This is a genomic window from Vulcanithermus mediatlanticus (assembly GCF_055385885.1).
The window spans coordinates 1,154,268-1,377,205 of record NZ_AP042385.1 but is presented as its reverse complement, the minus strand read 5'-3'; the positions used below and the strand labels follow the sequence as shown (position 1 = coordinate 1,377,205).

Here is a 222,938-nt window from a genome sequence, read left to right as displayed (position 1 = left end):
GCCAACGTCCCCCCGATCCAGGGCCACCTGACCCAGGTTGTAGAGGAGATAAGGCTCGATCTGGCGGAGGTCGTGGGCCCGGGCCAGTTTCAGACCGGTCTCGAGCAGGCGCTGGGCTTCCTCGAGGTCCCCCCGAAGACGGTGCAGGTTGCCCAGGTTGTTGAGCGTGTTGGCCTCCCCGGCCACGTAACCTGCCTCTCGGTCATGCGTCAGCGCCTCACGAAAATAACGCTCGGCCCGCGCGTAATCGCCGAGGGGATAGGCCGCGAGCGCGAGATTGTGCAAAAGGCGGCCCATGGCCCGCCGGTCACCCCGGGCCCGGGCCACCTCGAGCGCCGCCTCCCAAGCACGCGCCGCGTCAGCGTAATCGCCCGCGCGGTAGGCCTGGAGTCCAAGGTTGTTCAAGGCTTTCTGCACCCCGGCCACATCCCCCAGCCGCCGAAGCGTGCGCCGGGCGGCTTCGGAGACCTCTCTCGCCTCCTTGAGGCGTCCGACCCGGGCCAAAAACCACCCCTGGACGGTTTGCACGTGGCCACGGGCCCGCAAATCGCTCATTTTCGAAAGCGCTTTTTCCATCCAGAAAAGCCCTTCTTCGAAACGACCCTCGGCATCGAAGAAGAACTTGAGGGTCTCCGAAGCCCCGGCGAGCGCCTCGTCCCAGCCCCGGGCCACCGCCCATCGCCATGCCGCCCGGAGGTTTGCGAGCGCCTCGCGCATCTCCCGAAGCATCTCTTTGCCGAGGGTTTTTTCCCGTACCCAGTTGAGGTAGTGCCTGGCATGGGCATCCCTGGCCTTTTGCGCCAAATCGCCGTATTCGGAAAGCTTGCGCAAGGCAAACCCTTGCAAGAGCGAGTGCATCCGGTAGCGCCCTGGTGCAATTTGTTCGAGGAGCGACTTCTGGACGAGTTGACTCAAAGCAGCGGCGCGCTGGCCTAGAACCGCGGCCGCGGCCTCGCCCGAGAAAGCCCCCACGAAGACCGAGAGCTTGAGGAAAGCCTGCTTTTGCTCGGGCTTCAGCAGGGCGAAGCTTTGCTCCAGCATGGCCCTCAAGGTCCGGTGCCGCTCGGGAACATTCTTCCACGGAGCCGACGCGTAACCCGCGCCCCGCTCAATCGCCTCGGCGATCCCTTCCAGCCGGTCGTGTTCGGTCCACCCGGCGGCGAGCTCAAGCCCCAGCGGCAAGCCCTCGACCAGCTCGCAGATCCGAGCCAGTACCGGACGGTCCCGTTCGTGGAGCGTGAAGCCATCGTTCAACTGGCGGGCCCGCTCCAGGAAGAGCATCTCGGCCTCTGAAAACGCCCCCGCCTTTTCGGGACGGGTATCGAGCCCGCCAAGGCGAATGATCCACTCCTCCTTAAGGCCGAGCCGCTCCCGGGTGGTCACCAGGATCTTCAGGCCCGGGCAACGGGCGAGGAGCCAGGAAAGCCGGGGCGCCGCCTCGAGCAGGGGCTCGAAGTTGTCCAGGACGAAAAGGATGTAGCGATCTGCCAGCACCCCGGCGAGCCGCTCCCAGGCACCGCCACTTACCCCCGATCGACCGGAGAGCGTCGAGAGGATCGCCTCGGGCAGGGTGTTAGGTTCGACGCCCTCGAGGTCCACCCAGTACACCCCACCGACAAAACAACCCCGCTGGCACAGGCGGTGGGCCACCTCGAGGGCGCTGCGGGACTTCCCCACCCCACCCATGCCCACCAGGCTGACCAGGCGAGTGGCCGGGTTCAGCAACCGCACCTCGATGGACTCGAGCAAACCTCGGCGTCCGATGAACCGCGTCGCCGGTTGGGGCAGCCGGCAGGGGACGCTCCGGGGAAGGCCGAGCGAGCGCGCGAGCGACCCGGCCAGAGGACTGCCGGAAGCCGTGAGCAGCGAGAGCAGCCTCGTTCCGAGGACGCTATCAATCAAGTCACCTGCCCCGAGCGCCGCCTCGGCAAAGCGCCGCGCCGCCTCGAAGTCCCCCTTTTCGAGGGCTGCCTGGCCGAGGGCCAACCGGGCCTCGCTCACCCAGCCCTCGATGCGCTCGCGCCAGGTGTAGACCCACTCCTCGAGCTCGGGCCCGAGGACGAGATCGAGGCCCTGCAGGAACGGACCCCGGTCGAGGGCATCCACCTTCGCCCAATCCCTCGACTCAACCGCAGCCTTGAGCGCCGCCACGTCGGTGTCAATCCGGACCCGGACGGCGGCCTCATCGGCAACGATCACCCCGGGGACGGCCTTTTTCAGCTGTGTCAGGGCCACCGACAGGCTCCCGAGGGGGTTTTTGGCCGTCGGCCAGAAGAGCTCGGCCAGGTAACGGCGAGGCTTTGGGCCCTCGAGGGCCAAATACCCGAGCAACAACAGGGGCTTGGGGCGCCTGAATGCCGCCCCTTTGAGTTTGAGCCCGCCGAGCATATCCAGGCGCATGCCCCGTCTCCATTCACTCCCGTTAAGACCCCGTTAAGGCCATTGTTGCTAAGCTTGCAAGCAAATGCAAGCGAGTGTCATTTACGAGCGGAAAGCGGCGCCGGCACCCCGCCCGCCGGGTACGGGGACATTCCCAGCGCCATTTGCCCCTAAGCTTTGGGGTATCGGAGGTGGTATTGCATGAGGTGGAAACTCTTTGGCGCACTGGCCGGCCTGCTCTTTTTGGGCGCACTCTCGGCCTGCAACAACATCCAGCTCCCGGTCGCAGCGAGCGGAAACCTCACTGTTTACGGGCCGAGCGCCTTTTCGGCCAACACGCTCACTGTGTCACTGCCGAACCTGCAAAGCGGCGAGCGGGTGGCGGTCATCCCCATCTACGCCAGCCAGGACATCTCCCCCACTGCCCTCACCTACTCGATCCAGACCACGAACGTCGTCGCGCCGTCTCCGGCTTTCTCGGTCGCCGAAGCGCTTTCGAGCACCAGCCCCCTCGTTCCCAGCGACGCCGGCATCCTCGAGGCCAGTGCCGAGCTGGTGCACCAGGCGAGAGCCCGGGGGATCAAGCCTCTCGGCCAAGGTGTCTCTCCCCAGGCCTTCCAAAATTGCCCCGGCCCTTACTCGGCGGGGAGTACCCAATGTACCTTTTACGTGATCAGTGATCGAACAACCAACCCCGTCACTCAAACGCAAATCACGGCCACGGTGCAATACGTCAGCAATAACGCGGTGTGGTTCGTTCAGGACGGGCTTTCCGGCGATGACCTCCTCACGAGCAGCGAGCTCCAGGATCTGGCCACGGCCTTTGAAAACACCATCTTCCCCAAGATCACAAATGTCTTCGGCCCCGCCACCGACGTGGACGGTAACAACAAGATCTTCATCGTGCTCTCGCCGCTGGTGGGCGACGCTGGACTCTTTGGCTATGTTTACTCAGTTGACCTTTTCCCTGACGGCACCTTCACCAGTATCAGAAGCAACGAGGGCGACATCTTCTACGCCACCACGCCGGGTCCGCCCATCAACACCTACCGCTGGTCTCGCACGGCGTTTCTTAGCTACGGCCTTCCCGGAACCATGGCCCACGAGCTCAAACACTTGGTGGCCACCGGCTACCGGGTCTTAAATGGCGACCCTTACGAAGAGGCTTGGGTCGAAGAGCCTTCAGCCGAAGTCGCCAAGGAACTCACCGGCTACGGCACCTCGCTGGGCCGGATCCAGGCGCGTGCCAACGTCGCGCTGCCCGCACCGCAAGACTATCGTATCGTCTACGATCAGCGTCCTGGCGGCATCGCCGAACAGGCGATGTACGGCTTCAACTTCCTCCTTCTCTGGCGAATCCACGAACAATACGGGGGCGATAGCTTCTGGAAGCCCTGGGTCCAAAGCGGCCTCACCGGCATTGCCAACTTAGAAAGCCAAACCGGCACCACTTTCGAGGACCTGATGGTCGACTGGGCACTTACGCTTCTCTTCGACAACACCGCCTTTTTCGCGAATTACCAGTACAACAGCCTTGACCTCCGAGATGGGACCTGGACGACGCTCGGGTACCAGAACCTGGTCCCGGTCGCGAACCAGCCCCTGCGCTCCATGGCCTACTACCTGGGCCAGGGCACCGGAACCGATGCCACGGTGACGATCAACGTCGACGACCCCACGAAAGTTCGTGTTGTGGTGGCGCGTTTCCCCGGGGCGCTTGGCTACTAAGTGGGAGGTGATGATGCGCCGCATGCTGCTCCTTTTTGGGTTCCTCATCCCCGCGCTGGCCGCAGGCTATCTCCCGGTCACCGTGGACGAGGTAGCCAGGGGTCAGGCCGAACCGGGCCTGGTACGGGTGTGGGGCCGCTATCTGCCCTTCGGGCCATACACCCAGCTGGTGCGCGGCGTTTTGGCCAGCGGCCGCTTCGCGCTCCGCCTCGAGGGCCAGGTCTTCGATTTCAACCCGCCCCCGGGGGCCTACATCGAGGTCTGGGGAGACCTCGTGCGGGAGGGCCCGTTCTGGACACTTCGATTCCACAACGCCCGCTTGCCCGGGGACGATCGCACTCCCCGGCCGGCAGCAGGGCTCAGCGTGGGCGGGCCGGTACGGGTGTGGCTCAAGGTCTATCAGGCCGGCGGAGAAATCCCCCAAACCGTCGGCCGGAGCGAGGACGGGCTCGGCTTCGTGCTGCCCGGTTACAGCGGACCTTTTGGCGTGCAGTGCCTCGAGGGCCGCCTCGTCGCCCCCAACGTACTGGAAAAAGCCCGGACCTGCTCAGGGAGGTGAAGCATGAAAGGTGGCATCCGGGCACACGCGGCTTGGCTCGGGCTGCTCGCACTCTTCCTCACTGGGTGCGGGCTCTTCGGAGGCGCCCCCTCGAATTCGATCGGACAGCTCGGGCCAACGGGAGGGTGGCTTGAGGGCCCCGACCAGCTGGCACTCAGCATTCCCGCCAACGCCCTGCCGAACAGCATCAACGTCCAGCTCGAAAAAACACAGCCGCCGAGTCTCGCCCTGCCCACGGAGTGGACCAAGCGGGGCGACTTCTATACCTTGAGCGCCGATACCTACGTTCCCGCCAGCGACCCCTTTGCGCTCATCGTCCCAGTTCCCCAGGGCGCGAACACCGCCCAGCTCGCGCTCGCGATCTACGTACCGACTGGCTCACCGCACGCGCCCCAGCAACCCATCTGGACGTTCCTCGAGGGCACCTACCTCCAGGCCCAAAACGCCTTCGTTGTCCTTCTTCCAGAAATCCCCGAGGAAGGTTTGACCTTTGTCCTGGTCGAAGGCTCCGATTTCACAAGCCCCAGCGCTTCAGCGCCGAGCCCAGGAACCCTCGCGCCCGCCGGGAGCAAGGGCCTTGGCTACCAATGGCTCAAAGGCAGCCAGGCCAAGGTCTACCCCAAAGGTTCAATTGCGAGCTCAACCGCCAGCACCTTCCAAAACGAGTTCGATAAGATAATTACCCTCTATAGCAAATCCAAGCTCCGGTCTCCGCTCCTGCCCGTCACCGGGGCCAAACCCATCATCTCGCTGTGGCGAAAAAAACCCCTTGGCTACGATTACACCAACGCCAAGTACAGATTCTTCCTGGTCCCTAGCGGCGACAAAAAAAACGGATGCGACTCCAGCACGCTCGGCTACTACGACCCAAGAACCCGCATCATGGTGGTCTGCGTCCCCAAAGACGGCAAATTCACCGACCTCATGAAGCGAACGCTGATTCACGAAATCTTCCACGCGGTGCAAGAACGTTACGGAAAGAGTACGTTCTGGTGGGCCGAGAGCACAGCTGCACTCTCCGAGGTCTCAATGCAGGACCCCGCCTACCAGCCCCAGCTCACGCCCGATTACAGCCACCGCGAAGAGTGGCGGGCGCTGACGGCGTTTGGCGGAAAGGCCAGCAACGTTCACTACCGTACCCAGGACTGGTGGTACCACGTCCTCCGAGAGCAGGGCCTTGCGTTTGACGCCGGCATGCACGAGTTCATGCTCTTCTCAATGAATGTCGCCGGGACCTACGCCGCGCTCAAAAACAAGCTGCCCGACGAGTATTGGCACTGGATCCAGGACCACACTTATCTGAAAGGGCCTCACACGGCCCGACCGGCGGCCGCCTGCAAGCCCGATCCACAGACGGCGCTCAGCGTCACCCAACTCGTGGGGAACACTCGGTCCGAAACCTGGGTCGATCACCAAAACGACCGCCTGGTTTTCAATGGCTCCGTCTTCACTTACAGACTCCCGAATACCGAACCTTTCCCAGTCACCTGGCGGCTCTGGTTCACGCTCCAGGGCAGCGCCCTCAAACCCAGCGACCGCACCGCCGTCGATACCAAACAGTGGGGCTGCCAGATGCAAACTCCACCTGTCGAGATCTCGGTGGCCCCGGGAGCGACCTTCGAAAGCGGCGCCATCGCCGCGAACGTCGAGCTCTCCCGGGCCAGGGACGATCAGCAGCCCAAAGCCGACGGCAACAAGAAGTTCCGCTTCCACGCCAAACCATTACGAGGAACGGTGGCCCTCGAGGGCCCGAGCGGTGGACTCGATGCCCTGATCACCGAGATCATCACCCGCATCAGCGTGAACTGGCAGCTCAGCGAGACCGGCTCCGGTAGCGGCACCTACCTCATCGACCTTCCGGTGGGCACCTACGATATCTCGGTGAGCGGATCCAACGGCTATACCGCCCGCTACACGGGCGTCCAGGTGCAGGAGGATACCACCGTCACCCCGCCCCCGAGCCAGGCCCCAATGCGCGAGATCGTGTTCCTGGGCCGCTACAACAACGGACCCCTCAACCTTTTCCTTTGGGATCTCGACGCAAACACCGTAGCCCCCCTCACGGGTTTCTCAAGCGATAGCTGGGCCGACCCATACACCTATGCCCTCACCTTCACCGCCGCCCGTCGCCAGGACGGCTCGCTGCTCGTAGCCTTCCTGCAAGACCCGGGCTACGACCCCCAGGCGGGAACCTATCCCAGCGAAACGCTCTGGTTGGTCGATCCCTCGACCCAACAGGCCACAACACTCACCCAACTGCCCCCGAGTTACCAGGTATCCGCCATCAACTTCGACTACGATTGGGCTGCTGACGACCCTCGCATTCTCCGCTTCTATCAGAGCCTCGACGGACAGGCCAACGAGCTGCAGGCCATGAGCCTCACCGACGGATCCATCATCTGGACGCACACGTTGAGTGGTGGCAACTGCCTCTGGCGCCCGGGGCGCAACTTCAGCAGTGGCTATCTCCTCGGCTGCAGCCTACCCTACACCCGAAACAACCAACCTTCCTCTGAAGCCTCGATCCTGGCCGTGCCCGACCCGGTCACCGGCCCTTCGGGGCAAATCGGCACCAACCCCGACTACCTCCAATACTCGGATCCCGATGCCCTGCAAAACGGCCTTATCTTCATCGGCTGGGCCCTGGATCCCCAATACAGCGGCACGCCCGGTTTCGTCGATCCCACCTCCGGCACCTTCACGCCTCTTCCCACAACGGGAGATTGCGTGCCCGCCCCCGATCGAAATCAGGTCGTCTGTAGCGATACGAATGGCGTCACCATCTATAGCGTAAGCCCGGGTACGAGCGGTACCGCCATCATTGGCCAGCCGGAGACCTTCCCCCTTCCGCAGGGGTACACGTTCTTCACCCAGCAATTCCCGTTCATCGACTTTGTGGAAACGCTCTACCCCCGCTGACGAACGCCGGAACCCCGGGGCACGGACACCCGGTGCCCCGGTCCCTTTTTGAATACGGCACACCCACCTCGCTGTTGGCTTATATTTATGCCTATGTCAAGGACCGTCGCGCGCCGCTTCCGCAGGCCGCCAGGCAAGCACTTAAACCTAAACGTCCGGGGGCTCGGGGACTCGGCCACCATCGCCATCAACGACCTCTCGAACCAGCTCAGGACCCACGGACACCGTGTGATCAAGCTGGGCCTCGGTCAGTCGCCCTTTCCCGTGCCCGAACCGGTGGTGGAATCGCTCCGGCAACACGCGCACGAGAAAGACTACCTGCCCACCGCCGGTCTTCCCGAGCTCAAAGAGGCCGTCGCCGACTACGTGCGGCGAAAGCACGGGGTGGAGCGATCGCCCGAGGACGTCCTCGTGGGACCGGGGAGTAAGGAACTCATGTTCCTGCTCCAGCTCGTCTTCTACGGCGACCTCGTCATCCCCTCGCCCTCCTGGGTCTCGTACGCGCCGCAGGCGCGGATCGTGGGCCGGCTCGTACAGTGGCTCCCCACCCGCCGGGAATCGGGCTGGAAGGTCCAGCCCGAGGACCTCGAGGCCCTCTTCGCCAGCGACGAAGAACGCCCCCGGATCCTCATCCTCAACTACCCCAACAACCCCACCGGCGTCACCTACCGCCTCGACGAACTCAAGGCGATCGCGGAGGTCGCGCGGCGCTACCGCGTCCTCCTACTCTCCGACGAAATCTACGGCGAGCTCCACCACACCGGGCACCACGTCTCGATCGCCCGCTTTTACCCCGAAGGCACCATCATCTCCACCGGGCTCTCCAAATGGGCCGGGGCCGGAGGGTGGCGGCTCGGGGTCTTCATCTTCCCGCCCACCCTCGACTGGCTGCGCAAGGCGATGACCGCGGTGGCCAGCGAGACCTACACCTCGACCAGCGCCCCGATCCAGTACGCCGCTGTCACCGCATTCCGCGGCAGCGATGAGATCGAGGCCTACCTCCACCACGCACGCCGGGTGCTCAGGGCCATCGGACGCTGGAGCGCCCGCCGGCTGCGCGAGGCCGGCGTCTATCTGGAGATGCCCGCCGGGGGCTTTTACCTCTTCCCCGACTTCTCACCCCTCCGCGACCGTCTCATGCGCAAGGGGGTCTACACCTCCGAGCTCCTGGCCAAGCACCTCCTCGAGGACACCGGCGTCGCCGCGCTCCCCGGCAGCGACTTCGGCCGCCCGGCGGAAGAACTCACCTTGCGCCTGGCCTATGTGGACTTCGACGGCGAAACCGCCCTCCGCGCCGCGGCCGCCCAGCCAAACAGCGCGCTCAACGGCACCTTCCTCAAGACCTACGCCGCCCCCATCGTGAACGCCATCGAGTCCATCGTGGACTGGGTCAAGCACGCCTGAAATCACCCCGCCGTGGCTTTTGCCACGGCGGGGTCAACGCGTACCGCTTTTGCTTACAGGCGAAGCCCGTTAAAGCGCGTCTGAGCCTCGGCCAGCCCGGCTTCCCGCCAGACACGGATCGCCTCGAGGGCGTGCTCGATCACCCGCTCGAAGCGGGCGGCGTCGTCGGGAGGGAACCTCGAGAGCACCCAGCTCACCGGATCGATCCCCGCAGGTGGCCGGCCCACGCCTATACGCAGGCGATCAAAGCCGGGGTCACCGAGCGCCTCGATGATCGATTGCACCCCGCGCTGCCCAGCAGCGCTCCCCCCTCGCTTGAAGCGAATCCGCCCGAGCGGCAGGTCCATGTCGTCGTGCACCACGAGCACCCTCTCCAGGGACAGCCCCTTGCTCCGAACGAACGGGGCCACCGCGGTCCCGGAGAGGTTCATGTAGGTCAGCGGCTTCATCAACCACCCCGGGCCCCAGGGGGCGATCAGGGCCTCGCCCCGCCGCCGGAAGACAACCCCTTCGGCCTTCGCCAGCCGATCGAGGGCCGAAAAACCCGCGTTATGGCGGGTCATGGCGTAACGGGGTCCCGGGTTGCCGAGCCCGACCACCAAGAAGGCTTCGTCCATCGCTCCCAGCCTAAACCCGGGGCCGCCCCAGAGAGGCGGCCCCGATCGAATGCAAAGGCTCTTCCAATCGAGTTTAAGCTTCTTCCTCTTCCACCTTGCCGCGCTGGATGACCTCGGGCTCGCCTTCCTCCGCCTCGCCGGCCTCGGCCTCGAGACGCTCCACGTCCTCCGGCGGCACCAGGGTGGCGACCGTCTCCTCGAGGTCCACGAGCGGCTTGACACCTTCGGGGAAGGCGATGTCGGAGACGTGAACCACGTCACCGATGTTGAGTCCGGACACGTCGACCTCGATCGCGTCAGGGATGTTTCGGGGAAGGGTGCGGACCAGGATGTCGGTCATGACCTCCTCGAGGACGCCACCAAGCTTGACGCCCACCGGCGTGCCCACGAACTTGAGGGGCACGTACATGTCGATGGGCTCATCGGCGAGGGCATAGAAATCGACGTGCTCGGGGCGCCGACGGCGCTTGTCGAGGTTAACCTGGCGCACCAGGGTATCGATGGTCTTGCCATCGTCGAGCTCGAGGGTCACCACGTGGTGGATCGACGCCTTGCGGAACACCTTGTCGAACTCGAGGAAGTTCACGTAGATCTTCTCGTTCATGTGGCGGTTGTAGACCACCGCCGGGATCTTGCCTTCACGGCGGAGCACGCTCGGGCGCTCGTTGGTGCGGCGGTACGCGCGAAGTCTGTATTCCATGCCTTCCTCCTCACAGGGGCCAGGGCGCCCAATGGGCGCAATGCAGCATTCTAAAGTTTAAGGGTTCGAGAATAGCGGGTCAACCGGGCCCTCGGCAACCATCAGCTCGCTGACCGAGCGGTGGGTGTGAACGCGACGGATCGCCTCCGCGAGCAGCGGCGCCGTCGAGAGCACCACGTAGTCGCCGGCGTCGTCGAGGGGAATGGTATCGGCGAACACCACCCGCTCGATGGCGGGATGGGCGAGGTTTTCCCGGGCGGGCCCGGAGAGGACGGCATGCGTGGCCATCACCACCGCCTCCGGCCGGGCGCCGGCCTCGACCAACGCATCGACCCCGCGACGGATCGTGCCGCCGGTGGACACGATGTCATCGATGATAATCGGACGCTGGCGCTTAACCCGGCCGATGACGTAGGTGACCTCGGTCTCGGTGGGGCCGGTGCGGCGCTTGGCCAGCATGGCCATGGGGAGCTCCAAAAGGTTGGCCAGCCGTCGAGCTTCCTCCGCCCGCCCGGCGTCGGGGCTCACCACCACCGCGTCCCGGGTCAACCCTTCCCGAACCAGGTACTCGGCAAAGAGGCGGACGGCGGAGAGATGATCCACCGGGATATTAAAAAACCCCTGAATCTGGGGCGCGTGGAGGTCCACCGCGATCACCCGGTCCACGCCCACCCGCTGCAGGAGGTCGGCCACCACCTTGGCGCTGATCGGCTCCCGGCCCTTGGTCTGCTTATCCTGGCGCGCGTAGCCGAAGTAAGGGATCACCGCGTTGACCTTGGAGGCCGAGCTGCGGCGGAGGGCGTCGGCCATGAGCAAAATCTCCATGAGGTGGTCGTTGACCGGCGGGCTCGTGGGCTGGATGACGTACACGTCGGCGCCCCGAACGCTCTCGACGAGGCGGAGCCGAACCTCGCCGTCGGGAAAGCGGCCAAGTTCCACCGGCGTAAGCCCCACCCCGATCTCCCTGGCCACCCGCTGGGCCAGGTCAGGGTTTGCGCTACCCGCGAGGATCTTTAAGTCCATTGGTACGTTCCCTTCTTCATTATAAATTTCCCAGCGTGGCCTCGACGACATCGGCCAGCCGCTTCGCGCCTTGGCGCAGGAAGGCCTCGAAATCTCCCGGCGCCCCGCCGTCGGCCCGGTCGCTCACGATGCGAAAGAGGGCCAGGGGAACGCCGAGGCGCCGCGCCGTCCACACCGCGGCCGCGCCTTCCATTTCCACCGCGTCAGCCTGGAACGTTTCCCGAATCCAGCGGGCGAGGGCCGGGTCGTCGACGAAGCGGTCGCCGCTGGCGATGCGGCCCAACACCGCCTCCGGCGCCGCGGCCATCACGGCGTCGGTGAGCGCACGATCGGTCGGAAGATACCGCTCACCGGTCCCGAGCTCGCCAGGCTCGCGCCCGAAGGCGGTCAGGTTCACATCCCACTGCACCGCGTCCCGGGCAACGACCAGATCGCCGCTCCGCAGTCCCGACGACAGGGCGCCGGCAACCCCACCGAAAAAGACCGCATCTGGGGCAAAGCGCATCACCGCCCAGCCCAGCGCCGCCGCCGCCGCCACCTTGCCCACCCCGGTTTCCACCAAGACGACTTCGTGCCCCGCAAGGGCACCGCTGTGGGCGGGAAAGGGCGAGGCCAGCGAGCGAGCCCTCACCAGGCGCTGGCGGACAGCCTCGGCCTCGAGCCCCTCAGCCGCGAGCACGAGCATCATGGCAAGGGCACCGTTTCCTGAACGATAAGGCCGGCGTCGAGGACGCGCTTTGCCCAGGCTTTGGCCCCGGCCAGGTCGTGATCACGGTAATTGCCGCAACTGAGGGGCCCCGCGCCGGGCACCGGGCCCGAATGCGCGAGCACATCCGAAAGCGCGGCCTCGAAGGCCGCCCGAACCACCGAAGGCTCGGGCTCACCCGCCACCACCGCGTAAAACCCGGTACGGCACCCCATCGGGGAGAGATCGATGACTCCCGGGAGGTGGTCCCGGAAGTAGCCGGCGAGCAGGTGCTCGAGGGTGTGCAGCGCCGCCGTGGGCACCACCTCGCGGTTCGGTTGTCCTAGCCGCAAATCCCACTTGCTGATCACGCCCCCGGCGAACTCCTTCCGCCCGGCCAGGCGCACGTAAGGCGCCCGCACCCGGGTGTGGTCCAGTTCGAAAGACTCCACCTCGGCCATGAGGCGATTCTACCCGCTCGTGCGCCGTTCCTTCCGCAGCACCGAACGCCACATCTCACGGAAGAAGAGAAGGAAGACCGGGATGAGCTCGATCCGCCCGGCCCACATCTCGAAGGTGAGGAACAGCTTGGTGAAGGGATGCATCCAGGCGAAGTTCGCCATCGGCCCGACCCCGCCGAGACCGGGACCGATGTTGCCCAGCGTGGCCGCGCTGGCGGTGAAGGCCACGATCAGGTTCCGCTCCAAAAGGGCCACCACCACTGCCCCGGCGGCGAACGTCAGCACGTAGAGCGCCACAAAGGCCGAGACCTGCCTGAGCACGTCCTCCCCCACCGCCCGGCCGCCAAGACGCAAGGGGATCACCGCCTGGGGATGGAGCGTGCGCTTGAGCTCGCGTGAAACGTGGTAGAGGACGATCCGCCAGCGCACCACCTTGACGCCGCCGGCACCGGAGCCGGCCGAGCCCCCGATGAACATCAGCGCCAGCAAAATCGCCTGGGCGGGAATGGTCCACTGAGCGAAGTCCACCGAGGCGTAGCCGGTGGTGGTCAGAATTGAGATTACCTGGAAAAAGGCGTGCCGCAGGCTCGCCCAAAGCCCGTAGTCATGATCCAGGAAAAGGTAGGCGGCCATGGCCAGCGAGGCCACGATGGAAACCCCGGCGTAGGCCCGGAACTCAGGGTCCCTAAAGAGCGGCCGCGGCTCCCGCTGAAAGATCAGGCGGAACTGCAACATGAAGTTGGCCCCGGCCAAAAACATGAAGATGACCGCCACCCACTGGGCCAAGGGGCTGAACGAAGCGAACGAGTCGGCCTTGGGGCTAAAGCCCCCGGCGGGAATGGTGGTCAGGGCATGGGCCAGGGCGTCGTAGATATCCATACCCCCGATCAAATACCCGACGAAGGCGCCCAGGGTCAGCACGGCATAAACGCGCAACACCGCTTCGGCGGTGTGCCGCAGCCGGGGCGTGAGCTTTTCCTTTTGCACCCCCGTGGATTCGGCAAAAAACATCTGGCGCCCGGCGACCGCGAGGTGGGGGAGCACGGCGATGAACAGGAGGATGATGCCCACACCGCCGAACCACTGGGTTAGCGACCGCCAGAGAAACAGACTCTTGCTCAGAAGGGAAAAGTCGGTGAGCACCGTGGCCCCGGTGGTGGTGAAGCCGGACATGGACTCAAAGAGGGCGTCGATGAAGCCAAAATAGCCTCCGAACCAGTAGGGCAGCGCCCCCAAAAACGGCACCAGGAGCCACAGGATCGCCACCGAAAAGAGGGCCTCGGCCCGCTTGGGCTCGGCCTTGGCGGTCCCGAAATTTTGCAGGAGCCAGCCGAGACCGAGACCCACCGCCGCCGCGGCAAAAAAACCGGTGGCGGGTTCCTGCCACAGCAGGGCCAGCACTGCGAAACCCGCCAACACCCAGCCCAAAACCCAATACGCGACGCCCACGACGTAAAGGACGAATGTACTCACGCCACCCTCCTCCCCGGCATCTGCCCCGGGGCTCAGCTCCCCCGCCGCAAGAGCCCGGCCACGGCTTCCACGAGCTCGCGGGGAGCGAGGACCAAGATGCGATCGCCCGACTGGAGCACCACCTCGGGCGTGGCCAGGAGAACGCTTCTCGGCCTGAGCACCGCGACCGCCACCGCCTTGGGAGGGAAGTCCAGATCAGCCACCCGCAGACCCACCCAGCCTTCGGCGACCGGGGCCTCGATGAGTTCGACCTTGTCTTCGATTAAAGCCAGGTGCTCGACGCCTTCGGACGAAAGGTAGTTGACCACCTCCCTGACCGCAGCCTGGCGCGGGGTCATGGGAATGTCGATGCCCACGCGCTCGAAAAGCGTTCGGTTCTCGCTGCGGCCAACCCGGGTGATGACCTTTTCCACCCCCACCTGCTTGGCGAGCAGCGAAACCAGGAGGTTCTTCTCGTCGTTGTCGGTGACCGCGACCAGAACATCGGTCTCGCTCAACCCCTCGGACTCGAGGAGATCGACGTCGGTCCCGTCGCCCTGGAGAACCAGGGTCTTGGAGAGGTTCTCCGAAAGCCAGGCCGCCCGCTCCGAGCAGTGTTCGATGAGCCGGATCGTGACCCCGGTGGCCTCGAGGTCCTTGGCCACCATGTAGCCCACGGCCCCACCCCCGACCACCATCACCTTGCGCACCTGCTCGGTCCCGGCGAAGTAGGCGTGGAGAATCGAGAACGAAGCCCGGGTGGCGACGAAAATCAAGTGGTCGCCTGGCTCGAGCACCAAATCGGCAAACTCCTCTTCCTCTCGCGCGGAGACGAACTCGCTGCCCCGGACAACCCCCAGGAGCAAGACCCCTTCCGGCCAGTCGAGATCGCCGAGGTACCGGCGGGCGTAGGGTCCGCCCTCCTCCACCAGGTACTCGATCAGGCGCAGACGCCCGCCGGCCAGGACCTCGGTGTCCAGGGCCTTGGGGATGAGGATGACCTCGAGGATCTCCTGAGCCAGCGAACGCTGGGGCCAGAGGACGCGGTCGATTCGGGTGCCGAGGATGTCCATGGTACGCGGATCGGTGAGCACCTCGGCGTAGTCAGCGCGACCCACGAAGCACAGGACCTCCTTGGCCCCGAGCCCCTTGGCCAGGAGCGAGCTGATGAGGTTGATCTCGTCGATGCTGGTGGCGGCGATGAAAGCCTCGGCCCGGTCGACGCCAGCTTCCCTCAAGATCTCCGGATCGGTGGCGTTGCCCACCACCACGCGGACATCGAGGTTCCCCAAGCGCTCGCTCGCCCCGGGCGAGCGGTCGATGACCACCACGTCGTGGGTGGTGTGCAGCGCCCGTGCCAGTTCGGTGCCAATCTCTCCGCCGCCGGCGATCACCACATACATAACAAGCTCCTATTTTGACGCCAGCGGCGTCCGCCATGGCAAGGGCCGAACGACCTCGGCGTAGAGGTCGTAGGTGTCGGCATCGCTCACGCGCACCAGATAGCGTTCGCCCACCCGAATGCCAGCACCCCGAAGGTAGACCACCCCGTCCACCCCCGGACTGTCGCCTTTGGTCCTGGCCAGGTAGACGCCCGGGGTCTCGGCGGGACCGTCGACGATGACCTCGAGTTCCTGACCGACTTTGGCCCGCATGCGCTCGGCGCTGATCTCGGCCTGCAGAGCCATGACCCGATCGTAACGCGCCTGCTTGACCTCCTCGGGCACCGCGCCCGGGTAGGCGTTGGCCGCGGCGCCCTCGACCGCCGAGTAGGGAAACACCCCCACCCGGTCGAGCCGAGCCTCGCGCAAGAAGTCCAGAAGGAGCTCAAAATCGGCCTCGGTCTCACCGGGAAAGCCCACGATAAAGGTGGAGCGAATCGTGAGCTCGGGCACGGTTTTTCGCCAGCGGGCGATCCGCTCGAGGTGATCCTCGGCCCCGCCCGGCCTGCGCATGGCCCGGAGCACCGAGGGACTCGCATGCTGGAAGGGCACGTCGAGATAGGGGAGCAACACGCCCTCGGCCATCAAATCGACCAGGTCGTCTACCTCAGGGTAGGGGTAGACGTAGTGCAGGCGCACCCACACACCGAGCTCGGCGAGTCCCCGCACGAGCTCGGTGATCCGGGCCGCCCACTGGCGGCCAGCCCATTCGCTCTTCGCATAGCGCAGGTCACGCCCGTAGGCCACGGTGTCCTGGGCGATGACCAAAAGCTCCCGCGTTCCGCTGGCCACGAGCCGCGCTGCCTCGGCGAGCACCTCGGCCGCGCTCCGGGAACGCTGGGGCCCGCGGAGCTGAGGGATGATGCAAAAGCTGCATCGGTTGTCGCAGCCCTCGGCGATCTTGAGGTAGGCGTAGTGCCTCGGCGTCAGGGGGACCCGCCCCGGCACCAGGGCAGTTTTCGGGTCCCGGTCCGGGGGAAGCGCACGCATGACCGCCTCGAGCACCTCTTCATAGGCCTCGGGCCCGGTGATCGAAAGGACGTCCGGGTGCGCTTTTTGAATCACCCCCGGCCTTGCCCCCAAACAGCCGGTGGCCACCACCTTGCCGACCCCCGCCATCGCCTCGCCGATGACCTCGAGGGACTCCTCGATCGCCGGCGTGATGAAGCCGCAGGTATTGACGATGGCCAGATCAGCGTCCTCGTAACGGCTGACGAACTCGTAGCCGAGGGCGCGCAGCCGCGCCATCAATTGCTCGGAATCGACCAGCGCCTTGGCACAGCCAAGACTTGCGAACGCGATCCTTCCACCCATCCCCCGGAGTATAGCGGCAAAGCCGGGTTCACGGCGCCTGGAAACGGCGCTCTAAGACCTCACCCGAGCGTCCGAGCACCCCCAGCGACTTCCCCGCCACCACCACTTCGATCCCGCCAGCGTTGCCGGTACGGAGCGTCACCGGCAGCGGAAAACGCAGTTCCTCGCCCACCGGCGGGATGCCCTCGAAGAGTTTGTTGCCCTTCCCGTCCAAAACCCGCAGCCAGCTCCGGGCCACGACCCGAATGACGATCTCGTTTGGCGCTTTTGGCGCCACGGCAGGCCTTGGCTTTGGTTTCGGGGTCAGGCTGACCTCGAGGTTTCGATCGGTCTCGAGGTCCAACGTTTTCTCAAAGGTCTCAAATCCCTCGGCCTCCACCCGCAAAAGGCGCCTGCCCGATTCGACCTCCAGACTCACCGGCGCTGCCCCCAGGAAGAAGTTATCGAGATAAACCTTGGCGCCGGGGGGTTTGGTGATCACCCGCAGGCGAATCTTGGCTGGCTCCGGCGCGGGCAGGGGGCGGACCTCGACCGAAACCGGTTTCGGCGTGGCCGAGCGGGGCTGCAAGAACAGGAAATACCCCCCGAGCAGGGCGAGTCCCGCGATCAAAAAGAACAAAACCGAGAGGAAAGGAAAACCGCGGCGGCGGGCTGGCTCGGCCGGGGTCGGGCTCGCCACCGGGGCATCCCCCAGCGGGAGCATCGCCAGGAGAGGCTCGGGATCGAGGCCCAGGGCCTCGGCGTAGCGTCTGAGGTAGGCCCGGGCCAGCACCGCCTCCGGAAGCTCGTCGAATTTGCAGGCCTCGAGGGCTTCGAGATACCGCCGTCCGATCTTCAGGCGGCGCGCCAGGTCCTTTAAATCCTCACCCCGCCCCTCGCGGGCCTCCCGCAACCGGATGCCGAGTTCGCACATGCCTGTTGCATTCTACCGGAGTAAAATTTAAATTTCATAACCCTCTTCCGCCATGGCCACGGCGATGGCCGCGGCGAGCCTCGCGTTCTCAACCAGCAAGCGGACGTTGACCTCGTCGGTCCGGCCATCGCTCAGCTCGCTCAGACGGCGCAGCAAAAAGGGGGTCAGGGCTTTGCCGGCGATGCCCCGCGAGACCGCCTCGCGGTTGGCCGCCTCCGTCCAAGCCTGGACCGTTTCATAGGGCAGGCCCTCGGAGACCGGGTTGAACACCAGCAGGGCCCCACCGAGGCCCAGACCTCGCTGAGCACGGAAGATCTCGGCCACCTCCTGCGCATCCTCGACCCGGGCCGGCAGGGGGTAAGGACTCTTCGGACTGTGGAAGGCCGGCAACCACCCGGTGCGATACCCCACCACCGTCACCCCCAGCGTCTCCAGCCGCTCGAGCGTAGCCTCGAGGCGCAACACGCTCTTCATCCCCGAGCTCACGATCACGATCGGCGTTCGCGCAAGGGCCACGAGGTCGGCCGACTCATCAAAGGGCTGGTGGTGCACGCCGCCGATGCCGCCGGTGGCGAACACCCCAATCCCCGCCCTAGCCGCCAGGTGGGCCGTGGCCGCGACCGTCGTCCCCGCCGTTTTTCCCCGGGCCACCAGGCTCGCCAGGTTCCAAAGGCTCGCCTTCTCGGCCGCCCGCTCGGCGAGCGAGGCCACTTCCGCGTCGGTAAGCCCCACGCGGACCTCGCCTTCCATGATCGCCAGCACCGCCGGGACCGCCCCCGCCGCCTCGACCGCTCGGGCCATGGCCCGAGCCACCTCAAGGTTTTTCGGCCTGGCAAAGCCGTGGGTGATCACCGCGGACTCCAGCGCCACCACCGGACGCCGGGCCACGAGCGCTTCACGAACGTTCGGATCTACCCGCATGCCCCAAGCCTAACCCTCCCGCACCGCCACCCGACCAAAGGCGCTGACCAGGGCCACGCCCAAAAGGGCCAGTGCCCCACCGAGGAGGGACAAAAACCCCGGCACCTCACCGAGCCAGACCCAGCCGATCACGATGGCCAGGACCGGAGAGAGGTAGAGAAAGCTCGAGACCCTCGAGGCCGGCGCCCGGGCCAGCGCCCGGCTCCAGGTGAGGTAGGCGAGCGCCCCGGGGAACACGCCCAGGTACACGGTGCTCCAAACCGCTGCCGCCGGGGCGGCGCGAACGTCGCTCGGCAGCCCGGGAAGGAACACCAGCATGGGTAGGGTGCCCAGGATCAGGGTGTAGACCGTGATCTGAAACGCTGAATAACGGGCGAAAAGCGGCTTTTGGAAAACGAAGTACAACGAGGTCGAAACCGCCGCCAGCACGATCAGCCAGGCACCCGGGTCGACGCCAAGCCCCCCGCCCTCGCCGAGAGCGATCAGGGCCACGCCGAAAAAGGCGATTCCCGTGCCCACCCACCCCCAAGCGGCAAGCCGCTCACCGAGGAAGAGAGAGGCGAGCAACGCGGTGAAAACCGGACCGGAGGCGATCAAAAGGCTCGCCGATCCCGCGAGCACCGTTCGCTCTCCATACACCAGGGCGGTATGGTAGACGGTGATCCCGGAAAACCCGAGCAGGGCGAGCCGCAAGAGGTCTTCACGCCGGGGCAGGGGCATCCTGGTCAAAAGCGCGGAAACCAGGAGAACCCCCGAGGCCACCAGAAACCGGAGCAGGATCAGATGCCCCGGCGAAAGCCCCATGAGCCCGGCGCGGATGGCGGCGAACGCCGAGGCCCAAAACAAAATCGTGACCCCGGCGAAGAACAGGGTTGGTCCGTCCACGCCGACCATCCTATAGGATGAACCCATGGCCAAGATCCTCATCCTGATCCTTTCCGGGCCCGAGGACGAAGTTCGCGTGGCCTCGGGGCTGGGTTTTGCCGCCGTCGCTCACGACCAGGGGGCCGAGGTCCGGGTGGTCTTCTTCGCCGACGGCGTCCGGGTGCCCCTGGCCATCGCCGAGCGCCCAAAGCTCGCCGAGCGCCTCCTGGCGCTGCGCGAGCGCGGCATCTTTCCGGTGGTCTGCAAGCGAAACCTGGAAAACATGGGCCAGCCGGTGTCAATCGAAGGCTTCGACGTGCACTACATCGGCCAGGACCTGGTCAAGGCCGCTGAAGAAGGCTTTGCCATCTTTTCTTTTTAGGATCCCACCATGCCAGAAAAGATCGTCACCGTATTCGGCTCGTCGAAGATCGGCCCCGACCACCCCACCTACCGGCTCGGTCACCGCTGGGGCCAGATCCTGGCCGAGATGGGCTTCGCCGTCGCCACCGGCGGCTATGACGGGGCCATGGAGGCGGTGAGCCTGGGGGCCAAGGAAAAGGGCGGTCTGGTGATTGGCGTCACCGCGCCCCCCGTCTTTCCCCACCGCAGCGGCCCCAACCACCACGTGGACATCGAGCTCCCTTCCGACCATCTCCTGGACCGCATCGACCGGCTCTTGGATCTGGGCCACGCCCACCTGGCGCTCCCCGGCGGCATCGGCACCCTCACCGAAATCCTCGCCGCCTGGAACGTGCTCTACATCCGCTGGCTCCAGGGAAGAAAGACCAAACCCCTCGGCCTCCACGCCAGCTGGCGGGAAATCGTTCGGCCCGGGCTCATGATCAAGCCCGAGCACGTGGATCTGATTCGCTTCATCGAGTCCGAAGCCGAATTAAGGGCGTTCCTCGAGGGCGTTTAGATCGCCTGCCCCGACTCAAAGCGGGAACTTTTCCTTGAGGTCTTCCCGCGGCGGGGCGAAGACGTCGAGCACCTCCGAGGCCAAAATCGCCTGCACGGTGTGGGGCACGCCGCCGGGGATGAACACCGCCTCCCCGGCGCCGGCCTCACACACCTCGTCGCCGACCTCGAAGACCACGCGCCCCGAGAGCACCACCGAGATCTGCTCCTCTTGGTGGGCGTGCTTCGGGACCACCGCGCCCTCCTCGAGGCGCACGTGCATGACCATGGCCTTCTCGCCGCTGGCGGCGAAGGCCTCGGCCCCCGGGAACAGGTTCAGATGCCGCGCTTTAAAGAGGCTGATCTTCTTCATTTCCACTCCTTGATCGGGACCAGTTCCCCACCCTGGACTTCCTTGCGTCGCGGCCGCATGCGCCGGTCGAACCACACCTCGAGGACCGCCCGGTCAAGGCTCTTTGGGGCGATGATCTCCTTGCGCACGAAGTAGCCGCCTTCTGCTGGCGAGACCTCGGCGGTGCGGCTGATGCGAATCGGCACCACCTCCCCCGAAGCCGTTTTCACCCGGCAAAGGAAAAATCGGCCCTCGGCCTTGAGGTGGGGATCTCTACGGAAAAACATCGTCTCCAGTCTACTTCTTCCACCCGGCGAGGGCAGCGAGCAACAGGCCAAAGAGCGCCCCGCGCCGTGGCAGCTCGGACTTCAGCACGTGTTCGCTCGGCTGGTGGGCATCGCCCCCAACCGGTCCCAGCCCGTCCAGGGTGGGGACGCCCAGGGCCTGCGTGAAGTTGCCGTCGGACCCCCCACCCACCTTGCCCGGGGCCACGCGAAAGCCGAGGCCGGCGGCCAGCTCCCGCGCCAGCTCAAAAAGCCGCAGCGACTCCGGGCTCGGGGCCATCGGCGGCCGGTTCATACCGCCCCGCACCTCGACTTCGGCGGCCAGGGTGGGCCGGTAGCCGCGAAGGGCAGCCTCGACGCGCTCGGCTTCGTCGGAGTGCCAGACCCTGAGGTCGATCTCGAGCTCGGCCTCGGGGGCCACGACGTTCGTGGCAAACCCGCCGCGGATCAGGTTGGGGCCCACGGTGGTGCCCCGTTCTCGATCCTCCTGCGCCACCGCATGCAAGACGAAACGCGCCGCTTCCACGATCGCGTTGACGCCCTTTTCCGGTTCCACCCCCTGGTGGGCTGCCCGGCCCTTGATCCGGACCCGAAAGAGGCCGACCCCCTTTCGCGCCACCTTCAAATCTCCCGCCGGGGTGGGGGCCTCGAGCACCAGGGCCAGGTCGGCCTGCCGGGCCTCGCGCTCGATGACGGCCCTCGAGGCCTCGCTGCCGATCTCCTCGTCCGGGGTGAGGAGCACGGTCAGCCGCGGCAGCGGCAAGCCGGCCTCATCCAGGTAACCGAGCGCCCAGGGGACAAAGAGCAGCCCACCCTTCATGTCGAAGACACCGGGGCCATAGATGCGCCCATCTTCCTCCCGCCAAAGCCGCGGCCAGCTCCCAATGGGGTGCACGGTGTCGTAGTGAGCGAGCACCAGAACTCTCGGTCCCCGGCCCTCGCGAACCACCTTCAAAAGGGGGCCGGTGGGAAGATCCTGGCGAGAAACGGTGCCGACGGCGTCGAAACGTGCGGCAAGCCAGCTCGCGGCCTCCGAGAGCCGATTTAGCGAGCGGCTCGGGGTTTCGATGCTGACCAGGGTCCTGAGGTCCTCGAGGTAGCCCGGCAGCGTGGCCTCGAAATAGGCCCGGGCCTTTTCAAACTGAAGGGAATCCAACATTTCGGAAAAACATTATACCGGTTGCAAAAACCGGGTTTAGAATGGGCGCAAGATGCTGGTAAAACTTTTGAAATGGACGCTGTTTGGGCTCATCGCCCTGGCGGTGATCGTCTTCGCCGCCGGCTACTACTACCTGAAAAGTACGACGCTGCCCCAGACCACGGGGCGTCTGGCCATGAAGGGTCTCTCCGACACCGTCGAGATCACCCGCGACGCACGGGGCATCCTCAAGATCGAAGCGCAAAACCTCGAGGACCTCTTCTTCGGCCAGGGCGTGGCCCACGCCCAGGACCGACTCTGGCAGATGGAGTTCCAGCGCCGGCTGGGTGCGGGCACGCTGGCCGAGGTCCTGGGACCGTCCGCGGTTGAGACCGACGAGTTCATGCGGACCCTCGGGGTCTACCGCGCCGCCGAAGCCGCCTACGATGCGCTCTCGCCCCAAACGCGGCGCCTGCTCGACGCCTACGTGCGCGGCATCAACGCCTACCTGGCGAGCAACCCGCCGCTTCCGCTCGAGTTCAAGCTCCTCGGCTTCAAGCCCCGCCCCTGGCGCGCGGCCGACGTCTTGGTCTGGGCCAAGCTGATGAGCTGGGATCTTTCCGGAAACTACGAAAAAGAGCTCCTCCGCTATAAGCTCCTGGCCCGGGGTTTGAGCAAGGCCCGCATCAACGAACTCCTGCCGCCCTATCCCGACGACGCGCCGACCGTGCTCCAAAGCGTCGCCGCCAGGCCCTCGAGGACCGACGGCGCCATGGCTGAGGCGCTGCTTCGGCTCGACCAAAAACTCAGCCCGGGGATCGAGGCCTCCAACAACTGGGTCGTCGCCGGCAACCGCACGGCGAGCGGCAAGCCGCTCCTGGCCAACGATCCCCACCTCAGGCTCTCCACGCCGTCAATCTGGATCTTGAATGAGCTCCAGGCTCCCGGCTTTCACGTGGTCGGGGCCTCCTTCCCCGGCCTCCCCGGCGTGGTCATCGGTCACAACGACCGCATTGCCTGGGGGGTCACCAACGTAGGCGCCGACGTCGAAGACCTCTACGTCCTCGAGGAAAAGGATGGCGGCTACCTCTATAAGGGCCAGGTCCGCCCCTACCGCATCCGGAAGGAAACGATCCGGGTCAAGGGTCAGGATCCGGTGACCATCCTGGTCCGCGAAACCGTCTACGGCCCCGTCATCTCCGACGTGGCCAAGGCGCCCGGGGACAAACCCCTGGCCCTGCGCTGGATCAGCCTCGATGATGGGGACACGACGCTCGAGGCCTTCCTGCGCATCGACCAGGCCCGCGACTGGAAGAGCTTCAACGAGGCCCTGGCCTATTACGTTGCCCCCAGCCAGAACTTCGTCTACGCTGACGTGGAGGGCAACATCGGTTACCTCGCCCCCGGCAAGATCCCCATCCGCAAACCCGGACACAGCGGCGCCTACCCGGTTCCGGGAACTGGCGAGTGGGATTGGCAGGGGTTCATCCCCTTCGACGAACTGCCGAGGGCCCTGAACCCGCCACAGGGCTTCGTGGTCACCGCCAACAACAAGGTCACCCCCAAGGATTACCCCTACACCATCACCGTCGACTGGGCCGACCCCTACCGTGCCCGCCGGATCACCGAGCTGATCACGGCCAAGCCAAAGCTGGACGTCGAAGACATGGCCCGCATCCAGGCCGACGAGGTGAGCCTCCTCTTCCGCGACTTCCGGCCGGTGCTCGCGCTCTTGCAGCCGAAGACCGAAGCCGGGAGAAAGTGGAAGGAAAGGCTCCTCGCCTGGGACGGGCGGGAGGATATCCGGAGCGAGGAGGCAACCGTCTTCGAAGCCTGGTACACCGAACTCACCCGGCTCCCAGCCAAGGAAGTCGGGCAGGCGCACTGGGATCAGCCCCGCTACCTCCTGAAAGCGATGCGCGAGGGCGATCCGGCCTGCGGCGGCAGCTGCCTGGGTTTTGCCAGCCAGGCGCTGGACCGGGTGGTCGAGCGACTGGGTGAGGTGAAGCCCTGGGGCCAGGTGCACCAGGCAGTCTTCGTCCACTTCGTGATGAGCAAGGACGACCGCGTGCGCCGCATCTTCGAACGGCGGATCGCCCACGGCGGGGACCGGTTCACCGTCAACGTCGGCCCCTACCGCGCCACGGACTTCACCATGGCCTGGGGGCCCTCTTACCGCGAGATCGTCGACCTGGCCAAGCTGGAAAACAGTCGCTTCATCCACCCCATGGGCCAGTCCGGCAACGTAATGAGCCCCAACTACGACGACCTGCTCCCGCTCTGGGCCCAAAACCGCTACCTGCCCATGCGCCGGGGCGAAACGAGCGCGCGGCTCGTCCTCGAGCCCGCACCTTAAACCGCCCCCGCCGTGGCCAGGGCCACGGCGGGTGGCTTTACCGGTAGAGCTCCCTTGTGATCACCAGCTTTTGCACCTCGCTCGTACCCTCGTAGATCTCGGTGACCTTGGCGTCCCGGTAATAGCGCTCGACACGGTAGTCGCGGTGGTAGCCGTTCGCGCCCAAAATCTGCACCGCCTCGCGGGTCACGTCGACCGCCAGCCGGCTGGCAAAGAGCTTGGCCATCGAGGCCTCGAGGGTAAACCGCTCGCCGGCATCCTTCTTCCGGGCCGCGGCAAAAACGAGGCCCCGGGCGGCCGCGATCCCGGTGGCCATATCGGCGAGCTTAAAGGCCACGCCTTCGAAATGGCGGATCTTCTTGCCGAACTGCTCGCGCTCATCCGCGTAGGCCTTCGCCAGATCAAAGGTGGCCCGGGCAATGCCGAGCGATTGCGCCGCGATACCGATCCGGCCCGAGTCGAGCCCGGCGAGGGCCTGCGCCAGCCCGCGCCCCACCTGGCCCAGCACCTGATCGTCGGGGACGAACACCTCATCCAGGCGCACCTCGGCGGTGTGGGCGGCGTGGAGGCCCATCTTGGCCTCGGGCGGGCCAAAGGAAAGGCCGGGCGCATCCTTTTCGATCAGGAAGGCGGTGATCTCTTTCGGCCCTTCGCCGCTCCGGGCCATGACCACGTAGAGGTGAGCCTGCCCGGCGGAGGTAATCCAGGACTTGGTCCCCGAAAGAACCCAACCACCATCGACCTTTTGGGCCCGGGTCCGCATCGCGGCCGGGTCAGACCCGGCCCCCGGCTCGGTCAGGGCGAAGGCGCCGATCCACGCCCCCCGCGCGAGCGGCCGCAAAAAGCGATCCTTTTGTGCCTCGGTGCCGAACTTGGCCAGCATGTACTGGGGCAGGCCGCTGGTCACCGAAACGATCACCGCCACCGAAGGATCGGCGTAGGCGATCTCCTCGAGGGCCAAAGCCCAGCTCACGCTGTCCATTCCCGCGCCGCCCCAGGCCTCGGGGGTGGTCATCCCCAAAAGGCCGAGCTCGGCGAGGGCCCGAAGCTGGGGCCAGGGATACTCGCCGCTTTCGTCGTAACGGGGAGCTTCGGGCCAGAGCACCTCCTGGGCGAAGGCCCGCACGGTCTGCTGCACGAGCTTTTGCTCTTCGGTCAACGGCAACATCAAATGTAGCGTATCATGACGCCGCCGGAGAAAAAGCGCAATGCCCGCTCAGCCCCCGCGAGCCAGGGCGGCGGTGAAGGCGGCCATCCAGACCGGCAGGTCCGCGGGGTTTCGCGCCGTGATCAGGTGGCCGTCGACGACCGGGGCCTCGTCGAGGTAAATCGCCCCGGCGTTTTCCAGGTCGTCGCGGATCGAGTGGTAGCCCGTGAGCCGTCGGCCCCGGACGACCCCGGCGCTGATCAGCACCCAACCGGCGTGGCAGATGGCCGCGAGAGGCTTTTGTGCTGCATCGACCTCCCTGACCAGCTCCAGCACCGCACCGTGGCGGCGCAGGCGATCGGGGGCGTACCCGCCGGGGATCACCAGACCGGCCAGGGCCTTTTCCCTCACCTCGGCGGCGGACAGATCCGCCCGCATGGCAAAACCCGCCTTGCTCCGGTAAACCCGGGCCTCGGGCCCGACCAACAAGACCTCGGCCCCTGCTTCCTGCAGCCGGTAATACGGGTAGATGAGCTCGCGCTCATCGAAGAGGTCTTCGATCAAAACGGCGACGACCATCACTGCCCTCCTTCCCTTGCCCCTCCAGGGTAACCCCGCCGGCCGGAGAGGCGCGTCAGGAGCTCGTGGGTAATGTTGCCGGTCACGCCCCAGATATCGTAGCCGCGCCAGGGATAGTGCCACACCCAGCGGCCGCGCCGCGACTCTCGGTACGCCGGGGCTGCGAAGAGGTCCTCGAGGGGCACCACCAGGATCTCATCGACTTCCTCGGGGTTGGGCTCGAGGTCGGGCAGCGCTCCGAGCGACCCCACCACGGGCAGGATGGAAAACCCGGCCGGGGAAAAAACCGGGGGCAGGGCCCCGAGCAAGCGCACCGCTTCGGGCCGCAAGGCGATCTCCTCCCAGGCCTCGCGGAGGGCTGCCTGGGCCGGGGTTTCACCGGCCTCGAGGCTCCCCCCGGGAAAGCTGATCTGGCCCTTGTGGTGGCGGAGGGAGCGGGAACGCACGGTGTAGACGAGGCGATCACCGGCCACCAGCGGCACCAGCACCGCCGCTGGAATAAGCCCCGGTGGCGGGGTCAGGGTTTCGGGGATGGGCTCGAACAAAGCTCTACGACCGCCTCGCGCAAAAGGGCTTCCGGGTTTTGGCCCTGGGCGCGGGCCCAGGCCACCACCTCGAGCAACACCCGCTTGAGGTCGCCGCTCGCGACCGCTTCGGCCACCCGCGCCTGGCTGCCCTCGGGGTAACCCAAGGCCTTCTCCACTTCATAGGCCCGCGCCAGCGCGCCGAGGGAGGCCGGCACCCCGTCGCATGGCCGATCGCGAACCTTGCCCTCAGCGGCCTTGAGCCGCTCCCAGTTGGCCAGCACCTCGTCGGCGCTTTCCACCTGCGCTTCCCCGAAGACGTGAGGATGGCGGTGGATCAGCTTGGTCACGATGGCCTCTTCCACGTCGTCGTAACGCCAACCGCCTTCTTCTTCGGCAATCACGGCGTGGAAGGCAACCTGGAGCAGCACATCACCCAACTCCTCCACCGTGGCCTCGCGATCGCCCGACAAAATCGCGTCGGCGGCTTCCGCCGCCTCCTCGAGGAGGTAGGGCACCAGGCTCTTATGGGTTTGCTTCCTGTCCCAGGGGCACCCGTCCGGGGCCCGGAGCCGGCGCATGACCGAGAGCAACCTCTCCACGGTTTTAACCTACCACCCGATGAAGGCCAGGTAAGCGTTCAGGATCGCCTGGCCGAAAAAGAAAGCCAAAACCCCGCCCAGGGCCAAGAAGGGGCCAAAGGGGATCCGCCGCTGACCCAGCACCGCCCCGGTGAGCGCCCCGGCGACCACGGCGAAAAAAAGCCCCACCAAAAACGGGCCAAACCCCACCCAGGCCCCCAGCATCCCCGCGAGCTTGACGTCGCCAAAGCCGAGCGCCACCGCTTCGTCCCCATCGTCGTCCTCGGTCGCCGGCACCAGCGCCCAGTAAAGCCCCCCCAAGAGCGCGACCCCGCCGGCGGCGAAGAGCGCTCCCTTGACCGAATCGAAAAACGGCGCCCCCGCGCCCATCCACGCCGCCGCCCAGACCAGCACGAGCCCAAGGAGCGAGAGCGGCTCGGGGAGCTCGAAACGCCGCCGCGTTACCCAGTTCAGCACCCAGTTGGCGACGCCGGCCAAAAGCCCCCACCCCGGGCCTAGGAGCGCCCCCACCAGGGCCGCCAGGTAGACCTGGTGAAACCCCACCGGCCACGACCCCCTTGCGTCGCGCCCCCGCCGCAGCCAGAGCGCGCCATACCCTCCGATCAGCACCAGAAGGCCGCTCGCGAGGGTCGCGCCGTCCAAAGCCCTGGCCAAAGACGCCAAACCGGAAAAACTCGCGAAGACGAGCCCGAGGCCAAGCCCCCCATAGGTCAGGGCGTCGGGCAGGATCTCGTGCTCTGCATCGATGAAGGCGAGCGCGACCAAAGCAGCGAAGAAGAACCAGGAAAACGCCGCCTGGGGCCAGGGCACCCACCAGGCGGCAAAGGCAAAGAGCAGCCCGGAAAGCGCCTCGACCAGGGGGTAGCGGGGCGAGATCCTGGCCCCGCACCGGCGGCAGCGCCCTTTCTGCCACAGGTAGGAAAGGACGGGCACCAGCTCGGCCGGGGTGAGCCGCTTGCCACAGGCGGGGCAGTGCGAGGGGGGAAAGACCACCGACTGCCCGCGGGGCAGGCGGTAGATCACCACGTTGAGGAAGGAACCAACGACCAGGCCCAACACGAACGCCCACACCACCAACATGGCCCCCATTATCACTTCTTTTCTCACCCGATCCAGATACAATAAAGCGATATGTTCAGGGGCGAGGACATCGGAATCGACCTCGGCACCGCATCGGTGCTGATCTACATTCGCGGCCGCGGCATCGTGCTCAGGGAACCGAGCGTCATCGCCATGGTCCGCGATTCCAAAGATGTAAAGGCCGTCGGACTCGAGGCGTATCAAATGCTCGGCCGCACTCCGGGCAACATCGTCGCGGTCCGCCCCATGAAAGACGGGGTGATCGCCGACTACACCCTGACCGAACGCATGCTGACCCTCTTTTTGAAAAAGGTGCTTTCCCCGATGTCCCGCTTCTTCAAGCCCCAGGTCATGGTCGGCGTGCCCTCGGGGGTCACCGAGGTCGAGCGCCGGGCCGTCGTCCAGGCCATCGTCGAGGCGGGGGCCAAGCGCGCTTTCCTCATCGAGGAGCCGCTCGCGGCGGCGATCGGGGCCGGCATCAACATCGCCGAACCGACGGGGAGCATGGTGGTTGACATCGGGGGTGGTTCCACCGACATCGCGGTCATCTCACTGGGCGGCATCGTGGTCTCGGAGTCGCTGCGCATCGCCGGCAACGGCTTCGACGAAGCCATCGTGCGCTACGTCCGCGAGCGGCACAGCCTGTTGATCGGCGACCGCACCGCCGAAGAGATCAAGATCCGCATCGGGGCGGCGATGATCGAGGGCGAGGACGACGAGCTGGTGGCCGAGGTCCGCGGGCGCGACCTGATCACCGGATTGCCCAAGACCCTCGAGATCACCACCCAGGAGGTGGTCGACGCCCTCCGGGAGCCGCTGGAAAAGATCATCCTCGGCGTGAAGAAGACCCTCGAGAGCACGCCCCCGGAGCTGGTCTCCGACATCATCGACCGTGGCATTTTGCTCACCGGCGGCGGCTCGCTGCTCAAGCACCTCGACACGCTCCTCCAGGAAGCCACCGGCGTTCCGGTGGTGGTGGCCGAAAACGCCCTCGACGCCGTGGCCATGGGCACGGGCCGGGCCCTGGAAATGCTCGACGTCCTGAAAGACACGCTGGTGAGTTCCGACAACGTCCTCAGGCACTAAGGAGGCACCATGGAGCTTTGGGAACTGCTGCCCCACCGCTACCCCTTTTTGCTCGTCGACCGCGTGATCGAGGCCGACGAACGCCGCTTTAGGGTGATCAAGAACGTCACCTACAACGAGCCGCATTTTCTCGGTCACTTTCCCGGCCACCCGGTGATGCCCGGCGTCCTCATCATCGAGGCCATGGCCCAGGCCTCGGTGGCGAGCCTCAAACACCACCCTGAGTTCACGCCCGGCAGCATCCCCTACCTCGCCGGGGTTGACGGGGCGCGCTTTTTGAAACCGGTCCGTCCTGGAGACACGCTGGTCCTCGAGGGCGAGCTCCTCTTCCTTCGGCGGCGGATGGCCAAGACCAAGGTTTCGGCCAGGGTCGAGGGAGAAGAGGTCGCTCGGGCCGAGATCACCTTCGTCGTACGAAAAGATGCGTAAACGCCTCGACGCCTACGTTCTCAACGAAGTTCTTCCCATCTTCGCCGCTTCCACCTTTTTCTACACCGCGGTCTTCCTCTTCGGCTTTTTCTACGTGGGCAGCCGCTGGCTCTCGGGCATTCCCCTGAGCCTCATCCTGAAGTGGATGGCCTATCACGTCCCCGGGGTTTTGGTCCAGGTGCTGCCCATGGCCATGGTGACCGCGATCGTGGTCCCCTTTGGACGCCTGGCCAGCGAGGGGACGATCCTCGCCGTCCAGGCCGGGGGGATTCCCCTCCGCCGCCTGGCCCTGCCCGCGCTGTTGCTGGGTCTCGTTGTCGCCGGCGCCTCGCTGTGGCTCAACGAGAGCGTCGCCCCCAAGACCAACGAAAAGGTCCGTGTGCTCTGGTGGGAAGAGATGCACACCAACGGTCGCGGTCTGGTCCGGCTCAAAGGGCAAAACATTCCCCTCGGCAACGGCCTCGAACTCTACTTCAAGGACTACGACTACGCCCGCGACGAGATGGTCAACGTGCGCTTGCAGAAGTGGGAGGGCCGAAAGGTCACGATCATCTTCGCCAAACGCGGCACCTACAAAAACAACGTGCTTAAACTCAAAGGGTACGCGCTCTATCGCGTCGACTACGACGAGATCCCCGCGCTGGAAAAAGCAGAGGGCGAGGCGCTGGCCAGTGCGGTTCGAAGGGTGTTCCTCGGGGCCATGCTCCCCCAGCGGACGGACGCCGTCCTCACCATCAAGAGCGGGCTCTCCCGGGGAGAAGCCATCGCCCGTTTCGCCGATCCCCTCGCCGCAGACACCTGGAGCCTCTCCCGGGCCTGGCGCGACATGAACAACCCCAAGCTCCCGGACCCCGAGCGCCGGCAGGCGGCGGTGATGTTCCACTCAAAGATCGCCCTGCCGCTGGCCAACCTGGTGCTGGTGCTCATCAGCCTGCCGCTCGCCGTGCGCTACGCCAGGACGCCCGGGCTTTCGCTGGGACTCAGTGTCATCATCGCGGTTGGCTTTTACCTGGTGTTCCTCTTCGGCCGGTCCATGGGCGAGATCGGGATCCTGCCGCCGGCGCTCGCGGCGTGGGGGGCGGACTTGATCTTCACCGCCATCGGACTGGCCTGGTTGCGAGGGTAAATGGAGAAGATGCGGGCGCTCTTCCTCTCGGCCTCGTTCGGTGGCGGGCATCAAAACGCCAGCCTAGCGCTTCAGGAAGCCCTCGCCATCGAAGGGCATGACCGCGACTACCTCGGCTACATCCCCTGGTGGGAAAAGCTCCCCGTGCTCGGGATCTACGCCTTCTCGCTCCGTTACTGGCCGGGCTTTTACCGCTGGTTCTACCACTGGACGAACCGCCCCAGCGAACCCCGCATCATCACCGACCGCTTCGCCACCAGCGGCGCCGAAGGGCTGATGCGCGACCTCAAGCGGCTGCGTCCCCAGGTGGTGATCAGCAGCTACCCGACGGCCGCAGCTCTGGTGGGCCACGTCCGGAGAAAGCTGGGCGACGACTTCGCCAACGTCCTGGTGCTGACCGACCTGCGCGCCCACCGGCACTGGGCCCGTCCGGAAGCCGACCTCATCTTGGCCTCGAGCGAGGAAGCCCGCCTCGATCTCCTGAGCCACGGCATCGACGAACACCGCGTGGTCGCGACCGGCATCCCCGTCCGTCGCATCTTCAGCGACCTCCCCAAAAAGGAAGACCTGCGAGCCAAGCTCGGCCTCGACGAGCGACCGCTGGTGATCATCGCCAGCGGCGCCACCGACGCCTACCGGGCCAAGAGCCAGGTTCTGCGCGCGCTCTTTGAGACCGATATCCCCTGCCAGGTGGTCGCGTTCCAAAACCGGGCCCGGCCAGAAACCCGGGAGTTGGAAAAGAGCACGCTCCACCTGCGGCCCACCGGCCCCGACTTTCCCCACTACCTCGGGGCCGCCGACTTGGTGCTGGGGAAGGCCGGGGGGCTCACCGTCGCCGAAGCGCTAACCGTGGGCCGCCCCTATTTGGTCTACGAGCCCATTCCAGGCCACGAGGAAGAAAACGCCCGCTGGCTGGTGGCCAAGGGGGCCGGGATCTGGGCCCGGGACAAAAGGTCGCTGGCCCGAGCGTTGCGCGCGCTGCTCACCGACCCGCCCTACCGCCAGAGCCTGGCCGAGCGGGCCCGGGCCCTGGGCAGACCGCGCGCCGCGGCCGACGCCGCCGACCGCATACGGGCGCTCCTGGGGGTCCGGGTATGAACACGCTGGGCTACGGTCTGGGAACCCTGGCCCTGCTCCACGCCGGACTCCCCTGGGTCATCCACCAGCGACTGGGGCTCTGGATCGCGCTCCGCGCCCGCGGCGGTCGGGGCCAGGTCGCCCTGACCTTCGACGATGGCCCGGACCCGCGCACCACCCCCGGGGTCCTCGAGGCCCTCGAACGCCACCAGGTGCGGGCCACCTTCTTCATGCTGGGCGAGCGCGCCGTGAAGTCACCCGCGCTGGTCAGGGAGATCGCCGCTGCCGGTCACGAGGTTGCCTTGCATGGCTACCGCCACCGGCACGCCTGGTTCCGCTTCCCCTGGGAGGCCGCCGCGGACGTCCAGCGGGGCTACGACGCGCTGACCGAAATTCTTGAGCGCCCGCCTCGCTTTTACCGCCCGCCCCACGGCGGGTGGACCTGGCCCTTGCTGCAAAAAGTGCGGCGGCTCGGCCTCACCCCCGTCCAGTGGGGCCTCGAGGCCGGGGACTGGGTGGCCGGAGCGACGCCGGAGGCCATCGCCGCCAAGGTCATCCGCCTCATCAGTCCGGGCACCATCGTGGTGATGCACGATGCGGGACCGGGCGGCGCGAAGAGTCCCGGCGCCCTCGAGCGCCTCCTGCCCGAGCTGCTAAAGCGCGGCTACCGCCCGAGGAAACTCGGCGACCTCGAGCTCGTCTTCGGCGGCCTGCCCGAAGCGCTCCCCAAGCTCGTGGCCCCGGTCGAGGCCCTCTTCGCCCGACTCTATAAGGTCGAGCCGGCCTTTTACGGTGCCCACTCGGTCTTCCGGCTGGCCCCGGCCCCGTTGCCCGTGGCCACGCCGGAGTTTCCCAGAGGCACCCCCGGGCTTGAGATCCACCTCGATTCCGAACGGATGCGGCGAACGGCGGAGGCCGGCACCTTCGTCGCCTACCGCCGGGTTCGGGCCTCAATGGCCGACCTGGCCCGCGCCCTGCGGGAACGCCCGCACCTCGCCAACGTCGAGGTGATCTTCGGCATCACCCTGTTTTGGGAACTCCTCGGCCCGCTGGGGTTTTCCATTCAGCCGCTTCCGGCGGGACTGGCCCGGCGGCTCGGCGCCTGGATGTACCTCCTCCACCGCCTCTACGGTGGTGGGCCGCTCAAACGCATCGAGCCCCGGCTCATTTACATGCCGAAGGCGACGCTGCTCTCTCGCTACGGCTAGCCTCGCCGCCCGAAAACAGACGGGCCTGGGCCATCGCCATCCCCACCGCAACCCAAAAGACCTCCCCCAGATGAAGGCTCGGCACCGCGGTCGGGTTGTCCACCAGCCCCATGGCCATGAAACCGGTAAAAATCGCCGCCATCAGGGGTTCCCTGGCCCGGAAGACTGCATACCCGGCGAAGAGATAGAGCACGAGCCAGCCCAGCGTCCCCACCACCCCGCTCTCGCCCAGGGCCTGGAGGACCACGTTGTGGGCGATCAACCAGGCGCCGTAGAAGGGCTCGAGCCAGCTCGGGCAGGAAAACCCCAGCCGCTCGGCGGCGTCCCAAAGCCGGCAGCCGCCCCGGTAGAGGAAGGAGAGGTAGGGGCCGAGCTGGTAGGGCCCGACCCCGCCGATGGGGTGGGCGCTAAAGGCCGCCACCGCCCCCTCCCAGACCTTGTCGCGCCCGGAAAGGTTGCCGAGGTTCAGCAAGCGGGTGATCGCCCCCACCCGCCGCTCGCTCTCGGCCAGGAAGAGGGCCACCCCCACCACCACCCCCGCCGAGCCAAGGATCCTCAGGTAGCGGGCGCCGCCAAAGAAGGCCGCCGCCATGCCGCCGGTGAAGAGGGCGAGCACCGCCCCCCGGCTGCCGGCAAAGAGCAAGACCAAAAAGGCCAGGGCGCCACCCACCAGCCGCAGCCACCGGGGCAGTTGGGGTACCCCGAAGGCAAGGAAGAGGCCCAGGGTGGCGGAAAGCCCGAGCGAAACCGTGGTGTAGTAGGGGTGGACCAAGCGGGCCCAGCGAAACAGGCGCTCGCCGAGCAAAAGCCAGCTCGAGCCCAGCGCCACCACATAGACGACGATGAGGCCATAGAGCAAATACCCAAGCCAGCGACTCTCGCGCAACCAGGCCCCGACGCCGATCAGCCCGAAGATGAAAAGCGCTCTTAAGAGGGCCAAACCCAGGGAAACGACCGGCCGGGGGGCAAAGAGGGCCGCGATCAGCTGGCTGGCCAGGAAAAACCCCAGCGCGTAGCGCGCCGGGGGCGAAAAGCGTTTCCAAAAGCGAAGACCGTAAAAGGCGAGGAGATAGAGGGGCGGGAAAACGGGAATCAGGGCGAGGTATTGGGAGAGCCAGCGCGGCACGCTGTTCATCGTACCCGAACCAGGCGGTATGCTCGGGGCGTGGGGAAGGAAATCATCTCCGTGGTGCCAAGCCTCCGGGTCGATGCCATCGGGGCCAAGGGGCTTGGCGTCTCACGCAGCTACTTCCAAAAAGGGGTGAAGCAGGGCAACGTCCTCCTCGACGGACGACCGGCCAAGGCCAAGGATGAGGTGCGGGAGGGAAGCGTCCTCGAGGCCAAGGGCCTCGGTCGCGTCGTGCTCAAGGAGATCCTCGGCAAAACCGCCCGGGGCAACTACAAGGTCAGGCTCGAGCGGACCTCATAGCGGGCGAACGCCGCCTCGTCAAACCCCTCCCGGGGCAGGTCCTGCGCCGAGATGACCCCCCGGCGAATTTCGGGAAAGGGGAAAAAGTGCCCCTCGGCCTTGATGTGAAACGCCAGCTCGCTCGGTTCGGTGACCTCTGCTTGCAACGCCAAGAGCAGCGCGTGGTAGGCGCCGAAGGAAGAAAACGCCTGGCTGCCGACCATGGTCCGTTTACCCTTCCGTCGGGCCTCTTTGAGCATGGCCAGACTCCGGGTGAACCCGGTCCGGGCCGGCTTGACGTTCAGCACGTCAAAGGTGTCGAGCGCGAGCTCCCGCGAGAGGTCCCGGGGGGTGAAGGCCGAGTCGTCGGCGATGATGGGGATCAAACCGAGTGTTTTGAGCGCCGCCCGTTCCCGGACCAGCTCGATGGGGAGCGGTTCCTCGACGTAGAGGAGCCCCAGGGCCTGCCAGGCCTCGAGGTAGTGCGGCGCCTCCTCCGGGGAAAGCGTTTCGTTGGCGTCGGCATAGAGCTTGACGTCGGGGAAACGGGCCCGGAGCCGCTCGATCCGCCGGGTGTCACCCTCGAGGTCCCGCCCCACCTTGACCTTGAATACCCGCACCCCCCGCGCGTAGGCGAAGGCGGCGTCCTCGAGGACCACCTCGTCGTCCCCCAGCCCCAGGATGTAGGCCACCTCGACCTGGTCTCGCCCCGGCGGTAAGAGGTCTTTGAGTTCGAGCCCGCCGGCCCTCGCCCGCGCCTCCCAGAGCGCGAGGTCGAGCCCGCCCCTCGCGGCGTGGTTGAAGGGAAGGCGGTCCAGCGCGGCCTGGAGCGCCGGGGCATCGGTGATCGACTGCCCCTGGAGCAATGGCTCAAGGTAACGGATGGCGCCGAGAACGCTTTCCTTGGTCTCGCCGTAGATCGTGGGCCGGATCGCCACCTCGCCCCGCCCTACGGCCCCGCTCTCGAGGTGCACCTCGACCAACGCGTGATCGAGGACGTCCATACGGTTTTGCCGACCCCAGGCCAGCTCGCCCCGCAGGGGAATGCGAAAAAAGCGCAGGCCGATGGCCACGATCCTATCCATCCTCGACCCCCAGCCAGGCGCGCGCCCGGGCGGCGAGCGTTTCGGGCGATTCCCGCTCGGCGTCGAGAAACAGGGCCCGCCCCTGCCCAAAGAGCACCCTGCGAACCGCCTCCGGGGCGTAGTTCCTCGCCTCTTCGGCAACGATTCGAAGCTTTCTCGCCACTTCCTCGAGCGGCGCCGCTTGCAAGACCATCTCGAGTTCCTCCTCGCTCAAGATACCGTGCGCGAGCCGCCTCAGGTCCTCACCCGCCTCGGCCCGATCGAACGCATCGCCCCGGGAGAGGAGGCGCAAAAGGCGGGTGAGGTGGCTGGCCTCGAGGACCAAGAACCGGGCCCGGGGCAGGTGACGGAGGGCGAACGCGAGTTCTCCCTCCCCCCGCAGGCCATCGAAGAGCAACCGGCGGGCCGGAGGCGCGTAACCGGAGGCCAGGATCTCCGCCATTCCCCCGGGGTGCGACGCCCGCCAGGCCGCCACCCGGCGGAAACGCTCGGCGCGGTCGGCGACCTTGGCTTTCAAGATGTAACGGTCGGTCAGGTCGCGGCGGTTGGGAAGGGTGGGCAGGCCCAGGGCGCGGGCGAGCGTCGTCTTCCCCGCCCCGGTGAGGCCCACCAAAATCACGAGCGTCTGGGATTTTACGGGCACGAATCCCGACTCGGATACCAGGGAAAAAGGCCAGGGTTCCACGCAGGCCTTAGCATAGACGCCACCGCCCACCATCCGCCACCCCACAAAAAGCAGCACCGCGCAGAGCCCGCCGCCCTTGACAGGCCGCCCGCTCTCGCATAAACTTGCGCCCAGGATGGCGGCTTTCGCGAAAAAACCGGGTGCCGGAGGGGCGACCTAGTCGCCAGCAGGCGCGTTTGCCCCTCCGGCCCGGTTCGCGGGCCGGTTTTTTTATGGGAGGTGGCGGTATGCGAGCGGAGAACGAGCCGAGCTGGACCAGACAGCGCTGGAACATCATCGATTCGACCCTGCGCGAGGGGGAGCAGTTCGAAAAGGCGAATTTCTCAACCGACGACAAAATCGAGATCGCCCGCGCGCTCGATGCCTTCGGGGTGGAGTACATCGAGGTCACCACACCCATGGCCTCGCCCAGATCCCGCAAAGACGCTGAGGCCATCGCCTCGCTCGGCCTCAAAGCCAGGGTCGTAACCCACATCCAGACCCGGATCGACGCCGCAAAGGTCGCGATCGAGACCGGGGTACAGGGCATTGACCTCCTCTTTGGCACCTCAAAGTACCTCCGGGCGGCCCACGGACGCGACATTCCACGCATCATCGAAGAGGCCCGCGAGGTCATCCAGTTCATCAGGGAAGAAGCGCCCGGGGTCGAAGTGCGCTTTTCAGCGGAGGACACCTTCCGCTCCGACGAGCACGATCTGCTCGAGGTCTACACCGCGATCGCCCCCTACGTCGATCGGGTAGGCCTCGCGGACACCGTCGGCATCGCCACCCCGCGCCAGGTGTACTCGCTGGTCCGGGAAGTCCGCCGCGCCGTCGGCGCCGGGGTGGACATCGAGTTCCACGGCCACAACGACACCGGCTGCGCCATCGCCAACGCCTTCGAGGCCATCGAGGCCGGCGCCACCCACGTCGATACCAGCGTCCTGGGGATCGGCGAACGCAATGGCATCACGCCGCTCGGTGGGCTCATCGCCCGCATGTTCACCCTCGATCCCACCTATGTCAGCAGCAAGTACCGCCTCGAGCTCATCCCCGAGCTCGACCGCATGATCGCCCGGATGACCGGGATCGAGATCCCCTTCAACAACTACATCAGCGGTGAAACCGCCTTTTCCCACAAGGCCGGAATGCACCTCAAGGCCATCTACATCAACCCCGAGGCCTACGAGGCCTACCCGCCAGAGGCCTTCGGGCTCGACCGCAAACTTATCGTCGGCTCCAGGCTCACCGGTCGCGCCGCCATCAAAAAGCGGGCCGAGGAGCTCGGGCTCCACTTCGGCGAGGAGGAGCTCCGGCGCATCACCCATCGCATCAAAACGCTCGCCGACGAGGGACAACTGACGCTCGAGGAGCTCGACCGCATCCTGCGCGAGTGGGTGATGGCGTGAGGAGGCGCGCGATGCCGCAAACCATGGCCGAAAAAATCCTCTCCCAAAAGGCGGGTCGGCGGGTTCGCCCCGGAGAACTGGTGGTGGTCGAGGTGGACCACGCGATGACCATCGATTCGATCGTGCCCACGGTCATCGACCGTCTCCAGGAGCTTGGCGCCGAACCCTTTGACCCAAGGCGCGTCTCGCTGGTTTTCGACCACGTCGCCCCCGCGGCCAACGTGAGCGTTGCCAACGCGCAAAAGCGGGGCCGCGAGTGGGCCCGGGCCACCGGGGTGAACTTTTTCGACGTCGGTCGCGGGATCTGTCATCAGGTTCTGGTCGAGGAGGGCATCGCCCAGCCGGGGATGTTGATCGTGGGCTCCGACTCGCACTCGACCACCTACGGGGCGGTGGGCGCCTTCGGTACCGGGATGGGCGCCACCGACATCGCCCTGGCCATCGCCTCCGGCAAAACATGGCTCAAGGTTCCCGAATCGGTCAAGGTGGTGATGCACGGCCGCCCTCCGGCCGGGGTGAGCGCCAAGGACGCCGCTCTGGAGATGGTGGGCCGGCTCGGCGCCGACGGCGCGACCTACATGGCCATCGAGATCCACCTCGAGGCCGGCGCCGAAGACGCCTTCGGGCTCGGCGAGCGCATGACCCTCGCCAATTTGAGCATGGAAGCCGGGGCTAAGGCCGGTCTGGTGGTGCCCTCAGGGGAAATCTTGAAGCGCTACGACGTCCCTCCCTGGGTCTTTCCCGACCCCGAAGCCAGCTACGCCAGGACCCTAGAGATCGACCTCGGCGCCCTCACCCCCCGCCTTTCCGCCCCCTTCCAGGTGGACAACGTCCACCCGGTGGCGGCGCACTCGGGCCAGGAAGTGGATTTCGTCTTCGTGGGCACCTGCACCAACGGGCGAATCGAGGATCTGCGGGCGGTGGCCGAGGTGCTCCGGGGCAGGCGGATCGCCCCCGGGGTCAGGCTCTTGGTGGTGCCGGCCTCGAGCCGGGTCCTTCAGCAAGCGATGGAAGAGGGGATTTTGCAAACCCTGGTCGAAGCCGGCGCCACGATCGGCACGCCCGGGTGCGGCCCCTGCATGGGCCGCCATCTGGGGGTCGCCGCCGACGGCGAGCGTGTGGTCTCGACCGCGAACCGCAACTTCCGCGGCCGCATGGGCTCGGCGAGCGCCGAAGTGTACCTGGCCAGCCCGAAAACCGCTGCCCTCGCGGCGCTGGCGGGGAAAATCATTCCCGAGGAGGAGGCATGAAGACGGTCAGGGTCTGGAAATTCGGCGACGCCATCAACACCGACGACATCCTGCCCGGCAAGTACGCCCCGTTCATGGTGGGTGAGGATCGGTTTCACACCTTCGCCTTTGCCCACCTCCGCCCCGAGTTCGCCCGGGAGGCAAAGCCCGGCGACATCGTGATCGCCGGCCGGAACATGGGGCTTGGGTCCTCGAGGGAATACGCCCCCGAAGCCCTGAAAAAACTCGGTATCCAGGCGATCATCGCCAAGTCATTCGCCCGGATTTTCTTTCGCAACCTGGTGAACCTGGGCATCGTGCCCTTTGTTTCCGAGGAGGTGGTGGATGCACTAAAAGACGGCGACAGGGTGCGGATCGATCTGGAAAAAGGGCTCGTCGACCGGGAGGACAAGGTTTTCCGTCTCACCCCCCCACCCCCCTTCCTGGTGGAAGCGCTCAAGGCGGGATCCATGCTCGAGTACTTCAAGCGCCACGGGCGCTTTCCCGGGTAGAGTGGAGGCAATGGAGATCCTCTGTCCCGTGTGCGAGCACGAGTTCCCTGAGCAAGACCTCGAGGAAGGCGCGGTCCTCGAGTGCGAGGCCTGCCGGTCGGTCTTCGAAGTGGTGAGCCTTGAGCCCCTCGAGCTCTTGCTGGTCGAAAGCGGCGAAGGCGTTCAGGTGGAGTGTCCCAGGTGCGGGCACGTGTTCCAGGTTCTCGACGAAGACGTGGCCAGCTGTCCCGAGTGCGGACGGCAGTTCGCGGTCCACGTCGATGAAATGGACGAAGAGGAGGAGGATTGGGAATGAAAAAAGCAGCGAGCTGCCCCGAATGCGGTGCGGAAATGGGTCTGGAGAACCCCGAGCTCGGCGAGCTGGTGATCTGCGAGGCCTGCGGCCTTGAACTCGAGGTGGTCGGTCTCGACCCGGTGGTCCTTGAGCCGGCTCCGGAAGAAGCCGAAGACTGGGGCGAATAGCCCGACGCCAAGATGCTGGCCATCCTTTACGACCGAATCCGCGGCGACGAGCGCATGCTCTTCGAAGCCGCCGACGCGCTCGGGCTGCCCTGGGAGAAGGTCTACCTGCCCCAGCTGAGGATGACCCTCGGGGAAAAGCCGCGGGAACTCGACGGCATCACGGTGGCGCTTGAGCGGGCGGTCAGCCATTCGCGCGGGCTGGCCGCCTCGCGTTACCTCGACGCACTCGGAGTCCCGGTGGTCAACGCCCCGGGGGTCATCGAGGCAGCAGGTGACAAATGGGCCACCAGCGCCCTTCTGGCCAAGGCCGGGGTGCCCCAGCCCAAAGTGGCCCTGGTGCTCGGGCCGGAGGAAGCCTTGCAGACCGCTGAAGATTGGGGTTACCCCCTGGTTCTCAAGCCGGTGGTGGGCTCGTGGGGCCGCATGGTCGCCAAGGTCAACGACCGCGACGCGCTGGAGGCCCTGCTCGAGCACAAAGCCTTCATGGGTTACCAGCACCAGCTCCTTTACCTTCAGGAGTACGTCGAAAAACCCGGGCGGGACATCCGGGTCTTCGTCGTGGGCGACGAAGCCATCGCCGCCATCTACCGCAAGAGCCCCCACTGGATCACCAACACCGCTCGCGGCGGCGAGGCGGAAAACTGCCCCATCACCGACGAACTGGCCGAAATCAGCGTGGCAGCGGCCAGCGCCCTGGGCGGCGGGGTGCTGGCGGTCGATGTCTTCGAATCCGAGCGCGGTCTGCTGGTGAACGAGATCAACCACACCATGGAGTTCAAGAACTCGGTGACCACCACCGGGGTGGATATCCCCCGGAAGATTCTGGAATACACCTGGCGGCATGCAGGCTAATCCCATTCTCACCGTGGGCCACGGGAACCTCCAGGGCGAAGCCCTGGCACGGCGCCTTTCGGCCCACGGTGTGCAGCTGGTGCTGGACGTGCGGGCGCTGCCCTTTTCACGCCACAACCCCGACGCCAACCAGCAGATCCTTGCCGCCCGGCTCAAAGCCCAGGGCATCGGCTACCTCTGGATGGGTGACCGCCTGGGCGGCAAGCCCCGGGGAAAGCGGGACGCATTCGACATCGGCGCGAAACGCGCCGACCCGCGTTTTTGGCAGGGGATCGAGGCGCTCCTCGAGCTCGCCGGCCAAGCGCGGATCGCCCTCCTTTGCGCCGAGGAAGACCCCCGGCGCTGCCACCGGCGTTTTTTGATCACTCAGGCCCTCCTCGAAAAGGGCTTTCCTGCGGAAAACGTCCTTCACCTCCGCCACGACGGGCGGGTGGAGAGTGAGGCCGAGATCCTAAAGGAGGAAGCGCCGCTCTTTCGGGGGGAACTTCCTCACTGAGCCAGTGGTAAGTTGGTGGCGTGGGTGTACAGCTCGTCTATCATAATCCAACGACGGATGACCCCTTCGGACAGGCCTTGTCCAAAGTTAAAAAAGGGGGACGGCTGAAGATTGCGGTTCCTTATCTCTCGCTCGCTCGGCTCAAAAGGCTTCTAGAGAACACCCCCGAATGGGCTTTGCTCACGGATTTGAGTGAATGGCTCAAAGCCGAGAGCAACCACCAGGGCATACTCAAATTCCTTGAAGCCTACCAAGGGCGCATCCTCCATCTCGAGGGGCTCCACGCCAAAGTTTTTATCGGGAAAAACCACGCCCTGGTTTCATCCTCGAACCTCACCACAGCAGGCCTTGAACAAAACGAGGAGATGGGCGTCCTGATCGATGAACGGGAGCTCCTGGAAGAATTAGAGCAGTGGTTCGACTCCATATGGCATCAAACAACGCCCATTGACCTCGACGAGGTCAGGGAGAAAATCAAGCGCCTGGCAATGGCGAGAGTCCAAAGCCCTCCGCCGGTCGACCTGTCGTTCTCCTTCGGTCGAAGGCGTGATCTTTCGCCTCAAACTCCTATAGAGTCAAGCGTCCTGAGCCTCACCCCAGCCGATGAGGAGGGATTTTTGCGCTTACAAGCCAAAGTCAGGCTACTTCAAACAAGAGGCTTTGATCCGCGTGAGCCCTTGGAAGTTTTCTTGGCGCTTGCAGAGCGGCTGATCAAGAAGCTCAAGCTCGAACGATCCGATCCCCGTCTCTCGTGGACCGTTCCCCAAAAGAACACCGTCATCATGGCCATCAATATCAACCAGCGCTACGCTCTCGCACTGGCTTATGACGATCGGGATGACACCGGCGTTGATATCCTTGCCATGGTGACCCGGGACTTTGCCACGCGGCTCGCGCTCGAGCCGGTGTACGAGTTCAAACATTTCCCCGGCGAAGCCATCTCTCTCGCCCTTATTTCGCTCAATAACCTCATGGACCGTGTCGGCGATCTTGAGGATGCGATCGAAATCGATTCGATATGGGATGGATTCTTCGAAGCGTTCTTCCAGAGTGCCGAATACGAGCTCGGGAGGCAGTCCGCCTCGAGTTTCCGGAAGTTTCATCAACCCTGGCTCTATGACATCGCTCTGAACGAGAACACAAGAACCTCTTTTCTCGAAAACCTCGTTCAGCAATAACGAACGAGCCACTCAAGCGAGAAGAAACCCCAGGATCCCCTTTCCATTCCACAGGCGCCTCCATGATTGAAGTTCGCTCACGGAGTGAGCGAACTTCAATCACACCATGAGCGAACTGCAATATACTGGACCCATGTGGCCGCGCTACATCGCCCCTCGCCTGGAAAGGGCGCTCGACCGGAGTCCGGTGGTCTACCTCACCGGCGCCCGTCAGGTGGGCAAAACCACCCTCGCCAGGGCCATCGCCGAGCGGCGGCGGATGGTGTTCTTCACACTCGACGATCCAACGATACTCGCCTTCGCCCGCCGCGACCCCAAAGGCTTCGTCGCTGAACTGAAAGATCCCGCGGTCATCGACGAAGTTCAGCGGGTTCCCGAACTCCTCCTCGCCATCAAGCTTGCGGTCGATGAAAACCGCTCGCCAGGCCGGTTCCTGCTCACCGGCTCGGTCGGGCTCAAAAGCCGCTCAAGTATTGCCGGAGCCTTGGTGGGGCGCGCAGAATACTTGTTCCTCCGCCCCCTGGCTGAGGCGGAGATCGCTCAGAGCAAAACCAATCTGGTCTCCGAGCTCTTCCGTCAAGAGCCGCGTTTCCCAAACCTGTTTCCGGAACCCGACCTCCTGCCCCGCCTCTGCCGGGGCGGTTATCCGGCGGCGGCGAAGCTCCCTCCCCCCGACCGCACCGCCTGGCTTTTGAGCTACGTCACTGCGTTGATCGAGCGTGACCTGGTGGGTCTCGTGCGCATCGAACACCCCGAGTCGGCCCTGGATCTTCTCATGATGCAGGCAAGGCTTGCCGCCACGCCGCAAAACATCAGCGCCATAGGCAGCGAGCTTGGACTCGCGGCCGCCACGGCCCGGCGATACGCCGAGCTTTTCGAACGCCTTTACCTCGTTGAGCGACTGCCCGCCTGGTCCAAGAATCCAAAGAAGCGGCTGGCCCGGCGCCCCAAACTCCTCCTGAACGACAGCGCGCTCATGCTCTATCTCAGTGGAATAGCCTGCGAGTCTCTGCAGGAAAATCGCGCTTTTCTTGGTCGCGTCCTGGAGAACTTTGTGCTGGCCGAGCTTCTCAAACACGCCTCCTGGCTCGAGGACGGGCCACGGGTCTTCCACCTCAGAACCGCGAGCGGTCACGAGGTGGATGCGGTGATCGAGGCGAGGGATGGGCGCATCGTCGGCGTCGAAGTCAAGCTCGCGAGGAGCGTCGCGCCCGCCGATCTCAGGGGGCTGCGAACGCTCAGGGAAAGCGCAGGCCAGCGCTTCCACCTGGGAATCGTGTTCTATGGTGGCGAACAGGTGATTCCGCTGGAAGAGCGGATCTGGGCCTTGCCCCTCGCGGCGCTGTGGCAAGAGCGGCTATGATTCCCCCATGGAGCGCTTGCGTACCGTCATCGTCGGCGGATCGGGCTACGCCGGAGGCGAATTTCTCAGGCTGGCCCTCTTCCACCCCAACCTCGAGGTCATTCAGGTGACCTCGAGGAAGAACAAGGGCCTCCCGGTCCACTTCGTGCACCCGAACCTCCGGGGCCTGACCGACCTCAAATTCTCAAGCCCCGAGGAAATCGAGGACGCGGACCTCATCGTTTTGGCCTTGCCCCACGGCCTTGCCGCCAAGGCGTTCGAGACGTACGCGGGAAAAGCCCGCTTCATCATCGATCTCTCGGCGGATTTCCGCTTGAAGCGCCAGGATCTCTATGAAAAGTACTACGGCGGCCCCCATCCACGCCCCGACCTGCTTTCAAAGTTCGCCTACGCCAACCCTGAGGTGAACAGAGAGGAAATCCTCAAAAAGGACTACCTCGCCGGCGCCGGCTGCAATGCCACCGCAGCCCTCATCGGGCTTTACCCGCTCTACAAAACCGGGATCGCGCGACCCGGCCCGGTCTTCGTCACCGTGCTGGTGGGCACCTCGGAAGGCGGCGCCGAAGCGAGCGCGGCGAGCCACCACCCCGAGCGCGCGGGCGCCTACCGGGTTTACAAAGCAGTGGGCCACCGCCACACCGCCGAGATCGTCGAATACCTTCCCGGCGAGGTCGAAGTCCACATGACCGCGATCGCCACCGACCGCATCCGGGGCGTCCTCATGACCGCCCAGCTCTTTTTGCAAGACGGCCTCTCGGAACGCGACGTGTGGAGCGCCTACCGGGAGGTCTACCAGGACGCGCCCTTCGTGCGCATCGTCAAGCAAAGGCGGGGCATCCACCGCATGCCCGATCCCAAGACCGTCGAGGGCACGAACTTTGCCGACGTGGGCTTTGAGCTCGAGCCCGACACCGGGCGGCTGGTGGTGATCAGCGCGATCGACAACCTGGTCAAGGGCACCGCCGGCCACGCAATCCAGGCCCTCAATTTGCGCATGGGCTGGGACGAGCAGACCGGCCTTGAATTCCCTGGGCTCCATCCCTGAGCCTTGGTCAAATTCCCCCGAACCTCCCGCCAACCCGTGCCACACTGAAAAGTGGGAGGTTTCAATGCTGAGGAAAGTCGCCAGGTTTGGTCTGGTCGGACTGCTTGGTGCTTTGGGCTTGTTCCTGGCAGTCCCGGCTGCTGTGTAAGCCCCGTCGAAACCCATGGCTCTTCAATCAAACCTCGCATCCTCACAATGCCCGCTGGCCCAGCGAGGTTCGGCGGTGCCCGTTGCATCAAGTGAGCGCATCGGAATCAACTACGTGGATCCGGGGCCCGTTGATTCCTGCGAAGCCTACGATGTGTATGAGTACGGCGACTGGCAACCCAATTACGTTCCCAATTGGCGGGGTATTGCGGAAGGAATATGCCGCGTGGGCGCTGCTGAAGGCGCTTATCAAATAAGAACAGCGGTGGGTAACACACCTGCCGGAGCAATAGCTAGTGCTGTGTCGCTCCTCTTGTCTTGGGCCGCTTGCGATTCTATTGATGTCACACACACAGGAGCTGAACTCTTCTACATACAAGCTGGTGAAAAGCGTAAAGTCTGGCACTACTGGGGCGAACGTCTACCCTCGGGCCAGTGCCGCATCAACCAGGAAAGCTGGTGGGAGTACCGGCACGAGTGAGTTGCCCTGGCCTATTGGGCTTGCCCAGTCCAGTAGGCCAGGATGCACTTTTAGGAAAACGAGATGAAAAGTCAACAGAATCATTCTCGACAAGCCGCAATCTGGTTTGTGACGTTCTATTCCATTGGCTCGGAGCTCTTAGCGAGTGGCGTCGGTCCTGAGGCTCTGATAAAAATCGCCACCCTCTTCACCGTGCTTTTGCTATTTGCCTTGCGAGAGCGCAAGGACTTCCTTTCGTTTGCTGGAGCAGTGCTCGCAGCCACTCCCATTGCCATCGGTCTGCGTCGCTTAGGAACGCAAATAGGATGGGGGTTTTGGCCGTTGCTGCTTGGCCACTTCCTAATCGGTTTCTTGCTCTTCAACTTCATCGAGCGCCACTTGGTCGAGCGAGCTAGATCTTCGCATACCACTTGACAGAAGCAAAGGTGCAAAGGCAGATGGAAAGGAAAAAGCTTGCTAACGCTAAACCAGAGCACAGCGCACACATCAATAGAGAGCGGTGGGCAGCCTGGATGATCGCATTTTCATCGATCGGCGTGGGGTTTTTAGTCAGAGATTATCCTGTTTACGATAGCCTCTGGATCGTGGCTGCCCTCCTCCTAGTCACATGGCGGTACCGCGTAACAACAATGGCAGCCGTTGTAACCGGAGCTTTCCTGGGAACTTTGCTAAGGATTTTGGCATTCAAATTTCACCTGAATGCTTGGCTCCTCACGCCTCTACTCCTCGCAGCCGGCTACTTCCTTCCCAAAGGACTTCCCCGGCATTTCACTTCCCTATGGCTCCGGAAGCAATGAACCTGCAGTTTCAGTTTGAATGCAAGCCAAGAGTGGTGGTATGGACGACTTTCCAGCGAATTATCCTTCGGTTTCCAATGGCAGGAAGTGGAACGCTGCAGCCGAACCCCAGAAGAATTCCTGGATTCGGCCACGCCATCCTGGGCTGAAATTGGGGGTGGCTGGGAAAAGGACAAAGCTCATCTTGCTAGGATTGCATACGCAGTAAAAAGTAAACGTACAAAAATCACAAGACTGCTCCCGGCTTGATGCTAAGTTGAAATTCGCAAGGAGGGCAAGGAATGAAAAAAGCCATACTCTCTACAGTTATCGGTATAGCTTTAAGTTTTAGTACAGCGTTTGCATCTTCTTCTTTCCGGATCATTTCCGGGGTCGGTTACGGCTTAGTGGGCGTCGAATATGAATATGGACAGCCAAATCAAAATCTTGCATACAGCGGCGGTGTTGGCTTCCTCTCCTCTGGTTCAGCCACAGGCGTTGCTGCTGTCGGGGGTGTTGCCTTTTACTTTGACAGTTCTTCGGATCGAAGCGGGCCCTTTGCAGCCATGCGCGTTTCCACCGGGGTGTTAGATGTCAGCGGATACAGTGTTACGACTTTCCTGGGCATCGTCACCGCCGGCTACCGATTCACCTCAGATCACTTCGATCTTGCCGCCGAATTAGGGGTCGGCATGGGCACAGCATCCCTTGGCTACTACTCGACATCAGGAGTGTCCCCGGCGTTTGGGATTTCAATCGGAATCCGGCCGTAAAGGGCGGTCCCGCCTCATCCCTTTCTCGCTCCGAGGCCAGCGCGGCACTCCTCGGGGTTTCTGAGTGCCGCGCTGAAACTTGGGAGGTCTTGACGCAAAGGAATGGCATCCGGTTTGGCGGAGGTGTCGAGCGTGGCAGAAGCTTGAGTACCCAAAGTGCGAGGGGGCATCATGAAGCGCGAACCAGATTCAAACCTGGCGTGGCTGGGGCTGATTGTCGTGGTGCTGGCGGGCGCGGGGTTTCTCAAGTACGGCCCGAGCGCGGATGCGCTGATCAATGCCGCGATCATCGCAGCCGTGCTGTTGCTGCCTGCCGTGCGACGACCTCGGGGCCTCTTCTGGCTGACTCTGGCCCTAGCCGTGGGTGCTGGCGCGGGTCTGGCGCTTCACCGGCTCAGCGTGTGGACGCATCTGGGTTTTTGGCCCTGGGCGGGGGTGCTGGTGCTCGTGTCCTATGGCTTTTTCACCTTTGCCTTACGGTGGACAGGGCGCGAAACAGGTTGAGCCAGCAGAAAACTATCGAGGGCGCGGATGCGCCAAGCTTGCCGACGGCGCATAATCTTGAAAAGATACGGGCGTGAGCGAAGGGCTGATCGTCGTAAAAGTGGGCGGCGCCGAGGGGATTGACTACGAGGCCGTTGTCGAGGACGCCGCCGCTCTTTGGGAAAAGGGGCAGAAGCTGATCCTGGTCCACGGCGCGAGCGCCGAAACCAACCGCGTCGCCGAAGCGCTGGGCCACCCGCCGAAGTTCCTGGTTCATCCCGGCGGCATGCAAAGCCGCCTCACGGACAGAAAAACGCTCGAAATCTTCAACATGGTCTACGCCGGCAAGATGAATAAGCACATCGTCGAGCTCTTCCAAAAGCGGGGCGTGAACGCGGTGGGGCTCTCTGGCCTCGACGGCCGCGTCTTCGAGGGTAAGCGAAAAAAAGCCATTAAGTACGTGGAAAACGGCAAGATTAAGATTCACCGCGGCGACTACTCGGGCTCGGTGGAACGGGTCAACAAGGGGCTGCTCGAGCTCCTTCTCAAAAACGGCTACCTGCCCGTTCTCACCCCCCCTGCGGCAAGCCACGAGGGGGAAGCCATCAACACCGACGGCGACGTGGCTGCAGCCAGGGTCGCCGAGGCCTTTGGCGCCGGGGCGCTCGTGTACCTTTCCAACGTCCCCGGCCTCCTCGCGAACTACCCCGACGAATCGAGCCTGATCCGCGAGATCCCGGCGGCCCAGGTGGAAGAATTCATGCGCTTTGCCGAAGGGCGGATGAAGAAGAAAGTGCTCGGCGCCGCCGAGGCGATCCGGGCGGGCGTGAAACGCGTGATTTTTGCCGACGCTCGGGTCGAGCGGCCGATTCAGCGAGCCCTCGAGGGCCTGGGCACCGTCATTCACTGAGGATTTGATCTTTCCAAGCGCCCGGAAATAAAGTGAGCTGACGAATTTTGGGGCGGAGGGTAGCGAGATGCAAAACACGCACGACTGGCTGACGATCGAAAAGACCTACGATTCGGGCGTATACAACAAGTCCGACTTCGTGATCGTGCGGGGCGAAGGTGCCTACGTCTGGGACGCCGAGGGGAACCGCTACCTCGACCTCATCAACGGCATCGGGGTGGGGTTTTTGGGTCACGGCCACCCGACGGTGGTCGAGGCCATCAAGGCACAGGCCGAACGGCTCATGATTTTGCCCCAGGTCTTCGCCAACGACAAACGTGCCGAGTTCTACCAGACCCTGGCGAGCGTGTTGCCGGATCCGCTGGGCCGCATCTTCCCCACCAACTCCGGGACCGAGGCGGTGGAAGCCGCGCTCAAGTTCTCGCGCGCGGCCACCGGGAAGAAGAAGTTCGTGGCCGCGATGCGCTCTTTCCACGGTCGGTCCTTCGGTTCGCTCTCGATCACCTGGGAAAAGAAGTATCGCGAACCCTTCGCGCCACTCGTCGAGCCGGTCACCTTCATTCCCTATAACGACGTCGACGCCCTCGAGGCGGCCATCGATGACGACACCGCGGCGGTCATCCTCGAGCCCGTCCAGGGCGAGGGCGGGGTCCGGCCCGGCACGCCTGAGTTCTTCGCCGCGGCGCGCGAACTCACCCGCAAAAAGGGCGCGCTGCTGGTCATCGACGAAATCCAGACCGGTTTCGGCCGAACCGGCAAGCTCTTCGCCTTCGAACACTTCGGCATCGTCCCCGACATCCTCACCCTAGCCAAGCCCATCGGAGGCGGTTTCCCGCTGGGGGCCATGGTGACCACCCCCGAGGTCGCCGACAAGATGCCGAGGGGTGGCCACGGCACCACCTTCGGCGGCAACCCCCTGGCGATGGCGGCGGGAACGGCGGCGATCAAGACCATCGTCGAAGGGCGCCTCTGGGAACGCGCGGAAGCGCTGGGCAAGGCCTTCCTCGAGGCCCTGGCCGGGATCCGATCGCCGAAGATCCGGGAGGTTCGCGGTATCGGGCTGATGGCGGGCATCGAACTCAAGGAGAAGGCCGCCCCCTACCTCAAGCGCCTGGCGGAAAAGCACCGCATCATCGGGCTCCAGGCCGGGCCTACGGTGATGCGCTTTTTGCCGCCGGTGGTGGTGGAGGAAGCCGAACTCTTGCAGACGGCTGAGGCCGTCGCCGACGTCCTGGCCCACGAGGCTTAGCCCGCCATGAGTCTGCCCCCGCTCGACTACGACCCCCGCCGCGACCCCATCCGCTTTTTCCGGGAGGCCCTCGAGGTCCCAAGCCCATCCGGTCAGGAACGGCTGGTCGCCCAGCACTTCGCCCGGGGCATGAAGGCCATGGGCATGAAGGCCTGGGTCGACGAGGCCGACAACGCCCGGGGCATCTGGGGCCACGGCCCGCTGGAGATCGCCCTTTTGGGCCACATCGACACCGTGCCCGGTGAGGTCCCGGTGCGCATCGAGGGCGACAAGCTCTTCGGCCGGGGGGCGGTGGACGCCAAAGGGCCGTTCACCGCCTTCGTGCTGGCCACCGGCGCCCTGCCCGAAGCCCTCAAAGAAAAGCTGACCATCCACCTCATCGGCGCCACTGAGGAAGAGGTGCCCTCGAGCAAGGGTGCCCGTTACGTGGCCCAAAAGCTCAGCCCCGAGCTGGTGGTGATCGGCGAGCCGTCGGGGTGGGACGGCATCACCCTCGGCTATAAAGGCCGGCTTTTGGTCCGGGTGCGGCGGGAGAAAAACCACTTTCACTCCGCCCACCACGAGCCCAACGCGGTCGAAGAACTCATCGCCTACTTCACGGCGATGAAGAACTGGACCGAGGCCTACAACATCGGCCAGCGTCCCTTCGACCAGGTCCAATACTCGCTGCGCGACATCCGGGTGCAGCAACCCGAGATGACCCAGGTGGCCGAGCTCTTCTTCGATTTGCGCCTGCCACCAAGGCTCTCGCCGGAAGAAGCGGTGGGAAAGCTTTTGGCCCTGGCCCCGCCCACCCTCGAGTTCCACTTTTGGGGCAAGGAGGTCGCCTACAAAGGACCCAAGGACTCGCCCCTCTCCCGGGCGTTCCGCTTTGGCATCCGTAAAGCGGGTGGCAAGCCGGTGTTCAAATACAAAACCGGCACCTCAGACATGAACGTTCTCGCCCCCCTCTGGCAGGCCCCGATGGTGGCCTACGGGCCCGGCGACTCCTCGCTCGATCACACCCCCTTCGAACACGTGCTCATCCCCGAGTTCGAAAAGGGGGTAGAGGTCTTGAAGGCAGCGCTCACTTTTCTTGCTACGCGGTGAGGCGGGAACAGCGGATGATCCGTCCTCACCGGGCCGGCCCCGCGATGATCTGGCGGTAAGCTTCATAGGCCACCACGCCGACCGCCACCGCCAGGTTCAACGAGCGTACGGGGCCTGGGGTGGGGATTTTGAGCGCCGGAAATCCCCCCAGGACCTCGGGCGGGAGCCCGCGGGTTTCCGGACCGAAAAGCAGCCAGTCGCCCTGCCGGAAACGGGCAGCGTAGAGACTCCGCTCGGCGTGAGCACTCATCGCCCACACCCGGGCATCGCCGGGGAGGGCCTCGAGGAAAGCCTCCCACGAATCATGGAGGTGGTAATCGAGGTGCTTCCAGTAGTCGAGCCCGGCCCGCCGCATCCTGGGGTCTCCCCAGCGAAATCCAAAAGGGCGAACCAGGTGCAGCTCAGCGCCGAGCGCCACCGCAGTTCGGGCCACGTTCCCAGTGTTTTGCGGGATCTCGGGCTGGTAGAGTACGATCCGTAACACGACCAAGGGTACACCGGCTTGCGTGCCCCATGGCCCTCCGGTAGACTTATGGTCGGCAGTTTCTGAGCGTTTTATGAACGCTTACGGAGGTGATGGTTAATAAGGGAACATAGAATCAACGAAGAGATCCGCGTTCGCCAGGTGCGCCTGATCGACGAAGACGGCAGCCAGCTCGGCGTCGTGGATACCCGCGAGGCCCTGAATATCGCGCGTGAAAAGGGCCTCGATCTCGTTCTGGTCAGCCCCACCGCCAAACCCCCCGTGGCCCGCATCCTCGACTACGGCAAGTGGCGCTACGAGCAGCAACAAGCGGAGAAGGAACGGCGGAAAAAGCAAAAGCGCCAGGAAATCAAGGCCATCAAGTTCCGGGTCAAGGTCAGCGAGCACGACTACCTGACCAAGCTCAAACACGTTCGGCGCTTCCTCGAGGACGGCCACAAGGTCAAGGTCACCATCATGTTCCGGGGTCGGGAGATGGCGCACCCGGAGCTCGGCAAGAAGATCCTCGACCGGGTCGCTGAAGATCTCAAGGAACTCGCCGCCGTTGAAATGCCTCCCCAGCTCGCGGGCCGGGATATGAACATGGTCCTCGCTCCCCTAGCCAAAAACAAGGCATGATGCTATAAAGGAAAGGCTGGTCGAAGCCCAAAAGTCCCTGCGGGGCGCTTCGCCAGCGGGAGGAGGTTTGGCATGCCAAAGATGAAGACCCATAAGGGCGCCAAAGGGCGGGTTAAGGTTACCGCCCGAGGCAAGGTTATGGCCATGCGGCCGGGCAAACGCCACCTGAACTACAAGAAGTCGGGGAAGAAGATTCGGCAAAAGGGCAAGAAGTTCGTCCTCTTCGAGGGAGAAGCGCGCAAATTTAGGATCCTTCTCCCCTACGCCGGGAGGTAGCGGATGCCACGGGTCAAAACCGGCGTCGTCCGTCGCCGCCGCCACAAGAAACTCCTGAAGCGGGCCAAGGGCTTTTGGGGGCTTCGCTCGATCTCTTACCGCCGTGCAAAAGAAACCCTCCTCAACGCCGCCGAACATTCTTACGCCGACCGGAAAAAGAAAAAGCGCGAGTACCGCAAGCTCTGGATCACCCGCATCAACGCCGCCGCGCGGCAAAACGGCATGCGCTACTCGGAGTTCATGCACGGCCTCAAGCTGGCCGGCGTGACCCTGAACCGCAAGGTCCTGGCCGATATCGCCGTGCGGAACCCGGAAGTCTTCGCCAAGCTGGTAGAGATTTCCCGCTCCGCGCGTTCCTAACCCAAAGCGTATCCGCCGGGCGCGCCCTTTGGGCGCGCCCATTTCGCTTTATACTCGTTCCTCGTGCAAGGGCTCTACGTCTTCCTCCTGGCCATGGCCCCGGTGGTCGAGCTCCGCGGCGCCATTCCTCTGGGCGTAGCCCTCGGACTCTCCGTCTGGGAAGCCTTCCTCTGGGCGCTCGCCGGCAATATCCTGGTGATCCCCGCGCTGCTCTTTGGTCTTCCCTGGGCGATCGAATTCGCGACCAGGATCCCGGCCCTGGCCCGGCTCTGGGCGAAGCTCGAGGCCCGTGTTCGCCTCAAGGGCGAGGACCAGGTGCAGCGATATGGCGCCATCGGGCTCTTTCTCTTTGTCGCCATTCCCCTGCCCGGCACCGGGGCCTGGACGGGCAGCATCCTGGCGGTCATCCTGGGCCTCAAGCGACGCTACGCTTTCCCTGCCATCGTCGCCGGGGTGGTGGCCGCCGGCGTGCTGGTGGCCCTAGCCAGCGCCGGCGTACTCAAGGGGCTTTCCTTCCTGGTAAGGTAGTCGGCGTGGAAGCGCTGGGCGTCCTCCTTCTGATGCTGGCGTACGTCATCGGGGCGCTGCCCCTGGGTTTTTGGATCACGCGGCGCCTGGCAGGCATCGACGTTCGCGCCGCTTCGGTGTACAACCTGGGCCTTGAGAGCGCCCTCAAGAAAGTCGGCGCCAAAACCCTGGTGCTCGCCTCGCTCGCCGACTTCATCAAAGGCTACGTCGCTGTATACCTCCTGCAAAATTTCGGCGCCCCCTGGGCGATGGGTGCTGCGGTCCTGGCCTACCTCGGCCATCTGTACCCGCTGCCCTTCATGCCCCAGGGCTGGCCGCTCCGGGCAAGGGGCGCCGCCATCCTCCTCGGTATCCTCGCTGGGCTCTCGGTCTCCGGCATCGCCTACCTCCATACCCTGGTCCCCCTGGCTGCGGCGCTCGTGGTCTATGCGGTGAGCGGTTACGCCAGTCTGGCCGCGCTCACGCTGCCGCTGGCCCTGGCGCTGGTGGCGAGTGGCTACGACCCCTACACCCGGGCCCTGGCCTGGGTGCTCTTCGCCCTGGCCCTTTGGCGATACAAGGAAAACCTGGGGCGAATCCTCGAGGGCACCGAGCCCAAGCTGGGCCAGCCGCTGCCCCTTCCCAGCGAACAGCAGGTGGTCTCGGCCTTTATGATCCACCCCCTTACCCTCGAGGACTTCTGGCAATCCCCCCGCTTTCGCTGGCTCCGCCCCCTGGTGAACGCCGGACTCATCAAAAAATCCTGGATCGAGCGCCTGGCGGAGCGTTTCCGCCCCATGAAGGTGGGCGAGATCCGGGGGGTCAAGACCTCCGACGGCCGCGAGATCCTCTGCCTCCTCATCTCGGCGCCGCTCCTCCCTCATCAGATCGTGGGCAAGCCCGAGCTCGCAGTGCAAAGGGCCATCCAGGGGGCGCGGCTCGCAAGCGAGCTCGGCGCCACCGTCTTCGGCCTCGGGGCCTTTTGGAGCGTGGTCGGCGAAAAGGGCAAGCAGGTCCAGGAGGCGGTCCCCGAAATCGAGATCACCAACGGCGGCGCCTTGACCGCGGGAACGGTGCGGGCGGCGATTCCGCGGATCCTCGAGCGTTTCCGGCGCGAGGGCAAGGATCCCGAACGCGCCACCGCCGCCATCGTGGGCGCCACCGGGGTGGTGGCCTTTGGCATCGCCCGCCAAATCGCCCCCCTTTTCGGCAAGGTGATTCTGGTGGCCCGCAACCGGGAGCGCCTTCAAAAGGTCGCGGAGAGCCTGAGGAAAAACCTCAAGCGCAAGGGCGCCAACACCGAGGTGGTGGCCACGACCGAGATGGCCGCCATCAAGGAAGCCGACCTGGTCTTTTCCGCCACCAGTGACCCCGAGCCGGTTATTTTCCCCGAACACGTCAAGGAAGGGGCCTGGATCTACGACGAGGGCGTGCCCCCCGACGTCCACCCAGACGTGAAGCGTCTTCCCGGCGTGCGGGTGATCCCCGGCGGCGTGGTCCGGCTCCCCGGAGAGGCTCACTCGACTCTGAACCTGCACTTCGGGGGCCCCGACCTGGTGCCCGCCTGCCTGGCCGAGACCATGATCCTTGCCGCCGAGGGCGCGTTTGAGCGCAAGAGCCTCGGTGGCGAGACCAAGAGCGAGAACATCGCCTACTTCGTCGAACGCGCCGAGGCGCTGGGGTTTGAGGTGCTGGACTGAAGTCTGTCTTACCCCCAATAGCGCTTAAGCTGAAGTATGCCCTCACGATTCACTCGCGTTTGGATCACCGGCGGCTCAAGCGGCATCGGGCTGGCCCTGGCCCGGGCTTACAGCGAAGCTGGCAGCGAGGTGATCATCAGCGCCCGCGACCCCGAGCGCCTGGGCGAGGCCGCACGGGCCACGGGGAGCACGCCCCTGCCCCTCGACGTCACCGACCGGGAGGCGGTCCGCGACGCGGTGGCGCAAATCTGGGAAACCCACGGTTCGGTCGACCTCGCCATTCTCAACGCCGGCGCCTCGTTTCCCCGAAAACCCGACGACACCTATGAAAACCTCGCCCGCCACCTCGAGGTCAACCTCCTCGGGGTGGCCGCGGCCGTGGACGCGCTCCGGCCCCGGATGCGCGAATCCGGTGGCGGCACGATCGCCGTCGTGGCCTCGCTGGCCGGATATCTCGGGCTCCCGGGGACCGTCGGCTACGGAACGAGCAAGGCCGCGCTCATCTACTACGCCGAGGCGCTGTGGCACGAGCTGCAAAAGGAGGGCATCGATCTTCACCTCATCAACCCGGGCTTCGTCAAAACCCCGCTCGTGGCCGGCAACCGGCTTCCCAAACCCTTCATGCTCTCCCCCAGGGAGGCCGCCCGCAGGATCGTGCAGGGGCTTGAGGCCGGCAGCTTCGAAATCGCCTTTCCCCGGCGCCTGGCCTGGCCGCTCCGCCTGCTTCGGGCCTTCCCCTCCCGAATCCGGCTCTGGCTCTTTTCCCGGGCCCTCGCCCTCTGGGTAAAATGACCCGGAAGCGAAAGGAGGCGAGGCGGTATGAGAAGACTGTTGGTGATCGTGACCCTTATTGCCGGCGCAGCTTTAGCGCAAAAGGCCCTGGTCATCGCCTACCAGGGCGGGGCCGTAACCCTCGACCCCCACATGCGCAACGAAACCACCACCCTCTCCTGGCAGCAGCACATTTTCGAGACCCCCTTCTTCTACAGCCCCGACGGCCAGGTGGTGCCGGTCCTGGCCAAAAGCATCGAGCAGATCGACGAGAATACCTGGAAGCTCTATTTAAAGAGCGGGGTCAAGTTCCACGACGGAAGCCTCATGACCGCCGAAGACGTGGCATTTTCCATCATGCGGGCGGCGACCCACGAGAAGTCGCAGATGAAGGGGTACGTGGGCAAGATCGTCGAGGCTAAGGCGCTTGACCCAACCACGGTGCTCATCAAGACCAAGGTCCCCGATCCCCTTTTGCCCGCGCACCTCGACCACGCTGCGGTGGTGCCCAAGGCCTACCTCGAACGCGTCGGTGAGACCGGGTTTCAAAAGCATCCCATCGGAACCGGACCCTACAAGTTCGTCTCCTGGCTCAACGGCGACCACCTGAACCTCGAGGCCTTCGAAGACTACTGGGGGCCTAAACCAGCCTTTCAAAAGGTCAAACTGGTCAACATCCCAAACGGCGCGACTCGGGTGGCGGCCCTGCTTTCGGGAGAGGCTGACGTGGTGGAAAAGGTCCTCCCCCAGGACTTCGCCCGCGTCGAGCGCTCGGGCTCGGCCACGGTCAAGCAAACGCCCGGCATCCGGATCATCTACATCGCCCTCGACTACTGGCGCGAGTACGGCTCCGAGGGACTTCCCGACGGCGCCAAGAACCCCTTCCTCGATCCCCGGGCACGAAAAGCGATCGCCATGGCCATTGACGAAGCGGCCATCGTCAAAAAGATCATGGGCGGCGCGGCGACGGTGGCCGAGCAGTTCCTGGCTCCGGTCCACGAGGGCTACGATCCCGGCATTCGCCGCTTCGCTTACGACCCCAAGGCGGCGCGGAAGATCCTCGAAGACCTCGGCTACGGCGACACCAACAACGACGGCTGGCTGGAGCTCCCCACCAGAGACGGCGGCCGGGTCACTTTCAAGCTCCGGATCGACGCCCCCAACGACCGCTACTTAAACGACGCTCAGATCGCCCAGGCCTTGGCCAGCATGCTGCGGAAAATCGGAATCAAGGCCGAGGTCAACGCGGTACCGAAGAAGGTCTTCTTCCCCAACATGACCAAGGGCCACTTCACCATGTACATGGCCGGGTGGGGGTCGATGGACTCCATCAACACCGCCCTCTCGCTCTTCCATTCCAAGGATGCCTCGGGCCTCTACGGACGCTTCAACCGCATGCGCTACAAGAACTCCGAGGTGGATCGCCTGATCGAGGAGGCGGCCAAGACCTTTGACAAAACGCAGCGGGATGCGCTGCTCAAGAAAGCGATGCGCATCGCCATGGTTGAGGACGTGGCCTACATTCCCCTGCACTACGAGAACGTCATCGCCGGAATGCGTAAAGGGCTCAACTACCAGCCCCGGCCTGACGAGTACCTGAGGGCTTTCGACATACGACCCGAATAACCACCGGCACGCGGGCGCCCAGCCAGGGCGCCCGAATCGCTTACATTGAAGCAGGGACATGCGCTATTTCGTCGTTCGCTTTCTGCAGATGGTCTTTGCGGTGTGGGGGGTGGCCACCCTCGTCTTTCTGGCCCTCCAGCTCTCCGGCGATCCCATGGAGCTTTTGGCCCCGGAAGACATGACCCAGGCCCAGGTGGAGGCGCTTCGCCGAGCCTACGGCCTCGACCAGCCGCTGGCCGTTCAGTACGCGATCTACATGAAAAACCTGGCCCGGGGGGACCTCGGAATCTCTTGGACCTCGGGCGAGCCAGCTCTGGCCCTGCTCGCCTCCCGATTTCCGGCCACGCTGGCACTGGTCACGGTGGCGCTCGCAATCGCCATCGTCTTCGGTCTGCCGGCCGGGATTTTGGCCGCGGTCAGGGCCGACTCGTGGATCGACCGGGGGCTGCGCTTCTTCTCGGTCCTTGGCATCTCGGCGCCCACTTTTTGGCTCGGGATCATGTTCATCCTGATCTTCTCGGTGACCCTGGGGTGGCTGCCATCGGCCGGGGCCGGGAGCTGGAAGAATTACATCCTCCCCGGCTTCACGCTCTCCTTCTACCGCATCGCCCTCTTTTTACGCATGATCCGCTCCACCATGCTCGACGTGCTCTCCCAGGACTACATCCGCACCGCAAGGGCCAAAGGGCTCGCCGAGCGAATCGTGGTATATAAGCACGCGCTCAGAAACGCGCTAATCCCCTTCGTCACCCTGGTCGGGCTGCAGTTTGGCCACCTCATGGCTGGCGCTGTGGTCACCGAGTGGATCTTCGCCTGGCCGGGGATGAACCGGCTGGCCCTGAACGCGCTTTTTACCGAAGACCGGCCGGTGATCCTGGCGTTCGTGATCCTCACCGCAGTGATCTTCGCCGTGGTCAACTTCGTCGTCGACGTCTTCTACGGCTTGATCGACCCGAGGGTGCGCTATGCGTAAGCTGCCGTGGTTTTCCCTCGCCGTTCTCGCGATCTTTGTTCTGGTCGCGATCCTCGCGCCCTGGATCGCGCCGCACGATCCCCTCGAGGGCGACCTCATGCGCCAGCACCTCCCCCCGGCCTGGCTCGAGGGGGGCGAAGCCGCCTTTCCCTTGGGCACCGACGAACAGGGCCGCGACATTCTTTCCAACATCCTCTACGGGCTCAGGGTGAGCCTTTCGGTGGGGTTCCTGGCGGTGCTGATCAGCGTCGCCATCGGGGTTCCGCTCGGGCTCTTCGCGGGCTACAGCCGGCGGTTCGGCGAGCTGGTGATGCGGCTGGTCGACATCCAGCTCTCGATCCCCACCTTCCTCATTGCCCTGGTGGTGCTGGCCCTTTGGGGATCGGGGCTTTTGAAGCTCATCCTGGTCATCGGCGTGGTGGGTTGGGCGGAGTACGCCCGGCTGGTGCGGGGGGCGGTGCTGTCCGAGCGCGCCAGAGAGTACGTGCTCGCCGCCGAAGCCCTGGGCATCAACACCCCCCGGTTGATGTTCCTGCACCTCCTGCCGAACGTGCTCTCGGTGGTTTTGGTGCAGGTCTCGGTCGACGTGCCGCGGGTAATCCTCCTCGAGGCCACCCTCTCCTTCCTCGGAGTCGGGGTGTCCATCGAAACCCCCTCGATCGGGTTGATGGTGAAGCGGGGCATGGACTACCTTTTCTCCGGTGTGTGGTGGACCACGGCCCTTCCCGGCCTGGCCCTCATGGCGCTCGTCCTCACCACCAACCTCATCGGCGACTGGCTCCGCGACGCCTTCGACCCAAGACGCAGGTCCTTTCGGAGGTAACGATTTATGGACGAAGTGGTGGCCTTCGCAAAGGCGCTCATTCAAACCCCGAGCCCCTCGAAAAACGAGGGCGCCTTAGCCAGGCGCGTGGTGGCCGAGATGCAAAAACTCGGCTACGACGAGGCCTACATCGACGAAGCCGGCAACGCCATCGGCGTGATCTACGGCGAGGAAGAAGGGCCAGGTTGGTTGCTGCTCACCCACCTCGACCACGTGGACCCAGGCGACCTTGACGCCTGGCCCCACGGGCCGTTTTCCGGCCACCTCGACGAAACGGGCCGGCTTTGGGGCCGGGGTGCGGTGGACATCAAGGGTCCGCTCGCGGCCACGGTGTACTGCGCAAAGTGGCTCAACGCCCGCCCCAGCCGGACCCTATACGTGGCCAGCGTGGTCGAGGAAGAACTCGGCGGCCGCGGGGCCCACCACCTCGTGCGGACGCTGGGGTCGCGCTTCGGCGCCGCGGTGGTGGCGGAACCTTCGAAGCTGAAGGTGATGCACGGCCACCGGGGGGTCGCCAGGGTCAAGGTGGAGTTCCTGGGGCGGGCTCACCACGCCGCGCTGGGGCGGCCCGAGGACAACCCCAACTTCGCGCTGGCCAGGTTCCTCACCCGTCTGGCGAGCGCCCGCGTGGCGACCCACCCCCTGCTCGGCGCGGCGCAGATCACACCCACGCTGCTCCATGCGGACACCGAGAGCCAAAACCGCACCCCGAGCAAGGTCACGCTGATCCTCGACTGGCGAACGGTCGGAGAACACCCCGATGAAATGCGGTCATGGCTTTCGGAGTTGCTCCGGGACCTCCCGGCCCGGTTCGTCGTCCCCGAGCCCTGGGCCGCGGGCGAGGTCGAGAACACCCCCGGCTTCGTCACCGAGCCCGACCACCCCCTGGTCCTCGCCCTCAGCCAGGCCCGCCGCCAGGTGCTCGGCGAAGCCGGCGCGCCCGGGCTGTGGTTTTTCGCAACCGACGGCCGCTACACCGCTGCCGCCGGCATCCCCACCGCCGGCCTCGGCCCCGGCGATCCCGAACTCGCGCACACCGAGGCCGAATGGGTGAAGGCTGAGGAGCTGATCCGAGCGGCCAGGATCTACGCCGCGCTGGTCAGCGCCCCCTGGCCGCTCGGCGACGATTAAGTCAACGCCCCACCTTGCCGCCACAAGACTGGCACTCGTCCACCTTTCCTGGAAGGCTCGCCGGGATACGAGCCACGGCGGGGTCCTTAGTAGCCTCCGAGCGCCCCCCGGCGCTTCACCAAACGCACCGCGACCGCGAACGCCCACACGCCGAGGGCGAAGTACACCGCCCCGTTCAAAAGGGCCACGGCCAGAAAACCGAAGTCGAGCGGCTGGTCCTGGGCCATCATGCGCCGCAAGAGACCGGTCCCTGGCGTCATGGGGAGGAAAAATCCGATCCGCTGGAAGAGCGGCGGCAGGTCCTCCACCGGGACCATGACCAAAAAAAGAAGGACGAACTGTAAAACGCTGAGCAGCTGTTGAACGCGCTTATACACAAGGGCGAGCGCACCGACGGCGAAGCCGATGCCGTAGGCGCCGAAGATCACCGCGATCGCCGGCAGCGCGACCTCTGGGGTGAGGTTGAGCCGGGTCCCGGTGAGGAGCAGCATCGCCCCCAAGGTCACGGCAATGAGCACCAGGTTGAGCAGCAAACCGGCCACGCTGCGCGCCAGGTAGACGATCACCGGCCCGTAGGCGGTCAGGAAAACCTGCTCCAGCGTGCCCGCCTGGGCCTCCTGCATGAGCGACCATCCCATCTGACCAACGACGAAGAGCAAGAGCGTCCAGATAATGTAGCCCACCACGATGCCCTCGAGGCGATCACCGTAGATCTGCCCCCCGGCCATGTAGCTGGCACCGAGAAAAAGGCCGTAGAAGATGAGCAACAACGAGAACACGCCCGAAAGCGACTCGCTGGGATAGCGTTTGAAGTTAATCCAGGCCAGCTTAAATTCATTGAGAAACAGCGCCCACATCGCTTCCCTCCGCGATCAGCTTCAAAAAGACCTCGGTTAGGTCGGCCTTGTCGCGCTCGACGCGAACCAGGGTCAGGCCCCGGAGCACCTCGAGGACCGCCCAGAGCCCCTGCGCCTCTCCCCGGTAGCGCACCACCCCGTCCTCGACCCAGGCCCCGAGTTCGGAAAGCCGACCCGCCCGCGCGGGATCAACCGCCTCGGCCAGCTCGATCTCGTAGAAGTCACCGGAGAAACGCTCGATGAGGGCCTCGGTCCGTTCCTCGGCCACGATGCGACCCTTTTGGATAATCGCCACCCGGTCCGAGAGCGCCTCGGCCACGTCGAGCTGGTGGGTGGTGAGCAAAATCGCCTGGCCCTCGGCGGCGATCTCCCGGATCAGGGCCTGGACCGAAGCCGCGGCCTCGACGTCGAGGCCGAGCGTGGGCTCGTCGAGCAAGAGCAATGCCGGCGTGTGGACGAGGGCCACTGCGATGGCGAGCTTTTGCTGCATGCCCCGGGAGAGTTGCTGGACCAATGCCCCCTTTTTCTCGAGCAAGCCGAAGCGCTCGAGCAAAGCGAGCCCGCGCCGGCGAGCCTCGGCCGGCGCAAGCCCTTTGAGCACCCCGAAATATTCGAGGTTCTCGATCGGCGTGAGGCGCCAGTAAAGATTGCGGTTGCCCTCGAGGACCGACCCCACCCGCGCCAAAACACGGGGGTTGGCGTGGGGGTTTTCACCCTCGATCCGCACCTCGCCGGCATCGGGAACGATGAGCCCGGAGATCATCTTGATGGTGGTGGTCTTGCCGGCGCCGTTCGGCCCCAAAAAGGCCAGCACCTCGCCCCGCGCCAGCGTGAGGCTCACCCCGCGCACTGCCTCCACCACCCGGCCCCGGCTCCGGTAACGCTTTTTGAGATTCCTAGCTTCGAGTATCACCGCACCTCCTTGAATATGATCCGACCTTTTACATTATTAAAGGTCGGATCTTACATATTGTCAAGGTGCGGCGAAAAGTGATTACCCCCGCCGCCGTTTCCAGCGGTCGCGATCGCGCTGCCGGACCTTGGCCATGGTCTTTTCGAAGGCCGCCTCGAGGTCCACCCCCTGGCTGTTGGCCAGCGAGGCCAGGACGAAGAGGAGGTCACCGATCTCCTCTTCCAGCGCCCCCATGGGCTCGCCGGGCTTCGGGGTCTTGCCTTCGCGGTGCGAGAGAACCCGCGCCAGCTCGCCGAGCTCCTCGGTGAGCCGGGCGAGCTGGAGCAGCGGGGGAAAGTAGCCGGTCTCGAACTGGGAAATCCAGGCGTCAACCTCCGCCTGCACGGCTTTGAGGGTGAGCACCCCCACCTCCCTACCGGCCTGCGATGGGCCGCGCCGACGACGCGTAGGCCACGATGAGCGAAACCACGGCCTCGACGTCGCCCAGGTCGATCATCTCCGAGGGCGAGTGCATGTAACGGTTGGGCACGCTGATCACCGCCGTGGGCACCCCCTCGCGGGAGAGCGCCACCGCGTCGGCGTCGGTGGCCGTGCGCGCGGCGTGCGCGCTCACGGTGTAGGGGATCCCCTGGGCCTCGGCCAGCGCCCGCAGCCGGGCAAAGAGCTCGGGATGAACATACGGCCCCACCGAGAGATCGGCCCCCTTGCCGAGCTCGGCCTGCCCAGCCTTCTTCTTCTCCACGCCCGGCTGACGGGTGCAGTGGGTCACGTCGACCACAATCGCCTGCTCGGGCCGGAGGTGAAAGGCCGAGGTCATGGCCCCGGCAAAGCTCATCTCCTCCTGCACCGTCGCCACCGCGGTCACCTCGGCCTCGACCCCCCGGGCTGCCAGGTGCCGCAGCGCCTCGAGCACCACAAAGGCCCCGATGCGGTCATCGATGGCCCTCGAGACCAACCGCCGCCCATCGAGGTAGCGCGGGGGTTGATCGATCACTCCCACCGAGCCCACCTCGAGGCGCTCGAGGGTCGCCTCACGACTGTCGGTACCGATGTCGACCCAGAGGTCCTCGAGGCGAACCGCTTTTTCCCGGTCTTCCTTTTTTTGCAAATGGATCGCCTTTTTCCCGACCACGCCGAGGACCTGCCCCGACCGGCCGAGAAAGCGCACCCGCTGGCCCACGAGCACCTCGGGATCCCAGCCGCCGAGCCCTGCCAGGTAGACGAGGCCGTTCTCATCGATGTGGGTCACGATCACCCCGATCTCATCGACATGCCCGGCGAGCATCAGCCGGGGGCCGCCACCCGGGTTGAGCTGGGCGTAGGTATTGCCAGCGGCATCACCCCACACCCGATCGGCGAAGCCCTCGGCTTCGGCGCGCCAAACCTTGGCCGCCGCCTGCTCAAAGCCACTTGGACCCACCGCCTGCAAAAGCGTTTCCAGAAAACGAGTATTGAGTTCGATCTCCATCGTCAACCTCCCCGCACTCCCCGCCCGCGCCGCGGCGGGCATTCCACACCCCGTCCAGTGTATCCGTGCCCGGGACCCGAAGGCCGGGGGTTCGCGGCTGATATAAGTTAGGGAGCGTGAAGGCCACGGTCATCGGCGTAGGGAGCGAGCTCATCGTCGGGGACACCCTCGACACCAACACCGCCGCGATCGCGGCGAGTCTTTCCGACCACGGGGTTTCGGTGGTCACCACCCACCGGGTGGCCGACGAAGCCGGAGCGCTGGTCCAGATCCTCAAGGAAAGCCTCGATCGGTACGACCTCGTGATCACCACCGGCGGCCTCGGCCCCACCCCAGACGATCTCACGCGCGAGGCCTGGGCCGAGGCGCTGGAGCGCCCGCTCATCCTCGACGAAACGATGCTCAAGCACATCGAAGCCTTCTTTATCAAAATGGGAAAGACCATGCTTCCTTTAAACAAAAAACAAGCGAAAAAGCCCCAGGGGGCTCGCTGGCTCCCCAATCCCCGGGGAACCGCGCCCGGCTTTTGGCTGCCGGGGCACCCCACCGCCGTCGCCCTTCCCGGGCCGCCCCACGAGTGGCGCCCCATGTGGCAACAACTCGTGCCCCGGCTCGGGCTTCCCCCGAAAGCAACCGTCAAACGCACCTTTAAAACCTTCGGCGTCGGTGAATCGGAGATCGCGGACCTCCTCGGCGATTTGCTCGGACCCCACGACGGCTTCGAAGTCGCCACCTACGCCAAGCTCGACGGCGTCCGAGTCGTGGTTTGGGGCCGGGAAAACGAGGTGCAACGGGCCTCGGAAACGGTGCTTAAACGCCTCAAAAAAACCATCTGGGGCCGGGACAAAGACACCCTGCCCGGCCTCGTCTACCGGCGACTCAAACACGAAGGCCACACCCTGGCCGTCATGGAGTCGGTCACCGGCGGTCTGGTCGCCAAGCTCATCACCGACGTTCCCGGAGCTTCGGCGGTGTTTTTGGGGGGCATGGTATCTTACAGCGTGGGGGCGAAGGCCCACTTTGGCGTGTCCGAGGCGGTGCTCCGCGAACACGGGACCGTCAGTGAGGCCGCCGCCCTGGCCATGGCCGAAGCGGCCCGGGTCCGTCTGGGCGCGACCTATGGCCTCTCGGTCACCGGGGTCGCTGGGCCCGAGCCCCTCGAGGGTCAGCCGGTGGGGAGGGTCTTCGTGGCCGTCGCAGGCCCAAGCGGGAAGCGCGCTCGCGCCTATCTTTTCCCCGATCAGGGCCGGGAGGTCATCCGGCAACGGGCGGCTTACGCGGCTTTCGCCTTTTTCTGGAGCATGCCATGAGGCTCTTTTACGCATCGTTCATCCCCAAGGAGATCGCCCGCGAACTCGCCAGGGCTCAGGAGGCCCTCAAAGGGCGGTGGAAACCGACACCGCCCCACCAAATGCACCTCACCCTGCTGTTTCTCGGCGAAGTCGAACCCGACCTCGTCGGCCACCTCAAGGCTGTGGGGCGCACGCTCGGTCAGGAGATCGAGCCCTTCGTCGCCAGGATCCGGGGGACCGGCCACTTTCCCAACGAGGGAAGCCCCCGGGTGTGGTTCGCCAAGGTCGAGGGCGAAGGGTATGAGCATCTGGCGAGACGCCTGCGCGAAATCCTCCCCGAGTTCAACGACGGCAAACCCTTCAAGGCGCACGTGACCCTGGCCCGAAAAAAAGGACCGGCCCCCCGGGTTCCACCCCACGTCTTCGACCTCACCTACCCAGTGGAATCGTTCTCGCTGGTTTCGTCCCGGCTCACGCCCAGAGGGCCGATCTATTCCGAACTCGAAACCTTCCCACTCAAAGGAGCGTGAATGCAAAGTGGAACAAAACACGGAAAAAACCAAGATCCTGCAAAATACCCTCAAGCAGATTGAAAAGCGCTTCGGCACCGGCGCCATCATGCGACTCGGGCAGGCGCCCCGGCAAAAGGTCGACGTCATCCCCACCGGGAGCCTGGCCCTCGACCTGGCGCTCGGCATCGGGGGGCTGCCTCGAGGCCGCATCATCGAGATCTACGGCCCCGAGTCGGGCGGCAAAACCACGCTGGCGCTGCAGGTGGTGGCCCAGGCCCAAAAGTCGGGGGGCGTGGCCGCCTTCATCGACGCCGAACACGCCCTCGACCCCACCTACGCCCGAGCCCTGGGTGTGAATGTCGATGACCTCTTGATCAGCCAGCCCGACACCGGCGAGCAGGCGCTGGAGATCGTCGAGCTTTTGGTTCGCTCCGGGGCCGTCGACGTGATCGTGGTGGACTCGGTGGCGGCGCTGGTGCCCCAAGCCGAGATCGAGGGCGAGATGGGCGATGCCCACGTGGGGCTTCAGGCCCGGCTCATGAGCCAGGCGCTGCGCAAGCTGACCGCGGTGCTCGCCAAATCCAATACCGCCGCCATCTTCATCAACCAGCTCCGGGAAAAGGTCGGGGTCATGTACGGCAACCCCGAGGTGACCCCCGGCGGCCGGGCGCTCAAATTCTACGCCTCCGTCCGGCTGGACGTGCGCAAAGTGGGCCAGCCGATTAAGAAAAAGGATGTGGCCATCGGCAACCGGGTCAAGATCAAGGTCACGAAGAACAAACTCGCGCCCCCCTTCAAGGAGGTCGAGCTCGAGCTCTACTACGGCCGCGGCATCGACCCGCTCACCGACCTGATCACCGTCGCCATCGACCAGGAGATCATCGAGAAGGCCGGCTCGTGGCTCTCTTACGGCGACATCCGGCTCGGCCAGGGCAAGGAAAAGGCCGCCGCCTACCTCGAGGAACACCCCGACCTCGCCGATGAAATCCGTCAGAAGGTTCTGACCCGGGCCGGAATGGTGCTCGAGGGCGCAAAAGAGCAGACCGGGGAAGCCTAAGAGGAGCGCGTATGTCGGTCATCGAAATCCTGCTCGTCTTTTCGATTTTGCTCCTCACCGGAACCCTGGTCTACCTGGCGCGCCGCCCGGCCGCGCCGGCGGGGCCGAGCCCGGAGGAGCTCGAGGCCATCAAGCGAGAGGCCGAGAATGAAGCGCGCGCCCTCGTCGAGGCTGCCCGTCGTGAAGCCAAGGAGATCCTCGAGGCCGCGCGGACCGAGGCCAAGGAGCTCCGCGAGCGTGCCGAAGGCGAGGTCAAAGAGCGTCTAGCCGAGATCGAAGCCCGGCTGCGCGAAGAGCGCTCGCGGCTCGAGGCCGAGCTCGAACGGGAGCGGGAGCGGCTTCGCGACGCGATCGAGCGCGAACGCGAACGGATCCTGGCCGAGCTCGAACGAGAGCGGAAAGACCTCGAACGCGAACGCGAAGAGCTCCGCCGGGACCGCGAGCGGCTGGAGTCGGCCTGGGAGGAGATTCGCCGGGAGCGGGAAGAGCTCAAAAAGCTCGACGAGCGCCTGTCGCGACGCGGCGAGCAGCTGGATGCCCGGGCGCTGCGCCTCGATGAACTCGAGGAAAAGCTCGCCGAACGGGAACAGTCCCTCAAAGCCCGGGAGGACGCCCTGGCAGAGCGGGAGCGGGAGATCGAGCTCAAGCTCGAGGGGGTGGCCGGTCTCACCCGCGAGGAGGCCGAGCGGCGCCTGTTCGTCCAGCTCGAGGCTGAACTCGAGGAAGAACGGGCGCTCAAGGTCAAGGCCGCGGTGGAAAAGGTCCGCCTCGAGGCCAAAAAGCGCGCCGCCGAGATCCTGGCCCAGGCCATCCAGCGCCAGGCCTCGGAAACCGCGAGCCAGCTCGCGGTCAGCGTGGTTCCCATCCCCTCGGACGCGATGAAGGGCCGCATCATCGGGCGCGAGGGCCGGAACATCCGGGCTTTTGAGGCCCTGACCGGGGTCGACCTGATCATCGACGACACCCCGGAAGCGGTCATCCTCTCCTCCTTCAACCCCCTGCGGCGCGAGATCGCCCGCATGGCGCTCGAAGAGCTCGTCGCCGACGGGCGGATCAACCCCACCCGCATCGAGGAGGTGGTGGAAAAGGCCAAGGAGGAGATGAAGCACTTCCTCTACGAGCGCGGGGAAGAGGCGGCCCTCGAGGCCGGGGTCATGGGGCTCAAGCCGGGCCTCATCCAACTCCTCGGTCGCATGCACTTCCGCACCTCCTACGGGCAGAACGTGCTCGCCCACTCGATCCAGGTCGCGCACGTGGCCGGCATCCTGGCCGCCGAGCTCGGTTTCGACCCGACGCTCGCCCGCCGGGCCGGCCTTTTGCACGACGTGGGCAAGAGCGTGGACCGGGAGATCGAGGGCTCGCACGTCGAGATCGGAATCGCCCTGGCCAAGCGCTTCGGCGAGGGCAGGGAGGTCCTCGACGCCATCGCCCACCACCACGACCCGGAAAACGCCGAGACCCCTTACGCCGTCCTGGTGGCCGCCGCCGATGCGGTGAGCGCCGCCCGCCCGGGGGCGCGGCGGGAGTCGCTCGAGGACTACATCAAGCGCCTCGAGGGGCTGGAGAAGATCGCCACCAGCTTCCCCGGCGTGCAGCAGGCCTTCGCCGTGCAGGCGGGCCGGGAGGTTCGGGTGATCGTCCAGCCGGAGAAGGTCACCGACGCCAAGGCCACCCTGCTGGCCCGCGAGATCGCCCGGCGCATCGAACGCGACATGGATTATCCCGGTGAAGTGCAGGTCACCGTGGTCCGGGAAACCCGGGCCGTCGACCACGCGAGGTGATGGCGGTGCGTATTCTGATCGTGGGCAGCGGGGGCGTCGGCGGCTATTTCGGGGCGCGGCTGGCCCAAAACGGGGCCGACGTGACCTTCGTGGCCCGGGGCGAGCACGCGAGCGCCATGCGCCAACACGGGCTTTTGGTCGAGAGCAAGGTCCACGGCGTCTTCCGCGTCGCCGCCAGAGTGCTCGAGGCCCCGAGCGGCGAGCGCTTTGATTTCATCCTGATCGCGGTGAAAAACCCGGCCACCCGGGCGGTGGCTTCATTGTGGCGCGAGAGCCTGGCCCAGGGCGGGGCGGTGCTCTCGCTGCAAAACGGGGTCACCGCCGAAGGGGTGCTCGCCGAATACTTCCCGAAATCCCAGGTCCTGGGGGGGCTTTGCTACGTCGGCGCCCGGGTCAAGTCCCCCGGCGTGATCGAGCACACCGCCGCCGGACGGATCGTCATGGGGCCGCTCGAGCCGGCACAGGCCCCCCTTGCCGATCGGGTGCAGAAAACGCTCAGCCGCCACGGCATCCCCACCGAACTCAGCCCCGACATCAAGACCGAGCTCTGGCGCAAGCTGCTCTGGAACGCTTCCCTGAACCCCATCACCGCCCTGGTTCGGCTCCCCATCGGTCTGCTGCTCAAAGACCCCGCGGGCCATGCCCTCACCGAAGCGGCGATGCGGGAAACCCTGCAGGTCGCCAGGGCCGAGGGCGCCCGCCTTTCAGAAGAAGACGTCGTCGAGGCCCTGACCCAAGCCCGGGACTGGGATGAGGTGACCACCAGCATGCACCAGGATCTCGAGGCGGGGCGGCCCCTCGAACTCGAGGCCCTGGTGGGCGACGTCGTCCGTCTGGCCGAGCGCCACCAAATCGCGGCCCCCACGCTCAAAACGCTCTACGCCACCCTCCAGGTGTGGCAGCACCGGCTCTCCAAGGAGGCAAAACCATGAGCGCATTCCGGACCATCGCCTGGAAAAACGACCGGCTCGTTCTCCTCGACCAGCGCCGGCTCCCAGATGAAACGATCTACCTGGAGCTTGCAAGCTCGGAAGACGTGGCCTGGGCCATCCGCGAGATGGTGGTGCGCGGCGCGCCGGCCATCGGGGCCGCCGCCGCCTTCGGCATCGCCCTGGCCGCACGCCGGGGGGAAGATCTCGCCGCCGCCGACGAGCGGCTTCGCAAGGCCCGACCCACCGCGGTCAACCTCTTTTGGGCCCTCGACCGCATGAAAAAGATCTGGGAAGGCTTTGCCGAAACGCCCGAGGCGCTCGCCGCGCGTCTCCTCGAGGAGGCGAGGCGCATCGCCGAAGAGGACGTGGCCGCGAATCAGGCCATCGGCCAAAACGCGCTCCCCCTCATTCCCGAAGGGGCCAGGATTCTCCATCACTGCAACACCGGCGCCCTGGCCACCGTCGACTACGGCACCGCGCTCGGCATCATCCGCATCGCCCACGAGGCCGGGAAAAAGGTGCACGCCTTTCTGGACGAAACCCGGCCGCGCTTGCAAGGGGCCCGCCTTTCCGCCTGGGAGCTCAGGGAGCTCGGCATTCCCCACACCGTGATCGTCGACGGGGCCGCTGCTCACGTGATGAAGAAGTTCGGCATCGATTTGGTGGTGGTCGGCGCCGACCGGATTGCAAAGAACGGTGACACCGCCAACAAGATCGGCACCTACGCGCTCGCCATCGCCGCCAAGCATCACGGCATCCCCTTCTACGTCGCCGCGCCCACCAGCACCGTCGATCTGGCCACGCCGAGCGGCGAGGCCATCCCCATCGAGGAGCGTGACGCCAGGGAGATCACCCACTGCGGCGACCAGCGGCTCGTTCCCGAAGGCAGCCCGGTCTATAACCCCGCCTTCGACGTCACCCCCGCCGAACTCATCACCGCCATCATTACCGAACGCGGCGTCATTTACCCGCCTTTCGAGGAAAACCTCCCCCGCGTGCTCGGCGATCAGGGGTAGAGGTCGAGTCCAAAGCCCACCGCCAGCCGCAGCGTCGGCGAGCCCCCGCCGGCGGTGGGGAAGATCGCTTCCCCTGAGGCCTCGACGGGAAAGGTGGTCCCGAGCAGGTAGCTGCCGAGGACCAGCCGCAGGCTCACGCCCTGCACCCCGCTGGGCGCGGTGGGGGTGGCAAAGCCCAGGCCGGCCCCGAAGTAGCTGCGGTTGTTGCGCTGGTAGGCCTCGAGGTGAAAGAGCAGGGTATTGCCGAGATCGAAGTCGAGCGAGGCGGTGAGCTGACCCCCGGTCACCACCCCGGCGAAGAACGAGGCCAGATACCCGAGCGGGTTGTCGGGGGCCTGGGTCACGTCCTTGGCGGTGAGCACGGTTCCAAAACCGGTGAAGCCGCTGGCCGACGAGAGGCGGATGCCGATGCGCAGCCACGACGGGAATGGGCCCCGGTCACCGGCGACGATCCCGGAAAAGCGAAGACCGAAGGCCGGGGGCGCGACCGTGAGCGTGGCCTCGCCGCGCACCTGGCCCGCGCCGGGGAAGCCTACGGCCTGGACCTGGATCTTGGTGTCGCCGGGCCCGACCCCAACCACGGTGCCGTCCTCGCTCACCCGGGCGACCGAGGGGTTTTCGACCTGGTAGACGAAGCGAACCCCGGGGATCACCCGTCCCTGGGCATCCAGCGCCAAGACCTTGAGCGTCCGTACCCCGCCCAGGGGAATGCGGAAGGTGCTGGGGACGACGAGCACGTGGGTGATCTGGGCGGGGAAGATCCCCTCGCCCGGGGCGTACACGCGCTCCAGCAGCTGATCGGCCGCGGTCAGGGCCTCGGAGACGCCGCGGACCGGCACCGCGGCCGCGCCCGCGAGCACGGCCTTGCCATCCCGGAGGCGGTAGCGACGCAGGGAAACCACCACGCTGCCCTCGAGCCGGGTCACCGAGCCCAAAAGCGCTTCGTCATACCCCGCTTTCAGGAGATCCGCCACCCCGGCTTCGTCCACGAAGACGTCGAGCAACTCGACCTCGCGCCCCGATTGAACCAGTCGGGTGGTGAGGGCCGCCGGCAAGAGGCGAGCGAGCCGAGCCAAATCCTGGCTCTCGGCCTTTGAAAGCGGCACCAGGCCCCGGTTTTCCAAGACCCCGAACTGGGGAATGGCCACCCGCCCCGCGAGGGCAGGCAAAAGGGCCAGCACGAAAACCCAGGCCAAAAACCGTCGCATCCCCTCACTCCCCGAAGGTGAGCGCGGGCTTGACCCCCAGCTCGGCCAGGGCGCTGCGGATTCCCGCTGCGTCGATCCCCGCCTTTTGGTGGAGGCGCTCGATCTTCCCCTGCCCGGTGAAGCGATCGGGCAAGCCGAGCCGTTTCACCGGCAGCGGGCGGCCCATGGCCTCGAGGGCCTCGAGCACCGCCGAACCGAACCCGCCGCAGAGCTGGTGGTCCTCTACGGTCAGAATCCGCATCCCCCGGGCGGCCAGGGCGCGGAGCATCGCCTCGTCGAGCGGCTTGATGAAGCGAGCGTTGACCACCGCCACCCGGGGGTCGTCCCCCGCCGCCTCGAGGGCATAGCCAAGCGTCTTACCAAAGGCCAGGATCGCCACCTCGTCCCCTTCCTTCACGATCTCCCAGCGCCCCCACTCGATCTCGGGCCAGAGCCCGGCCTCGACCGGTTCGGTCTGGCCCCTCGGATAGCGGATCGCAACCGGCCCTCCGACCTCGAGCGCCGCCTTGAGCATGGCGCGAAGCTCGGCGGCGTCCTTGGGGGCGAGAATTTTGAGGTTCGGGATCGCGCGGAGGATCGAGATATCGAAGACGCCGTGGTGGGTGGGACCGTCGGCGCCAACGAGCCCGGCCCGGTCAATCGCAAAGACCACGTTGAGGTTCTCGATCGCCACGTCGTGGATCACCTGGTCCACGGCACGCTGCAAGAAGGTCGAGTAGATCGCCACCACCGGCCGCATCCCCGAAAGCGCGAGACCAGCCCCGGTGGTGACCGCCACGTCCTCGGCGATCCCCACGTCGATGTAGCGCTCGGGGAAGCGCTCGGCGAACTCGGTGAGGCCGGAGCCCTCGCGCATGGCCGGGGTGATAGCGTAGATGCGCTCGTCGGTCTGGGCGAGCTCGACCAGGGCATCGCCAAAGGCCAGCGACCAGGAATAGCCCTTCTTCTTCGAGCCCTGGGGGGCTTGGGGGTCGAAGGGGCCGACGCCGTGCCACTTCACCGGGTCTTCCTCGGCCACCTTGTAGCCGTAACCCTTCTTGGTCACGATGTGGAGGATCGTCGGGCCCTCGAGGGCCTTGAGGTGCTCCAGCAAATAGATGAGCCCGCGAAGGTCGTGGCCATCGACCGGCCCCACGTAGCGCAGCCGCCAGGCGTAAAAAGGATTCTCCTGGTGCACCAGCAGCTTGGCCGCTTCCTTGGCCCGGTCGGCAAGCCCGTAGAGCTTGGGCGAGATACGCTCGAGCACCTTCCTGCCCGTGGCTTCGGCGCCCTGCACCCAGCGCTGGACCTGCAGGCTTCGGAAATAGCGGTTCAATGCCCCCACGTTGGGGCTGATCGACATCTCGTTGTCGTTGAGGATGATCAGGATGTCCTTGCCGAGCTCGCCGATCTTGTTGAGCGCCGCCAGGGCCATGCCGCCGGTGAGCGCGCCATCCCCGATCACGGCCACGATCTTGTAATCCTCTCCCTTTGCGTCCCGGGCCAAGGCCATGCCGAGGGCGTTGGCCAGCGAGGTCGAGGCGTGGCCCACGGTGATCGCGTCGTGGGGCGACTCGCTCACCTTGGTAAACCCCGAAATCCCCCCTTCCTGACGCAGGGTGTGGAACCGGTCCCGGCGGCCGGTGAGCAACTTGTGGGCGTAGGCCTGATGCCCGACGTCGAAGAGGATCTTGTCCCTCGGTGAATCGAACACCCGGTGAAGGGCCACGATCAGCTCCACCGCACCCAGCGAGGAAGCCAGGTGACCTCCGGTTTGGGCGGTGACCCGGATAATCTCGCTGCGGAGTTCCTCGACCAGCTCGGAAAGCTCGCGTTCGGTGAGCCGCTTCAAATCCTGGGGACCTTCGATGCCTTCGAGCACGTCAGACGCCTCCTAGAAGTTCTTTTTGAGCAAGACCAGGCCTTCCCGCGTTCTGACCTCGCCCACATGGGGCACGAACCAGATCTCGGACTCGATCGCGCCCTGATCGCTCTCGGCGTTGAAACGAATCAGATACGCCTCGAAGCGACCGGCCGGCACCTCGACCGTCCGCCGCCCGACCACCTCAAACGTGTATACGAGCGGCACCCTGGCCTGGGTCACGGTTCCCTGGGGGAGCACGAAGACGCTCTCCACCGTCGTCTTTCCCCCCCATCGATACCCCGCAGCGAGCAACCCGGCCGGCGGGTATTCCAAAAACGGCGGGTCGAAGCGGACGCGGCTCGAGGTCACGGTCTCCTCATAGCCGAGCAGCCGGACCCCGAGGCGGTCGGAGATCTGGCGGTAATAAATCCGTTCCTGACCGCGGCCGGAGAAACGAAAACGGAGCGCCGAGGCGCCGGCGAAGCTCGCCGGGCCCTCCGCGCGCAAGGTGTAACCCGGGGCGTCCAGCGACACGCCCGAGGGCAGGTAGGACCAAACAAGGCCGGTGGTGCTGGGATAAAACCCCACCGGCCCCTCGACTCGACCTTCCGCCGGCCCGGGCCCCGAAGGGACTGGCGCGCACGCCGCCAGGAGCAACAACAAGAAGATCCAAGCCGGGTGCCTTTGGCCCATCGCCGGTATCATACCGCTTGGGGGCCCACGGGAAAACTCACTGCGGCAGCCAGTTTCCGCCCGAAATGACCAGCCCGAGCCGCTCGGGGAGCGTCTCGGCGTGTTCGAGCACCGCCGCCAGCGGTAAAGCGCCGGTCGGCTCGGCCACCAGCTTGGCCCGCGAGAGGATCAGGCGCTGGGCCTCCAAGATGGCCGCTTCGCTCACCGAGAGCATGGCGTCGACCCGGGCCTTGATCACCGCGAAAGGCTTTTCCCCCAGGCACATGGTGCGCACCCCGTCGGCGACCGTCTCCGGCGCCCGGTCAAGGCGGACCAGCGTCCCCCGGGCAAAACTCATCACCGCATCCGCCGCTTCCCCCGGCTCAACACCGATCACCTTCACCCCGGGGGCGAGCGCCTTCACGGCGGTCGCGATCCCCGCGATCAAGCCCCCGCCACCAACCGGCACCAGCACCGCCTCCAAATCGGGCATCTGATGCAGAAGCTCAAGCCCCACCGTCCCCTGGCCGGCCATCACCGCCTCGTCGTCGAAGGGATGGATGAAGGCCCACCCCCGCTCGGCGGCAACCTGGCGAGCGATCGCCTCCCGGTTCTCGACCGTGACCCCCTGATCGATCAGCTCGGCGCCGTAGCCCCGGATGGCCGACTTCTTCACCGGCACCGTATCCTCGGGAACCACGATCGCCGCCGGCACCCCGAGGATACCGGCGGCGAACGCCACCCCCTGGGCGTGATTCCCGGATGAAGCCGCCACCAGCCCTCTTGGCGATTCGAGCAAAAGCGCCTTGTTGAGCGCACCCCGGGCTTTAAAGCTGCCCGTCTTTTGCAACGACTCCGCTTTGAGGAAAATACGCTTTTTCGTGACGGCATCGAGCTTTTCCGAGGTCAGCACCGGGGTTAGGTGCAAATGAGGCCGAATCCTCTTCCAGGCGGAGAAGATGTCGCTGATCTCAATCACGTTCCCTATGCTACGCCCCAACGCCCGGCCCTGCCATGCGTGTGCAAAACCACGCTCGCCCCCCTTCAAACGTGCCAGAATGGGCCCGATGCGCGTGGCCGTGAAAACGCTGGGCTGCAAGGTCAACCAGGCCGAGAGCGAAACCCTCCTCGGGGCGCTCGCCCCGCTGGGCCCGGAACTGGTGACCGAAGCGGCCGACCTCGTACTCATCAACACCTGCGCCGTGACCACCACCGCCGAGGCCAAAACCCGGGCCGAGATCCGCCGGGCACGGCGGGAAAACCCGAACGCCCTCCTCGTCGTCACCGGTTGCTTCGTCGATCGCGACGAGGCGCTGGCCAGGCGGATCGGCGCCGATCTGGTGGTGCAAAACGGTGCCAAGGGCGCGCTGCCGCGTTTGGTGATGGAGCGGCTCGGCCTCACCGCCGACCCCCTGACCACGCCGGTCAACGAGCTTTGGGGGAGCGGATCGCGCGTCTTACTGCAAAGTTCGGTGAGGGCGTTCCTCAAGGTGCAGGACGGGTGCAACGCCGGCTGCGCCTACTGCATCATCCCCAAGCTCCGGGGTCGTGAGCGATCCCGCCCGGCCGCGGACGCCATCAAAGAAGCCGAGGCGCTCCTGGCCCAAGGCGTGCGCGAGCTGGTGCTTACCGGCGTCAGGCTCGGTTCTTACAACGGCCATCCCCAGGGGCTTTCCGGCCTGGTCGAAGACCTCGTCCACCTCGGAGCCCACGTGCGGCTCTCCTCGATCGAACCCGAGGACACCGACGAGGCCCTCATTAACACCCTGACCCGCCTGGCACCCCGTGCCCGACCCCACCTCCACCTCTCGCTGCAAACCGGTTCCGAGCGGCTGCTCATGCTCATGAACCGCCGCTACAGCCTCAGCGAGTACCGGCGCATCGTCCAGCTGGCCTACGACCGGATTCCCGACTTCGCCCTGACCACCGACGTCATCGCCGGCCTGCCCACCGAGACCGAAGCCGACTTCGAGGCCACGGTGCAGGTGCTCAAGGCCATCCAGCCCGCCCGCACCCACGTCTTCACCTACACCCCAAGGCCCGGCACCCGCGCCGCCCGCATGCCCCAGGTCCCCATCCAGGTGCGAAAAGCCCGCACCCGGGCCCTGATCGAGCTGGCCCACCGCCTGGCCGAGACCCGGATCCGCCCCAAGCTGGGGGGCCTGGTCGAGGTCCTCGTCGAGCAAGTCGAGGGGGAAGAACTCAAAGGTCACACCCCCGACTACTACGAAGCCCGCATCCGGGGCCGTGCCGAGCCCGGTGAAGTGATCCGGGCCCGGGTCGAATCGGTACGGGGCTACGAGCTCATCGGCCAAATGGCCACGGAAAGGGAGCGGCTTGCGGTAAGGTAAGCCCCATGGAGTGCGTCTTCTGCAAGATCGTTGCCGGAGAACTCCCCGCCAAGAAGGTCTACGAGGACCAGGATTACATCGCCTTCCACGACATCCACCCCAAGGCCCCGACGCACGTTTTGGTCGTCCCCAAGACCCACGTCCCCAAGCTCAGCGACTTCCCCGACGATGAAACCGGTGAGCGCGCGCTCGGCGCTCTCTTCCGCACGGTCAACCGCGTGGCCAGGGAGACGCTGGGCCTTGCGGGCTACCGAGTGGTGGTGAACGTGGGGGAAAAAGGAGGGCAAGAGGTCTTCCACGTCCACGTGCACATCCTGGGTGGCTGGCAATAAAGGCGAACGCGCAGGCGTTCGCCTTTATTGCGGCCTAAAGGATGGGCAGGTTATACAGAGCGAACGCTTCCCCGTTGAACTCGCGCTGTCCCTGCTGAAAAACCGAGAGCCGGGCGATCACGTGCCCGCCGGCCCGGTAGGTCAGGCGGTCCAGGGCCTTGATGGTTCCCCCGGTGCTCACCACGTCGGTGACGATCGCGACCTTGCGGTTCATGATGCGCTCGGCCCAGCGGCGGTCAAGCCAGAGCGTATCGCTCGAACCCAGGGTCAGCGAGGGAACCTCCTGGATCAGGGGGTCATCCATGTAAGCCCGGCGCCGACGCCTGGCCACGACATAGGGGAGGTCCCGCAACTCGGCCAGGGTGTGCGTCAGGGTGACCGGGGAGCACTCGGTGGTGAGCAACACCTCGGTCTCCTCGGGCAGGTGGGGCTCGAGCAAGCGCGCCGCCTCACGCACCAGCTCCACGTCGCCGAGGAACTCGACCAGGGGAATGCGCATGCCCGGCAGGGTCTCCACCAGGGGAACGTGCCGGGTGACGTTGCCTACGGTGATGGGATAGGTTTCCATGATGGTCATCTTAATCCAGCCTACCCCTCGGGTTGGAAAAGGGGCAGGTGGCCGATCGCAATCACATCGTCGCGGGGGGCGCCCTCGGTGAAGACGGCAAGGACCCCGACGACCTTGCCACCCACGCTCTCGATGAGTTCCTTGAGGCCCTTTAAGGTGCTTCCGGTCGAGACCACATCGTCCACGATGACCACATGTTTTCCGCGGATGCGCTCGACGTCGGCGCCGTCGAGGACCAAAAGTTGCGGCTTTCCGGTGGTGATCGAAACCACCTCCCGGGTCACCGGACGGATCATGTAGGGCTTGACCGTCTTTCGCGCCACCACGTAGGGCAGGCCGGTGCGCACCGAGAGGGCGTGGGCCAGGGGCACGGCCTTGACCTCCGGGGTAACCAGCACCTCGGCCTGCTCGGGGATCCGTTCGGAAAGAGCCCGGGCCGCCGCTTCAGTGAGCTCGGAATCCCCGAGGAGGTTGAGAAGCGCGACGGCCACTTGATCGCCGACCTTGACGATGGGAAGTTCTCGCTGTACCCCCGCAATTTCGACAGGGTAAGTCCTCATGCCTTAAGTCTAAGCCACCAAACCTATAATGGAACCATGCTTAAGGCAAAAGTCGAAAACCTGGGGGTTGACCCGAACACCGGGGGCGTGGTGGTGCTGCTCCGGGCGGAAAACGGCAAGCTGCTGCCGATATGGATCGGGGCCCTCGAGGGCCAGCACATCGCCATCGCCCTGGCCAAAGAGGCGCCGCCGCGACCCCTGACGCCGGATCTCCTGCTCTCGGTGCTCGACATGCTGGGGGGAAAACTCCTCAGGGTGGAGATCACCGAACTCCGGGACAACACCTTCTTCGCCAGGCTCGTCATCGAGCACCGGGGGATCGAATACGAAATCGACGCCCGCCCCTCCGATGCCATCGCCCTGGCGCTGCGCGTCGACGCCCCCATCTACATCGACGAAAACCTCATGGAGGCCCACGCGGTCGAAGAAGGCAGCATCGAGCCCCAGGGCGGCGTAGCCGAGGCCTAGGCGGGCGCCCTCGAGCCTTTCACCAGATCGATCCAGAACCGGCTTAAGCCCCTGCCGTGACAAAAGACCGCGGCGGGGCACTCAGTCCCGGATCTGCCCCGAGCCAAGGCCCACCCATTTGGTGGTGGTGAGCTCACGCACCCCCATGGGCCCATAGGCATGGAGCTTGGTGGTGCTGATACCGATCTCGGCGCCAAGGCCGAGCTGGAAGCCATCGTTGAGGCGGGGGCTGGCGTTGACGAGCACCAAGCTTGCATCCACCTCCCGCAAAAACCGCATCGCGTTCGGATAGTGCTCGGTGACAATGACCTCGGTGTGGTGGGTGCCGTAGCGGGCAATGTGGGAAAGCGCCTCGTCCATGCTGGCCACGACCCGGACCGAGAGGATGAGGTCGAGGTATTCCGCCCCCCAGTCTTCCTCGCTGGCTTCCTTCATCGCCGGAACCAGGCGCCGCGCCTCAACGTCGCCCCGAAGCTCGACACCCTTTGCCGCGAGCGCATCGGCGAGGGGGGGTAAGAACGCTTCCGCCACCCGGCGATGGACCAGCAGGGTCTCCAGCGCGTTACACACCCCAGGCCTTTGCACCTTCCCATTGATCGTGAGCTTGCGGGCCATCTCGAGGTCGGCGTACTCGTCGACGTAGAGGTGGTTGACCCCCTTGGCGTGGTAGAGCACCGGCATTCGGGCGTTCTCGCTGACCAGTCGGATCAGGGCATCGCCGCCGCGGGGGATCACCACGTCGATGATGCCTTCCATGCCGAGCATGGCCAGCACCGCCTCGCGATCGGTGGTCGGGACCATGCTCACCGCCGCCTCCGGCAAGCCGGCCTCGGCCAGGGCCCTTCGCCAAAGCTGGACCAGCGCCTGGTTGGTCTGAAACGCTTCCCGTCCTCCTCGGAGCAGGATCGCGTTGCCCGACTTGATGGCCAGCCCCGCAGCCTCAACCGTGGCCCCAGGACGGGACTCGTAGATGAAACCGATCAAACCGAGCGGAACCCGCATCCGGCCGACCTGCAGTCCGTTGGCCAGTGTGCGAAGCTCGCCGATCTCCCCCACCACCTCGGGGGCATCGGCGAGCTGCCTGAGACCGGCCGTGAGGTCCTCGAGGGTCCTTGAGTCGAGCCGGAGCCGGTCGTACTTGGCGCCCCCCAAACCGGCCTGCCGGGCCAGGCGCAAATCCTCGGCGTTGGCCTCGAGCAGAGCCCCGGCCTCCTGCGTGAGGAGGCCTGCCATGGTCAAGAGCGCCCGCCGCTTGGCCTCGCCGCCGGCGTAGGCCAAGCGGCGGGCCGCCGCCTTGGCCGAGAGGGCGAGTTCGCGCAGCATCGCTTCCATGTTCCACCTTATACCCCGAGGCCTAACGCATCGCCAGCGCGAAGCGGTCGCGGTGAATGACCTCCACCGGCGCCCCTGGCCCGAGCATCTCCCGGACCGCTTCGCTTTGCATCCCCTTCACCCGGCTCAGGGTCTCCGATCCGAGCGCGACCAGCCCCATCCCCACCAATGCTCCCTCGGGATCAACGACCCGCACCGGGGCCCCGGCCGGGAAGTTGCCCCGAACCTCCAGGACGCCCACCGCCAAAAGGCTCGCCCCCGCCTCCCGCAGCGCCCGCGCCGCCCCGGCGTCGACCACGATCTCGCCCTCGACCACCGGCAGGTGGGCGAGCCAGCGCTTGCGGCCCCCGTAGCGCTTGCCGCGGGGAAGAAAGCGCGTCCCGACCGCCTCGCCCCGGAACACCCTCGTCCAGACCTGGCCGTCGTGCCCAGGGAGGAGCCAAAGCGGGATCCCCGCGTCCAGCGCCCGTTTGGCCGCGAGCAGCTTGGAACGCATCCCGCCCCGGCCGGCCCGGCCCGGAGCTCTCCCAGCCATGGCGAAAACCTCGGCCGTCACGTCACTCAGCTCGCGAACCGGCCGGGCCTGGGGATGGGTCCGGGGATCACGGTCATACAGCGCGTCGACGTCGGAAAAAAGGAGGACCGCATCGGCCTCGAGGGCACCGGCGAGCAAGACCGCCAGCTGGTCGTTGTCACCGAACTGGATCTCCTCGGTCATGACCGTGTCGTTCTCGTTGACGACCGGCACCACCCCCCACGCGAGCAACCGCTCGATCGTGTTCCGGGCGTTGAGGTAGCGTTTGCGATCGGCGAGGTCCGAGGCATCGAGGAGAATCTGGGCCACGGCCTTCGGCGCCAGCGCCGTCTCCCAGGCCCGGATGAGCTCGGCCTGGCCCACGGCCGCCGCGGCCTGGAGCTCGGGCAGCGTCCGCGCCGCCGGCAAGCCGAGCTTGGCCCGCCCGGCGGCAATCGCCCCGGAAGAGACCACGACCACCTCGACGCCCCGATCTGCCAGTGCCAGCAAACCTTCGGCCAGACGCCGAAACACGTCTGGCCGAAGACCGTCATCCCCCGCCAGAACCGCGGATCCGACCTTGATCAGAATCCGCCTGGCCCGGGCCAAGAGGTCGTCCATGGCTACGAGGCCGGGCTCTGCCCCTTTGCCGCGAGGGGACCCCGCGCGCCCGCCTCCCGCTCCGGATCGCGCAGCGCTTCGCGGATCAGCGCCACGAAGACCCCGGCCATCAGACCCAGTACGGCGGCGAGCGCGGCGTATAGGAGCGGCCTGGGCGACACCGGGTCCCTGGGGAGCCCGGGTCTGGCGAAGGCGATCACCTGGGCGGACTCGCCGGCCATGGCCCGGAGCCGGGACTCGTCCTTGCGGAGGCCCTCGAGGAACTCAAGACGGCTTTGCAAGCCGGCGAGCGTCGCGTCCTGCTCCGCCAGCTTGAGGCGGAGGTAGGCGTCGGCGATATCGCCCGAGCGGGCCACCGCCGCCGGCACGCCGCTCTGTTCGAGCAGGGCCCGCACCGAGTCATCGAGGGGCGACGGGCCCTGCACCACGCCAAGGGCTTTGAGCAAGATCGACCGGCGCGCCTCGGCGGTCTTGAGCGAGGACCGAGCCGCTTCTACCTGGGCGCCGAGGAGGTGATCCAGGCGCTCATACGCCCGGCCGCCGACGTAGTCGCGGAAGGCGGCGAGCAGACGTTCGGCCCGGTCCTTCGCCTCTTCGGCCGAACGCCCCTTGGCGCTTAAGGTCAGCAGCTTTTTCTTGGCGTCGTACCGCGCGCTCAGACCCCCACGTTCTTCGGGAGCGAACCGCGCGGCCACCTCGCCCGACCCGGCCTTGACCTCGTCGGCGAAACCCGAGGCCAGGCTGTCCACCGAAAGGCCCAGCTCGCCGAGGGTGCTCTTTTGCAGGCTGATCCCCACCAGGGCCCGGCTCTCGTAGGTCGGGGGCATCAAGAGACTCACGGCCACCGCCAGAGCCAGCGCGCCCAGCGTGAGCCCCCAGATCCACGCCGCCTGGCGGCGCAGGGCCAAGTACAGATCTCTCAGGGTAATTTCCTCATCCACGGCCCAAGTATAAACAGGGCACGTTAACCCCGCGTTAATGCGCCCTCGGGGCAAACGTCCGGGCCGGGCGCCAACAACCGCGAGCGGCTGGCCCTCAGTCCGCCGCCACCTGCAGCTTCTCGGCGATGGCGGGGATCCGGCGCAAAAAGGCGCCGGTGGGGCTGTTGGCGTTGGCCGCGACCCGCTCCGGGGTTCCCTCGGCCACCACCCGGCCGCCACGCTCGCCCCCTTCGGGGCCCAGGTCGATGATCCAGTCGGCGGTCTTGATGACGTCGAGGTTGTGCTCGATCACCACCACCGTATTGCCGGCGTCGACCAGGCGGTGCAGGACCTCGAGCAGCTTTTTGACGTCGTCGAAGTGGAGCCCGGTGGTGGGCTCATCGAGGATGTAGAGCGTCTTGCCGGTGGCTTTCTTACCCAGCTCGGTGGCCAGCTTGATGCGCTGGGCCTCGCCACCGGAAAGCGTCGGCGAAGGCTGACCGAGCTTCATGTAGCCGAGGCCCACATCGACCATGAGCTGCAGTTTGCGGGTGATCGCGGGAACGCTTTTGAAAAAGGCCAGCGCTTCCTCGACCGTCATGTCGAGCACGTCGGCGATGTTCTTGCCTCGGAGTTTGACCTCGAGGGTCTCTTTATTGTAGCGCTTGCCCTTGCAAACCTCGCAAGGGACGTAAACGTCGGGCAAAAACAGCATCTCGATCTTGACCGTGCCGTCACCACGACAGGCCTCGCACCGCCCTCCCTTGACGTTGAAGGAGAAGCGGCCCGGGTTGTACCCGCGTTTCCTGGCCTCGGCGGTCTTGGCGAACAGCGACCGGATCTCGTCGAAAACGCCGGTGTAGGTGGCGGGGTTCGAGCGCGGGGTGCGGCCGATCGGCGACTGATCGATCTCGATCACCTTATCCAGGTGGTGAATCCCTTCGATGGCGTCGTGCGCCCCGGGGATGGTCTTGGCCCGCATCAACTCCCGGGCCAGCCTGGCGTAGAGGATCTCGTGGATCAAGGTGCTCTTCCCGGAACCCGACGGCCCGGTGACGGCCACGAACATCCCCAGGGGGATGGCCACGTCGATGCCCTTGAGGTTGTGCTCCCTCGCCCCCCGGATGACCAAACGCTTCCCAGAGCCCCTGCGTCGGGCCTCGGGCACCTCGATGCGCTTTTCCCCCCGCAGGTAGGCCCCGGTAAGACTCTTGGGGTCGCCCGCCACCTCATCCGGCGTGCCCTCGGCGACCACCTGCCCCCCGTGCACGCCGGCGCCCGGCCCCATATCGACCACCCAGTCGGCTTCGCGGATCGTCTCTTCATCGTGCTCGACCACGATCAGGGTGTTGCCGAGGTCGCGCAGTTTTTTCAAGGTGGCGATGAGGCGCTGGTTGTCGCGGGGGTGCAGGCCAATCGAGGGCTCGTCGAGGACGTAGAGCACGCCGGTGAGTCCCGAGCCCACCTGGGTCGCCAGGCGGATTCGCTGGGCCTCGCCGCCAGAGAGGGTGTTGGCCGCGCGGTCGAGCGAGAGGTAATCAAGCCCGACGTCGGCCAGGAACCCGAGCCGGGAGCGAACCTCGCGCAGAATCGGCGCCGCAATTCGTTTTTGAAAGGGATCGAGATCGTCTTCAACGGTCTCGAAAAAGCGCAGCGCGTCGCGGACGCTCATGGCGCTGACCTCGGCGATATTCTTCCCGGCCACCGTCACCGCCAAAACCTCGGGCTTATAACGGGTACCCTTGCACACCTGGCACGCGTGCAGGGCCATGTAGCCCTCGAGGGCCTCACGCACCCCCTCGGAATCGGTCTCCTCGTAACGCTTTTGGAGCCAGGGGATCACCCCTTCAAAACGCACCTGCATACGGCCGGTAATCCGTCCGCCGCGGCGGAAGACCACCTCGAACGGCTCAGGCAAACCATAGAGCACGGCCCTTTGCTGGGCCTCGCTCAGCTCGCGAAACGGTGTGTAGAGATCAAAGCCAAGGTGTTCGGCGAGCGCCCTGAGCTTGTCCCAGAGAAAACCGCGCCCCGTCTCCCGACCCTTTGACCAGGGTACGATCGCGCCCTCGGCGAGCGATTTCTCGGGGTTCACGACCAGCGCCGGGTCGAACTCCATCTTAAAGCCCAGCCCCGAACAGGCCGAACAGGCGCCGTAGGGCGAGTTGAAGGAAAAGACGCGGGGCTCGAGCTCCTCCAGCACCGCCCCGTGCTCCGGGCAGGCGAACTTTTCCGAAAAGAGCACTTCCTCGCCGCTTTCCGGGAAAAGCACCCGCAAAAGCCCGTCACCGCGCAAGAGCGCGAGCTCGACCGACTCCGCCACCCGGCCCCGCTCGCTCGGGATGAGGATCACCCGATCCACGACCAGGTCGACGTCGTGTTTCTCGTAGCGCTCAAGCCGGAGCTCAAGCGCCTCCTCCAGGCGGTAGATCGTCCCGTCGACCCGAACCCGGGCGTAGCCTTCCTTGACCAGTTGCTTGAACAGGGTCTGGTACTCCCCCTTGCGCCCCCGGACCAGCGGCGCCATCAACACCGCCTTGGTGCCCTCGGGCCGTTGCATGAGCTGGTCGGTGATCTCGGTGGCCGAGGAGCGCTCGATGCGGCGGCCGCACTTCGGGCAGTGGGCCACGCCGGCGCGCGAGAAAAGCAGGCGCAGGTAGTCGTGGATCTCGGTGACCGTGCCCACGGTGGAACGGGGATTGTGGGAAGTGGTTTTCTGATCGATCGAGATCGCGGGGGAAAGCCCTTCGATGCTCTCGACGTCGGGCTTGTCCATGACCCCGAGGAACTGTCGTGCGTAGGCCGAGAGGCTCTCCACATAGCGGCGCTGCCCCTCGGCATAAATGGTGTCAAAGGCGAGGGTGCTCTTGCCTGAGCCGCTCACCCCGGTAATGACGATGAACTTCCCTCGAGGCAGGGTCAGGCTGACGTTTTTGAGGTTATGCTCACGCGCGCCCTTGATGACGATTCGGTCCATCCGAAAGAGTCTACCACGGACGGAGAAAAAAGGGCCAGCGCGAAAAGCCCCTGGCCCTTGGGCGAGTGGCCCGGCGAGCGCCCACGAACCGATGCGAGATTGACGGTGGGATGCGTTTTTTGGGGGCCCCCGCCGTGGCATTCGCCACGGCGGGGTGGTTTATCAGTGGGCCGAACCCTGGACGCCGGCGTTTTCCCCTTTGCCCCTCGAGGCCCGGCCGTATCCGTAGCCGTACCCGTAGCCATAGCCATAGCGGTCCTTCCCCAAGGCGAAAAGCAGCCCGTGCGCACCAGGGTCACCGAGAATCCGAGCACCTTCACCCCGATACGCTCTAAGAGCTCGAGCGCCATCTGCAGGCGCCGCTTCATCGTCTGGCCCACCCCGGCCACCAGCAACGTCCCCGAGGCGTGGGGGGCGAGGACCAGGGTGTCGGCGACGGGCAGGAGCGGGGCCGAGTCGATGACGATGACCGCGTAGCGGCGCGCCTCCAGCAGGCGGGCCAGGAACGCCTTCCAGTGCTCGGAGAGGAGTTCGCTGGGGTTTTCCGGAACCCGACCGGCGGGGATGAAGTCCAGGTTGGCCTCCACCGTCACCGGCTCGATGGGGGCGAAGGGATCCTCGAAGTAATCCACCAAGCCCTTGGCCTCCTTCACCGAAAGCTCGCGGTCGAGAACGGCCTTTCGGAGGTCGGCGTCGATGAGAAGCGCCGGTCGCTCGGCCCGGGCGTAGGCCTTGGCCAGGCTGAGCGCCACGCTCGACTTCCCCTCGCTCGCATCGGCACTGGTCACCAGGATCACCTTGGGGTCCTCGCCGACCAGGGCGTGGTCCACGTTCGCCCTCAAAAAGCTCGCCGCCTCTTTCGGCAGCTCGCGGCTCACCCCGGGGGGCATCTTGGGAAACTCGCCGAGCACCGGCAGGCGATACATCCTGGCCGCCTCCTCGCTCGAGCGCAGGCGGGGATCGAGCGCTTCACGCAAAAACACGATGGCGATCACCAGGAAGATGACCAGGAAGGCCACCAGCAAGGCGACCAGCTTTGGCCTCGGCGCGACCGGACGCTTTGGGATCTCGGCCCGTTCCAGGATCTGCAGATTCCCGGTGGCGCTGATGCGAAGCGCCCGCACCAGATCGAGGTCGCGGAGGATATCGGCCTTCAGGCGCTCGAGCGCCTGGATCCGGGTCTGATCGCCATCGCGGATGGCCTGGGCCAGCTCGTTGTCAACCACTTCGAGCCTCGAGGCCAGCGAGGCCTCGTCACGGGCGAAGTTCCCTTTGGCCCGATCGTCTTCCCAAGCCTTGAGCGCTGCCGCCCAGGCGTTGGCCCAGGCCGCCGCCGTCTTGGGGTCCTGGTGGCGAACGGCCAGGCGGAGCACCGAGGAACGCTGTCCCTTGACCACCCGTACCCGGAGCCGCTTTTTGAGCGCGTCGAAGTCACGGCTCTCCCCCATCGCCTGGCGCAGCACGGGCAGGCTCAGGGCGACCTCCCGGTAGGCGTCGGGGTCGAGCGGGGGTACGTTCACCGAGGTGGTGGCGATCGCCGGGGTGGTGTAGGGCTGCACCACGATCACGCGGGCCACCGCCTCGTAGGTCGGGGGCTCTCGCGAGACCACAAAATAAGCCAGCGCGGCGGCGATCACCGCCAGCCCGAAGGCAACGGGCAACGCCGGCCGCAGGCGCGCCCAGAGCTCCTCGAGCGAGATTTCAGTTTCATACGCCGGTTCCATAACCGGCATGATAGGCGCGCGGCCGGCCGACCCCTGGTGCAAATGACCAAACCCCCGGAGGCCTTGGCCCGTCCGGGGGTCACTGGTGCCGGGAGCGGGACTCGAACCCGCACGGGGGAACCTCCCCCAACGGATTTTAAGTCCGTTGCGTCTACCGGTTCCGCCATCCCGGCGCCCGCACCCATCTTAGCCCGGCTTGGGAGTAGAGTGAAGGCGTGCTCGAGGTCGAATTTTCACTGCTCAGCGCCAGCCGCGTGGGCCCCGAGAGCGGCCTCGAACTTAAGGCCGAGTTCGAGGCCCACCGGGAAACCTTACGGCGGGCGGTCGAGGCCATCCGCGAACGGGCCGGTGACCCCACGGCCATGCTGGGCTGGATCCGGCTCCCCGAGGACACCGAGGGGGCGAGGCGCATCCGCCGTTTCCAGGAAGCGCGGTCCTGGGTTCGCGACCTGGTCGTCCTCGGCATCGGGGGATCGGCGCTGGGTGCCAAGGCCCTGGCCCACGCGCTCACCCCGCAAAATCCCCCCGCACGGCTCTATTTCGTCGATAACGTCGAGCCCGCACCCATCGCCCGGTTGCTCGATCGCCTCGACCCGGCGACCACGCTGGTGGTGGCCATCAGCAAATCGGGCAAGACCGCCGAGACCATGGCCGCGTTCCTCATTTTCCGCGACTGGCTCGAGCGCCATCTGGGCCGGCGCGCCACCGACCACCTGGTCGCGGTCACCGACCCGCAAAACGGCCCCCTGCGCGCCTACGCAGCCAGCGAAGGCCTGGCCAGTTTCGACATTCCTCCCGACGTCGGCGGGCGTTTTTCGGTCTTCTCGGCCGTGGGCCTCCTCCCCCTCGCCTTCGCCGGTCTCCAGCTCGAGGACCTCCTCATGGGCGCGCGCCGGGCGAACACCAAAGGCCTCGAGGCGGCCGCCAAGAGCGCCCTGGCCCTTTTTCTCCTCTACCGTTACCGCCAAAAGCCCATCCACGTCCTCATGCCCTACTCCACGCGGATGGCGCTCGTTCCCGCCTGGTTCGTCCAGCTCCACGCCGAATCGCTCGGCAAGGCCTACGACAAAAACGGGAGCCGGGTCCACGTCGGCCCCACCCCGCTTCCCGCGCTCGGGGCCACCGACCAGCACAGCCTGCTCCAGCTCCTCCAGGAAGGCCCCTTCGACAAGGTGGTCTCCTTCGTCCGCCTGCGCCACCACGATCATGACCTCGAAATCCCCGGGGCATCCGGCCTTTCGTCGCTCAGCTTTCTCTTCGGCAAGCGCCTAGGCGCCCTGCTCGATGCCGAAGCCACCGCCACGCCCCTGGCGCTGGCCAAAGCCGGGCGCCCCAGCCTCACCGTCTGGATCGACCGCGTCGATGAAGCCTCGCTCGGCGAACTCCTGCAGTTTTTTATGTGGCAAACCGCGATCTTCGGAGAACTCCTGGGCATCAACGCCTTCGACCAGCCCGGGGTCGAACTCGCCAAGCGATACACCTACGCCCTCATGGGGCATGCGGGATACGAAAAGCTCAGGGAGGAGATCGATGAGGCTTAGGTTCCGGGAAAACGGTCCCCTGGTCATCGACGTCAAGGCCGGTACCCGTTACGTGATCAACGGCGAGGAAAGAACGCTGGAACGTGACAAAATGGCCCTGTGTCGGTGCGGTCGCTCCGAGAGCAAACCCTTTTGCGACGGCAGTCATAAACGCTTTGGATTCGAGGCCGAAAAAGGGGTGCTCGAGGTGAAACCGGACCGTCAGGACGGATGAGGGAGACCAGTATGCGAGACCTGACCATCTACGGTATAAAACCCCAAAAGCGCGTCGTGTGGGACGCTACCACTCCGGTGCTCGTCGAAGAAACGCTCAAAAAAGGGCTCGGACAGCTGGCCCACAAAGGCCCGCTGGTGGTCGACACCACCCCCTACACCGGGCGCAGCCCGAAAGATAAATACATCGTGCGAGACGCCTCGGTGGAAAGCGAGGTCTGGTGGGGTGAGGTCAACCATCCTTTCGAGGTCGAGGCCTTTGAGCGGCTGGCCAGCCGGGTGGCCGAGCACCTCTCCGCCCGGGAACTCTACGTGCAGGATCTCTACGCCGGGCACGATCCCAACCACAACCTCGGGGTTCGGGTGATCACCGAAAGCCCCTGGCACGCGCTCTTTGCCCGCAACCTCTTCATCCTGCCCCGGGTCTTTTTCCAGGCCGACGTCATCGTGCCTTTCGTCCCCGGCATCACCGTCCTTCACGCCCCCTCGTATAAGGCCGTCCCCGAACGCGACGGAACCCGTAGCCAGGTCTTCGTCATCCTGGATCTCAAAAAGCGGCTCATCCTGATCGGCGGAACCGCCTACGCGGGGGAGATTAAAAAGGCGGTGTTCAGCTTCCTCAACTACCTGATGCCCAAATCCGGCGTGCTCAGCATGCACTGCTCGGCGAATGTGGGGGCCAAAGGCGACACCGCCCTCTTTTTCGGCCTCTCGGGAACGGGCAAAACAACCCTTTCCGCCGACCCCGACCGACGGCTCATCGGCGACGACGAACACGGATGGGGTGATTTTGGCGTCTTCAACTTCGAAGGCGGGAGCTACGCCAAGGTCATCGACCTCGCCGAGGAAAAGGAGCCGCTGATCTGGGAAGCCACCAACCAGTTCGAGACCATCCTCGAGAACGTGGTCTTAAACCCCGAAAGCCGGCGGGTCGAGTGGAGCGACGCGTCCAAGACCGAGAACACCCGCAGCGCCTACCCCCTGGCCCACATCAAAAACCGCGAACCCTCGGGCCGGGGCGACCACCCCAAAAACATCTTCTTCCTCTCCGCCGACGCCTTCGGGGTGCTGCCGCCCATCGCCAAGCTGACCGCCGAACAGGCCATGTATTACTTCCTCTCCGGCTACACCGCCAAGGTCGCCGGGACCGAACGCGGTATCACCGAACCGGTGGCCACCTTCTCCGCAGCCTTCGGCGAGCCCTTCCTCCCCCTCGCCCCCTCGGTCTACGCCAAGCTGCTGGGCGAGAAGATCAAGGCCCACAAACCCCAGGTGTGGCTCATCAACACCGGGTGGACCGGAGGCCCCTACGGGGTGGGGCACCGCATCGAGCTCAAGTACACCCGACTCATGCTCAAAGCCGCGCTCGAGGGCGCGCTCGAGAACGTCCCCTACCGGAAGGACCCCGTGTTCGGCCTCGAGGTCCCGACCCAGGTCCCGGGCGTTCCCAGCGAGGTCTTGGACCCGCGGGCGACCTGGGAAGACCCGAACGCCTACGATGCGAGCGCGAAAAAGCTCGCCGCCATGTTCAGGGAAAACTTCCGCCGCTACGAAGGTGAGGTAGACCCCGAAGTCCGCGCCGCCGGCCCCCTAAGCTGAGTTCGGGTGCCAGGGACGCCTGGCCGACCTGGCGGTCCCTGGCCTTGTTATGTATTCTTAGGGCATAAGTCCTAACCGAAGGTGGGACGGCTGCAGGAGGTGTCGCGAGACCAATGAAGTCGAGAGCCCTCGCTCGATACGCCTGGGGAGTATTGTTTTACACCATCGCGGTAATCATCTGGGGCGCCTACGTGCGCGCCACCGGATCCGGCGACGGGTGCGGCCAACACTGGCCGACCTGCCAGGGAACGATCATTCCCCAGCCCGAACAGGTCAAAACCATTATCGAATTCACCCACCGCCTGATGAGCGGCCTGGATTTCCTCCTGGTCCTCGTCATGCTGATCTGGAGCTTCCGGCTCTACCCCAAAGGTCACCTCGTCCGCCTCGGGGCCTCGCTGGCCATGGCCTTCATGGTGGTCGAGACCCTCGCCGGGGCGGGGCTGGTGATCTTTCAACTCGTGGCCTACAACGCCTCGGTGGCCAGGGCAGTGGTCATGGCCGTCCACCTCCTCATCACCTTTTTGCTCCTCGCCGCCCTGGCGCTCAACGCCTACTGGGCCTCCGGGGGGCCGCCCCTGCGTCTACGGGGCCAGGGAGCGGTGGGGTATGCCCTTTATCTCGGGCTCTTCGCGGTGGGTCTTCTGGGAGCGAGCGGGGCGGTCACCGCCCTAGGCGACACCCTCTTCAAGGCCCCCAGCCTGATCGAGGGCATCCGCGCCGACTTTTCCCCGACCGCCCACTTCCTGATCCGCCTGCGCATCTTCCATCCCCTCATCGCCATCTCCACCGGCGTCTACCTGCTGCTCGTCGCCGGGCTGACCAGCTTCCTCCGCCCCCACCCCACGGTGCGCCGCTACGCCACGCTGTTGGTGTTCGTTTTTCTCTTGCAACTCGTGGCCGGGGTCACCAATTTGATCCTCCTGGCACCGGTGTGGATGCAGATGATCCACCTCGCCCTGGCCGATGCGGTCTGGCTCTCGCTGGTCATGCTGACCATCAGCGCCCTGTCCACCGGGGTGCCCCAGGTCGAAGAAGGCGCACCGGCAAGCGGTGCGGCCCCCGGGCAAAGCTCCGAGCGGGGGCGGGCCACGCTCATGGACTACGTGGCCCTGACCAAACCCAGGGTCATCAGCCTCCTCCTCTTTACTGCGCTCGCCGCGCTCTTCGCCGCCTCTGGTGGCTGGCCGGGCTGGAAGCTCTTCCTCGCCGTCCTTCTCGGCGGTTACTTCGCCGCGGGCAGCGCCAACGCCATCAACATGGTCATTGACCGCGACATCGACGCCCGCATGCCGCGCACCGCCAAACGTCCCACGGTCACGGAGCGCATCTCCTCGCGGGACGCCCTCACCTTCGCCTTCATCCTCGCCACCCTTTCCTTCCTCATCCTGCTCCTTTGGGCCAACCTCCTCGCCGCCATGCTGGCGCTCGCCGGTCTGGTCTTTTACGTGCTCGTCTATACTCTCTGGCTCAAGCGCCGCACCTGGCACAACATCGTCATCGGTGGCGCCGCCGGCGCCTTCCCGCCGCTGGTCGGCTGGGCCGCGGCCACCGGCGAGCTGTCGCTCGTGGCCTGGACCATGTTCCTGATCATCTTTTTCTGGACCCCGGTCCACTTCTGGTCGCTGGCGCTTTTGATCCGGGAAGAATACGAAAAGGTCGGCATCCCCATGCTTCCCGTCATCTACGGGCCGAGGGTCACGGCGCTGCAAATCACCCTCTACGCGCTCCTGACCGCGATCATCTCGTTCCTGCCCCTGACGCTGGGGCAGGTGGGCGTGGTCTACACCGTCGGCGCGGCGATTCTCAACAGCCTGCTTCTCATCCGGGCGCTCCAGCTGGCCCTGGGTCCGGAAGAGCGCCCCCGCGCCCGCTCGCTCTACCTCTACTCGCTCAGCTACCTCGCGGCCCTGTTCCTGCTCCTGGCCTTCGACCCCACCCGCGTCCTCTAAGATCAGAGGGGATGCGGCGCACGTTCCTTCTGTTCCCACTTTGGTTCCTGTTTTCCCTGGTCGTGGCCCACCAGGCCACGACCTTCGGCGTCGAGGAAGGCCAGGCCAATCTGGGCGGGGTCATCGTTTTTACCCTTGCCAGCGTGCTGGTGATCCTGGGCGGAACGATCGGGGTGGTGATCTACGTCCGCCGCCAAAAACGAGGCGGGGGGCTCCTTTGGCGGGCGGTTCCGGTGATCATCGCCGGAATCGCCACCGTACTGCTCATCACCTCGCTCAGCAACCTCCGGGCCCCGAAGGCCCCGGCGCTCGTGGTCGAGCTCACCGGCCAGCGCTTTTGGTGGGGAGCCAGGGAAGCCGGGCTCGTCACGGCGGGGGAAGTCTGGGTCCCCGTGGGGCAGTGGATCGAGCTACGGGTGACCAGCGCCGACGTCTTTCACACCCTCGACCTGCCCGCCCTGGGCGTCAAGATCGACGCCATCCCCGGTCAAACCACCAAAGCCCAGTTCCGGATCCAAACCCCCGGGGTCTACGAGGGGCGCAACGTCGAGTACAACGGCCCCGCCTATGACCGCATGCGGCTCAGAATCTTCGCCCTCCCCCAGGAAACCTTCGACGCCTTCGTCCGCGCCGCCCGCGCCTACACGCCGGCGCCCCCGGACGACCCGCTGGCCAAGAAGGGTTTCGTCCTCTTCCAGCGCCACTGCGCCTCGTGCCATTCCGTCAAGGGTCAGCCGTCGCCCGCCACCCCCGGTCCGGATCTGACACTCTTTCGGAATCGCACCACCATCGCCTCCGGGGTCTGGCCCAACCGCCCCTCGTTCCTCGAGGCCTGGATCCAAAACGCCCCCGAGATGAAGCCGGGGGTGCGCATGCCGGCCTTCGACCTGAGCCGGGAAGACCTCGAGGCTCTCCTCGCCTACCTCCAGGGGCTCGGAGTCCCCGGGTTTGACTTTCAAAAGCAAGCCGCGGCCTCGGCAAAAAGCCAGTGACCCATCGGTCAGTTAAACTACGAAGGGAGGGAAGCTATGGAATACCGCAAACTCGGTCAGTGGGGGATTCGGGTCTCCGCCATCTCGCTCGGCGCCTGGGTCACCTACGGCAACCAGGTGAAGGATGAGGAAACGATCCGGCAGATCGTGAAGATCGCCTACGAGGGCGGCATCAACTTCTTCGACAACGCCGACGTCTACGCCACCGGCGTCGCCGAGGAGATCATGGGCCGGATCCTCAAGGATTACCCCCGGCACACCCTGGTCATGAGCTCGAAGGTCTTCTGGCCCATGAGCGAGGACATCAACGACCGGGGGCTTTCCCGAAAGCACATCCGGGAGTCGATCGAAAAGAGCCTGAAGCGCCTGCAAACCGACTACCTCGACCTCTACTTCGCCCACCGCTACGACCCGGAGGTGCCCATGGAGGAGATCGTCAGCGCCTTTAGCCAGCTGGTGGATGAGGGCAAGATCCTCTACTGGGGCACCAGCGAGTGGCCCCCGGCCCGCATCGCCGAGGCCGTCACCTTCGCCAAGGCCAACGGCCTCCACCCGCCGGTGGTCGAGCAACCGCAGTACTCGCTCATCTACCGCGACCGGGTGGAAAAGGAGATCTTCCCCGAAACCAGCCGCTTCGGCATGGGCGTGGTGGTGTGGAGTCCCCTGGGTATGGGGATGCTCACCGGGAAGTACGATGAAGGCCTGCCCCAAGGCGCCCGCCTCACCGAAATCGAGCAGCTCCGCGAGCGGCTTTTGACCGAGGAAAACCGGGAAAAGGTCAAAAAGCTCAAAGCCATCGCCGACGACCTCGGTGTGAGCCGGGCCCAGCTGGCCCTGGCCTGGGTGCTCCGGCGCGGGGAGGTGAGCTCGGCCATCACCGGAGCCACCCGCCCCGGCCAGATCGAGGAGACGATCAAGGCGGCCGAGATCAAGCTGGACGAGGCGGTCCTCGAGGCCATCGACGCCATCTTCCCGCCGGCGCCAGACTGCTACGCCTGAATCGAAAAAAGGGCTGCGGGGCGCATTCGCGCCCCGCAGCCCTTTTGAGGGAGGCGTGGGCGTTCAGGACTCCAGCAAATCCTCACCCCGGAGCCAGTTCCTCACATCCCCGCCGTAGCGAATCTTCTCCGCCGGCAGGTCCTTTTCCAGCACCTCAGGGAGGCCTTCCTTCCGCTCGAGGCGATCGCGCGCGTCCTCGAGCTCTTCGCTGTAGGTGTAGGCCAGCTCGACCGAGACCACCCCGGGGATGGCCTCGAGGGCCCGGAAGCGCGCCACCTCCTCGGCGCTGTCCTTCGCTTCCACCACCACGATGATCTTGCTCTCACCGTCATGCGTATAGACCTCGCCGAGACGCCCGGCCACAATGGCCTCCAGCGCCGAATCCAGCGCCTCGGGACGCACGCGAACCACCAAGCCAGAGATGTTCATGACCGTCTCCTCCCTCCTCATTCGAATGCGGCTTCCACCCGGACGGCGCCGGTGGGGCAGGGTGCCACGCAAAGGCCGCAACCGGTGCAGCGATCGTTGATCCACGGCCTCGCCATACCCTCGAAGCGGACCGCGTCTTCCGGACAGGCGCTTTGGCAGGCCACGCAGAACGTCCCCTGATGCGCCAAGCAAGCTGCGGGGTCGATCCGTACCCGGGCGAGGGGCCTGCGGCTCGCGCTGCCGATGACCTCATAGGGGCAGGCCCGAAGGCAGTCTTCGCAAAGGGTACACCCGGCCTGGTCAAAGTCGAGATAGGGGTGTCCCCTCGGGTCGCGGCGCAACACCCCGGTCTGCGCGGCGCATGCGGTGACGCAGTCGCCGGTGCACGCCTCGCAGGCAGAAAAGTCGGTCGACCCGTCGGTGTACGGTGGCAAAACGCGCCCTCCCCGGACGGGGAAGAGCTTGCCGAGGAGGGCGCGCCGATCCACCGCTACTTCACCCCCTCGTTCCAGCGCTCAAAGAGGTCCGAACGCCACTGCGAATCGGGGGAACGGAAGTCGGGGACGAAGAAGTTCTCGATGGGCGGATCAACCTTAGCCTGACCCACGTGGCAGGCGGTGCAGTAGTAACGCGAGGGATCGATGCGAAGCGGCTTTTCCTCGGTCTTGGTGAAGAGGTCGATCTCGAGGTGGGTCGGCGGAAGCGGGGTGGCGCCGAGGCTCTTGGCCACCTCGGGGGCGTGGCACCCCACGCAGGCGTTGTTCCCGAGCGTGATCGGGACCAGCCCGTCGAGCGAGTGGGGCACCTGCGGGGGCGCGTTCTCGTACGAACGCGGCAGGGGTTCGGCGGCGCCGGGCGGGGGCGCCTCGTTTTTCACCTCCGGCAGTTCCTCGGCCCCCGAGGCCAGGGGATCGCTGGTGCGGATCCCGGCCCCGATCGCCTGGCGGGCCTCGTCGCTCATCGTGGTAACCGCCGTCGCCGAAGCGGCGGTTTGAGTTCCCCCCTTCTTGTCGCTGTCGGCGAACGCGAGCAAGAGGAGCAGGGAGAGGACCAGCACGTACAGGGATACCATCACACCTCTCATGCGAACCATCCTCCCAGTTCACCCACCCTCAGGCGGGGTAAATTCGGACCGCCGATTTCTTGTAGTCGGTCTGAAGGGAAATGGGGCAGCGGTAGTCGGCGGTGACCTTGTTGATCAAGACCCGTTCGTCGAACCAGGGCACGAACACCAGGCCCTTGGGCGGCCGGTTGCGGCCATTCGTCGCCACCCGAACCTTGACCTTGCCCCGGCGGCTTTCGATCCACACGTACTGGCCGTTTTGGACACCGATCTTCTTGGCGTCCTCGGGGTGCATGTAGGCGAGGGCCTCCGGCACCGCGCGGTAGAGCTCGGGCACCCGCATGGTCATGGTTCCCGAGTGCCAGTGCTCGAGGACCCGGCCGGTGACCAGCCAGAAGGGGTAACGATCGTCGGGCATCTCCGGCGGCTCCATGTAGGGCCGGAAGAAGATCTTGGCCCGGCCGCTGAGGTCGACCGAGGTTCCGGCCTCAGGCCCGGTCAGCGTCCCCCGAGGGATCTTCTTCGCCGCCTTACCGTAGAAGGCGAACTCACCGGTGGGATTGGCCTTCTTGGCGTAGGGGTCGTATTTGGTGTTGAAGCGCCAGAGGGTTTCCTTGCCGTTCACCACCGGCCAGCGCAGCCCGCGAACCCGGTGGTAGGTGTCGAAGTCGGCGAGGTCGTGCCCGGTCCCGAGGGTAAAGCGCCGGTACTCTTCCCATAGGGCCTTTTGGATGAAGAAGCCATAGCCCTTAAACGGCTTGCCCTCGGCGTCGAGGATGGGCCGGCCGTCGCCTTCGGCCTCGGTGTTGGGGTGGCCCTCGGCGATCGGGTCGGGCCAGGCGTAGGCCCGGAGCTCGGGGTGGTTGAAGAGCACGTCGAAGAGGGTCATCTCCGGGTCGTAGCCCATCTTCTTGGCCTCGGCCAGCACGTCGGGCAGCACCGTGCCGTCGGGCAGGCGGTGTTCCTTCCAGACCTCTTTGAGCTTGAAGAACTTGGAGAACTCGACGTAGTGCCAAAGGTCGGGCATCGCCTGGCCGAGCGGGGTCACCTGCTGGCGCCAGTGCTGGGTACGGCGCTCGGAATTGCCGTAGGCGCCCCACTTCTCGTAGATCATGGCCGAAGGCAGGATGAGGTCGGCGACCATGGTCGAGATCCCGGGGTAGGCCTCGGAGACGACGATGAAGTTGTCCATCTCGCGGGCGGCCTTGAACCAGTGATTGGCGTTGGCCGCGTTCTGCCAGGGGTTGTTGACGTGGACCCACACCCACTTGATCTTGCCGTCCTCGAGGTCCCGCATGATCTGCACGAAGTTGGCGCCGACCTTGGGGTTGAGGGTGCCGTGCGGGATCTTCCAGATCTTCTCGGCGATCTCGCGGTGTTTGGGGTTCTTCACCACCATGTCGGAGGGCAGGCGGTGGGCGAAAGTCCCCACTTCACGCGCGGTGCCACAGGCCGAAGGCTGGCCGGTCAGGCTGAAGGCCCCGTCCCCGGGCTTGGCGTGCTTGCCGAGCAGGAGGTGGATGGCGTAGACCTGCTCGTTGACCCAGGTGCCGCGGGTGTGCTGGTTGAAACCCATGGTCCAGAAGCTGACCACCTTGCGGCCCTTTTCCATGTAGAGCCGGGCCAAGGTGCGGAGTTTGTCCTTGAAGGCCTCGAGGGGCTCGTCGGGATCGCCCTTGGCCAGCTCGGCCACGAAGTCGAGGGTGTAGGGCTCGAGCGCCCGCTTGAACTCCTCGAAGTCGATCGTCCAGTGCGCGCTGGCCAGCTTCCGGTGCTTCATCTCCAGCGTGTCGCCGGGCTTCAGACCGAGGTAGGCGAGCGCCCGCGCCTCGGGCTCCGAGACCACCTTCCTGAGCTCCTTGATCATGGTCTCGCGCTCTTTGTCGGAGTATTTGGGGTGGTCCGGATTCGAGCGCATGCCGTAGCCGATATCGGCGTAGCCGGTGGCGAAGGCAGCGTACTTCTTGACGAAGTCCCAGTCGATGGCTTCGGGATTGTTGTAGACGATCTCACGCAGGATGTAGTTCTGAATGGCCAGGTCGGTCTGGGGCTTCATCACGATGGCCACATCCGCCATGTCGGCGTTCAGGTGGCGGTGCGTGGTCAGAACCACGATCTTCACCCGGTCGGGCTTGGAAAGCTTGCGGTCCATGACCCGCATCCAGAGCACCGGGTGGTTTTCGGCCATGTTCGAGCCCCAAAGCACGAAGGTGTCGGTGAGGTCGATGTCGTCGTAGCAGCCGGCCGGCTCGTCGATCCCGAACGTCTGGATGAAGGCCGCCACCGCGCTGGCCATGCAGTGCCGGGCGTTGGGGTCGATGTTGTTGGAACGGAAGCCCGCTTTGATCAGTTTGTTGGCGGCGTAGCCCTCCTGGATGGTGTACTGGCCGGAGGCGAAGAAGGCAATGCCGCTCGGGCCAAGCTCGTTGTAGGTCTTCTTGAACTGCTCGGCCATCACCTCGAAGGCCTTCTTCCAGGAGACGGGCTTGAACTTGCCCTTCTTGTCGAACTCACCCTTCTCGTTCACGCGCAAGAGGGGGCGGGTGAGCCGGTCCTTGCCGTACATGATCTTGGCCAGGAAGTAACCCTTGATGCAGCTGAGACCCTGGTTGACCGGGGCCTTGGGGTCGCCCTTGACCGCCACCACGCGGTCGTTCTTGGTGGCGACCAGGACGCCGCACCCCGTCCCGCAAAAGCGGCACACGGCCTTATCCCAGCGCCACCCGGCTTCCGCGGCCTTGGCTTTGGCCGCGGTTTCCTGCCCGACCGACACCCCGGCCGCAGCCGCCGCTGCGCTCGCCGCCGCGGCCTTCAAAAAGCTCCGCCGGTCGACCTCGATCGGCCTTTGTCCTTGATCTCCCTTCCCTTCCATACCCTTACCTCCTCCGATGACATCCGTACCAAGGGCATATTCAACGTGACATACGGCACAAGCGTCGAACAGGGACATGTGTCCAAGTAGTAGTGGGAATTGTACTCGATTCAGCCTATTGCTGACCAGTTTTTACGAATTTAAAGGCAGACGCGCCCGAAAAAGGGGCCGGGACATCCCTCCCGGCATCAGGCCGCCATCACCGCCCGGGCCACGGCAAAAAGCGCCGCATCGCGCCCTGGCGGCGCTGCCAGCATGACGCCGATCATCGGCGATGCGGGCAGGCTCACCGCCGGGCCCTGCAGGAAATTGAAGAGCATGGTGTTTCGGAGCACCCGGGCGTTCGCCCGGAAGTAAGCCTCGTCCCCCTCGAGGTCACCAGTGCGAGGCGGAGGCACTGGCACCGTGGGCATGATGAGGGCATCGAAGACACCGTACTTTTGCCAAAAGCGTCGGGGCCAGCGCTGGTAGGCCGCCTGCACCTGGCTGTAATCGGCGTCACTCCAGCGGGCTCCGCGCATGACGCGCGAGGCCACGCGGGGATCCATGGCCTCGCCACGTCGCTCGACCAGGTCACGGTAGAGCCGGTACGCCTCGTGCTCGGCCAGGGAGCCATGCTGGCGGTAGAGCTCGAGAATTTCCAAAAACTCGGGCACCGGCGCCCGCTCCACCCGATGACCGGCGGCCCTCAGCCGGGTCACGACCGCCTCCAGGGTCAACTCCACCTCGGGATCGAGATCCTCGGTGACCACCGTCGTTGGCAGCAAGAGGCGGTAGGGCCCCTCGGCTTTGGGGAAGGGACGAAGCGGCCACCCCGCCAGCACCGACAGCAGCAGCCAGGCGTCCTCGAGGTCCCGCGTGATCGGCCCCACGGTGTCGAGCGTCGGCGAGAGGGGGAGGACGCCCGAGGTGGGGATCAGGCCGTTGGTGGGCTTGAACCCCACCAGGCCCTGAAACGCGGCGGGAATACGCACCGATCCCCCGGTATCGGTGCCGATCGCGGCGACGGCGAGGTCGGCTCGTACCGAAGCCGCGGCGCCAGACGAGGAGCCGCCCGGGACCCGGGCGGGGTCGTTCGGGTTTTCCGGGGTGCCAAAATGGGGGTTGAGCCCGAGCCCCGAGTACGCGAGCTCGGTCATGTTCGTACGTCCCAGCAAGGCCGCGCCCGCGGCTTTCAGACGCGCGATCGCGGTCGCATCCTGCGCCGCCGGCGGCCCCTCCTTCAACACCACGCTCCCCCCGGCGGTCACATGCCCCTTTTGGTCGAAGTTGTCCTTGACCGAAATGGGGATCCCCGTCAGGGGCCCCTCCGGCGTGGGCCAGGCCAGACCCTCGGTCTTCTCCAGATAAACGGCCCCCACCAGAACACGATCGAGGTAGGACTTGACCACCCGTTCCGGGACCAGCTCGCCCCGCTCGTACGCCGCCCGCAGCTCCGTCACCGTCATCGCTCGCCTCCAACGCCCTCAGTCTGCCACAGCCGTGCCCTACAATCGGGCCATGGACACCAGAGGCTTCGTGCTCAAAGCCATCGAGGCGCTGCGCTGGGCCAGTGACAAGGACATCATGCGCTACCTCGACGAAGAGGGTGAGGCGCTCTCCCGACACGAACTGACGAGGGCCCTCGCTGCCCTTATCGACCAAGGCCTGATCGAACGCAGGGGCGATCTCTACCGGCTGAAGAAAAAGGCGGGCTCGAAGACCGCCTTCGACGCCCTCTTTGGCGATGGGTAAACACCTGCGGCGGGCGCAGATCGCCCGCCGCAGGCTACCTTCACGAAGCTAAGTCAGCGCCTATCAGCTTTTCAACACACCGATGCGAGATTGCACTCGTCCGCCTTTTCCCGGAGCGCCCGCCGTGGCGATCGCCACGGCGGGCGCTCACTTGCCCTCGGCCGCCTCTTCCTCGAGGCTTAGCTCCTTGAGGAGATCGCCGTAGAGGTCACCGAGCTTGACGCTGGCGCTTGAGGGGCTGGCCACCGAGGCGTCGTAGTTCTGGTAGGCCGCGGCCACGCCCACCTCCGCCGGCTGGGGACGGCGATCGCGAGGCGCACCGCGCTTTGGCTTGCCCTTGGTGCGCTTGCGCCTCGGGCGCTCCTCCTCGGTCGGCACCGGCGGCGGAAGAAGCCGCTTCCGGGAGAGCGAAACCCGCTGTTCGGCAGGGTCGATCTGCAGGATGACCGCTTCCACCTCATCATCCTTCTTAAAGAGCGTGGCCGGGTTCTCGATCCGCTGGTGGTCGAGCTCGCTGATGTGAATGAGCCCCTCGATCCCCGGCTCGATCTCGACGAAGACGCCAAAGGGGGTGATGCCGGTCACCTTGCCCTTGATCACAGCACCCGGCGGGTACTTGTCGGGCAGCTCCTTCCAGGGATCGGGCATGAGCTGCCGAAGGCCCAGGGAAAGCCGCTTTTCCTCGGGGTCGATCTTCAACACCACCGCCTCGACCTCGTCGCCCTCCTTCAAAACCTCGCTCGGATGGCGCGGCCGCTTGGTCCAGCTCATCTCGCTGACGTGGACCAGGCCTTCAAGGCCGGGCTCGATTTCGATAAAGGCGCCAAAGGGGGTCAGCCCCACGACCTTCCCCTTGACCTTCTGGCCCACCTCGTACTTCTCGGCGACGCTTTCCCAGGGGTTGGGGGTCGCGGCCTTGATCGAGAGGTTGACCCGCTCGCGCTCGGGGTCGACCGAGAGCACCTTGGCCCGAACGACGTCGCCTTCCTTGACCACTTCACGCGGATGGTTGAACCGGCCCCAACTCAGCTCGGTGCGGTGAACCAAACCGTCGACGGGTCCGATATTGACAAAGGCACCGAAGTCCGTGACCTCGACGATCTTGCCCTCGACGATCTGGCCCGGCTCCAACGCCGACAAGACCTCCTGGCGCTTTTTCTGCTCTTCCTCCTCGAGCAAAACGCGCCGGGAAAGGATGATCCGGCCCTTCTTCCTCGATAGCTCGATGATCTTGACCGGGACCGTCTGGCCCACCAAAGGCTCGAGATCCGCGTTCCGCTTAAGGTCGACCTGCGAAGCCGGGATGAAGGCCCGCAAGCCCTCCACGTAGGCCACCAGACCGCCCTTCACCCGCTCGCGGAAGGTCACCTCGATGGGCTCGCCCCGCTCGTAGAGCTCAGCGACCTTTTTCCAGGCCTTGTCCGACTCCGCACGCTTTTTGGAAAGCACGATGGTGCCTTCCTCGGGGTCAGCGCGCAGAACGTAGACCTCCACTTCGTCGCCCGGACGAAGCAACCCTTTGAGCTCTTCCTCGCTCAGGGGCTCGGCGCTGAGCTGACCGAAGGGGATGATGCCCTCAACCTTGGTCCCGATGTCGACGGCCACGCCCTCGTGGCCTACGAACACGACACGGCCTTTGACGATCTGACCTTTTCGGATCTCCTTGCCCAACCGGGACTGCGCCTCGGCGAGCGCCGCTTCCATGGTTGGCACCGCTTCAGCCGCTTTGTCGGTTGGGGTCTCGTTTCCGGCTTCTCCTGCCGGCAGCTGGGTCTTCTGGTCTTCCATCCGCCTATATCCTCCTTGGGCCGCGAAATTGGAGCGGGAGAAAGGCTCCCCCGCCTTCAACACGCCGAAAAACGGCCTGAGTTTTCGCGGCGAGCTGCCCAGTGGGCATACTCTCCCTTTATAGCATAGCCCGGGGGAGAATGCAAAGCCCGGGAGGCAGACCCTAGGCGCCCCGCCAGAGAATCCGGCCGCACGAAGGGCAGCGGATGACCCTTTTCCCCTGGTAGACCTTTTGCGCCACGTGGGTCGGCAGCTGGACGCTGCAAGCCTGGCAGCGGAACGCTTCCCCCGCCTTCGTCATGCGCGCGACGCCGAGCCCCTTTCGCGCCCGGCGGATCACCTCGTACTCCCGCAGAATCTGGGGGGGAATGGCCTTCGCCATTTTCTGACGTTCGGCCAACCTCGCCTCGTACTGCTCGCGGATGGCCTGGACTCGCTGGGTATTCTCGGCTTCCAGCCGCTCGAGCTCGGGCTTCAGCGCCGCCAGCTCCTGTTCGAGCGCGTCGATCTCGGCCTCGAGGCGTTCCATCTCCTCAACCAGGGGCATCGTGAGCTCGGTGAGCTCGTCGATCCGGGTCGAGAGCTGCTGGATGCGGTTTTCGTACTGGGTCGCTTCCCGGGAACTGCTGGCCTGGAGCTGCTCTTCCTGTGCCTGGCTCCGTTTTTGGGTCAGGTCCTTGAGCTCGAGGTCGTTGCGCTCGTACTCCTTTTGAACGCCCCGCAAACGCTCCTTGAGCTCGGTGAGCTCGTCGATGCGATGCTCCCATCGCGCCCGCAGCTCGGCGAGCTCGGGGGGTACCCGTTCCATCTCCTGTTGCAACCGGTCGAGCTCGAGGTCTTCTTCCTGCAACTGATACAGCTCGGCGAGGGCGGCAGAAACGTCCACGTCCCCTATCTTAACGCTTCACGCTTTATAGTGACGGGTATGGGTATCAGGCCGGACCGCTGGATTCGCGAAATGGCGAGGAAGGGGATGATTGACCCCTTCGAAGAACACCTGGTTCGGGAGGGGGTCATCAGCTACGGTCTCTCCTCCTTCGGCTACGACCTCAGGGCGGCGCCGGAGTGGAAGGTCTTCACCGACGTCTACGGCGCCGTGGTGGATCCCAAGCGATTCGACGAACGGGCCTTCGTGACCATCGAGGCTGAGGAAGTCCTGATTCCCCCGAACTCCTTCGCCCTGACCCGTTCGATCGAGTACATCCGGATGCCGGAAAACGTCCTCGGCATCGCCCTCGGGAAGTCGACCTACGCCCGCTGCGGGATCGTGGTCAACGTCACCCCGCTCGAGCCCGGCTGGGAGGGCCACGTCACCCTGGAAATCTCCAACACCACCCCCCTGCCGGCCAAAGTCTACGCCGGGGAAGGCATCGTCCAGATCATCTTCTTAGAGAGCGAGCGGCCGGAGACCACGTACGCCGACCGCCGCGGCAAGTATCAGGGGCAGCGCGGGGTGACCCTGCCCAAGGTCTGAGAAGGAGCCGCCGTGGAAGCCCTACCCTATCTCACCGATCAACCGATCCGGAGCTTTGAGCGGCCGGAGAGGGTGGTTGACCTCGAGGCCTTCGAATACTTCGCCGAGATCGAAACCAATAAAGGCGTCATCGATATCGAGCTCCTGGGCAAAAGCGCCCCCACCACCGTCAACGCCTTCGTCTTCCTCGCGCTCCACCGTTTTTTCGATGGCCTGACCTGGCACCGGGTGGTCCCCGGCTTCGTGGTCCAAAGCGGCGACCCCACCGGCACGGGCGCCGGTACCGCGGGCTACGCCTTCGGCCTCGAAATCGACCCCCGCCTGGCCTACGACGACGCGGGTTGGGTGGGCATGGCCCGAACCGAAGACCCGAACTCGAATTCCTCTCAGTTCTTCATCACCTTAGGGCCGGCGCCCCATCTGACCGGCCATTACACGATCTTCGGCCGGGTACGCACCGGCCGAGAAGCCCTTTTCGCCCTCGAGCAGGGCGACCGGATCATCAGCGTACGCATTTACCGGAGCGCCCGGCGAGCGAGCCCCTAAGGGAGCGGCGGCCGGCCGGCCCGGATCCAGGCGCTCAGGTAGAGGTCGGCCAGCCGCCTTGCCGCCCGGCCGATCTGGACCCGGGCGGTCTCGCCGAAAATCCCCTGCCAGAGCGTGCGGTAGTAGCGGCGGTCGAGCTCGGAGTACAGCCGCTTGGCCCGCCAAAGCGCCCGGTTGAGCACGGTGACCAGCGGGTAATCTTCGCGGATCACGGCAAAGGCCAGCGCCAGGGGACGCTCGTCGATCAAGCGGGCCCGGTAAGGGCCTGGCGCATCGCCTTCGTCCCAGAAGGCCTCGATCTGGGTGCTCTCGAAGAGGGCGTGGATCCCACCGTTCAACCACGCCTGGCCATCGAAGTCCAGCGTGGTGTGGAGGGGCTGGTGGGCATCGCCCAGATAATGGGCGAGATCGCCGGCAAAGCGCAGGATTCGGTCGGGATCGCGGTCGCGAAAGGCCTCGACCAAGCTCCAATAGCTCTCGGCGATCGCCCAGGGGAGGGTGCCCGCGCGCTCCAGGGTGTCGGCCCCGAAGCGCTTTTTGGCCGCTTCCTCGGACATCGGGAAACTGGAAAAGGGCCAGGGCTCGAACAGTTCGCTGCTCCAGTAGTGGCGCTCGGCCTCACCGGGAAGGCTTGACTTCCGGCGATCGGGGTCGTTGGCCGCGCGCAAGAGATCCTCTCGGTGTTCGGCGAAAAAGGATGCCACCGCCGTGTCCGGCGGAAGGTCCATGACCGCATACCCGGCGATCAGGCGGTGCCCCTTCGGCCCCCAGGCCAGGGCCACACCCAAGAGCAAAACCAGCGCCCATGTTCGTTTCATCGCCTTAGCTTACCGGCAGAACCTCGACCAGCGCCCCGTGGAAAGCGCTCCCCCCACCCATGTCGGTGGGTTCATCCGGGGTGAGTTCGTTGATCGACTTGCCGTCGGGGGCGTCGAGCCCCCGCCAGGTGCCCTCGAGGACCACCACCCCCGGCTGGGTCGCGTCCGTGATCCGCAGGCTGCGGATCACCTCGCCGTATACGCTCCTCACCCGAACCCGATCGCCCTCGGCCAGGCCTCGCTTCGCCGCGTCCGCCGGGTGCATCCAAAGCCACGGCTCCCCACCCTCGGCCTGTCGCAGGCTGGGAACGAGCCCGAAGCTGGTGTTCAGGAAGTGATGCGCCGGCGGCGAGATCATCACCAGGGGCCAGTCGGGCTCCGGCTCGGACCGCCGGACGTCAACAGCGCGCAAAGTCAGTTTCCTGCCGTCCATGCGTCCCTCGGCGTAGGGCAAGAAGGGCCTGTTGAGCCGGAGCTTCACCGAGCCTTCTCGAACGAGGCGCTCGAAGGTGATGTCGATCAGCATGGGGTCGGCGCTGTCGAGCAGTTCCCGGGCCAGGGTCCCGGCATCGGCGAAGAGTTCCGGGGCACGAAGCCCGAGCCGCCGGGCCAGCTGGGCAAAAACCCAGGTGTTGGGCCGGGCCTCGCCGGGAGGATCCACGGCCGCTTCCGACCACGAGAGGTGGTAGTGCCCGTAGGAGGCGTAGAGATCCGGGTGCTCGAAGGGATGCGTCGCTGGCAGGAGGTAGTCGGCGTAGCGGGCGGTGTCGCTCATGGCGTTTTCGAGCACCACCGTGACCAGGTCTTCCCGCAAGAGCCCCTGGCGCACCAGCGCCGAGCGGGGAGCGGTCGCCGCCGGGTTGGCGTTGAAGACGAAGAGCATCTTCACCGGTGGGTCATCGAGCGCGGTCAGGGCCCGACCGAGCTGGATCTGGTTGACGTGACGCACCCCGGGGTTGGGTCGGAAATACCCATCGGGCTGGGGATCCTGCCAAAAATGCAGCCCCTCGAGGCGGCGTTTGTTGAGGGCGAAGCCGCCGCTGGTGCTGAGCATGGCCCCGCCGCCCTCAAACCGCCAAGCGCCGAGGATCACCGGCAGGCTGAGCACCGCCACCAGCGCGCTGCCGCCCCCGGGGTGCCGGGTCATGCCATAGCCCACCCGGAAGAACTGGGGCGCTTTCATGGCGAGGGTCCGGGCCAGGTCGGCGATGGTCTCGGAGGGAACGCCGGTCAAAGCGGCGGCACGCTCGGGCGGCCACTCGCGGACCGAGGCCAAATAGGCATCCAGCCCCTCGGTGTGGGTGTCGAGATAGGCCCGGTCCACCCACCCCTCGGCGAAGAGGACGTGGGCAATGGCCAACGCCAGCGCCGCGTCGGTTCCGGGCCGGACGCGAATAAACCGGTCGGCGAATCGGGCGGTTCGGTTTTCGTAGACGTCGATGGCGATAATCTCGGCACCGTTTTTCCGAGCCTCGCGCAGGAAGGGCACCAGGTGGGTGTTGGTGGAAAGGACGTTCGCGCCCCAGATCGCCACCACCCGGGCCTTGGGCACGTCTTCGGGGTCGACGCCGAGTTTCCTCGGCCCGTAGATCTCGGCCCAGGCCGCTTCACCGGTGGCCGAGCATATGGTCTCGTCGAGCTCGGTCGCCCCGATGGCGCGGAAAAAGGCCACGGGGTGGCGCCCCTCGATGAGGCCCATGGTCCCCGCGTAGTTGTAGCGAAGGACCGCGGCCTCACCGTAGGTATCGAGGGTGGCCTTCAGTTTTTCCGCGATCTCATCGAGCGCCGCCTCCCAGCTGATCCTCTGGAAGCGGCCCTCGCCCTTCGGCCCCACCCGGCGCATGGGGTAAAGGGGGCGGTCAGGGGCATACAGCCGCTCGGGGAAGCGCGTGGTCTTGGCGCAGGCGAACCCTCGGGTGGTGGGATGGGCCGCATCCCCCCGCACCCGACGCACGCGCCCGTCCTCGACCTCGAGCACGAGGCGACAGGCATCGGGGCAGTCCAGGGGACAGGTCACGACCTTTTGCATACGAAGCGGATTATACCTTCGCGCCGAGGAAGGCGGAGGCGACCAGGAGCACGATCACCGTCCCGAGCGCCAGGGCAAAAGGCGCCCCCAGAAAGAGCGGGTACACCAGGCCCGCCAGCGCCCCGCCCAGGTAATACCCGCTCACATAGGCCCAGCTCTCTCCCCGGCGGCCGAAAACGCCGCCGAAGACCGCGTGCATCCCAAAGATCCCGGCCAGAAAAAGGGCAAACCCCACCCCGAGCCAGGGCCCGGCCATCAGGGACGCACCGAGAAAAACGAGCCCGAGCGCCGCTTTGAGGCCCCATTTGCCGCTGACGAAAGGTCCAACGAGCCCGCCCAAATAGGCGAGGTAAAACCCACCGATGGCGCCAAGGCCAAACCCCAGGGCCTCGAGGCGATAGGGGAAAAGGTTGGCGAGGAACAGATTGGAAAAGAGCAGCGCTCCGCCCACCAGCATGGCCCGGCCGGGCCGGGCGGCGCGGGGCTCGGGGAGTGGGGGGGCACGACCGGTGAGGAAAAACCCCGCGAGGATTAGCACCGGCAGGCTGATGATCAAAAGCGCCGTTCGCACCCCGAGCCCCTCCCCCAGCACCCCGGCCAGAAAGCGGCCCAGCGTTCCGCCAAGGGCGTTGAGGGCCACGAAGGCGGAGACCGCATAAGGCGAGGGGAAAAGGCGGGGCAACAGGGCAAAGCCCAACACCGCCACCGCCGAAAGGGCAAAGCCCACGAGGAACCGGGCCAAAGCCCACCAGACCAGCCCCGGCACCACCAGCGAAACCAGCGAAAAAACCCCGACCCCCAGGGTGCCCCAAAAAAGCTTCTGTTCGCCGGGGGCCGCCCAGCGGCGAAAACACCACGGTCCGAGCACCAGCCCGAGGAGCGGCAGGGCCATCCCGAGCCCAGCACTTCCCGGCGGGGCCCCGTAGAGCCGCTCGATCCCGGGGAGCAGGGGCTGGGGCGAGTAGAGGACGGCGAAGACCAGGGCCCCGGAGAAAAGGAGCGCGTAGCGCACGTTCCCATCGTAGCCTGGAGGTGATGTCACGGCACGCCAGCACCCCTGCCCTCGAGGTGGCCCTGCCGCTCCGCCTCCCCGCCCTCACCTACCTCCCCCCTCACGGCCAGCCGCCAAAGCTGGGCATGCGGGTCGTGGTCCCCTTCCGAAACACGGTCCGCGTAGGCCTGGTGGTCGCCACCTTCAACGCCGAGCGCCCCGAAGCCCTCCGCCACGCTATCGGTTACCTCGACCAGGAACCTTTCCTCGACCCCGAGCGACTGTCGATGCTCGCCCGGGCGGCGGAGGCGCTCTTTTGCCCCATCGGGCAGGTCGTTGCCGACTTTCTCCCTTTTTTGGCGGGACCGTTCGAACACCGGGTTCGCCTGGTGCCCGGGACTCGCCTGGAAAACCTCCCCCCAGAGGCGAGGCCCCTCGCCGAATGGCAAGCGGCCTCGCGCTTTTCTCATAAGCTCCTCGACGGGTTGCGGGAGGGTGGCGTGCTGGAAGAGCAGGTCGAGGAACCCACGCCGGAAAAGACCGTTCTCGTTCCGATCAAAAAACCCGACGACCGCCTGAGCCCGAACGCCAAAGCGGCGCTAATGACCCTGTGGTCGCTCGGCGAGGTCGCGAGTCAGGCCGAGCTCGCGCGCCGGGCCGGGGTCGGGCGCCACGCCATCAAGACCCTGCTGGCCAAGGGATACGCCCGGATCGAAACCCGCCCCCTCGAGTTCGCCCCCCCGGCCCCACCGCCCAAAACCCTGCCGGCCCACGACGTCGAGGCTCTCCCCGCGCGCGTCTACGGCGGGCGCTTTTGGCAACGCCTGGCCGTTCTTAAAGGGCTGGCAAAGCGCGGCCCCATCCTGGTGCTCTTTCCCGAAGGCGCGCTCATCGAACGCGCCAGGCCCTTTTTCCCGGAGGCGATCTTCTTAAGCGGCGATCTCCCACCCGAGGCACGCCGGCGGCTTTGGCAAGTCCGGGGAAAGAGCGTCTTCGGCACCTACCAGGCGCTCTTTTTCCCCCAGGACTTCAGCCGGATCGTGGTGGTGGAAGACGCCAGCGACAACCACAAGCTGCGCTCGGGAACCCACGCCTTCTTGCCGGTCCTCCTCGAGGCCCTCCAGATCCCGTTCACCTCCCTCTCGGCGACCCCCAGCGCTGAGGCGCTGGCGCGAAAAGGCCCCGCCCTCGCCCTTAAAACCCGGCCCCCAAGGGCGCTCGTCCTCAAAAAGGACCAGCGCCGGGGGCTCCTGAGCGGCCAGACCATCGCCATCATTCGCCAGGCCCTGGAGCGGGAGCACCAAGTCCTCGTCCTCGCTGCCCGGCGCGGCTACGCCGCCCGCCTCCACTGCCAGGCCTGCGACTATGAACCGGGTTGCCCGAACTGCGCGCTCCCTCTTCGCTACCACCGCCGCGGCAAGGGCGGGGAACTCGTATGCCACCAGTGCGGTTTCCAAAAAGACGCGCCAGAGCGCTGCCCGAGGTGCGGCAGCGAGCTGCTCCTCGCCAGGGGGCCGGGCCTCGACTGGCTGGCCCAGGCCTTACGGCGCCGTTTCCCCGCCTATCCCATCGGGCGCCTCTCGGCCGATGGCGAGGCGGACACCGAATCGCTGGAGGAAGGCCGGCCGGGCATTATTGTGGCCACCACCCGCGTCCTCCGGCGGCTGCCGCTGCCCAACCTCGCGGTGGTCGCCATCCCCTGGGTCGAGGGCTTTGCGCCCGAGTCCGATTTCCGGGCCGGCGAACGGCTCTTTTCGTTGCTCTGGCAGCTCACCGACCTCCACCCCAGGCGAAACCCCCTCTTGGTGCTCGAGGCCTACAACCCCGAACACCCCGCGATCAAGGCCTTCGTCGCCGGAGACCTGGAAAGCTTCCCGCGCAAGGCGCTCGAGATGCGTAACGCCCTCGGCTACCCCCCAGCCACGCGCATGGTCAAGCTCGAGTACGCCCACCGCCACGAGGCCAAGGCCCTCGAGGCCGCCACCGGGGCCCAGCAAACGCTGGCCCAGATCACCGAGCCCACCGAGGTCCTCGGTCCAGCGCCAGCACCGGTCCCCCGGGTCAAGGGGCGCCACATCTACCATCTGATCCTCCGCGCCGCCTCACACCAGCGGCTTAAGACGCTGATCGCCGCCCTCCCCGACCCCAGACCGGCCCGCCTCATCATCGACCCCGACCCCGTCAGCTTCGCCGGGGCCCTCGAGCCCTGAGCCGTCCCAAGACCGGCTCGGGATCTCGAGTGCAAGGCGGCGGGCCACCCGGTTACTCGTGGGGCGCCTTGAGCTGATCCCAGGGGAAGTCGTCCAGGGGGTAGAAGCGGTCCGCCTGCTGGGCCAGCCGGTAGGAGGAAAGGGCGTTGAAGGTGGTGTTTTCCACCTGCATCCCCAGATCCTGGATGACCCGGACCACCTCGGCGAAATCCCCGTCACCGGAGACCAAAATCGCCACGTCGTAAGCCCGGGCATAGGCCAGCCTGAGCATGTCGACCGCGATCTGGATGTCGACGCCTTTTTCCACGAACCCCTCGCCCCGGCGCTCGAGCCGCCCCAGCCGGACCGCGACGTAGGGCACCCGTTTGAGATAGTTGAGGAAGCTTTGGTGCGCCCTGGCGGCGGGATCGTCCGGGGGAAGCGGCGCGTTGTAATAATAGGCGCGCAAGAGCTTCCGGCCACCCACCAAGAGCTCGATGAAGCGCACGAAGTCAAGGCGGTAGTCGGAGGCGACCTCACCGACCAGACCCTTATACAGGTTGCTGCCATCAATAAAAATTGCCACCCGTTCCATAACTCCCCGCAAGCGCGGGCTCCCTTAATTTAAGGCTACCTTCTGGGAATTCCTTTAGCAAGCCACAGCAACCTCAAGGCCCCGCCTCGAGGACGTACGGCGCGAGCACGGTGCCTGGATAGTAATAACCTAGGATCTCACGATAATTCCACCCTCGCTCGGCGAGTCCCTTGGCCCCCCACTGGCTCATGCCCACCCCGTGGCCGGTCCCGCGTCCTTTAAAACGCAACCCCCCCTCGACCCAGGCCAGGGTCGAGGGCAGGCCGAGCCCCCGCAAAAAACCGGTGACCTGGGGTGCCCGAAGCCGCACCTCGCCCCGCGATCCTTTCACCACCAGCGTGCCGACGCGCCCGCTCGCCGTGCGCCCGATCACCCGCATCGACGCCACCCGCCCTACCCGAAGGCCAAGGCGGGCCAGCGCCCCGGCCACTCGCTCGGGGTCGAGCGTCTTCTGCCACCACCGACCCGGCGTGTAGGGATCGTCCCGGACCACCAGGTAGGGAAACGCCTGCCCCCAAACCTCCAGCGCCGAGGCCGTCTTGCCGCCGGAATCGGCGTGGTAGACCGCCCGCACCAGGCCGCCCCGGTAGGCGAGGACCATACCCGCCGTGGACTGAATCGCCGCCCGGTAGCTCGGCTGGACCTTGGCCAGCCCAAGGTAAACCTGACAGGCCGTGGTGGCGCAAAGATCGTAGATCGCCCCCCGTCCGAGCGCGCGCATGGCGTAGGTCCGGGCCAGCACCGCCTGAGCTTTGAGGGCCTCGAGGGGGAAGGACGCCGGCATCTCCCCGGGCAGCACGCCCGCCAGGTAATCGGCAAGCCCCACCACGTTGACGGCATAGAGCGTTTTTGCTTCCTGGAGAATCCGCAAAAATCCAGGGTAACGCCGGCCATTCAGGGTAAAAAACCCTCCCTTGGGCACGAAGGAAACGAGCGGTCCGAGCGCCCGCCCGTCGACCAACACCCCATCCCTGCCCAGGCGGACCCGGTAGGTGGCGCCGTCCTGATTTGAAAAGCGCTTGCCCTCGAGGGTCCAAACGTCGTGGGGGCCCAAAAGACCAACGGTAAAGCCCTCCCCCTTGGCGAGCAGGACGCGCAAGGTTGGCGCCTGGGCCGAGGCGTAGGAAAACACCGCCAACAACAGGAAGATCACGGCACGCAGCGCGACATGTCGATTCCAAAACACAAAGCGCACCCCCACCTCACTCAAGCAGCGACGCCAAGGCCTTTGGGTCACGGATCAAAACCCGGCGGTACCCGAGCTCGATCAGGTCCTCCATGGCGAGCTCGCCCAAAATCTTGGTGACCGTCTCCCGGGTGGAACCCGCGAGGTGGGCCAGGTCCTGGTGACTGAGCGCCACCTCGAGCCCCCGCTCGCCCTCCCGCATCATGGCGAGCAACGTGCGCACCAAGCGGGGCCGCACCTCCTTGTAGCGGATCTCCCGGAGCCTGGCCTCGGCGTTCCAGAGCCGCTCGGTCAAAAGGCGAACTAAAAATGCGTACACTTCGGGGTGGCGGTCCGCCAGCGCCACAACCTCAAGCCCCGGTGCCGCCAGCAGGCGAACCGACCCCATGGGCTCGGCGAAAACGCCGTAGCTCCGGCCTTCCGCCAACGCCGCCTCGCCGAAAAGTTCCCCCTTACCGACCACCACCAGCGTGACCTCTTCCTCCCTGGGCCCGAGCTCGAAAAGGCGAACCCACCCCTCTTCGATGAAAAAGACCTCTTCCGCGGGATCGTCGGGATAGAAGAGAACGCGACCGCGCCGTGCTTTTCGGGGCTTAAAAAGGACCGACAGCGCTTCCCGTACCTCCTCGGGGAGCACCGAGGGGAAAAGAGGGGCCATGGCTTTCAGTTTATTACCTGCCCGGGGAAAAAAGCGGGGCCTGTGAGGGCGGCGCGAGGCCGGCCGCTTCCATTCGGCGCACCAGGGTCTCGACGGCCTCGATGCCCTCGTCCCCGAGGTCGAGGCTGTAGTCGTTGACGTAGGTCTCGATGTGGGCCCGGATGACCGCGTCGTCGAGCTCGGCAGCATGCGCTTGGATGTAAGGCCAGGCCCGGTCCATATGGCGAAGCCCAAACGTCAGGCTCTCGCCAATGGCCCGCTCGAGCTCGCGGGCAAGCGCCGGCGCCAGGTCCCGCCGCACCGCGATCAGCCCCAAGGGCAGGGGGAGCCCGGTCTCCTCTTCCCACCACGCCCCGAGATCGAGCAGCTTCACCAGCCCGTGCTGGGGATAGACAAAGCGCGATTCGTGGATGATGAGCCCGAGATCGACCTCCCCCCGCTCGAGGGCGGGCATGATCTCGTCGTAAACCATGGCCACGGGCTCGAACGGCAGCTCGCCCATGAAGAGCCGGAACAGCGCGAAAGCGGTGGTCTCCTCACCCGGGTGCGCCACGCGGGCCCCGGCAAACGCCCGGTCGCCGCGGGCCACGACCAGGGGCCCCACCCCACGGCCAAGCGCCCCGCCGCTTTTGAGCCCCATGTAGGTATCCCTCAGGCGCGCGAAGGCGGCATAACTCAGCTTCGTCGCCGGGAGCCTACCCTCACGGGCCCAGGCGTTCAGGGTCTCGACGTCGGCGATCCTGGGAACGATGGGTTCGGGAAAGGGCACCTCGCCGTGAACGAGCGCGTAAAAGATGATGGTGTCGTTGGGACAGGGGGAAAAGCCGAGTTCCATGACTTCAGCCTACGCCCCCCGCACCACGCCGTACAAAAACACCTCCTCGACCCAACGCGGGTCGTAGTTGGCGGGGTTGTCGGGCTCCAGATAATCCTTGGCCACGGCGCGGAAAATGAAGCTCAAAAGCAGCTCGGCCAGCTCCGCGGCGGGGGCGGGCCGAACCTCGCCCTTTTGCATCCCCTCCTCGATCACCGAAGCCACCTGCTGGATGAGCCGCGACTTCAGGTCAATGAGGCGCGGATCCCGGACCAGCTCCGGAACCACGCTGGCGGTGATCAGGGCGTGGAACACGCCGCGGTTTTTCTGCTGGAAAAGCAGCGCGTCGCGGACGATTCGCCGCACCCTCTCGACGAACGCCTCGCCCCCGGCCGCGGCCCGCTCGATGTCGGCGATGAGTTCCTCGATCTTCCACTCCAAGAGCGCCCGTAGGATCTCCTGCTTATCGCTGAAGTACTTGTAGAGGCCCTGCCGGGTCAAAAGGGCCCGCTCCGCGATCTCCTCCATGGTGGCCTTGGGATAGCCGCGCTCGTTAAAGACCTCGAGGGCGGCCTGCAAAATGGCCCGCATCCTTCGTTCCCTGCGCTTTTCGCTGAGCGCCTCCGCCTTCGCCATACCACCCCCAGTATCGCATGTTGACATCGTGTCGTCTAGAGTTTACAGTTCGTAAACGGGGCGAGGCCCCGCGAGCTTTCGGGAGGGAGTCTGGTCTATGGAAACGCTGAGTCGATTCGCCACACGTCATCCCTGGACGGTCGTGGTGATCTTTTTGCTGGTGAGCCTGGGCCTGGGGTTGGGCCTGGGCAAATTGCAGTTCGATAACTCGCCGGAGTCCCTGGTGCCGCCGGATCTCCCGGCCAAGCAAATGCTGGATGAGGTCCGGGACACCTTCGGCAGCGGCGAGATGGCGATCGCCGCCCTCGAGGGCGACATCTGGACCCCCGAGGCCCTCACCGCCCTCCAGGCCGTTACCGAGGCGGTCTCCGAGGTCGATGGGGTCCAGCGGGTGACCAGCCTGGCCAACGCCAAGCGCATGGAGGAGGCGGATGGATTCCTCAACATCGAGGACCTCCTCCCGGCGGACGGGGAAATCACCGCCGAAGAGATCAAGTCCATCCGCGACTACGTGGACGGCCACCCCCTTTACGCCGGGCGCCTGGTCAGCAAGGACGGGCGGTACGCGGCGGTCATCGTCGAGGTGGACCCCGGGCTGGATATGAAGGCGCTCAACCAGGCGCTGCTCAAGGCGCTGAGGTCCAACTGGAAGGGGCGGGTCTACCTCGCGGGCACCCCGGCGCTCTCGGGATACATCCTCGAGACCATGCAACGGGACATGCCCATCCAGATGGGCGCCGCCGCCCTCATCATCGCGCTGGTGCTCTTTTTGAACTTCAGGAGCCAGCGTGGGGTGTTTTTGCCCCTCCTCACCGTGATCACCGCCCTCATCTGGTCGCTCGGCCTTGGCGGCTGGCTCGGCTTTAAGCTCGGGACCATCAGCTCGATCCTGCCGGTGGTGGTCCTCGCGGTGGGCAGTTCCTTCACCCTCCATATCCTGAACCGCTTCTACCACGAGCTCGCCCACGGGGAGGACCGGAGCACGGCCATCGGGCTCGCGGTGCGCGAAACCGGGCTTGGGGTCTTGGTTTCCGCCCTCGCCGCCGGCGCCGGGCTGGCCGCGCTCTACACCTCGAGCATCCCCCAGATCAAGGCCTTCGGCCTGCTCGCCGCCTTCGGCGTTCTGGTGGCCTTTTTGGGCTCGACCGTCCTCGCCCCGGCGGTGCTGGCGCTCCTGCGGAACCCCCGCCGCACCATCGACCCGGAAAAGCCCGACGCCATCAGCCGGGCCATGATCGGCATCGCCAGCTGGGTGCGGCAACGGCGCGGGGGCATCCTGGTGGCCGCGGTGGCCTTCCTCGCCCTCATGGCGTTTTTCGCCACCAGGATCCACGTGGAGACCAGTTTCCTCTCCTACTTCCCGAAAAACGCCTCGCCGCGGGTGGCGACCGAACTCGTGGACCGGGTCTTCGGCGGCTCCGACACGCTCACCATCGTGGTCGACGGCAATCTCAAGGACCCGGCGCTGCTTGCGGCCATCTACCGCTTCGAGCAGGAAGCCAAGCAAAACCCCGAGGTGGGCTCGGCGATCTCAATCGCCGATATGATCCGTGAAATCCACAAGTCACTGACCGGGGCCTACGGTTTCCCCGACAGCGAAGAGGGCGTGGCCCAGGAACTCCTCCTCTACCAGATGTCGGGGGATCCCGAGGACCTGGCCCAGTTCATCGACGAATCCTCGACCACCGCCCAGGTCACGGTCCAGCTGCGGTCGCTGCCCTCGGGTCAGATGCAGGCCCTGGTCAACCAGTTGCGCCAGCGCGCCCAGGCCATCATCGGCCCTCAGGCGGACCAGATCACCTTCACCGGCACCACGGTCCTGATGCTCGAGGTCATGCGCCTGATCCTCAAGGACCAGTACATCTCGCTGGCGCTGGCGCTGGTGCTGGTGGCCCTCTTCAACGCGCTGCTGCTCCGGTCGCTGGTGGTGGGGCTGGTGAGCGTGGTACCCCTCGGCCTCACGATCGCCGGTCAGTTCGGCCTCATGGGGCTCTTTGGCATTCCCCTCGACACCGCCACCGCGCTCATCGCCGCCATCGCCATCGGCGTGGGCGACTACTCGGTGCACATCATCGTGCGTTACCTGGAGGAGCTGCGCAAACGCCGGGCGCCCGAGGAAGCCGCCACCACCAGCCTGTACGTCTCCGGCCGGGCGGTCTTCTTCACCGCGCTGGCCATCGGGGGCGGCTTCATGGCCCTGCTGTTTTCGGGGTTCGCCCCCATCCAGACCTTCGCCAAACTCATGGGGTTTACGGTGGGCGCCACCGCGCTCTTCGCGCTCACCGCGTTGCCCGCGGCGCTGCTCGCCTTCGTGCGCCGCTATGGAAAAAGGGAGGTGATCAGAGATGCGTAGAGTATTGGCAAGCCTCGGTCTCATCGGTGTCCTCTCGCTGGCGCTGGCTGTGAGCGGCGAGGAAGTGATGAAGAAGGTCGACGCCCGGCCAAGCCCCAGCGCCATGCACGGGGTCATGGTCATGCAGCTGGTCAACAAGCAGGGGAAGACGCTCACCCGCAAGATCGAGCTCTGGACCAGGAAAGTCGGCGATGAAGAAAAGATGCTCATCAAGTTCCTGGCCCCCGCCGACGTCAAGGGCACCGCATTCCTGGCCCTCAAAAAGGGCGGCAAGGAAGAGATGAAGCTCTACCTGCCCGCCTTAAAGCGCATCCGCCGGATCGCGGGAAGCCAGAAAAAGGGTTCGTTCATGGGCTCCGACTTCACCTACGACGACATCTCGAACCTCGGGGGCATGAAGATCGAGGATTACAACCACAAACTGCTGAAAACCGAAGAGGGCGCAGGGGGCAAGGTCTTCGTGGTGGAATCGACCCCCAAGCCTGGGGTGGAATCCAGCTACTCCAAGCTCGTCGTCTGGGTGCCCGAAGCCACCTACGTACCCACCAGAATCGAGTTCTACAAAAAGGGCAAGCTCTACAAGGTCTTACAGAGCAGCAAGATCGAATCGTTCGCCGACGGCAAGTACCTCATCCCCACGTACCTGGTGATGGAAAACGTCAAGACCAAGCACAAGACCATCCTCGAGCAGCAGGACCTCGAGATCGACGTCGAGATCCCGGATTCGGTCTTCAGCGAACGCTTCATGAAGCGCTAGGGAGGTGGCGATGAAAAAGCTCTCGTGGATCCTCGTCCTCGCCGGCCTGGCACTGGCCCAGGTGAACCTCTCGGGCCAGCTCGACACCAACTTCGGCGTGCGTACCTCGGATGCGACCCTGAGCCTCGGGCAAACCACGCTCAAACTCGACCTCGGCTACGACCTCGACGATGCAACGCTCAAAGCCACCTTGAACCTTGGCTACGACGCGCTCACCGGCAAGACCAGCTTCTCCCTCGGCGAGGCCTACGCCACGGTCTACCTCGACCGCGTGGACCTCACCGTGGGCAACCAGGTGATCTCTTGGGGTCGGGTGGACTACCTGAGCCCCGAGGACGTCCTCAACCCCAAGGACCTGGCCCGGCCGCTGGCCGACCCCTCGGCCCAGAAGCTGCCCGTCCCCATGATCCACGCCACCGTGTACCCCGACGAAGCCGGCGTGTACCAGCTCGAGGCGGTCTGGATTCCCCGGTTCACGCCCTCCGTTCCCCCCCAGGGCGCCTGGGCCATCCCGGTTTCCCTGCCCCCTGGCGTCACCAAAATTGAGACCACGGCTCCGAGCCCCGATCTCACCAACGGCGTCTTCGGCGTCCGGGCCACGGCCAGCCTCGACGTCCTCGACGGGCTCGACCTCGGCGCGACCGCGATCCGCGACTACTTCCCCTTCCCCAGCGCCAAGAAGATCGTGCCCGTCGATCCCAATGACCCAACTGGACCGCAAAAACTGATCCTCGGCCATGACCGCCGCACCCTGCTCGGCGCTGACTTCGCCCTCGCCTTCTCGATCCCCGATGTCGCCGAGGGGCTCGTGCTCCGCGGCGAGGCCGCCTACGTTTTGACCGACGACCCCCAGGGCCAAGACCCCTTCACCCAAAACCCCTACGCCGAAGGGGTGCTCTCGCTGGAGTACACCTGGACCGATGGCCCCCAGACCATCGTGGTCTACGACCTCAAGTGGCAAAAAGCCGACGTCCCCGCCGCCGACACCTACACCCAGCGCCTGGGGCTGCTCGCGAGCTACGACTACAACGAGCGGACCCGGATTGAAGGCGCCTGGCTGCACAACCTGAGCGACGGCTCGGGCCTTTTGCGCCCGCAGCTCGTTTACACCTTTGCCGACGGGGTTCGCGGCAATATCGGCTTCGCCTACTTCTACGGGCCCGCAAACAGCGAATTCGGCGGGTACAACCAAAACAGCGAGGTCCAGCTCGGGCTGACCTACAGCTTCTAAGGTAGCCCGCCGTGGCTTTCGCCACGGCGGGGGCCCGGGTTGAAAAACTCGCGGACGCTTACTCAACCCAGCTCCACGGCTTCCCCTCCCGCCCCGGCCCCGGCCGGGGCAGATCCTTTTCCGGCCCCGCCCGCGCCCGGCTTTGACAGCCAGGGCGCGCCTGGCTAAACTTATGGGTGCTGCGGGGAGTAGCGCAGCCTGGTAGCGCACCTCGTTCGGGACGAGGGGGTCGGAGGTTCGAATCCTCTCTCCCCGACCAGCCAAAGGGCCCCACGGGGCCCTTCCTTTTGCCTTTGGTAGGCTAATTAGGGAGGTGAGGGTTGAGCCGGCTGAGAATTCTCGGCGGTCGGGCCAAGGGGGTGGTCCTCGAGGTCCCCGCTTCGGCGCGTCCGAGCCCGGTCCGGCTGCGGAAGGCGCTCTTTGACCACCTGCGCAGCCGCTTCCCGAGGCCCGGACGCTTCCTCGACCTCTACGCCGGGAGCGGCGCCGTGGGGCTCGAGGCGGCCAGCGAGGGGTGGCGCGTCACCCTGGTGGAGAAGGACCCCGAAGCCGTCCGGTTGCTCAAGAAAAACCTCAGCAAGGCCCGCCTCGAGGCCCGGGTCGTGCCCTATTCGGTCGAGCGCTTCCTGAGGGAGGCCGCGTCGGGCGACGACCGATACGACGTGGCCTTCATGGCCCCGCCCTATCCCATCGACCTCGTCGCCGCTTTTACACTGCTGCTCGATTCCGACGTGGTGCGCCCCGGCGGCGTTGCCATCCTGCAGCACCCACGTTCGCTCTTCATTCCCCTCGGCGAGCGGCGGACCTACGGCGCCAACGCCTTCACCCTGGTCCCGAAGGAGGCATGATGCACGTCGTTTATCCTGGGAGTTTCGACCCCTTCACCAATGGCCACCTCGACGTGGCCGAACGGGCGAGCAGGCTCTTCGACCGCGTCACCATCGCGGTGCTGGAAAACCCGGCCAAGGCCGGGCGCTACCTCTTCGATATCGGGGAGCGCCTGGAGATCATCCGGGCCTCGACGCTCCACCTGCCCAACGTTGAGGTCGAGGCCTTCCACGGCCTTTTGGCCGAGTACATGCGTCAAAAAGGGCTCAAGCTCATCGTCAAAGGGCTGCGCGCGGTTTCAGACTACGAGTACGAGCTGCAGATGGCGCACCTCAACCGCCAGCTGAACCCCGAGGTGGAAACGATCTTCATCCTCGCGGCGACCCGGTGGTCATTCGTCTCCTCCACCATGATCAAGGAGATCGCCCGGCACGGCGGCGACGTGGGCCGCTTCGTTCCCCCGCCGGCGGCCAGGGCGCTGCGCGAGAAGTTCAGGGAGGGCACGGCGTGGGGCGGGTAATCCGTGGCCTGGCCGGCGACGGAACGCTCCGCGTGGTCGCGGCCGAAACCACCGATGTCGTCGAGGTGGCCCGCAGCCGCCACGATCTGTCCCCCACCGCGACCGCGGCGCTGGGGCGCGGTCTCACCGGCGCCGCCCTCCTCGCCCACCTGCTGCTTAAGGGCCCGAGAGAGCGCCTCACCCTGCGCATCGACGGGGACGGCCCCCTGGGTGGGTTGATGGCCGAAGCCGACCTCAAAGGACGCCTGCGGGGCTACGTCCGCCAGCCCCGGGCCGAGGTCCCCATCTCGCCCCAGGGCAAGCTCGACGTCGGCCGGCTGGTCGGCCGGGGAACGTTGCAGGTCATGCGCACGCTTCCCTCAGGCGACCTCCACGACTCCACGGTGCCGCTCGTCTCCGGGGAGATCGCCGAGGACCTCGCCCACCACCTGCTCAAATCGGAGCAAATCCCCTCCGCCGTCCTTCTCGGGGTGCGAGTGGGCACCGATCACTCGGTTGAGGCCGCCGGCGGCGTCGTCATCCAGGTGCTGCCCGGCGCCCCCGAGGATGCGATCGCGGCGCTCGAGGCGAACCTGAAAGCGATCTCCGGCTTTTCGGGGCTCCTTTTCGAGCACGGGCTTCTGGGCGCGCTCGAGGCCGTCCTGGCGGGCCTGGATTTTTCACCCCTGGCGAGCGACTTCACCCTCGAGTTCGCCTGCCGCTGCAGCCGCGAGAAGGCGCTCAGGGCCATTCGTTTCTTCCCCGAAAGCGAGCGCGAGGCCATGGCCCGGGAAGGCGGGGCCGAGGTACGCTGCCACTGGTGCGGCGCGGTTTACCACCTGAGCCCGGAGGAGATCGTCGCCCCCGATCCGCTCGAAGGCTAGGGCCTGCCCGCCGTGGCATTTGCCACGGCGGGCAGGCCCATCAAAGGCAGACGACGGTTTGGCAATGCCGGCCTAGCCTTTGGCCAAGGCAGCGCGCAGGATCTCGCCCGCGGCCTCTTCGGGCGTCTTCCTGCCCTCGGCCACTTCGCTCAGCAACGGCGTCGCGTCCTGGCTCATCCGCCGCCCCCATTCCTGGATCACCGCCTGGATTTCAAAGCGAGCCCGCTCCAGCCGGTGCGCCTTGAGCTGTCCGGTGGCCTCGAGGTGCGCCCGGTGTTCGCGAATGGCATCCAAGAGTTCAGCCGCACCCTCGCCCCGGCTGGCCACCGCGGTGAGGATGGGAACCTTCCACCCCCCGGGATGGGGCGGGGCCAGCTCGAGCGTCGCCTTGAGCTCTTCGATGAGCCTCGGCCCCCCGGGGAGATCGAACTTGTTCACCACGATCACCTCGGCGATCTCCATCACCCCGGCCTTGAAAGCCTGGACCGCGTCGCCAGCAGCCGGCGTGAGCACCAAAACGGTGGTGTCCGCCACCCGGGCGATGTCGACCTCGCTTTGGCCAACCCCCACCGTCTCGATGAAGATCCAGTCGAAACCGAAGGCCTCGAGGAGCGCCAGCGCTCCCACCGTCGCCCCCGCCAAGCCGCCGAGCGCGCCCCGGCTGGCCATGGAGCGGATGAAGACCCCCTCGTCGGCGTAGTGGCGCATCATCCGGATGCGGTCCCCGAGCACGGCCCCGCCGGTGAATGGGCTCGAGGGGTCCACGGCCAGCACCGCCACGCGCTCCCCCGCCGTCCGGGCCACCTCGATGAGCCGGTCGGCGAGCGTACTCTTGCCCGCCCCCGGGCTGCCGGTGAGTCCGACCACCTTGGCCCGCCCCTGACCTCGGAGTTGCTGCAGCAGGGCGGCGCCAAACGGGTGCCCCGATTCCACCAGGGTGATGGCCCTGGCCAGTGCCCGGCGGTCACCACGGGAAAAACGTTCGATGAGTTCTTCGGGCCGCATGGTTCAGGGGTGGACGAAGACCGGCAGGGCGGCCCGCTCGAGCACTTCGCGGGTCACCGATCCCAGGAACCTCGCCTCGCGGGAACGGCCGATGAATACCGCGTCGGCACCGATCTCCTCGGCAAAGGCCAGCAGGGTCTTGGCCGCCTCCCCCTCGCGGATCGCCGGCTCTGCCCCGTGGGCACTCGCGATCCGGGCCACCTCTTTGGCCAGTTTCTCCATATAGTCGTGGCCAAGCACATCCCGGGGGTCGGGCATGTGCACCGGAATCGGGGGCTCGGAGATGGGTTCGACCACGTGGAGCAGGGTGATGCGGGCCCCCGAAGCGTCGGCCAGGCGCCGGGCCAGGCTCAAAGCCCGCAGCGAGGGCTCGGCCAAGCCGCTGGCCACCAAGAGCCGTTTGAACGGGCGCACGGTGCCCTCGGCGCGCATCACGGCGACGGGCTTGCCCGAAAGCTCGATCACCCGTTCGGTGACCGAGCCCAAAAGGCGCTCAAGCAGCCCCTCGGGCCCGTGGGTCCCCATGACCACCAGATCGGCGGCCTTGGCGTGGCGCAGGATGGTCGCGAGCGGCTTGCCGAACTCGACCCGGACCTCGGCCTCGGCATCGAGCGCCCGCAGCCGTTCGTTGAGGTATTCGATGAGCTGGTGGCGCCTGGCCTCGAAGGGCTCCGCCAAAAGCTCGTCCCAGAAATCGCCGTAGACTTTGCTGCGCAAAGGGTCTTCCACCACGTGCAGGAGCGTGAGGTCCACCTCGAGGAGCCCCTTGATCACCTCAACGAGCTCGAAAGCCCGCTCCGAGGCATCGGAAAAATCGGTGGGGTAAAGGATTCGCATCATGAACCTCCCAGCGCCGTCACCGCCACCTCGACCGAAACCCCTTTGGGCAGGCTGGCCACCCCGACCACCGCCCGCGCCGGGTACGGCGCGTCGAAGAACTCGGCGTAGACCTCGTTAAAAATCGGGAAGTTGGCCATGTCGGTGAGGTAGGCGGTGACCTGGACCACCCGGTCAAGACCCGATCCCGCGGCCTCGAGGACCGCCCGCACGTTGGTCAGCACCTGCCGGACCTGGGCGGCGAAATCGCCTTCAACCAACTCGCCATCCGGACGCAAAGGAATCTGGCCCGAGACGAACACGAAGCCGGCCGCCTTCACCGCCTGGCTGTAGGGGCCGATCGCCTGGGGCGCGCGCTCGGTACGTACGGTTTCCATGTTCCTAACTTACCTCAACGCTGCCCCCAAAGGACGTAGGCAAGCAACAAGAGCCACAGCACGAGCAACCCGGCCTCGACCAGGTAGCTCCGCCGGCGGGGATGGGGCAGGGCTAAAACCGCGTCGCCGCTCCGCGAGCGGATGTAGACCGGTTGGTCGCCGGCCAGGGCCAGCGCATAGGGCTTGTTGGCATCGCCCTTCACATCGCGGACACCGACGACCATCGCCGTGATGTTGTCGGGTCCCCCCCAGGCGTTGGCCAGCTCGATGAGCTTTTCCACCGCCACCGCCGGGGGCTCCTGGGCGAGCACCCGGGCCAGCGTCTCCTCCCCGACCACGCCGTGCAGCCCGTCGGTGGAGAGCAAAAAGACATCGCCCGGCCGCAGCCTGAGGCCGAGCAGGTCGACCTCGACTTCGGGAAAGGTGCCGAGAGCGTTGGTGATGACGTTGCGCCAGCGGTGGGTCCGGGCCTCCTCGGGACGCAAGAGGCCCTGGCGGACCCGGTCGGCGACCCAGGAGTGGTCCTGGGTGAGCTGAACCAAAAGACCATCGCGCAAGAGGTAGGCCCGCGAATCCCCCACGTGGGCGACCAGGCCGAAGGGGGCATCGATGGCCAGCAGGGTGGCGGTGGTGCCCATACTCTCCCCTTCCTGCAGGTGCGAGGCCTCGTAGATCCTGCGGTTTGCGGCCTCCAGGGCCTCAACCAGAAGCCCCGGGGAGATGGTCTTTCCCTCCAGTACGGAGAGCGCCGTCTCGACGGCCAGCTTGGCGGCGAGCTCACCCTGGCTGTGGCCGCCCATGCCGTCGGCGATCATGAAAACGCCCCCGCTGGACGTCAAGGCGTAGCCGAAGGCGTCTTCGTTTCTCTCGCGCTTCCGACCGGGATCCGTAGCGGCAGCCACCACCAAAGGCGGCTTGCCCTCGAGTTCGGGCATGCCCAAATTCTATATCGATCCCCCGACCGGCCGTCTTCAGGGCAAACGCCGCAGCGCTTCGTTGATCTTTTCCAGGCCCTGGGTGTTGCCTTCAGCCACCTCCGCCGCGCACACCGCCAGGTATTCCTTCAAAAACAGCGCCGCCGCCGACTCCATGGCCCGCTTGGCTGCGCTCATCTGGGTCAGAACCTGGTCACAAGGCCGCCCCTCGTCGATCATCTTTTGCAGGCCGCGAATCTGCCCTTCGATGCGCCGCAGGCGTTTTTGCAACGAGGTGAGGGTTTCGTCACCGAGATCGTGCGTCCGCATGTCCGAAGTATACCATTACCCCCTATGAGAATTAGCTAAGGGATTCTTCCCCCCGTTCTTTCAGGCGGGCCCCGAACAACTTGGTCAGGTGCTGCACCCGCGGGTCCTTAAGCCAATCGGCGGCGCGCGGTCCCGGCTCGCTCGGGGCCTCCCCTTTAGGAGGCGCCGGCTCCGGCTCGGGGGGTGGAGGCGGCGGGGCTGGTTCGGGCCGGGGATGCGGCTTGCCCGGTGGCGACGACTCGCCACCGTCGCCTTCGTCTTCCTCGAGGACCACCTCGACGTCCTCGAGGCCAAGGTGCTGCTTGGCGGCGCCGACGAGCGAGGTCCTGGCCGCTTTGGCCCGCTCATAGTGGAAGCGATAGGTTTGGGCAAAGGCGAGCACCAAGGTCTTTCCCTGCAGCCTCGGGCGCGCCTCGCGGACGAACGCCCTGTGCATGGGCTTTAAGGCCCCGAGGAAACGTTTGTAGCCGGCGGCATCCAGCCCCGAAGGACCTTTTTCTTCGGTCGCCTCCGCTGCTTTTGCCGGCGCGCTTGGGGCTGCGCTGGGCTTTACCTTTTCTTCCGCCGGCGCCGGTCTCGGGGGCGCCCCAGGGTGGAGGACGTGGTAAGCCCTGAGCACGGCGAGTTCGAGCGTCAGGCGGTCCTCGTCCTTGGCCAGACGCTCATCGGCCTCGTCGAGGGCCAGCATGGCTCGGATGTACGCCTCGGCCTCGGCACCGGGCGTGGCATACAGGCGCCTGCGAAATGCCGATTTGAGCTCTCGGACCACCGTCCGCGGCGCGTATCCGGAAACGTAGAGGCGCTCGGCTACGGCGAGCGCGGCTTCCACATCACCCCCCAGGAGGTTTGCGACCGCCTCGTCCAGGAGGTCCTGGGGCGGCATGCCCAGCATGGCCTCGACATCCGCTAGCAAAAGCCTCGTCTTCCCCAGGGCCAAGAGCCGCTCGAGCAGGCTCTCGGCGTCGCGCATCGCGCCTTCGGCCACCCGCGCGACCAAACGGAGCGCTTGCGGCTCCACCTCGAGGCCCTCGGCCCTGGCGAGCTCGGTGAGTTTGGCCACGATCTCGTCGTCGCGCAAACGCCGAAACCGGAAATGCTGGGTCCGGCTCTGAATCGTCGCCGGCAGCCGCTCGGGCTCGGTGGTGGCGAAGATGAAGAGTACGTGGGGCGGGGGCTCCTCCAGCGTCTTCAAAAGGGCGTTGAAGGCGCTCTTTGACATCATGTGGGCTTCATCAAGGATGACCACCTTCTTCGGCGCCAGCACCGGAGCAAGGAGCAAGCGCTCTTTGAGCTCCCTCACGTCGTCCACGGAGTTGTTGCTCGCGGCGTCGATTTCCAGCACGTCGGGGTGCCGCCCCTCACGCACCGCCCGGCAGTGCCCGCATTCCCCGCAGGGGCGCGTCTCAAGTTGACTCTCGCACCCCACGGCCATGGCCAAGAGGCGGGCGACGGTGGTCTTCCCCACGCCCCTCGGCCCGGAAAACAAATAGGCGTGCCCAAGGCGGTTCTGGCGGATGGCGTTCTCGAGCACTTCCTTCACGTGCTCCTGCCCGACCACCGCCTGGAAGGTTGCCGGCCGCGCCCGGCGGTAGAGCGCCCCCATCGCCCCCCATCATAGAGCCCGATCTCTCCCTTGTGCCCGTCAACCCCCAAAAGGGGGATGCCTTGATCGCTGGTTGGGCTTAGAATAAATCGTCAGCCATGGCACACATACGCAAACCGCACCTCGCGATCGTCGCCTTCGCTGCTCTGAGTTTGCTGCTTGCCGCTTGTGCCCCTAAAAGCGACTACCAAGTGGTGCGCCAGGGCGGGTGGAAGGGCGGCGTCCCCAAACCAAGCGGCGAAGTCCTGCTCACGGTGGTCACCCCAGACGGCGAGTACCCGCTGGACAAAGACGCCCTCGAACAGCTGCGGTGGGTCCGCATCAAGACCATCCACCACTCGGCAGAAAACGGCCCTCCCGCCGTCTTCGAAGGGGTGTGGCTTTCCGATCTCCTCGCCGGCGTGGGCACCCCCGACCCCAAGCGGCTCCGTTTCGAAGCCAGCGACGACTACGTCATCAGCGTCGAGTGGGAAAAGATCAAGCGTTTCCAGCCAATGATCGCCCTGACCCAGGACGGCAAGCCGCTTCCTCCCGTTTACGCCCCCTTGCGAATCGTCTTCCCATACGATCGGTTGAAGCCCGACCCAACTGAGTACAATGCCTACTGGGTGTGGAAGCTCACGCGGATCGTCGTCTACCCCTAAGGGCCGCGATCTGGGCCAGCTATGTGCTTTTGGTCCTGGTGTTTGCCTACGGGAGCTACTCGCTCTTCCTCCTCAAAAGCCTCGAGGCCGCCCTGGTCGAGGCGCAGACCGCCAACTCCGCCTACCAGTACGGGCGCATCCTCCGCGATCTCTATCAGGTGGCCTCGCGCTGTTACCGCGGTGATGCGCCCAAAAACGCCCCCGATGAAATCCAGCAGCGGGTAATGCTCGCCGAAGGCAGCGACAGCTGGCCGCTCCTGAGCCCGGAAGCCCGGGCAACGGTCGAGGCCCTGTCCAACGAGATTCAAAAAGCCGGGAACCGCTGCGATGTCTACGCCCGGTGGGCCGAGCGCATCTTCCCGGTCTACATCGAAGCCGTCAACATCTCCAACCAGCTCCGGGGGGAGCTTAAGGCGAAGCTCCGCCTCTATCAAAAGAGCTCGGTGTTCGGCTTCGCCCTGCTCTTCCTCACCACCGCCTTCATCCTTTACCTCCAGGACCGCCTGCGCCGCTGGCAGGCGGTGCGGATCAGCCAGCTCGAAAACGAGTCGAGCTTTAAGACCCGGCTTTTGGGCCTGGTGGCCCATGAGCTCAAAACCCCCCTGGCAGCGGTGGCCGGATTCGCCGAACTCGCCTCGAAGACCCAGGACCCTACCCAGCAGCGCCGGCACCTCGAGGCGCTGCACCTGGCGAGCCAGCGGCTCAGGAGCGTGCTCGGGACCTTCCTCGACCTGCATCGCCTCGAGGCCGGGAAACCACTTTTGCTCCGCAAACGCCCCGTCGACCTCCGCGAGGTCATCGAAGAGGCCTGGCGGCTGGCCGGGGGGGCGTTCACATCGGGGCAGATTCTGCTTCACATCGAACACAAGGAAGGGGCGATGCCGGTGGTGGCCGATCCCGACCGCCTGCTCCACGCCCTTTTAAACCTGCTTGAAAACGCGATGAAGTACGGTCAGGGCAGGGCCTCGATGCGGGTTTTCCCCGCGGGCGATCGGTGGCGGATCGAGGTTGAAACCCCGGGGCGACAGCTGGACGCGAGCACTGCCGAACGGCTCTTCTCGCCTTTCGCCAGACTCCCCGAGCACCGGGGCCTCGAGGGCTGGGGGTTGGGGCTGAGCCTGGTCCGGGAAATCGCCACCGAACACGGCGGGCGGGCCGGGGCTGAACCGCGCAGCGGGGCAACGGTGTTCTACCTGGAGATCCCGAAGGCCAAAGCTCAGTGAGGCGTCCCGCGGGCCTGGGCCAGCTCTAAGAGCTCAAGCGGGCTGAAAGGCTTCGCCAGATAGGCATCCGCTCCGGCCTCGAGCCCGCGCTTTCGACTCTCCTCGTCACTTAAGGCGGTGAGCAAAACCACGAACGTATCCCGGTAGGGCGAGGCCTTGATTCTCCGGCACACGGCAAAGCCATCGTGCTCGCTGCCAAAAAGGAGCACGTCCAGGACCACCACGTCGGGATCGTATTGTTCGAGCAACGCTTCGATCCGATCGCCCGAGGCGCTGAAGAAAACCTCATGCCCCAAGGGCTCGAACGTGGCCCGCAAAAGCCCTTCCATCAGGGGATCGTCTTCAATCAGCAGAATCCTCATTCTCCACCATCCAAAGCCAGTTCTCCCAGAGCTCTTCCAGCGGAAGCCGCAAGAAGGTGGCGACCAGATCGGGGTCAAGCCTTGTCCCTGAGAGCTTTGCCATCTCGCCCCGGACGCGCCCCAGCGAGGGCCTCGGCCCCGGTTGGAGCTCGAAAAGGTGGTCGAAGACCTCGGCCACCCCAAGGATCCGGGCCCCAAGGGGAATCGCCTCGCCGCTCAGCCCGTCCGGCCAGCCCTTGCCGTTCCAGGCCTCGTGGTGGTGGCGTACCCAGGGAACGATCACGGAAAACTCGGAGATCTTGGAAAGGGCCTCGGCCCCGAGCTCCGCGTGCTGCATCAAACGGCGGGCGTGCTCGGGGTCGGCGAGTCGAAGAGAAGGCGGGGCGGAAAAATACGCCGAAACCAGGGCATCGGGCACCGCGATCATCCCCAGGTCGTGCAAGATGCCGGCCCGGTAGACCATCCGCGGGTCGAGCGGTCGTCCCAGGGCCTCGTTCAGGCGCTGGGCCCAGTAGGCGACCCGCTCGGAATGGCCCCGTGCCCAGGGAAAGCGAAATTCCACCAGGGCGATCAGGGCTTTGAGGAGTTCCGACTGGGTCCGCTCCGCCTCGGCATAGACCTTGGCGAGGTCTCTGGCGTAGCGCACCATCTGGTCTGCGTAGAGCTCAGGCGGCATCCTGCCCTCAATCTACCAGCGAATCCAGCGTGGCCTTGTGGGCAAAAACCGACGGACCGCGAAAACGCCCCAAAGGAACCCCCCCAGGTGGGCCCAAAACGCCACACCAGAGACACCGGCGATCCCCTCGAAGAACTGAATCACGGCCCAGTACCCGAGGTAGAACCAGGCGGGCAGATAAAAGAAGATCGGATAAAAGATCAACCAGACCACCGTAAGCACGAGCGCTCGGGGAAAGAGCACGTAATAGGCGCCCAAAACGGCGCTGATCGCGCCTGAAGCCCCGATCATGGGCGTGAGCGAGCCGGGCTCGACCAGGCCCTGGACCAACGCCGCGGCCACGCCCCCGGCCAGATAAAAGATCAGGAACCGGGCCTTGCCCAGCCGGTCTTCGATGTTGTCGCCGAAAACCCAGAGGAACCACATGTTCCCGAGGATGTGGGCGAAGCCGCCGTGGATAAACATGCTGGTCAGGATCGTTCCCATTTGCCCGATAGGGTCGGCGAAAAATCGAGCGGGGACGAAGCCGTAGGCGTAAAAGAAAGCGTTCAGGGCCTCGCCCGGCAGCGTGAGCTCATAGAGGAAGACCGCCACGTTCACCGCCACCAAGAGCTTGACCAAAACCGGCGGCCTTCGCGCACGGTTTAAGTCGGCAACCGGGAACATGGGGGCATTTTAAAGCACCGAAGCCCCCCGGCCCGGTCGACGCACGCGCCACCCCCCTTCCAGGGCAGGTATCTTAAGAAGCATGCGCATCCTGGTCACCAACGACGACGGCATCTTCTCCCCCGGCATTAAGGCGCTGGCCCGGGCCATGGCTGACCTCGGCGAAGTCATCGTGGTCGCTCCCGATATCGAGCAGTCGGCGGTCGGCCACGGCATCACCATCCGCCGCCCCTTGCGCTTCAAGCACACCGCCAGCGCCGGGCTCGAACCCATCCCCGCCTACCGGGTCGACGGCACGCCGGCCGACTGCGTAGTCCTCGGCGCCCACCTGAAAGGGCCGTTCGATCTGGTTGTGTCCGGGATTAACCTCGGCGTCAACTTGGGGCTCGACATCACCAGCTCCGGCACCGTCGCCGGCGCCATGGAAGGTGTCTCACTGGGCATCCCCTCGGTGGCGGTCAGCCTCGACACCGTGCACATGGAAGAACTCGACTTTACCCACGCCGCCCAGGCGGCGCAGACCGTGGTCCGCTGGGTCATCGAGCACGGCTTGCCGGAGAAGGTGTTGCTCAACGTCAACGTGCCCGCCGAACGCCCTCGAGGATTCCGGGTCGTGGGCCTGGTCGACCGCTACTACCAGGACCAGGTGGTCGAGCGCGAAGACCCGGCCGGGGTGCCCTACTACTGGATCGCCGGCGAGCCCATCGAGGAGAGCAGGGCCGGGACCGACCTCTGGGCGGTGCGCAACGGTTATGTCGCCCTCACCCCCATCAACCTCGACTTCACCGATTCAGACCTGGTGCCGACGCTCAAAAAGGACCTCGAGGACGCCTAACCGCTATCCCCGCTTTGCCGGCGGTAGAGCACCACCTCCATGCCCTCAGAGAGCCCCAAAGCCTCGCGGGCGTTCCCCTCGCGAACGGCGATCTCCACCAGCCCGGCGGATCCCAGGTAGACCACCGGCTCCCCGGGGTAAACGTCGCCGTAGGTCCGGGCAAAGGGGAGGGTCCGTCCCGCGACCAGCGCGAACTCGACCGGCTCGGGCAGGGGCCCCACCAGGTTGGTAATGGCGTTGCCAAACCGGTCGAAGGTGAGGATCTCGCCATGGAGGCCCCGCTCGAAGGTGACCGGCAGCCGCACGAGGTCCTCGAGCGCGATCGGCTGGCCAAAGCGCGAAGGATCCACGCCGAGGGCCAACCGGGCGGCCGCGGGGCCAAAGACGTCACGGGCGTGAAAGGTCGCGCTCGGCATCTGGGTGAACGCCTGCTCGTCGATCAGGTAGGCGGCTTTTGGGGGATCGCGCACGAACGCCAGGCTCAAAAGGCCGTTGTCGGGCGCGACGTAAAAACGCTCCCCCACCACGACCACCGCCCGACGTGCCGACCCCACCCCCGGGTCCACCACCGCCAGCACCACCGACCCTTTGGGCAAAAAGGGCACGCTCTCGTACAGGCCGTAGGCAGCGCGGCGGACATCCTGGGGCGGAACTTCATGCGCAAGGTCGACGATGGAAATCCCGGGGGCGATCCCCTCCATGACGGCCTTCACGATCCCCACATAGGGGTCGGCGAGGCCAAAGTCGGAGAGAAAAAAGACTTTTCGCATACCCGTATTATGGAACCATGTACAGGCGTATTTTGGTCCCGACCGACGGCAGCCCGTGTGCCCAGCGGGCGGTCGAGGAAGCTCTGAGACTGGCCAAGACCACCGGCGGCAAGGTGACCTTCATCCACGTGATCGAAAACCCGAGCACGCTGGTGCCCACCCCGGCCCTCACCGAACCCCTCTCTTACGAACTCGCGAAGAGCCTGGAAAACCTTGCCGACGAAGCGCTCGATCAAGCTCTCGCAACCGCCAAACAGCAAGGCATCGAGGCTGAAGCCCAGCTGCGACGGGGTGATGCCGCTTATGAAATCGTGAGCGCGGCGGGCGAACACGACGTAGTGGTGATGAGCACCCACGGCCGCCGTCTGCGCAACCTCTTCGTGGGCTCAACCACCCAGGAAGTCCTCGCCCGCTGCCCCATCCCGGTGCTGGTCGTGCGCTGCGGCGTAGAATGAGGCCATGGCGCGTATCCGGATCGCAGGCGGGGACATCACCGAGTTCTCCGGCGACGCCATCGTGAACGCGGCCAACAATTACCTCAAGCTCGGCGCCGGTGTCGCCGGGGCCATTCGCAAAAAAGGCGGTCCAGAAATCCAAGAAGCGTGTGACCGGATCGGCCCGATCCGGGTGGGGGAAGCGGCCCTCACCGGCGCAGGGTCTCTCCCCGCCAGATACGTCATCCACGCCGCGGTCATGGGTGATGCGCCCGCCAGCTACGAAACCGTCCGCCAAGCCACGAAGAGCGCGCTGGACCTGGCGCTCTCCCATCATCTGACAAAAATCGCCTTTCCCCTCCTCGGCACCGGCGTCGGCGGTCTTGACAAGGCCAAAGTGGCGAAGATCATGCTCGAGGAGATCAAAGCCGCCCCCGACCGCCTCGAGGTCACCCTCTACGGCTACACCGACGACGACGTCGAGATCATCCGTCAAGCCCTCTAAAATCCATCGCGAGCCCGCCGCTCCCGAAGCAGCGTAGAGTGGGGCCGGGGTGTGGAGCCGCTGATGCGCTTTTTGAGATTTAGGCAAAGGCACTTCCGGAACCTCCAGAGCCCGGAGCTTCGCCTCCCTCCCGGGCTCACCGCGATCGTGGGGTCGAACGCCTCGGGAAAGACCAGCCTGCTCGAGGCCCTCTACCTGGCTTCCGGCGGCGAGCTTAGGGGGAGCGCCAGCGAGTGCATCGCCTTTGGTGCCAGGGAGGCGTGGCTCTGGATCGAAATCGAGGGCGAACTCGACCACCTCACCATCGAACAACGCCTTGGCGAAGGGCGAAGCCTGTGGATCAACGGGGCCGCGGCGAGCTTCAAAGAACTCGCCGCTTATCCCGGCGCGGTCTGGCTCCGCCCCGAGGACCTCTTCATCGTCAAGGGCGGCCCTTCCGAGCGCCGCCGCTTCCTGGACCAGCTCATCGCGCGTTTCTCGCCCCGCTACCGCGCACTGACGAGCGCCTACGAACGCGCACTCAGACAGCGGAACGCGGCGCTCAAGCTCGGCAACATGGACCTCGCACCCTGGAACGATCGCCTCGCTTCCTACGGAGCCGAGATCATCACCCTGCGCCGCCGGCTGCTCAAAAAACTCGCACCTCTCGCCCAGGCGGCCCACCGCCAATTCGCCCCCGGGACGCTCAACCTCTCCCTCGCCGAGACCGCATCGCCCGAAACCCTGGCCTCGGCGCTCACCTCCCGCCTCGACGAGGAACGCGCCCGCGGCGTCACGCTGAGCGGCCCCCACCGCGACGACCTGCGCATCACCCTTGACGATCGCGACGCAACCCACTTCGCGAGTCGCGGCGAAGCCCGGACGCTGGCCCTGGTGCTCAGGATCGCCGAGCACCGGCTGCTCGCCGAACACCACGGGGAAGCGCCGGTTTTGCTCCTCGACGACGTGGTGGCGGAGCTCGACCGCCACCGCCAGGACGCCCTCATTCGTTATGTCCGCTCGCTGCCCCAGGCCGTGATCACCGGGACCGAGGTCCCCGACGGCATCGGCCACACCATCGAGCTCGTGGCCGGCGTATGGGAGGTGACGGCCGGTGCGTAACGGCCGCCCCGCCGCCATCGGCGAGATCGTGAGCACCGTCCTCAAAAAACGGTCGCTGGCACGGGGGCTCAAAAAGGGCCGCATTCTCGCCCTCTGGCCCAAGATTGTGGGCCCCGAGCTCGCCCGCATGACCGAGCCTTACCGCTTCGAACGGGGCACCCTCTGGGTTCGGGTCACCGATCACGTGCTCGCCCATCAGCTCTCATACCAGCGCGCGGTCCTCCTCGAACGTTACGCCCACCAACTCGGCAGCAACGTGGTCACCGAACTCCGCTTTGTCACCGGCGCGGTGGCGCAACTCGAAAAACAAAAAGCCAAACCCGCGGCCGCAAAGCAAAAACCGTCCCTCTCGGCAACATCCAAACGACGCCTCGAACAACTCATCGCCCCCCTTCCGGACGAGCTCAAGCCCGCCGCGAGGCGCGCCGGCCTGGCCCTGGCCGCGCTATGGGAATCTTCCCCTCGCTGCCCGGTGTGCGAAGCGCCAACCGAAGAGGAAGGCAAAGTCTGCCCGAGCTGCACCCAGCGGCTCGAACTCCCGGTGGTGCGGATCGAGGCGAAAAGGCTCCAGCGAAATCAACCGCCACGCCTCGAGGGCGATCTGGCCGCATCAGCCCGTTACCTGGCCCGGCAAAGGCTCTGGGAGCAGATTGAGGCCCTGCTCCCCGAAGCCACCAGCACCCCGGCCTACATCCCCCACCTCTTCGAACTCACCCAGGCCTGGCTCCGGCTCGAGACCGGCAGGGAACCCCGCCCGGACGACCTGGAGCGGCTGCCCCAACCCCTGGCCAGCCTCCTGCGCCGTCACCTCGGTGGCAGGGGATGATGCCGCCAAGTGGATAAGGGCATAATAGGAACATGGCGAGCGGTGATAGCAAAATCCAAGCGGGCCTGATCTGGCTGAACGGCAAACTCGTCCCCCAAGAAGAAGCCCGCGTGAGCGTGCTCTCCCATTCGCTCCACTATGGGACCAGCGTCTTCGAGGGCATCCGCGCCTACGAGACTGAAAGGGGCGCGGCCATCTTCCGCCTCAAAGAGCACGTCAAGCGCCTGTTCGATTCGGCAAAAACGCTGTTCATCGAAATCCCTTACGCACCCGAGGAAATTGAATCGGCCATCGTCGAAACCGTCCGCGCCAACGCGCGCCGCTCCTGCTACATCCGGCCGCTCGTGTGGCTGGGCGACCGTACCCTGGGCGTCAACCCGCTCCCCAATAACCCGGGCGAGGTCATGATCGCCACCTGGGAGTGGGGCGCCTACCTGGGCGACGAGGCGATTCGCAAGGGCGCGAGGCTCATCACCAGCTCCTGGCGCCGCTTCCCCGGGGATGTCATGCCGGGCAAGGCCAAGGTGGGGGGCAACTACGTCAACTCCGCCCTGGCCAAGATGGAAGCCCTTAAATCGGGCGCCGACGAGGCCATTTTGCTCGATACCCAGGGCTACGTCGCCGAGGGGTCTGGCGAAAACCTCTTCTTCGTCAAGGACGGGGTCATCTACGCGGTCGAGAGCTCGGTAACCCTCCCCGGCATCACCCGCGACTCGGTGATCCGGATCGCCAGGGATCTCGGCTACACGGTTGAGGTGGCCCACCGGGTCACCCGCGATCTTCTCTACGCCGCCGACGAGGTCTTCATGACCGGAACCGCGGCCGAGGTCACCCCGGTTTCCCAAATCGATTGGCGGCCCATCGGCAAGGGTGAGGCCGGCGAGATCACCATGCGGCTGCGGGAAGTCTACCTCGAGGCCGTCACCGGCAAGCGTCCGGAATACGAACACTGGCTGACCTACGTCGGCTAAGCGTTGCTCTACCACGAGCGGGCGGGAACCCCCGCCCGCTTTCCCGTTCGTGCGACCAAAAGGCGTTCGACAAAGGTGCCTATCATTCTGCCCCTCAGAGACCGACCGGCACGGCGATCCCCCGCGCCGAGCACCCGAAGGCAAGGCAGGCGGCGGCACTGCCCCAGCAAGAGTCGCCCGCAAGGTAAGGGAAACGCTCTCCCTGGATTCCGGATCCGTTCCGTATGGGCGGCTGTAAAGAATGGGGCTTCGATGAGTGCGGTGAAAAGATCAGCGCGGTGGTCCCAGTAGCTCCTTTAGGCTTGAAGCTGTGAAGCGTCAGCTCGGGAAACCGGGAGCAGGGCGGGGCAATCAACCGATAGCCATCGCGTCGAGGTTCATTGAGGAAGGGAAGGATCGCGAAGCAGAGCAGCTTCTACTGAAGTGGAGGCCTAAGGATTCCAAGCTCGAGGCGGAGAGGCTGGCTCTTCTAGGTTTCGTACGCTGGCGGCTTGGAGACACGAAAGCTTACCGGTCACTTGCCGTTGAGGCCGCCAACAAGGCGAGAACGAGTCTGACGCTGTATCATCTTGGCCTCGCCCTTCCGCCCGAAGAAGGCCTGAGTGCTCTCCGCGGAGCCTTCGAGGCTTATTCGGGCGACCATGAGGGAGAAGGCCGGGTGGCTTATGCCCTGGCCCGCGTACTCAGGCGGCTCGGACGTTTTCCCGAAGCTTACCGTTGGGCCAGTCTAGCCGCCCTTCGCGGAACGTCACCTTACTATCAGCTGGAAGAGATCGCCCTGGACTTGTTCGTGGGTGAAACACCCCTCGAGGACCTGGCTCAGGAGGTTTTGCCGTACGTAAATCATAAGGCGCTTGGTCCAAGGCTTTACGCGTCGTGGTTGCAAGTGCAGCTGGCGAGCGCCGCCGGGAAACCCGTCGAAACGCACGTTGCATCGTGGGCAACACTCGTTCCTGGCGATAAGCTGGCTTTTGATTTGCCCGCGATCATTCTCGCGTTGAAAAAAGAGAACCCAGAGCTGGGCTGGCGCCTCCTGAGAGCCGCACAAGCAGCAGCCAAGCCTGATGTCCTCACTGCAGCGTTGCTGGATCTCGCAGAGGGGTTCCTCCGGTTTCCCCAGCCAGAGGGCATCGTTGCTTTAGAGAGAGCGCTCCCCATTCTACGCGAGAACATGATGGAGGAAGCGTTCAGAGCGCAGGCTCACTTGGCCTCCTTCTCAGGACAACCCCTGTTGGGGCCATTCAGGCTCATTGCAGACTCTTTGCGACGGGAAGCCCGAGTCCTCTTCGCCCCCGAGGGGGTGTTTTGGCAGAGACCTTACTTGCAGGCTTTGGGGAATGGCCGGCTCGTAGGATTTCCCCGCGTAAGGAAACGAAGCCTTGAAACTCTTGTGCTGCTCCTTTCACATCCAGAGGGTCTTTCTGGCCAAAAGCTTGCGAAAGCGTTGTACGGAAGACCCAACGTCGAGGCAGCCAAGGTCGAAGTATCCCGTCTACGGGGAATCGGGTTCGAGATCGCCAGCAGGCCGTACAGATTGCTCAACCCCCCTGATGCAGATTTTCTAGAGCTAAGGAGGCTGCTCGCCGAAGGGCGCCTGAGGGAAGCCATAGCCCTCTACAAGGGCCCGCTTCTGCCAAGAAGTTACGCACCTGGCGTCGAGACGCTTCGCCGTGTGCTGGAAAACGAATTACGAGAAGCGGTTCTAGCATCACGGGATCCAGACGCCATCTACGCTCTGGCGCAAAAGCTCGAAGACGACCTGGAAGCTTGGAAGGATGCTCTCAATATCTTAGCCCGCGATGATCCTCGGCGCCCTGTCGCTTTGGCTTGGGTATGTAGGCTCAGGGAGCAATACAAATAGGTTGCTGCTCTTAGGTTCGCTTAGCTGGCCCGGAGGTATGCACAGGGGGTTGTTGCATGAGGTCGTTCGGCTGGATTTCGGAGCTAACGGGAAAAGCACTAATGTAGATCCGACCAAGAGAACTGCGATTCCTCTTCTCATTCATTCATTCAATAGTCGCTCGAGTGAGGTTACCGTCCGCCGGTGAAGGTTACCGGTTCGGCGGTCGAACGTTACCTGCACGAATAGCGGTCGGTGACCGGCCTCAGTGAAAACTAGAGGCGTGGCCTTTCGAACGCGCCGTCGTCACGGTTGCCTCACGCTCAGCGCTTCACATGCGCGGGCAGGGACTCAACTCCGGTGTGCAAAAACCGGCACCCCACAGCGAGAAGGTGGGTAAGGTACAAGAAGGGGTTCAAGCGTGGAGCAGGGGGCACCGGGTCCATCGCGACGGAGGTGAATTGTGAGCAGCGGATTCACAACCTGCGCCAACACGGGAGCCGTGGCTGTTGTACCAATCGCCGTGGCAATTTCTGCTCATCAAGACCGGATCACAGTTTGACCGCTGGCGGCGAGAAGGAATTCCGCAAGGGGCGCGCCATGTCATCGCCCAACACCTTCGCAAACGCTTCGGTGACCTGGTGGCGTTGGATGGAGTCGGCCTCGAGCTCCGCCCCGGTGAAACGGTCGGACTGCTCGGCCCGAACGGCGCCGGCAAAACCACTTTCGTCAAAATTCTGATCGGGCTCCTCGAGGCTGATGGCGGGGAGGTCTTTGCGCTCGACGAAGCAGGCGAACCCCGACCAGTGCGCCCCACCGACTTCGGGGTGGTTTTGGAGGGAAACCGGAATTTCTACCAAAATCTCCCCGCGGTGGTCAACGCCGTTTACTTCGGGGCCATCCGCGGCCTTACGCCCCGCGCTGCCGGCGAGCGGTTTCGGCACTGGATGGAGCGGTTTAAGTTGGCGGATCGGTTGAACGACCCCCTCTCGGCGTTTTCCCGGGGCATGCAACAAAAAGCAGCGATCGCCACCGCCCTGCTCCACGACCCGCCCTTTTTGCTCTTGGATGAACCCACGCTGGGGCTAGATCCGGAAAGCAAGAACGAGCTCGAACGAATGATCGTCGAGCTCGCGCGCGCGGGCAGGGCCGTCTTGCTCGCCTCCCACGACATGGGCACGGTCCAGCGCGTCGCCGACCGCGTGATCTTCCTGAATAAGGGGCGGATTGTGCTCGAGGATCGAACGAACGCCGCGCTCAGGCGCTTTGCCACCCCCTGGTTCGTCATCCAGTTCGCCAGGCCCGAAGCCGAAAAAGCGCTGGCAAGCCTCGCGCACCCGAAGGTCCGGCTTCGCGACGCGTCCACCCTGATCTTCGAAGGCTCCTGGGAAGCGTTGAAGCACGAGGTCCTTGACCACCTCACCGGCGAAATCGTCCGCGTTAGCCGGGAGATGCCAAGCCTCGAGGACCTCTTTCTCCATCTCGTCGGAGGGAAGTGGGCCTCATGATGACCCTGATCAGAGCCGAGCTGCTTTTGAGCCTGGCGCAAATGCGCAGGTACTTTCTCAATACCATCTTGAGCCTTGGGGTCATGGTTCTTTTCTTCTACGGCCTTTTCTACGGCATCTCGCTCTTCGTCTCGGCCCCCCTGGAGGGCCAAAACCTTTCGAGCCTGGTGCTCGGGTTCGTCGTGTGGACGTTCGTTTTGGGTATCCTGCAGGGGATCGCCGAGGACATCCAGCGGGAGGCGGTGCGGGGCACGCTCGAGCAGCTCGCCATGAGCAAGTACGGGCTGACGACGATTCTGCTCGTTCGCAGCGTCTTGACGGTGTTCGTCTCGCTCTTGCCAGCCGGAATCATCGTTGCATTCCTCACGCTGATTACGGGCGCCGAGCTGGAATTCCGCACCGGGGGCCTTTTGGCCGTGGCGGCGCTCGGGATGGGGGCGATGGGCCTTTCGCTTCTCATGGGCGCGCTGGCCCTTTACTTCAAGGACGTTTCCATGCTCTTCACCATCGTTCAGTTCGGGTTTTTGCCCTACGTGCTGGCCGTGAGGCACTGGGAGGGATGGATGGCGCTCGTCCCGTTGGCCCCAAGCCTCTATCAGGTCAATACCGCTTTCGTGCTCGGGGGGCAGGTGAACGCCAAGCTCGGCGCGCTCGCGTTCTTGAATAGCGGCGTCTTGCTCGTCCTTGGAGGGGCCGCCTTTGCCTACAGCTTGAGGCTCGTGCGCAAAAGGGGCAATCTGGCGATGTACTGATCGGCCAAAGCCACGGCCGGGGCGCCAAGGCGGAAATCTCCCGGTGAATCCGGATGCCACAGACCGCACGACATCGCGCCGCGGCCAGCCTTGCCCCTCGAGTTCCCGGCCAGGACGCAAGAGGCGTCGGCCCCCAGGAAGTCTTAGATGTATTGACCGGTTACACTGGTGGTGGACGCCCCGCCGGGAGACGTGCCCATCGTGTTGAGCGCCCTGTTCCCGGCGGAACAGGGCGTGAAGGGATTCGAGGTGGTGCGGGGGATGATCGAGGGGCTCAAGGAGGATGGATCGTGAAAACCCTCGAGGAAATCCACACCCTCCTCACCAATCACCAGGAAGAGCTCCGGCGTCGCTTTGGGGTTCGCGTGGTGGGCATTTTTGGTTCGTATGCCCGCGGCGAGGCCGGCCCGGTGAGCGACGTGGATCTTCTCCTCGAACTCGAGCGGCCCATCGGCTGGGAGATCGTGGACGTAAAGGAGCACCTCGAAGCTCTGCTCGGCCTTCGGGTGGACATCATCACCCTTGGCGCACTGCGCAAGAAGCCCCTCTTGCGAAAGGCCATCGAGGAGGACCTCATCCGTGTCTAAACGCGACGTCCGCCTGTTCCTCTCAGACATACTCGAGGCCATCGAGAAGATCGAGCGCTACACCGAGGGCCTCACGCTTGAAGCGCTCTGGGAAAACGACCTCGTTGCCGACGCGGTGGTGCGGAACCTCGAGATCATCGGCGAAGCCGCCCGGCATGTGCCCGACGAGCTCCGCGCGCGTTTTTCAGGGGTTGATTGGCGCCGGGTCGTGGGCTTTCGCAACGTGGTGATTCATGAATACTTTGCCGTGGACTTCGAAATCGTTTGGACGATTATCACCAGACACCTGCCCGAACTTAAGCGGACCGTGGCCCAGATGTTGAGGGATCTCGAGCCGGGATAAACCGGAATTGCCCCGCGGCAGAACAGGGTGCACGGCGGGACCACCGAGAATCTGCCGACGGGTTTCCGAGCTGAGGGTGTTGCCAAAGCCCCCTTCTCTGTTCGGACAGCTCAGGTGAACACGGGGAGCAAATGACAAGGCTCCACCCGGGCACCACCCACGCGGATCCCCGAGATCCAGGCGGAGTTTGGATACCAGCGAAGGCCGATGGGGCCCTGGCCAGGACGCAAGAGGCGTCGGCCCCCAAACGTCTCAGACGTGTTGACCGGTTACAAACGGTTGACCGTGCTTTTCGCCCAGTGCTAGGCTAACCCTGGCAGGCTAGGGGTGCTCCAATCGAGGGGCTGAGACCTGGGTCGTCCCAGGAACCCTTAGAACCTGATCCGGGTAATACCGGCGGAGGGAAGCCTTGGGCGAAACCACAATCGTTCCCCATCAAAACGCGCATTCATCCCCGCCTTCCGCCGGCGCGGGAGGTGAAAAGTGTTACTGGGAAGGCTCTATCTGGTGGCCACCCCGAGACCGCACTGGGGAGAGGCCGAGTTCCTTGAGCGCATCGAAGCCGCGCTCGAGGGCGGCGTGGACATGCTGCAGCTCAGGGCCAAGGCCCTCGAGGCCCAGCCCTACCTGGCGCTGGCGGCCAAGGTGAGGGCCCTGGCCCGCAGATTCGGGGTCCCCTTCGTGCTCAACGACCGGCCCGACCTCGCGGCGCTCGCCGGAGCCGACGGGGTCCACCTCGGCCAGGGCGACCTGACCCCAGGCCAGGCCAGGGGCTTTTTCCAGGGCCTCGTCGGGCGCAGCACCCACCGCCCCGACCAGGCAAAGAGGGCGCTGGAAGAAGGCGCTGGCTACCTCTCGATCGGCCCGGTGTGGGCCACCCCCACCAAGCCGGGTCGGGCGGCCACCGGCCTCGAATACGTTCGCTGGGCGGCGGCATCGCTTCCGGACGCGGTGCCTTGGTATGCCATCGGCGGGATCGACCTCACCCGCTTGGAAGAGGTCCTTCAGGCCGGGGCCCGGCGGGTGGCGGTGGTGCGGGCCATCCAAGATGCCAAAGACCCCAAGGCGGCGGCAAAAGCATTTAAGGAAAGGATCCAGGCATGGTGCGAGTCAACGGAAAGGAAGTAAAGCTCGCGGGGAAAACCCCGAGGGAAATCCTCGATGAGCACGATCTCAAGCCGGGGCAGGTCGCGGTCTTCGTCAACGGCGAGCTGGCAAAGGAGGAAGCGCTTGATCGGCCACTTGAGGACGGCGACGAGGTCGAGATCGTGGCCATGGTGCAGGGCGGCGAAGCGGCGAGCGACGCGCTGGTGATCGCGGGGAAGACCTTCCAGAGCCGGTTGATGGTGGGGACAGGGAAGTTCAAGGACCTCGAGGTCATGAAGGAGGCCCTTCTGGCCAGCGGTGCGGAGATCGTCACCGTGGCCATTCGCCGGGTTGAGCTCGGGGCGCCCGGGCACCGGGGGCTGCTCGAAGCCCTCGATACCAGCCGGTACTGGCTGCTCCCGAACACCGCCGGGGCCAAGACCGCCGAGGAAGCGGTGCGCATCGCCGAGATGGCCCGGGCCGTCACCGGTCAGAACTGGATCAAGCTCGAGGTCATCCCGGACCCCACCTTTTTGCTCCCCGACCCCGTCGAAACCCTGAAAGCGGCGGAGGTGCTGCTCGATCGCGACTTCGTCGTGCTCCCCTACATCGGGCCCGACCCGGTGCTGGCGAGTCGCCTGGCCAGACTCGGGACCGCCACCGTGATGCCGCTCGCCGCCCCCATCGGCTCCGGCTGGGGGGTCAAGGTACGCTCGCTGCTCGAAATCATCGTGCGCGACCGCCCGGCCCCGGTGGTCATCGACGCCGGGCTCGGCCTGCCGAGCCACGCGGCCGAGGTGATGGAGTTCGGCGCCGACGCCATCCTGGTCAACACCGCCATCGCCGAGGCCAAAGACCCGGTGGGTATGGCCCGGGCTTTCCGGCTCGCGGTCGAGGCCGGACGAAGCGCCCACCTCGCCGGTCCCATGCCAAGGCGGGCCACCGCGAGCCCCTCCTCGCCCAGGGAGGGCATCCCGCTCGCGCCATGAAACGGTTCGACGTCGCGGTGATCGGCGGCGGGGTCGTGGGCAGCATGATCGCCTACACCCTGCAAAGACGGGGGCTGGCGACCGTCCTCTTCGACGCCGCGCTCCGCGGAAGCGCGAGTCGCGCCTCCGCGGGAATGCTGGCCCCCTACCCGGAAGGCCTCTCCGGTCAGGCCCTTCGCTGGGGGGAAGAGGGCCTCGAGCGCTACCCCGCGCTTTTGGCCGATCTCCGGCGCCTCGGTGGCGAGCCGGTACCGGCGGACTTCCAGGGCACCTGGATGGTCGCCACCTCCGACGCCGAGCGCGCCCGCCTGGAAAAGCACGACCCGCTCCCCGGGTGGCTCGAGCGCATCCGGGGCGCCCGGGCCGGGCGAAAGGACCCCGGGGGATACGTCCACCCGGAGCACCTCAGGAAGGCGCTGCAGCGCGCCTTGCTCACCCTCGGCGGCGCCCGCATCAAGGCCCGTATTCGCAGCTACGAGGCTGGTGCTGCCTCGGTCACGCTCAGCGACGGGCGGCAGCGCTGGCAGGCCGACCGGCTGGTCGTCGCCGCCGGGGCCTGGTCCGCCGCCTTCGGACTTCCCGTTCGCCCGGTGAAGGGCGAAGCGCTCCTGCTCCTGGCCACGCCCCCGCCGGCGCCGGTCTTCGTGGGTGAAGGCTACGCCGTGCCCCGGGGACGGGGCCTTTACGTGGGGGCCACGACCCGGGAACCGCGCACCCCGGGGGTTGACCTTTTTGGCCTGCGCTGGCTCGCCGATTTTGCCCACGAAACCTTTCCCCACCTGGAAGGCGCGCGGCTTGCCAAGGCGCTTTGGGGCTACCGCCCCATGGCCGAGGCGCCCATCGTCAGCCCGATCGAAACCCGTGTTTTTGCTGCAACCGGACACGGCCGCAATGGCGTGCTCCTGGCCCCGGCCACGGCGCGCAAAGTCGCCGAGTGGCTGGGGGTATCCGAAGGAGGTAAATGATGACCCAGCTCGAAGCGGCAAGGAAAGGCCGCATCACCGAGGCCATGGCCTACGTGGCCGAAAAAGAAGGCAAGCATCCCGAAGAAATTCGCGCCCTCGTCGCCGAAGGCAGGGCGGTCATCCCGGCCAATCCGAACCACCGCACCCTCACCCGATTCACCGCCATCGGCGAAGGGCTCACGGTGAAGGTCAACGCCAACGTCGGCACGTCCTACGACTACGTCCACCCTGAGGAAGAGGTCGAGAAGGTCAAGGTGGCGATCCGCTACGGCGCCGACACGGTGATGGATCTCTCCACCGGTGGCGACCTCACCGCCATCCGGCAGCGGATCCTCGAGGTGGCGAGCGTCCCCCTCGGCACCGTACCCATCTACGAAGCCGAGTTCCGGGCCGCGGCCCGGAAGAGCGTCTTCGACATGTCGGCGGACGAGCTGCTCGGCGTGATCGAGGCGCACGGACGTCAGGGGGTCGACTACATCACCGTCCACGCCGGCGTCACCCTCAAAACCCTCCAGCGCTACCGCAACACCCCTCGCACCACCGGCATCGTCTCGCGAGGGGGTGGCCTGCTCGCGGCCTGGATGCTGGAGCGCGGCGAGGAAAACCCCCTTTATGCCCGCTTCGACGACCTGCTCGACATCGCCCGAACCTACGACATGACCCTCTCCCTCGGCGATGGCCTCCGCCCCGGCTCGCTCGCCGACGCCACCGACCGGCCCCAGATCGAGGAACTGCTCACCCTCGGCGAGCTCGCCGACCGGGCCCGCGCCGCCGGGGTGCAGGTCATGATCGAGGGCCCGGGGCACATCCCCTTGAACGAAATCCAGACCAACGTCGAGATCCAGAAAAAGCTCACCGGCCACGCGCCCTTTTACATCCTGGGCATGCTGCCCACCGACATCGCCGCCGGCTTCGACCACATCGCCGGGGCGATCGGCGGCGCGCTGGCCGGCTGGCACGGCGCCGACATGCTCTGCTACGTAACCCCAGCCGAACACCTGGGGCTGCCCTCGGCGGAACACGTCAAAGAGGGGGTGGTGGCCTTTAAGATCGCCGCCCACATCGCCGACCTCGCCCGCGGCAACGCCGCAGCCTGGGCCCGGGACCAGCGAATGAGCCAGGCCCGCTACCGGCTCGACTGGCCGACGCAGTTCGAGCAGGCTCTGTTCCCTGAGGACGCAAAAAGGATCTACCGCGAGCGCGCCACCCAAACCAAAGCCTGCTCGATGTGCGGCCCCTTTTGCCCCATGAACCTGGTGGAAGCGGTGCTCCGCCGGGAGGAGCGCCCGCTTGAGGCCAAAGAGGCATGACCCTCCCCGTGGCCCTGACCATCGCCGGCTCCGACCCCAGTGGCGGGGCCGGCATCCAGGCCGACCTCAAAACGTTCCACCGCTTCGGGGTCTATGGCACGAGCGCGCTCACCATGGTCACCGTGCAAAACGGTCAAGGCCGCCTCCAGGTTCACCTCCTGGACCCCGACCTGGTCACCGAACAGATCGACGCGGTCGCCACGGCCTTTGGCATCTCGGCCGCCAAAACCGGGGCCCTGGGCTCGGGAGAAACCGTGGCCGCGGTGGCCGCGGCCGTCAAGCGCCATCGCCTCTGGCCTCTCGTCGTCGACCCCGTTCTCTTCGCCAGCCAAGGGGGCGCGCTGTCAGGGGCCCCAGGCGAGCTGGCATCGGCGCTCAAGACCGAGCTCATTCCCAGGGCCACGCTCGTGACCCCTAACCGCCTCGAGGCCGAAGTGCTCCTTCAGGCCAAGATCGAAAGCGAGCGGGATGCCCTCGAGGCCGCGCGGGCATTCCTGGCGCTCGGAGCCCGGGCGGTTCTGCTCAAAGGCGGCCATTTCCCGGGGGCGAGCGCCACCGACTACCTGGTCACGGCGGACTCGGTCCAGAGGCTGAGCGCGCCCCGCGTCGCCGGACCCGAGCCCCGGGGCACCGGGTGCACCCTCTCGGCCGCCATCACCGCCGAGCTGGCCCGGGCGCGCCCCCTCGAGGCGGCCGTCCGACGCGCCAAGGCCTTCATTACCCGGGCCATCGCCCGCGCCCTTCCCGTCGGGAAGGGCGCGCCCCCGCTCGACCACTGGATCGACCCCGAAGCCTCGGACTCCGTCAAACCAGCGAGGCAAAGCACAAACCCCGGACAAGGCTCGTGTTAGCGTGGAGGCAACGCTGGCACGGCTGGCGGGACACGATGGAAGAGCAGCAAGCGCGAAAATCCCCCCCGCGCCGCTTCGTGATCGAGGTGACGCGAAGCGCGGGCGCGGATCCCGAGGCCGAGCGGCTGCTGCGAGCGGCCCGGACCTCGGGACTCACCGGCCTAGAGAGACTGGAAGCGCGGCGTCTCTTTTTCCTCGAGGCCACGCTCGATCCACCGCGGGCAGCGGCGCTGCTCGCCGAACTGGTCGCCGAGCCGGTGGTGGAGCGGGCCCGCCTCTTGCCTGAAGGGCCAGCGCCCATCGACGCCGACGCCTACGTCGACGTCACGCTGCACCCCGGGGTGTTCGACCCCGTGGCCAGCACCCTCCTCGAGGTCGCCGGGCGCGTGGGCGTGCCCCTCACCAAGGTCGCCACCGGACGCCGCTACCTCCTCTGGGGCACGCTCTCTCCCGAAAGCCTTAAAGCCCTGGCCACGAAGATCCTTTCCAACCCGGTTATCGAGCACGCCTACGTCAACCGGGCCGCGCCACCCCCCTTCGTGCTCGCGGCGAACCAAGGGGCTGAAAACCGCACCGTCGCGCTGCGCAGCCTCGACGAAAACGCCCTTCTTGCCCTGAGCCAGCACCGGCGGTTGGCCCTCGACCTCGCCGAGATGGAGGCGATCCAGGCCTACTTTGAGGGCGAAGGGCGCGACCCCAGCGAGCTCGAACTGGAGACCATCGCCCAGACCTGGAGCGAGCACTGCGCCCACAAGACCTTTCGCGCCCGCATCGACTACGACGGCCCGCCTCCGGGCCCAAACCCCTGGGCCCCGCCCCAGCACCAGACCATCGACGGCCTTTTACGCACCTACATCAAGGCGGTCAACGCCCGTCTGGCCAAGCCCTGGGTGCGTTCGGCCATCGAGGACAACGCCGGCATCGTTGCCCTCGACGACGAGCTCGACCTGGCGTTCAAGGTCGAGACCCACAATCACCCCTCGGCCCTCGAACCCTTCGGCGGGGCGAACACCGGTGTGGGCGGGGTGATCCGCGACGTCCTCGGGGTGAGCGCCCGGCCGATCGCCAATACCGACATCCTCTTTTTCGGTCCCCTGGAAACCGAGCCCAGCGCGGTTCCCGCCGGCAGCCTTCACCCCCGGCGCATCTTCGAGGGGGTGGTGCACGGCATCGAAGACTACGGCAACAAGATGGGCATTCCCACCGTGGCCGGGGGAATCTTCTTCCACCCCGGCTACCTGGCCAACCCCCTGGTGTACGCGGGCTGCCTGGGCATCCTGCCCCACGGCAGCCACCCCACCCAGCCTAGCCCCGGGGACCTCATCGTCCTCGTCGGGGGAAAGACCGGACGCGACGGCCTCGGCGGGGCCACGTTCTCCAGCATGGAGATGGACGCCGAGACCGGCGAGGTCGCCGGAAGCGCGGTGCAGATCGGCCATCCCATCGAAGAAAAGCAGGTGATGGACTTCGTCATCGCCGCGCGCGACCGGCGGCTCTACCACGCGATCACCGACTGCGGCGCCGGGGGGCTTTCGAGCGCCGTGGGCGAGATGGCACGGGGGATCGGCGCGACGGTCGAACTCGAGCGGGTCCCGCTCAAATACCCCGGCCTTGCCCCCTGGGAAATCTGGCTCTCCGAGGCCCAGGAGCGGATGGTGCTGGCGGTCCCCCCCGAACTTTGGCCTGAGCTCGAGGCCCTGGCCGGGCGTTTTGGAGTCGAGGCCAGCGCCATCGGCCGCTTCGAGGCCACGGGCCGGCTCCGCATCCGCCACCGCGGCCAGATCGTCGGCGATCTCGACCTCGACTTCCTCTTTTCCGGGATGCCGAGAAAGGTCATGCGAGCCCGCTGGCGTCCACCCCCAAAAGGCGGTCGCCGCCAGCCCCCCGAGGTCGAACCCGAACGAGCGCTCCTCGGCCTGCTCGCGCACCCCAACATCCAAAGCCGCGAGGACGTCATCCGCCGCTACGACCACGAAGTGCAGGGGGGTACGGTGGGCAAGCCGCTGGTGGGCGCCGCCGATCACGGCCCCGCCGACGCCGCGGTGATCATTCCCCGGGAGCGCCAGCGCCAAGGCGGGCCTGGCGTGGCCTTGGCGGTGGGGCTGGCGCCCACCTACGGCGAGCTCGACCCCTACCGGATGGCCTGGGCCGCGGTGGATGAAGCGGTGCGCAACCTGGTCGCCGTCGGCGCCGACCCTGAGCGGGTGGCCCTGCTCGACAACTTCAGCTGGGGCAATCCCCTGCTCGAGGACCGCCTGGGGGCGCTGGTCCGCGCCACCCAAGGCGCCTATGCGGCGGCCCTGGCCTTCGAAGCCCCCTACATCTCGGGAAAGGACAGCCTCAACAACGAGTATCTCGGGGCCGACGGTAAACGCCACGCCATCCCGGGAACGCTGGTGATCTCGGCCATCTCGGTGCTCGAGGATCCCCAAAAGTGCCTGGGCCTCGACCTCAAGGCTCCGGGCAACGGGCTTTACCTGCTGGGCCTCACCCGGGCCGAGCTCGGGGGGAGCCACCTGGCCTGGTGGCTGGGCCAAGAGGGCCCCGAGTCCGGCGAGCCGCCGGCCCCCGAGCCCAAGGGGCCGCGGTGGATGCGCGCCCTTTACCGGGCGATTCGCGAGGGCCTCATCGCCTCGGCGCACGACCTCTCGGAAGGGGGGCTCGGGGTGGCCCTGGCCGAGATGGCCATCGCCGGCCGCCTCGGGGCCCGCGTGGATCTGGCCAAGGTGCCGCGAGAAGGCGACCTTTCCGACCTCGAACTACTCTTTTCCGAGTCGCTGTCGCGCTTTCTCCTCGAGGTCGCGCCGGAGCACCAGCACGCCGTGCAGACCCTCATGGAGGGTGTCCCCCTGGCCCGAATCGGCGAGGTGACCGCCGACGGTTTGCTCACCGTTTTGGGGCAAAGCGGCGACGCGATCGTACGCCTTTCGGTCTCGGCCCTCGAGGCCGCCTGGCGGGGCGAGGTCAAGCGGACGCCCCCGGCGACCAAAACCACCTACCCCGCACCGCCGGTCAAAACGCGAAAACCCCGGGCCCTCATCCTCCACGCCCGGGGCACCAACCGCGATCACGACGCCCTGCTCGCGGCGGAGCTCGCCGGTGCCGAGGCCGAGATCGTGAGCGTGCGCGACCTCGAGCGCGGCGAAAAGCGCCTTTTGGCCTACGACTTTCTGATCCTGCCCGGGGGCTTTACCTACGGCGACGACCTGGGGGCGGGGACGGTGTGGGCGCTCGATCTTGCCACCAGGCTGCGCCAAGACCTCGACCGCTTCGTCCGAGAAGGCCGGCCGGTGCTCGGAATCTGCAACGGCTTCCAGGCCCTGGTCAAAGCCGGCATCCTGCCCGGTTTTGCGGGCGAACGCTCGGTCACCCTCACCGCCAACGCCTCGGGCAAATTCGAAACGCGCTGGACGGTCCTCCTGCCCAATTCCAACTCGCCGAGCCTCTTCGTGCAGGGCCTTCCCGGACCCATCGCGGCGCCGGTGGCCCACGGCGAGGGCCGCTTCATGGCCAAGACCCGGGACGTTCGCGAACGCATCGAACGCGAGGGGCTGGTGGCGCTGCGCTATAGCGGCTCGGCGTATCCGGAAAACCCCAACGGTTCCGAGCTCGATCTCGCTGGGCTCACCAACCCCGCGGGCAACGTCCTCGGGCTGATGCCCCATCCGGAAAACCACGCCTTCCCCTGGCAGCACCCGAGATTCCGCCGTGGCGAGCACGGCGGCAGCGGACTTTGGTTGTTCATCGCCGGTGTGCGGCGGGCATAAAAGGGGGAAAAGATGACGAGGGAAGCGATTCTATCGGCCATACCACACGCGGTTTCGGGCGTCGAGGTGCCCGAACTCGGGCCTCCGGTGCGAGGCAAGGTGCGCGACGCCTACGAGGTCGGCGATCACCTGATCCTCATCACCACCGACCGCATCTCGGCCTTCGACCGGGTGCTGGGCCTGATTCCCTTTAAAGGGCAGGTCCTGAACCAGCTCTCGGCCTGGTGGTTCGAGCAAACCCGGGACATCATCCAAAACCACCTGGTCCGCGTTCCCGACGCCAACGTGCAGACGGTCAAGAAGGCCAAGGCGCTCCCGGTGGAGGTTATCGTCCGCGGTTACATCACCGGGAGCACCAAGACCTCGCTGTGGTACCTCTACCAGCAAGGCGAACGCCGCCCCTACGGCATTCCCCTCCCCGAGGGGTTGGAAAAGAACGACCCCTTGCCGAGCCCCATCATCACCCCCACCACCAAAGGCGGGCCGGGGGGCCACGACGAACGCCTCACCAGGGAGGAGATCATCGAGCGTGGCATCCTCCCCAAAGCCCTTTGGGAAGAGATCGAAACCCGGGCCCTGGCCCTCTTTTCCCGGGGCCAGCACCTGGCCCGGGAAGCCGGGCTCATCCTGGTTGACACCAAATACGAGTTCGGCCTCATCGACGGCGAGCTGGTCCTCATCGACGAGATCCACACCCCCGACTCCAGCCGCTTTTGGCTCGCCGAACCCTACGAGCACGACAAAACGCCAGTGCCGATGGACAAGGAGTTTTTGCGCACCTGGTACGCCGAGCGGGGCTACCGCGGCGACGGCGACCCCCCAGCCCTGCCGGAAACGCTGGCCGCCGAGGTCGCCGAGCGCTACATCGAAACCTACGAGCGACTCACCGGCAAAACGTTTGCGCCCGCACCCGAACCGGCCCACGAGCGAATCCAGGCGGCGGTGCTGAACGAGGTCAAGCGGCTTAAGGAGGAAGGCCGTGGCTAAAGCTCGGGTCATCATCCTCATGGGCTCGGCGAGCGACCTGCCACACGCCGAAAAGGTCCGGGCCAAGCTCACCGAATTCGGCCTGGAGGCCGAGATGCACATCTTGAGTGCTCACAAGACCCCGCGCGAGTTGCTGGCGGTTCTCGATGAGCTCGAGGCCGACCCCTCGCCCAAGGTCTACATCACCATCGCCGGAAGATCGAACGCCCTCTCCGGCATGGTCGACGCCCAGGTCCGGGCTCCGGTCATCGCCGTGCCCCCGCTCAGCCAGGCCTTCGGGGGCGCCGACATCTTCTCGTCGCTCCGCATGCCCTCGGGCGTCGCGCCCGCCGTGGTGCTCGAGCCCGAGGCCGCAGCGCTGCTCGCGGCCAAGATGCTCTCGCTCGCGAGCCACGCCCTCGGCGATCGGGTCAGCGCCGAGCAGCAAAAGGCCAGAGAAAAGGTCCTGAAGGCCAACCGCGCCCTGAGGGAGGGGCCCTGAGGTGAAGCCCACCGGGATGCACGAGGCCTGCGGCGTCATCGGCGTGGTGGCGCCGGGCAGGGAGGCGGCCCGCCTGGCCTTTTTCGGCCTCTACGCCCTCCAGCACCGGGGCCAGGAGAGCGCCGGCATCGCCACCAGCGACGGCCGGGCCGCCTATTTGGTCAAGGACATGGGTCTGGTGGCGCAGGTCTTCAACGAGGAAAACCTGGGTCAGCTCAAGGGCGAGATCGCCATCGGCCACAACCGCTACTCCACCACCGGCGACTCCCACGTGCGCAACGCCCAGCCCTACCTCATCGAAACCCTGCACGGGCCGCTGGCGGTGGCCCACAACGGCAACCTCACCAACGCCGCCACACTCAGGCGCGAGCTCCTGCGCCGGGGGGTGGGACTCTCCTCGACCAGCGACAGCGAGGTGATCGTGCAGTTCCTGGCCGCCTCGGCCGAGAGCTGGGGCGAGGCCGAAGAAGGGAGCGATCCCTGGGTCGACCGCATCCGGGCCCTGATGCGGCGGGCGGAAGGGGCCTATTCGCTGGTCCTCCTCACCCGAAGCGCCGTCTACGCCGTGCGCGACCCCAGGGGCTTTCGCCCGCTGGTGCTCGGGGCCCTCGAGGACGGCGGGTTCGTGGCCGCCTCCGAGTCCGCGGCGCTGGTCACCGTTGGGGCCCGCTACCTCAGGGAAGTTCAGCCCGGCGAAATCGTTCGCATCGACGCCCAGGGCCCTACCAGCTTCGTCGGTCACCCGCCCAAAAACCCTGCCCTTTGCATCTTCGAATACGTCTACTTCGCCCGGCCCGACAGCCGGCTCGAGGGCCGAACCGTCCACCTCATCCGCCAGCGTCTGGGCGCCGAGCTCGCGCGCGAAGCACCGGCCGACGCCGACATCGTGATCGGGGTGCCCGACTCGGCCATCCCCCAAGCCATCGGCTACGCCCACGCCCTGGGACTCCCCTACAGCGAGGGCCTGATCAAGAACCGTTACATCGGCCGCACCTTCATCCAGCCCGACGACGCACTGAGGAAAAACGCCGTGCGCCTCAAGTACAGCCCCCTGGCGGCCAACCTCGAGGGCAAGCGCGTGGTGCTGGTCGACGACTCGATCGTTCGCGGCAACACCGCCGGACCCCTGGTCCGCCTCCTCCGCGACGCCGGCGCGGCCGAAGTCCACGTGCGGGTGGCCTCGCCGCCGGTGCGGCACCCCTGCTTCATGGGGCTCGACATGGCCACCTACGACGAGTTGATCGCCCATAACCAGAGCCTCGAGGCCATCCGGGCGCGCATCGGGGCCGACTCGCTGGCCTATTTGAGCCTCGATGGCCTCCTTCGGGCGGTCGGCGAATCCGGCCACTGCACGGCCTGTTTCTCCGGTGACTACCCCTTGCCCATTCCACCTTGGCTCTTCGAAGTCGACCGCGAAAAACGGATCTTTGAAGGCGTATGGGGGGAAGGATGAAGAAAGTACTCGTCATCGGCAGCGGCGGGCGCGAGCACGCCCTGGCCTGGGCGCTCGCCCGCTCGCCCCAGGTCGAGCGCGTCGACGTGGCCCCGGGCAACGGGGGCACCGCCTGGCCGAACGCATCCGGCCGGGCCGAAGCCCGCCGGGTACCGATCGCCGCCGACGATATCGATCGCCTGGCCGAATACGCGCTGAAAGCGGGAATCGATCTGACGGTGGTGGGACCGGAGGCCCCGCTCGCCGCCGGCGTCGTCGACCGTTTCCGTGCCCTGGGCCTCAAGATCCTCGGCCCGGCAAAAAACGCTGCGGCGCTCGAGGCCTCGAAGGCCTTCGCCAAGGCACTGATGGCCGAGGCCGGGGTGCCCACCGCTGGATTTGCCACCTTCGACGCCTTCGAACCCGCCCGCGAGCACCTCAAGGCCCACCCCCTGCCGGTGGTGGTCAAGGCCAGCGGTCTCGCCGCCGGCAAAGGGGTGCTGGTGACCGACGACCGCGACGAAGCCCTCCGCTTTCTGGAGGCCCTGATGCTCGAGGAACGCTTCGGCCCCGCGGGGCAAACGGTGGTGATCGAGGAATTCCTCGAAGGGCCCGAACTCTCCGTCTTCGCGCTCACCGACGGGAAAAGGGCCTTTTTCTTCCCGCCGGCCCGGGATCACAAGCGCGTCTTCGACGGCGACCTGGGCCCGAACACCGGTGGCATGGGGGCCTTCGCCCCGGTGCCCGGCATCGACCCGGGGCTCATCGATCGGGTCAAAGACGAAATCTTCTTCCCCGTCTTCAAGGCCCTTGAAGATCGGGGCACGCCCTTTACCGGCATCCTCTACGCCGGACTCAAACTCACCCCCGAAGGGCCAAAGGTGCTCGAATTCAACGTCCGATTGGGCGACCCCGAAGCCCAGGCCGTGCTCCCCCTCCTCGAGGGCGACCTCTACGCCCTCTTCGAGAGCGCCGCCGAGGGGCAGCTGAACCCGGAAGCCGTTCGGGTGAAACCCGGTTACGCCCTCAGCGTGGTAGCCGCCTCCGAAGGCTACCCCGGCCCCTACCCCAAAGGGCGCCCCATCGAAGGCCTGGGAGCCGCCCAGGGCCGGGCCCTCGTCTTCCATGCCGGCACCGAACGCCAAAATGACGGGTGGGTCACGAGTGGCGGCCGCGTTCTGGCCGTAACCGCTCTGGGCGCGACCCTCAGCGAGGCCAGGGAAGCCGCCTACAGCGCGCTCTCGGCCATCCATTTTGAAGGCATGCACTACCGCCGCGATATCGGCGTCACAGGCGGAGGGAAGTCGTGGACTACGAACGCGCAGGGGTAAGCCTCGAGGCGGGCGAGGCCTTTGTTGAGACCATCAAGGCGGCCGTTTTGGCCACGCATACCGAAGAGGTCCTGGCCGGGGTCGGGGCCTTTGGCGGCCTGTTCGACGCCAAACGCCTCGCCCGCATGCATCACCCGGTCCTGGCCGCCACCACCGACGGCGTGGGCACCAAAACCCTGGTCGCCGAGCGCGTCGGCCGCTTCGACACCCTGGGCGAGGACCTGGTGCACCACGCGACCAACGACCTCCTCTCCGTCGGGGCCAAACCGCTTTTCTTCCTCGACTACCTGGCCACCGCCAGGCTCGAACCCGACCGACACGCCGAGGCGGTGCTCGGGGTCGCGCGGGCCTGCAAGCGGGTGGGGGCGGTTTTGCTCGGGGGCGAGACCGCCGAGATGCCCGGCGTCTACCGTGAAGGGGCGGTCGATCTGGTGGGGACGATGGTGGGCATCGCCGAGCGCGAGGCCATTCCCGACCCAGGGCGGGTACGCGTGGGTGACGTGGTGATCGCCCTCCCCGCCTCCGGCCTCCACACCAACGGCTATTCGCTGGCCCGCAAGGCCCTCGAGGGGCTCGACTGGGAGACCCCTCGCGACGATCTCTCAGGTCAGAGCATTGGAGAGGCGCTGCTGGCGGTGCACCGCGTCTACCTCGACGAGATCAACCGACTGGAGAGCTCGGGCCTCCGCCCCAAATCCCTCGCCCACATCACCGGCGGCGGGGTTTACGGCAACCTACCCCGGGCCCTTCCCCCCGGGCTCGGCGCCCGGATCCAAAGGGGTCGCTGGGAAGAACCGGCGATCTTCGCCCTCATCCAGCAACGTGGCGATGTCCCCGACCGGGAGATGTTCCACGTTTTCAACATGGGTCTGGGCATGCTCCTCATCTTCGCCCCGGAAGATGCTCCAAAAGCGCTTGCAGAACTCCCTGAAGCCCGCCCGGTGGGCACGATTGCCGAGGGCGAGGTCATCGTCGAGGGGGTCGACGACGCCCCATGAGCCGCCAAGGCTTGCCTCGTCTGGTGGTCATGGCCTCGGGCCAGGGCACCAACCTCCAGGCCGTCCTCGACGCCACCGCCTCGGGGCGGCTCGGGGCCGAGGTCGTGCTCGTGGTCTCGGACAAAGCGAGCGGGGCGCTCGGGCGCGCCCAAAAGGCCAGGGTCCCGGCCCTTTACTTCCCGAAACCAAAGGGGGTGCCGCGGGAACGCTACGACGCCGAGCTCGCCGAATACGTGGCCCTGGCCCGGCCCGACCTCGTGGTCCTCGCCGGCTGGATGCGCATCCTCACCCCCGCCTTCCTCGACCGCTTTCCGGGGCGGGTCATCAACCTCCACCCGGCCCTGCCCGGGGCGTTCCCCGGCACCAACGCCATCGCCCGGAGTTACGAAGCCTTTCGCCGCGGCGAGGTGGAAAGCGGCGGCGTGATGGTGCACTACGTGACCCCCGAACTCGACGCCGGACCGGTGATCATAAGCGAGGCGGTCCCCATCGAAGCCGGCGACGACCTCGAGGCCTTCGAGGCCCGGGTGCACGCGGTCGAACACCGGCTGCTGGTGAAAGCGATTGCCAAGGCGTTGGGCCTTGAGCCCTCCGTCTGAAGCGAAAAAGCAAAACGGGCCCCTGGTTCTTGCCAGGCGCGGCTATACTGAAAGCGTCAACCCTTAAGGAGGGATCTATGCAAGGCCAGATGATGGATTATCCACTCACGCTTCCGCACATCCTCGAAAGATCGGAAAAACTCTTTTCCAAGGTCGAAGTGGTGAGCCGCATGCCCGACAAGTCGCTGCATCGCTACACCTACGGCGACTTCGCCAAGCGGGCCAAAAAGCTGGCCAACGCCCTGGTCCGGCTCGGACTTCGCGAAGGCGAGCGCGTGGGCACGCTGATGTGGAACCACTACGCCCACCTCGAGGCCTACTTCGGCATCCCCATCACCGGCGGCGTGCTCCACACCCTGAACCTGAGGCTGCACCCCTCGGACCTCGCCTACATCATCAACCACGCCGGTGATCGCTTCATCATCATCGACGACGTCCTCCTACCGCTTTGGGAGAAGGTCGCGCCCCAGGTCGAGGTCGAAAAGGTCATCGTGGTCCCGCTCACCGGAAAGCCCGTGCCCGACGGCTTCATCGACTACGAGCAGCTCATCGCCCCCGAACCCGAAGATTTTACCCCGCCGGCGATCGCTGAAAACCAGGCCCTCGGCATGTGCTATACCTCGGGCACCACCGGCAAGCCCAAAGGCGTGGTCTACTCCCACCGCGCCATCATCCTGCACTCGCTGGTCTCGGCCATGCCCGACGCTCTGAACCTCTCGCAAAACGACATCATGGTGCCGGTGGTCCCCATGTTCCACGTCAACGCCTGGGGCCTGCCCTTCACCGCCACCATGACCGGCACCAAGCAGGTCTTCCCCGGCCCCCACCTCGACCCCGTAAGCCTCCTCGACCTCTACGAGCAGGAAAAGGTCACCGTATCCGCCGGGGTGCCCACCATCTGGCTTGGGATCCTCGAGGCCCTGGAAAAAAACCCCGGCCGCTGGAAACTCACCCCCGGCCTGCGCATGGTCGTCGGCGGCTCCGCCGCACCGGAAGCGCTGATCCGCGCCTTCGACCGCCACAACCTGCGCATCCTCCACGCCTGGGGCATGACCGAGACCACCCCCCTCGGCACCGCCAGCTACCTCAAGAGCTACATGCTCGAGTGGCCCGAGGACGAGCAGTACCGCTACCGGGCGAAACAGGGCCTGCCGGTCCCGCTCTTTGAAATTCGGGGCTGGAACGAAGCCGGGGAGATCCCCTGGGACGGCAAGACGATGGGCGAGCTCCAGGTCCGCGGCCCCTGGGTGGCGGCCAGCTACTACGACCTCCCCGAGGGCCAGGACAAGTGGACCGAGGACGGCTGGTTCAAGACTGGCGACGTAGTCACCATCGACCCCGAGGGGTACATGGAGATCGTCGACCGCACCAAGGACCTGGTGAAATCGGGGGGCGAGTGGATCAGCTCGGTCCAGCTGGAAAACGCCCTCATGGGCCACCCGGCGGTGAAAGAAGCGGCAGTCATCGCCGTGCCGCACCCCAAATGGGGCGAGCGGCCGCTCGCGGCCGTGGTCTTGCGAGAAGGCGCCAGCGTGACCCCGGAAGAGCTCAAAGAATACCTCGCGCCCAAATTCGCCAAGTGGTGGATCCCCGAGGCCATCGTCTTCGTGGAAGCGATCCCCCGAACCTCGGCGGGGAAGTTCCTCAAAGCCAAGCTCCGCGAACAGTTCAAAGACTGGAAGTGGGAGGCCTGAGCCACCCCTCGCGCCTGCGCCCCGGATGCGAATCCGGGGCGCTCACGTCTGTCTACGACCGCTCGTCGCCCGGTACCGGCCCGGCCTTGAGCCCGAGGGGGCCTCGAGGGCCTCAACCAACCCCCGCGCCAGCAAAGCCCTTAAAGCCTTTTGAACGCTGGCCGTGGTCACGCCCAGACGCTCCGCTAACGCGCGGATGGAGTAGGGTTCTCCGGCGTGATCGCGGAGAAAGTACCAGAGAAGCTTCGCGGTACAGGGCAAGCCCTCGAAGGGCTCCGGCCTGAACTTGGGGGGCCTTCCACCTCGCCTCGGCATTTGGGGGTATTTTACTTTCAACTCCGAATTACCGCCACCTGAAAAAGACCGAAGGGCGGCACCGAGCGGGCCGCCCTTGGTCAAGCGTGAAAACCTCGGGCTTACTGGACGGTCACGTACAAGTTGCAGCTATCGCTATTTCCAGCCGGGTCACTCACCTTGGCCACCAGGACCTGATCACCCCACTGGCTGACCGTGGGCGTCCAGCTCAACTCGAACGCGGATTGGTTCGCGTTGTAAACCGCCGAACCGATGAGGTCGCCCCCGAGGTACACGTCGACCGTCAAAGCACTGGCTGCGTCCGTGGAATCATACGCGTTAATTCTGATGGGGACCGAGGTTCCGATATTCACCGTGGAATTTTGCGTCGGATCCTGGAAAAAGCACCAGGGCGGTGAAAGATCCCCGCTCACCGAAACCGTTCCCGTCGTCTGGCCAACGTAGAGGTTCACGCTGGCGCTGTCGTTGCTCGCATTGGTATCGGCCGGCGAGACCGCGGTGGTGTCGAGGGTCGCGGTGAAGGTCAGGGTCTGACCGGAAGTGTTAGCGCCGACGGTGGCGGTCACGGTGAGGGTCACGCTGCTTCCCGGCGCGAGCGTCCCAACGCTCCACACACCGGTGGTTTGGTCATAGGTCCCCGCGGTGGTGGTCACCGTTTGCAATGTCAAGCCGGTGGGAAGCGTCGTGTTCACCGATACCGCACTCATATCGATCGGACCAAGGTTGGTCGCGGTCAGGGTGAGGGTCACCGTGTCACCGGGATTCGGCCCAAGGTTATCGACGCTGGCGCTAAGACCAATATCGGCCACCGAGGAAGGTTGAACCACGGTGAAGGTCGCGCTGTCGGTAAACTGCGCCGTGTTGTGGCTCGCGTCGAGACCGGTCACGGTCACGTCCACGGTCACACTCGTAACCGTAGGATCGGCGGTGACGCTCACGCCGGCACCGCTCGTGGTGCAGGTCCCGCCGGTCGCACTACAGGTGATCGTGTAGTCGCCGGGCCCGACATTACCGCCGATGCCTGGGGAATACGCGTACACGTAAAGGCTTTTCGTGCCCCCGGCGACGATATTCCCCGTGCTCGGAGTGATGGAAATTGAGCTGATGATGCCCTTCACGCTCAGGTTGACGGTGTCACCATCCTGGACCGTCGCCGACTGCTGCCCCCAGGCGATCTCGACTTTACTGTTCGAATAATCGGTACCGAAGACCGAGGTTTCGAAACTGAGCGTGGTCCCCACCGGCACCGTCGCGCTCGCACTGGGATTGTTCGGCGTGAGTTGCAGGGTGGTGATGAGGCTGCCCGAAGAATCGCGGATCGTCACCTGAGCCTCGGTCGCCCCCCAAGGTACCCCTGAAGCGGAAACACCTCCGACTTTTTGCGTCGGGAACGCGAGCTCGACCTGGATCGTTCCCTTGGACGGGCTTGGTGAAACTGCGGTCTGCTGGGTATTGCAAGCAGAGAGAATAGTACCTAATGCTAACACGAGGCCCGTAAGCCAAGCCTTTCTGTTCATCCCTTTTCACCTCCATGTTGGTGGGGAAATGGATACGCACCCCACCGGAATTATTCCAACTGATACCAACTTTCAGCCGTGTGATATTTGACCATTAGGAATTACAAAGTCGATTTCTTGGCTTATCTCCAGCTACGACAACTTAAGCTACATACAACAAGAATCGTTCTTATTGCTATATTTTATTATTCCGACCTGTATTGACGGGATTTGCGTCACCCATTTAGAATCGTCACCGATGCGGCGGCTTTCCGATCTCAACCCCGGTGACGGCGGGCTGGTGCGACGGGTGGTGGCACCAGCCAGTCTGTTGCGCCGCCTCTACGCCCTTGGCCTTCGCCCCGGCCTCGCCATCCGGCTGGTCCGGCGGGCACCGTTCGGGGGTCCCCTCGAGGTCCAGGCCGGGGAAAGCCTTCTTGCCCTGCGGTCCACCGAAGCCCAAAAGGTTTACCTCGAGGTCGAGTGATGGGCTGCCCGCGTTGCGATGCCGCGGTTCAAACGAGATCTAAAACCTACACCATCGCCCTGGTCGGCAACCCCAACACCGGCAAGAGCACCCTCATCAATGCCCTGGCCGGCAGCGATCTCAGTGTCGGCAACTGGGCGGGGACGACCGTCGAGCGCCTCGAGGCCGAGCTCATCCACGCTGGCCAGACACTCACCCTCGTCGACTTGCCCGGAACCTACAGCCTCTTTTCCACCACACCGGAAGAGCAGATTGCCCGCGACGCCTTGCTCCAAGACCCCCCCGACGCCATCATCGCAGTGCTCGACGCGGGCAACCTCGAACGCAACCTCCCCCTGCTGCTCGAACTTCTCGAGCTCGGCCACCCGGTGGTGGTGGCCCTCAACATGATCGACGAGGCCAAGGCAAAGGGGTACGACATCGACCCACGGGCCCTCGAGACCGAGCTCGGGGTTCCGGTTCGCCCCACGGTGGCCAGCCGCGGTCAGGGCCTCGAGGATCTGATCGACCTCGCCATGAGCGCCAAATCCCCCCGGCCCCTCACGCGCTATCCCCCGGCCATCGAAGCCGCGATCGAGGCGCTCACCGCCACCATCCAGCGGCCAGAAGGGCGGTGGATCGCGCTGGCGCTCTTGGCCGGCGAGGACCTGCCCACAGACCCCGAGCACGCGCACCAGGCCGAAGAACGTCGCGCCGCCCTGTTGGCCGAGGGCGTCGACCCCTTCATTGAGATCACCGGTGCCCGCTTTGGCCTGGCACGGGCCCTGTTCGAAAAAACGCTCAAGGGCCGGCGGCCCGTTCGGAGTGTCACCAATCGCATCGATCGCTTGGTCCTGCACCCCTGGTTGGGTCCGATCTTTTTCCTCCTGGGCATGCTCCTCGTTTTCCGTTTCACCTTTTCCCTGAGCGCCCCCTGGGTCGGCTTCATCGGAACCGCGCAAGCCGTTCTTGCCGGCTGGATCGAGGCGCTGCCGCTGCCCGTCCTCCTCGCCAGCTTTTTGGCCGAGGCGCTGGTGGGGGGCGTCGGCACCGTGCTGGCCTTCACCCCGGTCCTCTTTTTCCTCTACCTGGCCATGGGGTTCCTCGAGGCCAGCGGCTTCATGGCCCGGGCCGCCTTCATCGCTGACCGGCTCATGCACGCCGCCGGGCTGCCGGGCCGCGCCTTTATCCCCATGGTCCTCGGCTTTGGCTGCAATGTGCCCGCGGTGTATGCCACCCGCACCCTCGAGGCCTGGACCGACCGGGTGCGCACCGCGCTTGCGATTCCCTTCATGTCCTGCAGCGCCCGGCTCCCGGTTTTCGTCCTCTTCGCCGCCATATTCTTCCCCCAAAACGCCGCCCTGGTCGTCTTCGGGCTCTACCTCCTCGGGCTCGCGGTGGGCCTCGCCACCGCCTGGCTCCTCGGACGCCTCCTCAAGGCCGACCCCAGCACCGGCGTCATGGAGCTTCCGCCGTACCGATGGCCCCGGGCGGACGTTCTGTGGCGTCAGGCCAAATCGAGAACCATGCGCTTTGTCACCGGCGCCACCGGACCGATCCTGGTCGCGGTCATGCTGATCTGGGCGCTTTTGCACTTCCCGCCCGGCTCCCTCGACCGCAGCCTTTACGCGACGGTCTCCCGAGGCCTCGGTACGCTTTTCGCGCCGCTGGGGCTCAGCGACTGGCGGGTGGTCGGGGCCCTGATTCCCGGTTTCGTGGCGAAGGAGGTCGTCGTCGGCGCGCTGGGGCTGGGGTTCCTCGGCGCCCAAGCGCCGGACGCTGTGGGCTGGCTTACGGGACTGGCCACCCTCGCCGGCGCCCTGCTCGAGGCCATTCGCCAGACCCTCGCCGCCCTGCCCGCCCTGGTCGGCCTTTCCCTGCAGCTCCCCGGCCCCACCGTCGCTCCAAGCCCGCTCTCGGCTTCGCTCCAGTCGGTCCTGAGCCCGGCCGCGGCATCAGCCTTTCTCGTCTACGTCCTGCTCTACACCCCCTGCGTGGCCACCCTCTCCGCCCTCCGCCAGGAGTTCGGCCGACGCTGGATGCTCATCTCGGTGGCCTACCAGCTTACGCTGGCCTACCTGCTGGCCTTTCTCGCCTACCGGATCTTGGCATGACCAAGCAGCTCTTGCGCGCCCTATCCCGCCCCGCCCGGGTGAACACCCTGGCCGAGCGGCTGGGCGTCGAACCAGGCACCCTGGTGGCGATGCTCGAGGTCCTCGAGGCCAAGGGCTACGTCGTCCGGGCCTATGAGGGCTCCCCCCACTGTCCACCCAGTTGCGCTTCGTGCGCCATCCGAAGTCTGTGCCCGGCCGCCTTCGCGCCGGCAGCCGCGCCCACCACCTGGCGGCTGACCGAAAAGGAGCGGCGCGCCGTAAACTAAAGGCCGTGACCCGGCGAAGCTACTGGGAAAACCCCTACCAGAGCGAGTTCGAAGCCACGGTCCTCGAGGCCTGGCACGCGGAGGGCAAGCACTTCGCCATCCTGGACCACACCCTCTTCTACCCCACTTCCGGAGGCCAGCTCCACGACACGGGGACCCTCGGCGAGGCGAGGGTTCTCGATGTCTTCGAGCCGACGAAACACGGTGAGGCCATCGTCCACGTTGTCGACCGCCCCCTGGCGGCAGGGACCCGCGTTCGGGGAAAAATCGACTGGCCCCGTCGCTACCGGCACATGCAGCGCCACACCGCCCAGCACATCCTCTCCCAGGCGTTTCTCCGGGCCGGGCGGTGGAACACCGTGGCCGTCAGCCTCAAAAACCCCGTCTTCACCATCGACTTCGACCTGCCACCCGACGAAGCGGTGATCAAACGGGCCGAGGCGCTCGCCAACTGGGCGGTCTACGCCAATCTCGAAATCCGGGCCCGCTTGGTCGAGGAAAGCCAAGTCCCCCTTCTGCCCTTGCGGCGCCTGCCCAAAGTGCGGGGGACGGTGCGGGTGGTGGAGATCGAAGACTGGGACCTTGCCCCTTGCGGTGGAACCCACCTGCGGCGCACCGCCGAAGCCGGACCCATCAAGATCCTCGGTTTCGAACGGGGCAAAAAGAACACCACCCGCGTCTACGCCGTTGCCGGATGGGAAGCGCTCGAGGACTACGCAGCAAAACACGAGGCGCTGAAATCGCTGGCCCTCAAGTTTTCATCGCAGCCCCTCGAGGTCCCCGCCCGGGTGGAAAAGCTCGAGCGCGAACGCTTCGAAGCCCGGGGGGAGGCCTTAAAGCTCAGGGAAACACTCGCCGAGTTGATTGAAGCCAAGCTGGCAGCTCACGGCCAAACCATCGCCGCCGAAGTTCCGCTCGAAGTTCTGAACGAACTGGGCAAGCGCCTCGCAACCCGGCCAGGGACGCTCGCGCTGCTCGCCTCACCCCAACCACCCAAGGCCCGCCTGCTGCTGGTCAAGCACCCTGACCGCCCCGAGAATCTCAAAACCATCTGGGAACGCCTCCGTGCCCTCGGCGCCCGGGGCGGGGGCAAGGAACGCTATCAAGGCGTGATCGACCTCGAGAAACTGAAGGACGCCTTACAAACGCTGGCTCCAGATCAAGGAAGCTAGAAGATATGGCGTCCGAACTCCTCGAAGAAGCCCAGAACTTAAAACCCGGTGACCGGCTGCGCGACCCTCAGGCCCGGCGCTATTTTCTCGTTTTTGGCGTACGCATCTACGACGACTACGATAACGGCATGCTCGACACCTACTACGACCTGGTGGGAGAAGATGGCAAACGGATCGTGCTCCAGGCCATGGCTGTGAGCCACTGGGAACGGATCTGAAGCCCTGGCCTTTTTCCGGTCCCACCTGAGGTAGGGAAAGGGAAAGCCCCCCGGGAATCCCGGGGGGCGGCTTTGGAGCGGGAGACGGGACTCGAACCCGCGACCCTCTGCATGGCAAGCAGATGCTCTACCAACTGAGCTACTCCCGCAATCAAAAACCCCCCGCACCGACCTACTCTCCCAGACGGTCGCCCGTCCAGTACCATCGGCGCTGGCGCGTTTCACTTCCGTGTTCGGTATGGGTACGGGTGGTTCCACGCCGCTCTGGGCACGGGGGGTGTCTCCCTTTCTCCCTTTCAAATGCCTCCGGAGACCATAAGCGGGCAGAGCTTACCCTTGAGTGCTTAGCGGTCAAGGCCTCGGACCATTAGGACCGGTCGGCTCAACGCCTCGCGACGCTTACACCCCCGGCCTATCTACCCGGTCGTCTCCCGGGGTCCTTACCGGCTTCACGCCGTGGGAGGCCTCATCTCGGGGCAGGCTTCCCGCTTAGATGCTTTCAGCGGTTATCCCTCCCGCACTTGGCTACCCAGCTCATGCCCCTGGATGGACAGCTGGAATACCAGCAGTGCGTCCACTCCGGTCCTCTCGTACTAGGAGCAGACCCCCTCAAGCCTCCTGCGCCCGTGGCGGATAGAGACCGAACTGTCTCACGACGTTCTGAACCCAGCTCGCGTGCCGCTTTAATGGGCGAACAGCCCAACCCTTGGGACCTTCTTCAGCCCCAGGATGCGACGAGCCGACATCGAGGTGCCAAACCTCCCCGCCGCTGTGGACGCTCGGGGGAGATCAGCCTGTTATCCCCGGGGTAACTTTTATCCGTTGATCGATGGCCCTTCCACACAGAACCACCGGTTCACTAGGCCCGACTTTCGTCCCAGCTCGGCTTGTCAGCCTCGCTGTTAGGCTCCCTTCTACCCTTGCGCTCTCCAGCGGATTTCCGTCCCGCCTGAGGGAACCTTTGGGCGCCTCCGTTACACTTTGGGAGGCGACCGCCCCAGTCAAACTGCCCACCAAGCGCTGTCCCCCAAAAATGGGGTTAGGCCTCCAGACATCTCAGGGTGGTATTTCACCGACGCCTCCACCAGCCCTGGCGAGCTGGCTTCACAGGCTCCCACCTATCCTACACAGAGATGCCCAAAGACCAACACCAGGCTGCAGTAAAGCTCCACGGGGTCTTTTCGTCCTGCCACGGGTAGGCCGCATCTATACGGCCAGTTCAATTTCACCGGGCCCCTCGCCGAGACAGCGCTCCGGTCGTTACGCTTTTCGTGCAGGTCGGAACTTACCCGACAAGGAATTTCGCTACCTTAGGACCGTTATAGTTACGGCCGCCGTTCACCGGGGCTTCGGTTCAGGGCTCTCACCCCTCCCCTTGACCTTCCGGCACCGGGCAAGCGTCGCTCCCTATACGTCCACTTACGTGTTCGCAGAGAGCTGTGTTTTTGGTAAACAGTCGCCAGAGCCTATTCACTGCGGCTGCCTCGGGCTCATCACCCTAGCGCAGCACCCCTTCTCCCGAAGTTACGGGGCTAACTTGCAGAGTTCCTTGGCGAGGGTTCTCCCGCGCGCCTTGGTGCCCTTACACCCGCCCACCTGTGTCGGTTTCCGGTACGGGCACTCCACCTTCATCGCTTAGAGGCTTTTCTCGGCCCCCTGGCCTCAGCGGGTTGTCACCCCTAAGGGCTTCCCGACCTGCCGCGAGCTCTCGGCGTGCGGATTTGCCTGCACACCGCCCCCAAACAGGCCGCCGGGCTCAGCCATGGCTCCGGTCCGCCTAGCCTAGGACGTCCCCCCATCGCTCCAGTGGAGTGGGGCCGGAATATTAACCGGCTTCCCTTCGGCTTCGCCTCTCGGCTACACCTTAGGCCCCGCCTAACCCTACGCCGACGAACGTTGCGTAGGAACCCTTGGGCTTTCGGCGGTGGGGATTCTCACCCCACTTCTCGTTACTCATGCCGGCATTCTCACTTCCCTTGCCTCCAGCAGACCTCGCAGCCCGCCTTCACAGACCTCGGGAACGCTCCCCTACCACTCAAAGGTTAAACCTCTGAGTCCGCAGCTTCGGCCCTAGGCTTAAGCCCCGCTCATTTTCGGCGCAGGGTCACTCGACCAGTGAGCTATTACGCACTCTTTAAATGATGGCTGCTTCTAAGCCAACATCCTGGCTGTCTCAGCAACCCTACATCCTTCCCCACTTAGCCTAGCCTCCGGGACCTTAGCTGGCGGTCTCGGTTGTTCCCGTCTCGGACACGGACGTTATCGCTCGCGCCCTCACTCCCAGGGTCCAACTCGTACCCTTCTGAGTTTGCCAGGGTTTGGTAGGCTGGTGGGCCCCCTAGCCCTAGCAGTGCTTTACAGACACGAGTTAACCCCTGAGGCTGACCCTAAAGTCATTTCGGGGAGAACCAGCTATCTCCAGGCTCGGTTAGCTTTTCACTCCTAACCCCAGCTCATCCGAAGGGTTTTCATCCCCCACCGGTTCGGCCCTCCACTGGGTCTCACCCCAGCTTCAGCCTGGCCAGGGCTAGCTCGCCTGGTTTCGGGTCTGCAACACCTGACTCGCGCCCTTTCAGACTCGGTTTCCCTCCGGCTTCGCCTCTCGGCTTAACCTCGCCAGGTGTCGCAAGTCGCCGGCTCATGCTTCAAGAGGCACACCACAACATAGGCTAACCGCCTACGCCGTGATTGCTCGTAAGCGCACGGTTTCAGGCTCTATTTCACTCCCCTCCCGGGGTTCTTTTCACCTTTCCCTCACGGTACTGGTCCACTATCGGTCACCCGGAGTACTTAGCCTTAGGCGGTGGTCCGCCTAGATTCCCCCATGGCTCCACGAACCACAGGGTACTCGGGTACGCGACCCAGAGAGCGCCCCCACCTTTCGCCTACAGGGCTCTCACCTTCTCCGGCCCCCCTTTCCAGTAGGGTTCGGCTAGATGAAAACACTCCCCGGGACAAAGCCCCAGTCGCGCCCCACAACCCCGGCGCGCAAGCACGCCGGTTTAGGCTCTTCCCCTTTCGCTCGCCGCTACTCAGGGAGTCGACTTTCTCTTTCCTCTCCTCTGGGTACTGAGATGTTTCAGTTCCCCAGGTTCCCCCCGCCACATCCGTGACGGTGACCGGTGTTCCCACCGGCCGGGTTCCCCCATTCGGACATCCAGGGATCAACGCTCGCTACCAGCTCCCCCTGGCTTTTCGCAGGTAGCCACGTCCTTCATCGGCTCGGGTGCCAAGGCATCCACCGTGCGCCCTTAATACCTTGACCCTCATTCACTGCTTCACTCGCTCTGCCCGCTTGTCATGGTCCCCCACGCCCCGTAGGACGCAAAGATAAAATTACCACCGGGAAAGAAAACTGTCAAGAGGGGTGGGGGCCTTGACCGGCCCCCGGGAAACGCCTAGTATTGGTATGACCAACAGACGATCTGATCGAGTATCCACCTGAGCCACACTCGTTGACCCAGTCATCCCGACGAACAGCGTGACCGGCCATGGAAAAGGATCACCAACCCGCACCACCAACCCTTGACGCCATCCCCCAGACCCCGAGGTGGGTCCGGAGGTTCCGGAGAAACCGCATCGCCCTCGTTGGCCTGGGGGGTGTCGTGATCGTCGTGCTGGCCGCGCTCTTTGCGCCTTGGCTCGCACCTTACGACCCCTCGCAGCAGTTTTTCGACGGGCTCACCCTCGAGGGCATGCCCCTGCCCCCTGGCGGCAAGTTTCCCCTGGGGACCGATCTGCTTGGCCGTGATCTGCTCTCGCGGTTGCTCTTTGGTGCCCGGGTCTCGCTCATCGTCGGCCTGGTCGCCAACGGCATCGCGGTGGTCATCGGCACCGTGGTCGGCGTCGCCGCCGGCTACCTGCGCGGCTGGGTGGAAATCGTCTTGATGCGCCTCACCGACATCATGACCGCCTTCCCCGCCCTGGTGCTGGCCATCGCCCTGGCAGCGGTGCTCGGACCCAGCCTCTGGATCGTGGCCCTGGTGATCGCGCTGGTGAACTGGGTCTGGGTGGCCCGGGCCATTCACGCGCAGGTCCTCTCGCTGGCCCGGCGCGACTTCGTCGAGGCCGCCCACGCCCTCGGCGCCTCGACCGGTCGCATCCTCTTTGCGCACATCCTTCCCCAGCTCGTCTCCACCATCCTGGTCTTCGGAACGCTCGGCATCTCCTCGGCGGTGCTCCTCGAGGCCGCGCTCTCTTTCCTCGGCGTCGGGGTCCAGCCCCCGACGCCCTCGTGGGGCGGCATCATCAACGAGAGCCAAACCTATTTCCTGAATGCCCCCTGGCTCGTGGCCTTCCCCGGGTTCGCCATCTTGCTAACCTCGCTGTGCTTCAACCTCTTCGGTGAGGGCTTGAGGGACGCGCTGGACGTCGGGGATCGGGGGGTGTGAACGGTGCTGCAGTACCTGCTGGGCCGGCTCTTCCAGGGTCTCTTCGTACTCTTCGGCATCACGCTGGTGACCTTTACCCTGCTCTACCTGCTCCCCGCCGATCCGGCACGGATGATCGCCGGGCGCAGTGCCACCCCGGAAACCGTCAACCGAATCCGCCACGAACTCGGGCTCGACCAACCGTTCCTCATCCAGTACAAAAACCACCTCTTCAGGCTGCTCAAGGGGGACTGGGGGCGCTCGTACGCCCAGAAGACCCAGGTCCGGGAGCTGGTCGCTTCAAGAATCACCCCGACCCTCCAGCTGGCGCTGGCAGGGATTCTTTTCGAACTCTTGATCGGACTTCCCGCGGGGATCGTCGCCGCGCTCAGACGCGGGAGTTGGATCGACCAGGCGGTGATGAGCTTTGCCTTTTTCGGGGTCTCGGCGCCCCAGTTCGCCGTCGGGCTGCTCCTGCTCTACCTTTTCGCCTACCGTTTTCCGATCTTTCCCCTTGGGGGGTATGGAAGCCTGGCCCACCTGGTCCTGCCGGCGGCCACGGTGGGCCTCGCCGGAGGGGGGTGGTATGCCAGGGTCATGCGGGCCTCGCTGGTCGAGGTCTTGCGGCAGGACTACATTCGCACGGCCAAAGCCAAAGGGGTCCCGGGCAGCCGGCTTTTCTTCGTCCACGCGCTGCGCAACGCCGTTCTCCCGGTCATCGCCATGGTGGGCATGGATCTGGGGGTCTTCATGGGCGGCATCGTGGTGGTGGAAGCGGTATTCGGCTGGCCGGGCATCGGGCAGATGGTCTGGCAGGCGATTCAGCTGGTGGATGTGCCCGTGATCATGGGCGGGGTGCTGGTCACCGCGCTCTTCGTGGTGGTCGGCAACCTGATCGCGGATCTCATCTACCCATTCTTCGATCCAAGAATTCAGTACCGCTAAGGAGGAACCATGAAACGACTCTGGTGGGTGTTCATCGCCCTCACGGCGCTGGCCTGGGGGCAAAAGCAAGGCGGGTCGATGGTGGTCTCGTTCAAGGACGACATCGTCACCCTCGACCCGGCGATCGGCTACGACTGGCAGAACTGGTCGATCATCAAATCGATCTTCGACGGTCTGCTCGACTACGTTCCCGGAACCACCAAGCTCAAACCCCAGCTCGCCGAGCGGTTCGAGGTCTCGCCCGACGGCACCACCTACACCTTCTACCTGCGCAAAGGGGTCAAGTTCCACAATGGCCGCGAGCTCGTGGCCGAAGACGTCAAGTACTCGCTGGAACGGGTCCTGAACCCCAAGACCCAAAGCCCGGGGCAGGGCTTTTACACCAACATCGTCGGGGCCAAGGACGTGATCAGCGGGAAGGCCGAGCACGCGAAGGGCATCCAGGTCGTGGATCGGTACACGGTGCGGATTGTCCTCGAGGCCCCCGACGCCTCCTTCCTGCACAAGCTGGCGCTCAACTTCGCGCACGTGGTGCCCAAGGAGGCGGTGGAGAAATACGGCCAGGACTTCGGCCACAACCCGGTGGGCACCGGGGCCTTCAAGCTCAAGGAGTGGGTCCTCGGGCAGCGGATCGTCCTCGAGCGCAATCCGGACTACTTCATCCCCAACCGCCCCTACCTCGATCGCATCGTGTTCCAGATCGGCCTGGACCCCAACGTGGCCTACCTGCGGCTGCTCCGCGGTGGGGTGGACATCCTGGGCGACGGCATTCCCTCGGCGCGCTTCGTCGAGGTCATGAACAACCCGGACCTGAGGAAACTGGTGGCCGTGGGTGACCAGCTGCACACCGGCTACGTCACCCTGAACGTCACCAAAAAGCCGCTCGATAACAAGCTCGTTCGCCAGGCGCTCAATATGGCGGTGAACAAAGAGCGCATCGTACGCATCATCAACAACCGGGCCTCACCGGCCAACCAGGTCCTGCCCCCGCTGATGCCGGGCTACGCCAAGGACTACCAGGGCTATCCCTACGACCCGCAAAAGGCCAAGGCCCTGCTCGCCAAAGCCGGTTACCCGAACGGTTTTGAGACCGAACTCTACGTCTTCAACGTCGACCCCAATCCGCGCATCGCCCAGGCGATCCAGCAGGATCTGGCTCAGATCGGGGTCAAGGTCAACCTCCGTCCCCTTTCCCAGGCCACGGTGATCGAGGCCGGCGGCGCGGGCGAGGCGCCGATGATCTGGTCCGGCGGCATGGCCTGGATCGCCGACTACCCCGACCCCAATAACTTCTACTGGCCCATTCTCTCCTGCGTCAGCGCCGTGCCCGGCGGCTGGAACTGGGCCCGGTACTGCAACCCCGAACTCGACGCCCTGGCGAAAAAAGCCGACAAGATGGTCCAGCCGGACCAGGCCGAGGCCCGAATCGCCCTCTACCGCGATCTCTTCATCAAGCTGATGGACGACGCACCCTGGATTCCCATCTTCAACGAGAAACGCTTCACCATGCACTCGGCCCGGGTCGCCGGTCCCGAGGCCATCTTCGTCGATCCCATTCACATCCCGGTCAACTACGAGGAGGTGTGGACGACCGATGGGCGCTAGCCACAAAACGATCCACAAGCAACACCACCACTTCGGTTGGGACAACAGCCTCGCGCCGGTCCTGACCGTCGCCCCCGGCGAGACGGTTGAGTTCGAAGTGGTCGACGCCTCAGGGGGCCAGCTGGCACGGGATTCGCGCCATGAAGACGTGGCAAAGCTCGATTTTGAGCGGGTCAATCCGGTCACCGGCCCCATCTACGTGGAAGGCGCCGAACCCGGCGACGCCCTGGTGGTGGAGATCCTGGACTTCGAACCGAGCGGTTGGGGATGGACGGCGATCATTCCCGGCTTCGGCCTGCTGGCCGAGGAATTCCCTGAACCCTTCCTGCATATCTCCGAGTACGACGAGCACGAAGTTCGCTTCACCCCCGACATCCGCCTCCCCACCCGCCCCTTCCCGGGAACCATCGGGCTTGCTCTCAAAGAACCCGGCGTGCACTCGGTGGTGCCACCCCGCGAAGCCGGCGGCAACATGGACATCCGCGACCTCACCCGTGGTGCCACGCTCTACCTTCCGGTGCAGGTTCCGGGCGCGCTCTTTTCGGTAGGAGACACCCACGCCGCCCAGGGCGACGGCGAGGTCTGCGGCACGGCGATTGAGTCGTCGATGAATATCCGGCTGCGCTTCGATCTCAAAAAGCAGGCCGGGTTCGCCCGGCCACGGTTCGAGATTCCCGGACCGCTAACCCGCCACGTCGACGAAAAAGGCTACGAGGTCACCACAGGCATCGCCCCCGACCTCATGCAGGCCGCCCGGGACGCGGTGCGCGACATGGTCGACCACCTGGGGAAAAAGTACGGCCTTTCGCCAGAGATGGCCTACGCCCTGGCCAGCGTTGCCGTGGATCTGCGCATCAGCGAGGTCGTCGACGCCCCCAACTGGATCGTCGCCGCCTATCTCCCCCGCGCTATCTTCCGCTGAATCCCCCGCCGTGGCCCTGGCCACGGCGGGCCCCCTCCTCTTCGCCAAAGGCCCCCGCCGAGGGGGCCCTTGGCGTTCGCAGGGGTGCGGAACTGGAGCCGGTCAAAACCCGGACCAAAATGAGGTGAGGATTACAACTCTCGCCCGGTCCAGGGCGTACTTTAAGGCATGCAGTTGAGTTTGGCATCGAGCCCCGGTGACGGGGAGCTTTCGTTTGGCAGCAGCGTCCATACGTTCCACATTCCCGTCATGGGCACGTCGTTCTCCATCGACGCCCCGATCAAAGTGGCCAAATACGGCATCAATTCGGTGGTCTCGATCATCGATGACGCGCTCGCGGAAAGAATGCGCGCCTACTGGGCCAGGGTCCGCGGGCTCCCCTACGAGCCAATCGAGAAAGACCTCAAGAGCGACTCCCGGGCCCGCCGCATCACCGCCTACCTCGACCTCATCCACGAGATCGTCAAGACCGATTTTGAAACCCTCAGGAAGAGCTCGCTGCAAGCGGGCGGGGAAATCGTACGTTACCTCGAGCTCTTACCTCCCCAGTCGCCGCTCAGAACGCTCTACGAACGCTGGCAGGCGGGGCAAAAGCACCTCGAGGGGCTGATCCGGGCCAACTTAAAGCCGGGCCGCATCGAGACCAATATCATGACCAAGGTCGACAAGCAAAACTTTGTCGGCCGCGAAGCCCTGCCCCCCGAACATAACGACGCCCACGCCTCGCTCCGGGGCTTTGCCAAGAGCAAACTCGAGGGCGCCCTCTGCCTTTCCGCCGGCCTCAACCCCCGGCTCTACTCCTACATCGCCAAGTTCGCCGACTTTTTCGCCGACGAAGCCGGACGCATTAAAAAGCAACTGATCCTCAAGGTGAGCGACTTTCGCTCCGCCCTGACCCAGGGCAAGTTCCTGGCCAAAAAGGGGCTTTGGGTCAGCGAGTATCGCATCGAATCGGGCCTCAACTGCGGGGGCCACGCCTTCGCCACCCAGGGCTACTTGATGGGGCCGATTCTGGAAGAGTTCAAGGCACGCCGCGAAGAGCTCGTGGAAACCCTCTTTGGCATCTACACCACCGCCCTCAAAAAGCTCGGCAAGCCGGTGCCGGAAAGCCCGCCGGAAGTGCGGATCACCGCCCAGGGCGGGGTGGGCACGGCCGAGGAACACCGCATGCTGCTCGAGCACTACGGCCTCGACAGCGTGGGGTGGGGCTCGCCGTTCCTCCTGGTGCCAGAGGTCACCGTGGTTGACGAGCCCACCCGCAAGCGTCTGGTCGAGGCTGGCGAAGACGACCTCTACCTCTCCGGCGCATCACCGCTCGGCGTCCCCTTCCACAGCCTCAAAAACGCCCCCATGGGCGAGCTGGCGAAAAAGTGGTACGCCGAGGGCCGACCGGGCAGCCCCTGCCCCAAGGGGCACCTCGAGTTCAACACCGAGTTCACCGAGCGGCCCATCTGCACCGCCTCGCGCAACTACCAGCACCGCAAGATCAAAGCGCTCCGGGAACAAAAGCTCCCGGAAGAGCTTTTCCAGGCCGAGCTGGAAAAGCTCCTCGAAAAGCAGTGTCTCTGCGTCGGTCTGGCCGAGTCGGCCCGCCTCGTTTATGACCAGCCGCCGCAGATGCCCGAGGCCGGCGTCTCGATCTGCCCGGGTCCGAACCTCGCCTACTTCAAGGGGCCTTACACCCTGGAGGAAATGGTCGGCCACATTTACGGCCGGGTACGGCTCGACCTCGACCCAAGCCGGCCCCACGTCTTCGTGAAGGAACTCAGGCTCTACCTCGACTACCTCGAGGCCCTCCAGTCTGGCCGCTTCGGAAGCGAACGCGATCAGAGTACGGAGCACCTCGAGGCCTACCGGCAAAACCTCAAGGCCGGCATCCGTTACTATCTCGACCGCGCGGACGTCCTCGGCCTTGCCCCCTGGATCAGTGAACTCGAGCGCGCCTACGAGGCGCTCTCCGATGCGGTAATGGCGTAACGAGAGAGGGCCGAGTATGTGACGCAGCTTACATACTCGGCCCGCGGGCTGTCTATGCGAGTTTGAATCATCGCATGGACAGCCCGCTTAAATACCACGACCCCGATGGGGACGCGCTGGCGGCGATGGTCTGGGCGAGCTGGGTGCGCAAGGGCCCCGAGAGCAAAGAGGCCACGGCGTGGACCGCGGAAGCGCTCCCCGCCTCGGCGGTGGCCTCGGCGGCCTGGGCCCGGGCCGAGCGCACCTGGTAGACGGTGCGCAGCATAGCCCCGCCCAGGATGGCCGAGAAGACCCCCAGGATGAACAGGGCCAGGATGAGGGCGAAGCCACGCCTCGATCGCATCGCTCACCTCCGCCGGTAGCGGACGACGTAGATGGCATAGCGCTTGGCGTCAGTAAGCCAGGCGTTGCCGACGCCGATCAGGTCGCCGTTCACCAGGTAGAGCTGGAAGAAGCCTGAGCCCGAGCGCTGGTCGTACTTGGGGTCGAGCATCAAAAAGTCAAGCGGCACCTGCTTCCCGTTCCTGGTGACGTAGGTCTTGGGCAGCACCTCGCCGGTCCCAGCGTCGAGGAAGTAAAAGCGCCAGCCGACGACGGCGTAGACCTCGTTCGCCGCCGGATCGTAGGCCACCGCTACCGGGACGTTGCCCATGTCGGAATTAAAGTAGATCCAGGTCAGCTTGCCCTGGTCGAGTCGGGCCACGAACGGCACGCCCCCATCCGGGGAGGTCGTGGGAGGCGGCGTGTTCCCGAACACCGGCGTCCCGTTGCGGCTGGTGCCGCCCACGAAGACCACGTCGCCGGGGGCGGGGGTGATCTGGCCCACGCCGGCGGTCACGAAGAGGTCCCAGAGCTGGATCTGCCACACCACGTCGCCGCTCGGGCTCAGCCGGGCCAGGACGAAGCCGTCGGTGGGACCGGAGGCGATGGCGTAGGCCCCGCCGTCGGGGGCGGTGACCGTTTGGCGGAAGCTCCAGTCGAGGCGGTTCGGGTACTTAGTGGCCGCAAGCTGGATGTTCCAGGTCCCGTCGGCGGCGAGTTGTCCGAAGATTGGCTGGCCGAAGGAACTGGGGGAAGCCACCCAAGTGCCGATAATGCGCGCGTAGTCACCACTGGTCGCTGTCAAGGTGATAAACGGCGAACTCCGGGCCGGATCGGGGTTGAGGGCGCTAAAAGCAGGCTCGTCGCCGCCGATGAAGGTGAGCATGGTGCGCTTCAAGGTCTTCGCGTCGTAGCGCATCAGGGCGTTGTAGTTGGCAAAGCCGATCAGGGCCCGGCAGGCGGCGGGGTCCTTGGGGTACATGGTGCTCAGGTAGACCCCGCCGCCGCTGACCACGATCGCCCCCTGCTGGAGGTCGACCCGGCTGTTGCAGACCGGCCAGCCGCGGGCGGCGGCGGCGTTTCTGAGCTCGGCGTCGGCGGGGTCGGCCAGGGTGACCCCCGTGGCCTGGCCGTCGGGGGTGACGGCGTAGAGGCGGAGGAAGTTGGTCGCCGGGTCGTTGAACTGCTCGTCGCTGGCCACGTAGACGGTGCCGTCGGGGCCAAGGGCGGAGTTGATCGCCAGATTTTGGCCATCGCCGCCCAGGGTCAGGGCCCAGACCTGGGTCAGAGGAAGGTCGACCTGCGGGGGCTTGGGGTCCAGGACCCCGCAGCCGGTGAGGACCAGGAGAAGGAGTGCGTACACCAGTGTTCGAATCATTCCACGTTTTGACAACATCAAACCCTATATTAGCGATATTCCAAGGTAAGGCCCGCGCGCCTGCACGCGGGCTTCAAGAAATCCCCAGCTCAGGCCTCGACCGAGAGCGCCTCAGCGAGGAGGCGGCGCACCACGTCCGGCGGGGCGGTGCCGCGGGTGGCCTTCATGACCTGGCCGAGCAGGGCATTGATGGCCTTGGTCTTCCCGGCCCGGATCTGCTCGACCACCTTGGGGTTTTTCTCGATCACCTCGGCCACGAGCGTTTTGAGCGCGCCCTCGTCGGTGACCGCCTTGAGGCCCTTTTCTTCCACGACCGCTTCCGGATCACGTCCGGCCATGAGTTCGGGGAGGATCCCTTTGGCCACCCTTCCAGTGATCGTCCCCGCCTCGATCAGCTTCACCAGCCTGGCCAGGTGCTCGGGACGCAGCCCGGTCTCCACGAGCGAGAGGCCCTTGTCGGTCAGGTAGCCCCGGACGTCGGCGTTGAGCCAGTTGGCGAGCTTTTGCGGGTCGGCGCCGCTCGCCAGAGCCCGGTCGAAAAACTCGGCGAACTCGAGGTCATAGGCCAAAATCTCGGCGTCGTAAGCCCTAACGCCCGCTTCCTGGTAGCGCCGGGCCTTCTCGGCCGGCAGCTCGGGAAGCTCGGCCCGCACCCGGTCAAGCCACTCGGCGCTGATGCGAAGCGGCGGAAGGTCGGGCTCGGGGAAGTAGCGGTAGTCGGACTCGGTCTCCTTGGTGCGCATGAGGTAGGTCTTCCCGGCGGCCTCATCCCAACCCAGCGTGGCCTGGGTGACCTCGCCCCCGCTCCGCAAAATCTTTTCCTGCCGGCGGATTTCGTATTCGATCGCCCGCTGCACGCTCTTGAAGGAGTTCAGGTTTTTGATCTCGACCTTGGTGCCGAGCGCATCCCCCGGGCGGCGAAGCGAGATATTGACGTCGGCTCGCATCTTGCCTTCTTCGGGGTTGGCGTCGGAGATGCCCAGGGTGCGGGCGATGGCCCGCAGGCGATTTAAGAAGATCCGCGCCTCCTCGCCGCTTTTGAGATCCGGTTCGGTCACCAGCTCGACCAGTGGCGCGCCGGCCCGGTTGAGGTCGATGAGGGTATGGTCGCTTCCTTCGGGGTGGGTGCTCTTGCCCGCGTCCTCCTCGAGGTGCACCCGCTTGATGCCGATGCGGCGCCCCCCGATCTCGATCCAGCCGTGCTCGCCAATGGGGCGGTCGTACTGGCTGATCTGGTAGTTCTTCGGAAGGTCGGGGTAGAAGTAATTTTTGCGGTGAAACTGGGTGTGCTCGGGAACGCGGCAGTTCAGCGCCAGGGCCAGACGCAGCCCGTACTCGACGGCCCGGGCGTTGATCCGCGGCAGGCTCCCCGGCAGCCCCATGCAGACCGGACAGACGTGGGTGTTGGGCGGGTCACCGTAGGCGAGGGTACACCCGCAGAACATCTTGGTACGGGTCTTGAGGTGGAGGTGGACCTCGAGGCCGATCACCGGCTCGTACATACGGCGGTCATTATATGGGATCCCGGTGGCTAAAAAGAAAAGCGCCGCTTCCGCGGCCTCCTAATTTTCAATATACCAGCGTATACGCTATGCGTCAAGCTTATACGGGCGAAGGCGCGGCGAACCGGCCCGAAGTGGGCCCACAGCCGCCCGCTCACCCCCTACTTGGCCGACGCAGTGAGGTTCAAAAGCACCACCCCCAGGATCACCAGGGCGATGCCCGCGAGCTTCACCGCGCTCAGGGACTCGCGAAAAAGCCAGACCCCGATGACGACGATGAGCGCCGTTCCAACCCCCGACCACACGGCGTAGGCCACGGAGAGGTCGATCTTCTTGAGGGCGAAGGTGAGCGAGGTAAAGGAAAGGCCGTAGAACACGAACAGCAACACCGACGGCCAGAGGCGGCTGAAGCCCTCGGAGAGCTTCATCGAGGTGGTCCCCATCACCTCGAAGACGATGGCCAGTGCCAAATAGAACCAACCCATCAGGTCCGCTCCTCAAAGAGGTAGAGTTTGCCGTCCACGCTGGCGACGTAGACACCGTCCTCGGTGGGCAGGGGAGGCACCTGGAGCTCGCCCAGCCCCTCAAGGCGCGTGTGCAAGGCGCCGCTCGTGGCATCGAAGGCGAGCAACGCCCCTTCCTCGGTGGCCACGTAGAGCACGCCCGCCGCCAGGCTGAGCCCGGCGGTGACCCGACCCACCTCGGCCCGCCAAACCTCGTCGCCGCTTTTGAGGTCGACGGCGTAGAGCACCCCGCTCCACCCGGCCATGAAGGCAAGGCCATAGCCCACCGCGGGGCTGGCCCAGAGCTCGCCCTCGAGGTCAAAGGTCCAGAGCACCTCCCGCCGCAGGGGGTCAAAACCATGGACCTCGCCCGGCCAGGTGGGCAAGAGCAACACCCCGTCGGTGGCGGGGAGATGGGCGTGGATCGGCCCCGTCTCCACCTTGTAGACGAGCCGGCCGCTCCGGGGCTCGAGCGCATACACCCACCCCGCTTCGCTGGCGACGAAGAGGAGGCCGCGATAGAGGGTCACCCCCACCGAAAGATGCCCCTCGGCTTCGAATACCCACGAGACCTCGCCGTCTTCGACCGCGTAGAGCCGGCCATCGCGGCTCGGGACGTAGACCCGGCCCGCGGCCTCGAGCAGGCTGGCCGTAATCTCGGCCTGGCTCGCCACCACCCGCCGGGGCGCGCCCTCACCGCTCCAGCGGTAAAGCCCCCCGTCCCAGGCCGCGTAATAGAGCGCATCGGCAAAGAGCGGCGGCGCCGTCACCTCGTCCTCTGCCGAAAGCCGGGCCACCGGGGCGAGTCCGCCGGCGGCGAAGACCATCAGCCCGCCCCGGCCGACGCCCAGGGCCAGGCGACCGTGATCCAGGGCCATCTCGCTGGGCCAGGCCGCCTCGCCCTCGAGGTCCACCACGCTCGCGAGCTCCAGCGCCGCCGGATCGAGCGGCCCCTCGGGGTAGTGGCCGCTCCGGGCGGCCCCGGCCCGGGCGCTTTTGTAGGCGCGGCCGGCGAAGGCTTTTTCCAAGCGAAGCAGGCGTTTTTTCGCCGCCCGGGCACCTGGCGGCCGGGCCTCGGGTTTTTTCGCCAAGAGGTCAAGGACCAGTCGCGAAAGCCCGGGGAACACGGCCGGGTTTTTCTCCGCCGGCGGGGTCGGGGGCTCGTAGACGTGCTTGTAGAGCACCGCCTGGTCGTGCTCGCCGCTGAACGGGGCTTCCCCGGTCAACGCCCGGTAGAGGACGGCGCCAAAGGCGTAAAGGTCGACCGCGGGCCCCACCTCGCCGCCGGTGGCCTGCTCGGGCGCCATGTACTGTGGGGTCCCCAGCGTATAGCCGGTCCGGGTCAGCCCCTGGGTCACGTCCGAGAGATAAGCAAGGCCAAAATCCATCACCTTGGCATGCCCTTCCGGGGTAATCAGGATGTTCGCCGGGGTGAGGTCGCGGTGGATGACCCCCTGGTCGTGCAGATACGCCAGCGCGTCCAGAACCTCGGCGGCGGCCCGCAAAAGCCGCCAGCCTTCAACACCCTCCTCAAAAGGGCCGAGCCGGTCAAAGCCGCCTCCCTGGACCAGCTCCATCACGAAATAGAGCCGCCCCGCCTCCTCGCCGAGGTCGTAGATCTGCACCACCCCGGGGTGAATGAGGCGCGAAAGCGCCCGGATCTCCCGGGCAAAGCGCGCCCGCTCGGCGGGGTGGACGTGGGGAAAGAGCAGCTTGACCGCCACCTCGCGCTCCAACCGCTCGTCCAAGGCCCGCCAAACCTCGGCCATTCCGCCCTGGCCGACCGGTGAAATCAGCCGGTAGCGGCCCCCGAGTCGCTCCACGAACCCCATTGTTGCACGCAAAACGCCCGCGGCGTTCGCTGCCACGGGCGCAGACCCGTGCACTTTCTACGCGATCAGCCCTCGTCTTCTTCTTCGGACTCGATTTTCTGCAAAAGGTCCTTGACCTCGAGGCGACCGGCCTCGAGCTCGCGGGCGATCTTCTCGATGGCGAGGCGCACCACCTCGGACTTCGATACCAGGCGTTCGGGGCTCGAGAGCTCGTAGGCCGCCTTGGTGAGAAGGGCGTCCTGCTCCTCGCTGATGACTACCTGAAGGCGCTTTTTCTCCTTTTTCGGCATGCCGCCCCCAAAAAGCACCATCATTGTAGCAGCAAGCGTGATTTGTTGACAACACGTGCAAACCGTCGCATAATGATTTTGCGTAAGTTGCTCATGATGTGCAACTTGCTTAAAGGGGGACCAGGTGAACGTACCGCTCATTATAGAGGGCAAGCATCCGCTTTCCGGTGAGATCGAAGTGAGCCCGGCAAAAAACGCCGTGTTGCCCGTGATGGTCGCCAGCTTGCTGACCAAGGAGCCGGTGACCATTGAGAATGTCCCCCGACTGCGCGACATCGAGGTCTTGCTCGACCTGCTCGCGCACCTCGGCACCCGCTACGCCTGGGAAGGGCGTAGCCTGCACCTCCATACCCCAGAAATCCTGCGCACCGACGCCCCGTATGAACTGGTCTCCAAGATGCGGGCCAGCTTCATCGTGCTCGGCGCGCTCCTGGCCCGCACCGGCGAGGGCAGCGTCTCCATGCCCGGTGGCTGCGCGTTCGGCCCCCGCCCCGTCGATCTCCACGTGAAAGCCCTGCGCAAGATCGGGGCCGAAGTCAGCGAGGAAGGCGGGACCTTCTTCGCCCGCCGCGCCCGCGCATTTCGCGGCCGCGTGGTCTTCGATATCCCCACGGTCGGCGGCACCGAACAGGTGATGCTGGCCACGGCCCTGGGCGACGGCGAGGTCACCATCGTCAACGCCGCCCAGGAGCCCGAGGTCGAGGATCTCGGGCGCTTCCTCGCCATGCTGGGGGCCACGGTGGTCGGCGCCGGCACCAGCCAGGTGTACGTCCGCGGCGCCCGGGCGATGGGCGGTGGCCGCCACCGCGTCATCCCCGACCGCATCGAGGCCGGCACCTACCTCCTGGCCGCCGCCGCCACCCGGGGGCGGGTAACGCTCCAAAACGCCGACCCCCACCACCTCGATGCCCTGCTCGACAAGCTTTCCGAGTCCGGGCACCGGATCCTCTTCGGAGATGACTGGATCCAGCTCGAGGCCATCGCCGAACCCCGGCCCTTCAACCTCGAGGCCCGGGAATACCCCGGCTTCCCCACCGACCTGCAGCCGGTGGCCACCGCCTACCTGGCGACCGTCCCCGGCGTCAGCCTGGTCTCCGACCGCGTCTACCCCGATCGCTTCACCCACGTCGGCGAACTGGCGCGGATGGGCGCCGAGCTCTCGCTCAAAGACCACGTCCTGGCGGTTCGGGGCCGCAAGCTCCACGGGGCCGAGGTCCGGGCCTTCGACATCCGCGCCGGCGGCGCCCTGGTGGTCGCGGCGCTGGCGGCCGAAGGCGAGAGCATGATCGCCGGCACCGAGCACCTCGAGCGGGGCTACGAGGCCCTCGAGGCCAAGCTCCAGGCCCTCGGCGCCCGCATCCGTCGGGCCGAGCTCTCGATCCAGGACGCCGCGGACTAAAACCCGCCGTCTCGCCCACTGCCCAAAAACGTGCGCCGGGGAAGTTCCCCGGCGCCGTTTGAGTATTCCGCCCTGGCAAAAACCACGGCCGGGGCCCTACCCCTTGACCGCCCCCGCGGTCAACCCGGCGATGATCCGCTGCTGGAAGAAGAGAACCAGGAGGATCAGGGGAACGGTCACGATCACGCTCGCGGCCATGATCTGAGCCCAGGGCAGCTCGAACTGGCTGGCTCCGCTGAAAAAGGCGATGGCCACGGGAACGGTCCGGGCTTTATCGTCCACGGTGAAGGTGAGGGCAAAGAGAAACTCGTTCCAGGCACCGATGAACGCGAGCAACCCCGCGGTCACCAGCCCCGGGGCCATCAAGGGCAGGAGCACCCAAAGGAGCGTCTGCAGGGGCCCGGCGCCATCGACGTAGGCCGCCTCCTCGAGCTCGGCGGGAATCTCGCGCACGAAACTGGTGAGCACCCAGATGGTAAAGGGGAGGGTAAAGATCATGTAGGAAAACACCAGCGCCCACCAGGTGTTGTAGAGCCCGAGCGCCTTGATCAGGACGTACATGCCCCCCAAAACGCTGATTTGGGGGAACATGCTCACCGCCAAAATGCCGTAGTAGATGGGCCGCTTCCCGGCAAAACGGAACCGGCCCAAGGCATACGCGGCAAAGCTCCCCACCGCCAGGGCCAAGAGGGTCGTGAGCCCGGCCACCACGGCCGAGTTCAGGAGATTGCGGCCAAACGGCTGCATGATGAATACATCGCGATAGTTCTGCCAGCGAAGCTTCTCTGGCCAGTAGGACACCGGGGTTTGAAAGAGCTCCTGCTGGGACTTCAGCGAACTCACCACCGCCCAGTAGAAGGGAAAGACGAGGTAGGCAAAAACGGCGAGCAGCAAAAGATAGAACGCCACCTGGCCCAGAAACCGGCCCAAACGGAACTTCTGACGCCCCTTCGGCACCTCAGTCCACCTCCACTCGCAGCACGGTCAGGTAGATCGCCGTGAAAATGGCGATGATAAAGAAGATCCCCGTTGAAAGCGCCGAGCCATACCCCAAAGCGCCGAAATCCACGAGTTGCTGCCGGGCGTAGACCGACATGCTCATGGTTGAGGGGTTGGTCCCGCTCATCACGTAGACCACGTCGAAGACCCGGAGCGCGTCCAGGGTCCGGAAGACCAGCGCCACCAAGAGCGCCGGCTTGAGGAGCGGGAGGGTCACGTAGCGGAACTGCTGCCACGGGGTCGCCCCGTCCACGTGCGCGGCCTCGTAGAGCTCCTTGGGAATCGACTGCAGCCCGGCGAGGAGCAAGAGCGCCATGAAAGGCGTGGTCTTCCACACGTCGACCGCCACGATGGACGCCAGCACCAGCGAGGGCTCGGCGAGCCAGGCCACGGGTTTGGCGATCAACCCGAGGCGCAAAAGGATATCGTTGATCACGCCGTAAACGTCGTTGTACATCCAGCGCCACATCTGGGCGCTGACCACGGTGGGGATGGCCCAGGGGATGAGCATCGCGGTGCGCATGAGTCCCCGCAGGGGAAAGCGGGCGTTGACCAAAACCGCGATCCCAAGCCCGAGCAAGGTTTCCAGGGAGACCGAAGCCACGGTGAAGATCACCGTGTTCTTGACGCTTAGCCACCAGTAGGCGTCCTGGATGAGGAAGGCATAGTTGGCCAGTGCCACCCAGACCGGCCGCAGAGGGTAGTCGAGAATGCTCGCCTGGTACAGGGAGAGCTGCATGGTGCGCAGGAGCGGGTAGGCCGCGACCAGCGCCAGCAAAACGAGACTCGGGAGCAAAAACAACCAGGCGGCCCTCGCGCGTCGGGCCTGGAGCGATCGCTTCAGCATGAGACCTCCAGCGGCATCCGGGGCCCCCTCGTGGTCGAGGGGGCCCCGTTTTCAGCCAATCCAAGCGCCCGGCTTCACCACCCGGCACCCTTGATCCGCTTGAGCTGGGCCTCGAGCTGGCGCAGCGCCGTGGCCGCGTCGACCTTGCCCGAGATCGCGTTGTGGACCGCGGTCCAGAAGGCGCTCGAGACCTGGTTGTACTTCTTCTTGGTCTGAGCGCTCGGCCGGGGCACGGCGTTCACGAAAACGTCGTAGAGCCGGCCCATGAAAGGCTGAGCCTTGAGGAGGTCGGGGTCCTGGTAAAGCGCCGGCCTCGTCGGGAGGTAGCTGCCCTCGATGGCCCGGCGCTTTTGTTCCTGATAGCCGGTGAGGTAGAGCACGAGGTCAACCGCGGCTTCCTTGTGCTTGGAGAAGCGGCTCACCGCGAGCTGCCAGCCGCCGAGCCCCGCGGCGTGGCGACCCTCCGGGGTGCTGGCTTTCGGGAGCACGGTGACGTCGAATTTGCCGCGAATGGGGCTGTCGGCGCTGTTGCCGAGGGCGTAGGCGTAGGGCCAGTTACGCATGAAGGCCGCGTTTCCAGCCTGCCACACCCCGCGGGCGTCCTCTTCCATGTACGAAAGCACGCCCGGCGGGCTGATCGTTCCCACCCACGTCCTGGCCATCTCCAGCGCGGCCCTGGCCCGCGGGTTGTTCACGGTGATATTCCCCTTGGCATCGACGATGGTCCCGCCACCGTAGGAGTAGATCCACTCGAGGGCATCCACCGTCAATCCTTCGTACGAAGCACCCTGCCAGACAAACCCCCAAAAACTCTGGTTGCCGGCCTTGCGCTCGCCTTCCTGAATGGTCTTGGCCATCTGGGCGAGCTCATCCCAGGTGGTGGGTGGCTTGCTGAAACCGTACTTCTGGAGCAGATCCTTGCGGTAGTAGAGGATGCCGGCGTCGGTAAACCAGGGCAGCCCCACCAGCCGCCCGTCGACGGTGTTGGCGTCGATCAGCGACGGGAAAAAGCCTTCCTTCACCCGGGGATCGATGTAGGGGTTGAGATCCTCGAAGAACTGACCCAGCACCCCGGGCCAGATCACGTCGATCATGTAGACGTCGACGTCGCTGCTCCCGGCGGCCAGTTGCTGCTGGTAGAGCGCCAGTCGGTCGCTGGTGGACTGGGGCGAGGAGAGCACCCGGACCTTGTTGCCGGTCTTTTTGGCCCAGGCCTCGGCGCCCTCCTTGCAAAACGTCTGGTCCTTGCCGACCGAGCCGCAGGAGATCGTGACCGTAACCCCCTCGGCGGCCACCAGCGATCCCATGGCCATAAACCCAAGCGCTGCCAGCGCGACCCGTATCCATTTCGGTTTCTTCACGTTCAACACCCCCTTTGCTTTCCGTACCAGTGTACTGTACACCCCACGGGGGAGGGGGTGCGTGGGCCACGGTCCGCTCCGATCGCAAAAGCATGCCCCTATTTTGCATGGGTATCCGGGACGTCCACGGCAAAAGGCAAACGACCGCCAGCCCGGCCGGCAGGCGGGAAAGCTCGCCCGCGCTCACTCTTCCGGGCGGAGGCGCTCGAACGCCGTCCGCAACGCGGCGACGGACTCGGGGATCCGCCACTCGCTTTTTTTTCGCACGCCGGCCAGATTGGAGATGGCCCGGAGCTCGGCCCAGGGCCGCCGGTGCCAAAGCGCCACCTGCGCCACCGCCGCCCCTTCCATGTTTTCCGCAACCCCGCCCCACTGGCGACGGATGGCGTGCGCGGCCTCGAGCGACTCCGAGACCTGGTCACGGGTCACGAGGGGCATGGGCAAGAGTCCGAGCCGATCCGCCAGCTCGGCGGTGAAAGCGGCGTCGGCCGGAAAACGGTTGTAGTAGTCGGTCCCCTCGAGGCGCAAGGCGGGAAATCCGAGCGGCTTCATCCCGAAGGCCGTGCCCAGGTCGGCCTGGATCTCCTCGGATGCCAGCACCAGCGCCCCGGGCCTGAGCCCGGTGCCCGGGTAGGCTCCGGCCAGGCCGAAGACCAGCACCCGGCGCACCTCGGGGTAGGCCTGGAGGAAGGCGGAAAGCGTCGCCGCGGCGTTGACCTTGCCCACCCCGAGCTCAAGCCAGGCCCAGCCCTGGCCCCGGAGACCGGCGCGGCCATGGAACTCGAACGGCGCCCCCGGCCAGGCCTCGAGGAACGCACCCTCCATGGCCGTCGCGCTCACGAAGAGGTCCACGGCGGCACTCCTTCCGGCCACGCGATGCCCCCATCGTCGTCGAGGGGCGGGTAGGGCAGCCCCTTTTCCCGCAGCTCCCTGGCGATCTCGGGATAGGCCCACTCGAAGAGGGCGCGCTGATAGCGCTCGGCATCGAGCTGGACCCGGTCGTAACGGCCGGCCCGCATCCGCTGCCGCTGAGCCTCGAAGAGGATCACCGCCGCCGCCACCGAGACGTTGAGGCTTTGCACCATGCCCATCATGGGGATCACGATCTCGGCGTCGGCGAGACTGGCCGCCTCGTCGCTCACCCCCCACTTCTCGCTCCCCATGATCACCGCCGTAGGCTTGGTGTAGTCGACCTCGCGGTAATCGATGGCCGAGGGGGAAAGGCGGGTGGCGTAGACCGAAAAGCCCCTTTGGCGAAGGTGAGCGATGGCGTCCTCGACGGTGGGGTGGACCCGCAGGTAGACCCACTTGGCGGCACCGCCCGCGGTGTCGTGGTGGGTTGGCACGCCACCGGTGGGGTGGACGGCGTGCGCCTCGAAAATACCGACCGCGTCGGCAGTTCGGAGGATCGCGGAAAAGTTGTGGGGTTTATGGACGTTCTCCATGAGCACGGTGAGGTCCGGCTGGCGCCGATCGAGCACCGACTTTAAACGCAAGAGCCGTTCCCGGGTCACGTGCCGATTCTAAGCGAAGGGAAAAGCCCTTCTCACCCGCGACGGAGGCGCTCGATGAGCGCGCGTATGCGTTCACGCTTGAGCTTCATGGCGCTGCGATTGACCACCAGGCGCGCACTGCTCCGCATCAAGACCTCGACCTCGACCAGGCCGGCCTGCCTCAAGGTGGTTCCGGTCTCGACCACATCCACCACGGCGTCGGCCAGCCCCACCAGGACGGCGAGCTCGACGTTGCCGTGGAGCTTGACCACGTCGGCGGCGATGCCCCTCTCCTTAAGCCAGCGCTCGGTCACCCGGGGATACTTGCTCGCCACCCGGCGGATGGGGCCGCGCTCGCCCGGCTTGCGGATAAGGCTGAGCCGGCAGGCGCCAAAGCCCAGATCCACCGGTTCGAAAAGATCGCGCCCGGCCTCGGCCAGCACGTCCTTGCCCACCACCCCGAGGTCGGCGATGCCGAGATCGACGTAGGCGGGCACGTCGGCGTTGCGCAGCTCCAGCACCGCCACCCCCGCGCCACGGTGGAGCATTTCCCGCGCCGCACCCCGATCGGGCAAACTGAGCCCGGCCCGGCCCAGCGCCCGGTAGGCTTCGTCGAACATCCGGCCCTTGGGAAGGGCGATGGTCAGTTCGTATCCCTGCACGACGTCACCTCCACGAGCTTCCCCTCGACCGCCAGGTAGCGCGCGCCCCGCCTTTCGGCCAGCGCGAGCAGGGCCGCCCGGTCGTCGGTGTGGGCGAGCTCCACCACCCGCCCCTCGGCCCGAAGCCGCCGGGCGAGATCGACGTCCGCAGCGATGATCTCGACGCCCCGCCGGCTCGGCGGCGCCTTGACGGCCTCAATGACCCGCTCGAGCCCCACGGCAAACCCCGCCGCCATCGGCAGCAAGGCCCCGTCGTAGCGCCCGCCGCCGAGCAGGGGCAAACCGAAATCGGGGGTGTAGGCGCGGAAGGTCAGGCCGGAGTAATAGTCGTAACGCCGGGCCATCCCCAGGTCAAACATGAGGGGCAGCGCCGGGGGCAGCGCCCGGGCGACGGCCTCCAGCCACTCCAGATCGAGCCTTGCCCGATCTGAAAGCGCGTGTCGCTTTGCCTCCTGCAAAACCTCCCGGCCACCGTAAAGATCGGGCAGGGCCAGAATGGCCTCCCTCAGCTTGCCCTTGACCCCGAAGGCGGAAAGGGCCTCGGCGAGCTCCGGCACCGCCTTGCGATCCACCGCCCTTCGCAACCGCTCGGCAACTTCCCCCGGAAGGCCGGTGGCCTCGAGCAGGTCGCGGACCAGGGCAGGAAGCCCGATTTCGATGACCGCGGCCTCAAGCCCCACCGCCACCAGCGCCTCCCAGGCCAGCTCCACCAGCTCGGCGTCGGCGGCGGGGGACGAAATGCCCACCAGCTCCACCCCCACCTGGGTGAACTCCCGCAACCGCCCGGGCTCGGCCGCCGCCTCGCGCAGCCAGAGTTTTCCGGCATAGCGCAGCCGGATGGGCCCTTCGCTGGCGCGGGGCAGGAGCACCCGCGCCAGTGCCGTGGTGAACTCACTGCGGAGCATCAGCACCTCGCCGGTCTTGTCCACCAGCTTGAAAGCGCGCTCGGCGTTCGGGTGGCTGGCGTCATAAGTCTCGAGCACGGAGAGCTCCACCGGCCGGTAGCCCCAGCGGGAAAAGAGGGCCTCGAGGCGCTCTCGAAAGCTGGCTCGAACCTCAGCTTCGGGCGGAAGGTAGTCTCGGGTGCCTTCGGGCTTCACGATGTCGAGTATACGGGGACCTCCTCGGCCCAGGACATCCCCGTGGGGTCCACCTCGGCGCGCACCGCGTGCACCTCGAGCCCGCCCTGCACCGCCTCAGCGAGCGCCCGGGCGAACTCGGGGTCATAGCGGCAGGGCCGGAAGGTACGGGCGCGGGGGTTCAAGAGCGCGAACACCAAGACACCCCGCGTTCGGCGAAGAACTGCAAGATGCCGCCTGGCCCGGGTGCTGGGGGCGTCGGGAAAACAGGCCACGGTCTCCTCGACATGGGTGGCCGACTTCATCTCCAGCGGTCGCACCCCAAAGGCGTCTTCGATCAGGGCATCGAGCCGGCGGCCCTCGAGGCGGGGCTGGGCGGTGAGGTAGCGATACCCCCAGCGCGTCACCAACCCAGGAAGCGCCGCCTCGGCGTAGCTGGAATCGAGAAGGGCCCAGGCCTCTCCGTCCCTGGCCATGAGCAAGCGACCGGCGGTTTTCTCCGATTGCTTGGGGACAAAACGCACCGGCACACCGGGCCGCAAAAAGCGCAGGCGTCCGGAATTCGGCAGATGCACCCGCAGCCTCTCCCCACCCCGGGCGACCCAGACCACGAAGCGGTTCTCGCGATCGATGAGCACGCCCTCTACAGAAGGCGGAAAACGGAGGTCAGGGGGCACGGAAACACATTACCCAAAAACGCCGGCGGAAATTTATACTCCTGACATGCGGAGTCTTTCGCAGCGCGCAAGTGCCCTCAAACCCTCAGCCACGGTGGCGGTGAACGCCAGGGCCCTCGAGCTCAGACGCCAGGGCATCGACGTCATCGCCCTCACCGCCGGCGAGCCGGATTTCGACACCCCCGAGCACATCAAGGAAGCGGCGCGCCGGGCCCTGGCCGAGGGCAAGACCAAGTACACGCCCCCCGCCGGCATTCCCGAACTCAGAGAAGCGGTGGCCGAGAAGTTTCGCCGCGAAAACGGACTCGCTTACACCCCCGAGCAGGTCACGATCGGCGTCGGGGGCAAGGGCGTGCTCTATAACCTCTTCCAGGCCATCATCGACCCCGGCGACGAGGTCGTCCTCATCGCCCCCTTCTGGGTGAGCTACTCAGCGCAGGTCGAGCTCGCCGGCGGCCGGGCGGTGGTCGTGCCCACCAGCGCCGAAGCGGGCTTCGTGCCCGACCTCGAGGCCGTCGCCCGCGCCATCGGCCCCAAGACCAAGGCCCTGGTGGTGAACTCCCCCAGCAACCCAACCGGTGCCGTCTACCCGGAAGAAACCCTCACCGCCCTGGCCGAACTGGCCATCGAGCACGATTTCTACCTCATCTCCGACGAGATCTACGAACACCTCATCTACGAGGGCCGGGCCTTCTCGCCCGGCGTCGTGGCCCCCGAGCACACCATCACCGTCAACGGCGTGGCCAAGACCTACGCCATGACCGGCTGGCGGGTGGGGTACGCCGGCGGTCCGAAGGACGTCATCCAGGCCATGACCAAGATTCAGGGCCAGTCGGTCACCCACCCCACCTCGATCGCCCAGTGGGCGGCCCTCGAGGCCCTCACCAACCCCAAGAGCCAGGAATTCATCGCCATGGCGCGCGCTGCCTTCGACCGGCGCCGGAAACGGATCGTGGAGGGGCTCCGCTCCATCGGCCTCCCCACCACCACACCCAAAGGCGCGTTCTACGTCATGCCCGACGTCCGGCGCATTCACGAGGATGAGCTCAAGGCGGCCGAGATCCTCCTCGAACGGGCCCGCGTCGCCGTGGTGCCGGGGACCGACTTCAGGGCCCCGGGCCACGTGCGCATGAGCTACGCCACCAGCGAGGCGGCGATCGAAGAGGCCCTCGAACGCATCCGCGCGCTCTTTTGAGCGGGCTTCACCGGCCCGAACGCCGCGCCCCCCGGGCCGAGGCCCGGGGGGCGCGGGAGAAACGCCTCAGCCGATGGGCAGCACCTCGCGACCGAAGGTTTCATTCAGCACCTGCGCAAAGGCCAGGTACATGGCCGAAAGTCCGCAAAGGATGCCTTCCCACCCCGCAAACCTGGTGATCGCGGTGTTGCCGGTGTACTCTCCCAAGGCCAGCAGCCAGAAAAGGATGAAGAGGGTAAAGAAGACGACCTGAAGCGCCCGGTTGTGTTTTAAAGTCGCGATCCAGAGCACGAAGGTAAAAAGGCCCCACATAAAGAGATAGGCCACCATCCCGCCCTTGGCGGCCGGCTCGATCCAACCGAGCTTCGGCAGCACGATCAAAAACACAAAGGTTTCCCAAAACAACCCGTACGAGGTAAAAGCAACGGTTCCGAAGGTGTTGCCTTTTTTCCACTCCATCCACCCCACGAAGATCTGGGCCAGGCCCCCGTAAAAGAGGCCCATCGCCAGGATCATGCTGCCGAGGGGAAAGAGTCCGGCGTTGGCCATATTCAAAAGCACCGTGGTCATGCCAAAGGCCAAAAGACCCAGCGGCGCGGGGTTGGCGCTGGTGTCGAGGGTCTGAACCGTTTGCACGCCTTCTCTCGTCACAAGCCTCCCCTCCTTTGACGTCCGGGGCACCCGGGAGAACTGAACCCGGACAGACACATGTGAGACCGAATCGATAAGAATGTGGGGACCACTCCAGGAGAGAGGAGGTCCCCACGGGTGCAGCTTACAACGGTTGGCCGGGAGGTATGGAGGGGGGCGAGGAAAGCCCAGGTGCTCCAGGAGGCTGGAGCTGGCGACCCCACGGTCCAAGACCGTCTGCGAAAGCTCAAACAAGTCGAGGCGTTCCGGAAACACAAGGTGGACTGGTCCGAGATCCAGTCCCTGGTGGGAATCAGCCGGGCTACCTACTACCGCTGGAAAAAGCGACTCAGGGAAGAAGGCCTCAAAGGCCTTGTGCCCAGATCCAAACGCCCAAGGCGGTTGCGACGAAAGCTCCACTGGACGCCCGAACTTCTCATTGCGATTGAAACTTTGAGGAAGCAAAACCCCACCTGGGGCCGCTGGCCGATCTGGCTGGCCTTGGGGAAGCAAGGCTTTGGGGTTAGCGAACGCACCGTGGGCCGCATCCTGGCCCACCTGGGAGCGCACCGTCGTGTTGAAAGCGTGGCCGCCTTCCTGGCCCGGGCGAGACGGGGGAAGGTGAAGCGAAGGCCCAGGCGCCCCTACGCCAGGAGGAAACCCAAAAGCTACGTCGCCTCCTCACCCGGCGACCTGGTTCAGGTGGACACCCTTACCGTGACCCTAGGACCCGGGGAGGTCGTCAGGCATTTTTCGGCGGTAGACCTTTACACCCGCTTTTCCCTGGCCGAGGTGCACACCCGGGCCACCGCCAACCTAGCGGCCGGCTTCCTGGCCCACCTCATCACCCAGGCCCCCTTTCCCGTCAGGGCCATTCAGGTGGACGGTGGCAGCGAGTTCATGGCCGAGTTTGAGGAAACTTGCCAACGTTTGGGTATCGAGCTCTTCGTGCTGCCCCCGAGAAGTCCCAAGCTCAATGGCCACGTGGAGCGGATGCAGCGGACCTTCAGGGAGGAGTTTTACACCCGGCCGTTGCCTTCCCGGATCCCCGAGCTCCAAAGGGAGCTCGACGCCTATCTGGACTACTACAACCGCAGGAGGCCCCATCGTGCGCTCAACGGCCTTGCGCCTCTTGAGTTCCTGGCTATGATCCAAAAGGAGTCGGTCCCCCCGAGTGTCTCAGATGTGTTGACCGATTACAAGAACTTGAAAAGGTTTCCAGGAACCCCTTATAATTCCTCTCCGTAGGAACCACTTTTAAGAATTTACGTCGCAGGCATTCTAATTCGGGCGCGCCAATTCGTCAAGCACGTTGGCGCAAGGCTCAATCAGGAGGGAGTCACCATGGACGAACGTCAGGTCGGTCAGGATCAACCGCCCAAAAGCGCCGCCGTTACCGAGGCCGAGGTCGCGGTCCACTGGCGGGAGGAAGCCTATTACCAGCCCCCGCTTTCGTTCGTCGCCCAGGCCAACCTCACCGACCCCACGATCTTTGACCGCTTCAGCGAGGCCAACTTCCCCGAGTGCTTCCGCGAGTACGCCGACCTCCTCACCTGGGACCGCTACTGGCACACGACGCTCGACACCAGCAACCCGCCGTTTTGGCGCTGGTTCGTCGGCGGCCGCCTCAACGCCGCCAAAAACTGCGTCGACCGCCACCTTCCCCGCCACGGCAACAAGGCGGCCTTCATCTTCGTCCCCGAGCCGGAAGAGGAGCCGATCGAGTTCACCACCTACCGCGAACTGTGGGTCCGGGTCAACGAAATGGCCGCGGTGCTCCGGGGCCTCGGGCTTAAGAAAGGGGACCGGGTCACCATCCACATGCCGATGGTGACCGAGCTCCCGGTGACCATGCTGGCCTGCGCCCGCATCGGGGTCATCCACTCGGTGGTCTTCGCCGGGTTCTCGGGTAAAGCCACCGCCGATCGTATCGCCGACTCGGGCAGCCGGGTGCTCATCACCATGGACGCCTACTGGCGCAACGGCAAACTCCTCGACCACAAGGCGAAAGCCGACGAGGCGGTGCGGCTGGCCGCCGAGCAGGGCCAAACGGTGGAGAAAGTGCTGGTATGGCGCCGGTACCCGGGTGAATACCGGTCCAGCGCCCCCATGGTCGAGGGTCGCGACTTCTTCGTCGACGAGCTGCTCAAGGCCCACCGCGGTGAACGTGTGGAACCGGAACCGATGGAGTCCACGGATCCGCTCTTCATCATGTACACCAGCGGCACCACCGGCCGCCCCAAGGGACACATGCACAGCACCGGCGGCTACCTCTCGTACGTGGCCTGGACCTCGAAGAATATCCAGGACATCCACCCCGAGGACGTCTACTGGTGCATGGCCGACATCGGCTGGATCACCGGCCACTCCTACATCGTCTACGGCCCCCTCGCCGTGGCCGCCACCAGCGTCATCTACGAGGGCGTCCCCACCTACCCCGACGCCGACCGGGTCTGGCGCATCGCCGAGCGACTCGGCGTCACCATCTTCCACACCTCCCCCACCGCGATTCGTCAGCTCAGGAAAGCCAACCCCGACGGGCCGAAAGGCTACGACACCCGCTTCAAGCACATGACCACCGTCGGCGAGCCCATCGAACCCGACGTCTGGCGCTGGTACTACCACGTCGTGGGCAAGGAAAAGGCGGTGATCGTCGATACCTGGTGGCAGACCGAGACCGGGGGATTCCTCCTCACCACCGTGCCGGCGATCCACGCCATGAAGCCCGGAAGCGCCGGGCCCGCACTCCCCGGCATCTACCCCGTCATCTTCGACGAAAACGGCCAGGAGATCCCCAAAGGGGCGGGCAAGGCAGGCAACCTGTGCATCCGAAATCCCTGGCCGGGCCTCTCGATGGGCATCTGGGGCGATCCCGACCGCTTCGTACAGACCTATTACCTGCGCTACAACAAGGACCCAAAGAGCACGGACTGGCGCGACTGGCCCTACTTCACGGGGGACGCCGCCACCCAGGCCGCCGACGGCTACTTCCGTATCCTGGGCCGGGTCGACGACGTGATCAACGTGGCCGGCCACCGGCTCGGCACCAAGGAGATCGAATCCGCGGTGCTCAAAGTTCCCGAGGTCGCCGAAGCCGCCGTGGTACCCAAAGCCGACGAGATCAAAGGGCACGTCCCCGAAGTCTTCGTCTCGCTCAAACCGGGCATCGAAGCCAGCCCCGAGATCGAACGGAAAATCGTCGCCTCCATCGAGGAGAACATCGGGAAGATCGCGCGTCCACGGGCGGTCCATATTGTCCCTGACCTGCCAAAAACCCGCTCGGGCAAGATTATGCGACGGGTTCTGGCCGCACTCGCCAATAACCGTGACGCCGGCGACGTGAGCACGCTGGCCAACCCGGAAATCGTCGAGGCCATCAAGCGCTCGGGCCAGGACAGCTAAGCGTGGCCTTCGCCACGGCGGGGGCCCCAAGGGAACACGCAAACAACCACCGATCTTCCGTCGGTATGTCGAAAAGCTCGTAGGCCATCCGCGAAACGGCAGGCCCCCGGCGAAAATCCCGTACCGCGCCCACCGGCCGGCTCCGCGTACGTGCGGAGCCGGCCAATATGAACCGCGCTTCATGTCACGCCCAGCCCGCCTTCACCGCCGGTCCTCAGAGTGGTAGGCGGAAAGGGTGGTGATGGTGGTGAACAAACGGACGGTCGTAACCCTCGCGGCACTGGTGGTCGGCGCTGCACTGGCGCAAGGCCCGGCAACCCCCAAAGCCCAGGCGGCGCCGCCGGCCAAAGGGGAAACCAGGCAGGTTTGGCGTGAAGGTCGAGCGGGCTCGCCGCAGCTGGGCGTGCTGGCCAAGGCGCTCGGCATGGAGCCCAAAGCGCTGCAAAAAGCCCTGCGCGAAGCCGGTGGGCTACCGGCGCTCCTGGAAAAACGGGGACTTTCAATCACCGAACTCCGGGAACGCGTGATCGAACTCCGCCTGGAGCAGCTTTCGGAAGCGATGCGTCAGGGCCTTCTCCCGAAGGCCAAGGCCGAAGTCGAAACCCGCCGACTGCGGGCCGCCTTGCTGCGGCTCAAAACCCCGAGCCTGGCAGAAATCCTCAAACGCTCCGGGGGTGATCTCCAGGTGGCCAAGGCCCAGCTGGTGGCGGTGTGGTCGGGGATCATCGACCAGGAGGTCCGCCTCGGCCTCATCGCCCCCCAAAAAGCAGAGCGGCTCAAGAAGGCAATCGAGGCCCGAGCCCAGGCATTCTTCAAGCGTCCGGTGGGCGAACTCGGCCAGGAACGCCCCGGGAAAAAGCGCTTCCAAGCGCGCCGCGGCCCGCATGCCCCGAAGCGGCCCGGGCCCCGAGAGCGGTTGCCCGAACACCCCCGGCGCTAAGGGCGCCTGAAGTAACCCCCGCCGTGGCTCTCGCCACGGCGGGGGTGTTCGCTTCGACCACCGGGGGTGATTAGTTCAGCGCCTCGCCCCAGACCTCTTCGAAGAGCTCCCGGGCCGCTTCGAGGGTGACCTCGAGGGCCTGCGCCACCTCCTCGGCGAGCAGGTTGATGGCCCGCCTGAGCGCCTGGCGGTCGAGGTCGGGAAGGCCGCGCTCGACCTCCCAGGCCCGCAGCTGCCCGGCGAGAACGGCGATCCGGTAGGGATCGCCCTCGGCCAGGATCTCGGTGACGCGGCGGTGGCGCGCCGCCCACTGCTTGGGCAGGGGAACGCGACCGTTTTTGAGCCGGTCCAGGATGTCCGGAACCTCTTCCCGGCGGAGCGCCGGCCGGAGACCGACCGCAGCCGGGGATTCCACGGGAACGTAGGCTTTGGATCGGGTCCCCGGAAACTCAACCTGGTAATACGCGCGTCCCACACCGCCAACGGTGCGGCGAGCAATCCCAGAAACCACTCCCACCCCGTACGGTGGGAGGACCACCTTGTCGCCCGGACGGTACTCCTTCACGCACCCACTCCTTTCACCCATACTTCGACCAGCTGGTCCAAAAAGGCCTCGCGGGGAAGGTCAAGCTGCGGCGCACACCCCAGCGCAGCCAGCGTGGCGGCCACCAGGCGGACCTCGAGGTCCGCCCTGAGCTCACCGTCGCGAATCCCACGCTCGACGAAGTCTTCCAAGATGGCCTGATAGCGCTCGTGCAAGCCCTTGAGCCAGCTCTCCTTGTCTTCCGTGACCGCCTCGGCAGCCACCGCCGCCCAAAGACCGCGCCACTCGTCTATGAACTCAAGGCGCCGGGCAAGCAGGTCCCGAAGGCGCTCGCGAAAGGGTTTGGCCGCCTTCACCAAGGCCTCGGCGTCGCGGTAGAACGAGAGGGTTCGGTACTCGACCAAAGCCCGGAGGAGGTCCTGCTTATCCCGAAAGTAAAGGTATACGGTGCCTTTGCCGACTTCCGCGGCGCGCGCCACGTCCTCGACTTTTAACCCTGAAAGGCCGCGTTCTCTGAGGACCCGGATGGTGGCCTCGAGGATCTGCATGCGCTTATCGGCGTTCCGGGTCGTAAGGGCCACGTATAAAAGTCTAGCATAAACGGCGGTTTTCTTTATGAGAAGTTAACGAAAAAGGTGAAAAAGCCCTTGTAGACGGCAATTTCTCCCGCGGTCGTCGGAATGCTGCCGGTTGCATATACATGCGCATACGGAGTCGATAAAATGAGTCTGGCCATGGCGCATCCTGGTGCATTCCTCCTCACCGGCGACGGCGATCCGCTCACCGGAGCCTACCGGCTCCTCGAGCAGCGGGTGCTCTTTTTAGCCGGGGGCAGCGTGCTCTTCATCGTGACCCAGGAAAGCCAGGACCTGGCCCAGGCCTGGCGCGAGGTCTACGTCCAGGGGCTGGGCGCGAAGCGCACCGGCCTCGTGGTCCTGCGCAAGCGAGCGGTGGCGGAAGACCGGGCGCTCACCGAGCAGGTGGCGGCGGCCCGGCTGGTGTGGCTGGCCTCCAGCCAGCCCGAGGCCCTGCTCGACTTTCTCGTCGGCAGCCGGCTGGTGGAAGCGCTGGCGAGCGTCGTCGTCCGGGGGGGGTTCGTCGGCGCCTACGGCGTGGCCAGCGCCATCTTCGGTGCCACCGCCCCCATTCCGGCGCCGGAAGGGCTCCGCTACCGCTACGGCCTGGGGTTGGTCCCGGGCGTGGTGGCGCTCCCGGGGTTCGACCAGGGCGGCCGCTTTGAGGCCCTGGCCGAGGCTACCGCCGCGCACCCCGACCTCATCGGTATCGGGCTGCCCCGGGGAAGTGCGGTGCAGATCGGGGCCGAGGGTGACGCCGAAGTGCTCGCCGGGCGGATCGTCCGCCTCGAGGCCGCCGCTTCGGAACTCTTCCGCAAGACCATCCGCAACCTCCAGGCCGATCTGCTGGCCGCCGGCGAGCGCTTCAAGGTTCCCGTCTACCACGCCTAGTCGCGGTAGGCTGGGGCATGGCCAGTCTGACCGACATCGAAGGCTTTTCGGTCGGGGTATGGACCGATGAGGCTGCCGCCACCGGCGTGACCGTCATTCGCTGCCCCGAAGAAGGGTGCCTGGCCTCGGCCAGCTTCCTCGGTGCCGCACCGGGGACGCGGGAAGCGGCGCTCCTCGCCCCGGAAAAACCGGTGGCCAGGCTCAACGCGCTGGTCTTCACCGGCGGCTCCGCCTTGGGCCTTGCCAGCGCCAGCGGCGTCGCCGAACGACTGGCGGAAGAGGGTATCGGTCACCTTACCCCCGCCCGCCCCATCCCCATCGTCGCCGCCGCGGTGATCTACGACCTGCTGCTGGGCAGGCCGGACTGGCCCGGCGCCGAGGCCGGCTACCGGGCAGCGGCCAGCGCCAGCGCCGAGCACGTTCCCGAGGGTCGAGTCGGTGCCGGCGCGGGCGCCAGCGCCGGCAAGTACCTGACCCCGGTGCCCACCGGCCAGGGCAGTGCGCTGGCTGAGGCGGGCGGCGTCCGGGTCGGCGCGCTCGCGGTGGTGAACCCGGTGGGCGATGTCTACACCCCGGAGGGGAAGTGCATCGCCGGTCACGACGACCGCGAGGCCCTGCTGCGTTTCCTTTCGGGCCGGTCGCGGCCGATCGAGCACACCACGTTGGTCGCGGTGGGGCTTGAGGCGCCGATCAGCAAGGCCGAGGCCAAGATGCTCGCCGACGCCGCCCAGGCCGCGATCGGACGGGTCATCCGCCCCTCCCACACCCCCTGGGACGGCGACGCCACCTTTGTCCTCTCGACCTTAAAAGGGCCTCCGGCCCCCATCGGCCTGCTCAGCGTCCTGGTTCAGGAGGCGACGGTCAAGGCCATCCTCCGCGCGGCTTCGCCCGGGCCGCTATAGCCTGAGCCGCTGAAGCAGCGACGCGTAGGTCGGGCCGTGGGCCAAAAGCACGAGCCTCCGCCCCTCTTCCAGCGGCGTGAGGTTGACCTCGAGGCTCGAGGGGAACTGCTCGGCCCTGCCCCATTCAACGGCGGTCAGGTGCGCGGCCTCCATACGCTCGTCGAGCCCGAGCAGCCAGGCATCCTCAGGGCTTGCCAGGCGGTAGAGATCCACGTGGAGCAAGACGCCTTTGGGGGTGGGGTACTCGTGCATCAGCGTGTAGGTGGGGCTGGTCACCCGCCCGCGAAACCCCAGCGCCCGGGCCAGAAAGCTGACCAGCGTGGTCTTGCCCGCCCCCAGCGGCCCGGTGAGCAGGAGCACCGCCCCTGGGGGGAGTTCTTGAACCAGGCGCTCCGCCAGGCGCTGGGTGTCCCCAAGGTCACGCAGGATCAGCTCAGGCACCCTCGCCCCCACCCGCTGCTTCGATCATGGTCAGGATGCGGGAGAGCAGCGGCCGTTCGGCCAGGAGCACCAAATCCTCCAGCGCCCCCAGGCGGGCCACCCAGACCCGCTCACCGAGCTGCAACACGACGAGCCTCGGCTCGCCCCCCATCACCCGGCCAAACGCCGCCAGCTCCCGCTTGAAACCCTGGTAGAGACCGCCGTCGAGACCGGCGGCGTCGCCCTCGCGCCAGACACCCCCCGCGAACCGGGCCACCGCCTCGACCCCACGTATCCGGAAGCCCTCGAGGCCGTCCCCCCCGGCGCCCGCATCTGACCGGGGCTCGAACACCCCCAGCCAGTTCTCCAGATCAACCCCTTTGAGCGCGGTGGCGAGCTCGCGCGCGGCCTGGTGTTCCCGGGCCAGCTGCTCGGCCAGGGCCTCTGCTTCGCCGAGGGCCTGCTCCAGCGCGAGGAGCCCCCGAACGCCCAGCCGGTCGAGGTGTTGCCGGCCGGCCTCGAGGAACCGCATCTGCACCCCCAGGCGGGCGCGGGTCTCGCTGGTCATGTTCCGGTGGCGGTCGTAGAAGTCGGCGAGCCTGGAAAGCCGCGCCTTGAGCTCCTGTCGCAGCGCTTCCCGCCGTGCCCGGAGCGCCTCGATGGCCTCCTCCACTCCGGAAAAGTCCGGGAGATGGTCGGGCAGCTGGCGCTCTAGGGCCTCGAGCTGCTCCAGCACCGATTCGCCCCCCAGACCGCGGAAGCGCTCGGCCTCGGCCCGCAGCTGTCCCAGACGCCGTTTTGCCTCGCGGACCGCCCGAGCCATGCCTTCCGAGACCAGGGCTTCAAGCGGTGCCAGGTCGGGAATTCTCCCCGCGTCGAGCTCGGCCAGGGCCTCGTTGAGCCTGCCCTCGTCGAGCCCGTAACGCCGCACCTGCTCAACCAGCGCCAGCAGCCGGTTCCGGGTCTCGTCCCGGGCCCTCGCCTTCAGGGTCGAGAGTTTGGCCTCGGCGGCCTCGAGCTGACCCTCTTGAAGATCGGCCAGGATTTCCTCGCGCCCACCGGCGAGCCCGGGGAGGTCCGGCAACGCCATCGCCTCGGCCCGCAGCGCTTTTGCCCGCCCCGGCGCTCGCGAAGAAAGCTCTTCCTGAATCTCGGCCAAGAGCGCGGCCTCCACCTGGCCTTCGCTGGCCTGATGCAGCAGGGTATCGAGTTTCTCGGCGATTCCCTCGGCAAAGGCCCCGTCGACCTCCCCCTGCACGTCGCTGACCAGGCGCCTCGCGCGCTCGGCCAGCGCCTTCGCCGCCTGCGCGGATTGCTTATGGGCCTGGGCCTCGGCGGCCATGCGCTCGATCTCGGCCTCGACCTCGGCGATGCCCTCGGGCAGGGCGCCGGCGTCCAGGGCCTCGCGGATGGCCTCGAGCTGGGCAAAAATGCGCTCGGTCGAAACCGCTTCGCTCGCGAGTTCCCGGGCCCGGGCCAGCATCCACTCGTACTTCACCCGGGCCTCGGCCAGCGCTTCTTTTTTCGCCTCCTCCAAACGGGCTTCGAACGCCTGGAGCGCCTCGCCCACTCGCGTCCCGCCCTCCAGCGCACGCCTCAGCGAGGCCAGCTCATCGGCGAGGGCGCCGGTGAGGACGGACCGGTAGTTCTGTTCCAGCTTCTCCAGCCGCCGGGCCTCCTCGGCGCGGTCGATCTCCTCAAGCCGCCGCACCTGCTCTGGCGTCAGGGCCTCGAGGTCAATCTCGAACTCAAACGATTCCTCGACCCCGTCCTCAGCCACTTCGCCGGGTGCCGCCTCGACGACCGACGACTCGATCAGCTTTAAAAGCTCGGTGGCAAGCGCCCGGGCCTGCTCCACCTCGGCCGAGGCCAAGATCTCCTCTTCCTGGGCCTCACGCACCATCTTCAGCAAGGTCGAAAGCCTTCGCACCTTGCTGCCCCCAAGCTGCTTGACCCGCTCGAAGATGGCCTCGATCTCGGCGATCTCCCGCGCCTGCTCGAGCAATCGCGAGGCGAGCTCCTCCTCGAGGGCACCGACCAGCTCGAGCGCCTCCTCGGCCTGGGCCTCATCCCAGCCGGTGGCCAGCGCCCGCACCAGGCGACGGAGCCGCTGCACTTCCGGCCAGTCGATGTAGAGACCGAATCGCTTCATCGCCGCCTCGAGCCGCGTCATCACCGCCCTTCGGCGTCCTTCGTCGGGCGCCTGGGGCTCGCCCTCCGAAACCCGCTCCAGGAGCTCACCGACGAGGCGTCGGGCCGCCTGGGCGGTCATCACCCGCTGCAGTTCGCGAAAAACGATCTGTTTCAAAAAGGCCTCGGCCTTTTGGGGGGTGAGGTCTTCCCGGCCGAAGCCAAACCGGGCCTTTCCCTCCTCGAAGACGAGGCGGGTCCGCGCCCCCAGCCGGGGCTCGAGCGCCGAGAAGAGCTCGTCGTAGAGGGTCACGCCTCCATCATATCGGGCGGCCCGCCAGCCGGCTGGCCTCCTCGGGCGGGAGGATAAACCCCACCGAGACCACGAACCTGAGCGCGTCATCCACCCGCATATCCAGGGGGATGATGTCCTCATTCGGCACGATGAGGACGAACCCCGAGGCCGGGACCGGGCTGGTCGGAACCACCACCACCGTGTACCCCTCGGGCAGCGGGGACAGCCGGCGGCCCACGTTTTGCACCACGAAGCACAGCGCATAGCTTCCGCGCCGCGGGTACTCGATCAGGGCGGCCCGGGAAAACTCCATCTCCGGTCGCCCGAAAAGCCCGGTCGAAATCTGCTTGACCGCGCGGTAGATGTCGCGCACCAGGGGGATCAACGACACCAGCTGATCAAAGAAACGGACCAGAGTTCGCCCCAGCCAGTTCGAGGCCAAAAGGCCAACCCCGGTGATGAAGAGAACCGCCAGCCCAAGGCCAAAGACCGGCAGCCAGGGAGCGAGCCAGCCCGGCACCGCGATGCCAAAAAGGGCCAGCACCCCGGTGACCAGCCTCAGGGCCTCGGCGTAAAACCACGCCACCAGCCACACGGTCACAAAGAGCGGCAAGAGAACCGCGAGCCCGGTAATGAAGTAGCGTTCGACCTTCACGGCTTCACCTCGAGGCCAAACACCCCCGCTTCACGCCGCAGCACCACCTGACGAATGGCCCCCGCCTTCTCGATCACCAGCGTGGCCTGGGAAAAATCGGGGGGTTTTTCCACACTGCGAAGCTCGCGCAGGCGCCACCCTGCGGCCTTGAGCGCCCCTTTGAGCCAGGCGAGGAGGGCGTCAAAGGACTGCGGGGAAGAAAACCGGCTCTGGCTCGCGGAGCCGAGGTAACGCTGGAAGCGGACGGTGGCGCCCGGCGGCGCGGGGAGCGGGATCTCGGTGTTGAGCAGGATCGCCCCCCGGGCGTCCCGGACCACCAGAACCCCGGGCCCAACCCCGGCCGGGGGCAGGGCCGGGCTGACCCGCGTCGGGGCGCAGGCCGCGAGCAGCAGCAAGAGTGCCGAGAGTCCAGCCCAGCGTTTCATCGCTCGTCCATCCTGAAGTCCAGCGGGCGGAGGTAGAACTCGTTGATGGCGGTGGTCGAGAGCACGGCCACCGTTGGCAGGTGCCGCTTGTGGTGGGTGCTGTTGACCAGGGCCTTGACCCGCCGGATCTCCCTTGGCTCATAGCCGAGCCGCTCCAGATAGTCGTCGGGGTACCCTTTGAGGTAGTGTTCCAAAATCACGTCGGCGCGGCGGTAGCTGAGGCCAAGGTCCGCCTCGTCGGTCTGGCCCGGTTCCAGATCCGCGGTGGGGGCTTTCTTCACGATAACCTCCGGCACCCCCAGATACTCGGCCAGGCCCCAGACCTGGGTCTTATAGAGATCGCCCAGCGGGTTCACCGGCGGCGCGTCGTCGCCGTGCCAGGTGAAGTACCCAAAGAGGCGTTCGGTCTTGTTGCCGGTGCCCAGGGGCAGTGCCCGGTAGGCCATCGAGAGGTCATAGAGCACGACCATCCGGGCCCGGGCCTTCACGTTGCCCTTGCGGTAGGGGGTCATCTCGGGCCGGAGACGGGCATACCCTTCCACCATCTCGGTGATGTCGATGACCTCGAGGCCCACGCCGAAAGCCTCGGCGACGAGCCGGGCGTGCTCGAGCGACTCCGGCGAGCTCTCTCGGTGCGGCAGCGCCACGGCGTGCACGTTCTCCGCCCCCAGCGCCCGCACCGCGAGCGCCAGGGTGGTCGCCGAATCGACCCCGCCGGACACCGCCACCAGCGCCCGGGAAAACCCGCGCCAGGCCAGCTCCTCGCGGATGAACCGGGTGAGATAGTCCGCGACCAGCGCGTAATCGAGCGCGAGCACCTCGCCCCGGGGAACCGCCCGAACCACCTTCATAGCCCCTCCAAAATACGCTCGAGGTCGTTCCAAAGAAGCGGCAGCCCGCTCTTGAGGTCCGAGAGCATGGGGTTGTCGTAGCGAACCGGCGGGATTCGGTCCAGATCGAGCTCGGCCAGCACCAGCGCCTCTTCAAAGAGCGGACCCTCGACGAGCAGCGCCCCCTCGGGCGACGCCACCAGGCTGCCGCCGCTCAGGCCCTTGCCGGCTTCAAAGCCCACCAGGCTGGAGAGCACCACGTAAACGCCGTGTTCGGCGGCCACGCTCCGGGCCAGATCGCGCCAGCGACCCACGTTGGCCGGAACGCGCCCGGCAAAGCCCCGGGCCGGGCTCGCCGCCGGCACGTAGATGACCTCGGCCCCGTCCAGCGCCGCCAGGGTGCTGGTCAGGGTATGCCAGAAGTCCTCGCAGATGAGCATGGCGGCCTTGCCAAAACGGGTCTCGAAGGCCCGCACCTCGTGACCCCGGGAAAGATAGCGCTCCTCGTCGAAGACCCCGTAGGTGGGCAGGAAGACCTTGCGGTGACGGTGCAAAAGGCCCCGACCGCCGAGCTCGAAGTAGGCGGCGGTGTTGTAGTAGGCGCCCCCGTCGCGCTCGTAAAATCCGATCACCAGATCGAGGGGGCCCTCCCAGACCCGCCGGTGGAGCTCGTTGAGCCGGTCTTCGAGCGCCTCGATGGTGAGGGCCAGTTCGCGAACGCCCCCTTGCAGGAAGTAGCCGGTGGGGTAGGCCTCGGGAAGAACCACCACCTCGGGCCGCGCCTCGCGGAGCTCGGCGAGCGCGGCCTCGAGGCGGGCGAAGTTGGCCTCGAGGCGCCCTTTGTCCGGCTTGAGCTGCAGAATCGCGTGCGAAACCATTGCCTTCAGTTTAGCGGTATAGTGGGGAAACCCAGGAGGTCCGCATGACCATCAAACAACTTCTCGACCAAAAGGGCCGTGAAGTCTATACCATCTCGCCCAACGCCAGCGTCTTCGAGGCCATCAAGCAGATGTCAGATCGAGGCATCGGGGCCCTCATGGTCACCGAAGGTGAACGCCCAATCGGCATCATCACCGAGCGCGACTACGCCCGGAAGGTCATCCTCCAAGGGCGGTCGTCAAAGGACACCCCGGTCGCGGAGATCATGACCCGCGACTTCGTCTACATCCGCCCCGAACAGACCATCGAAGAGGCCATGGCCATCATGACCGAAAAGAGGGTCCGTCACCTGCCGGTTCTGGTCAACGAGCGTCTCGAGGGCATCATCTCGATCGGCGACGTGGTGAAAAGCATCATCGCCAACCAGCAGTTCGTCATCGAGCAACTCACCAACTACATCCACGGCGACCGCTCCTGACCTGGCCCCAGGGCTTAAAGGAGCTTTTCCTGGAGGAAGGTCACCACCCGCCGCGCCGCCTCGTCGCGGTGGCGGTCGAGCAGCATGTCGTGGCCGGAGTCCTCGAGGACCCAAAACGTCTTATCGCGGCTGCCGAGCCCTTCGAAGTAGCGGCGCACGGCCGACCGGGGAACAACGGTATCGACGCCGGCGGCGATCACCAGCGCGCTCGCCTCAACCCGGGAGAGCTTTTCCGGGGTCAGGCGGGCGAGCCGGTAGAGCTCGACGAACGCCCGGCTCGGGAACCAGGGGTAGTTGGGGCTCCGCTTCTTGAGCTCGGGGTCGAGGATCGAGCTCTCGCCGGCGTGGCGGGGAATGAGCCAGTGGAGATAGGGCGCGAGCGAGGCCAGGGGGTTGCGAAAACCCAGCGCCGGGGCCAGGGCCACCAGCGCCTCGGCGCCGTCTTCCGCCGCCAGCCAGGCAGCCAGAAGACCGCCCATGGAAAGCCCCACCACCGCCCGGGGCGGGGCCAGATCCCGGTAGGCGGCGCGGGCATCGGCGAGCCAGTCCCGGTACCGCACCCCCGCCAGGTCCTCGGGGCGGGTTCCGTGGCCCCGGAGCGCCGGCAGGGCCACCTCAAACCCCGCCTCTTTCAGCGCCTGTGGCAACGGCCCCATGGTGAGCACGGGGTGCGAGGTAAATCCGTGGAGAACGAGAACGCTTGGCATTGTCTCGATGGTATAACGTCGAGCCTCACCTTACCCCCCGAATCCGCGAAACCAAAAGCGAGCCCAAAAGGAAGGCCAGTGCAGCAATCAGGAACACCGCGGTGTAGCCCTGCCCCGGCTGGGCGCGGTTGAGGGCGTCGACGCCGCCGCCGAACATCCCGGCCACGATCTGAGGCAGCACGATCGAGGTCTGCCACACGCCCATGTCGGTGGCGTGGTTTTCCGGCTTACGCAGCACGTCGCTGACCAGGGCCCAGTCCACCGCGGCGTAGGCCCCGTAGGCGGCGCCGAAGACCAGCGCCAGGGGCAAAAGCACGTCAAAGCGGGGGAAGAGCAAAAGCGGCACGATGGCGAGCGAGAGAAACCCGCCAGCGACATAGACGATGCGCTTCCTCCCGTACCGGTCGGACATCCGGCCGGCGGGGACCGAGCTCAAGACCGCCCCGGCCGAGATGAAGAGCACCAAAAGCCCAGCCGCCTGGTAGGCGCGCGACGCGATCACCCGGCCGAAGGCGGAAAAGACCCGGACCACGTCCTCGAGGTAGTACTGCAGATAGGTCTGGACCAGGTACTGCCCCAGCATGACCAGAAAACGGGTCGACCACACCCACCGGAAATCAGGGTCGCGCCAGGGCAGGCGGAGGCTCTCCCAAAGCCCTTCCTGCCTCGGAGGCACCCCCTTGGGTTCTCTCACGTAGGCCAGGGTCAGTCCGGCCGCCAGCAGGTTCAAGAGCGCGACCAGGAAAAAGAGCGCGGCGAGGCTCTGCCCCAAAAAGCCCGCCACCCCGGCCGTGATCTGGGCCAGGGCCTGCAGTCCACCCATCCACCCCGAGGCCACGCCCCGGTGTTCCCTCGGCACCAGGTCGGGAATGAGCGCCGAGTAGGGCCCGGTGGCCAGGTCGTCGGCGACCTGCAGGAGGAGGTAGCCCAGAAAGAGCAGGGGGTAGCTCGGCGCCAGCGCCATGAGCACAAGCGCCCCGGCAGTCAGGACGCTCCCCGCCGCGAGATAGGGCATCCGCCGGCCATAAACGGTGGGGAAGCGGTCGGAGATGTAACCCCAGATCGGGGGGCCGAGGGTCGCCATCACCGCGCCGAGGCCAAAGAGGAGCCCCAAGCGGTAGGCCTTCTCGGCTGGATCGACGAGCTCGGCCACGCGGGCCGGGAGCAAAACGAAGAGCACCAGCGTCCACTTGAACGACGTCGCGAACCAGTACGCGGAGAGCACCGCGTACCACGGGGCGGAATAACGGCGCACCCCTCCAGTCTAAAGATCCCTGGCGGCATTGGTCACCCGGCGGCCCCGCTCAAAAGGGAACCGCTTCGGGGACCACCAGCAGCGGCAGGTCGGCCCGGTGCACGAGACCGACCACCAAGCGACCGATCCGGGTCCGCTGCGATGACTTGGCCCGCGACCCCACCACCAGCAGATCCGCCCCCTGGGCCCGGGCCAGATCCAAAAGCCCGTCCACCTCATCCCCCCGACCGACCACCAATCGCTCAGGCACAAGCCCCAGGCGCGATGCCAGGGCCCTTTGAGCGTGCGCCAGCACGTCCTGTTCGCCGAGCAGCTCCGGGGGGAGGTAGGTGGGCACACAGCACGAATCCGGTGCCAGGCTCACCAGGTGGATCGCCACCGCCGATGCGTTTGCCCGCGCCGCGAGCCGCTCCCCGTAGCGCCAGGCCGAAAGCCCCGCCGACGAATCGTCGACCCCGACCGCGATCTTCTCCAGGCGGCGAAGCGGCGCCCCCGGCGAGATGAGGAGCACCGGGGCCTCGCCCATGTGGAGGAGGTAGTTGGAAACCCCGCCGCGGGCCACGCGTTCCAGCGGGGTCGCGCCCTCGGCGGCGAGAACGGCGAGGCGGTGGCGAAGCGCCTCACCGGCGATCTCGCGAACCGGGTGGCCGTGGTGGACGACCCGCCGTGCCGCGGGCGGACCGTAAAACGCGAGCGCCTCACGCGCCAGGGCCTCGAGGTCCTCCTGGACCTGCCGGATCCGCTCCCCCACCGCCTCTTGCCAGACCTCGGCCAGCCGCCGTGGCGCCTCGCTGAGATAGGCATCGGCGATGACATGCACCAGCGTCAGCGGCCAGCCAAAGCGCTCGCCCAGCAAAGCCGCGGTTTCGACCACCGCCGACGTGGACGGGCCGAGGTCCACCGCCGCCAAAACACCCTCGCGCATTTTGCCCCTCCTCCGCCGTAGGATACGCCATCACCTCGCCCTATAATCGGGGTTGTGACGCAGCTCGCCCTGAGGGAACACCGCCTGAGCCTGGACCGGCCTCGGATCATGGGCATTTTGAACGTCACCCCCGATTCCTTCTCGGACAGCGGCCGCTACCTGCACCCGGAAGCGGCCGTGGCCCGGGCCCGGGCCCTGATCGAGGAAGGGGCCGACATCATCGACGTGGGCGGCGAGTCCACACGCCCCGGGGCCGATCCGGTACCGGCGGAGGAGGAAAAGCGCCGGGTGCTCCCGGTGATCGAAGCCATCGTCGGGCTCGGCGTCCCGGTAAGCATCGATACCCGAAAGCCCGACGTCGCCGCTGAGGCCCTGGCGCTCGGCGCGCACCTCATCAACGACGTCACCGGTCTTGCCCACCCCGAAATGACGGCGCTCGCCGTGCGCTACCAGGTCCCGGTGGTGATTATGCACATGCCGGTCCCCGACCCCCGCACGATGATGGATCACGCCCGCTACCTGGACGTGGTTGCCGAGGTGCGGGCCTTCCTGCTCAGCCGAGCCCGACAAGCCCTTCGCGCGGGTGTGCCCCAGGTGGTGCTCGATCCCGGGATCGGATTCGGCAAAAAACGCCACCACAACCTCCTGCTCCTCAGGCACCTCGATCGCATCACCTCGCTGGGCTATCCGGTGCTGGTCGGGGCCAGCCGCAAACGAACCATTGGCGAGCTCACCGGGGTCGAAAACCCAAGCGAGCGGGTCTTTGGCAGCGTGGCCGCCCACCTCGCGGCGGCCAGGCGCGGGGCCAGAATCCTCAGGGTCCACGACGTGAGGGCGCACCGGGAGGCCCTCGACGTCTTCTGGGCCATCGAAGGAGAGGCGTGGGTCGCATCGTCCTCCAGGGGCTAGAGTTCTACGGCCATCACGGCGCCCGGCCCGAAGAAGGCCGCCTTGGGGCCCGCTTCGTGGTCGACGTCGAAATGGAAGTGGGCTTCGAAGGGCAGGGCGACGACCTCTCGGCCACCGTGGACTACGCCGAGGTCTACCGGCAGGTGGCCCTGGTGGTCGAGCAGCGGCGTTTCTACCTCATCGAGGCCCTCGCCGAACACCTGGCCACCGGCCTCTTGCAAGCGTTCGAAAAGGTGCGGCGCGTCCGGGTACGGGTGCACAAACCCCACGCCCCCATCCCCGGTGTCTTCCGCGACGTGTACGCCGAGGTGGAGAAATGGCGCGAGCCTTCATCGCCCTAGGCTCGAACCTCGGCGATCGGGCGGGCTACCTCCTCTCCGCCGTTGTCGCCCTCGCTTCCCTCGAGGCCACGCGCATCGTCCGGCTCTCCCGGATCTACGAAACGGCCCCGGTCGGCCCCCTTGAGCAGGGCCCCTACCTGAACGCGGTCCTCGAGGTCGACACCGACCTCCCCCCCGAAACCCTCATGCAGGCCCTTCTGGCCATCGAAGCCGAGCACGGCCGGATGCGCACGGTGCGCTACGGTCCCCGGACCCTCGACCTCGATCTCCTGCTCTATGAGGATCTGGTCCTCGATCGCCCAGGGCTCACCCTGCCCCATCCGCGGATGCACCAGCGGGCCTTTGTGCTGGTCCCCCTGGCCGAGATCGCGCCAAACGCCCGGCACCCAGGCCTGGGAAAAACCGCCGCCGAGCTCCTGGCCGGGGTCGAAAAAAACGGCGTTCGCCCCTACCTGCCGACCGGATCGCTCCCTTAAGCGGGCGCCTTCTCGCCGAGCACGGTCCGACGCACCGCACCGACGAGGAAGAGACTGCCCGCGACCACCACCAGCCCCCCAGGAACCCGTGCCCGAGCCTCGCGCAAAGCCAGCAGGGGGTCCTCCACCACGCGCGCCCCCGGGAAGTGGGACAACAGCGCCCTGGGGTCCACGCTCCGCTCGCCGGGGTAGCGGGTCAGGACGACCGCATCGAAGACCCCGCGGAGCGCCCCGGCCATCCCGGCGTGGTCCTTATCCCGGCTGGCGGCGAAGACCAGCGCCCTCGGACGGTCCGGGAAGTGGTCCGAAATCGCCCGGGCCAAGACCTTCGCCCCCAGGACGTTGTGGGCGCCGTCGAGGAGATACGGCGGGTGCCACTCAAGCCGACCTGGGTGTGAAAGCCGCGAGAGCGCCTGGCGAATCGCGGCCTCATCAACGCCGAGCTGGCGGGCGGCAGAAACGGCGAGGGCCAGGTTCTCGCCCTGGTGGCGGCCGAGGAGCGGTGCGTCGTAGACCGCTCCCGCCACGGCGAAGCGAATCCCGCCCGATCGCGCCACCACGAACTCCGGCCTCACCGGCAAAAGCGGCGCCCCGATTTTCCGGGCAGCCTGTTTGAGGCCCACGAGCCCCTCGCCCACCGCCGAAGTCAGCGCCGGAACCCCGGGACGGAAGATGCCCGCTTTCTCCCCGGCGATCTCGGCCAGCGTGGCCCCCAGGAACTGGGTGTGGTCGTGTCCCAACGCGGTCACCAGGCTCAAAATCGGGTCCTTGACGTTGGTGGCATCGAGCCGTCCCCCGAGCCCGACCTCGAGCACCGCGAGCTCCACCCCCCGCTCGGCGAAGTAGAGAAAGGCCAGGGCGGTGGCGATCTCAAAAAACGTCGCTCCGGTCGCCTCGGCGTGGGGACGGATGGCCCGGAGCAGTTCGAAAAGGGCCTCGGACTCGATCTCGCGCCCGTCCACCGCGATCCGCTCTTCAAAACGCTCGAGGTGAGGGCTCAAGAACCGCCCGCTGCGGACGCCGGCGGCCGCGAGCATGGCCGAAAGCGCCCGGGTGGTGCTGCCCTTGCCGTTGGTCCCGGCGACGAGGACGGCGCGGAAGGCACGCTCCGGCCGGCCCAGGCGGTCGAGGAGGTCACGAACACGCTCGATCCCCGGGCGGACGCCCATGCGCCGCCGGGAGAAGAGCCACGAAAAGAGCGCCTCGGGTGTCACCTACGACGCGAGCGCCCTGGCGCACTCGGCGCAGAGGCCTTCGAATTCCAGCTGGAAGGTTTCGAACTTGAGCTCGGGGTGGCGCTCGCTCGCCTCCTTGAGGATGTCCGGCGGTTCGAGGTCGAGGTCGACCACGGCCCCGCAGCGCCGGCAGTAGAGATGAGGGTGGGGCATGGTGTTGGCGTCGTAGCGGGTCGCGCCGCCACCGTGGTGCAGCGGCATCACCAGCCCCTCCTTCACCAGGGCGTCGAGGGTCCGGTAAACGGTCCCCAAGCTGATCGAAGGGATCCGCTTGCGCACTTCCTGGTACACCCAGGCGGCATCCGGATGGCTTTTGGTTCCCCGCAAGACTTCGAGCACCGCTCGACGCTGGCGCGTCAGTCTCTTCATCGGCATCAGCCCCCCCCTCGTAAGATCTCATCGCCGCCTTGCTCCAAGATGTCGGCGGCGAGCTCTTCACCGAGTTCCTTGGCCTCGTCGATCTCCCCCTCGATCTCGCCCCGAATGACCTCCAAACCGTCGGGGCGGGCCACCAGGCCCTCGAGGCGGAGAATATCGTCGTCAACGTAGGCAAGCGCCCCGACCGGGGCCAGGCAACCGGCCCCCAGTGCGGCGAGGAAGGCCCGCTCGGCGGTGACCCGAGCCCGGGTCTCCCGGTGATTCAGCGAGTACGCCAGTTCCTCGGCCAGGTCGTCGCCCACACGCACTTCCAGCGCCAGCGCCCCTTGCCCCGGCGCCGGCAGCAGGATCTCCGGGTCGATAAACTCATCGATCCGGTTCCTAAGGTCGAGGCGCAAAAGCCCCGCGGCAGCAATCACGATGGCATGGTACTCACCGCTGCCGAGTTTGTCGAGGCGCGTATCCACATTTCCGCGAAGGGGTTTCACCTCGAGGTCCGGCCGGTAGGCGAGGAGCTGCGCCCGACGGCGCACCGAGCTGGTGCCCACCACCGCACCCTTGGGCAGGTCCGAAAGCCGGCGAATACCGTTGCGGCCAACGAACGCGTCCCTGGGGTCCACCCGCCTGGGGATGGAGACCACCCTGAGCCCGTCGGGTTGTTTGGTGGGCAAATCCTTGAGCGAATGGACGGCGATGTCCACCTCGCCGCGGAAGAGGGCGTCCTCGAGCTCCTTGACGAAGATGCCCCGCTCCATCGGATCGGCACCCCGGTCGCCCGACGTGGTCACGGTACGAATCTTGAATTCGGTTTCCGGCCAGAGTTCCTTTAAACGCTCGACGACCTGGCGCGTCTGTGAAAGCGCCAGCTGGCTGCCCCGGGTGCCTACGACGACCGCACGCATACGATCCCTATGATATCCATAACACTGCTGAGCACAAGGAGAGGCGAGTATCCCGCGTCGCCAACGAAGCGAGCACCCACGAGCTTCTCAACATACCGATGCAAGATTGGAAGTCGCACCCGTTTTTGGCCCTCCCCGCGGCAGCGAAAGCCGCGACGGGGGCTTAACGACCCGGGGGCAAAATCGTCACCAGGTCACCGCTGGAAAGCCGCGTCGCCAGCCCATCCAGGTAGCGAACGTCGCGCCCGTTGACCAGAAGCGTCCAGCGTGGGCGAAAGCGCCACCCCACCGATTCCTCCATCCAAAGCCCGACCTCGACCACCGAGGGCACGGCTTCCAGCGCCAGGGGGACGAGCGAGGGAGCGAAGGTGAGAACCTTTTCCACCAGTTCCCGGAGGTGGCCATGAACCAGGCGGACCTCGAGGGCCTCGGGCAGGGCTGGGCGGGCGAGTCCCAGCGCCTCGACCCGCACCGCGATCTTCCCGCGCGAGAGATCGGCGGCGGCGTCAAACCCGCCCCGCATCACCTCCTCCTGGGCGGTCAGATAACCGGCCCAAAGCCCGAGCCGCTTAGACGGCACCACCTCGGAAAAGGCCCGCAGCACATAAGCGAAGGCGAGCGCCACCCACTCCGGGGGAACGAATTTTCTCTCCGGTCCGTAGCCGGCGTGGACCCGCCCCGCGTGGTGGAGATACTCGGCAAACTCGGCGCCGGTGTCGACGCCGATGGTCCGACCCAGCCAGGCGGAGAAAAAGGTGCGGCGGATGCGCAGCTCGTCTTCCGGAATCCGCCCCTCCCACCCCAAGGCGCGGGCGGTTTCGGGAAAGCGGCTGAGCGCCTCGTAGGCCGATCGCACCCATTCAGCTCCCCGCGAGAGAAGCGCCTCCGAGTCGAGGCGCATGGCGCGCTTGGCCTCGTCGTCTATACCGGCGAAAGCCAGGTAGCGCCCAAAGCGTACCTCGGGCAGCGGAGGCAGCGTCAACTCCCCAGCCAGCCTCGCATCCTCACCCCAGGTGACCCGCACTTTTTGCATGGCCGAATCATACCACCAAACAAAAGCCGCACCGGGTGCGACCCAGCGCGGCCCAAACGAGCGGGAATGGCCTTCAGGCCTTCTCCGCCAGGTGCCCCCACTTCTGCACAAACGCGTCCCAATCCATTTCGAAGTAGTCCTTGTTGGCCTCGGTAAACTGCTGCCACTCCTCGGGAAGGTCTTCCTCGGGATAGATGGCGCTTACCGGGCAGGCGGGGACGCAGGCGCCGCAGTCAATGCACTCTTCGGGCTGAATGAAGAGCATGAACTCGCCGTTGTCTTCTTCCTCGGTCGGGTGAATGCACTCCACCGGGCAGACCTCGACGCAAGCGCGATCCTTCACCCCGATGCAAGGTTCCGCGATCACATGGGCCATCTTCAGCTCACCTCCCTTACCCCCCTAGCTTGCGGGGTGATGTCGCTCAAAGTCAAGGCCACCGAGGCCGAGCTCGTCCCAGCGAGCCGTGACCCGGGCCTTGATCTCGGGATCCATCTCGATCACCTGGGGCCAGGGCCTGGCGTGCCCTTCCTCCGGGAATTTTCGCGTGCCATCGAGCACCAGCACCGGTCCATAAGTCCCCGCTTCCACCCAGGCGTCGCGCTCGGGGTCGAGGTTGTTGAGCACAAGCCAGAGCAGCTGGTCCGGATCGGCGGGATCGACGATATCGTCGGTAATCGCCAGGAGCCGCAAGCCCCTCGCGCTCGCCGAGGCCACGACGGCCCCAGCGATCGCGCGGACCTGTCCCGGTTTCTCCTTCCGCACCGTCAGCCCCAAAAACCCCGGCCAGGCGTGCTGCCGCCGGACCTCTGGGCGCGAAACGCCTTCCGGCGTTTGTGGCGGCGGGGGATCGCCCCCCTCGGCGTCCAGCTTGCGCGTGCCGTCGATGATCAGCTTGCCGCCAAAGCCCAGGGCCCGGCTGGCGTGGTCGAGCACGTCGATGGGCCCGCGGAGCGCGAGGGTATCGCGCCCGGGTAGCATCCGCTCCAGGGCCTTGAGCAGGGCGGGAAAACCGGGTTTTGGCGAGGTGTCCCCGTCCAAAACCACGATCATCTTGGCGAACATCATCTGCCCCATTCCGAGTAGGCCCAGGGCCACCTTGTAGGCCTGGCCCGGGTAGCGCTTGCGTATGCTCACGTTCACCCAGTTGTGAGCCACCCCGGCCGGGGGCATGTGGTAATCAAGGAGCTCGGGCAGCAGCACCTTGGCCGCCGGCAAGAAGAGCCGCTCGGAGGCCTCGATGAGCCAGGCGTCCTCCATCGGCGGGCGGCCGACGATGGTGCTGGGGTAGATCGCGCCGCGGCGGTGGGTGATGGCGGTGACGTGGAAGCGGGGGTAGCGCTCCTCCTGGGTATAAAACCCGGTGTGGTCGCCGAAAGGCCCCTCGACCACCGGCGGCTCCGCCGGATCGACGTAGCCCTCGAGGACGAACTCGGCCTCCGCCGGCACCGGCAGATCGACGGTGACCCCCTTGGTGAGGGCCACCGGCCGGCCCCGGAGAAACCCCGCCAGGTTGTACTCAAAAACCCCGGGCAGCTCGGGCAGGGGCGCGGTGGCGGCGTAGGTCAGTATGGGATCGCCCCCGAGCGCCACCGCGACCTCAAGGCGACGCCCCAGCGCCTTCGCCTTTTCGAAGTGCCTGCGCCCGGTTTTGTGGAGCTGCCAGTGCATGGCGGTGCTCTTCGCATCGAGGACCTGCATCCGGTACATCCCGACGTTGAGTTCGCCGGTCTCCGGGTCCCTGGTGATGACCTGGGGCAGGGTGATGAACGGCCCGCCGTCCGCGGGCCAGCACGTTTGAACCGGCAGGGCGCCAAGGTCCACCGTTTCCCCGGTGTGAACGACCTCCTGCACCGGAGCCCGCGCGACGCGTTTGGGGAAAAACCCCTTCAACTCGCCGAGTTTGGGCAGCAAGCCGAGAACCCCGCGCAGCCCCGGCTCGGGCGCCAGCGCCAGCAGCTTCTCCACCCGCTCGGCCAGAGCCTCCAGCCGATCCACCCCCAGGGCGAAGGCGGTCCGCTCGGGAGTTCCAAAGAGGTTGATGGCGAGCGGGAAGCGCTTTCCGGTTACGTTCTCAAACAGGATCGCCGGCCCTCCGGCCTTCACGACGCGGTCGGCGATCTCGGTGATTTCGAGCTCGGCCGACACCGGGGCCTTCACCCGCACCAGTTCGCCGCGGTCCTCCAGAGCCCTGAGGTAAGCGCCGAGGTTCGCAAACACGCCCCAGCATACCGCCTAGGCGGTGGCCCGCCTGGCCAGCCAGGAAACGCTCAGTCCCTGGACCAGGACCGAAAAGAGTACCGTGCCGTAGGTCAGGGTCAGGATCAGGTTCCGCTCCGCCCCCTCGGGAAGCCCCAGCGCCAGCGCGATCGAGATGCCGCCGCGGAGGCCGCCCCAGGTCAGAAGACGGACGGTGTAGGGCGGAAAGCGACGGAACATGCGAAGCGCGGCGATGGGGAGCCCCGCGCTCAAAAAGCGGGCGAGGAGCACCACCCCCACGGCCAAAAAGGCCAGGAAAACCCCGCTCACCGTGAAAGGCACCACCAGCATCTCCAGGCCGATCAGGACGAAGAGCACCGCATTCAAGATCTGGTCGAGCACCTCCCAAAAAACGCTCAGGTTCTCCCGGGTCTTCCGGCTCATGGCCAAAAGCCGCCCCCGGTTGCCGATGAAAAGGCCGGAGGTCACCATCGCCAGCGGTCCCGAGACCTCAAGCCGACCGGCCAGCGCATAGCCACCCGCCACCAGCGCCAGGGTCAGCAAGATCTCGACCACGTAATCGTCGACGCGGCGCATGAGCAAAAACCCCGCCGCGCCCAGGGCCAGACCGAGCCCGAGTCCGCCGAGCGCCTCTCGCACGAAGAGCCCGCCGATCGAAGCTGCGGTGACCTCGGCATGTCCCCCAAGCCCTAAAAACCCCAGCAGGGCCACGTAGACTACGACCCCCACTCCGTCGTTGAAGAGGGATTCGCCAACCACCAGCGTCTCCAGCTCTCTCGACACCTTAGCGCCCCTCAAAATCCCCAGCACGGCCACCGGATCGGTGGGCGAGATCAGGGCGCCAAAGAGCAGCGCGTAGATCAGGGGAAGGTCGATGCCGAGCCAGCGGGCAAGCCCCCACACCCCAAACCCCACGATGAGGGTGGAGGCCGCCACGCCGAACACGGCCAGGGTCGAGACCGCGAGCGCCTGGCGCACCAGGTCCTCGAGGTTGACAAAGAGCGCGCCGGCGAAGAGTAAAAAGGCGAGCATCCCCTGCATCAAGAGGGCGTTGAAGTCGATGCCCCGCACCACACTCGTGGCAAAGCCCTGGGTTTCCGGCGCGGCGAAGAGCAATGCCAGCGACAAAAGCACCGCCCCGAGCATCACCCCGACCGGGGTCGGCAGGCCCAGCCAGCGGCGGTTCGCATAGGCCAAAAGGGCCGCCGCGGTAAGCAGCAAGCCCAGGAGGTCAAAGGCGTTCATCGAGGTCAGTTTACCGGCCGGTTCGGGCGCGGCCGGCTTCCTGCCTCAGATCTCGTCGATGGGAAGCACCTCGATACGGTGCGCCTTTGGGGTTCCGTAGACGAGCACCGCCTCGAAGCGGACCGGAAGGTCGTCGCGGCCCAGGAGAAAAAGGGCGCTCCAGCGCATGCGGTGACGTTTGGTCTGGGTGATGGCCTCGGCGGGATGGCCGTAGCGGGGACCGCGGCGTTGCTTGACCTCGACGAACACATGGATGCGCCCTTGCTTCATCCACAGGTCGATCTCGCCAAAGGGCGTACGCCGGTTCCGGGCCACCAACCGGTAGCCCCGTTTTTCAAGGTGGGCAAGCGCCAGGTCCTCGGCCCAGCGACCCTTCATGGCTCTAGGCCGTGGGCTCGAGCACCACCCGGTCGGCGTCGGCCCAGAGGCCCTCGAGGTCGTAGAACTCGCGCGCCTCGGGGCTCATGATGTGCACCAAAAGCGCGCCGTAATTGAGGAGCACCCAGCGCGAAGACGGCCCCTCGATCCCGTAGGGCCGAACGCCGATCTCGGCGAGACGCTCGCGCACCGCACGCTCGAGGGCCTCGAGGTGCGGCGTGCTGGTTCCGGTGGCGATGAGGAAAAAATCCAGGCTGTCGGAAACCCGCCTCAGGTCCAAGGCAACGATGTCTTCTGCCTTCTTCTCGTCGAGTGCGCGGTAGGCTTCTTGAATCAAGCGCTCAACTCCGATCGGATTCTCCATCCACGTTCATTGTAACAAAACACACCCCCAGCCGGTCGGGACAGGACCTTCAGTAATCGAGGAGCCGACCCCTGCGCCTCGCCCAACCATAACCGCGGGCGAACGCAGCCCCGCCGACCAGCACCCAAAACGCGGCCGCGAACAGCAGCGGCCCGAAACCGCGTCCGGAAAAGATCCCGACAGCCCACTCCAGGGGGTTCAACGCGTTCAGAGCGCGGGCGGCCAGGGGGAGCTTTTCTCCGGGCACGAAGAACCCGGAAAAAAGGAGAAGGTAAAAGGTGAGCATCTCGGTGAAACTCCCCACCTGCTTGTAGCGCAGCGAGGCCGCGAGCAGCGTAAGGCCGATCCCCCAAACCCCAACCAGCGCCAGCAGGCCGGCGACGAGTGCGTCCGGACCGAGCCCGCTCAGCGAAACGCCAGCCAACCTGGCATAAACAGCAAGGGCAGCAACCCAGGGCACGGCCATCAGGAGCTCAGCAAGTGAAAGCGCAGCCACGATGGCCGCCGGCGGGTGGGGCGAGGCCAGCAACCGGGCCAATGTCCCCAGGTAGGCCTCCTCCAAAAAGAAATTGGCCATCCTCGCCAGCAGGTGCGCGGCGAGATACCAGAGCAAGAACCCGGCCACGTACGCCGGGCGCGCTGAATTACCCTGGCTGGCATACAGGATTGCGGTGAAGAAAAACACCTTCACCAAAAGTCCGAGAGCGTAATCAGCGAAGTAGCGTCTTTGGAGGGCGAAGCTGCGTGCCAGGAAAGCGCGAAAGAGGAGGATCACCGGTACACCTCCAAAAGCCAGCTCCGGAGCGTCTCCGGATCATGTATCCCTTTGGCCGCGAGATGCGATCGACCCGTGACCTCACGGACCTCACCCGCTTTCAGCACCACGAAACGATCGGCGACCTCCCAGGCCAGAACCGGGTCGTGGGTGGTAATGAGAACCGTGGGGAGCTCGTTGATGCGCGCGATGAGGTCGTTTTGCGATTGGAGATCGAGGCCCAGGGTCGGTTCATCGAGAATGTAGACCTCAGCTCCCTGAACCAGGGTACTGGCCAGGGCGAGCCGCTGCTTCTGCCCGCGCGAGAGGCTCTGGGCCAGACGGTCCCTCGCAGCCCCCAGACCGAACCCGGCCAGCAGCTCTGAGGCCTTCCTGCGTAGGAAGCGATCGGGCACACCCGCTATCCTTCCGTAAAAGAGCAGGTTCTCCCAGACCGTCAGGTACCCGTAGAGGTTCTCGGCCTCCTCAAAAAGAAAACCCAGCCGGCGCCGTTTTCCCGGCGTGGGGCGGTCGCCGAACACCCTAAGCTCTCCGGCATCCGGTGCCACCAGCCCGGCCAGGATCTTGACCAGCGTGGTCTTCCCCGCCCCGTTCGGCCCGAGGAGAACCACCCGTTCCCCTGCTCGAAGGAGCAAATCCACGCCCCGGAGGGCCGGCGTCCCTCCGGGGTAGGTCTTCATGACACCCCTGACCTCAACGACGTACGGCCGCGCCCTCGTTGACGAGGTTCCCATAGCCCTCCGTCTTATAATAGAGATCCGTCGAAATTGCCGTGCTGTACACAAATCGTTGAAAGGCCCCAAGGAAACCCGTCAGCAGGGAGAGGTATGTGGAACGTATGGGCACCTCGCCCTCGTCCACCGCCTGCACCCAAACCCGGGGATCGTCCTCGCTGGCCTCGAGCCGGGCCCTCGATTCCTGGAGGGCATCCAAGTAGGGTCTAAAGCGCTCCTCGACTTCAGCGAATCGCGCCCGTTCCCGCCTGAATGTTTCGACGAGGTTTTGTGTCTTGATACTGCCAGCCATCTCGTCGAAGAGGACTGCATTCATGTCAAGGAGCACCCGCCCCGAAAGCTCTTCACGGAGCACATCAGGTTTAAGTTCTGGAGCCAGCGGATTGCCGGGATATTTTTCCACGGCGATATCCTCAAGCAGCATGGCGTAAGCGGCATCGATGTCACGCACGCGCCGCCGCGCGGTCGTGGCAAGATCAATGCTCTGGCCATGGTGAGACAACGCCTCGTCGTACGAACCGTTAAATGCTGCAATCATCGCCTCCTCATATGCAGTGTTCGCGGCGAGGATGGTCTCAAGCGTCATGCCAACGACCCGGCTCACGCGAGCCGCGGAAGCCACTAGCTTTGTCCCCTTGGTCGGCTTATGGTTGATCCCTCCCATTATTGTCACCCCGGCCTGCACCCTACCCCCCCATGAGAATTTGGTGAGTTTCCGGGGACGCGGCAGTGCTGAGGCTTTACCGCCCTTGGACCAGGTCGCGCCCCAAGACGATGACGACGTCGGCCGGGACGTGCAGGCGGAAGCGGGTCACGAGCGGGAGGTGCGTGGCTTCGGCATAGATTGCGCCGGCCTCGAGGGCCCCCGCGACCTCCACCTGACTCACTTCCCGCACCCCGATCCGGCGCAGCTCGGGGGCCGGCAAACCCAACCGACGCAACCCCTCGACGAAACGGGGGCCGAGATCGGCGCCACTGCCGTCGAGCACCATCACCCTGGCCTTGGGCAGGGCCACGACCTCACCCTGCCCCAAGCCAAAAAGCACGCGCTGGAACCTGGCCCGGCGCAGGGTGTCGACCTCGAGGTAAGGCCCATCCTCAACAACGGGAAGCGTGGCGGTCTTGAGCTCGAGCGATCTCAGATACGGGAGAAACACCAGCGCCTGACCGAGCGAAAGATCGGTCTCCAAATCGTTCCAGACCGCGCTGGCCATCTGCGGCAGCCTCGGCCAGTACTCGGGGCTCGCGACCTTCTTCAGAACCTTGAGCATGACCTCCTTGATCCGGTCGAGACGGCCCAGGTCGCTCCCCTCCCACCCCCGGAAGCGCATGTACTTGACCGCGTCGGCCCCGTTCAGATGAACCCGGCCCTTCGGAAAGTGGATGTGCAGGTTGGCCGCGTTGTCGTCGTAGTCCATCGGTGCGGGCAAGGTGACGTCGACCCCACCCACCATGTCCACCACCCGGGCCACCAGATCCAGAGTGAAGATCATGTGGCGATCGACCCGAAACCCGACCAGCTCGGAAACGGCCCGCTCCAGGCCATCCGGCCCCAGGAAGCCGAAGGCGGCGTTCACCTTGCCCCGGTACCCCTCGACGCGCACCATCGTGTCCCGGGGGACCGCGATCACCCAGGCCCTGGCCCCTACGACCCGCACGAAGAAAATGGTGTCGGTCCGCCGGCCTGGGCCGCACGGCGTCGCCGGTCCGCAATAGTCGATATCCCGAGCTGCAATCACCACGTTGAGCTCGGGAAGCGGCTTGCCGCTCGGCCCACGGGCCTGTTGCTGAGGCTCGGGCCAGCGCCCGACGATCACCGCCAGGACGACCAGGACCAGCCCGGCGAGGATTTTAGGCCAGGGCTTCAAGCTCGCGCATCACCTCCAGGGTACGCGGATGCACCGGTATGCCCCGCTGTTTCAGGTACGCCACCTTGCGCTCGACCGCCAGGCGGTAGGCCTCCTGGAGACGCCCCGCCAGCGCCAGCGCCCGGAGGTCGTCGTTGAAGCCGCGCTCAGGCTCGGCGGCATCGGCCACGTAGACCGCCATACCAAGGCCATGCCCGGGCAACACCCCGTAGACGTGCCCTTCAATGGCCTCGAGGATCTCGGGATCCCGAAGCCCCCACCCCTCGACCAGACGGCGCCCAGCCCGCCCATGCAGCACCAGCGGGTGGCTCCGCTCGGCCTCGTTCTCGGGAGGGGCCAGGCGAAGGAGTTCCGTTTCCGAAAGCTCCTTGGCGATGTCGTGGAGCAGTCCGGCCAGGTAGGCCCGATCGCCGTCGAGCCCACTCGCCAGGGCGATCTCTCGGGCCAGCTCGGCGACCCGTTCCGAGTGAGCGCGGCGCTCGGGAGACAAAAGCGCCTCAAGCCTGGTCGCGTACTCGGTAGAGCCTGTGTTTTTCAATGTAGACCTCCACCTCACGTGGCACCAGGTAGCGTATGGAATGCCCCGCGGCGATGCGGCGGCGGACTTCGGTCGAGGAAACCTCGTACCCCGGAATTTCGAGCAGCACCACCCGCTGGCGGAAGAACGGGTCGAGCCGCGTCAGGTCGTAGCCGGGTCGGGACACGGCGACCATCGTCGCCAGGGAGAACAGCGCCTCGGGCTCCTTCCAGGTGGCCACGTCCCGGTAGGCGTCGGCACCGGTGATGAAGAAGAGCTCGGCCTCCGGCCAGCGTTTTTTCGCCCGGCGCAGGGTGTCGACGGTGAAGCTGGGCCCCGCGTAATCGAGCTCAAGCCGGCTGGCGAAAAAACGGGGGTCGGATACGGTGGCCAGGACCACCATCTCGTGCCGGCATTCGGCGGGGGCGACGGGTCGTTTATGGGGTGGACGGGCCGCGGTCACGAACTCGACCCGATCGAGCGCCAGGCGGTCAGCCGATTCGCTCGCCGCGAGTAAGTGACCGACATGGATAGGATCGAAGCTGCCACCAAAGAGCCCGACGCGCACGTTTAAGAGGGTACCACCTAGAGATCGGGGACGTATTCGAATTCCAGCCCCGCCACCCGCACCGTGTCCCCGGCCCGCACCCCGGCGCGCTTGAGCGCCGCCTCCAGGCCCAGACGCTTGAATCGGGTCTGCAGGTATTCCATGGCCTCGAGCAGGTCACCCCGAATCCGCGACACCGCCTGCTCGATCTCGGGGGATTCGACCTCGAACACCCCCTCCTCGACCTGCCGGACCCGCAGGCCCGCCTGGACCCTTTCTCGCCGTTTGGGCGTCACCGGACGGATCTTCGGCGCTTTTTCGAGCAGCGCGAAGAGCGTCTGGGCGAGCGCGTCAAGGCCGGCACCGGTTTTTGCCGAAATCGGGAGCACCGGCCACCCGAAACGCGCCAGGTCATCGACCAGGCGATCGACCTCGGGGGCCTCGAGGAGGTCCACCTTGTTCAGGGCCACGAGCGCCGGCCGCCGCCGGAGGTCTGGATCGTAGGCTTCAACCTCGCGTTGCAGCGTTTCAAGCACCTCAGCCGGGGCCTCGGTGGCGTCGAGGGTGTAGAGGAGCAAGCGGGTCCGTGCGATGTGGCGCAAAAAATCAAGCCCGAGCCCGCGGCCCTCGTGGGCGCCCTCGATGATCCCGGGAATATCGGCCATCGTGAGACGGCGGAGACCGTCCTCGCTGAGCAAAACCCCGAGGTTCGGCACCAGAGTGGTGAAGGGGTAGTCGGCGACCTTGGGCTGGGCACGGGTCATCGCCGCCAGCAGGCTCGACTTGCCTGCATTGGGGTAGCCGACGAGCCCGACGTCGGCGAGGGACAAGAGCTCAAGAACGAGCCGCCGCACTTCGCCGGGCAGGCCCGCCTCGGCGAAACGCGGCGACTGGCGGGTCGGCGTGGCGAAGGCGGCGTTGCCCCGCCCGCCCTCGCCGCCCCGGGCCACCCGGACCGACTGACCCGCCTCCACGAGATCGGCGATGATCTCGCCGGTCTCGGCATCGTAGACCCGGGTGCCTAGGGGAACCTCGATCCACAGGTCCTCGCCGGCACGCCCGGCACGTCCCCCACCCTCGCCATGGCCGCCGGAGGGCGCTTTATAACGGCGCCGAGAGATCTTGGCCAGCGAGCCAACCTGATCGCTCGCGCGTAGGTAGACGTCGCCCCCCCGACCGCCGTCACCGCCGTCCGGCCCGCCCTTAGGGATGTACTTTTCCCGAAAAAAGCTCACCGCCCCGTCGCCACCGCGACCGGCGATGACCTCAATTTCTATCTTGTCGCGAAACATTCCAGGCGCCGGAGCGGCCCCGCCCCCGTCAGGACAGCGGCTTGACGTTCACGTAGCGCCCAAGCCGCCCCTTGTTACGAAACTCGACGACCCCGTCAACCAGGGCGAAGAGGGTGAAATCGCGGCCCATGCCCACGTTCCTGCCGGGCTTGAACTTGGTGCCCCGCTGACGCACCAAGATGTTGCCGGCACGCACCACCTGGCCATCGAAACGCTTGACGCCGAGCCGCTTGGAAATCGAATCGCGGCCGTTCTTGGTCGAACCCAGACCTTTTTTGTGTGCCATGGCTTACCCCCGGATCTCCTTCACAACCAGCTCGGTGTACGGCTGCCGGTGACCCTTCTTACGGTGGTAGTTGATCTTGGCCTTGAACTTTTCCACCAAGATTTTTTTGCCCTTGCCGTGAGCAACCACCTCGGCGATCACCTTGGCATCTTCCACCTTGGGAAAGCCCACCTTCACGTCGTCGCCGGCCACCAACAGCGGGGTGAACTCGACTTCAGCCCCGACCTCGTAGTTGAGTTTCTCCACGCGGAGGCGCTGCCCCTCCTCCACGCGGTATTGCTTGCCTCCGGTCTCGATGATCGCAAACATGCCATGACCTCCTGGGGCCAGTGCCCCCAGCAAATACCCACTATATCCACTCCCCGCCAAAGCTTCAAGGCGCCATGCGGGCAGGGTGTCATAATAAGGCATCCGCGCCCTACCAGGCGATGCCCCCTTTGGCGAGCGCCCATTCCCCCCTCGGGCGCGAGGAGGTCACCATGAAAAAGCTGGCACCCCGGATCATCCAGGCTGCACTGGCGATCCTCGCAAGTGCGCTTCCCGCCCTCGGCCAGGAGACCTGGAGCGCCCTCTACGGCGGCGACGGGGGCGAGGAAATGGAGGGCCTCGCCATAACCCGGGCCGGCAACGTCGTCATCGCCGGCTCCACCGATTCGTTCCGGGACGAAAACGGCGATGCCTGGATCATAGAGCTCGGCCCGTCGGGAAAACCGGTGTGGGCAAAGACCTACGGCGGTCCGGGGAACGAATACGCCATCGACATCAAAACCCTTCCCCAGGGCGGCTTCATCGTTGCCGGCTGGACCGAGTCCTTCGGCCAGGGTCAGGCCGATGTCTGGGTCATGCGACTTGACGCAGAAGGTGACGTCGTTTGGGCCAACGCCTACGGCGGTCCCGGCATCGACCAGGCGTGGGCCATCGCCCCCACACGCGACGGTGGGTTCGTCGTTGCCGCGGGAACCACCTCTTTCGGCGCCGGCGAGAGCGACCTTTGGCTCTTCAAGCTCGACGGGCAGGGCTCGATCGTGTGGCAAAAAACGCTCGGCGGTCCCAAAGACGATGGCGGCGGAGGAAGCTACGGCGAGCTCGTGGTGCGGGTCCTCGAGGACACCCAGGGCAACTACGTCGTCGCCAGCGAAACTTACTCCTTCGGCGCCGGCGAGAGCGACGTGTGGGTGATCAAACTTGACCCCCAAGGGTCGCTCCTGTGGCAACACGCTTACGGCGGTCAAGGAGAGGACTCGCTCTGGTCGTTTGCCGAAACCAAAGACGGTGGCTACCTGCTGCCGGGGGTTTCATCTTCATTCAATGCCGATGGCGACGGCGATATTTGGGTCGTGAAGATCGACGGCAACGGCGAAGTCGTTTGGGAATACACTTACGGCATCCCTGGCATGTGGGACGAAGCGCTGAGCGTGACTGCAACCCCAGATGGCGGGGCCCTGGTCGGTGGGTACGTCGAGGAGGGCGATCGGGACTGGGACTGGCTCCTCTTGCGACTCGCCGCCGACGGCCGGCCGCTCTGGCAGCGCCGGTATGAATACGGCTGGGACTGGCCCAACGCCCTGTCCCCCCTGGCTGGGGGCGGCTTCGTCGTGGCCGGCGTCGCCTGGGCCAAAGACCGGGGTGAGGCCGAGGACCTCTGGGTGATGCGCCTCGACCGCCTGGGCAGGGCCGGATCCGGATGTGGCATCGAAAGCGCGATTTCCCCGCGCCGATCAGTGACACGCGCAACCGTCACCCCGACCCGAGCTATCCCGCGGGAAACACGCGTGCAACCCCTTAAAATCAGCCCGATCGTTGAACGCCAAGCGATCCGAAGGCGCGTTCTCTGCGGGAGCGAAACGGCGCTCAAAACCAGGTAGCCCTCGAAAAGTCGGCCCCTTTTTCTCACCGTGTTGACAAGCCCCACCGCCGGTGCTAACCTATCCGTTGCTGCGGGCAGCAGTCCGCGCGATCCTTGAAAAGCGGGAAAGCAGGCAAAAGCCTCAACTCGAACACAAACCCTCATCGCGAGGGAAGTTCCTCTGATCTGGAGAGTTTGATCCTGGCTCAGGGTGAACGCTGGCAGCGTGCCTAAGACATGCAAGTCGTGCGAGGGATGGTCGTAACTTCGGTTGCCTCCATCCCTAGCGGCGAACGGGTGAGTAACACGTGGGTGACCTGCCCGGAAGTGGGGGACAACCCGGGGAAACTCGGGCTAATCCCCCATGTGGACCCATCCCCTGGGATGTGTCTAAAGCCCTCGGGCGCTTCCGGATGGGCCCGCGCCCCATCAGGTCGTTGGTAGGGTAACGGCCTACCAAGCCGACGACGGGTAGCCGGTCTGAGAGGATGGCCGGCCACAGGGGCACTGAGACACGGGCCCCACTCCTACGGGAGGCAGCAGTTAGGAATCTTCCGCAATGGGCGAAAGCCTGACGGAGCGACGCTGCTTGCGGGAAGAAGCCCCTCGGGGTGTAAACCGCTGAACGGGGGACGACCTCCGACGGTACCCCGCTAATAGCACCGGCTAACTCCGTGCCAGCAGCCGCGGTAATACGGAGGGTGCAAGCGTTACCCGGATTCACTGGGCGTAAAGGGCGCGTAGGCGGTAAGGCAAGTCCGGTGTTAAAGCCCACGGCTCAACCGTGGATCAGCATCGGATACTGCCTCACTCGACGGCCGAAGAGGGGAGCGGAATTCCCGGAGTAGCGGTGAAATGCGTAGATACCGGGAAGAACGCCAATGGCGAAGGCAGCTCCCTGGTCGGCCCGTGACGCTGAGGCGCGAAAGCGTGGGGAGCAAACCGGATTAGATACCCGGGTAGTCCACGCCCTAAACGTTGGGTGCTGGGTGTCGGGCCCCGGCTCGGCGCCGTAGCTAACGCGTTAAGCACCCCGCCTGGGAAGTACGGCCGCAAGGCTGAAACTCAAAGGAATTGACGGGGGCCCGCACAAGCGGTGGAGCGTGTGGTTTAATTCGAAGCAACGCGAAGAACCTTACCAGGCCTTGACATGCCGGGAACCTCCTGGAAACAGGAGGGTGCCCCTCGGGGAACCCGGACACAGGTGCTGCATGGCCGTCGTCAGCTCGTGTCGTGAGATGTTGGGTTAAGTCCCGCAACGAGCGCAACCCTCGCCCTTAGTTGCTAACGGATCAGCCGAGCACTCTAAGGGGACTGCCCGCGAAAGCGGGAGGAAGGCGGGGATGACGTCTGGTCAGCATGGCCCTCACGGCCTGGGCTACACACGCGCTACAATGGGCAGGACAACGCGTCGCAACCCGGCAACGGGAAGCTAATCGCTTAAACCTGCCCCCAGTTCGGATTGGGGTCTGCAACTCGACCCCATGAAGCCGGAATCGCTAGTAATCGCGGATCAGCTACGCCGCGGTGAATACGTTCCCGGGCCTTGTACACACCGCCCGTCACGCCATGGGAGTGGGCCCCACCTGAAGTCGCCGGGAGCCCCAAAGGCAGGCGCCTAGGGTGGAGCTCACGACTGGGGCGAAGTCGTAACAAGGTAGCTGTACCGGAAGGTGCGGCTGGATCACCTCCTTTCTAAGGAGCTCGAAGCCTGCTTTCCCGCTTTTTGAGGAACCGAGGGCGCCCCAGGGCGCCCTATTTTTCTTTCTGGGGCCAGCGATGAAGGTGCTCAAAAAGCGCGTCGTATCTGCCGGAGGCGTCGTGATCAGGGGGTGCAAAAACCCCAGGGTCCTGCTCATTTCCACGCGCAATGGCCGGATCTGGGCTTTACCCAAAGGTCGCGTCGAACACGGCGAACGTCACCGCGAAGCTGCCGTCCGTGAGGTCGAGGAAGAAACGGGCGTGCGGGCC

Annotated in this window: 223 protein-coding genes, 3 tRNA genes, 3 rRNA genes, 1 pseudogene and 1 riboswitch (2 of these 231 cut by a window edge); of the genes and pseudogenes, 116 read left to right on the top strand and 114 right to left on the bottom strand. The window is 65.9% G+C overall.

Annotated features, from left to right (window positions below; genetic code table 11):
* Positions 1-2,400: the 5' portion of an ATP-binding protein gene (locus ACZ5BT_RS08015; RefSeq protein WP_464884074.1), read on the bottom strand. It extends 435 nt beyond the left edge of the window; only the first 2,400 of its 2,835 coding nucleotides appear in the window; its start codon is at positions 2,398-2,400; its stop codon lies off the left edge, out of view.
* 180 nt (positions 2,401-2,580) lie between these two features.
* Between ACZ5BT_RS08015 and ACZ5BT_RS08010 the strand changes: the two genes are divergently transcribed.
* From ACZ5BT_RS08010 to ACZ5BT_RS07995, 4 genes are all read left to right on the top strand, one after another.
* The gene (locus ACZ5BT_RS08010; RefSeq protein ID WP_464884073.1) at positions 2,581-4,107 is read left to right on the top strand and encodes a hypothetical protein; all 1,527 of its coding nucleotides are present in this window, start codon (positions 2,581-2,583) and stop codon (positions 4,105-4,107) included.
* Between the two features lie 10 nt (positions 4,108-4,117).
* Positions 4,118-4,666, top strand: a complete 549-nt coding sequence (locus ACZ5BT_RS08005; RefSeq protein WP_464884072.1) for a hypothetical protein — start codon at positions 4,118-4,120, stop codon at positions 4,664-4,666.
* Between the two features lie 3 nt (positions 4,667-4,669).
* On the top strand, positions 4,670-7,585 hold the full coding sequence (locus ACZ5BT_RS08000) for a hypothetical protein (protein WP_464884071.1): 2,916 nt from the start codon (positions 4,670-4,672) through the stop codon (positions 7,583-7,585).
* A gap of 93 nt (positions 7,586-7,678) precedes the next feature.
* Positions 7,679-8,989 (top strand): pyridoxal phosphate-dependent aminotransferase, encoded by a 1,311-nt coding sequence (locus tag ACZ5BT_RS07995; protein WP_464884070.1) that lies wholly within the window; start codon positions 7,679-7,681, stop codon positions 8,987-8,989.
* 53 nt (positions 8,990-9,042) lie between these two features.
* Here ACZ5BT_RS07995 and pth read toward each other — a convergent pair whose 3' ends face one another.
* The 11 genes from pth to ACZ5BT_RS07940 all read right to left on the bottom strand — a co-directional run bounded on the left by pth (position 9,043) and on the right by ACZ5BT_RS07940 (position 19,402).
* Positions 9,043-9,606, bottom strand: a complete 564-nt coding sequence (gene pth, locus ACZ5BT_RS07990; protein WP_464884069.1) for an aminoacyl-tRNA hydrolase — start codon at positions 9,604-9,606, stop codon at positions 9,043-9,045.
* A gap of 73 nt (positions 9,607-9,679) precedes the next feature.
* The gene (locus ACZ5BT_RS07985; RefSeq protein WP_464884068.1) at positions 9,680-10,306 is read right to left on the bottom strand and encodes a 50S ribosomal protein L25; all 627 of its coding nucleotides are present in this window, start codon (positions 10,304-10,306) and stop codon (positions 9,680-9,682) included.
* Positions 10,307-10,363: 57 nt separating this feature from the next.
* Positions 10,364-11,329: a ribose-phosphate diphosphokinase gene (locus ACZ5BT_RS07980; RefSeq protein WP_464884067.1), complete on the bottom strand. Its 966-nt coding sequence runs from the start codon at positions 11,327-11,329 to the stop codon at positions 10,364-10,366.
* Positions 11,330-11,348: 19 nt separating this feature from the next.
* Positions 11,349-12,017: a 5'-methylthioadenosine/adenosylhomocysteine nucleosidase gene (locus ACZ5BT_RS07975; RefSeq protein ID WP_464884066.1), complete on the bottom strand. Its 669-nt coding sequence runs from the start codon at positions 12,015-12,017 to the stop codon at positions 11,349-11,351.
* Complete coding sequence (locus ACZ5BT_RS07970) at positions 12,014-12,475, bottom strand: S-ribosylhomocysteine lyase (protein ID WP_464884065.1); 462 nt, start codon at positions 12,473-12,475, stop codon at positions 12,014-12,016. The genes ACZ5BT_RS07975 and ACZ5BT_RS07970 overlap by 4 nt, the downstream gene beginning before the upstream one ends.
* 9 nt (positions 12,476-12,484) lie before the next feature.
* A complete protein-coding gene (locus ACZ5BT_RS07965; protein ID WP_464884064.1) occupies positions 12,485-13,948 on the bottom strand; it encodes a TrkH family potassium uptake protein in 1,464 nt (487 codons plus the stop codon).
* 32 nt (positions 13,949-13,980) lie between these two features.
* Positions 13,981-15,330: a Trk system potassium transporter TrkA gene (gene trkA / locus ACZ5BT_RS07960; protein ID WP_464884063.1), complete on the bottom strand. Its 1,350-nt coding sequence runs from the start codon at positions 15,328-15,330 to the stop codon at positions 13,981-13,983.
* A gap of 9 nt (positions 15,331-15,339) precedes the next feature.
* Positions 15,340-16,683, bottom strand: a complete 1,344-nt coding sequence (gene rimO, locus ACZ5BT_RS07955; protein WP_464884062.1) for a 30S ribosomal protein S12 methylthiotransferase RimO — start codon at positions 16,681-16,683, stop codon at positions 15,340-15,342.
* Between the two features lie 28 nt (positions 16,684-16,711).
* Positions 16,712-17,596 carry a RodZ domain-containing protein gene (locus ACZ5BT_RS07950; RefSeq protein ID WP_464884061.1) on the bottom strand — a complete coding sequence of 295 codons (885 nt, stop codon included), beginning with the start codon at positions 17,594-17,596 and terminating at the stop codon, positions 16,712-16,714.
* Positions 17,597-17,623: 27 nt separating this feature from the next.
* On the bottom strand, positions 17,624-18,517 hold the full coding sequence (locus ACZ5BT_RS07945; RefSeq protein ID WP_464884060.1) for a pseudouridine-5'-phosphate glycosidase: 894 nt from the start codon (positions 18,515-18,517) through the stop codon (positions 17,624-17,626).
* A gap of 9 nt (positions 18,518-18,526) precedes the next feature.
* Positions 18,527-19,402, bottom strand: coding sequence for a DMT family transporter (locus ACZ5BT_RS07940; protein ID WP_464884059.1), 876 nt, complete (start codon positions 19,400-19,402; stop codon positions 18,527-18,529).
* Between the two features lie 25 nt (positions 19,403-19,427).
* Between ACZ5BT_RS07940 and ACZ5BT_RS07935 the strand changes: the two genes are divergently transcribed.
* A complete protein-coding gene (locus tag ACZ5BT_RS07935; RefSeq protein ID WP_464884058.1) occupies positions 19,428-19,763 on the top strand; it encodes a DsrE family protein in 336 nt (111 codons plus the stop codon).
* A gap of 9 nt (positions 19,764-19,772) precedes the next feature.
* Positions 19,773-20,303 carry an LOG family protein gene (locus tag ACZ5BT_RS07930; RefSeq protein ID WP_464884057.1) on the top strand — a complete coding sequence of 177 codons (531 nt, stop codon included), beginning with the start codon at positions 19,773-19,775 and terminating at the stop codon, positions 20,301-20,303.
* A gap of 15 nt (positions 20,304-20,318) precedes the next feature.
* On the opposite strand, the gene ACZ5BT_RS07925 is transcribed toward ACZ5BT_RS07930, so the two are convergent.
* Genes ACZ5BT_RS07925 through ACZ5BT_RS07915 form a run of 3 tightly spaced genes read right to left on the bottom strand, consistent with a single transcriptional unit; the run spans position 20,319 to position 22,076 of the window.
* Positions 20,319-20,654, bottom strand: a complete 336-nt coding sequence (locus tag ACZ5BT_RS07925; RefSeq protein ID WP_464884056.1) for a cupin domain-containing protein — start codon at positions 20,652-20,654, stop codon at positions 20,319-20,321.
* Positions 20,651-20,920: a hypothetical protein gene (locus ACZ5BT_RS07920; RefSeq protein WP_464884055.1), complete on the bottom strand. Its 270-nt coding sequence runs from the start codon at positions 20,918-20,920 to the stop codon at positions 20,651-20,653. Before ACZ5BT_RS07920 ends, ACZ5BT_RS07925 begins: the two co-directional genes overlap by 4 nt.
* A 10-nt stretch (positions 20,921-20,930) precedes the next feature.
* Positions 20,931-22,076 (bottom strand): M20 family metallopeptidase, encoded by a 1,146-nt coding sequence (locus tag ACZ5BT_RS07915; RefSeq protein ID WP_464884054.1) that lies wholly within the window; start codon positions 22,074-22,076, stop codon positions 20,931-20,933.
* Between the two features lie 52 nt (positions 22,077-22,128).
* Between ACZ5BT_RS07915 and ACZ5BT_RS07910 the strand changes: the two genes are divergently transcribed.
* The gene (locus ACZ5BT_RS07910; RefSeq protein WP_464884053.1) at positions 22,129-24,411 is read left to right on the top strand and encodes a penicillin acylase family protein; all 2,283 of its coding nucleotides are present in this window, start codon (positions 22,129-22,131) and stop codon (positions 24,409-24,411) included.
* 37 nt (positions 24,412-24,448) lie between these two features.
* Here the strand turns inward: ACZ5BT_RS07910 and ACZ5BT_RS07905 are convergent, their stop codons facing one another.
* Genes ACZ5BT_RS07905 through ACZ5BT_RS07885 form a run of 5 tightly spaced genes read right to left on the bottom strand, consistent with a single transcriptional unit; the run spans position 24,449 to position 28,343 of the window.
* Complete coding sequence (locus ACZ5BT_RS07905; protein WP_464885804.1) at positions 24,449-25,576, bottom strand: acyl-CoA dehydrogenase family protein; 1,128 nt, start codon at positions 25,574-25,576, stop codon at positions 24,449-24,451.
* 51 nt (positions 25,577-25,627) lie between these two features.
* A complete protein-coding gene (locus ACZ5BT_RS07900; protein WP_464884052.1) occupies positions 25,628-26,137 on the bottom strand; it encodes a type 1 glutamine amidotransferase domain-containing protein in 510 nt (169 codons plus the stop codon).
* Positions 26,137-26,625, bottom strand: coding sequence for an NUDIX hydrolase (locus ACZ5BT_RS07895; RefSeq protein ID WP_464885803.1), 489 nt, complete (start codon positions 26,623-26,625; stop codon positions 26,137-26,139). The genes ACZ5BT_RS07900 and ACZ5BT_RS07895 overlap by 1 nt, the downstream gene beginning before the upstream one ends.
* Positions 26,626-26,654: 29 nt before the next feature.
* Positions 26,655-27,263: a MazG family protein gene (locus ACZ5BT_RS07890; protein ID WP_464884051.1), complete on the bottom strand. Its 609-nt coding sequence runs from the start codon at positions 27,261-27,263 to the stop codon at positions 26,655-26,657.
* 9 nt (positions 27,264-27,272) lie between these two features.
* Complete coding sequence (locus ACZ5BT_RS07885; protein WP_464884050.1) at positions 27,273-28,343, bottom strand: prepilin peptidase; 1,071 nt, start codon at positions 28,341-28,343, stop codon at positions 27,273-27,275.
* Between the two features lie 51 nt (positions 28,344-28,394).
* Between ACZ5BT_RS07885 and mreB the strand changes: the two genes are divergently transcribed.
* Genes mreB through ACZ5BT_RS07860 form a run of 5 tightly spaced genes read left to right on the top strand, consistent with a single transcriptional unit; the run spans position 28,395 to position 33,269 of the window.
* A complete protein-coding gene (gene mreB / locus ACZ5BT_RS07880; protein WP_464884049.1) occupies positions 28,395-29,429 on the top strand; it encodes a rod shape-determining protein MreB in 1,035 nt (344 codons plus the stop codon).
* A 9-nt stretch (positions 29,430-29,438) separates the two neighbouring features.
* Complete coding sequence (gene fabZ / locus ACZ5BT_RS07875) at positions 29,439-29,858, top strand: 3-hydroxyacyl-ACP dehydratase FabZ (protein ID WP_464884048.1); 420 nt, start codon at positions 29,439-29,441, stop codon at positions 29,856-29,858.
* Entirely contained in the window at positions 29,851-30,984 is a 1,134-nt protein-coding gene (locus ACZ5BT_RS07870) for an LptF/LptG family permease (RefSeq protein ID WP_464884047.1), read from the top strand. The genes fabZ and ACZ5BT_RS07870 overlap by 8 nt, the downstream gene beginning before the upstream one ends.
* Positions 30,985-32,082 (top strand): MGDG synthase family glycosyltransferase, encoded by a 1,098-nt coding sequence (locus ACZ5BT_RS07865; RefSeq protein WP_464884046.1) that lies wholly within the window; start codon positions 30,985-30,987, stop codon positions 32,080-32,082.
* Entirely contained in the window at positions 32,079-33,269 is a 1,191-nt protein-coding gene (locus ACZ5BT_RS07860) for a polysaccharide deacetylase family protein (protein WP_464884045.1), read from the top strand. Before ACZ5BT_RS07865 ends, ACZ5BT_RS07860 begins: the two co-directional genes overlap by 4 nt.
* On the opposite strand, the gene ACZ5BT_RS07855 is transcribed toward ACZ5BT_RS07860, so the two are convergent.
* Positions 33,226-34,395 (bottom strand): O-antigen ligase family protein, encoded by a 1,170-nt coding sequence (locus ACZ5BT_RS07855; RefSeq protein WP_464884044.1) that lies wholly within the window; start codon positions 34,393-34,395, stop codon positions 33,226-33,228. The two genes, ACZ5BT_RS07860 and ACZ5BT_RS07855, sit on opposite strands and share 44 nt — an antisense overlap.
* 60 nt (positions 34,396-34,455) lie before the next feature.
* On the opposite strand from ACZ5BT_RS07855, the pseudogene ACZ5BT_RS07850 reads away from it, so the two are divergent.
* A pseudogene (locus ACZ5BT_RS07850) lies at positions 34,456-34,698 on the top strand (S4 domain-containing protein); the annotation flags it as partial.
* Here the strand turns inward: ACZ5BT_RS07850 and ACZ5BT_RS07845 are convergent.
* Positions 34,668-35,762 carry an enolase C-terminal domain-like protein gene (locus ACZ5BT_RS07845; protein ID WP_464884043.1) on the bottom strand — a complete coding sequence of 365 codons (1,095 nt, stop codon included), beginning with the start codon at positions 35,760-35,762 and terminating at the stop codon, positions 34,668-34,670. The pseudogene ACZ5BT_RS07850 and the gene ACZ5BT_RS07845 overlap by 31 nt on opposite strands.
* On the bottom strand, positions 35,755-36,447 hold the full coding sequence (locus ACZ5BT_RS07840; protein ID WP_464884042.1) for a hypothetical protein: 693 nt from the start codon (positions 36,445-36,447) through the stop codon (positions 35,755-35,757). Before ACZ5BT_RS07840 ends, ACZ5BT_RS07845 begins: the two co-directional genes overlap by 8 nt.
* 227 nt (positions 36,448-36,674) lie before the next feature.
* Here ACZ5BT_RS07840 and lysS point away from each other — a divergent pair, with 227 nt between their 5' ends.
* The 17 genes from lysS (at position 36,675) to ACZ5BT_RS07755 (ending at position 50,880) form a co-directional block, all read left to right on the top strand.
* Positions 36,675-37,835: a homocitrate synthase gene (gene lysS, locus ACZ5BT_RS07835; RefSeq protein WP_464884041.1), complete on the top strand. Its 1,161-nt coding sequence runs from the start codon at positions 36,675-36,677 to the stop codon at positions 37,833-37,835.
* An 11-nt stretch (positions 37,836-37,846) separates the two neighbouring features.
* Entirely contained in the window at positions 37,847-39,085 is a 1,239-nt protein-coding gene (locus ACZ5BT_RS07830; protein ID WP_464884040.1) for a 3-isopropylmalate dehydratase large subunit, read from the top strand.
* A complete protein-coding gene (locus ACZ5BT_RS07825; protein WP_464884039.1) occupies positions 39,082-39,576 on the top strand; it encodes a LeuD/DmdB family oxidoreductase small subunit in 495 nt (164 codons plus the stop codon). The genes ACZ5BT_RS07830 and ACZ5BT_RS07825 overlap by 4 nt, the downstream gene beginning before the upstream one ends.
* Positions 39,577-39,586: 10 nt before the next feature.
* Positions 39,587-39,871, top strand: coding sequence for an FmdB family zinc ribbon protein (locus ACZ5BT_RS07820; protein ID WP_464884038.1), 285 nt, complete (start codon positions 39,587-39,589; stop codon positions 39,869-39,871).
* Positions 39,868-40,038: a lysine biosynthesis protein LysW gene (gene lysW, locus ACZ5BT_RS07815; RefSeq protein WP_464884037.1), complete on the top strand. Its 171-nt coding sequence runs from the start codon at positions 39,868-39,870 to the stop codon at positions 40,036-40,038. The genes ACZ5BT_RS07820 and lysW overlap by 4 nt, the downstream gene beginning before the upstream one ends.
* A 12-nt stretch (positions 40,039-40,050) precedes the next feature.
* A complete protein-coding gene (gene lysX / locus ACZ5BT_RS07810) occupies positions 40,051-40,890 on the top strand; it encodes a lysine biosynthesis protein LysX (protein ID WP_464884036.1) in 840 nt (279 codons plus the stop codon).
* Complete coding sequence (locus ACZ5BT_RS07805) at positions 40,880-41,386, top strand: DUF488 domain-containing protein (protein WP_464884035.1); 507 nt, start codon at positions 40,880-40,882, stop codon at positions 41,384-41,386. The genes lysX and ACZ5BT_RS07805 overlap by 11 nt, the downstream gene beginning before the upstream one ends.
* Positions 41,387-41,406: 20 nt before the next feature.
* The gene (locus ACZ5BT_RS07800; protein WP_464884034.1) at positions 41,407-42,564 is read left to right on the top strand and encodes a phospholipase D-like domain-containing protein; all 1,158 of its coding nucleotides are present in this window, start codon (positions 41,407-41,409) and stop codon (positions 42,562-42,564) included.
* 133 nt (positions 42,565-42,697) lie between these two features.
* Positions 42,698-43,927: an ATP-binding protein gene (locus ACZ5BT_RS07795; RefSeq protein ID WP_464884033.1), complete on the top strand. Its 1,230-nt coding sequence runs from the start codon at positions 42,698-42,700 to the stop codon at positions 43,925-43,927.
* 7 nt (positions 43,928-43,934) lie between these two features.
* Entirely contained in the window at positions 43,935-44,972 is a 1,038-nt protein-coding gene (gene argC / locus ACZ5BT_RS07790; protein ID WP_464884032.1) for an N-acetyl-gamma-glutamyl-phosphate reductase, read from the top strand.
* A 691-nt stretch (positions 44,973-45,663) separates the two neighbouring features.
* Entirely contained in the window at positions 45,664-46,014 is a 351-nt protein-coding gene (locus ACZ5BT_RS07785; RefSeq protein WP_464884031.1) for a hypothetical protein, read from the top strand.
* 23 nt (positions 46,015-46,037) lie between these two features.
* Positions 46,038-46,397 carry a hypothetical protein gene (locus ACZ5BT_RS07780; protein WP_464884030.1) on the top strand — a complete coding sequence of 120 codons (360 nt, stop codon included), beginning with the start codon at positions 46,038-46,040 and terminating at the stop codon, positions 46,395-46,397.
* 281 nt (positions 46,398-46,678) lie between these two features.
* Positions 46,679-47,149 (top strand): hypothetical protein, encoded by a 471-nt coding sequence (locus ACZ5BT_RS07775; protein ID WP_464884029.1) that lies wholly within the window; start codon positions 46,679-46,681, stop codon positions 47,147-47,149.
* A gap of 171 nt (positions 47,150-47,320) precedes the next feature.
* Positions 47,321-47,653 (top strand): hypothetical protein, encoded by a 333-nt coding sequence (locus ACZ5BT_RS07770; RefSeq protein WP_464884028.1) that lies wholly within the window; start codon positions 47,321-47,323, stop codon positions 47,651-47,653.
* An 85-nt stretch (positions 47,654-47,738) separates the two neighbouring features.
* Positions 47,739-48,542, top strand: coding sequence for a [LysW]-aminoadipate kinase (locus ACZ5BT_RS07765; protein ID WP_464885802.1), 804 nt, complete (start codon positions 47,739-47,741; stop codon positions 48,540-48,542).
* A gap of 67 nt (positions 48,543-48,609) precedes the next feature.
* Positions 48,610-49,791 (top strand): aspartate aminotransferase family protein, encoded by a 1,182-nt coding sequence (locus ACZ5BT_RS07760; RefSeq protein WP_464884027.1) that lies wholly within the window; start codon positions 48,610-48,612, stop codon positions 49,789-49,791.
* A gap of 6 nt (positions 49,792-49,797) precedes the next feature.
* Complete coding sequence (locus ACZ5BT_RS07755; RefSeq protein ID WP_464884026.1) at positions 49,798-50,880, top strand: [LysW]-lysine hydrolase; 1,083 nt, start codon at positions 49,798-49,800, stop codon at positions 50,878-50,880.
* Between the two features lie 25 nt (positions 50,881-50,905).
* On the opposite strand, the gene ACZ5BT_RS07750 is transcribed toward ACZ5BT_RS07755, so the two are convergent.
* The gene (locus tag ACZ5BT_RS07750) at positions 50,906-51,364 is read right to left on the bottom strand and encodes a tRNA (cytidine(34)-2'-O)-methyltransferase (protein WP_464884025.1); all 459 of its coding nucleotides are present in this window, start codon (positions 51,362-51,364) and stop codon (positions 50,906-50,908) included.
* 99 nt (positions 51,365-51,463) lie between these two features.
* On the opposite strand from ACZ5BT_RS07750, the gene infC reads away from it, so the two are divergent.
* The 10 genes from infC (at position 51,464) to ACZ5BT_RS07700 (ending at position 60,149) form a co-directional block, all read left to right on the top strand.
* On the top strand, positions 51,464-51,982 hold the full coding sequence (infC, locus tag ACZ5BT_RS07745) for a translation initiation factor IF-3 (protein WP_464885801.1): 519 nt from the start codon (positions 51,464-51,466) through the stop codon (positions 51,980-51,982).
* Between the two features lie 72 nt (positions 51,983-52,054).
* Entirely contained in the window at positions 52,055-52,258 is a 204-nt protein-coding gene (gene rpmI / locus ACZ5BT_RS07740; RefSeq protein WP_464884024.1) for a 50S ribosomal protein L35, read from the top strand.
* Positions 52,259-52,261: 3 nt separating this feature from the next.
* Positions 52,262-52,618, top strand: coding sequence for a 50S ribosomal protein L20 (gene rplT / locus ACZ5BT_RS07735; protein WP_464884023.1), 357 nt, complete (start codon positions 52,262-52,264; stop codon positions 52,616-52,618).
* Positions 52,619-52,711: 93 nt separating this feature from the next.
* Positions 52,712-53,146, top strand: coding sequence for a COG2426 family protein (locus ACZ5BT_RS07730; RefSeq protein ID WP_464885800.1), 435 nt, complete (start codon positions 52,712-52,714; stop codon positions 53,144-53,146).
* Positions 53,147-53,160: 14 nt separating this feature from the next.
* A complete protein-coding gene (locus ACZ5BT_RS07725) occupies positions 53,161-54,825 on the top strand; it encodes a glycerol-3-phosphate acyltransferase (RefSeq protein WP_464885799.1) in 1,665 nt (554 codons plus the stop codon).
* A 36-nt stretch (positions 54,826-54,861) separates the two neighbouring features.
* Complete coding sequence (locus ACZ5BT_RS07720; protein WP_464884022.1) at positions 54,862-55,617, top strand: SDR family NAD(P)-dependent oxidoreductase; 756 nt, start codon at positions 54,862-54,864, stop codon at positions 55,615-55,617.
* 27 nt (positions 55,618-55,644) lie between these two features.
* Positions 55,645-57,222, top strand: a complete 1,578-nt coding sequence (locus tag ACZ5BT_RS07715; RefSeq protein WP_464884021.1) for an ABC transporter substrate-binding protein — start codon at positions 55,645-55,647, stop codon at positions 57,220-57,222.
* 58 nt (positions 57,223-57,280) lie between these two features.
* The gene (locus tag ACZ5BT_RS07710) at positions 57,281-58,195 is read left to right on the top strand and encodes an ABC transporter permease (RefSeq protein ID WP_464884020.1); all 915 of its coding nucleotides are present in this window, start codon (positions 57,281-57,283) and stop codon (positions 58,193-58,195) included.
* Entirely contained in the window at positions 58,188-59,018 is an 831-nt protein-coding gene (locus ACZ5BT_RS07705) for an ABC transporter permease (protein WP_464884019.1), read from the top strand. The genes ACZ5BT_RS07710 and ACZ5BT_RS07705 overlap by 8 nt, the downstream gene beginning before the upstream one ends.
* A gap of 6 nt (positions 59,019-59,024) precedes the next feature.
* Positions 59,025-60,149, top strand: a complete 1,125-nt coding sequence (locus ACZ5BT_RS07700; protein WP_464884018.1) for a M20 family metallopeptidase — start codon at positions 59,025-59,027, stop codon at positions 60,147-60,149.
* 86 nt (positions 60,150-60,235) lie between these two features.
* Here ACZ5BT_RS07700 and ACZ5BT_RS07695 read toward each other — a convergent pair whose 3' ends face one another.
* The 4 genes from ACZ5BT_RS07695 to ACZ5BT_RS07680 form a co-directional block, all read right to left on the bottom strand.
* Positions 60,236-61,006, bottom strand: coding sequence for an ABC transporter permease (locus tag ACZ5BT_RS07695; RefSeq protein WP_464884017.1), 771 nt, complete (start codon positions 61,004-61,006; stop codon positions 60,236-60,238).
* Positions 60,984-61,919 (bottom strand): ABC transporter ATP-binding protein, encoded by a 936-nt coding sequence (locus tag ACZ5BT_RS07690; protein ID WP_464884016.1) that lies wholly within the window; start codon positions 61,917-61,919, stop codon positions 60,984-60,986. Before ACZ5BT_RS07690 ends, ACZ5BT_RS07695 begins: the two co-directional genes overlap by 23 nt.
* An 81-nt stretch (positions 61,920-62,000) precedes the next feature.
* Positions 62,001-62,321 (bottom strand): nucleotide pyrophosphohydrolase, encoded by a 321-nt coding sequence (locus ACZ5BT_RS07685; RefSeq protein ID WP_464884015.1) that lies wholly within the window; start codon positions 62,319-62,321, stop codon positions 62,001-62,003.
* 10 nt (positions 62,322-62,331) lie between these two features.
* Entirely contained in the window at positions 62,332-63,387 is a 1,056-nt protein-coding gene (locus ACZ5BT_RS07680; RefSeq protein WP_464884014.1) for a M42 family metallopeptidase, read from the bottom strand.
* A gap of 116 nt (positions 63,388-63,503) precedes the next feature.
* Here ACZ5BT_RS07680 and ACZ5BT_RS07675 point away from each other — a divergent pair, with 116 nt between their 5' ends.
* The 6 genes from ACZ5BT_RS07675 to mtnA are packed head-to-tail and all read left to right on the top strand — an operon-like array spanning position 63,504 to position 69,977.
* On the top strand, positions 63,504-64,697 hold the full coding sequence (locus ACZ5BT_RS07675) for a CinA family nicotinamide mononucleotide deamidase-related protein (RefSeq protein WP_464884013.1): 1,194 nt from the start codon (positions 63,504-63,506) through the stop codon (positions 64,695-64,697).
* Complete coding sequence (gene thpR, locus ACZ5BT_RS07670; RefSeq protein WP_464884012.1) at positions 64,694-65,209, top strand: RNA 2',3'-cyclic phosphodiesterase; 516 nt, start codon at positions 64,694-64,696, stop codon at positions 65,207-65,209. Before ACZ5BT_RS07675 ends, thpR begins: the two co-directional genes overlap by 4 nt.
* 7 nt (positions 65,210-65,216) lie before the next feature.
* Positions 65,217-66,248: a recombinase RecA gene (recA, locus tag ACZ5BT_RS07665; RefSeq protein ID WP_464884011.1), complete on the top strand. Its 1,032-nt coding sequence runs from the start codon at positions 65,217-65,219 to the stop codon at positions 66,246-66,248.
* A gap of 11 nt (positions 66,249-66,259) precedes the next feature.
* Positions 66,260-68,029: a ribonuclease Y gene (rny, locus tag ACZ5BT_RS07660; RefSeq protein WP_464884010.1), complete on the top strand. Its 1,770-nt coding sequence runs from the start codon at positions 66,260-66,262 to the stop codon at positions 68,027-68,029.
* Positions 68,029-68,961 (top strand): ketopantoate reductase family protein, encoded by a 933-nt coding sequence (locus ACZ5BT_RS07655; protein ID WP_464884009.1) that lies wholly within the window; start codon positions 68,029-68,031, stop codon positions 68,959-68,961. Before rny ends, ACZ5BT_RS07655 begins: the two co-directional genes overlap by 1 nt.
* Positions 68,958-69,977, top strand: coding sequence for an S-methyl-5-thioribose-1-phosphate isomerase (gene mtnA / locus ACZ5BT_RS07650; RefSeq protein WP_464884008.1), 1,020 nt, complete (start codon positions 68,958-68,960; stop codon positions 69,975-69,977). Before ACZ5BT_RS07655 ends, mtnA begins: the two co-directional genes overlap by 4 nt.
* Here mtnA and ACZ5BT_RS07645 read toward each other — a convergent pair.
* The 4 genes from ACZ5BT_RS07645 to ACZ5BT_RS07630 are packed head-to-tail and all read right to left on the bottom strand — an operon-like array spanning position 69,968 to position 74,679.
* Complete coding sequence (locus ACZ5BT_RS07645; RefSeq protein WP_464884007.1) at positions 69,968-71,185, bottom strand: Ig-like domain-containing protein; 1,218 nt, start codon at positions 71,183-71,185, stop codon at positions 69,968-69,970. The two genes, mtnA and ACZ5BT_RS07645, sit on opposite strands and share 10 nt — an antisense overlap.
* Positions 71,186-71,189: 4 nt before the next feature.
* Positions 71,190-73,046: a 1-deoxy-D-xylulose-5-phosphate synthase gene (gene dxs, locus ACZ5BT_RS07640; RefSeq protein ID WP_464884006.1), complete on the bottom strand. Its 1,857-nt coding sequence runs from the start codon at positions 73,044-73,046 to the stop codon at positions 71,190-71,192.
* Between the two features lie 12 nt (positions 73,047-73,058).
* Entirely contained in the window at positions 73,059-73,721 is a 663-nt protein-coding gene (locus ACZ5BT_RS07635; RefSeq protein WP_464884005.1) for a hypothetical protein, read from the bottom strand.
* A gap of 37 nt (positions 73,722-73,758) precedes the next feature.
* Positions 73,759-74,679 (bottom strand): threonine ammonia-lyase, encoded by a 921-nt coding sequence (locus tag ACZ5BT_RS07630; RefSeq protein ID WP_464884004.1) that lies wholly within the window; start codon positions 74,677-74,679, stop codon positions 73,759-73,761.
* Between the two features lie 88 nt (positions 74,680-74,767).
* On the opposite strand from ACZ5BT_RS07630, the gene ACZ5BT_RS07625 reads away from it, so the two are divergent.
* Together ACZ5BT_RS07625 and ACZ5BT_RS07620 are read left to right on the top strand one after the other, a co-directional pair.
* Positions 74,768-76,051: a MiaB/RimO family radical SAM methylthiotransferase gene (locus ACZ5BT_RS07625; protein WP_464884003.1), complete on the top strand. Its 1,284-nt coding sequence runs from the start codon at positions 74,768-74,770 to the stop codon at positions 76,049-76,051.
* A gap of 5 nt (positions 76,052-76,056) precedes the next feature.
* Complete coding sequence (locus ACZ5BT_RS07620) at positions 76,057-76,383, top strand: histidine triad nucleotide-binding protein (RefSeq protein ID WP_464884002.1); 327 nt, start codon at positions 76,057-76,059, stop codon at positions 76,381-76,383.
* A 34-nt stretch (positions 76,384-76,417) separates the two neighbouring features.
* Here ACZ5BT_RS07620 and ACZ5BT_RS07615 read toward each other — a convergent pair whose 3' ends face one another.
* Positions 76,418-76,951 (bottom strand): type I phosphoribosyltransferase, encoded by a 534-nt coding sequence (locus ACZ5BT_RS07615; protein ID WP_464884001.1) that lies wholly within the window; start codon positions 76,949-76,951, stop codon positions 76,418-76,420.
* A gap of 20 nt (positions 76,952-76,971) precedes the next feature.
* The gene (locus ACZ5BT_RS07610) at positions 76,972-77,511 is read right to left on the bottom strand and encodes a phosphoribosyltransferase family protein (protein ID WP_464884000.1); all 540 of its coding nucleotides are present in this window, start codon (positions 77,509-77,511) and stop codon (positions 76,972-76,974) included.
* A gap of 36 nt (positions 77,512-77,547) precedes the next feature.
* On the opposite strand from ACZ5BT_RS07610, the gene ACZ5BT_RS07605 reads away from it, so the two are divergent.
* The gene (locus ACZ5BT_RS07605) at positions 77,548-77,979 is read left to right on the top strand and encodes a bifunctional nuclease family protein (RefSeq protein ID WP_464883999.1); all 432 of its coding nucleotides are present in this window, start codon (positions 77,548-77,550) and stop codon (positions 77,977-77,979) included.
* Between the two features lie 81 nt (positions 77,980-78,060).
* Here ACZ5BT_RS07605 and ACZ5BT_RS07600 read toward each other — a convergent pair whose 3' ends face one another.
* The 6 genes from ACZ5BT_RS07600 to ACZ5BT_RS07575 form a co-directional block, all read right to left on the bottom strand.
* Entirely contained in the window at positions 78,061-79,302 is a 1,242-nt protein-coding gene (locus ACZ5BT_RS07600) for a glutamate-5-semialdehyde dehydrogenase (RefSeq protein WP_464885798.1), read from the bottom strand.
* Between the two features lie 31 nt (positions 79,303-79,333).
* The gene (gene proB / locus ACZ5BT_RS07595) at positions 79,334-80,446 is read right to left on the bottom strand and encodes a glutamate 5-kinase (RefSeq protein WP_464883998.1); all 1,113 of its coding nucleotides are present in this window, start codon (positions 80,444-80,446) and stop codon (positions 79,334-79,336) included.
* A 2-nt stretch (positions 80,447-80,448) separates the two neighbouring features.
* On the bottom strand, positions 80,449-81,387 hold the full coding sequence (locus ACZ5BT_RS07590; RefSeq protein WP_464883997.1) for a Wzz/FepE/Etk N-terminal domain-containing protein: 939 nt from the start codon (positions 81,385-81,387) through the stop codon (positions 80,449-80,451).
* Between the two features lie 94 nt (positions 81,388-81,481).
* Positions 81,482-84,343, bottom strand: coding sequence for an excinuclease ABC subunit UvrA (gene uvrA, locus ACZ5BT_RS07585; protein WP_464883996.1), 2,862 nt, complete (start codon positions 84,341-84,343; stop codon positions 81,482-81,484).
* On the bottom strand, positions 84,286-86,067 hold the full coding sequence (locus tag ACZ5BT_RS07580; protein WP_464883995.1) for a tyrosine-protein kinase domain-containing protein: 1,782 nt from the start codon (positions 86,065-86,067) through the stop codon (positions 84,286-84,288). The genes uvrA and ACZ5BT_RS07580 overlap by 58 nt, the downstream gene beginning before the upstream one ends.
* An 83-nt stretch (positions 86,068-86,150) precedes the next feature.
* Positions 86,151-86,240: transfer RNA gene (locus ACZ5BT_RS07575), tRNA-Leu, on the bottom strand.
* Between the two features lie 42 nt (positions 86,241-86,282).
* Here ACZ5BT_RS07575 and ACZ5BT_RS07570 point away from each other — a divergent pair.
* The 6 genes from ACZ5BT_RS07570 (at position 86,283) to ACZ5BT_RS07545 (ending at position 93,363) form a co-directional block, all read left to right on the top strand.
* Positions 86,283-87,608 (top strand): glucose-6-phosphate isomerase, encoded by a 1,326-nt coding sequence (locus ACZ5BT_RS07570; protein ID WP_464883994.1) that lies wholly within the window; start codon positions 86,283-86,285, stop codon positions 87,606-87,608.
* Positions 87,598-87,822 carry a CDGSH iron-sulfur domain-containing protein gene (locus ACZ5BT_RS07565; protein ID WP_464883993.1) on the top strand — a complete coding sequence of 75 codons (225 nt, stop codon included), beginning with the start codon at positions 87,598-87,600 and terminating at the stop codon, positions 87,820-87,822. Before ACZ5BT_RS07570 ends, ACZ5BT_RS07565 begins: the two co-directional genes overlap by 11 nt.
* Positions 87,823-87,833: 11 nt before the next feature.
* On the top strand, positions 87,834-89,420 hold the full coding sequence (gene pckA, locus ACZ5BT_RS07560; RefSeq protein WP_464883992.1) for a phosphoenolpyruvate carboxykinase (ATP): 1,587 nt from the start codon (positions 87,834-87,836) through the stop codon (positions 89,418-89,420).
* A gap of 113 nt (positions 89,421-89,533) precedes the next feature.
* Positions 89,534-91,372, top strand: coding sequence for a heme o synthase (locus tag ACZ5BT_RS07555; RefSeq protein ID WP_464883991.1), 1,839 nt, complete (start codon positions 89,534-89,536; stop codon positions 91,370-91,372).
* An 11-nt stretch (positions 91,373-91,383) separates the two neighbouring features.
* On the top strand, positions 91,384-92,364 hold the full coding sequence (locus tag ACZ5BT_RS07550) for a c-type cytochrome (protein ID WP_464883990.1): 981 nt from the start codon (positions 91,384-91,386) through the stop codon (positions 92,362-92,364).
* Between the two features lie 36 nt (positions 92,365-92,400).
* Positions 92,401-93,363, top strand: a complete 963-nt coding sequence (locus tag ACZ5BT_RS07545; protein ID WP_464883989.1) for an aldo/keto reductase family protein — start codon at positions 92,401-92,403, stop codon at positions 93,361-93,363.
* A 63-nt stretch (positions 93,364-93,426) separates the two neighbouring features.
* Here ACZ5BT_RS07545 and ACZ5BT_RS07540 read toward each other — a convergent pair whose 3' ends face one another.
* The 5 genes from ACZ5BT_RS07540 to ACZ5BT_RS07520 form a co-directional block, all read right to left on the bottom strand.
* Positions 93,427-93,792 (bottom strand): chaperone NapD, encoded by a 366-nt coding sequence (locus ACZ5BT_RS07540; RefSeq protein WP_464883988.1) that lies wholly within the window; start codon positions 93,790-93,792, stop codon positions 93,427-93,429.
* Positions 93,793-93,809: 17 nt separating this feature from the next.
* Positions 93,810-94,280 carry a 4Fe-4S dicluster domain-containing protein gene (locus tag ACZ5BT_RS07535; protein WP_464883987.1) on the bottom strand — a complete coding sequence of 157 codons (471 nt, stop codon included), beginning with the start codon at positions 94,278-94,280 and terminating at the stop codon, positions 93,810-93,812.
* 2 nt (positions 94,281-94,282) lie between these two features.
* The gene (locus ACZ5BT_RS07530; RefSeq protein WP_464885797.1) at positions 94,283-94,864 is read right to left on the bottom strand and encodes a nitrate reductase cytochrome c-type subunit; all 582 of its coding nucleotides are present in this window, start codon (positions 94,862-94,864) and stop codon (positions 94,283-94,285) included.
* A 40-nt stretch (positions 94,865-94,904) separates the two neighbouring features.
* A complete protein-coding gene (napA, locus tag ACZ5BT_RS07525) occupies positions 94,905-97,727 on the bottom strand; it encodes a nitrate reductase catalytic subunit NapA (protein WP_464883986.1) in 2,823 nt (940 codons plus the stop codon).
* Between the two features lie 188 nt (positions 97,728-97,915).
* Entirely contained in the window at positions 97,916-99,175 is a 1,260-nt protein-coding gene (locus ACZ5BT_RS07520) for an amidase family protein (RefSeq protein ID WP_464883985.1), read from the bottom strand.
* A 52-nt stretch (positions 99,176-99,227) separates the two neighbouring features.
* Here ACZ5BT_RS07520 and ACZ5BT_RS07515 point away from each other — a divergent pair, with 52 nt between their 5' ends.
* Entirely contained in the window at positions 99,228-99,461 is a 234-nt protein-coding gene (locus tag ACZ5BT_RS07515) for a hypothetical protein (RefSeq protein ID WP_464883984.1), read from the top strand.
* Positions 99,462-99,608: 147 nt separating this feature from the next.
* On the opposite strand, the gene ACZ5BT_RS07510 is transcribed toward ACZ5BT_RS07515, so the two are convergent.
* Positions 99,609-101,249 (bottom strand): 30S ribosomal protein S1, encoded by a 1,641-nt coding sequence (locus ACZ5BT_RS07510; RefSeq protein WP_464883983.1) that lies wholly within the window; start codon positions 101,247-101,249, stop codon positions 99,609-99,611.
* A 163-nt stretch (positions 101,250-101,412) separates the two neighbouring features.
* Positions 101,413-102,144: a zinc ribbon domain-containing protein gene (locus tag ACZ5BT_RS07505; RefSeq protein ID WP_464885796.1), complete on the bottom strand. Its 732-nt coding sequence runs from the start codon at positions 102,142-102,144 to the stop codon at positions 101,413-101,415.
* Between the two features lie 30 nt (positions 102,145-102,174).
* Here ACZ5BT_RS07505 and dcd point away from each other — a divergent pair, with 30 nt between their 5' ends.
* Positions 102,175-102,723 carry a dCTP deaminase gene (gene dcd / locus ACZ5BT_RS07500; RefSeq protein WP_464883982.1) on the top strand — a complete coding sequence of 183 codons (549 nt, stop codon included), beginning with the start codon at positions 102,175-102,177 and terminating at the stop codon, positions 102,721-102,723.
* Positions 102,724-102,735: 12 nt separating this feature from the next.
* Entirely contained in the window at positions 102,736-103,269 is a 534-nt protein-coding gene (locus ACZ5BT_RS07495) for a peptidylprolyl isomerase (protein ID WP_464883981.1), read from the top strand.
* Here ACZ5BT_RS07495 and ACZ5BT_RS07490 read toward each other — a convergent pair.
* Genes ACZ5BT_RS07490 through ACZ5BT_RS07480 form a run of 3 tightly spaced genes read right to left on the bottom strand, consistent with a single transcriptional unit; the run spans position 103,266 to position 107,128 of the window.
* A complete protein-coding gene (locus ACZ5BT_RS07490) occupies positions 103,266-104,087 on the bottom strand; it encodes a S1/P1 nuclease (RefSeq protein WP_464883980.1) in 822 nt (273 codons plus the stop codon). The two genes, ACZ5BT_RS07495 and ACZ5BT_RS07490, sit on opposite strands and share 4 nt — an antisense overlap.
* Positions 104,088-104,091: 4 nt before the next feature.
* Positions 104,092-106,116, bottom strand: a complete 2,025-nt coding sequence (locus ACZ5BT_RS07485; RefSeq protein WP_464883979.1) for a molybdopterin-containing oxidoreductase family protein — start codon at positions 106,114-106,116, stop codon at positions 104,092-104,094.
* Between the two features lie 10 nt (positions 106,117-106,126).
* Positions 106,127-107,128 (bottom strand): MFS transporter, encoded by a 1,002-nt coding sequence (locus ACZ5BT_RS07480; protein ID WP_464883978.1) that lies wholly within the window; start codon positions 107,126-107,128, stop codon positions 106,127-106,129.
* 23 nt (positions 107,129-107,151) lie between these two features.
* On the opposite strand from ACZ5BT_RS07480, the gene ACZ5BT_RS07475 reads away from it, so the two are divergent.
* Positions 107,152-109,317: a primosomal protein N' family DNA-binding protein gene (locus tag ACZ5BT_RS07475; RefSeq protein ID WP_464883977.1), complete on the top strand. Its 2,166-nt coding sequence runs from the start codon at positions 107,152-107,154 to the stop codon at positions 109,315-109,317.
* Between the two features lie 52 nt (positions 109,318-109,369).
* Here ACZ5BT_RS07475 and ACZ5BT_RS07470 read toward each other — a convergent pair whose 3' ends face one another.
* From ACZ5BT_RS07470 to ACZ5BT_RS07450, 5 genes are all read right to left on the bottom strand, one after another.
* Positions 109,370-109,891: a LabA-like NYN domain-containing protein gene (locus tag ACZ5BT_RS07470; protein WP_464883976.1), complete on the bottom strand. Its 522-nt coding sequence runs from the start codon at positions 109,889-109,891 to the stop codon at positions 109,370-109,372.
* Positions 109,892-109,964: 73 nt separating this feature from the next.
* Positions 109,965-111,086: a SpoIID/LytB domain-containing protein gene (locus ACZ5BT_RS07465; protein ID WP_464883975.1), complete on the bottom strand. Its 1,122-nt coding sequence runs from the start codon at positions 111,084-111,086 to the stop codon at positions 109,965-109,967.
* A 7-nt stretch (positions 111,087-111,093) separates the two neighbouring features.
* On the bottom strand, positions 111,094-111,735 hold the full coding sequence (locus ACZ5BT_RS07460; protein ID WP_464883974.1) for a Crp/Fnr family transcriptional regulator: 642 nt from the start codon (positions 111,733-111,735) through the stop codon (positions 111,094-111,096).
* Between the two features lie 13 nt (positions 111,736-111,748).
* Positions 111,749-112,570 carry a 1,4-dihydroxy-6-naphthoate synthase gene (locus ACZ5BT_RS07455; RefSeq protein WP_464883973.1) on the bottom strand — a complete coding sequence of 274 codons (822 nt, stop codon included), beginning with the start codon at positions 112,568-112,570 and terminating at the stop codon, positions 111,749-111,751.
* A gap of 9 nt (positions 112,571-112,579) precedes the next feature.
* The gene (locus ACZ5BT_RS07450; protein ID WP_464883972.1) at positions 112,580-113,185 is read right to left on the bottom strand and encodes a TetR/AcrR family transcriptional regulator; all 606 of its coding nucleotides are present in this window, start codon (positions 113,183-113,185) and stop codon (positions 112,580-112,582) included.
* 97 nt (positions 113,186-113,282) lie between these two features.
* On the opposite strand from ACZ5BT_RS07450, the gene ACZ5BT_RS07445 reads away from it, so the two are divergent.
* The 7 genes from ACZ5BT_RS07445 (at position 113,283) to hslO (ending at position 119,737) form a co-directional block, all read left to right on the top strand.
* The gene (locus ACZ5BT_RS07445; RefSeq protein WP_464883971.1) at positions 113,283-115,538 is read left to right on the top strand and encodes an efflux RND transporter permease subunit; all 2,256 of its coding nucleotides are present in this window, start codon (positions 113,283-113,285) and stop codon (positions 115,536-115,538) included.
* Entirely contained in the window at positions 115,531-116,295 is a 765-nt protein-coding gene (locus tag ACZ5BT_RS07440; RefSeq protein WP_464883970.1) for an outer membrane lipoprotein-sorting protein, read from the top strand. Before ACZ5BT_RS07445 ends, ACZ5BT_RS07440 begins: the two co-directional genes overlap by 8 nt.
* A gap of 10 nt (positions 116,296-116,305) precedes the next feature.
* Positions 116,306-117,526, top strand: coding sequence for a DUF1302 domain-containing protein (locus ACZ5BT_RS07435; RefSeq protein WP_464883969.1), 1,221 nt, complete (start codon positions 116,306-116,308; stop codon positions 117,524-117,526).
* 182 nt (positions 117,527-117,708) lie between these two features.
* Positions 117,709-117,785 (top strand) — tRNA-Pro (locus tag ACZ5BT_RS07430).
* A gap of 61 nt (positions 117,786-117,846) precedes the next feature.
* Entirely contained in the window at positions 117,847-118,374 is a 528-nt protein-coding gene (locus ACZ5BT_RS07425; RefSeq protein WP_464883968.1) for an RsmD family RNA methyltransferase, read from the top strand.
* Complete coding sequence (gene coaD, locus ACZ5BT_RS07420; protein WP_464885795.1) at positions 118,374-118,874, top strand: pantetheine-phosphate adenylyltransferase; 501 nt, start codon at positions 118,374-118,376, stop codon at positions 118,872-118,874. The genes ACZ5BT_RS07425 and coaD overlap by 1 nt, the downstream gene beginning before the upstream one ends.
* Positions 118,862-119,737 (top strand): Hsp33 family molecular chaperone HslO, encoded by an 876-nt coding sequence (gene hslO / locus ACZ5BT_RS07415; protein WP_464883967.1) that lies wholly within the window; start codon positions 118,862-118,864, stop codon positions 119,735-119,737. Before coaD ends, hslO begins: the two co-directional genes overlap by 13 nt.
* 72 nt (positions 119,738-119,809) lie before the next feature.
* On the opposite strand, the gene meaB is transcribed toward hslO, so the two are convergent.
* Genes meaB through dnaX form a run of 6 tightly spaced genes read right to left on the bottom strand, consistent with a single transcriptional unit; the run spans position 119,810 to position 124,803 of the window.
* Positions 119,810-120,742, bottom strand: coding sequence for a methylmalonyl Co-A mutase-associated GTPase MeaB (gene meaB, locus ACZ5BT_RS07410; protein ID WP_464883966.1), 933 nt, complete (start codon positions 120,740-120,742; stop codon positions 119,810-119,812).
* Between the two features lie 3 nt (positions 120,743-120,745).
* Complete coding sequence (locus tag ACZ5BT_RS07405; RefSeq protein ID WP_464883965.1) at positions 120,746-121,582, bottom strand: universal stress protein; 837 nt, start codon at positions 121,580-121,582, stop codon at positions 120,746-120,748.
* Positions 121,579-121,956 carry a RidA family protein gene (locus tag ACZ5BT_RS07400; RefSeq protein WP_464883964.1) on the bottom strand — a complete coding sequence of 126 codons (378 nt, stop codon included), beginning with the start codon at positions 121,954-121,956 and terminating at the stop codon, positions 121,579-121,581. The genes ACZ5BT_RS07405 and ACZ5BT_RS07400 overlap by 4 nt, the downstream gene beginning before the upstream one ends.
* A 14-nt stretch (positions 121,957-121,970) precedes the next feature.
* Positions 121,971-122,891 (bottom strand): PP2C family protein-serine/threonine phosphatase, encoded by a 921-nt coding sequence (locus tag ACZ5BT_RS07395; RefSeq protein WP_464883963.1) that lies wholly within the window; start codon positions 122,889-122,891, stop codon positions 121,971-121,973.
* Positions 122,892-122,927: 36 nt separating this feature from the next.
* Complete coding sequence (locus ACZ5BT_RS07390; protein WP_464883962.1) at positions 122,928-123,200, bottom strand: metal-sensitive transcriptional regulator; 273 nt, start codon at positions 123,198-123,200, stop codon at positions 122,928-122,930.
* Positions 123,201-123,231: 31 nt separating this feature from the next.
* Positions 123,232-124,803 carry a DNA polymerase III subunit gamma/tau gene (dnaX, locus tag ACZ5BT_RS07385; protein WP_464883961.1) on the bottom strand — a complete coding sequence of 524 codons (1,572 nt, stop codon included), beginning with the start codon at positions 124,801-124,803 and terminating at the stop codon, positions 123,232-123,234.
* A 98-nt stretch (positions 124,804-124,901) separates the two neighbouring features.
* On the opposite strand from dnaX, the gene ACZ5BT_RS07380 reads away from it, so the two are divergent.
* Entirely contained in the window at positions 124,902-125,447 is a 546-nt protein-coding gene (locus ACZ5BT_RS07380) for a putative pterin-binding protein (RefSeq protein ID WP_464883960.1), read from the top strand.
* The gene (locus ACZ5BT_RS07375) at positions 125,414-126,670 is read left to right on the top strand and encodes a sensor histidine kinase (protein WP_464883959.1); all 1,257 of its coding nucleotides are present in this window, start codon (positions 125,414-125,416) and stop codon (positions 126,668-126,670) included. Before ACZ5BT_RS07380 ends, ACZ5BT_RS07375 begins: the two co-directional genes overlap by 34 nt.
* Here ACZ5BT_RS07375 and ACZ5BT_RS07370 read toward each other — a convergent pair.
* The 3 genes from ACZ5BT_RS07370 to ACZ5BT_RS07360 are packed head-to-tail and all read right to left on the bottom strand — an operon-like array spanning position 126,664 to position 128,374.
* Complete coding sequence (locus ACZ5BT_RS07370; protein ID WP_464883958.1) at positions 126,664-127,032, bottom strand: response regulator transcription factor; 369 nt, start codon at positions 127,030-127,032, stop codon at positions 126,664-126,666. The genes ACZ5BT_RS07375 and ACZ5BT_RS07370 overlap by 7 nt on opposite strands.
* Positions 127,013-127,708, bottom strand: a complete 696-nt coding sequence (locus ACZ5BT_RS07365; protein ID WP_464883957.1) for an HD-GYP domain-containing protein — start codon at positions 127,706-127,708, stop codon at positions 127,013-127,015. The genes ACZ5BT_RS07370 and ACZ5BT_RS07365 overlap by 20 nt, the downstream gene beginning before the upstream one ends.
* A 12-nt stretch (positions 127,709-127,720) precedes the next feature.
* Complete coding sequence (locus ACZ5BT_RS07360) at positions 127,721-128,374, bottom strand: rhomboid family intramembrane serine protease (protein WP_464883956.1); 654 nt, start codon at positions 128,372-128,374, stop codon at positions 127,721-127,723.
* A gap of 82 nt (positions 128,375-128,456) precedes the next feature.
* Here ACZ5BT_RS07360 and surE point away from each other — a divergent pair, with 82 nt between their 5' ends.
* The gene (gene surE / locus ACZ5BT_RS07355; protein WP_464883955.1) at positions 128,457-129,209 is read left to right on the top strand and encodes a 5'/3'-nucleotidase SurE; all 753 of its coding nucleotides are present in this window, start codon (positions 128,457-128,459) and stop codon (positions 129,207-129,209) included.
* On the opposite strand, the gene ACZ5BT_RS07350 is transcribed toward surE, so the two are convergent.
* Complete coding sequence (locus ACZ5BT_RS07350; RefSeq protein WP_464883954.1) at positions 129,206-129,979, bottom strand: SAM hydrolase/SAM-dependent halogenase family protein; 774 nt, start codon at positions 129,977-129,979, stop codon at positions 129,206-129,208. The genes surE and ACZ5BT_RS07350 overlap by 4 nt on opposite strands.
* 17 nt (positions 129,980-129,996) lie before the next feature.
* On the opposite strand from ACZ5BT_RS07350, the gene ACZ5BT_RS07345 reads away from it, so the two are divergent.
* The 23 genes from ACZ5BT_RS07345 to ACZ5BT_RS07235 all read left to right on the top strand — a co-directional run bounded on the left by ACZ5BT_RS07345 (position 129,997) and on the right by ACZ5BT_RS07235 (position 155,336).
* Entirely contained in the window at positions 129,997-130,434 is a 438-nt protein-coding gene (locus ACZ5BT_RS07345) for a universal stress protein (protein ID WP_464883953.1), read from the top strand.
* Positions 130,435-130,438: 4 nt separating this feature from the next.
* Complete coding sequence (locus ACZ5BT_RS07340; RefSeq protein WP_464883952.1) at positions 130,439-130,918, top strand: macro domain-containing protein; 480 nt, start codon at positions 130,439-130,441, stop codon at positions 130,916-130,918.
* A gap of 63 nt (positions 130,919-130,981) precedes the next feature.
* Positions 130,982-132,019 (top strand): DNA replication/repair protein RecF, encoded by a 1,038-nt coding sequence (gene recF, locus ACZ5BT_RS07335; protein WP_464883951.1) that lies wholly within the window; start codon positions 130,982-130,984, stop codon positions 132,017-132,019.
* Entirely contained in the window at positions 132,012-132,845 is an 834-nt protein-coding gene (locus tag ACZ5BT_RS07330) for a DciA family protein (protein ID WP_464883950.1), read from the top strand. The genes recF and ACZ5BT_RS07330 overlap by 8 nt, the downstream gene beginning before the upstream one ends.
* Before the next feature lie 32 nt (positions 132,846-132,877).
* Positions 132,878-133,816, top strand: coding sequence for a branched-chain amino acid transaminase (locus ACZ5BT_RS07325; RefSeq protein ID WP_464883949.1), 939 nt, complete (start codon positions 132,878-132,880; stop codon positions 133,814-133,816).
* Between the two features lie 310 nt (positions 133,817-134,126).
* On the top strand, positions 134,127-135,677 hold the full coding sequence (locus ACZ5BT_RS07320) for a hypothetical protein (RefSeq protein ID WP_464883948.1): 1,551 nt from the start codon (positions 134,127-134,129) through the stop codon (positions 135,675-135,677).
* A 620-nt stretch (positions 135,678-136,297) separates the two neighbouring features.
* A complete protein-coding gene (locus ACZ5BT_RS07315; protein WP_464883947.1) occupies positions 136,298-137,164 on the top strand; it encodes an ABC transporter ATP-binding protein in 867 nt (288 codons plus the stop codon).
* On the top strand, positions 137,161-137,916 hold the full coding sequence (locus ACZ5BT_RS07310) for a hypothetical protein (RefSeq protein WP_464883946.1): 756 nt from the start codon (positions 137,161-137,163) through the stop codon (positions 137,914-137,916). Before ACZ5BT_RS07315 ends, ACZ5BT_RS07310 begins: the two co-directional genes overlap by 4 nt.
* Before the next feature lie 290 nt (positions 137,917-138,206).
* Positions 138,207-138,503, top strand: coding sequence for a nucleotidyltransferase family protein (locus tag ACZ5BT_RS07305; RefSeq protein ID WP_464883945.1), 297 nt, complete (start codon positions 138,207-138,209; stop codon positions 138,501-138,503).
* Positions 138,496-138,846, top strand: coding sequence for a HepT-like ribonuclease domain-containing protein (locus tag ACZ5BT_RS07300; protein ID WP_464883944.1), 351 nt, complete (start codon positions 138,496-138,498; stop codon positions 138,844-138,846). Before ACZ5BT_RS07305 ends, ACZ5BT_RS07300 begins: the two co-directional genes overlap by 8 nt.
* 313 nt (positions 138,847-139,159) lie before the next feature.
* A riboswitch (TPP riboswitch) is annotated at positions 139,160-139,268 on the top strand.
* 61 nt (positions 139,269-139,329) lie between these two features.
* Positions 139,330-139,974, top strand: a complete 645-nt coding sequence (gene thiE / locus ACZ5BT_RS07295; protein ID WP_464883943.1) for a thiamine phosphate synthase — start codon at positions 139,330-139,332, stop codon at positions 139,972-139,974.
* Positions 139,947-140,921: a sulfur carrier protein ThiS gene (thiS, locus tag ACZ5BT_RS07290; RefSeq protein ID WP_464883942.1), complete on the top strand. Its 975-nt coding sequence runs from the start codon at positions 139,947-139,949 to the stop codon at positions 140,919-140,921. The genes thiE and thiS overlap by 28 nt, the downstream gene beginning before the upstream one ends.
* Positions 140,918-141,886 (top strand): FAD-dependent oxidoreductase, encoded by a 969-nt coding sequence (locus ACZ5BT_RS07285; protein WP_464883941.1) that lies wholly within the window; start codon positions 140,918-140,920, stop codon positions 141,884-141,886. Before thiS ends, ACZ5BT_RS07285 begins: the two co-directional genes overlap by 4 nt.
* Positions 141,886-143,196, top strand: a complete 1,311-nt coding sequence (thiC, locus tag ACZ5BT_RS07280; protein WP_464885794.1) for a phosphomethylpyrimidine synthase ThiC — start codon at positions 141,886-141,888, stop codon at positions 143,194-143,196. Before ACZ5BT_RS07285 ends, thiC begins: the two co-directional genes overlap by 1 nt.
* A complete protein-coding gene (gene thiD, locus ACZ5BT_RS07275; RefSeq protein ID WP_464883940.1) occupies positions 143,193-144,047 on the top strand; it encodes a bifunctional hydroxymethylpyrimidine kinase/phosphomethylpyrimidine kinase in 855 nt (284 codons plus the stop codon). The genes thiC and thiD overlap by 4 nt, the downstream gene beginning before the upstream one ends.
* A 35-nt stretch (positions 144,048-144,082) precedes the next feature.
* Positions 144,083-147,814, top strand: a complete 3,732-nt coding sequence (purL, locus tag ACZ5BT_RS07270) for a phosphoribosylformylglycinamidine synthase subunit PurL (RefSeq protein WP_464883939.1) — start codon at positions 144,083-144,085, stop codon at positions 147,812-147,814.
* 12 nt (positions 147,815-147,826) lie between these two features.
* Complete coding sequence (locus ACZ5BT_RS07265) at positions 147,827-148,801, top strand: phosphoribosylaminoimidazolesuccinocarboxamide synthase (protein ID WP_464883938.1); 975 nt, start codon at positions 147,827-147,829, stop codon at positions 148,799-148,801.
* Entirely contained in the window at positions 148,794-149,282 is a 489-nt protein-coding gene (locus ACZ5BT_RS07260; protein WP_464883937.1) for an AIR carboxylase family protein, read from the top strand. Before ACZ5BT_RS07265 ends, ACZ5BT_RS07260 begins: the two co-directional genes overlap by 8 nt.
* 16 nt (positions 149,283-149,298) lie before the next feature.
* Positions 149,299-150,735, top strand: coding sequence for an amidophosphoribosyltransferase (gene purF, locus ACZ5BT_RS07255; protein ID WP_464885793.1), 1,437 nt, complete (start codon positions 149,299-149,301; stop codon positions 150,733-150,735).
* Positions 150,732-152,045: a phosphoribosylamine--glycine ligase gene (gene purD / locus ACZ5BT_RS07250; protein ID WP_464883936.1), complete on the top strand. Its 1,314-nt coding sequence runs from the start codon at positions 150,732-150,734 to the stop codon at positions 152,043-152,045. Before purF ends, purD begins: the two co-directional genes overlap by 4 nt.
* Complete coding sequence (purM, locus tag ACZ5BT_RS07245; RefSeq protein ID WP_464883935.1) at positions 152,021-153,043, top strand: phosphoribosylformylglycinamidine cyclo-ligase; 1,023 nt, start codon at positions 152,021-152,023, stop codon at positions 153,041-153,043. The genes purD and purM overlap by 25 nt, the downstream gene beginning before the upstream one ends.
* A complete protein-coding gene (purN, locus tag ACZ5BT_RS07240) occupies positions 153,040-153,642 on the top strand; it encodes a phosphoribosylglycinamide formyltransferase (protein WP_464883934.1) in 603 nt (200 codons plus the stop codon). The genes purM and purN overlap by 4 nt, the downstream gene beginning before the upstream one ends.
* A gap of 77 nt (positions 153,643-153,719) precedes the next feature.
* Positions 153,720-155,336, top strand: coding sequence for a long-chain fatty acid--CoA ligase (locus ACZ5BT_RS07235; RefSeq protein WP_464883933.1), 1,617 nt, complete (start codon positions 153,720-153,722; stop codon positions 155,334-155,336).
* Between the two features lie 42 nt (positions 155,337-155,378).
* Here ACZ5BT_RS07235 and ACZ5BT_RS07230 read toward each other — a convergent pair whose 3' ends face one another.
* Entirely contained in the window at positions 155,379-155,651 is a 273-nt protein-coding gene (locus ACZ5BT_RS07230) for a MarR family transcriptional regulator (protein WP_464883932.1), read from the bottom strand.
* A 101-nt stretch (positions 155,652-155,752) separates the two neighbouring features.
* Positions 155,753-156,976 carry a DUF11 domain-containing protein gene (locus ACZ5BT_RS07225; protein ID WP_464883931.1) on the bottom strand — a complete coding sequence of 408 codons (1,224 nt, stop codon included), beginning with the start codon at positions 156,974-156,976 and terminating at the stop codon, positions 155,753-155,755.
* 430 nt (positions 156,977-157,406) lie between these two features.
* On the opposite strand from ACZ5BT_RS07225, the gene ACZ5BT_RS07220 reads away from it, so the two are divergent.
* The 5 genes from ACZ5BT_RS07220 to ACZ5BT_RS07200 are packed head-to-tail and all read left to right on the top strand — an operon-like array spanning position 157,407 to position 161,383.
* The gene (locus ACZ5BT_RS07220; RefSeq protein ID WP_464883930.1) at positions 157,407-157,634 is read left to right on the top strand and encodes a FeoA family protein; all 228 of its coding nucleotides are present in this window, start codon (positions 157,407-157,409) and stop codon (positions 157,632-157,634) included.
* On the top strand, positions 157,634-159,727 hold the full coding sequence (gene feoB / locus ACZ5BT_RS07215) for a ferrous iron transport protein B (RefSeq protein WP_464883929.1): 2,094 nt from the start codon (positions 157,634-157,636) through the stop codon (positions 159,725-159,727). The genes ACZ5BT_RS07220 and feoB overlap by 1 nt, the downstream gene beginning before the upstream one ends.
* Positions 159,724-159,993: a FeoC-like transcriptional regulator gene (locus tag ACZ5BT_RS07210; RefSeq protein WP_464883928.1), complete on the top strand. Its 270-nt coding sequence runs from the start codon at positions 159,724-159,726 to the stop codon at positions 159,991-159,993. The genes feoB and ACZ5BT_RS07210 overlap by 4 nt, the downstream gene beginning before the upstream one ends.
* Positions 159,994-159,998: 5 nt before the next feature.
* On the top strand, positions 159,999-161,165 hold the full coding sequence (locus ACZ5BT_RS07205; protein WP_464883927.1) for an alanyl-tRNA editing protein: 1,167 nt from the start codon (positions 159,999-160,001) through the stop codon (positions 161,163-161,165).
* 5 nt (positions 161,166-161,170) lie between these two features.
* Positions 161,171-161,383, top strand: a complete 213-nt coding sequence (locus ACZ5BT_RS07200; protein ID WP_464883926.1) for a hypothetical protein — start codon at positions 161,171-161,173, stop codon at positions 161,381-161,383.
* Between the two features lie 73 nt (positions 161,384-161,456).
* On the opposite strand, the gene ACZ5BT_RS07195 is transcribed toward ACZ5BT_RS07200, so the two are convergent.
* From ACZ5BT_RS07195 to ACZ5BT_RS07185, 3 genes are all read right to left on the bottom strand, one after another.
* A tRNA-Gly gene (locus ACZ5BT_RS07195) sits at positions 161,457-161,532 on the bottom strand.
* A 10-nt stretch (positions 161,533-161,542) separates the two neighbouring features.
* Positions 161,543-161,659: ribosomal RNA gene (rrf, locus tag ACZ5BT_RS07190) — 5S ribosomal RNA — on the bottom strand.
* A gap of 71 nt (positions 161,660-161,730) precedes the next feature.
* Positions 161,731-164,648, bottom strand: a 23S ribosomal RNA gene (locus tag ACZ5BT_RS07185).
* Positions 164,649-164,874: 226 nt separating this feature from the next.
* On the opposite strand from ACZ5BT_RS07185, the gene ACZ5BT_RS07180 reads away from it, so the two are divergent.
* From ACZ5BT_RS07180 to ACZ5BT_RS07160, 5 genes are all read left to right on the top strand, one after another.
* The gene (locus ACZ5BT_RS07180) at positions 164,875-165,774 is read left to right on the top strand and encodes an ABC transporter permease (protein WP_464883925.1); all 900 of its coding nucleotides are present in this window, start codon (positions 164,875-164,877) and stop codon (positions 165,772-165,774) included.
* Between the two features lie 3 nt (positions 165,775-165,777).
* Entirely contained in the window at positions 165,778-166,698 is a 921-nt protein-coding gene (locus ACZ5BT_RS07175) for an ABC transporter permease (protein ID WP_464883924.1), read from the top strand.
* Between the two features lie 9 nt (positions 166,699-166,707).
* Positions 166,708-168,303 carry an ABC transporter substrate-binding protein gene (locus tag ACZ5BT_RS07170; protein WP_464883923.1) on the top strand — a complete coding sequence of 532 codons (1,596 nt, stop codon included), beginning with the start codon at positions 166,708-166,710 and terminating at the stop codon, positions 168,301-168,303.
* On the top strand, positions 168,293-169,225 hold the full coding sequence (locus ACZ5BT_RS07165; protein ID WP_464883922.1) for an acetamidase/formamidase family protein: 933 nt from the start codon (positions 168,293-168,295) through the stop codon (positions 169,223-169,225). Before ACZ5BT_RS07170 ends, ACZ5BT_RS07165 begins: the two co-directional genes overlap by 11 nt.
* Positions 169,226-169,393: 168 nt before the next feature.
* A complete protein-coding gene (locus ACZ5BT_RS07160) occupies positions 169,394-171,202 on the top strand; it encodes a hypothetical protein (RefSeq protein ID WP_464883921.1) in 1,809 nt (602 codons plus the stop codon).
* A gap of 67 nt (positions 171,203-171,269) precedes the next feature.
* On the opposite strand, the gene ACZ5BT_RS07155 is transcribed toward ACZ5BT_RS07160, so the two are convergent.
* The 6 genes from ACZ5BT_RS07155 to ACZ5BT_RS07130 all read right to left on the bottom strand — a co-directional run bounded on the left by ACZ5BT_RS07155 (position 171,270) and on the right by ACZ5BT_RS07130 (position 177,028).
* Positions 171,270-171,545 (bottom strand): hypothetical protein, encoded by a 276-nt coding sequence (locus ACZ5BT_RS07155; protein WP_464883920.1) that lies wholly within the window; start codon positions 171,543-171,545, stop codon positions 171,270-171,272.
* A 3-nt stretch (positions 171,546-171,548) separates the two neighbouring features.
* Positions 171,549-172,901, bottom strand: coding sequence for a hypothetical protein (locus tag ACZ5BT_RS07150; RefSeq protein WP_464883919.1), 1,353 nt, complete (start codon positions 172,899-172,901; stop codon positions 171,549-171,551).
* An 89-nt stretch (positions 172,902-172,990) separates the two neighbouring features.
* Positions 172,991-174,403, bottom strand: a complete 1,413-nt coding sequence (gene gatB / locus ACZ5BT_RS07145) for an Asp-tRNA(Asn)/Glu-tRNA(Gln) amidotransferase subunit GatB (RefSeq protein ID WP_464883918.1) — start codon at positions 174,401-174,403, stop codon at positions 172,991-172,993.
* Between the two features lie 161 nt (positions 174,404-174,564).
* Positions 174,565-174,888, bottom strand: coding sequence for a DMT family transporter (locus tag ACZ5BT_RS07140; RefSeq protein WP_464883917.1), 324 nt, complete (start codon positions 174,886-174,888; stop codon positions 174,565-174,567).
* Positions 174,888-176,729: a serine/threonine-protein kinase gene (locus tag ACZ5BT_RS07135; RefSeq protein WP_464883916.1), complete on the bottom strand. Its 1,842-nt coding sequence runs from the start codon at positions 176,727-176,729 to the stop codon at positions 174,888-174,890. The genes ACZ5BT_RS07140 and ACZ5BT_RS07135 overlap by 1 nt, the downstream gene beginning before the upstream one ends.
* Positions 176,730-176,803: 74 nt before the next feature.
* On the bottom strand, positions 176,804-177,028 hold the full coding sequence (locus ACZ5BT_RS07130) for a transcriptional regulator (protein WP_464883915.1): 225 nt from the start codon (positions 177,026-177,028) through the stop codon (positions 176,804-176,806).
* Between the two features lie 124 nt (positions 177,029-177,152).
* Here ACZ5BT_RS07130 and murA point away from each other — a divergent pair, with 124 nt between their 5' ends.
* A complete protein-coding gene (murA, locus tag ACZ5BT_RS07125; RefSeq protein ID WP_464883914.1) occupies positions 177,153-178,427 on the top strand; it encodes a UDP-N-acetylglucosamine 1-carboxyvinyltransferase in 1,275 nt (424 codons plus the stop codon).
* 96 nt (positions 178,428-178,523) lie between these two features.
* On the opposite strand, the gene ACZ5BT_RS07120 is transcribed toward murA, so the two are convergent.
* From ACZ5BT_RS07120 to ACZ5BT_RS07085, 8 genes are all read right to left on the bottom strand, one after another.
* Complete coding sequence (locus ACZ5BT_RS07120) at positions 178,524-179,384, bottom strand: carbohydrate ABC transporter permease (RefSeq protein WP_464883913.1); 861 nt, start codon at positions 179,382-179,384, stop codon at positions 178,524-178,526.
* Position 179,385: 1 nt separating this feature from the next.
* Positions 179,386-180,273, bottom strand: coding sequence for a carbohydrate ABC transporter permease (locus ACZ5BT_RS07115; RefSeq protein WP_464883912.1), 888 nt, complete (start codon positions 180,271-180,273; stop codon positions 179,386-179,388).
* A 74-nt stretch (positions 180,274-180,347) separates the two neighbouring features.
* Positions 180,348-181,586, bottom strand: coding sequence for an ABC transporter substrate-binding protein (locus tag ACZ5BT_RS07110; RefSeq protein WP_464885792.1), 1,239 nt, complete (start codon positions 181,584-181,586; stop codon positions 180,348-180,350).
* Positions 181,587-181,817: 231 nt separating this feature from the next.
* Positions 181,818-182,507 (bottom strand): futalosine hydrolase, encoded by a 690-nt coding sequence (gene mqnB / locus ACZ5BT_RS07105; RefSeq protein ID WP_464883911.1) that lies wholly within the window; start codon positions 182,505-182,507, stop codon positions 181,818-181,820.
* Positions 182,471-183,148 (bottom strand): tRNA (guanosine(18)-2'-O)-methyltransferase TrmH, encoded by a 678-nt coding sequence (gene trmH / locus ACZ5BT_RS07100; protein ID WP_464883910.1) that lies wholly within the window; start codon positions 183,146-183,148, stop codon positions 182,471-182,473. The genes mqnB and trmH overlap by 37 nt, the downstream gene beginning before the upstream one ends.
* Before the next feature lie 32 nt (positions 183,149-183,180).
* The gene (gene hisG / locus ACZ5BT_RS07095) at positions 183,181-183,789 is read right to left on the bottom strand and encodes an ATP phosphoribosyltransferase (RefSeq protein ID WP_464883909.1); all 609 of its coding nucleotides are present in this window, start codon (positions 183,787-183,789) and stop codon (positions 183,181-183,183) included.
* Positions 183,771-184,889: an ATP phosphoribosyltransferase regulatory subunit gene (locus ACZ5BT_RS07090; protein WP_464883908.1), complete on the bottom strand. Its 1,119-nt coding sequence runs from the start codon at positions 184,887-184,889 to the stop codon at positions 183,771-183,773. Before ACZ5BT_RS07090 ends, hisG begins: the two co-directional genes overlap by 19 nt.
* On the bottom strand, positions 184,886-185,506 hold the full coding sequence (locus ACZ5BT_RS07085) for a DNA/RNA nuclease SfsA (RefSeq protein WP_464883907.1): 621 nt from the start codon (positions 185,504-185,506) through the stop codon (positions 184,886-184,888). The genes ACZ5BT_RS07090 and ACZ5BT_RS07085 overlap by 4 nt, the downstream gene beginning before the upstream one ends.
* An 85-nt stretch (positions 185,507-185,591) precedes the next feature.
* Between ACZ5BT_RS07085 and ACZ5BT_RS07080 the strand changes: the two genes are divergently transcribed.
* The gene (locus tag ACZ5BT_RS07080; protein ID WP_464883906.1) at positions 185,592-186,740 is read left to right on the top strand and encodes a pyridoxal phosphate-dependent aminotransferase; all 1,149 of its coding nucleotides are present in this window, start codon (positions 185,592-185,594) and stop codon (positions 186,738-186,740) included.
* 66 nt (positions 186,741-186,806) lie between these two features.
* On the opposite strand, the gene ACZ5BT_RS07075 is transcribed toward ACZ5BT_RS07080, so the two are convergent.
* On the bottom strand, positions 186,807-187,376 hold the full coding sequence (locus ACZ5BT_RS07075; protein WP_464883905.1) for an acetate uptake transporter: 570 nt from the start codon (positions 187,374-187,376) through the stop codon (positions 186,807-186,809).
* Positions 187,377-187,508: 132 nt separating this feature from the next.
* On the opposite strand from ACZ5BT_RS07075, the gene ACZ5BT_RS07070 reads away from it, so the two are divergent.
* The 3 genes from ACZ5BT_RS07070 (at position 187,509) to ACZ5BT_RS07060 (ending at position 191,712) form a co-directional block, all read left to right on the top strand.
* A complete protein-coding gene (locus ACZ5BT_RS07070; protein ID WP_464883904.1) occupies positions 187,509-188,618 on the top strand; it encodes an integrase core domain-containing protein in 1,110 nt (369 codons plus the stop codon).
* A 96-nt stretch (positions 188,619-188,714) separates the two neighbouring features.
* On the top strand, positions 188,715-190,772 hold the full coding sequence (acs, locus tag ACZ5BT_RS07065) for an acetate--CoA ligase (protein WP_464883903.1): 2,058 nt from the start codon (positions 188,715-188,717) through the stop codon (positions 190,770-190,772).
* A gap of 247 nt (positions 190,773-191,019) precedes the next feature.
* The gene (locus tag ACZ5BT_RS07060; protein WP_464883902.1) at positions 191,020-191,712 is read left to right on the top strand and encodes a hypothetical protein; all 693 of its coding nucleotides are present in this window, start codon (positions 191,020-191,022) and stop codon (positions 191,710-191,712) included.
* Between the two features lie 70 nt (positions 191,713-191,782).
* Here the strand turns inward: ACZ5BT_RS07060 and ACZ5BT_RS07055 are convergent, their stop codons facing one another.
* Positions 191,783-192,277 carry a CarD family transcriptional regulator gene (locus ACZ5BT_RS07055; RefSeq protein ID WP_464883901.1) on the bottom strand — a complete coding sequence of 165 codons (495 nt, stop codon included), beginning with the start codon at positions 192,275-192,277 and terminating at the stop codon, positions 191,783-191,785.
* Complete coding sequence (locus ACZ5BT_RS07050; RefSeq protein WP_464885791.1) at positions 192,274-192,804, bottom strand: TetR/AcrR family transcriptional regulator; 531 nt, start codon at positions 192,802-192,804, stop codon at positions 192,274-192,276. Before ACZ5BT_RS07050 ends, ACZ5BT_RS07055 begins: the two co-directional genes overlap by 4 nt.
* A 186-nt stretch (positions 192,805-192,990) precedes the next feature.
* Here ACZ5BT_RS07050 and ACZ5BT_RS07045 point away from each other — a divergent pair, with 186 nt between their 5' ends.
* Positions 192,991-193,722, top strand: a complete 732-nt coding sequence (locus ACZ5BT_RS07045) for a hypothetical protein (protein ID WP_464883900.1) — start codon at positions 192,991-192,993, stop codon at positions 193,720-193,722.
* A 17-nt stretch (positions 193,723-193,739) separates the two neighbouring features.
* The gene (locus ACZ5BT_RS07040; RefSeq protein ID WP_464883899.1) at positions 193,740-194,624 is read left to right on the top strand and encodes a P1 family peptidase; all 885 of its coding nucleotides are present in this window, start codon (positions 193,740-193,742) and stop codon (positions 194,622-194,624) included.
* Here the strand turns inward: ACZ5BT_RS07040 and tsaE are convergent.
* The 6 genes from tsaE to ACZ5BT_RS07010 are packed head-to-tail and all read right to left on the bottom strand — an operon-like array spanning position 194,619 to position 200,257.
* Entirely contained in the window at positions 194,619-195,065 is a 447-nt protein-coding gene (gene tsaE / locus ACZ5BT_RS07035) for a tRNA (adenosine(37)-N6)-threonylcarbamoyltransferase complex ATPase subunit type 1 TsaE (protein WP_464883898.1), read from the bottom strand. The genes ACZ5BT_RS07040 and tsaE overlap by 6 nt on opposite strands.
* Positions 195,058-197,487 (bottom strand): coiled-coil domain-containing protein, encoded by a 2,430-nt coding sequence (locus ACZ5BT_RS07030; RefSeq protein WP_464883897.1) that lies wholly within the window; start codon positions 197,485-197,487, stop codon positions 195,058-195,060. The genes tsaE and ACZ5BT_RS07030 overlap by 8 nt, the downstream gene beginning before the upstream one ends.
* 7 nt (positions 197,488-197,494) lie before the next feature.
* Entirely contained in the window at positions 197,495-198,124 is a 630-nt protein-coding gene (locus ACZ5BT_RS07025) for a DUF502 domain-containing protein (protein WP_464883896.1), read from the bottom strand.
* Positions 198,121-198,549, bottom strand: coding sequence for a hypothetical protein (locus tag ACZ5BT_RS07020; protein WP_464883895.1), 429 nt, complete (start codon positions 198,547-198,549; stop codon positions 198,121-198,123). The genes ACZ5BT_RS07025 and ACZ5BT_RS07020 overlap by 4 nt, the downstream gene beginning before the upstream one ends.
* On the bottom strand, positions 198,546-199,400 hold the full coding sequence (locus ACZ5BT_RS07015; protein WP_464883894.1) for an NAD+ synthase: 855 nt from the start codon (positions 199,398-199,400) through the stop codon (positions 198,546-198,548). Before ACZ5BT_RS07015 ends, ACZ5BT_RS07020 begins: the two co-directional genes overlap by 4 nt.
* Positions 199,397-200,257: a nitrilase-related carbon-nitrogen hydrolase gene (locus ACZ5BT_RS07010; protein WP_464883893.1), complete on the bottom strand. Its 861-nt coding sequence runs from the start codon at positions 200,255-200,257 to the stop codon at positions 199,397-199,399. The genes ACZ5BT_RS07015 and ACZ5BT_RS07010 overlap by 4 nt, the downstream gene beginning before the upstream one ends.
* A 44-nt stretch (positions 200,258-200,301) precedes the next feature.
* Between ACZ5BT_RS07010 and ACZ5BT_RS07005 the strand changes: the two genes are divergently transcribed.
* Positions 200,302-200,736, top strand: a complete 435-nt coding sequence (locus ACZ5BT_RS07005; protein ID WP_464883892.1) for a CBS domain-containing protein — start codon at positions 200,302-200,304, stop codon at positions 200,734-200,736.
* Positions 200,737-200,750: 14 nt separating this feature from the next.
* Here the strand turns inward: ACZ5BT_RS07005 and ACZ5BT_RS07000 are convergent, their stop codons facing one another.
* Genes ACZ5BT_RS07000 through ACZ5BT_RS06990 form a run of 3 tightly spaced genes read right to left on the bottom strand, consistent with a single transcriptional unit; the run spans position 200,751 to position 203,623 of the window.
* Entirely contained in the window at positions 200,751-201,443 is a 693-nt protein-coding gene (locus ACZ5BT_RS07000; RefSeq protein ID WP_464883891.1) for an alpha/beta hydrolase, read from the bottom strand.
* A 25-nt stretch (positions 201,444-201,468) separates the two neighbouring features.
* Positions 201,469-202,698: an MFS transporter gene (locus ACZ5BT_RS06995; protein ID WP_464883890.1), complete on the bottom strand. Its 1,230-nt coding sequence runs from the start codon at positions 202,696-202,698 to the stop codon at positions 201,469-201,471.
* Between the two features lie 49 nt (positions 202,699-202,747).
* On the bottom strand, positions 202,748-203,623 hold the full coding sequence (locus ACZ5BT_RS06990; protein ID WP_464883889.1) for a universal stress protein: 876 nt from the start codon (positions 203,621-203,623) through the stop codon (positions 202,748-202,750).
* Between the two features lie 108 nt (positions 203,624-203,731).
* Here ACZ5BT_RS06990 and folP point away from each other — a divergent pair, with 108 nt between their 5' ends.
* From folP to folK, 3 genes are read left to right on the top strand one after another with little or no spacing between them, the layout of a single operon-like run.
* A complete protein-coding gene (gene folP / locus ACZ5BT_RS06985) occupies positions 203,732-204,532 on the top strand; it encodes a dihydropteroate synthase (RefSeq protein WP_464885790.1) in 801 nt (266 codons plus the stop codon).
* Positions 204,505-204,873: a dihydroneopterin aldolase gene (gene folB / locus ACZ5BT_RS06980; RefSeq protein WP_464883888.1), complete on the top strand. Its 369-nt coding sequence runs from the start codon at positions 204,505-204,507 to the stop codon at positions 204,871-204,873. Before folP ends, folB begins: the two co-directional genes overlap by 28 nt.
* A complete protein-coding gene (gene folK, locus ACZ5BT_RS06975; protein WP_464883887.1) occupies positions 204,849-205,349 on the top strand; it encodes a 2-amino-4-hydroxy-6-hydroxymethyldihydropteridine diphosphokinase in 501 nt (166 codons plus the stop codon). The genes folB and folK overlap by 25 nt, the downstream gene beginning before the upstream one ends.
* Here folK and ACZ5BT_RS06970 read toward each other — a convergent pair.
* From ACZ5BT_RS06970 to rplU, 18 genes are all read right to left on the bottom strand, one after another.
* Entirely contained in the window at positions 205,346-206,518 is a 1,173-nt protein-coding gene (locus ACZ5BT_RS06970; protein ID WP_464885789.1) for a bifunctional folylpolyglutamate synthase/dihydrofolate synthase, read from the bottom strand. The two genes, folK and ACZ5BT_RS06970, sit on opposite strands and share 4 nt — an antisense overlap.
* 45 nt (positions 206,519-206,563) lie before the next feature.
* The gene (locus ACZ5BT_RS06965; RefSeq protein ID WP_464883886.1) at positions 206,564-206,959 is read right to left on the bottom strand and encodes a Fur family transcriptional regulator; all 396 of its coding nucleotides are present in this window, start codon (positions 206,957-206,959) and stop codon (positions 206,564-206,566) included.
* Positions 206,959-207,864: a hydroxymethylbilane synthase gene (gene hemC / locus ACZ5BT_RS06960; protein WP_464883885.1), complete on the bottom strand. Its 906-nt coding sequence runs from the start codon at positions 207,862-207,864 to the stop codon at positions 206,959-206,961. The genes ACZ5BT_RS06965 and hemC overlap by 1 nt, the downstream gene beginning before the upstream one ends.
* Positions 207,865-208,027: 163 nt before the next feature.
* Complete coding sequence (locus ACZ5BT_RS06955) at positions 208,028-208,897, bottom strand: protoglobin domain-containing protein (protein WP_464883884.1); 870 nt, start codon at positions 208,895-208,897, stop codon at positions 208,028-208,030.
* 73 nt (positions 208,898-208,970) lie between these two features.
* Positions 208,971-209,273, bottom strand: a complete 303-nt coding sequence (locus tag ACZ5BT_RS06950) for a 4Fe-4S dicluster domain-containing protein (protein ID WP_464883883.1) — start codon at positions 209,271-209,273, stop codon at positions 208,971-208,973.
* Positions 209,274-209,297: 24 nt separating this feature from the next.
* The gene (locus ACZ5BT_RS06945; RefSeq protein ID WP_464883882.1) at positions 209,298-211,115 is read right to left on the bottom strand and encodes a menaquinone biosynthesis decarboxylase; all 1,818 of its coding nucleotides are present in this window, start codon (positions 211,113-211,115) and stop codon (positions 209,298-209,300) included.
* Between the two features lie 15 nt (positions 211,116-211,130).
* Positions 211,131-212,360 (bottom strand): cation:proton antiporter, encoded by a 1,230-nt coding sequence (locus ACZ5BT_RS06940; protein WP_464883881.1) that lies wholly within the window; start codon positions 212,358-212,360, stop codon positions 211,131-211,133.
* A gap of 45 nt (positions 212,361-212,405) precedes the next feature.
* Complete coding sequence (locus ACZ5BT_RS06935; RefSeq protein WP_464883880.1) at positions 212,406-212,738, bottom strand: YraN family protein; 333 nt, start codon at positions 212,736-212,738, stop codon at positions 212,406-212,408.
* A 4-nt stretch (positions 212,739-212,742) separates the two neighbouring features.
* Positions 212,743-213,102 carry a ribosome silencing factor gene (gene rsfS, locus ACZ5BT_RS06930; RefSeq protein ID WP_464883879.1) on the bottom strand — a complete coding sequence of 120 codons (360 nt, stop codon included), beginning with the start codon at positions 213,100-213,102 and terminating at the stop codon, positions 212,743-212,745.
* 49 nt (positions 213,103-213,151) lie between these two features.
* Positions 213,152-213,877, bottom strand: coding sequence for an ABC transporter permease (locus tag ACZ5BT_RS06925; RefSeq protein WP_464883878.1), 726 nt, complete (start codon positions 213,875-213,877; stop codon positions 213,152-213,154).
* Positions 213,874-214,557, bottom strand: a complete 684-nt coding sequence (locus ACZ5BT_RS06920) for an ABC transporter ATP-binding protein (protein WP_464883877.1) — start codon at positions 214,555-214,557, stop codon at positions 213,874-213,876. Before ACZ5BT_RS06920 ends, ACZ5BT_RS06925 begins: the two co-directional genes overlap by 4 nt.
* A 13-nt stretch (positions 214,558-214,570) precedes the next feature.
* Positions 214,571-215,296 carry a hypothetical protein gene (locus tag ACZ5BT_RS06915; protein WP_464883876.1) on the bottom strand — a complete coding sequence of 242 codons (726 nt, stop codon included), beginning with the start codon at positions 215,294-215,296 and terminating at the stop codon, positions 214,571-214,573.
* A 55-nt stretch (positions 215,297-215,351) separates the two neighbouring features.
* Positions 215,352-216,479 (bottom strand): LCP family protein, encoded by a 1,128-nt coding sequence (locus ACZ5BT_RS06910; RefSeq protein ID WP_464883875.1) that lies wholly within the window; start codon positions 216,477-216,479, stop codon positions 215,352-215,354.
* A complete protein-coding gene (gene yqeK, locus ACZ5BT_RS06905; RefSeq protein ID WP_464883874.1) occupies positions 216,463-217,017 on the bottom strand; it encodes a bis(5'-nucleosyl)-tetraphosphatase (symmetrical) YqeK in 555 nt (184 codons plus the stop codon). Before yqeK ends, ACZ5BT_RS06910 begins: the two co-directional genes overlap by 17 nt.
* Positions 216,977-217,564: a nicotinate-nucleotide adenylyltransferase gene (nadD, locus tag ACZ5BT_RS06900; protein ID WP_464883873.1), complete on the bottom strand. Its 588-nt coding sequence runs from the start codon at positions 217,562-217,564 to the stop codon at positions 216,977-216,979. The genes yqeK and nadD overlap by 41 nt, the downstream gene beginning before the upstream one ends.
* Positions 217,565-217,581: 17 nt before the next feature.
* On the bottom strand, positions 217,582-218,835 hold the full coding sequence (gene obgE / locus ACZ5BT_RS06895) for a GTPase ObgE (RefSeq protein WP_464883872.1): 1,254 nt from the start codon (positions 218,833-218,835) through the stop codon (positions 217,582-217,584).
* Between the two features lie 28 nt (positions 218,836-218,863).
* Positions 218,864-219,121: a 50S ribosomal protein L27 gene (gene rpmA, locus ACZ5BT_RS06890; protein ID WP_464883871.1), complete on the bottom strand. Its 258-nt coding sequence runs from the start codon at positions 219,119-219,121 to the stop codon at positions 218,864-218,866.
* 3 nt (positions 219,122-219,124) lie between these two features.
* Complete coding sequence (gene rplU / locus ACZ5BT_RS06885) at positions 219,125-219,430, bottom strand: 50S ribosomal protein L21 (RefSeq protein ID WP_464883870.1); 306 nt, start codon at positions 219,428-219,430, stop codon at positions 219,125-219,127.
* Positions 219,431-219,600: 170 nt separating this feature from the next.
* Between rplU and ACZ5BT_RS06880 the strand changes: the two genes are divergently transcribed.
* The 3 genes from ACZ5BT_RS06880 to ACZ5BT_RS06870 all read left to right on the top strand — a co-directional run.
* On the top strand, positions 219,601-220,986 hold the full coding sequence (locus ACZ5BT_RS06880) for a hypothetical protein (protein WP_464883869.1): 1,386 nt from the start codon (positions 219,601-219,603) through the stop codon (positions 220,984-220,986).
* Positions 220,987-221,150: 164 nt separating this feature from the next.
* Positions 221,151-222,662, top strand: a 16S ribosomal RNA gene (locus tag ACZ5BT_RS06875).
* Positions 222,663-222,746: 84 nt separating this feature from the next.
* Positions 222,747-222,938 carry the start of an NUDIX hydrolase gene (locus tag ACZ5BT_RS06870; protein ID WP_464883868.1) on the top strand. The gene runs 279 nt beyond the window's last position, so the window shows 192 of its 471 coding nt (coding positions 1-192); the start codon lies at positions 222,747-222,749; its stop codon lies off the right edge, out of view.

Bases quoted from the DNA above. Each gene is read 5' to 3' on its own strand.
- ACZ5BT_RS08010 (WP_464884073.1), top strand. From the start codon at position 2,581: ATGAGGTGGAAACTCTTTGGCGCACTGGCCGGCCTGCTCTTTTTGGGC.
- ACZ5BT_RS08005 (WP_464884072.1), top strand. From the start codon at position 4,118: ATGATGCGCCGCATGCTGCTCCTTTTTGGGTTCCTCATCCCCGCGCTG.
- ACZ5BT_RS08000 (WP_464884071.1), top strand. From the start codon at position 4,670: ATGAAAGGTGGCATCCGGGCACACGCGGCTTGGCTCGGGCTGCTCGCA.
- ACZ5BT_RS07995 (WP_464884070.1), top strand. From the start codon at position 7,679: ATGTCAAGGACCGTCGCGCGCCGCTTCCGCAGGCCGCCAGGCAAGCAC.
- pth (WP_464884069.1), bottom strand. From the start codon at position 9,606: ATGGACGAAGCCTTCTTGGTGGTCGGGCTCGGCAACCCGGGACCCCGT.
- ACZ5BT_RS07985 (WP_464884068.1), bottom strand. From the start codon at position 10,306: ATGGAATACAGACTTCGCGCGTACCGCCGCACCAACGAGCGCCCGAGC.
- ACZ5BT_RS07980 (WP_464884067.1), bottom strand. From the start codon at position 11,329: ATGGACTTAAAGATCCTCGCGGGTAGCGCAAACCCTGACCTGGCCCAG.
- ACZ5BT_RS07975 (WP_464884066.1), bottom strand. From the start codon at position 12,017: ATGATGCTCGTGCTCGCGGCTGAGGGGCTCGAGGCCGAGGCTGTCCGC.
- ACZ5BT_RS07970 (WP_464884065.1), bottom strand. From the start codon at position 12,475: ATGGCCGAGGTGGAGTCTTTCGAACTGGACCACACCCGGGTGCGGGCG.
- trkA (WP_464884063.1), bottom strand. From the start codon at position 15,330: ATGTATGTGGTGATCGCCGGCGGCGGAGAGATTGGCACCGAACTGGCA.
- rimO (WP_464884062.1), bottom strand. From the start codon at position 16,683: ATGGGTGGAAGGATCGCGTTCGCAAGTCTTGGCTGTGCCAAGGCGCTG.
- ACZ5BT_RS07950 (WP_464884061.1), bottom strand. From the start codon at position 17,596: ATGTGCGAACTCGGCATCCGGTTGCGGGAGGCCCGCGAGGGGCGGGGT.
- ACZ5BT_RS07945 (WP_464884060.1), bottom strand. From the start codon at position 18,517: ATGCGGGTAGATCCGAACGTTCGTGAAGCGCTCGTGGCCCGGCGTCCG.
- ACZ5BT_RS07935 (WP_464884058.1), top strand. From the start codon at position 19,428: ATGGCCAAGATCCTCATCCTGATCCTTTCCGGGCCCGAGGACGAAGTT.
- ACZ5BT_RS07930 (WP_464884057.1), top strand. From the start codon at position 19,773: ATGCCAGAAAAGATCGTCACCGTATTCGGCTCGTCGAAGATCGGCCCC.
- ACZ5BT_RS07925 (WP_464884056.1), bottom strand. From the start codon at position 20,654: ATGAAGAAGATCAGCCTCTTTAAAGCGCGGCATCTGAACCTGTTCCCG.
- ACZ5BT_RS07920 (WP_464884055.1), bottom strand. From the start codon at position 20,920: ATGTTTTTCCGTAGAGATCCCCACCTCAAGGCCGAGGGCCGATTTTTC.
- ACZ5BT_RS07915 (WP_464884054.1), bottom strand. From the start codon at position 22,076: ATGTTGGATTCCCTTCAGTTTGAAAAGGCCCGGGCCTATTTCGAGGCC.
- ACZ5BT_RS07910 (WP_464884053.1), top strand. From the start codon at position 22,129: ATGCTGGTAAAACTTTTGAAATGGACGCTGTTTGGGCTCATCGCCCTG.
- ACZ5BT_RS07900 (WP_464884052.1), bottom strand. From the start codon at position 26,137: ATGGTCGTCGCCGTTTTGATCGAAGACCTCTTCGATGAGCGCGAGCTC.
- ACZ5BT_RS07885 (WP_464884050.1), bottom strand. From the start codon at position 28,343: ATGTTGGTGGTGTGGGCGTTCGTGTTGGGCCTGGTCGTTGGTTCCTTC.
- mreB (WP_464884049.1), top strand. From the start codon at position 28,395: ATGTTCAGGGGCGAGGACATCGGAATCGACCTCGGCACCGCATCGGTG.
- fabZ (WP_464884048.1), top strand. From the start codon at position 29,439: ATGGAGCTTTGGGAACTGCTGCCCCACCGCTACCCCTTTTTGCTCGTC.
- ACZ5BT_RS07870 (WP_464884047.1), top strand. From the start codon at position 29,851: ATGCGTAAACGCCTCGACGCCTACGTTCTCAACGAAGTTCTTCCCATC.
- ACZ5BT_RS07865 (WP_464884046.1), top strand. From the start codon at position 30,985: ATGGAGAAGATGCGGGCGCTCTTCCTCTCGGCCTCGTTCGGTGGCGGG.
- ACZ5BT_RS07860 (WP_464884045.1), top strand. From the start codon at position 32,079: ATGAACACGCTGGGCTACGGTCTGGGAACCCTGGCCCTGCTCCACGCC.
- ACZ5BT_RS07845 (WP_464884043.1), bottom strand. From the start codon at position 35,762: ATGGATAGGATCGTGGCCATCGGCCTGCGCTTTTTTCGCATTCCCCTG.
- lysS (WP_464884041.1), top strand. From the start codon at position 36,675: ATGCGAGCGGAGAACGAGCCGAGCTGGACCAGACAGCGCTGGAACATC.
- ACZ5BT_RS07830 (WP_464884040.1), top strand. From the start codon at position 37,847: ATGCCGCAAACCATGGCCGAAAAAATCCTCTCCCAAAAGGCGGGTCGG.
- ACZ5BT_RS07825 (WP_464884039.1), top strand. From the start codon at position 39,082: ATGAAGACGGTCAGGGTCTGGAAATTCGGCGACGCCATCAACACCGAC.
- ACZ5BT_RS07820 (WP_464884038.1), top strand. From the start codon at position 39,587: ATGGAGATCCTCTGTCCCGTGTGCGAGCACGAGTTCCCTGAGCAAGAC.
- lysW (WP_464884037.1), top strand. From the start codon at position 39,868: ATGAAAAAAGCAGCGAGCTGCCCCGAATGCGGTGCGGAAATGGGTCTG.
- lysX (WP_464884036.1), top strand. From the start codon at position 40,051: ATGCTGGCCATCCTTTACGACCGAATCCGCGGCGACGAGCGCATGCTC.
- ACZ5BT_RS07805 (WP_464884035.1), top strand. From the start codon at position 40,880: ATGCAGGCTAATCCCATTCTCACCGTGGGCCACGGGAACCTCCAGGGC.
- ACZ5BT_RS07795 (WP_464884033.1), top strand. From the start codon at position 42,698: ATGTGGCCGCGCTACATCGCCCCTCGCCTGGAAAGGGCGCTCGACCGG.
- argC (WP_464884032.1), top strand. From the start codon at position 43,935: ATGGAGCGCTTGCGTACCGTCATCGTCGGCGGATCGGGCTACGCCGGA.
- ACZ5BT_RS07785 (WP_464884031.1), top strand. From the start codon at position 45,664: ATGAAAAGTCAACAGAATCATTCTCGACAAGCCGCAATCTGGTTTGTG.
- ACZ5BT_RS07780 (WP_464884030.1), top strand. From the start codon at position 46,038: ATGGAAAGGAAAAAGCTTGCTAACGCTAAACCAGAGCACAGCGCACAC.
- ACZ5BT_RS07775 (WP_464884029.1), top strand. From the start codon at position 46,679: ATGAAAAAAGCCATACTCTCTACAGTTATCGGTATAGCTTTAAGTTTT.
- ACZ5BT_RS07770 (WP_464884028.1), top strand. From the start codon at position 47,321: ATGAAGCGCGAACCAGATTCAAACCTGGCGTGGCTGGGGCTGATTGTC.
- ACZ5BT_RS07760 (WP_464884027.1), top strand. From the start codon at position 48,610: ATGCAAAACACGCACGACTGGCTGACGATCGAAAAGACCTACGATTCG.
- ACZ5BT_RS07755 (WP_464884026.1), top strand. From the start codon at position 49,798: ATGAGTCTGCCCCCGCTCGACTACGACCCCCGCCGCGACCCCATCCGC.
- rpmI (WP_464884024.1), top strand. From the start codon at position 52,055: ATGCCAAAGATGAAGACCCATAAGGGCGCCAAAGGGCGGGTTAAGGTT.
- rplT (WP_464884023.1), top strand. From the start codon at position 52,262: ATGCCACGGGTCAAAACCGGCGTCGTCCGTCGCCGCCGCCACAAGAAA.
- ACZ5BT_RS07730 (WP_464885800.1), top strand. From the start codon at position 52,712: ATGGCCCCGGTGGTCGAGCTCCGCGGCGCCATTCCTCTGGGCGTAGCC.
- ACZ5BT_RS07720 (WP_464884022.1), top strand. From the start codon at position 54,862: ATGCCCTCACGATTCACTCGCGTTTGGATCACCGGCGGCTCAAGCGGC.
- ACZ5BT_RS07715 (WP_464884021.1), top strand. From the start codon at position 55,645: ATGAGAAGACTGTTGGTGATCGTGACCCTTATTGCCGGCGCAGCTTTA.
- ACZ5BT_RS07710 (WP_464884020.1), top strand. From the start codon at position 57,281: ATGCGCTATTTCGTCGTTCGCTTTCTGCAGATGGTCTTTGCGGTGTGG.
- ACZ5BT_RS07705 (WP_464884019.1), top strand. From the start codon at position 58,188: ATGCGTAAGCTGCCGTGGTTTTCCCTCGCCGTTCTCGCGATCTTTGTT.
- ACZ5BT_RS07700 (WP_464884018.1), top strand. From the start codon at position 59,025: ATGGACGAAGTGGTGGCCTTCGCAAAGGCGCTCATTCAAACCCCGAGC.
- ACZ5BT_RS07695 (WP_464884017.1), bottom strand. From the start codon at position 61,006: ATGTGGGCGCTGTTTCTCAATGAATTTAAGCTGGCCTGGATTAACTTC.
- ACZ5BT_RS07680 (WP_464884014.1), bottom strand. From the start codon at position 63,387: ATGGAGATCGAACTCAATACTCGTTTTCTGGAAACGCTTTTGCAGGCG.
- thpR (WP_464884012.1), top strand. From the start codon at position 64,694: ATGAGGCTCTTTTACGCATCGTTCATCCCCAAGGAGATCGCCCGCGAA.
- rny (WP_464884010.1), top strand. From the start codon at position 66,260: ATGTCGGTCATCGAAATCCTGCTCGTCTTTTCGATTTTGCTCCTCACC.
- ACZ5BT_RS07655 (WP_464884009.1), top strand. From the start codon at position 68,029: ATGGCGGTGCGTATTCTGATCGTGGGCAGCGGGGGCGTCGGCGGCTAT.
- mtnA (WP_464884008.1), top strand. From the start codon at position 68,958: ATGAGCGCATTCCGGACCATCGCCTGGAAAAACGACCGGCTCGTTCTC.
- ACZ5BT_RS07645 (WP_464884007.1), bottom strand. From the start codon at position 71,185: ATGCGACGGTTTTTGGCCTGGGTTTTCGTGCTGGCCCTTTTGCCTGCC.
- ACZ5BT_RS07635 (WP_464884005.1), bottom strand. From the start codon at position 73,721: ATGGGCCAAAGGCACCCGGCTTGGATCTTCTTGTTGTTGCTCCTGGCG.
- ACZ5BT_RS07625 (WP_464884003.1), top strand. From the start codon at position 74,768: ATGCGCGTGGCCGTGAAAACGCTGGGCTGCAAGGTCAACCAGGCCGAG.
- ACZ5BT_RS07620 (WP_464884002.1), top strand. From the start codon at position 76,057: ATGGAGTGCGTCTTCTGCAAGATCGTTGCCGGAGAACTCCCCGCCAAG.
- ACZ5BT_RS07615 (WP_464884001.1), bottom strand. From the start codon at position 76,951: ATGGAAACCTATCCCATCACCGTAGGCAACGTCACCCGGCACGTTCCC.
- ACZ5BT_RS07610 (WP_464884000.1), bottom strand. From the start codon at position 77,511: ATGAGGACTTACCCTGTCGAAATTGCGGGGGTACAGCGAGAACTTCCC.
- ACZ5BT_RS07605 (WP_464883999.1), top strand. From the start codon at position 77,548: ATGCTTAAGGCAAAAGTCGAAAACCTGGGGGTTGACCCGAACACCGGG.
- ACZ5BT_RS07600 (WP_464885798.1), bottom strand. From the start codon at position 79,302: ATGCTGCGCGAACTCGCCCTCTCGGCCAAGGCGGCGGCCCGCCGCTTG.
- proB (WP_464883998.1), bottom strand. From the start codon at position 80,446: ATGGACGACCTCTTGGCCCGGGCCAGGCGGATTCTGATCAAGGTCGGA.
- uvrA (WP_464883996.1), bottom strand. From the start codon at position 84,343: ATGGACCGAATCGTCATCAAGGGCGCGCGTGAGCATAACCTCAAAAAC.
- ACZ5BT_RS07580 (WP_464883995.1), bottom strand. From the start codon at position 86,067: ATGGAACCGGCGTATGAAACTGAAATCTCGCTCGAGGAGCTCTGGGCG.
- ACZ5BT_RS07565 (WP_464883993.1), top strand. From the start codon at position 87,598: ATGAGGCTTAGGTTCCGGGAAAACGGTCCCCTGGTCATCGACGTCAAG.
- pckA (WP_464883992.1), top strand. From the start codon at position 87,834: ATGCGAGACCTGACCATCTACGGTATAAAACCCCAAAAGCGCGTCGTG.
- ACZ5BT_RS07555 (WP_464883991.1), top strand. From the start codon at position 89,534: ATGAAGTCGAGAGCCCTCGCTCGATACGCCTGGGGAGTATTGTTTTAC.
- ACZ5BT_RS07550 (WP_464883990.1), top strand. From the start codon at position 91,384: ATGCGGCGCACGTTCCTTCTGTTCCCACTTTGGTTCCTGTTTTCCCTG.
- ACZ5BT_RS07545 (WP_464883989.1), top strand. From the start codon at position 92,401: ATGGAATACCGCAAACTCGGTCAGTGGGGGATTCGGGTCTCCGCCATC.
- ACZ5BT_RS07540 (WP_464883988.1), bottom strand. From the start codon at position 93,792: ATGAACATCTCTGGCTTGGTGGTTCGCGTGCGTCCCGAGGCGCTGGAT.
- ACZ5BT_RS07530 (WP_464885797.1), bottom strand. From the start codon at position 94,864: ATGGTATCCCTGTACGTGCTGGTCCTCTCCCTGCTCCTCTTGCTCGCG.
- napA (WP_464883986.1), bottom strand. From the start codon at position 97,727: ATGGAAGGGAAGGGAGATCAAGGACAAAGGCCGATCGAGGTCGACCGG.
- ACZ5BT_RS07520 (WP_464883985.1), bottom strand. From the start codon at position 99,175: ATGACGGTGACGGAGCTGCGGGCGGCGTACGAGCGGGGCGAGCTGGTC.
- ACZ5BT_RS07515 (WP_464883984.1), top strand. From the start codon at position 99,228: ATGGACACCAGAGGCTTCGTGCTCAAAGCCATCGAGGCGCTGCGCTGG.
- ACZ5BT_RS07510 (WP_464883983.1), bottom strand. From the start codon at position 101,249: ATGGAAGACCAGAAGACCCAGCTGCCGGCAGGAGAAGCCGGAAACGAG.
- dcd (WP_464883982.1), top strand. From the start codon at position 102,175: ATGGGTATCAGGCCGGACCGCTGGATTCGCGAAATGGCGAGGAAGGGG.
- ACZ5BT_RS07490 (WP_464883980.1), bottom strand. From the start codon at position 104,087: ATGAAACGAACATGGGCGCTGGTTTTGCTCTTGGGTGTGGCCCTGGCC.
- ACZ5BT_RS07485 (WP_464883979.1), bottom strand. From the start codon at position 106,116: ATGCAAAAGGTCGTGACCTGTCCCCTGGACTGCCCCGATGCCTGTCGC.
- ACZ5BT_RS07475 (WP_464883977.1), top strand. From the start codon at position 107,152: ATGTCACGGCACGCCAGCACCCCTGCCCTCGAGGTGGCCCTGCCGCTC.
- ACZ5BT_RS07470 (WP_464883976.1), bottom strand. From the start codon at position 109,891: ATGGAACGGGTGGCAATTTTTATTGATGGCAGCAACCTGTATAAGGGT.
- ACZ5BT_RS07460 (WP_464883974.1), bottom strand. From the start codon at position 111,735: ATGGCCCCTCTTTTCCCCTCGGTGCTCCCCGAGGAGGTACGGGAAGCG.
- ACZ5BT_RS07455 (WP_464883973.1), bottom strand. From the start codon at position 112,570: ATGGAACTCGGCTTTTCCCCCTGTCCCAACGACACCATCATCTTTTAC.
- ACZ5BT_RS07450 (WP_464883972.1), bottom strand. From the start codon at position 113,185: ATGGCGAAGGCGGAGGCGCTCAGCGAAAAGCGCAGGGAACGAAGGATG.
- ACZ5BT_RS07445 (WP_464883971.1), top strand. From the start codon at position 113,283: ATGGAAACGCTGAGTCGATTCGCCACACGTCATCCCTGGACGGTCGTG.
- ACZ5BT_RS07440 (WP_464883970.1), top strand. From the start codon at position 115,531: ATGCGTAGAGTATTGGCAAGCCTCGGTCTCATCGGTGTCCTCTCGCTG.
- ACZ5BT_RS07435 (WP_464883969.1), top strand. From the start codon at position 116,306: ATGAAAAAGCTCTCGTGGATCCTCGTCCTCGCCGGCCTGGCACTGGCC.
- coaD (WP_464885795.1), top strand. From the start codon at position 118,374: ATGCACGTCGTTTATCCTGGGAGTTTCGACCCCTTCACCAATGGCCAC.
- meaB (WP_464883966.1), bottom strand. From the start codon at position 120,742: ATGCGGCCCGAAGAACTCATCGAACGTTTTTCCCGTGGTGACCGCCGG.
- ACZ5BT_RS07405 (WP_464883965.1), bottom strand. From the start codon at position 121,582: ATGATGCGAATCCTTTACCCCACCGATTTTTCCGATGCCTCGGAGCGG.
- ACZ5BT_RS07400 (WP_464883964.1), bottom strand. From the start codon at position 121,956: ATGGAAACCGTACGTACCGAGCGCGCGCCCCAGGCGATCGGCCCCTAC.
- ACZ5BT_RS07395 (WP_464883963.1), bottom strand. From the start codon at position 122,891: ATGCCCGAACTCGAGGGCAAGCCGCCTTTGGTGGTGGCTGCCGCTACG.
- ACZ5BT_RS07390 (WP_464883962.1), bottom strand. From the start codon at position 123,200: ATGCGGACGCACGATCTCGGTGACGAAACCCTCACCTCGTTGCAAAAA.
- dnaX (WP_464883961.1), bottom strand. From the start codon at position 124,803: ATGGGGGCGCTCTACCGCCGGGCGCGGCCGGCAACCTTCCAGGCGGTG.
- ACZ5BT_RS07380 (WP_464883960.1), top strand. From the start codon at position 124,902: ATGGCACACATACGCAAACCGCACCTCGCGATCGTCGCCTTCGCTGCT.
- ACZ5BT_RS07370 (WP_464883958.1), bottom strand. From the start codon at position 127,032: ATGAGGATTCTGCTGATTGAAGACGATCCCCTGATGGAAGGGCTTTTG.
- ACZ5BT_RS07365 (WP_464883957.1), bottom strand. From the start codon at position 127,708: ATGCCGCCTGAGCTCTACGCAGACCAGATGGTGCGCTACGCCAGAGAC.
- ACZ5BT_RS07360 (WP_464883956.1), bottom strand. From the start codon at position 128,374: ATGTTCCCGGTTGCCGACTTAAACCGTGCGCGAAGGCCGCCGGTTTTG.
- surE (WP_464883955.1), top strand. From the start codon at position 128,457: ATGCGCATCCTGGTCACCAACGACGACGGCATCTTCTCCCCCGGCATT.
- ACZ5BT_RS07350 (WP_464883954.1), bottom strand. From the start codon at position 129,979: ATGCGAAAAGTCTTTTTTCTCTCCGACTTTGGCCTCGCCGACCCCTAT.
- ACZ5BT_RS07345 (WP_464883953.1), top strand. From the start codon at position 129,997: ATGTACAGGCGTATTTTGGTCCCGACCGACGGCAGCCCGTGTGCCCAG.
- ACZ5BT_RS07340 (WP_464883952.1), top strand. From the start codon at position 130,439: ATGGCGCGTATCCGGATCGCAGGCGGGGACATCACCGAGTTCTCCGGC.
- recF (WP_464883951.1), top strand. From the start codon at position 130,982: ATGCGCTTTTTGAGATTTAGGCAAAGGCACTTCCGGAACCTCCAGAGC.
- ACZ5BT_RS07325 (WP_464883949.1), top strand. From the start codon at position 132,878: ATGGCGAGCGGTGATAGCAAAATCCAAGCGGGCCTGATCTGGCTGAAC.
- ACZ5BT_RS07310 (WP_464883946.1), top strand. From the start codon at position 137,161: ATGATGACCCTGATCAGAGCCGAGCTGCTTTTGAGCCTGGCGCAAATG.
- thiS (WP_464883942.1), top strand. From the start codon at position 139,947: ATGGTGCGAGTCAACGGAAAGGAAGTAAAGCTCGCGGGGAAAACCCCG.
- ACZ5BT_RS07285 (WP_464883941.1), top strand. From the start codon at position 140,918: ATGAAACGGTTCGACGTCGCGGTGATCGGCGGCGGGGTCGTGGGCAGC.
- thiC (WP_464885794.1), top strand. From the start codon at position 141,886: ATGACCCAGCTCGAAGCGGCAAGGAAAGGCCGCATCACCGAGGCCATG.
- thiD (WP_464883940.1), top strand. From the start codon at position 143,193: ATGACCCTCCCCGTGGCCCTGACCATCGCCGGCTCCGACCCCAGTGGC.
- purL (WP_464883939.1), top strand. From the start codon at position 144,083: ATGGAAGAGCAGCAAGCGCGAAAATCCCCCCCGCGCCGCTTCGTGATC.
- ACZ5BT_RS07265 (WP_464883938.1), top strand. From the start codon at position 147,827: ATGACGAGGGAAGCGATTCTATCGGCCATACCACACGCGGTTTCGGGC.
- purF (WP_464885793.1), top strand. From the start codon at position 149,299: ATGCACGAGGCCTGCGGCGTCATCGGCGTGGTGGCGCCGGGCAGGGAG.
- purD (WP_464883936.1), top strand. From the start codon at position 150,732: ATGAAGAAAGTACTCGTCATCGGCAGCGGCGGGCGCGAGCACGCCCTG.
- purN (WP_464883934.1), top strand. From the start codon at position 153,040: ATGAGCCGCCAAGGCTTGCCTCGTCTGGTGGTCATGGCCTCGGGCCAG.
- ACZ5BT_RS07235 (WP_464883933.1), top strand. From the start codon at position 153,720: ATGCAAGGCCAGATGATGGATTATCCACTCACGCTTCCGCACATCCTC.
- ACZ5BT_RS07230 (WP_464883932.1), bottom strand. From the start codon at position 155,651: ATGCCGAGGCGAGGTGGAAGGCCCCCCAAGTTCAGGCCGGAGCCCTTC.
- ACZ5BT_RS07220 (WP_464883930.1), top strand. From the start codon at position 157,407: ATGCGGCGGCTTTCCGATCTCAACCCCGGTGACGGCGGGCTGGTGCGA.
- feoB (WP_464883929.1), top strand. From the start codon at position 157,634: ATGGGCTGCCCGCGTTGCGATGCCGCGGTTCAAACGAGATCTAAAACC.
- ACZ5BT_RS07210 (WP_464883928.1), top strand. From the start codon at position 159,724: ATGACCAAGCAGCTCTTGCGCGCCCTATCCCGCCCCGCCCGGGTGAAC.
- ACZ5BT_RS07200 (WP_464883926.1), top strand. From the start codon at position 161,171: ATGGCGTCCGAACTCCTCGAAGAAGCCCAGAACTTAAAACCCGGTGAC.
- ACZ5BT_RS07180 (WP_464883925.1), top strand. From the start codon at position 164,875: ATGGAAAAGGATCACCAACCCGCACCACCAACCCTTGACGCCATCCCC.
- ACZ5BT_RS07170 (WP_464883923.1), top strand. From the start codon at position 166,708: ATGAAACGACTCTGGTGGGTGTTCATCGCCCTCACGGCGCTGGCCTGG.
- ACZ5BT_RS07165 (WP_464883922.1), top strand. From the start codon at position 168,293: ATGGGCGCTAGCCACAAAACGATCCACAAGCAACACCACCACTTCGGT.
- ACZ5BT_RS07160 (WP_464883921.1), top strand. From the start codon at position 169,394: ATGCAGTTGAGTTTGGCATCGAGCCCCGGTGACGGGGAGCTTTCGTTT.
- ACZ5BT_RS07155 (WP_464883920.1), bottom strand. From the start codon at position 171,545: ATGCGATCGAGGCGTGGCTTCGCCCTCATCCTGGCCCTGTTCATCCTG.
- ACZ5BT_RS07150 (WP_464883919.1), bottom strand. From the start codon at position 172,901: ATGATTCGAACACTGGTGTACGCACTCCTTCTCCTGGTCCTCACCGGC.
- gatB (WP_464883918.1), bottom strand. From the start codon at position 174,403: ATGTACGAGCCGGTGATCGGCCTCGAGGTCCACCTCCACCTCAAGACC.
- ACZ5BT_RS07140 (WP_464883917.1), bottom strand. From the start codon at position 174,888: ATGGGTTGGTTCTATTTGGCACTGGCCATCGTCTTCGAGGTGATGGGG.
- ACZ5BT_RS07130 (WP_464883915.1), bottom strand. From the start codon at position 177,028: ATGCCGAAAAAGGAGAAAAAGCGCCTTCAGGTAGTCATCAGCGAGGAG.
- ACZ5BT_RS07115 (WP_464883912.1), bottom strand. From the start codon at position 180,273: ATGCTGAAGCGATCGCTCCAGGCCCGACGCGCGAGGGCCGCCTGGTTG.
- ACZ5BT_RS07110 (WP_464885792.1), bottom strand. From the start codon at position 181,586: ATGGCCATGGGATCGCTGGTGGCCGCCGAGGGGGTTACGGTCACGATC.
- ACZ5BT_RS07080 (WP_464883906.1), top strand. From the start codon at position 185,592: ATGCGGAGTCTTTCGCAGCGCGCAAGTGCCCTCAAACCCTCAGCCACG.
- acs (WP_464883903.1), top strand. From the start codon at position 188,715: ATGGACGAACGTCAGGTCGGTCAGGATCAACCGCCCAAAAGCGCCGCC.
- ACZ5BT_RS07050 (WP_464885791.1), bottom strand. From the start codon at position 192,804: ATGCAGATCCTCGAGGCCACCATCCGGGTCCTCAGAGAACGCGGCCTT.
- ACZ5BT_RS07045 (WP_464883900.1), top strand. From the start codon at position 192,991: ATGGCGCATCCTGGTGCATTCCTCCTCACCGGCGACGGCGATCCGCTC.
- ACZ5BT_RS07040 (WP_464883899.1), top strand. From the start codon at position 193,740: ATGGCCAGTCTGACCGACATCGAAGGCTTTTCGGTCGGGGTATGGACC.
- ACZ5BT_RS07020 (WP_464883895.1), bottom strand. From the start codon at position 198,549: ATGAAACGCTGGGCTGGACTCTCGGCACTCTTGCTGCTGCTCGCGGCC.
- ACZ5BT_RS07015 (WP_464883894.1), bottom strand. From the start codon at position 199,400: ATGAAGGTGGTTCGGGCGGTTCCCCGGGGCGAGGTGCTCGCGCTCGAT.
- ACZ5BT_RS07010 (WP_464883893.1), bottom strand. From the start codon at position 200,257: ATGGTTTCGCACGCGATTCTGCAGCTCAAGCCGGACAAAGGGCGCCTC.
- ACZ5BT_RS07005 (WP_464883892.1), top strand. From the start codon at position 200,302: ATGACCATCAAACAACTTCTCGACCAAAAGGGCCGTGAAGTCTATACC.
- ACZ5BT_RS07000 (WP_464883891.1), bottom strand. From the start codon at position 201,443: ATGCCAAGCGTTCTCGTTCTCCACGGATTTACCTCGCACCCCGTGCTC.
- ACZ5BT_RS06990 (WP_464883889.1), bottom strand. From the start codon at position 203,623: ATGCGCGAGGGTGTTTTGGCGGCGGTGGACCTCGGCCCGTCCACGTCG.
- folP (WP_464885790.1), top strand. From the start codon at position 203,732: ATGGGCATTTTGAACGTCACCCCCGATTCCTTCTCGGACAGCGGCCGC.
- folK (WP_464883887.1), top strand. From the start codon at position 204,849: ATGGCGCGAGCCTTCATCGCCCTAGGCTCGAACCTCGGCGATCGGGCG.
- ACZ5BT_RS06970 (WP_464885789.1), bottom strand. From the start codon at position 206,518: ATGGGCGTCCGCCCGGGGATCGAGCGTGTTCGTGACCTCCTCGACCGC.
- ACZ5BT_RS06965 (WP_464883886.1), bottom strand. From the start codon at position 206,959: ATGCCGATGAAGAGACTGACGCGCCAGCGTCGAGCGGTGCTCGAAGTC.
- hemC (WP_464883885.1), bottom strand. From the start codon at position 207,864: ATGCGTGCGGTCGTCGTAGGCACCCGGGGCAGCCAGCTGGCGCTTTCA.
- ACZ5BT_RS06955 (WP_464883884.1), bottom strand. From the start codon at position 208,897: ATGCAAAAAGTGCGGGTCACCTGGGGTGAGGATGCGAGGCTGGCTGGG.
- ACZ5BT_RS06950 (WP_464883883.1), bottom strand. From the start codon at position 209,273: ATGGCCCATGTGATCGCGGAACCTTGCATCGGGGTGAAGGATCGCGCT.
- ACZ5BT_RS06940 (WP_464883881.1), bottom strand. From the start codon at position 212,360: ATGAACGCCTTTGACCTCCTGGGCTTGCTGCTTACCGCGGCGGCCCTT.
- ACZ5BT_RS06935 (WP_464883880.1), bottom strand. From the start codon at position 212,738: ATGAAGGGTCGCTGGGCCGAGGACCTGGCGCTTGCCCACCTTGAAAAA.
- rsfS (WP_464883879.1), bottom strand. From the start codon at position 213,102: ATGGAGAATCCGATCGGAGTTGAGCGCTTGATTCAAGAAGCCTACCGC.
- ACZ5BT_RS06920 (WP_464883877.1), bottom strand. From the start codon at position 214,557: ATGAAGACCTACCCCGGAGGGACGCCGGCCCTCCGGGGCGTGGATTTG.
- obgE (WP_464883872.1), bottom strand. From the start codon at position 218,835: ATGTTTCGCGACAAGATAGAAATTGAGGTCATCGCCGGTCGCGGTGGC.
- rpmA (WP_464883871.1), bottom strand. From the start codon at position 219,121: ATGGCACACAAAAAAGGTCTGGGTTCGACCAAGAACGGCCGCGATTCG.
- rplU (WP_464883870.1), bottom strand. From the start codon at position 219,430: ATGTTTGCGATCATCGAGACCGGAGGCAAGCAATACCGCGTGGAGGAG.
- ACZ5BT_RS06880 (WP_464883869.1), top strand. From the start codon at position 219,601: ATGAAAAAGCTGGCACCCCGGATCATCCAGGCTGCACTGGCGATCCTC.